Annotated in this window: 164 protein-coding genes, 3 tRNA genes, 1 other RNA gene and 1 riboswitch; of the genes, 60 read left to right on the forward strand and 108 right to left on the reverse strand. The window is 68.8% G+C overall.

Going from position 1 to position 189,379, the window contains the following annotated elements:
- Positions 1-115 precede the first annotated feature (115 nt).
- From AB4079_RS16535 to AB4079_RS16545, 3 genes are all read right to left on the reverse strand, one after another.
- Positions 116-463 carry a hypothetical protein gene (locus tag AB4079_RS16535; RefSeq protein ID WP_441788414.1) on the reverse strand — a complete coding sequence of 116 codons (348 nt, stop codon included), beginning with the start codon at positions 461-463 and terminating at the stop codon, positions 116-118.
- Between the two features lie 917 nt (positions 464-1,380).
- Positions 1,381-3,249: a cation:proton antiporter gene (locus AB4079_RS16540; RefSeq protein WP_441788415.1), complete on the reverse strand. Its 1,869-nt coding sequence runs from the start codon at positions 3,247-3,249 to the stop codon at positions 1,381-1,383.
- A 16-nt stretch (positions 3,250-3,265) separates the two neighbouring features.
- A complete protein-coding gene (locus AB4079_RS16545; RefSeq protein WP_441788416.1) occupies positions 3,266-4,702 on the reverse strand; it encodes an NAD(P)H-quinone dehydrogenase in 1,437 nt (478 codons plus the stop codon).
- 85 nt (positions 4,703-4,787) lie between these two features.
- Between AB4079_RS16545 and AB4079_RS16550 the strand changes: the two genes are divergently transcribed.
- Positions 4,788-5,621 carry a purine-nucleoside phosphorylase gene (locus tag AB4079_RS16550; RefSeq protein WP_441788417.1) on the forward strand — a complete coding sequence of 278 codons (834 nt, stop codon included), beginning with the start codon at positions 4,788-4,790 and terminating at the stop codon, positions 5,619-5,621.
- Positions 5,618-7,321 (forward strand): phospho-sugar mutase, encoded by a 1,704-nt coding sequence (locus AB4079_RS16555; protein WP_441788418.1) that lies wholly within the window; start codon positions 5,618-5,620, stop codon positions 7,319-7,321. Before AB4079_RS16550 ends, AB4079_RS16555 begins: the two co-directional genes overlap by 4 nt.
- Before the next feature lie 24 nt (positions 7,322-7,345).
- On the opposite strand, the gene AB4079_RS16560 is transcribed toward AB4079_RS16555, so the two are convergent.
- On the reverse strand, positions 7,346-8,533 hold the full coding sequence (locus tag AB4079_RS16560; protein WP_441788419.1) for an MFS transporter: 1,188 nt from the start codon (positions 8,531-8,533) through the stop codon (positions 7,346-7,348).
- A 49-nt stretch (positions 8,534-8,582) separates the two neighbouring features.
- Between AB4079_RS16560 and AB4079_RS16565 the strand changes: the two genes are divergently transcribed.
- Positions 8,583-8,885, forward strand: coding sequence for an ArsR/SmtB family transcription factor (locus AB4079_RS16565; RefSeq protein WP_441788420.1), 303 nt, complete (start codon positions 8,583-8,585; stop codon positions 8,883-8,885).
- A gap of 71 nt (positions 8,886-8,956) precedes the next feature.
- A complete protein-coding gene (locus AB4079_RS16570) occupies positions 8,957-10,135 on the forward strand; it encodes a Fic family protein (protein WP_441788421.1) in 1,179 nt (392 codons plus the stop codon).
- Positions 10,136-10,145: 10 nt separating this feature from the next.
- Here the strand turns inward: AB4079_RS16570 and AB4079_RS16575 are convergent, their stop codons facing one another.
- The 11 genes from AB4079_RS16575 to AB4079_RS16625 all read right to left on the reverse strand — a co-directional run bounded on the left by AB4079_RS16575 (position 10,146) and on the right by AB4079_RS16625 (position 21,726).
- Positions 10,146-10,418: a PTS sugar transporter subunit IIB gene (locus tag AB4079_RS16575; protein WP_441788422.1), complete on the reverse strand. Its 273-nt coding sequence runs from the start codon at positions 10,416-10,418 to the stop codon at positions 10,146-10,148.
- A 13-nt stretch (positions 10,419-10,431) separates the two neighbouring features.
- Complete coding sequence (locus AB4079_RS16580) at positions 10,432-10,893, reverse strand: PTS sugar transporter subunit IIA (protein WP_441788423.1); 462 nt, start codon at positions 10,891-10,893, stop codon at positions 10,432-10,434.
- A gap of 24 nt (positions 10,894-10,917) precedes the next feature.
- Positions 10,918-12,036 carry an adenosine deaminase gene (locus AB4079_RS16585; protein ID WP_441788424.1) on the reverse strand — a complete coding sequence of 373 codons (1,119 nt, stop codon included), beginning with the start codon at positions 12,034-12,036 and terminating at the stop codon, positions 10,918-10,920.
- Positions 12,037-12,046: 10 nt separating this feature from the next.
- Positions 12,047-13,354 carry a thymidine phosphorylase gene (locus AB4079_RS16590; protein WP_441788425.1) on the reverse strand — a complete coding sequence of 436 codons (1,308 nt, stop codon included), beginning with the start codon at positions 13,352-13,354 and terminating at the stop codon, positions 12,047-12,049.
- A 15-nt stretch (positions 13,355-13,369) separates the two neighbouring features.
- Positions 13,370-13,798 (reverse strand): cytidine deaminase, encoded by a 429-nt coding sequence (locus AB4079_RS16595; RefSeq protein WP_441788426.1) that lies wholly within the window; start codon positions 13,796-13,798, stop codon positions 13,370-13,372.
- On the reverse strand, positions 13,795-15,087 hold the full coding sequence (locus tag AB4079_RS16600) for an ABC transporter permease (protein WP_441788427.1): 1,293 nt from the start codon (positions 15,085-15,087) through the stop codon (positions 13,795-13,797). The genes AB4079_RS16595 and AB4079_RS16600 overlap by 4 nt, the downstream gene beginning before the upstream one ends.
- Positions 15,084-16,385, reverse strand: coding sequence for an ABC transporter permease (locus tag AB4079_RS16605; RefSeq protein WP_441788428.1), 1,302 nt, complete (start codon positions 16,383-16,385; stop codon positions 15,084-15,086). The genes AB4079_RS16600 and AB4079_RS16605 overlap by 4 nt, the downstream gene beginning before the upstream one ends.
- Complete coding sequence (locus AB4079_RS16610; RefSeq protein ID WP_441788429.1) at positions 16,382-17,902, reverse strand: ABC transporter ATP-binding protein; 1,521 nt, start codon at positions 17,900-17,902, stop codon at positions 16,382-16,384. Before AB4079_RS16610 ends, AB4079_RS16605 begins: the two co-directional genes overlap by 4 nt.
- Before the next feature lie 192 nt (positions 17,903-18,094).
- Positions 18,095-19,177, reverse strand: coding sequence for a BMP family lipoprotein (locus AB4079_RS16615; RefSeq protein WP_441788430.1), 1,083 nt, complete (start codon positions 19,175-19,177; stop codon positions 18,095-18,097).
- A 180-nt stretch (positions 19,178-19,357) separates the two neighbouring features.
- A complete protein-coding gene (locus tag AB4079_RS16620) occupies positions 19,358-20,491 on the reverse strand; it encodes a magnesium and cobalt transport protein CorA (RefSeq protein WP_441788431.1) in 1,134 nt (377 codons plus the stop codon).
- Between the two features lie 65 nt (positions 20,492-20,556).
- A complete protein-coding gene (locus AB4079_RS16625) occupies positions 20,557-21,726 on the reverse strand; it encodes a glycosyltransferase family 4 protein (RefSeq protein ID WP_441788432.1) in 1,170 nt (389 codons plus the stop codon).
- 75 nt (positions 21,727-21,801) lie between these two features.
- On the opposite strand from AB4079_RS16625, the gene AB4079_RS16630 reads away from it, so the two are divergent.
- Positions 21,802-22,941, forward strand: a complete 1,140-nt coding sequence (locus AB4079_RS16630; protein WP_441788433.1) for a mannose-1-phosphate guanylyltransferase — start codon at positions 21,802-21,804, stop codon at positions 22,939-22,941.
- Positions 22,942-22,989: 48 nt separating this feature from the next.
- Here the strand turns inward: AB4079_RS16630 and AB4079_RS16635 are convergent, their stop codons facing one another.
- Positions 22,990-23,214, reverse strand: a complete 225-nt coding sequence (locus AB4079_RS16635; protein ID WP_441788434.1) for a hypothetical protein — start codon at positions 23,212-23,214, stop codon at positions 22,990-22,992.
- A 186-nt stretch (positions 23,215-23,400) separates the two neighbouring features.
- Here AB4079_RS16635 and sdhC point away from each other — a divergent pair, with 186 nt between their 5' ends.
- From sdhC to AB4079_RS16680, 9 genes are all read left to right on the forward strand, one after another.
- Positions 23,401-23,793 carry a succinate dehydrogenase, cytochrome b556 subunit gene (gene sdhC, locus AB4079_RS16640; protein ID WP_441788568.1) on the forward strand — a complete coding sequence of 131 codons (393 nt, stop codon included), beginning with the start codon at positions 23,401-23,403 and terminating at the stop codon, positions 23,791-23,793.
- A 1-nt stretch (position 23,794) separates the two neighbouring features.
- Positions 23,795-24,238 carry a succinate dehydrogenase hydrophobic membrane anchor subunit gene (locus AB4079_RS16645; RefSeq protein ID WP_441788435.1) on the forward strand — a complete coding sequence of 148 codons (444 nt, stop codon included), beginning with the start codon at positions 23,795-23,797 and terminating at the stop codon, positions 24,236-24,238.
- 25 nt (positions 24,239-24,263) lie between these two features.
- Positions 24,264-26,087, forward strand: coding sequence for a succinate dehydrogenase flavoprotein subunit (gene sdhA, locus AB4079_RS16650; RefSeq protein ID WP_441788436.1), 1,824 nt, complete (start codon positions 24,264-24,266; stop codon positions 26,085-26,087).
- On the forward strand, positions 26,087-26,848 hold the full coding sequence (locus AB4079_RS16655; protein WP_441788437.1) for a succinate dehydrogenase iron-sulfur subunit: 762 nt from the start codon (positions 26,087-26,089) through the stop codon (positions 26,846-26,848). Before sdhA ends, AB4079_RS16655 begins: the two co-directional genes overlap by 1 nt.
- A gap of 353 nt (positions 26,849-27,201) precedes the next feature.
- Positions 27,202-28,431 (forward strand): YihY/virulence factor BrkB family protein, encoded by a 1,230-nt coding sequence (locus tag AB4079_RS16660; RefSeq protein WP_441788438.1) that lies wholly within the window; start codon positions 27,202-27,204, stop codon positions 28,429-28,431.
- A gap of 9 nt (positions 28,432-28,440) precedes the next feature.
- On the forward strand, positions 28,441-29,277 hold the full coding sequence (locus AB4079_RS16665) for an exodeoxyribonuclease III (RefSeq protein WP_441788439.1): 837 nt from the start codon (positions 28,441-28,443) through the stop codon (positions 29,275-29,277).
- Positions 29,278-29,323: 46 nt separating this feature from the next.
- Complete coding sequence (trpS, locus tag AB4079_RS16670; protein ID WP_441788440.1) at positions 29,324-30,340, forward strand: tryptophan--tRNA ligase; 1,017 nt, start codon at positions 29,324-29,326, stop codon at positions 30,338-30,340.
- Positions 30,340-30,933 carry a GNAT family N-acetyltransferase gene (locus AB4079_RS16675; protein ID WP_441788441.1) on the forward strand — a complete coding sequence of 198 codons (594 nt, stop codon included), beginning with the start codon at positions 30,340-30,342 and terminating at the stop codon, positions 30,931-30,933. The genes trpS and AB4079_RS16675 overlap by 1 nt, the downstream gene beginning before the upstream one ends.
- Positions 30,930-31,703, forward strand: a complete 774-nt coding sequence (locus tag AB4079_RS16680; RefSeq protein WP_441788442.1) for an HAD family hydrolase — start codon at positions 30,930-30,932, stop codon at positions 31,701-31,703. Before AB4079_RS16675 ends, AB4079_RS16680 begins: the two co-directional genes overlap by 4 nt.
- Positions 31,704-31,797: 94 nt before the next feature.
- Here the strand turns inward: AB4079_RS16680 and glpK are convergent, their stop codons facing one another.
- From glpK to AB4079_RS16695, 3 genes are all read right to left on the reverse strand, one after another.
- Positions 31,798-33,318 (reverse strand): glycerol kinase GlpK, encoded by a 1,521-nt coding sequence (gene glpK / locus AB4079_RS16685; protein ID WP_441788443.1) that lies wholly within the window; start codon positions 33,316-33,318, stop codon positions 31,798-31,800.
- A 72-nt stretch (positions 33,319-33,390) separates the two neighbouring features.
- On the reverse strand, positions 33,391-34,122 hold the full coding sequence (locus AB4079_RS16690) for an MIP/aquaporin family protein (protein ID WP_441788569.1): 732 nt from the start codon (positions 34,120-34,122) through the stop codon (positions 33,391-33,393).
- A 181-nt stretch (positions 34,123-34,303) separates the two neighbouring features.
- Positions 34,304-36,043, reverse strand: a complete 1,740-nt coding sequence (locus tag AB4079_RS16695; protein ID WP_441788444.1) for an FAD-dependent oxidoreductase — start codon at positions 36,041-36,043, stop codon at positions 34,304-34,306.
- Positions 36,044-36,178: 135 nt separating this feature from the next.
- Here AB4079_RS16695 and AB4079_RS16700 point away from each other — a divergent pair, with 135 nt between their 5' ends.
- The 5 genes from AB4079_RS16700 (at position 36,179) to ribH (ending at position 40,972) form a co-directional block, all read left to right on the forward strand.
- Positions 36,179-37,204 carry a sugar-binding transcriptional regulator gene (locus AB4079_RS16700; RefSeq protein ID WP_441788445.1) on the forward strand — a complete coding sequence of 342 codons (1,026 nt, stop codon included), beginning with the start codon at positions 36,179-36,181 and terminating at the stop codon, positions 37,202-37,204.
- Between the two features lie 79 nt (positions 37,205-37,283).
- A riboswitch (FMN riboswitch) is annotated at positions 37,284-37,438 on the forward strand.
- Between the two features lie 73 nt (positions 37,439-37,511).
- Positions 37,512-38,567: a bifunctional diaminohydroxyphosphoribosylaminopyrimidine deaminase/5-amino-6-(5-phosphoribosylamino)uracil reductase RibD gene (gene ribD, locus AB4079_RS16705; RefSeq protein ID WP_441788446.1), complete on the forward strand. Its 1,056-nt coding sequence runs from the start codon at positions 37,512-37,514 to the stop codon at positions 38,565-38,567.
- 4 nt (positions 38,568-38,571) lie between these two features.
- On the forward strand, positions 38,572-39,201 hold the full coding sequence (locus tag AB4079_RS16710; RefSeq protein WP_441788447.1) for a riboflavin synthase: 630 nt from the start codon (positions 38,572-38,574) through the stop codon (positions 39,199-39,201).
- A complete protein-coding gene (gene ribA, locus AB4079_RS16715; RefSeq protein ID WP_441788448.1) occupies positions 39,198-40,499 on the forward strand; it encodes a GTP cyclohydrolase II in 1,302 nt (433 codons plus the stop codon). Before AB4079_RS16710 ends, ribA begins: the two co-directional genes overlap by 4 nt.
- Positions 40,496-40,972, forward strand: coding sequence for a 6,7-dimethyl-8-ribityllumazine synthase (gene ribH / locus AB4079_RS16720; protein WP_441788449.1), 477 nt, complete (start codon positions 40,496-40,498; stop codon positions 40,970-40,972). Before ribA ends, ribH begins: the two co-directional genes overlap by 4 nt.
- A gap of 7 nt (positions 40,973-40,979) precedes the next feature.
- On the opposite strand, the gene AB4079_RS16725 is transcribed toward ribH, so the two are convergent.
- From AB4079_RS16725 to AB4079_RS16740, 4 genes are all read right to left on the reverse strand, one after another.
- Positions 40,980-41,351: a VOC family protein gene (locus AB4079_RS16725; RefSeq protein WP_441788570.1), complete on the reverse strand. Its 372-nt coding sequence runs from the start codon at positions 41,349-41,351 to the stop codon at positions 40,980-40,982.
- A 41-nt stretch (positions 41,352-41,392) separates the two neighbouring features.
- Positions 41,393-41,869, reverse strand: a complete 477-nt coding sequence (locus tag AB4079_RS16730) for an SRPBCC family protein (RefSeq protein WP_441788450.1) — start codon at positions 41,867-41,869, stop codon at positions 41,393-41,395.
- Positions 41,866-42,222: an ArsR/SmtB family transcription factor gene (locus AB4079_RS16735; protein WP_441788451.1), complete on the reverse strand. Its 357-nt coding sequence runs from the start codon at positions 42,220-42,222 to the stop codon at positions 41,866-41,868. The genes AB4079_RS16730 and AB4079_RS16735 overlap by 4 nt, the downstream gene beginning before the upstream one ends.
- 83 nt (positions 42,223-42,305) lie before the next feature.
- Positions 42,306-42,734 carry a DUF2269 family protein gene (locus tag AB4079_RS16740; RefSeq protein WP_441788452.1) on the reverse strand — a complete coding sequence of 143 codons (429 nt, stop codon included), beginning with the start codon at positions 42,732-42,734 and terminating at the stop codon, positions 42,306-42,308.
- Positions 42,735-42,902: 168 nt separating this feature from the next.
- Here AB4079_RS16740 and AB4079_RS16745 point away from each other — a divergent pair, with 168 nt between their 5' ends.
- Positions 42,903-44,297 (forward strand): MFS transporter, encoded by a 1,395-nt coding sequence (locus AB4079_RS16745; RefSeq protein WP_441788453.1) that lies wholly within the window; start codon positions 42,903-42,905, stop codon positions 44,295-44,297.
- 20 nt (positions 44,298-44,317) lie between these two features.
- Here AB4079_RS16745 and AB4079_RS16750 read toward each other — a convergent pair whose 3' ends face one another.
- Genes AB4079_RS16750 through AB4079_RS16760 form a run of 3 tightly spaced genes read right to left on the reverse strand, consistent with a single transcriptional unit; the run spans position 44,318 to position 46,949 of the window.
- Positions 44,318-45,148, reverse strand: a complete 831-nt coding sequence (locus AB4079_RS16750) for an ABC transporter permease (protein ID WP_441788454.1) — start codon at positions 45,146-45,148, stop codon at positions 44,318-44,320.
- Positions 45,145-46,029 carry an ABC transporter permease gene (locus AB4079_RS16755; RefSeq protein WP_441788455.1) on the reverse strand — a complete coding sequence of 295 codons (885 nt, stop codon included), beginning with the start codon at positions 46,027-46,029 and terminating at the stop codon, positions 45,145-45,147. The genes AB4079_RS16750 and AB4079_RS16755 overlap by 4 nt, the downstream gene beginning before the upstream one ends.
- Positions 46,026-46,949: an ABC transporter ATP-binding protein gene (locus AB4079_RS16760; protein ID WP_441788456.1), complete on the reverse strand. Its 924-nt coding sequence runs from the start codon at positions 46,947-46,949 to the stop codon at positions 46,026-46,028. The genes AB4079_RS16755 and AB4079_RS16760 overlap by 4 nt, the downstream gene beginning before the upstream one ends.
- Before the next feature lie 143 nt (positions 46,950-47,092).
- On the opposite strand from AB4079_RS16760, the gene AB4079_RS16765 reads away from it, so the two are divergent.
- The gene (locus AB4079_RS16765) at positions 47,093-49,069 is read left to right on the forward strand and encodes an ABC transporter ATP-binding protein (protein ID WP_441788457.1); all 1,977 of its coding nucleotides are present in this window, start codon (positions 47,093-47,095) and stop codon (positions 49,067-49,069) included.
- 16 nt (positions 49,070-49,085) lie between these two features.
- Here AB4079_RS16765 and AB4079_RS16770 read toward each other — a convergent pair whose 3' ends face one another.
- Complete coding sequence (locus AB4079_RS16770; protein WP_441788458.1) at positions 49,086-50,918, reverse strand: phosphoenolpyruvate carboxykinase (GTP); 1,833 nt, start codon at positions 50,916-50,918, stop codon at positions 49,086-49,088.
- Between the two features lie 115 nt (positions 50,919-51,033).
- On the opposite strand from AB4079_RS16770, the gene AB4079_RS16775 reads away from it, so the two are divergent.
- Positions 51,034-52,488 (forward strand): helix-turn-helix domain-containing protein, encoded by a 1,455-nt coding sequence (locus AB4079_RS16775; RefSeq protein ID WP_441788459.1) that lies wholly within the window; start codon positions 51,034-51,036, stop codon positions 52,486-52,488.
- Positions 52,489-52,716: 228 nt separating this feature from the next.
- Here the strand turns inward: AB4079_RS16775 and AB4079_RS16780 are convergent, their stop codons facing one another.
- From AB4079_RS16780 to AB4079_RS16840, 13 genes are all read right to left on the reverse strand, one after another.
- Positions 52,717-53,478 (reverse strand): 3-hydroxyacyl-CoA dehydrogenase, encoded by a 762-nt coding sequence (locus AB4079_RS16780; RefSeq protein ID WP_441788460.1) that lies wholly within the window; start codon positions 53,476-53,478, stop codon positions 52,717-52,719.
- Between the two features lie 53 nt (positions 53,479-53,531).
- On the reverse strand, positions 53,532-54,722 hold the full coding sequence (locus AB4079_RS16785; protein ID WP_441788461.1) for a thiolase family protein: 1,191 nt from the start codon (positions 54,720-54,722) through the stop codon (positions 53,532-53,534).
- 1 nt (position 54,723) lies between these two features.
- Positions 54,724-56,187, reverse strand: a complete 1,464-nt coding sequence (locus AB4079_RS16790; RefSeq protein WP_441788462.1) for an NAD-dependent succinate-semialdehyde dehydrogenase — start codon at positions 56,185-56,187, stop codon at positions 54,724-54,726.
- Positions 56,187-56,696, reverse strand: coding sequence for an Lrp/AsnC family transcriptional regulator (locus AB4079_RS16795; protein ID WP_441788463.1), 510 nt, complete (start codon positions 56,694-56,696; stop codon positions 56,187-56,189). The genes AB4079_RS16790 and AB4079_RS16795 overlap by 1 nt, the downstream gene beginning before the upstream one ends.
- 340 nt (positions 56,697-57,036) lie before the next feature.
- Entirely contained in the window at positions 57,037-57,507 is a 471-nt protein-coding gene (locus AB4079_RS16800; RefSeq protein ID WP_441788464.1) for a hypothetical protein, read from the reverse strand.
- A gap of 1,143 nt (positions 57,508-58,650) precedes the next feature.
- A complete protein-coding gene (locus AB4079_RS16805) occupies positions 58,651-59,109 on the reverse strand; it encodes an RHS repeat-associated core domain-containing protein (RefSeq protein ID WP_441788571.1) in 459 nt (152 codons plus the stop codon).
- Positions 59,099-59,737: a hypothetical protein gene (locus AB4079_RS16810; RefSeq protein ID WP_441788465.1), complete on the reverse strand. Its 639-nt coding sequence runs from the start codon at positions 59,735-59,737 to the stop codon at positions 59,099-59,101. Before AB4079_RS16810 ends, AB4079_RS16805 begins: the two co-directional genes overlap by 11 nt.
- The gene (locus AB4079_RS16815) at positions 59,734-65,913 is read right to left on the reverse strand and encodes an RHS repeat-associated core domain-containing protein (protein WP_441788466.1); all 6,180 of its coding nucleotides are present in this window, start codon (positions 65,911-65,913) and stop codon (positions 59,734-59,736) included. Before AB4079_RS16815 ends, AB4079_RS16810 begins: the two co-directional genes overlap by 4 nt.
- Positions 65,913-66,437, reverse strand: coding sequence for a hypothetical protein (locus AB4079_RS16820; RefSeq protein ID WP_441788467.1), 525 nt, complete (start codon positions 66,435-66,437; stop codon positions 65,913-65,915). The genes AB4079_RS16815 and AB4079_RS16820 overlap by 1 nt, the downstream gene beginning before the upstream one ends.
- Positions 66,438-66,653: 216 nt before the next feature.
- Positions 66,654-67,370, reverse strand: a complete 717-nt coding sequence (locus tag AB4079_RS16825) for an alpha/beta fold hydrolase (RefSeq protein ID WP_441788468.1) — start codon at positions 67,368-67,370, stop codon at positions 66,654-66,656.
- Positions 67,371-67,447: 77 nt separating this feature from the next.
- Positions 67,448-69,634, reverse strand: a complete 2,187-nt coding sequence (locus AB4079_RS16830; protein WP_441788469.1) for an MMPL family transporter — start codon at positions 69,632-69,634, stop codon at positions 67,448-67,450.
- Between the two features lie 80 nt (positions 69,635-69,714).
- The gene (locus AB4079_RS16835) at positions 69,715-70,290 is read right to left on the reverse strand and encodes an isochorismatase family protein (RefSeq protein WP_441788470.1); all 576 of its coding nucleotides are present in this window, start codon (positions 70,288-70,290) and stop codon (positions 69,715-69,717) included.
- Positions 70,291-70,331: 41 nt separating this feature from the next.
- On the reverse strand, positions 70,332-71,924 hold the full coding sequence (locus tag AB4079_RS16840; RefSeq protein ID WP_441788471.1) for a D-alanyl-D-alanine carboxypeptidase/D-alanyl-D-alanine-endopeptidase: 1,593 nt from the start codon (positions 71,922-71,924) through the stop codon (positions 70,332-70,334).
- Positions 71,925-72,003: 79 nt separating this feature from the next.
- On the opposite strand from AB4079_RS16840, the gene AB4079_RS16845 reads away from it, so the two are divergent.
- Complete coding sequence (locus AB4079_RS16845; protein ID WP_441788472.1) at positions 72,004-72,615, forward strand: RNA polymerase sigma factor; 612 nt, start codon at positions 72,004-72,006, stop codon at positions 72,613-72,615.
- On the forward strand, positions 72,612-74,216 hold the full coding sequence (locus tag AB4079_RS16850; protein ID WP_441788473.1) for an outer membrane protein assembly factor BamB family protein: 1,605 nt from the start codon (positions 72,612-72,614) through the stop codon (positions 74,214-74,216). Before AB4079_RS16845 ends, AB4079_RS16850 begins: the two co-directional genes overlap by 4 nt.
- A gap of 83 nt (positions 74,217-74,299) precedes the next feature.
- Here AB4079_RS16850 and AB4079_RS16855 read toward each other — a convergent pair.
- The 6 genes from AB4079_RS16855 to topA all read right to left on the reverse strand — a co-directional run bounded on the left by AB4079_RS16855 (position 74,300) and on the right by topA (position 81,372).
- Positions 74,300-74,375: transfer RNA gene (locus tag AB4079_RS16855), tRNA-Thr, on the reverse strand.
- A gap of 80 nt (positions 74,376-74,455) precedes the next feature.
- Positions 74,456-75,151: a TetR family transcriptional regulator gene (locus AB4079_RS16860; RefSeq protein ID WP_441788474.1), complete on the reverse strand. Its 696-nt coding sequence runs from the start codon at positions 75,149-75,151 to the stop codon at positions 74,456-74,458.
- A 34-nt stretch (positions 75,152-75,185) separates the two neighbouring features.
- The gene (locus AB4079_RS16865) at positions 75,186-76,730 is read right to left on the reverse strand and encodes an alpha/beta hydrolase (RefSeq protein ID WP_441788475.1); all 1,545 of its coding nucleotides are present in this window, start codon (positions 76,728-76,730) and stop codon (positions 75,186-75,188) included.
- The gene (locus tag AB4079_RS16870; RefSeq protein WP_441788476.1) at positions 76,727-77,917 is read right to left on the reverse strand and encodes a DNA polymerase III subunit delta'; all 1,191 of its coding nucleotides are present in this window, start codon (positions 77,915-77,917) and stop codon (positions 76,727-76,729) included. Before AB4079_RS16870 ends, AB4079_RS16865 begins: the two co-directional genes overlap by 4 nt.
- Positions 77,918-77,974: 57 nt before the next feature.
- The gene (tmk, locus tag AB4079_RS16875; RefSeq protein ID WP_441788477.1) at positions 77,975-78,595 is read right to left on the reverse strand and encodes a dTMP kinase; all 621 of its coding nucleotides are present in this window, start codon (positions 78,593-78,595) and stop codon (positions 77,975-77,977) included.
- Positions 78,592-81,372 (reverse strand): type I DNA topoisomerase, encoded by a 2,781-nt coding sequence (gene topA / locus AB4079_RS16880; protein WP_441788478.1) that lies wholly within the window; start codon positions 81,370-81,372, stop codon positions 78,592-78,594. Before topA ends, tmk begins: the two co-directional genes overlap by 4 nt.
- 273 nt (positions 81,373-81,645) lie before the next feature.
- Between topA and AB4079_RS16885 the strand changes: the two genes are divergently transcribed.
- On the forward strand, positions 81,646-81,891 hold the full coding sequence (locus AB4079_RS16885; protein WP_441788479.1) for a hypothetical protein: 246 nt from the start codon (positions 81,646-81,648) through the stop codon (positions 81,889-81,891).
- Between the two features lie 12 nt (positions 81,892-81,903).
- Here the strand turns inward: AB4079_RS16885 and AB4079_RS16890 are convergent, their stop codons facing one another.
- The 5 genes from AB4079_RS16890 to AB4079_RS16910 all read right to left on the reverse strand — a co-directional run bounded on the left by AB4079_RS16890 (position 81,904) and on the right by AB4079_RS16910 (position 84,762).
- On the reverse strand, positions 81,904-82,350 hold the full coding sequence (locus AB4079_RS16890) for an Rv3654c family TadE-like protein (RefSeq protein ID WP_441788480.1): 447 nt from the start codon (positions 82,348-82,350) through the stop codon (positions 81,904-81,906).
- Entirely contained in the window at positions 82,251-82,586 is a 336-nt protein-coding gene (locus tag AB4079_RS16895; protein ID WP_441788481.1) for a TadE family type IV pilus minor pilin, read from the reverse strand. The genes AB4079_RS16890 and AB4079_RS16895 overlap by 100 nt, the downstream gene beginning before the upstream one ends.
- The gene (locus AB4079_RS16900; protein WP_441788482.1) at positions 82,567-82,809 is read right to left on the reverse strand and encodes a DUF4244 domain-containing protein; all 243 of its coding nucleotides are present in this window, start codon (positions 82,807-82,809) and stop codon (positions 82,567-82,569) included. The genes AB4079_RS16895 and AB4079_RS16900 overlap by 20 nt, the downstream gene beginning before the upstream one ends.
- A gap of 61 nt (positions 82,810-82,870) precedes the next feature.
- Complete coding sequence (locus AB4079_RS16905) at positions 82,871-83,776, reverse strand: type II secretion system F family protein (RefSeq protein ID WP_441788483.1); 906 nt, start codon at positions 83,774-83,776, stop codon at positions 82,871-82,873.
- A complete protein-coding gene (locus AB4079_RS16910) occupies positions 83,773-84,762 on the reverse strand; it encodes a TadA family conjugal transfer-associated ATPase (RefSeq protein ID WP_441788484.1) in 990 nt (329 codons plus the stop codon). Before AB4079_RS16910 ends, AB4079_RS16905 begins: the two co-directional genes overlap by 4 nt.
- Before the next feature lie 342 nt (positions 84,763-85,104).
- Here AB4079_RS16910 and acs point away from each other — a divergent pair, with 342 nt between their 5' ends.
- On the forward strand, positions 85,105-87,054 hold the full coding sequence (gene acs, locus AB4079_RS16915) for an acetate--CoA ligase (protein ID WP_441788485.1): 1,950 nt from the start codon (positions 85,105-85,107) through the stop codon (positions 87,052-87,054).
- 8 nt (positions 87,055-87,062) lie between these two features.
- On the opposite strand, the gene AB4079_RS16920 is transcribed toward acs, so the two are convergent.
- Entirely contained in the window at positions 87,063-87,533 is a 471-nt protein-coding gene (locus AB4079_RS16920) for a RidA family protein (protein WP_441788486.1), read from the reverse strand.
- Positions 87,533-87,700, reverse strand: coding sequence for a hypothetical protein (locus AB4079_RS16925; RefSeq protein ID WP_441788487.1), 168 nt, complete (start codon positions 87,698-87,700; stop codon positions 87,533-87,535). The genes AB4079_RS16920 and AB4079_RS16925 overlap by 1 nt, the downstream gene beginning before the upstream one ends.
- 51 nt (positions 87,701-87,751) lie before the next feature.
- Between AB4079_RS16925 and AB4079_RS16930 the strand changes: the two genes are divergently transcribed.
- From AB4079_RS16930 to AB4079_RS16940, 3 genes are all read left to right on the forward strand, one after another.
- On the forward strand, positions 87,752-90,313 hold the full coding sequence (locus AB4079_RS16930; RefSeq protein WP_441788488.1) for a transglycosylase domain-containing protein: 2,562 nt from the start codon (positions 87,752-87,754) through the stop codon (positions 90,311-90,313).
- Positions 90,313-91,293: a metallophosphoesterase gene (locus AB4079_RS16935; protein ID WP_441788489.1), complete on the forward strand. Its 981-nt coding sequence runs from the start codon at positions 90,313-90,315 to the stop codon at positions 91,291-91,293. The genes AB4079_RS16930 and AB4079_RS16935 overlap by 1 nt, the downstream gene beginning before the upstream one ends.
- Before the next feature lie 66 nt (positions 91,294-91,359).
- A tRNA-Pro gene (locus AB4079_RS16940) sits at positions 91,360-91,436 on the forward strand.
- Here AB4079_RS16940 and msuE read toward each other — a convergent pair.
- The 5 genes from msuE to AB4079_RS16965 all read right to left on the reverse strand — a co-directional run bounded on the left by msuE (position 91,425) and on the right by AB4079_RS16965 (position 96,173).
- A complete protein-coding gene (msuE, locus tag AB4079_RS16945) occupies positions 91,425-91,997 on the reverse strand; it encodes an FMN reductase (protein WP_441788490.1) in 573 nt (190 codons plus the stop codon). The genes AB4079_RS16940 and msuE overlap by 12 nt on opposite strands.
- 85 nt (positions 91,998-92,082) lie before the next feature.
- Positions 92,083-93,123: an LLM class flavin-dependent oxidoreductase gene (locus tag AB4079_RS16950; protein ID WP_441788491.1), complete on the reverse strand. Its 1,041-nt coding sequence runs from the start codon at positions 93,121-93,123 to the stop codon at positions 92,083-92,085.
- Between the two features lie 78 nt (positions 93,124-93,201).
- A complete protein-coding gene (locus tag AB4079_RS16955) occupies positions 93,202-93,768 on the reverse strand; it encodes a hypothetical protein (protein ID WP_441788492.1) in 567 nt (188 codons plus the stop codon).
- Positions 93,769-93,820: 52 nt separating this feature from the next.
- The gene (locus AB4079_RS16960) at positions 93,821-95,695 is read right to left on the reverse strand and encodes a DUF4012 domain-containing protein (protein WP_441788493.1); all 1,875 of its coding nucleotides are present in this window, start codon (positions 95,693-95,695) and stop codon (positions 93,821-93,823) included.
- A gap of 82 nt (positions 95,696-95,777) precedes the next feature.
- Entirely contained in the window at positions 95,778-96,173 is a 396-nt protein-coding gene (locus tag AB4079_RS16965; RefSeq protein WP_441788494.1) for a VOC family protein, read from the reverse strand.
- A 269-nt stretch (positions 96,174-96,442) separates the two neighbouring features.
- On the opposite strand from AB4079_RS16965, the gene AB4079_RS16970 reads away from it, so the two are divergent.
- From AB4079_RS16970 to proS, 3 genes are all read left to right on the forward strand, one after another.
- Complete coding sequence (locus tag AB4079_RS16970; protein ID WP_441788495.1) at positions 96,443-96,877, forward strand: VOC family protein; 435 nt, start codon at positions 96,443-96,445, stop codon at positions 96,875-96,877.
- A 188-nt stretch (positions 96,878-97,065) separates the two neighbouring features.
- A complete protein-coding gene (locus AB4079_RS16975; protein WP_441788496.1) occupies positions 97,066-97,674 on the forward strand; it encodes a dihydrofolate reductase family protein in 609 nt (202 codons plus the stop codon).
- A 239-nt stretch (positions 97,675-97,913) separates the two neighbouring features.
- The gene (gene proS, locus AB4079_RS16980) at positions 97,914-99,335 is read left to right on the forward strand and encodes a proline--tRNA ligase (protein WP_441788497.1); all 1,422 of its coding nucleotides are present in this window, start codon (positions 97,914-97,916) and stop codon (positions 99,333-99,335) included.
- 62 nt (positions 99,336-99,397) lie between these two features.
- Here the strand turns inward: proS and AB4079_RS16985 are convergent, their stop codons facing one another.
- The 20 genes from AB4079_RS16985 to ffs all read right to left on the reverse strand — a co-directional run bounded on the left by AB4079_RS16985 (position 99,398) and on the right by ffs (position 124,762).
- Entirely contained in the window at positions 99,398-99,988 is a 591-nt protein-coding gene (locus AB4079_RS16985; protein ID WP_441788498.1) for a gamma carbonic anhydrase family protein, read from the reverse strand.
- Between the two features lie 5 nt (positions 99,989-99,993).
- The gene (locus AB4079_RS16990) at positions 99,994-101,301 is read right to left on the reverse strand and encodes a UDP-glucose dehydrogenase family protein (RefSeq protein ID WP_441788499.1); all 1,308 of its coding nucleotides are present in this window, start codon (positions 101,299-101,301) and stop codon (positions 99,994-99,996) included.
- 13 nt (positions 101,302-101,314) lie between these two features.
- A complete protein-coding gene (locus AB4079_RS16995; protein WP_441788500.1) occupies positions 101,315-101,989 on the reverse strand; it encodes a thymidine kinase in 675 nt (224 codons plus the stop codon).
- A gap of 45 nt (positions 101,990-102,034) precedes the next feature.
- Positions 102,035-102,736, reverse strand: a complete 702-nt coding sequence (locus AB4079_RS17000; RefSeq protein ID WP_441788501.1) for a response regulator transcription factor — start codon at positions 102,734-102,736, stop codon at positions 102,035-102,037.
- A 17-nt stretch (positions 102,737-102,753) separates the two neighbouring features.
- A complete protein-coding gene (locus AB4079_RS17005; protein ID WP_441788502.1) occupies positions 102,754-103,974 on the reverse strand; it encodes a hypothetical protein in 1,221 nt (406 codons plus the stop codon).
- Positions 103,971-105,257, reverse strand: a complete 1,287-nt coding sequence (locus tag AB4079_RS17010; RefSeq protein WP_441788503.1) for a sensor histidine kinase — start codon at positions 105,255-105,257, stop codon at positions 103,971-103,973. The genes AB4079_RS17005 and AB4079_RS17010 overlap by 4 nt, the downstream gene beginning before the upstream one ends.
- Positions 105,258-105,404: 147 nt before the next feature.
- Positions 105,405-106,538, reverse strand: a complete 1,134-nt coding sequence (locus tag AB4079_RS17015; protein ID WP_441788504.1) for an Rv2578c family radical SAM protein — start codon at positions 106,536-106,538, stop codon at positions 105,405-105,407.
- Positions 106,539-106,565: 27 nt separating this feature from the next.
- Entirely contained in the window at positions 106,566-108,179 is a 1,614-nt protein-coding gene (locus tag AB4079_RS17020) for an ABC-F family ATP-binding cassette domain-containing protein (protein WP_441788505.1), read from the reverse strand.
- Between the two features lie 215 nt (positions 108,180-108,394).
- A complete protein-coding gene (locus AB4079_RS17025; RefSeq protein ID WP_441788506.1) occupies positions 108,395-109,891 on the reverse strand; it encodes a malate:quinone oxidoreductase in 1,497 nt (498 codons plus the stop codon).
- Between the two features lie 86 nt (positions 109,892-109,977).
- On the reverse strand, positions 109,978-111,063 hold the full coding sequence (locus AB4079_RS17030; RefSeq protein ID WP_441788507.1) for an aspartate-semialdehyde dehydrogenase: 1,086 nt from the start codon (positions 111,061-111,063) through the stop codon (positions 109,978-109,980).
- A 69-nt stretch (positions 111,064-111,132) separates the two neighbouring features.
- Complete coding sequence (locus tag AB4079_RS17035) at positions 111,133-112,419, reverse strand: aspartate kinase (RefSeq protein WP_441788572.1); 1,287 nt, start codon at positions 112,417-112,419, stop codon at positions 111,133-111,135.
- A 342-nt stretch (positions 112,420-112,761) separates the two neighbouring features.
- Positions 112,762-113,358 carry a recombination mediator RecR gene (gene recR, locus AB4079_RS17040; protein WP_441788508.1) on the reverse strand — a complete coding sequence of 199 codons (597 nt, stop codon included), beginning with the start codon at positions 113,356-113,358 and terminating at the stop codon, positions 112,762-112,764.
- Positions 113,359-113,361: 3 nt separating this feature from the next.
- Positions 113,362-115,899: a DNA polymerase III subunit gamma and tau gene (locus AB4079_RS17045; RefSeq protein ID WP_441788509.1), complete on the reverse strand. Its 2,538-nt coding sequence runs from the start codon at positions 115,897-115,899 to the stop codon at positions 113,362-113,364.
- Positions 115,900-115,945: 46 nt separating this feature from the next.
- The gene (locus AB4079_RS17050) at positions 115,946-117,199 is read right to left on the reverse strand and encodes an acyl-CoA thioesterase/BAAT N-terminal domain-containing protein (protein ID WP_441788510.1); all 1,254 of its coding nucleotides are present in this window, start codon (positions 117,197-117,199) and stop codon (positions 115,946-115,948) included.
- Complete coding sequence (locus AB4079_RS17055; RefSeq protein ID WP_441788511.1) at positions 117,196-118,494, reverse strand: acyl-CoA thioesterase/BAAT N-terminal domain-containing protein; 1,299 nt, start codon at positions 118,492-118,494, stop codon at positions 117,196-117,198. Before AB4079_RS17055 ends, AB4079_RS17050 begins: the two co-directional genes overlap by 4 nt.
- On the reverse strand, positions 118,491-119,840 hold the full coding sequence (locus AB4079_RS17060) for an acyl-CoA thioesterase/BAAT N-terminal domain-containing protein (protein WP_441788512.1): 1,350 nt from the start codon (positions 119,838-119,840) through the stop codon (positions 118,491-118,493). The genes AB4079_RS17055 and AB4079_RS17060 overlap by 4 nt, the downstream gene beginning before the upstream one ends.
- Positions 119,841-119,854: 14 nt before the next feature.
- Complete coding sequence (locus tag AB4079_RS17065; protein ID WP_441788513.1) at positions 119,855-121,057, reverse strand: acetate/propionate family kinase; 1,203 nt, start codon at positions 121,055-121,057, stop codon at positions 119,855-119,857.
- On the reverse strand, positions 121,054-123,189 hold the full coding sequence (gene pta / locus AB4079_RS17070; protein WP_441788514.1) for a phosphate acetyltransferase: 2,136 nt from the start codon (positions 123,187-123,189) through the stop codon (positions 121,054-121,056). Before pta ends, AB4079_RS17065 begins: the two co-directional genes overlap by 4 nt.
- Before the next feature lies 1 nt (position 123,190).
- Entirely contained in the window at positions 123,191-124,549 is a 1,359-nt protein-coding gene (locus AB4079_RS17075) for a DUF1254 domain-containing protein (RefSeq protein ID WP_441788515.1), read from the reverse strand.
- A 116-nt stretch (positions 124,550-124,665) separates the two neighbouring features.
- Positions 124,666-124,762: signal recognition particle sRNA small type (gene ffs, locus AB4079_RS17080), an RNA gene on the reverse strand.
- 102 nt (positions 124,763-124,864) lie between these two features.
- Here ffs and AB4079_RS17085 point away from each other — a divergent pair.
- A tRNA-Ser gene (locus AB4079_RS17085) sits at positions 124,865-124,952 on the forward strand.
- A 68-nt stretch (positions 124,953-125,020) separates the two neighbouring features.
- Here AB4079_RS17085 and AB4079_RS17090 read toward each other — a convergent pair.
- From AB4079_RS17090 to AB4079_RS17110, 5 genes are read right to left on the reverse strand one after another with little or no spacing between them, the layout of a single operon-like run.
- Positions 125,021-125,284 carry a tyrosine-type recombinase/integrase gene (locus AB4079_RS17090; RefSeq protein ID WP_441788573.1) on the reverse strand — a complete coding sequence of 88 codons (264 nt, stop codon included), beginning with the start codon at positions 125,282-125,284 and terminating at the stop codon, positions 125,021-125,023.
- A complete protein-coding gene (locus tag AB4079_RS17095; RefSeq protein WP_441788516.1) occupies positions 125,281-125,712 on the reverse strand; it encodes a carboxymuconolactone decarboxylase family protein in 432 nt (143 codons plus the stop codon). Before AB4079_RS17095 ends, AB4079_RS17090 begins: the two co-directional genes overlap by 4 nt.
- On the reverse strand, positions 125,709-126,116 hold the full coding sequence (locus AB4079_RS17100) for a cupin domain-containing protein (protein WP_441788517.1): 408 nt from the start codon (positions 126,114-126,116) through the stop codon (positions 125,709-125,711). Before AB4079_RS17100 ends, AB4079_RS17095 begins: the two co-directional genes overlap by 4 nt.
- Positions 126,113-127,081, reverse strand: coding sequence for a zinc-dependent alcohol dehydrogenase family protein (locus AB4079_RS17105; RefSeq protein ID WP_441788574.1), 969 nt, complete (start codon positions 127,079-127,081; stop codon positions 126,113-126,115). The genes AB4079_RS17100 and AB4079_RS17105 overlap by 4 nt, the downstream gene beginning before the upstream one ends.
- A complete protein-coding gene (locus AB4079_RS17110) occupies positions 126,991-128,400 on the reverse strand; it encodes a multidrug effflux MFS transporter (RefSeq protein ID WP_441788518.1) in 1,410 nt (469 codons plus the stop codon). Before AB4079_RS17110 ends, AB4079_RS17105 begins: the two co-directional genes overlap by 91 nt.
- Before the next feature lie 102 nt (positions 128,401-128,502).
- Between AB4079_RS17110 and AB4079_RS17115 the strand changes: the two genes are divergently transcribed.
- The 7 genes from AB4079_RS17115 (at position 128,503) to AB4079_RS17145 (ending at position 136,313) form a co-directional block, all read left to right on the forward strand.
- Complete coding sequence (locus tag AB4079_RS17115; protein WP_441788519.1) at positions 128,503-129,390, forward strand: helix-turn-helix transcriptional regulator; 888 nt, start codon at positions 128,503-128,505, stop codon at positions 129,388-129,390.
- Between the two features lie 145 nt (positions 129,391-129,535).
- Complete coding sequence (locus tag AB4079_RS17120; RefSeq protein ID WP_441788520.1) at positions 129,536-130,507, forward strand: aldo/keto reductase; 972 nt, start codon at positions 129,536-129,538, stop codon at positions 130,505-130,507.
- A gap of 655 nt (positions 130,508-131,162) precedes the next feature.
- The gene (locus tag AB4079_RS17125) at positions 131,163-132,182 is read left to right on the forward strand and encodes a hypothetical protein (RefSeq protein ID WP_441788521.1); all 1,020 of its coding nucleotides are present in this window, start codon (positions 131,163-131,165) and stop codon (positions 132,180-132,182) included.
- Between the two features lie 110 nt (positions 132,183-132,292).
- Positions 132,293-134,038: an AfsR/SARP family transcriptional regulator gene (locus AB4079_RS17130; RefSeq protein ID WP_441788575.1), complete on the forward strand. Its 1,746-nt coding sequence runs from the start codon at positions 132,293-132,295 to the stop codon at positions 134,036-134,038.
- A gap of 40 nt (positions 134,039-134,078) precedes the next feature.
- A complete protein-coding gene (locus tag AB4079_RS17135; RefSeq protein ID WP_441788522.1) occupies positions 134,079-134,366 on the forward strand; it encodes a DUF4242 domain-containing protein in 288 nt (95 codons plus the stop codon).
- Positions 134,367-134,489: 123 nt separating this feature from the next.
- Positions 134,490-135,680 (forward strand): FAD-dependent monooxygenase, encoded by a 1,191-nt coding sequence (locus AB4079_RS17140; protein WP_441788523.1) that lies wholly within the window; start codon positions 134,490-134,492, stop codon positions 135,678-135,680.
- Positions 135,681-135,758: 78 nt separating this feature from the next.
- Complete coding sequence (locus tag AB4079_RS17145) at positions 135,759-136,313, forward strand: GNAT family N-acetyltransferase (RefSeq protein WP_441788524.1); 555 nt, start codon at positions 135,759-135,761, stop codon at positions 136,311-136,313.
- Positions 136,314-136,331: 18 nt separating this feature from the next.
- Here AB4079_RS17145 and AB4079_RS17150 read toward each other — a convergent pair whose 3' ends face one another.
- A complete protein-coding gene (locus AB4079_RS17150) occupies positions 136,332-137,267 on the reverse strand; it encodes an NADP-dependent oxidoreductase (protein ID WP_441788525.1) in 936 nt (311 codons plus the stop codon).
- 172 nt (positions 137,268-137,439) lie between these two features.
- On the opposite strand from AB4079_RS17150, the gene AB4079_RS17155 reads away from it, so the two are divergent.
- From AB4079_RS17155 to AB4079_RS17185, 7 genes are all read left to right on the forward strand, one after another.
- Complete coding sequence (locus tag AB4079_RS17155; protein WP_441788526.1) at positions 137,440-137,826, forward strand: SHOCT domain-containing protein; 387 nt, start codon at positions 137,440-137,442, stop codon at positions 137,824-137,826.
- A gap of 136 nt (positions 137,827-137,962) precedes the next feature.
- On the forward strand, positions 137,963-138,970 hold the full coding sequence (locus AB4079_RS17160) for a 1-aminocyclopropane-1-carboxylate deaminase (RefSeq protein WP_441788527.1): 1,008 nt from the start codon (positions 137,963-137,965) through the stop codon (positions 138,968-138,970).
- A 98-nt stretch (positions 138,971-139,068) separates the two neighbouring features.
- Positions 139,069-141,414 (forward strand): arylsulfatase, encoded by a 2,346-nt coding sequence (locus AB4079_RS17165; protein ID WP_441788528.1) that lies wholly within the window; start codon positions 139,069-139,071, stop codon positions 141,412-141,414.
- Between the two features lie 85 nt (positions 141,415-141,499).
- The gene (gene glsA, locus AB4079_RS17170) at positions 141,500-142,504 is read left to right on the forward strand and encodes a glutaminase A (RefSeq protein WP_441788529.1); all 1,005 of its coding nucleotides are present in this window, start codon (positions 141,500-141,502) and stop codon (positions 142,502-142,504) included.
- A complete protein-coding gene (locus tag AB4079_RS17175; protein ID WP_441788530.1) occupies positions 142,501-144,129 on the forward strand; it encodes an MFS transporter in 1,629 nt (542 codons plus the stop codon). The genes glsA and AB4079_RS17175 overlap by 4 nt, the downstream gene beginning before the upstream one ends.
- Before the next feature lie 123 nt (positions 144,130-144,252).
- A complete protein-coding gene (locus AB4079_RS17180) occupies positions 144,253-144,819 on the forward strand; it encodes a hypothetical protein (RefSeq protein ID WP_441788531.1) in 567 nt (188 codons plus the stop codon).
- Between the two features lie 50 nt (positions 144,820-144,869).
- Positions 144,870-145,703, forward strand: coding sequence for a helix-turn-helix domain-containing protein (locus AB4079_RS17185; protein WP_441788532.1), 834 nt, complete (start codon positions 144,870-144,872; stop codon positions 145,701-145,703).
- Here AB4079_RS17185 and AB4079_RS17190 read toward each other — a convergent pair.
- The 12 genes from AB4079_RS17190 to AB4079_RS17245 form a co-directional block, all read right to left on the reverse strand.
- Entirely contained in the window at positions 145,700-146,440 is a 741-nt protein-coding gene (locus AB4079_RS17190) for a phosphatase PAP2 family protein (protein ID WP_441788533.1), read from the reverse strand. The two genes, AB4079_RS17185 and AB4079_RS17190, sit on opposite strands and share 4 nt — an antisense overlap.
- A 53-nt stretch (positions 146,441-146,493) precedes the next feature.
- Positions 146,494-147,723 carry a multidrug effflux MFS transporter gene (locus tag AB4079_RS17195; protein WP_441788534.1) on the reverse strand — a complete coding sequence of 410 codons (1,230 nt, stop codon included), beginning with the start codon at positions 147,721-147,723 and terminating at the stop codon, positions 146,494-146,496.
- A 208-nt stretch (positions 147,724-147,931) separates the two neighbouring features.
- Entirely contained in the window at positions 147,932-149,110 is a 1,179-nt protein-coding gene (locus AB4079_RS17200) for an ROK family protein (protein ID WP_441788535.1), read from the reverse strand.
- Between the two features lie 70 nt (positions 149,111-149,180).
- Entirely contained in the window at positions 149,181-151,448 is a 2,268-nt protein-coding gene (yicI, locus tag AB4079_RS17205) for an alpha-xylosidase (RefSeq protein ID WP_441788536.1), read from the reverse strand.
- Positions 151,449-151,464: 16 nt separating this feature from the next.
- The gene (locus tag AB4079_RS17210; protein ID WP_441788537.1) at positions 151,465-152,361 is read right to left on the reverse strand and encodes a carbohydrate ABC transporter permease; all 897 of its coding nucleotides are present in this window, start codon (positions 152,359-152,361) and stop codon (positions 151,465-151,467) included.
- Complete coding sequence (locus tag AB4079_RS17215; RefSeq protein ID WP_441788538.1) at positions 152,361-153,356, reverse strand: carbohydrate ABC transporter permease; 996 nt, start codon at positions 153,354-153,356, stop codon at positions 152,361-152,363. The genes AB4079_RS17210 and AB4079_RS17215 overlap by 1 nt, the downstream gene beginning before the upstream one ends.
- A gap of 73 nt (positions 153,357-153,429) precedes the next feature.
- Entirely contained in the window at positions 153,430-154,740 is a 1,311-nt protein-coding gene (locus AB4079_RS17220) for an ABC transporter substrate-binding protein (protein WP_441788539.1), read from the reverse strand.
- 199 nt (positions 154,741-154,939) lie between these two features.
- Complete coding sequence (locus AB4079_RS17225; protein WP_441788540.1) at positions 154,940-156,142, reverse strand: ROK family transcriptional regulator; 1,203 nt, start codon at positions 156,140-156,142, stop codon at positions 154,940-154,942.
- Positions 156,143-156,178: 36 nt separating this feature from the next.
- On the reverse strand, positions 156,179-157,276 hold the full coding sequence (locus AB4079_RS17230) for a Gfo/Idh/MocA family protein (RefSeq protein ID WP_441788541.1): 1,098 nt from the start codon (positions 157,274-157,276) through the stop codon (positions 156,179-156,181).
- Positions 157,261-157,953 (reverse strand): ThuA domain-containing protein, encoded by a 693-nt coding sequence (locus AB4079_RS17235; RefSeq protein WP_441788542.1) that lies wholly within the window; start codon positions 157,951-157,953, stop codon positions 157,261-157,263. The genes AB4079_RS17230 and AB4079_RS17235 overlap by 16 nt, the downstream gene beginning before the upstream one ends.
- Positions 157,950-159,182, reverse strand: coding sequence for a Gfo/Idh/MocA family protein (locus AB4079_RS17240; RefSeq protein WP_441788543.1), 1,233 nt, complete (start codon positions 159,180-159,182; stop codon positions 157,950-157,952). The genes AB4079_RS17235 and AB4079_RS17240 overlap by 4 nt, the downstream gene beginning before the upstream one ends.
- Positions 159,183-159,273: 91 nt before the next feature.
- The gene (locus AB4079_RS17245) at positions 159,274-160,278 is read right to left on the reverse strand and encodes a LacI family DNA-binding transcriptional regulator (RefSeq protein ID WP_441788544.1); all 1,005 of its coding nucleotides are present in this window, start codon (positions 160,276-160,278) and stop codon (positions 159,274-159,276) included.
- A gap of 131 nt (positions 160,279-160,409) precedes the next feature.
- Between AB4079_RS17245 and AB4079_RS17250 the strand changes: the two genes are divergently transcribed.
- Positions 160,410-161,384, forward strand: coding sequence for an acetylxylan esterase (locus tag AB4079_RS17250; protein ID WP_441788545.1), 975 nt, complete (start codon positions 160,410-160,412; stop codon positions 161,382-161,384).
- A gap of 118 nt (positions 161,385-161,502) precedes the next feature.
- Here AB4079_RS17250 and AB4079_RS17255 read toward each other — a convergent pair whose 3' ends face one another.
- A complete protein-coding gene (locus tag AB4079_RS17255) occupies positions 161,503-162,504 on the reverse strand; it encodes a LacI family DNA-binding transcriptional regulator (protein WP_441788546.1) in 1,002 nt (333 codons plus the stop codon).
- Between the two features lie 110 nt (positions 162,505-162,614).
- On the opposite strand from AB4079_RS17255, the gene AB4079_RS17260 reads away from it, so the two are divergent.
- From AB4079_RS17260 to xylB, 6 genes are all read left to right on the forward strand, one after another.
- Complete coding sequence (locus AB4079_RS17260; RefSeq protein ID WP_441788547.1) at positions 162,615-163,904, forward strand: ABC transporter substrate-binding protein; 1,290 nt, start codon at positions 162,615-162,617, stop codon at positions 163,902-163,904.
- A gap of 11 nt (positions 163,905-163,915) precedes the next feature.
- Positions 163,916-164,950 (forward strand): carbohydrate ABC transporter permease, encoded by a 1,035-nt coding sequence (locus AB4079_RS17265; protein WP_441788548.1) that lies wholly within the window; start codon positions 163,916-163,918, stop codon positions 164,948-164,950.
- Positions 164,947-165,843 (forward strand): carbohydrate ABC transporter permease, encoded by an 897-nt coding sequence (locus AB4079_RS17270; RefSeq protein WP_441788549.1) that lies wholly within the window; start codon positions 164,947-164,949, stop codon positions 165,841-165,843. Before AB4079_RS17265 ends, AB4079_RS17270 begins: the two co-directional genes overlap by 4 nt.
- A 38-nt stretch (positions 165,844-165,881) precedes the next feature.
- Positions 165,882-168,206: a glycoside hydrolase family 3 N-terminal domain-containing protein gene (locus tag AB4079_RS17275; protein ID WP_441788550.1), complete on the forward strand. Its 2,325-nt coding sequence runs from the start codon at positions 165,882-165,884 to the stop codon at positions 168,204-168,206.
- Positions 168,207-168,282: 76 nt separating this feature from the next.
- Positions 168,283-169,473 carry a xylose isomerase gene (xylA, locus tag AB4079_RS17280; RefSeq protein WP_441788551.1) on the forward strand — a complete coding sequence of 397 codons (1,191 nt, stop codon included), beginning with the start codon at positions 168,283-168,285 and terminating at the stop codon, positions 169,471-169,473.
- A gap of 90 nt (positions 169,474-169,563) precedes the next feature.
- Positions 169,564-171,009 (forward strand): xylulokinase, encoded by a 1,446-nt coding sequence (xylB, locus tag AB4079_RS17285; RefSeq protein ID WP_441788552.1) that lies wholly within the window; start codon positions 169,564-169,566, stop codon positions 171,007-171,009.
- A gap of 109 nt (positions 171,010-171,118) precedes the next feature.
- On the opposite strand, the gene AB4079_RS17290 is transcribed toward xylB, so the two are convergent.
- Together AB4079_RS17290 and AB4079_RS17295 are read right to left on the reverse strand one after the other, a co-directional pair.
- A complete protein-coding gene (locus AB4079_RS17290; protein WP_441788553.1) occupies positions 171,119-171,625 on the reverse strand; it encodes a gluconokinase in 507 nt (168 codons plus the stop codon).
- On the reverse strand, positions 171,622-173,043 hold the full coding sequence (locus AB4079_RS17295; protein WP_441788554.1) for a GntP family permease: 1,422 nt from the start codon (positions 173,041-173,043) through the stop codon (positions 171,622-171,624). Before AB4079_RS17295 ends, AB4079_RS17290 begins: the two co-directional genes overlap by 4 nt.
- A gap of 141 nt (positions 173,044-173,184) precedes the next feature.
- On the opposite strand from AB4079_RS17295, the gene AB4079_RS17300 reads away from it, so the two are divergent.
- Entirely contained in the window at positions 173,185-173,877 is a 693-nt protein-coding gene (locus tag AB4079_RS17300) for a FadR/GntR family transcriptional regulator (protein ID WP_441788555.1), read from the forward strand.
- A gap of 13 nt (positions 173,878-173,890) precedes the next feature.
- Here AB4079_RS17300 and AB4079_RS17305 read toward each other — a convergent pair whose 3' ends face one another.
- Positions 173,891-175,282: an MFS transporter gene (locus AB4079_RS17305; RefSeq protein ID WP_441788556.1), complete on the reverse strand. Its 1,392-nt coding sequence runs from the start codon at positions 175,280-175,282 to the stop codon at positions 173,891-173,893.
- Between the two features lie 10 nt (positions 175,283-175,292).
- Positions 175,293-176,645 (reverse strand): APC family permease, encoded by a 1,353-nt coding sequence (locus AB4079_RS17310; RefSeq protein ID WP_441788557.1) that lies wholly within the window; start codon positions 176,643-176,645, stop codon positions 175,293-175,295.
- A 111-nt stretch (positions 176,646-176,756) separates the two neighbouring features.
- On the opposite strand from AB4079_RS17310, the gene AB4079_RS17315 reads away from it, so the two are divergent.
- The 3 genes from AB4079_RS17315 to AB4079_RS17325 all read left to right on the forward strand — a co-directional run bounded on the left by AB4079_RS17315 (position 176,757) and on the right by AB4079_RS17325 (position 178,860).
- Positions 176,757-178,343 carry a Na+/H+ antiporter gene (locus AB4079_RS17315; RefSeq protein ID WP_441788558.1) on the forward strand — a complete coding sequence of 529 codons (1,587 nt, stop codon included), beginning with the start codon at positions 176,757-176,759 and terminating at the stop codon, positions 178,341-178,343.
- Positions 178,344-178,411: 68 nt separating this feature from the next.
- On the forward strand, positions 178,412-178,573 hold the full coding sequence (locus AB4079_RS17320; RefSeq protein WP_441788559.1) for a hypothetical protein: 162 nt from the start codon (positions 178,412-178,414) through the stop codon (positions 178,571-178,573).
- Positions 178,574-178,653: 80 nt separating this feature from the next.
- Entirely contained in the window at positions 178,654-178,860 is a 207-nt protein-coding gene (locus tag AB4079_RS17325) for a hypothetical protein (protein ID WP_441788560.1), read from the forward strand.
- A 22-nt stretch (positions 178,861-178,882) separates the two neighbouring features.
- On the opposite strand, the gene AB4079_RS17330 is transcribed toward AB4079_RS17325, so the two are convergent.
- From AB4079_RS17330 to AB4079_RS17350, 5 genes are all read right to left on the reverse strand, one after another.
- A complete protein-coding gene (locus AB4079_RS17330) occupies positions 178,883-179,152 on the reverse strand; it encodes a hypothetical protein (protein ID WP_441788561.1) in 270 nt (89 codons plus the stop codon).
- A gap of 61 nt (positions 179,153-179,213) precedes the next feature.
- A complete protein-coding gene (locus AB4079_RS17335) occupies positions 179,214-180,326 on the reverse strand; it encodes a glutamate--cysteine ligase (RefSeq protein WP_441788562.1) in 1,113 nt (370 codons plus the stop codon).
- A 91-nt stretch (positions 180,327-180,417) separates the two neighbouring features.
- Positions 180,418-180,837: a VOC family protein gene (locus AB4079_RS17340; protein WP_441788563.1), complete on the reverse strand. Its 420-nt coding sequence runs from the start codon at positions 180,835-180,837 to the stop codon at positions 180,418-180,420.
- Positions 180,838-180,856: 19 nt separating this feature from the next.
- A complete protein-coding gene (locus tag AB4079_RS17345) occupies positions 180,857-182,026 on the reverse strand; it encodes a cystathionine gamma-synthase (protein WP_441788576.1) in 1,170 nt (389 codons plus the stop codon).
- Entirely contained in the window at positions 182,023-183,387 is a 1,365-nt protein-coding gene (locus AB4079_RS17350) for a cystathionine beta-synthase (protein WP_441788564.1), read from the reverse strand. Before AB4079_RS17350 ends, AB4079_RS17345 begins: the two co-directional genes overlap by 4 nt.
- 67 nt (positions 183,388-183,454) lie before the next feature.
- Here AB4079_RS17350 and AB4079_RS17355 point away from each other — a divergent pair, with 67 nt between their 5' ends.
- Positions 183,455-184,126, forward strand: a complete 672-nt coding sequence (locus AB4079_RS17355) for a metal-dependent transcriptional regulator (protein ID WP_441788565.1) — start codon at positions 183,455-183,457, stop codon at positions 184,124-184,126.
- 470 nt (positions 184,127-184,596) lie between these two features.
- On the opposite strand, the gene AB4079_RS17360 is transcribed toward AB4079_RS17355, so the two are convergent.
- The gene (locus tag AB4079_RS17360) at positions 184,597-185,841 is read right to left on the reverse strand and encodes an Nramp family divalent metal transporter (protein ID WP_441788566.1); all 1,245 of its coding nucleotides are present in this window, start codon (positions 185,839-185,841) and stop codon (positions 184,597-184,599) included.
- A 181-nt stretch (positions 185,842-186,022) separates the two neighbouring features.
- Positions 186,023-187,897: an ABC transporter ATP-binding protein gene (locus tag AB4079_RS17365; protein WP_441788577.1), complete on the reverse strand. Its 1,875-nt coding sequence runs from the start codon at positions 187,895-187,897 to the stop codon at positions 186,023-186,025.
- A gap of 156 nt (positions 187,898-188,053) precedes the next feature.
- Here AB4079_RS17365 and AB4079_RS17370 point away from each other — a divergent pair, with 156 nt between their 5' ends.
- Positions 188,054-189,337 (forward strand): ABC transporter substrate-binding protein, encoded by a 1,284-nt coding sequence (locus AB4079_RS17370; RefSeq protein WP_441788567.1) that lies wholly within the window; start codon positions 188,054-188,056, stop codon positions 189,335-189,337.
- Positions 189,338-189,379 lie beyond the last annotated feature (42 nt).

Here is a 189,379-nt window from a genome sequence, read left to right on the forward strand (position 1 = left end):
CACCAACTTCAACACCATCACCGACACCGACCTCGCCGAAACCCAACGCCTGCTCAACATCCGCCCCCGCAAAACCTTGAACTTCGCCACCCCAGCCGAGAAACTCGACGAATACCTACAAGGTGTTGCACTCACCAGCTGAAACCACCGTCGGCGCACGGTGTTCTTCCTCCCTTTCCAGCACACGAAGGACCGCTTCGACCGTGGCGACAGCCACGTCGGGACCGTCGATGATCTGCCGCGCGGAGAACCGGAGCCGGCGTCCACCCACCAGCGTTAACTCCGTGTCTCTCACGCGGTCCCGCTCGAAGGAGGCCTGATCGCCGTGAAACTGGAACCCGTCGACCTCGACGAAGAGCACACCGTCGACCCGGGCATCCACCCGCCCGACTCCGGGCACGAAGACCTGCTGTTCCACGATGTGGCCGCGAGCGGCGAGCCGCTGCCGGAGAATCGACTCCACCCCTGAGTCTGAGCCGGGTCGAGCGCGCTCAACCAGCGATCGCGATCGCCGGGGCGCGTCCGCGAGGATCCGCCGCAGACCACTGTGCGTGGTCTGGCCCGAGGAGAGGGCTGTGTCGAGCACAGCGACAGCGGTCTCCGTGTCGGCACAACGCGCCACCGTGCGAAGGCAGTCCGCGAGCGACACCCGCCAGACTTCCGAATGTCGCTCACAGGGTCGCCAATGCCGTACGACGCCGACGTCGGGAGGCCCCGAACGCCCGGAATGCGGAGGGACGACGAGGTGGGTTCGCCCGTCCACCCCGCCCCACAATCCATAACTTCGAGCGGCGGTGACGCACGAGAGCCGCGCGCCCGACCGGACAGCGGTCACGAGCGGCCCCGTTGCCTCTGCAGACACGTACCGGCCGTTCCGGGGACGTTGGATTTCTCCCCGCGCGACGGCAGCCGAGAGCGCACCTTCCGTCGCCCCCGCGGCACGCAGCTGACCGTAGGATGCCGCACCACCGAGGCGCTCGAGTTGTTGTTTCCAGGTCATGCATCCATCCTCGGGCGGTGAGAAGTGCCGCACGGAGGGAAGGATCAAGTTGTGGAGAACTCGGCAACGAAGGCCCCTGTGGACACCGATCTGCCCGTGCCCGCCTGTGCCGGAAAGGGAGGAACTCCGCGACGACACGCCGAGCTGGGGCGGGAAACGGAGGAGTCGGGCGACACGAGACGCCCGCGACTCCTCCGCTTCCGGGCCGACCGGTGCCGACGCGGACAGCCAGAAACGAGACGGAGCACCTCCGACAGCGGACGGAAAGGGAGGAACTCCGCGACGAAACGCCGGCGCCGAGAGGGAAAGGGAGGAGAGTCAGGCCTGCACCCGCCCGGGAATCCTCCGACCTTCACCGCGGGGATCGGCCCGCTGAGCGGTCAGCCGGTCGCCTGGGCCGGGTCTCCCTTGAGGTCGATGCTGATCTCGTCGGCGTCGAGGTTGCTGAGCGCCCCGGCGAGCACGTCCGCGCTGAAGGTGCCGTCGTCGCGGGCGTCGAGCAGGGCTTCCCGCTGGGCACGCAGCCGTGCGAGCCGTGCCGCCTTGTGCTCGCCGAACGCCTCTGCAGTGCGCTCGGTCGTGGTCGGCAGCGGCACCGTCTTCCCCGCCTCGTAGAGCAACTCCATGAGGCGCCGCCGCTCGTCCCTCTCCGACTCGGGGTCGGCGCCCGCGGGTTTCACGAGCCGCAGCACGAGGCCGAGCGTCCCGCCCTGGAGCAGCAACGATCCGGCGGCGACCAGGAACGCGATCAGGACGAGGACGGATCGCCCAGGGGTGCTCTCGGGCAGCGACTGCGCCGCCGCCACGGTGACGGCTCCGCGCATCCCGGCCCAGACCACGATCGTGCCCTCCCGCCAGCCCAGGGGCGCGCCGGTGAAGTACTCGATGTCCGCAATCAGCCGGCGAACGCGCGTGCCGAAGCGCGTCAGGTTCTCGACGGTCGGGATGCCCCGCCGCAGTAGTCGGCGACGACGACGCTCCGCCCGCTCGGGCGAGACGCCACGCGGCCGGCCCGACCGCGGATGGGTGAAGACGGAATCCGCGAGCGGTGAAGCGGAAGCACCTGCGTCGAGAGCGGCAGCGCCACCCGCGGGCAGAGGAGCGACGGTCTCAGGATCCGCATCGGCGGTTCCTGCGGTCAGGGCCCGCTCCTCGGGCGGTGCCACGCGCTGCGCAATGCCCCGCTGCACAGCCTCCGGATCGGACAGGTGCTGTTGCAACTGCTCCAGTCGCGGTCGCATCCGCTGTCCACGACGGTGCCGTCGCGCCAGCAGCGCGAGCAGCGGGGCGACGAATGCCGCCCGGACCAGGATGGTCAGCAGCAGGGCGCCCGCGGCCACGCCGATGGCCGGGAGAACCCCCGCGTGGTCATTCTGCACATGCTGCAGGATGCCGAAGAGCTCCAGACCCATGGTGAGGAAGATGAGCCCCTCGAGGATGAGCTCGACCGTGCGCCAGTTCTGCGCGTCGGAGAGGCGGTGCTCCGGCGACAGCACGCGCGGCGCCCGGCTGCCGGTCACCAGGCCCGCCACGACGGCCGCAACCAGCCCGGATGCCCCCAGCGCCTCCGCGGGGATGGACGCGAGGAACGGCACCGTGAACGAGATGACCGTGTTGACCGTCGCATCCTTCACCCGCTGCCGGACAACCAGGTTCAGCCAGCCGATCAGCAGTCCGAAGACGACGGCCACGACGACCGAGTAGAGGAACGTCAGCGTCACGGCCCCGAAGGTGAACGACGCAGCGGCCGCCGCGATCGCCGCACGCAGCAGCACCAGAGCGGTCGCATCGTTGAGCAGGCTCTCGCCTTCGAGGATCGCGACGACCCGCGGCGAGATTCCCGCGCGTTTCACGATGCCGGTGGCGACCGCGTCGGTCGGGCTCACGATCGCGCCGAGCGCGATCCCCCAGCCGAGCCCGAGCCCCGGAATCGCCCACGCGAAGAACAGGCCGAGCAGCACCGAGCTGACGATCACGAGGAGGACGGAGAGCCCGCCGATCGCGCCGAACTCGCGCCGGAAGTTCATCGCCGGCATGGAGACGGACGCCGAGTAGAGCAGAGGCGGCAGGAGGCCCGCGATGATCCACTCCGGCTGGAGAGTGACCGCCGGGACGAAGGGCAGAAGGCTGACCAGGATCCCGAGCACCACCAGGATCAGCGGAGAGGCGACCCCGAACTTCGGTCCGATGGTGGTCGCGGCTGCGATCGCAAGCACGGCGAGGACGCCGACGACCAGCCCGATCTCCATCGCTGCGGCCTCTCCGTCAGAGCACGATGTGCATGGCGCGGGCAGCGTCGGTGATCGACCCCGACAGCGAGGGGTAGACGGTGAAGGCCCGGGCGACCTGGTCGACGGTGAGCCGCTGCTCCACGGCGAGCGCGAGCGGGAAGATCAGCTCGGAGGCCCGCGGCGCTACGATCACCCCGCCGATAACGGTGCCGGAGCCGGTGCGTGCGAACAGCTTCACGAAACCGTCGCGGATGCCGAGCATCTTGGCGCGCGGGTTGGACTTGAGCGGCAGCTTGTAGATGTCGCCCTGGGCGATGCCCTCTTCGATCTGCTTCTGGCTCCAGCCGACCGTCGCGATCTCGGGCTGGGTGAAGATGTTCGAGCTGACGTTGCGGAGCTCGATCGGGTTCACGGCGTCGCCCATGGCGTGGAAGACCGCCGTGCGGCCCTGCATCGACGCGACGGAGGCGAGCGGCAGCGAGTCGGAGCAGTCGCCCGCGGCGTAGATGTTGGGGATGGACGTGCGCGCCACCCGGTTGACCCGGATGTTGCCGTTCGGCGTGAGCTGGACGCCCGCCTCCTCGAGCCCGATCCCGGCGGTGTTCGGCACCGAGCCGACGGCCATGAGGCAGTGCGAGCCCTCGATCGTGCGTCCGTCGGTCAGGGTCGCGACGACCCCGTCCTCGGTGCGGACGACCGACTCGGCACGGGACTTCGACAGCACCTGCATGCCGTTTCGCCGGAAGACGTTCTCGATCACCGCGGCCGCATCGGCGTCTTCACCCGGCAGGACCTGGTCGCGCGACGAGATGAGCGTCACCTTCGACCCGAGCGCGTTGTACGCGGAGGCGAACTCGGCACCGGTGACACCGGATCCGACCACGATGAGGTGCGAGGGAACGGTCTGCAGGTCGTACAGCTGCGTCCAGGTCAGGATGCGCTCCCCGTCCGGAACGGCGGAGGGCAGGATGCGGGGGCTGGCGCCGACGGCGACCACGATGGTGTCCGCCTCCACCCGGTCGAAGTCGGTGCCCGTGTCGCCCTTCGCCGTGGAGACGATGACCGCGCCGGCACCGTCGAGCCGGCCCTCGCCGGTGACGATCCTGACGCCCGAACGCACGAGCTCCGCTCGCATGTCTTCCGACTGCTGCCGGGCGAGCCCCATGAGCCGCTTGTTCACGGCCGCGAGGTTGACCGCGATCTCCGGACGCACCGGCTTGCCCGTCTCACCCCGGTGGAAGAACTGCACACCCAGGTCGGTGGCCTCACCGATCGAGTTGGTCGCCTCGGCCGTCGCGATGAGGCTCTTGGAGGGGACCACGTCGGTGATGACGGCGGAGCCGCCCACGCCGGAGCGCTCCACGATGGTCACCTCGGCGCCCAACTGGGCACCCGCGAGTGCCGCCTCGTAACCGCCGGGACCGCCGCCGAGCACCGCGATGCGCTGCTTGCGCTCGAATTCATACGCCATGGCCCTCATTCTTCCGTATGGGGGTGCACCGATGCGCATCCGGCCTCCGCCCTGACCAAAGCCGGCGGCTCAGTAGAGTTGCCTCATGTCGGAATCTCTCACGAACCCGCTCGACGACCCTGCAGCCGACCCGTTCGAGGTGGCTCGCGAAGCCGCCGCACAGCTGGCCGAGAAGTCCGGCGTGGAGCGCCACGACATCGCGCTCACGCTGGGCAGCGGCTGGGGCCGCGCGGCCGACCTGATCGGCGAGACGGTCGCGACCGTGCCCGCCACGGAGATCATCGGTTTCAGCAAGCCCGCGCTCGAGGGCCACGTGGGCACGCTGCGTTCGGTGCGCCTGCCGAACGGCAAGCACGCGCTGGTGATCGGCGCACGGACGCACTACTACGAGAACCACGGGGTGCGCCGCGTCGTCCACAGCGTCCGCACCGCCGCAGCTGCCGGGGCGACCACGATGGTCCTCACCAACGGCGCCGGCGGCATCAAGGACCACTGGAAGCCCGGCACGCCCGTCCTGATCAGCGATCACATCAACCTGACCGCAGACTCCCCGCTCGAGGGCGCCACCTTCATCGACCTGACCGACCTGTACTCTCGGCGACTGCGCGATCTCGCCCGCACCATCGAGCCGTCGCTCGACGAGGGCGTCTACACGCAGTTCCGCGGCCCGCACTACGAGACGCCCGCCGAAGTGCAGATGGCGAAAGCGATCGGTGGCCACATCGTCGGGATGTCGACCGCGCTGGAGGCGATCGCCGCCCGCCAGGCCGGCATGGAGATCCTCGGCATGTCGCTCATCACCAACCTCGCCGCCGGCATCCAGAAGACTCCGCTCAGCCATCAGGAGGTCATCGACGCCGGGCGCGAGGCCGAGCCGGTGATCAGCGCCCTCCTGGCCCAGATCGTGGAGGCCCTGTGAGCGTGAAGGACACCCCGCAGCTCCTCGCCGAGGCCCGCGCCTGGCTGGCGCAGGACCCGGACCCGGAGACCCGCGACGAGTTGGATGCGCTGATCGTGGCCGCCGAGGCGGGTTCGGCTGACGCTGTTGCCGACCTGCACTCCCGATTCGACGAACGCCTCGCCTTCGGGACGGCCGGTCTGCGCGGAGCCATCGCCGCGGGGCCGAACCGCATGAACCGCGTGCTGGTGGCCCAGGCCGCCGCGGGTTTCGCCCGTTGGCTCGTGGAGCACGCCGAGGGTGGCACGCCGTCCGTCGTCGTGGGCTACGACGGTCGCAAGAACTCGGACGTCTTCGCGCGCGATACCGCCGAGCTGATGGCCGGCGCGGGCATCCGCGCCGTCCTGCTGCCCCACCTGCTGCCCACCCCTGTGCTCGCCTTCGCCGTCCGTCACCTGGATGCGAGCGCGGGCGTCATGGTCACCGCCAGCCACAATCCGCCCAACGACAACGGCTACAAGGTGTATCTGGGCGGGGAGAACCACGGCTCCCAGATCGTCTCGCCGGTCGACGCCGAGATCGCCGCCCACATCCTCGACGTCGCCCAGGGCAGTGTGGCGGACCTGCCCCGCTCGGACCGCTACGAGGTGGCCTCCGACGACATCGAACGGGCGTACGTCGACGCCACGGTCGCTGTCGCGGCCACCGACGCCCCGCGCGACGCGGTGTCCTTCGCGTACACCGCCATGCACGGTGTCGGCTGGCGCACCGCACGCGAGGTCTTCTCGCGTGCCGGGTTCGCCTCCCCCACCCCGGTGTCCCGGCAGATCGACCCGGACCCGGCGTTCCCGACCGTCAGCTTCCCGAACCCGGAGGAGCCGGGCGCGATGGACCTCGCCTTCGCGACCGCACGGGAGGCCGGCACCGACCTGGTGATCGCGAATGACCCCGACGCCGACCGTCTGGCAGTCGCCATCCCCGATCCGTCGGCCCCCGACGGCTACCGTCGCCTCTCCGGTAACGAGGTCGGCGCACTGCTCGGCTGGCGCGCCGCCGAGCTGGCCGTCGCCCGCGCCGGCGAACGAGGCGACCTGGGCACGTTGGCGTGCTCCATCGTCTCCTCCCCGGCCCTTGCGGCCGTGGCGCGCGCGTACCGGATGGACTTCGCGGACACGCTCACCGGTTTCAAGTGGGTGTCACGCGCCCCCGGCCTCGTCTACGGCTACGAGGAGGCCCTCGGCTACCTGGTCAACCCGGAGACGGTTCGCGACAAAGACGGAATCTCTGCCGCGGTCGCCTTCCTCGACCTGGCGAACGATCTGGCGGCGAACGGCATCACGGTGGCCCAGCGGCTGGACGCCTTCGCCGAGCGTTTCGGGTTCTTCGCCAGCGACCAGATCTCGCTCCGGGTGACCGACGTGTCACGGATCGGCGAGATCATGTCCGCGCTGCGGGCGACGCCGCCGAGCCACCTGGGCGATGTGCGCGTCGCACAGATCGACGACCTGATCGACGGTTTCGGCGGGCTGCCGCCGAGCGATGTGCTGCGCATACTCCTGGAGGACGGATCCCGTGTCATGGTCCGCCCCAGCGGCACCGAACCGAAGCTCAAGATCTACCTCGACGCCTCCAGCGAAGAGGGCACCATCGCGGAGCGGCAAGCGACGGCCACGGCGCGCGTCGCAGCCCTCGGCGAGGCCATGCGGCTGCTGACCGCCTGATCGCTGCGTCTCAGGCGGTGCGGCTCAGGCCGTCACCGTACGCGGCGACCGTGCGACGTATCCCAGCAGGAACACCGCGAGCGCCGCGACGGTGACGGCGGCCCCGGCCAAAGGCACTGCCACCGCGCCGCCCGCGGCAAGCGCGAGGGTGCCGATCGGCGGCGCGATCGCGATCCCGACATACATGGCGGTCGAGTACCAGGACAGCGCGAGCGCCGCGTTTCCGGGCTCCACGTGGACGAGCCGGTGCTGCACCGGGATGGCGATGGCGAACGCTGCGACGCCCCACAGCGCGAACACGATGATCGTCGCGGCGAACGACGCCTCGGCGAAGGCCAGCACGAAGAGTGTCAGAGCCTGACCGGCGAGCGCGATCACGGCCACCGGCCGGCTGCCGAAGCGGTCGGTGAGCGGACCGGCGACCGCGTTTCCCGCGATCCCGGCCACTCCGTACGCGAGCAGGAGGATGGCGAGCAGCGCACCCGACCCGCCGGTGGAGGCGTGGGTCACGGCCGCCGAGAAGATGTAAACGATATTGAACCCGGCGATCATCAGGAGCGTCGTGCCGAGCGGGGCTACGATACGCAGATCGCCGAGGGGAGCGAGTCGGCGCCGCAGCGAGACGGCTGCCGGCACGGGCACCCCTCGCACCACCAGCGGAATGGCGACCACGAGCACCGCGGCGATCCCGACGATGCACCAGAGGGCGACCCGCCAACCGGCGGCGTCCCCGATCGCTGTACCCAGCGGAGAGCCGACCGCGGTCGCGAGGGTGAATCCCGCACCGACGATCGCTAGCGCCTGACCGCGCTTTTGGGGGCGAGCGAGGGATGCCGCTGCCGCTGTCGCGGTCGGCACGAGCGCAGCGCCGCCGAGACCGGAGAAGGTACGCCCCGCGATGAACACGGTCAGATTCGGAGCGAGGGCCGAGGCGGCGGTGCCCATAGCGAAGACAGCGAGGCCGACGGCCATGAGCGTGGCCCTCGGCACGCGCGGAAGCAGGATCGACACGGCGGGCGCCGCAACGGCCACGACGAGCGAGTAGCTGGTGATGGACCAGCTCACCTGAGTCGCGGTGGCGCCGATCCCTGCCGCCACGCGCGGCAGCAGTCCGGCGATCACGAAGGCGTTGGTGCCAACGACGAAGAGCGCGAGCGCCAGAACGAGAAGCGCGGGAAGAGTCCTGCGGTACGATTGTTCGACGAACGTCATACCGTTACGGTACGACGATCGTTCGATGGTTGTCAAACATTTGGTGAGTATGACTGACTACCCCACGCCGGACATCGCGGACGTAAACCTCGTCGACGTGCTGCGCGCCGCCGGCGACCCCATCCGTCTGCAGATCATCCGCGCTCTCGCCGACGGCCGACCGCATCCCAAGGCGATGACCGAGTGGGGGGTCGACATCCAGAAGTCGACGATGGCCCACCACTTCAAGACTCTGCGAGAGGCCGGGGTCACCCGCACCATCGTGTCCGGCCGCACCCACGAGATCCAGCTGCGCCGCGACGAACTCGACGCGCGCTTCCCCGGCCTGATCGAGGCGCTCCTGCGCGACTGAGTCCTTCACACGCGCTTGCCTTATGAAAGGTTACCGGCGTAACCTTTCATAAGGCTCGAGGAGGTGTAAGGATGCCGGACGCACTGACGTACGAACGCCGGTCTCTGCCTCCAGCGGCGGGAGGCGAGTATTCCTCCCGTCGGATGCAACTTCTCCGTCGCGAACCTTACGACGCCGCTATCCCCGCGTCCATCGCGACGGCGTCGTTCCCCTTGTCGGGCGATGTGCTCTCCGAGGCGGACGACGCGACGCGGGAGCTGGTGCGCTTCGACACCGAACGTGCTGCTTTCGTCGCGCCGTTCTCTGCAGTTCTCCTCCGAACCGAATCCGCATCCAGCTCACAGATCGAGAACCTCACTGCTGGGTCACGGGCGATCGCCGAAGCCGCCATCGGGGAACGGTCGGACGGCAACGCCGGGCTGATCGTCAGCAATGTGCGAGCGATGGAGGCGGCCCTCGCGCTGGCCGACGATATCGACAACGCCTCCATCATCGCCATGCACGAAGCGCTCCTCAGCGACTCCGCTGCGCATATGACGGGCCAGTACCGCGAGGAACAAGTGTGGATCGGCGGCCGCCTCCCCCAGGCAGCAGCTTTCGTACCTCCGCACCACGACCGGGTGCACTCAGCGATGGACGACCTGCTCGCGTTCGCGCGACGCGTCGATCTGCCCGTTCTGCCTCAGGTCGCGATCGCGCACGCACAGTTCGAGACGATTCATCCGTTCCCCGATGGAAATGGACGTACGGGGCGTGCCCTGGCGCATGCGATGCTTCGCCGAGGGGGTGTGCTTCGCCATCTGGCCGTCCCCGTTTCGGCCGGCCTGCTGACCGACCTCGAACGCTATTTCGACGCGCTCACCGCCTACCGTCGCGGCGAGCACGAGCCGATCGTCAGCGTCTTCTCTGATGCGGCGCTAAAAGCGGTGGTCAATGCGGATGAGCTGGCACGGGATATCGCGAGCGCTCGCGACCAATGGAGCGACCGACTCGCTGGGGTGCGCTCCGACTCCGTCGCGCGGGCCCTGGTAGAGCTGTCGATCGAGTACCCGGTCCTCAACGCGGTGACAGCGGCGCAGCTGACCGGAGCGAGCCGCCCGGCCGTGACGAACGGTTTCGACACCCTCGTGGAGAGGGGAATTCTCTCACTCGGCACTTCTGCGCGGCGGAACCGGACGTGGATCAACAACGACGTCCTCGACGCCCTGACCGCTTTCGCAGAGCGCACCGGACGCCGCCAGAGGCCGTGAGCGACAGTCGTCAGCCGAGGGCCTCGTCGAGCTTGCGTTCGAGCTCTTCGAGGTCGAAGTAGTTGTGCACGACGATCACGTCGGCGTTGGTGCGGCCGATCCGGTCGACCAGCTCCGGTGAGGTCAGGACCACCTGAGCGTCGGCGGCTGCCTCGTCGATGTGCGCAGCGTCGGACGCCGTGACGTCGGCGTCGATCCCGAGCCTGTCGAGCACCCGCTCGGCGTTCACCTTGAGGATCCCGGACGTGCCGACACCCACGCCGCAGATGGCGACGATCTTCATCGGAGCCGTCCCGTCACCGCGCCGGCTCTTCCTCGGCGAGGGTGAGGATGCGGTGCACATCGGCGATGCTGGTCGCCGCCGCCAGGGCAGGGATGGCCTCCGGGTCGTTGAAGACGTTCGCAAGCTCGGCAACGCTCGTCACGTGCGCCTCCGGCGTGGAGACCGCGAGACCCAGCACCACCGACACCGGGTCGTTGTGCGGGTGGCCGAACACGACCGGCTCGTCGAGCGTGACCACCGACAGGCCGTCCGAGTTCACGTCAGGGCCGGGACGCGCGTGGGCCAGCGCCAGACCCGGCGCGATCACGATGTAGGCGCCGAACTCCTCGATGACCTGGATCATGCGCTGCGCGTAACCCTGCTCCGTCGCACCCGAACGGGCCAACGCCTCCCCCGCCAACTCGACCGCCCGACGCCAGTCGTCGGCGTGGGCGCCGACGGTGATGGCGGAATCCGGGAGCGGTGGGAGGGACATGTCTTCAGAGTAACGCCCGGGGCGTTACGAACCCTCGAAACCTGCTGTGATGATCTCGGCCAGTTCCTCACGCTCTTCCAGCGGCAGGAACGCGCCGGCCGCGGCGTTCAACTGGAAGATCTCGAGGTCGGTCCGGTCGTACGCGAAGGCGTCGGCCAGGATGCTCAGCTCGCGCGTGAGCGTCGTTCCGCTCATCAGCCGGTTGTCCGTGTTCACGGTGACCCGGAAGCCCAGCTGGTAGAGCAGGTCGAACGGGTGGTCGAGGATGTCGTCCCCCCACGCAGCGATGGCTCCGGTCTGCAGGTTGGAGGTCGGGCTGGTCTCCAGCGCGATCTCGCGGTCCTTCACCCACTGGGACAGGGTGCCGAGGGTGACGTAGGTGTTCTCGTCGTCCTGGCGCTCGACGGTGATGTCTTCAGCCAGGCGGACACCGTGCCCCAGGCGCAGAGCGCGGCCGTCGAGCAGTGCGCCGCGGATGCTGTCCAGCCCGTCCGCTTCGCCCGCGTGGACGGTGGCCGGGAAGAATTCGGCGGCCAGGTAGTCGAACGCCGCGCGGTGGTTCGACGCCGGGAATCCCGCCTCCGGACCGGCGATGTCGAACCCGACCACGCCGCGGTCACGGTGCCGCACCGCGAGCTCGGCGATCTCCAGCCCCCGGTCGGTGTGACGCATCGCGCTCACCAACTGGCCGACCCGGATGGCGCCTCCGGCGGCGCGCACATCCTGCATGCCCTCCTCGATGCCCTCCTGCACGGCCTCGACCGTCTCGTCGAGAGTGAGCCCCTTGGTCAGGTGCTGCTCGGGAGCCCAGCGGACCTCTCCGTAGACGACGCCGTCGTCACCGAGGTCCTGTACGAACTCACGTGCGACGCGGCGGAGGCCCTCGCGCGTCTGCATGACGGCCGTGGTCAGGTCGAACGTCTTCAGGTACTCGACCAGGGACCCCGAGTTGGACTTCGCGGCGAACCAGCTGCCCAGCTCCGTCGCATCCTGCGCGGGAAGCTCGAGTCCGATCTCAGCACCGAGCTCCAGCACGGTGGCGGGGCGGAGGCCGCCGTCCAGGTGGTCGTGCAGGGAGACCTTCGGAAGCGAACGGATCTCGGTTCCGTCGGCAAGTGCGTACTCGTTCCAGGCTTGACTCATGAGTTCAACCCTAGGCGATGCGGTCGGCGATCAACGGGCCGCGCTCGAACGCCGTCCCGGGCTCGGCGATGCGATACGAGCCCTCCAGCGCCTCCAGGGCGCGCTCGAAGCGTGCGGGCTCATCGGCGGAGAGAGTGAACAGCGGCTGGCCCGCGCGGACCTCGTCGCCCGGCTTCGCATGCAGGTCGATCCCCGCCGCGTGCTGCACGGGGTCCTGCTTGCGGGCGCGGCCCGCGCCGAGGCGCCAGGCGGCGATCCCGAACGGCAGAGCCTGCTGTTCGACGAGGATGCCATCGCGATCCGCGACGACGACGTGGGTCTCCTTCGCGACGGGGAGCGCCGCGTCGGGGTCTCCGCCCTGGGCGCGGATCACCTCGCGCCACTTGTCCATCGCGCGGCCGTCCTTCAGGGCCGCCTCGACGTCCTCGTCCGGCCGTCCGGCCAGGGTGAGCATCTCGCGTGCGAGAGCCACCGTCAGCTCGACGATGTCGGCGGGCCCGCCGCCGGCGAGGACCTCCACCGACTCACGCACCTCGTTGGCGTTTCCGATGGCGAGGCCGAGCGGGACGTTCATGTCGGTGAGCAGGGCGGAGGTCGCGACCCCCGCATCCCGGCCGAGCTCCACCATGGTGCGCGCCAGCTCGCGTGAGAGCTCGATGTCCTTGAGGAAGGCGCCCGATCCGAACTTCACGTCGAGCACGAGTGCGCTGGTGCCCTCCGCGATCTTCTTCGACATGATCGACGACGCGATCAGCGGGATCGCCTCCACCGTGCCGGTGATGTCGCGCAGGGCGTACAGCTTGCCGTCGGCGGGAGCGAGGCCCGAGCCGGCGGCGCAGATGACGCCGCCCTCGTTCTGCAGCTGGGCGAACATCTCCTCGTTGCTGAGGTTCGCGCGCCAGCCCGGGATGCTCTCCAGCTTGTCCAGCGTGCCACCGGTGTGGCCGAGCCCGCGGCCGGAGAGCTGCGGGACCGCGACACCGAACGTCGCGACCAGAGGCATCAGCGGGAGGGTGATCTTGTCGCCGACACCACCGGTGGAGTGCTTGTCGGCGGTCGGCTTGCCGAGGCCGGAGAAGTCCATCCGCTCGCCGGACGCGATCATCGCGAGCGTGAGGTCCTTGATCTCGCGCCGCGTCATGCCGTTCAGGAAGATCGCCATGGTCATCGCCGACATCTGCTCGTCGCCGACATAGCCGCGGGTGTATGCGTCCACCAGCCAGTCGATCTCGGCGGTGCTCAGCTCACCGCGGTCGCGCTTGGTCCTGATCAGGTCGACGGCGTCGAACGCCTCGACCGCTCCTGCAAGGTCGGTCACGAAGGTGCTTCCTGTTCAGTCGTTCTGGTGCTCGGCCGCGAAGGCGGCGAGCTGGCGGGGCCCGAACGCGTCGGGCAGCACCTGGTCGATGGTGCGGATTCCGGAGACCGTCTCCAGCAGCATCCCCTCGGCCGAGTGCTCGTACAGCAGTTGGCGGCAGCGCCCGCACGGCATCAGCGTGGCGCCGTCGCCGTCGACGCAGGTGAACGCGACCAGGCGGCCACCGCCCGTCATCGCGAGGGAGGAGACCAGGCCGCATTCGGCGCACAGCGTGACGCCGTAGCTGGCGTTCTCGACATTGCAACCGCTGACGATACGGCCGTCGTCGACCAGCGCGGCAGCACCCACCGGGAAGTTCGAGTACGGAGCGTACGCGTGCGACATCGCCTCGTTGGCGGCGGCACGCAAAGCGTCCCAGTCGATGGAATCGGCTACTGCACTCATGACTTGATGTACGGCTTTCCGTCGGCGGCGGGCGCGCGCGAGAGGCCGACCAGTCCGGCGACCGCGAAGATCGTCACCACGTAGGGCAGCATCAGCATGAACTCGCTCGGGACGGGCGAGCCGATGATGCTCAGCACGTTCTGCAGGTTCGACGCGAAGCCGAACAGCAGTGCGGCGAGGGTCGCGCGAATGGGGTCCCAGCGTCCGAAGATCACGGCGGCGAGGGCGATGAAGCCCTGACCGGCTGTCATCTCTTTGGAGAACGCTCCGACCGATCCCAGCGTGAAGTACGCGCCACCGAGACCGGCGATCGCGCCAGCGAGGGACACGTTCCAGAAGCGCGTGCTGTTGACGTTGATGCCGACGGTGTCCGCCGCCTCCGGGTGCTCTCCGACCGAACGGAGACGCAGGCCCCACCGGGTCTTGAAGAGTCCGAACCAGACCAGGAAGACCGCGATGTACATCAGGTACTCGATGATCGACTGGTCGAACAGCACCTTCCCGAGCACGGGGATGTCACTGAGCAGGGGGATGGGCCAGTTCGGCAGGCGCGACGGGTGGTTGAGAAGCTGCGGGTTGCCCGCCAGGACCTTCGAGTACAGGAAGCTCGTGAGACCGATGACCAGCACGTTCAGCACCACGCCGACGATCACCTGGTCGACGAGGTACTTGATCCCGAAAGCCGCGAGGAGAAAGGAGACCAGCACGCCCGCGATCATCGCGGCGATGAGGCCCACGACCCAGCTTCCGGTGAGCGTGGCCGTCATCGCGGAGACGAAGGCGCCGGCGAGGAGCTGGCCCTCGATCGCGACGTTCACGACACCGCCACGCTCCGAAACCACTCCGCCGAGAGCACCGAACACGAGCGGAACGGCGAGGGACACCGTACCGAGCAGCAGACCGGTGACCGGGACCGGGTACGGACTCCCCGAGTCGGCCCAGGCCAGGAAGGCGAACATGAAGAGGAGCGAGAAGACGATGACGACCCAGATGGGCGTCTTCTGCGCACGGTACGACAGGTAGGCGCTCCAGAGCGTCAGCCCCAGCAGCAGGATGATCACCACCGTGGTGGTCAGGAACGTGTCGACCGTCAGGGCGGGGAGCTTGATCGCATCCGATGTCTCGGAGAACCGGAAGCTGCTCTGCCCGTGGCGAGCGAACCCGAAGAACAGGATGACGCTGATCACGACGAAGACACCGAAAGCGATCGGGGCCTTCCAGGAGCGGATCTCCGCCTTCTCGAGGACGATCGGGGAGGAGTCGGGAACGACGGGGGCGGTGGTGGTCACTTGGCCTCCACCTCCTTCGTGACGATGGGACCCTGTCTCCGGGGAGCGCTCCCGGGTGTCGGCAGGCGGAAGATCGCCCGCACCAGCGGGGGCGCGGCGACGAACAGGACGATGAGCGACTGCAGGATGAGGACGATGTCGATCGGGATGTCGTTGGCCGCCTGGATCGTGTAGCCGCCGGCCTTGAGCGCTCCGAACAGCAGACCCGCGATGAACACGCCCCACGGCCGGGAACGGCCGAGCAGGGCGACGGTGATCGCGTCGAAGCCGATGCCCGCATCCACTCCCGAGCTGATGCCCTGGGGGAAGACGCCGAGCGCCTGGCTCGCGCCGGCGATGCCGACGAGCCCACCAGCGATGAGCATCGCAGAGACGTAGATGTTCTTGACGTTGATGCCGGCGACCCGCGCGGCGTTCGGGTTCTCGCCCACCGCGCGGAAGCGGAAGCCGAGGCTGGACCTGTCGATCAGCCACCAGACGAAGACGGTCGCGGCAATGACGACGACGAAGGCCCAGGTGAGGTTGTACTGGTCGCCGAACAGCGGCGGGAACACGGCGTTCGGGTGCACGGCCGGCGCCTTCGGGTTGTTCGACCCCGGCGCCTGGAGCAGCCCCTTGGTGCGCAGCAGGTAGGAGATCAGGTAGAAGGCGATGTAGTTGAGCATGATCGTCACGATCACCTCGTGCGCACCGGTCCGCGCCTTCAGCAGGCCGACGATGCCGGCCCAGATCGCGCCGCCGACGATGCCGGCGACGACGGCGAGCACCAGGTGGACGACGGGCGGGAGGTTGAAGGAGAACCCGACCCAGGCGGCAGCGGCCGCCGCGATGAGGATCTGCCCCTGGCCACCGATGTTGAACAGCCCGACCCGGAAGGCCAGCGCGACGCCGAGGCCGCTGACGATCAGCGGAGTGGCGAAGTTGAGCGTCTCGGTCAGCGGACGGATGCCCGCGGAGAAGGTCGGACGGCGGAAGTTGTAGATCGCACCCTGGAACATCGAGACGTAGGCGTTGGAGACCGAGTTCCAGATCGCCGAGAAGGTGTCCCCCGGCCGGGCGAAGAAGTAGCCGGCCGCGTGCTGAACCTGCGGGTCGGTCAGGGCGATGAGCACGGCCCCGACGATCAGCGCCAGCACGACGGCAAGGATCGAGATGATCACCGGGCCGCTCATGATGTCGCGGACCACCTGGTTCCAGCGCGAGGGCTCCTCGTCGTGGCCAGGGGCCGGTGCCGGTCTTCCCGGCTCCACGGGCTGGGCCGGCGCCGCGGGCTGGCCGGCCGTTGGGGTCCCGGTCATGCTGCTGCTCCTGCCTGCTCCGGCGATTCGCCGGCCATCATGAGGCCGAGGACGTCGCGAGACGTGTTCCCCGGCACGATTCCTACGATCCCGCCGCGGTACATCACCGCGATGCGGTCGGCCAGAGCGGCCACCTCGTCGAGCTCCGTGGAGACGACGATGACGGGCACGCCCGAGTCACGCGTCTCGACGATGCGCTTGTGGACGAATTCGATCGAGCCGACGTCGAGTCCGCGGGTCGGCTGCGCGGCCACGAACAGCCGGAGCTCCCTGCTCAGCTCGCGGGCGAGCACGACCTTCTGCGCGTTGCCGCCCGAGAGCCGACCCACCTTGGTGTCGATGGACTGGGTGCGGACGTCGAATTCGCGCACCTTCTCGTCGGCGAAGTCTTTGAGGTAGGAGAACTGGATGTTGCCGCCCTTGACGAACGGGTCTCCCGTCGATCGGTCGAGCATCAGGTTCTCCTGGATGCTGAACTCCCCGACCAGGCCGTCCTCATTGCGGTCCTCCGGCACGAACCCGACACCGGCGTCGAGCACCTTGCGGACGCTGTGACCCTGGATCGGCACGCCGTCGAGGAGGATCTCGCCCTGGACGCGCGGCTGGAGGCCGATGATCGCCTCCGTCAGCTCGGTCTGGCCGTTGCCCTGAACCCCCGCGATGGCGAGGATCTCGCCCGCGCGCACCTCGAAGCTGACGTTGTTGACGACGAGTTGGCCGATGGGGTCGATGACCGAGAGATTCTGCACCACCAGAGCGGCGGCGCCGGGCACCGATGGCTTCTTGTCGACCGTCAACGAGACGGCCCGGCCGACCATCATGGACGCCAGCTCTACGTTGGTGGCGGTCGGCTCGGCCTCTCCGATGACCTTGCCGAGACGGATCACCGTGATGCGGTCGGCGACCTCGCGCACCTCGCGCAGCTTGTGGGTGATGAAGATGATCGCCGTGCCCTGCTCCTTGAGCTGGCGCATGATGCCCATCAGCTCGTCTGTCTCCTGCGGGGTGAGCACAGCGGTCGGCTCGTCGAAGACCAGGACCTTCGCGTTCTGCGACAGGGCCTTGATGATCTCAACGCGCTGCTGCACGCCGACGGGCAGGTCTTCGACCAGTGCGTCCGGGTCGACGTCGAAACCGAACCTGGCCGAGATCTCGCGCACCCGTGCGCGGGCCGCGTTGAGGTCCAGACGACCGCCGAACTTCGTCTGCTCGTGGCCGAGCATCACGTTCTCGGCCACCGTGAACACGGGGATGAGCATGAAATGCTGGTGCACCATCCCGATGCCGGCCTTCATGGCGTCGCCCGGGCCGGCGAAGTGCTGGACGGCATCGTCGAGCAGGATCTCGCCCTCGTCGGCCTGGTAGAAGCCGTAGAGCACGTTCATCAGGGTGGACTTGCCTGCACCGTTCTCGCCGAGCAGACAGTGGATTTCGCCGGGTTCGACCGTGAGGTCGATGTGGTCGTTCGCGACTAGGGCACCGAACCGTTTGGTGATGCCGCGGAGCTCGAGCTTCATTCGGGTGGGTTCCTTCTCTACTCGCCCGGGGGGAGCACACACGCGGAATGGCTGGTGGCCTCGACGCGCATATTCACCCTACCTTCCTGCGCATATGTCAGTGTGCGCGCAGATGAGCACTGGCGACAAGTGCGAAACGCAACAGGGAGGCCAGCCGTGGCTGACCTCCCTGTCGACGCGTTCTCGTCGCTGTTACTGCTTGGGCGACGAGGGCGACGTGACCTTGATCGAGCCGTCGATGATGCCGGCCTTGATCTTGTCGAGCTCGCCCTTTAGGCCCGAGTCCACCTTCGACTCGAAGTTGTGGAACGGAGCAAGGCCGACGCCCTCGTTCTTCAGCGTGCCCACGTACGGGGTGCTGTCGAACTTGCCGTTGGCCGCCTGGGTGACGACGTCGTTCGTGGCCGGCTTCATGCCCTTCATCACCGAGGTGAGGAGCAGGTCCTTCACGGTCGGGTCGGAGAGGAAGACGTCGGCGTCGACACCGATCATCGCGATCGGCTTGCCGGAGTCCTTGATCGCCTGCGCGGCCGACTGGTAGATCGGGCCACCAACGGGCATGATCACGTCGGCGTTCTGGTCGATGATGCCCTGAGCCGTGTTCTTCGCGGTCTCGTTGGCGTCGAAGCCACCGGTGAAGGAGCCGTTCTGCTTGTCGACATCCCAGCCGACGACCTTGACCGACTTGCCCTTCTGGTCGTTGAAGTACTTCACGCCGTCCGCGAAGCCATCCATGAAGATGGTGACGGTCGGGATCTGCATTCCGCCGAAGGTGCCGACGATGCCGGTCTTCGAGTAGCTCGCCGCCGAATAGCCGGCCAGGAACGCCGCCTGAGCGGTGTCGAAGATGATCGGCTTGACGTTCTTCGCCTGGATCTCGTTGTCGTCGATGATCGCGAAGTTGATGTCCGGGTTCGCCTTCGCGGCCTTCTCCGTCGCGTCCTTGAGAAGGAAGCCGACCGTGACGACGAGGTTGCAGTTCGCGTTGACCATGCTGTCGATGTTCGGAGCGAAGTCGTTCTCGCTCTTCGACTCCGCCGACTTGTACTTGACGTTCAGCGACTTCGCGGCCTGCTGCAGGCCCTCGTAGCCGAGCTGGTTGAACGAGTGGTCATCGAATCCACCGGAGTCGGAGACCATGCAGGGGGTGAAGTTGGTCTTGGCGGCACCGCTGGACGAGCTGTCCGACGGAGCAGCTGAGCACGCGGCGAGCAGCGACATGACGCCGACCGCCGCCAGGCCGAGCAGGCCGGCCTTACGGGCTGTGATTGACAAGGTTGTTCCTCCAAGATGCGTAGTCCGCGTGGGTGGTCGCGGGCTGTATGCGGTTCACGTTACCGAATGTGACGAACGGCTCCGTCCGAAAATGCGGCTTCTTCATGCAAGCGTTACAAACGCTCACACGATTGGCACGCGCTCATTCGCGCACGCTGTCACCCATTCGGGAGGGGCTGCTCAGAGCCAGCCGCGTCGCTTGAAGATGCCGTAGAGCAGTCCGCTCAAACCGACCATCGCCAGCACGGCGAGCGGATAGCCCAGCGGCCACTCCAACTCCGGCATGTGCGTGAAGTTCATCCCGTAGATACCGGCGATCAGCGTCGGTGCGAACAGGATGGCCGCCCACGACGAGATCTTCTTGACCTCTTCACCCTGCCGATGGCTGGAGTGCGCCAGGCGGGTCATCTCCTCGTTCTGCCGTTCGGACACCAGCGTCGAGTTCACCGTCAGGATGTCGCGCAGCAGGTAGCGGAACGCATCCACCCGCTCATTCACCTGGGTGAGGTGGTCGGCGACGTCGCGCAGGCGGCGCTCCAGCTCCTGGGTCACGCCGTACTTGGCCGACCCGCGCTCCAGCGCCAGCATCACGGCGGAGAGCGGATGCGTCGCCCGCTGGAAGTCGATCACCTCGCGCGACAGCTCGTAGATACGCCGGGAGACCAGCGCATCCCCGCCGAACACCTGGGTCTCGATCTCGTCGATGTCGTTGGCGAGACCGGCGACGACCGGGCTGTATGCATCCACGACCGCATCGATGATCGCGTACAGGATGGCCTGCGGGCCGAGGGCGAGCAGCTCCGGCTCCCCCTCCATCCGCTGCCGCACGTGCGACAAGTCGGGCGACTCGCTGTGGCGCACCGTGATCACGAAGTTCGGCCCGACGAAGAGGTGCAGTTCGCCGAAGTCGACCTCCTCCGGCACGTCCAGGTAGTTCGCGGCCTTGAGCACGACGAACAGCACGGTGTCGTAGCGCTCCAGCTTCGGGCGCTGGTGGGCGACGATGGCATCTTCGATCGCCAGCGGGTGGAGGCTGAACTCCTCCGCGAGCGACATCAGTTCCTGCTCGGTCGGCCGGTACAGACCGATCCAGGCGACGCCGCCGGGTGTCCGGTCGAGCGCGGCGTACGTGTCGGCGAGCGTCGCTGGCGACGACACTCGCACTCCACCCGCGTAGATGGCGCTGTCGACCATGCTGCGCCGGCCGGTCGTCGGCTCGGCGGGCTGCTGCACGTCGGCGGTGGACGGAGGCTCGACCCGGCGGGTGCGCGTGACGAAGGGCATGGGAATGCCGCGTCGGTTCAGGTTGGCCATCGGTCACCTCCAGGGTGCAGAGGACGGAAGTCTGCGAACAGCAGGGCGGCCCGCGCCGGGGCCACCTAACTGTACGCTCGCGATCCCTCCGGACGCTGGACGCCGGACGCGGCCACGTCTGCGATGACGTTCAGGATGACGCGCTCGTAGTGGCCGGTCAGCTCACCGCAGACGACATCCCAGCTGCGGCCGAGGACGGCGCGGCGGCCGGCCTCCCCCATCCGGCGCCTGAGTGCGCCGTCACGGACCAGCATGGCGACCGCGGCGCGAAGGGAGCGGTCGTCCGACGGCGGGAACAGCAGCCCGTCGACGCCGTGCTCGACGAGGTCGATGGGTCCGCCGGCGCGCGGCGCGATGACGGGCAGGCCGGAGGCGTGCGCCTCCTGGACCGTCTGGCCGAAGGTCTCCTCCGACCCGGTATGTACGAACAGGTCGAACGCAGCGTACGCGGCCGCCAGGTCCTCCCCGCCCAGGCGGCCCAGCCAGTGCACGTTGACGCCGCGCAGCTCGCGCGCCACCGCATCCCGCGATGGACCGTCTCCGACGATCGCGACCGACAGCCCGGAGATCCCGCGCAGCGAGCTCAGCCGTTCGACCTGCTTCTCCGGGGCGATCCGGCCTACGTAGCCGACCACGGTCTCACCGTCCGGAGAAAGTCGTTCGCGCAGGGCCGCCGCGGCCGGTGTCCTCTTCTTATTGGGGTGGTAGCGCTCGAGGTCGACTCCCCGGCCCCAGCGCTCCACGCGGGAGACACCGGCGGAGCGGAGGTCGTACTCGCTGGCCGCGGACGGCGCCAGCGTCAGGTCGGCGCCGTCGTGCACCCAGCGGACGTATTTCCAGGCGATGGCGGAGGTGACCCCCAGGCCGTTGCGGCGGGCGTAGCCTGCCACGTCCGTCTGGTAGATGGCGATCGACGGGACGCCGAGGCGGTTCGCGGCGGCGATCGCCTGCGCGCCGAGGAAGAAGGGAGAGGCCGCGTGCAGCACATCCGGACCGAATCCGGCGAGGATGCGCTGCACCTGAGGGCTCGGCAGCCCCACGGGGAACTGACGGTACGCGAATGACGGCACCTGGTGGATGCGGAACCCGGCGTACTCGGCGGGCGCCCCGGCCTCCGGGCAGATCACGATCGCTTCGTGCCCCTGCTTCGCCAGGTGATCGAGCACCCGGAGCACGCTCGTGGTGACCCCGTTGACCGTGGGAAGGAAGCTCTCGCTGACCACCGCGACTCGCATGTCCGCAACGCTAGGAGCGCGCGATGTCGCAACCGTGAACGGCGGGTGTCCGGCAGCGCTCGGTATCCTTTCGGCATGACGCGTCGCAGGATCACCACCCAGGGCCCGCCGATCGAGCGCTTCTACAGCGTGATCCCGGCCGGGGGCATCGGGTCCCGGCTGTGGCCGCTGTCGCGCGCGGACGCACCGAAATTCCTGCACGACCTCACCGGTTCCGGCCAGACGCTCCTCCGCGACACCTGGGACCGGCTGATCCCGCTCTCCGGCGAGCAGCGCATCATGGTCGTCACCGGGCGCGCGCACCGCGCAGCGGTCGAGGGGCAGCTCCCTGCACTCGCCGACCCGAACGTCGTGCTCGAGTCGGAGCCGCGCGACTCCACCGCGGCGATCGGTCTGGCCGCCGCCATCCTGGAGCGGCGCGAGCCGGGGGTCATCATCGGCTCGTTCGCCGCCGACCATGTCATCAACAATCTGCCGCTCTTCCAGCTGGCGGTCCGGGAGGCCGCAGCAGCGGCCGAAGCTGGGTACATCACCACCATCGGCATCCGTCCGACCGAGCCTGCGGTCGGCTTCGGCTACATCCACTTCGGCGACCGACTGGAGATCGCTGGCGCCCCCAGCGCGCTGGCCGTCGACTCGTTCAAAGAGAAGCCGGACCTGGAGACGGCCGAGGGCTACGTCGAGAACGGCTCGTACCTCTGGAACGCGAGCATGTTCATCGCGCGCGCCGACCGCCTGCTGGAGGAGATCGGGCGCAACCGGCCCCGACTCCTGGAGGGGCTGCAGGAGCTCGCCGAGGCGTGGGACGACCCGGCGACGCGCGGGCCGGCGGTTGACCGCATCTGGCCGGGACTCGAGCGCATCGCGATCGACTACACCGTCGCGGAGCCGGCCGCCGCGGCCGGTCGCCTCGCCGTCATCCCCGGGTACTTCGACTGGGACGACGTTGGCGACTTCGCCTCGCTGGCCAAGCTCAACTCAGGGGGCCGCAAGTCGGACCTCGCGATCCTCGGCGAGAACGCCCGCGTGCTCTCCGACTCGTCCAGCGGCATCGTGGTCAGCCAGAGCAACCGGGTGATCAGCCTGATCGGGGTCAAAGACATCGTCGTCGTCGACACTCCCGACGCCCTGCTGGTCACCACGAGCGAGAACGCGCAGCGCGTGAAGTCGGTGGTGGATGCGCTCAAGCTCACCGGGTCCACCGACGTGCTGTAAAGCGTCGTGCGGTAAAGCGTCGTGCTGTAAAGCGTCGTGCTGTAGAGGTCAGTCGGCGACCGACGGGTCGTCGCGGATGTCGGCCACCAGCCGTGCGATCTCCTCCTCGGAGACCTGCAGACCGGTCTCGCCGAACCGCTGCCTCAGCAAAAGCTCCGTGTCGTGGGCGCGGCCGCCCTGCATGTCGCTCCGCACCTGCTCCACGATGCCTGCGATCTTCGCATCGTCGGTCGCCTCGGTGCTCCCGTGCATGATCGGTTCGTCCTGTGTCATGGCCTGGACCGTACGCCGCGGCCCCTCCAGCGTCGAGGGCGAGTTATCTCGACGTCGAGATAACCAAGGTCACCCTAAGAGGCGTGACCCCCGCACGCGGCATAGACTGACGCTGCGCTCAGCGCGTTCGATGAAGCGATCTGCAACCAGGAGGGTTGTCCCGTGTCAGACCAAGCGACAGGGACGCTGCAGCCGGCCAAGACCCGGCCCGGCGGCACTCTGTACCGAGGCCGCGAGGGGATGTGGTCGTGGGTACTCCACCGCATCACCGGCGTCGCCATCTTCTTCTTCCTTCTCGTCCACATCCTGGACACCTCGCTCCTCCGCGTGAGCCCTGAGGCCTACAACGCGGTGATCGGCACCTACAAGAACCCGATCATGGGGTTCGGCGAGATGGCTCTCGTCGCGGCGATCATCTTCCACGCCTTCAACGGCATCCGGATCATCCTCATCGACTTCTGGAGCAAAGGCGTCAAGTACCAGAAGGCGATGTTCTGGATCGTCATCGCGCTCTGGGTGATCCTGATGGCCGGCTTCGTGCCGACGCAGCTCATCCACATCTTCTCGGAGGTGAACTGACGTGACGACCATCGAAGCGCCCCGCACCCCCGCCCGCTCCAGCCGCTCCGGCAAGAACTGGGAGAAGTGGGGCTGGATCTACATGCGGGTCTCCGGCCTGGTGCTGGTGATCCTGATCTTCGGCCACCTGCTCATCAACCTCGTGCTCGGCGACGGCGTGAAGCAGATCGACTTCGCCTTCGTCGCGGGCAAGTACGCGACCCCGTTCTGGCAGGTCTGGGACCTGCTGATGCTCTGGCTGGCCCTCATCCACGGCGGCAACGGGATGCGCACGCTGATCAACGACTACGCGTACAACCGCACCGTCAACCGCATCCTGAAGTGGGCTGTGCTCGCCGCGGTCGTGGTGCTGATCGCGCTCGGAACTCTCGTGATCTTCACGTTCGACCCCTGCCCTGTCGGCGCACACGCCGCCGACCTGCCGTCGTTCTGCCCAGCACACTGACCGAGCCCCGCATCCCGAGCCCGCGATGAATCGACACGGAAAACCTGTGACAACAGAAGCTACTGAATCCACCGTCATCGACGGCGTCCACTACCACGAGTTCGACATCGTCATCGTCGGCGCCGGCGGCGCCGGGATGCGAGCAGCGATCGAGGCGGGTCCCCACGCCCGCACGGCCGTGATCTCGAAGCTCTACCCCACCCGCTCGCACACGGGCGCAGCGCAGGGCGGCATGGCCGCGGCGCTCGCCAACGTGGAGGAGGACAGCTGGGAGTGGCACACCTTCGACACCGTCAAGGGCGGCGACTACCTCGTCGACCAGGACGCGGCGGAGATCCTCGCCAAGGAGGCCATCGACGCGGTCATCGACCTCGAGAACATGGGCCTCCCCTTCAACCGCACGCCCGAGGGCAAGATCGACCAGCGGCGCTTCGGCGGTCACACCCGCGACCACGGCAAGGCACCGGTCCGCCGCGCCTGCTACGCCGCCGACCGCACCGGCCACATGATTCTGCAGACGCTGTTCCAGAACTGCGTCAAGCTCGGCATCAACTTCTTCAACGAGTTCTATGTGCTCGACGTGATCATGAGCGAGGTGGATGGGGTCCCTCAGCCTGCGGGCGTCGTCGCGTACGAGCTCTCCACCGGTGAGCTGCACGTCTTCCACTCGAAGGCCATCATCTTCGCCACCGGCGGCTTCGGGAAGATCTACAAGACCACCTCCAACGCGCACACTCTCACCGGTGACGGCGTCGGCATCATCTGGCGCAAGGGCCTGCCGCTGGAGGACATGGAGTTCTTCCAGTTCCACCCGACCGGCCTGGCCGGGCTCGGCATCCTCCTCACCGAGGGCGCGCGAGGCGAGGGCGCCATCCTCCGCAACGCCTCCGGCGAGCGGTTCATGGAGCGCTACGCGCCGACGATCAAAGACCTCGCGCCGCGCGACATCGTCGCCCGCTGCATGGTTCAGGAGGTCGCGGAGGGTCGCGGCGCCGGCCCGCACAAGGACTACGTGCTGCTCGACTGCACGCACCTCGGCGCGGAGGTCCTGGAGACCAAGCTTCCGGACATCACGGAGTTCGCCCGCACGTACCTCGGCGTCGACCCGGTCGTCGAGCCAGTGCCCGTCATGCCGACCGCGCACTACGCGATGGGCGGCATCCCGACCAACGTCAAGGCCGAGGTGCTGCGCGACAACACGACCGTCGTACCTGGCCTCTACGCCGCGGGCGAGTGCGCGTGCGTCTCCGTGCACGGATCCAACCGCCTGGGCACCAACTCGCTCCTCGACATCAACGTGTTCGGCAAGCGAGCAGGCAACAACGCGGTCGAGTACATCAAGACCGCCGAGTTCGTCCCGCTGCCGGATGACCCGGCCGCGGCCGTCCGCAGCATGATCGGCGACCTGCGGACCTCCACCGGAACCGAGCGCATCGCGGCGATCCGCAAGGAGCTGCAGGACGAGATGGACCGGAACGCCCAGGTGTTCCGGACCGACGAATCCCTCGCCCAGGTCACCGAGACCATTCATGGGCTGCGTGAGCGGTACCGCCACGTGCAGGTGCAAGACAAGGGACGCCGCTACAACACCGACCTCCTCGAGGCTGTCGAGCTCGGCTTCCTGCTCGACCTGGCGGAGGTCGTCGTCTACTCGGCCCGGAACCGCAAGGAGTCGCGCGGCGGCCACATGCGCGACGACTTCCCGAAGCGCGACGACGAGAACTACATGCAGCACACGATGGCCTACCTCTCCGGCGACCCGCACTCGTCGGACGCGGCAGACCACATCACGCTCGACTGGAAGCCGGTCGTCATCACGCGCTACCAGCCGATGGAGAGGAAGTACTGATGTCGAACGCCGTACTCGAGACTCCCCCGGCCCCCGAGGCGCCGGTCCAGTCGTTCACCGTGACCCTGATCATCCGCCGCTTCGACCCGGATGTGGACTCGGAGCCGCGCTGGCAGGACTTCGACGTCGAGCTGTTCGCGACCGACCGCATCCTGGACGCCCTGCACAAGATCAAGTGGGAGCAGGACGGCTCGCTGACGTTCCGCCGCTCGTGCGCCCACGGCATCTGCGGCTCGGACGCCATGCGCATCAACGGTCGCAACCGCCTCGCCTGCAAGACGCTGATCAAGGACCTCGACATCACGAAGCCGATCTACGTCGAGGCGATCAAGGGCCTTCCGCTCGAGAAGGACCTCATCGTCGACATGGAGCCGTTCTTCGAGAGCTACCGCGAGGTCCAGCCGTTCCTGGTCGCGAACTCTGCGCCTGTGAAGGGCAAGGAGCGCATCCAGTCCGTCGCCGACCGTGCCCGCTTCGACGACACCACCAAGTGCATCCTCTGCGCCGCGTGCACGTCGTCCTGCCCGGTGTTCTGGACCGACGGCCAGTACTTCGGTCCGGCTGCGATCGTCAACGCGCACCGCTTCATCTTCGACTCGCGCGACGACAACGCGGCCGTGCGCCTCGACATCCTCAACGACAAGGAGGGTGTGTGGCGCTGCCGCACGACCTTCAACTGCACCGACGCGTGCCCCCGCGGCATCCAGGTGACCCAGGCGATCGCCGAGGTCAAGCAGGCCATCATGCGGGGCAAGCCCTGATCACCCGCTAGCCACGACCTCAGACGGCCCGATCTTCACTTGTGGAGACCGGGCCGTTTGCTCTCTGTCGCAAACGGAGGACTTTCGCCCTCGGGGCCCCCGTTTGGCCTCCGTTCCCGGCTCGGAGACGGCGAGTCGCGACCGTACTCCTCCGTTTCCAGCCGTGGACGCAAACGGAGGTGGTATGGGTCGACACGCCGCAGACTGCCGGGAAACGGAGGACGCTCGTAGCGGGTCCGCCGAAAGCCCCTCCGTTTCCCACAGTCGGCGGCGGGAGTGCCAGGCATGGTGACCGCCGTGGGTACCCCCACTTAGGTAGAGCGGGCCGTTTGCACGCTCGCTATCCTGGCGGCGTGGCCAAGAAGTCCAAGCACGCTCCTCTGGAGCCCGATCCGGCGGCGCAGCGCGTCGAAGGCTCCGAAGAGCCAGAGGAGTCGCTGAAGGAGCGCCTGCTCGAACGGGCCGACCCGATCAGGCGCAGGCTGCAGCGGCCGGTGCAGCGCGTGTCCGGCTGGGCCAAATGGGTGGAGAACCTGCGCCCCTACCGCGTCTACATCAACTTCTCGCACTCGGACGGAAATCTCCGCGCGGCCGGCATGGGCTATCAGTCTCTGTTCGCGGTGTTCGCAGCGTTGTGGCTCGGCTTCTCCATCGCGAATGTGTGGCTGCACGGCAACCCCGATCTCTATGAGGCGCTGATCACGGTGATCAACCGGGTCGTGCCCAACCTGATCGCCACCTCGACGTCGCCGGGGGCGATCACCACCCAGCAGCTCGATTCCGCCTCGGCGTTCGGCTGGGCGGGGGTCATCGCGGCGGTCGGCCTGCTGTGGACGGCCATCGGCTGGCTGTACTACACGCGCCAGGCCGTCCGCGCGGTCTTCGGGCTCAGCCGCGACACGACCAACTATGTCCTCCAGAAGATCCGGGACCTCTTCCTCGCGCTGGCGTTCGGGATCGTTCTCATCGCCTCCGCGCTGCTCACCATCCTGAGCACACAGGCGCTCTCGTTCGTCTTGCAACTTCTCGACCTCAGCTCCAACTCCTTCTGGACGGCACTGGCGGCCCGCTACTCGGGCCTGCTCGTGTCGGTCGTGCTCAACACATTCACCCTGGGCGCGATGTACCGCGTGATGTCGCGGGTCGCCATCCCGTTCCGCAATCTGATCTTCGGGTCGCTGCTGGGGGCGGCGATCCTGGCCGGGCTCAGTATCCTCGCCGGTCTGCTGTTCCGGACCTCGAACAACCCGCTGCTCGCCACCTTCGCCGTGTTCATCGGTCTCCTGCTCTGGTTCAACCTGATGTCGCGCGTCATCCTGCTTGCGGCGTCGTGGATCGCCGTCGGGATGTTCGACCGCGGCCTGTCGCCGCGGCACGTGACTGCCGAGCAGGCGGAAGCCGAACGGGCGGCGGCTGAGCGGCAGGCGCGCGAGCTGGTGGCGGCCGCCGAGCTCGCGCACGCTCGCGAGGATCTGGCGAAATCCCGATGGTTCGAGCGGCTGCCTGCCCAGCGCCGGGTCGCGAAGGCGGAGCAGCGGCTGAACGACCTGCTGGACCAGGGTGCTGTCGGCGCCCCCCGGTAGGCTGGAGGCATGCCCTCGAGTCGCCTGCGCATCGCCACGATCAACGCCAATGGCATCCGCGCCGCCTTCCGAAAGGGCATGGGCGCCTGGCTCGACGGGCGCGACGTCGACATCCTCGCCATCCAGGAGGTTCGCGCCTCGACGGAAGACCTGCAGGGCCTCCTCGGCGACGAGTGGGACATCGTCCACGACCCGGCGACGGCGAAGGGCAGAGCCGGTGTCGCGATCGCCAGCCGGCACCGTGCGTCCATCCACCGGGTGGAGCTCGGGCCGACCGACTTCGACAGTGCGGGCCGCTGGCTCGAGGCCGACTACGAGGTCGGCGACACGATCGTCACCGTCGTCAGCGCCTACGTGCACTCCGGCGAGGCCGGCACCGAGAAGCAGGCCGAGAAGTACCGCTTCCTGGATGCGATGGAGGCGCGCCTGCCCGAGCTGCAGAAGCACAATGAGCTCGCCGTGGTGATGGGCGACCTCAATGTCGGGCACCGGACCCTCGACATCCGCAACTGGAAGGGCAACGTCAAGCGCGCCGGATTCCTGCCGGAGGAGCGCGCCTACTTCGACCGCATCCTCGGCGAGGAGGGCGACGACGGCTACAACGCCGGGGCCGGTCTCGGCTGGGTCGACGTGGTCCGCCGGCACGCCGGTGAGGTGGACGGCCCGTACACCTGGTGGACGTGGCGGGGTCAGGCGTTCGACAAGGACACGGGCTGGCGGATCGACTACCAACTCGCCACGCCGGCCCTCGCGGCACGCGTGAAGGACGTCGCGGTGGACCGCGCGGCCGCCTACGACGAGCGATGGTCCGACCACACCCCTGTGGTCGTCGACTACGAGCTCTGACGGCTGCCCGTATCCCCCCGATTCCTCCTGACTTCGAAAGCTGACCATGACGACATCCGCTCAACCCCGCCTCTACTCGGGCATGCAGCCCTCGGCAGACTCCCTGCACCTGGGCAACTACATCGGCGCACTCCTGCAGTGGAAAGAACTGCAGGGCACGCACGACGCCTTCTTCGCGGTCGTCGACCTGCACGCCATCACCGCAGCGCAAGACCCGGCGGAGCTCCGCGAGAAGACGCGGCGCACGGCGGCGCAGTACATCGCCGCCGGCATCGACCCGTCCGCGTCCACCCTCTACGTGCAGTCGCACGTCCCCGCGCACGCGCAGCTGGCCTGGGTGCTGAACACCATCACCGGGTTCGGCGAGGCATCGCGCATGACGCAGTTCAAGGACAAGTCCGCCAAGCAGGGCGCGGACGCCGCCTCTGTCGGCCTGTTCGCTTATCCGGTGCTCATGGCAGCTGACATCCTGCTGTTCGACGCCGAAGTCGTGCCGGTGGGCGACGACCAGCGGCAGCACGTGGAGCTGACGCGGGATCTCGCCGAGCGCTTCAACAGCCGCTTCGGGCCGACGTTCGTCGTGCCGCAGGCGATGATCCTGAAGGACAGCGCCCGCATCTACGACCTGCAGAACCCGGAGTCGAAGATGTCGAAGTCGGCGGAGTCCGGTGCAGGCATCATCTGGATGCTGGACGAGCCCGAGGTGACGCGCAAGAAGATCATGCGCGCCGTGACCGACACCGACGGGGTCGTTGCGTTCGACCGCGAGGGCAAGCCGGGCATCTCCAACCTGCTCACCATCTACTCGGCGCTGAGCGGCCGCTCCATCGAGTCGCTCGAGCTGGAGTACGAGGGCAAGGGCTACGGCGACTTCAAGAAAGGTCTCGTGGAGGTCGTGGTGGACGAGTTCGCGCCGGTCCGGCAGCGGGCGGTCGACCTCCTCGCCGACCCGGCCGAGTTGGACCGCATCCTGGCCACGAACGCCAACCGCGCGAGCGAGGTCGCGGAGGACACCCTGGCGAAGGCGTACGAGCGCGTGGGCTTCCTGCGGCGGGCGCGCTGATGCCGCAACCCGTCGTCCTGACCGGCGAGCGGGTCACCCTGTCCACTCCCTCGCTGGCGGATATCGACCGGATCGCGGAGCTGTGCGGCGATCCCGCGATCGCGCGCTGGACGACCGTCCCGTCGCCCTACCGGCGCGAGCACGCCGTCGGCTTCGTGACCAGCGTTGTCCCGGACGGGTGGGCGAGCGGCCGGGTCTGCACCTGGGCCGTGCGCACGGGCGACGTGCTGGTCGGGATGGTCAGCATCGCCGACATCCACGAGCGCCAGGGCGAGATCGGCTACTGGCTGGCATCCGAGGCCCGCGGACGCGGCGTCATGTCGGAGGCCGTGGACCTGGTCATCCGATTCGGGTTCGGCGCACGGCCGCACGGCTTGGCACTGGAGCGGATGGTCTGGCGTGCACTGGTGGGAAACGCCGCCAGCGCGGCCGTCGCGCGTCGCGCCGGTTTCCGCTGGGAGGGCTCGGTCAGCGGCGGTGCGGAGCAGCGCGGCGAGCGGTTCGACGAGTGGCGTGCCAGCCTGCTGCCGGATGGCCCACGCGAGCCTGCTGACGACTGGCCCGACGACTCCTACGTGCAAGCGGCCGTATGAGCGAGCAGCCCACCGACGCTCCGCGCGTCGTGCTCTTCGACCTCGACGACACGCTCTTCGCGCACCGCGCCGCGGTGGAGGCGGGCATCCTGGTCTACGCGGAGACCCTGGGACCTCCGTACGGCGCCCTCGAGGCGGACGAGGTGGTGACGATCTGGCATGACCTCGAAGAGGAGCACTACCACTCCTACCTCGCGGGCGATCTCGACTTCGAGGGCCAGCGGCGTGCACGCGCCCGCGACTTCGCCGAGCGCCACGGCGTGCGGCTGAACGACGAGGAGGCGAGCGCCTGGTTCGCGGACTACTTCGAGCACTACGTCGCGGCCTGGTCGCTCCACGACGACGCGATCCCGACCTTCGAAGCACTCGAGCGCACGCTTCCGGGCGTCCGCTTCGGGCTCATCACGAACGGCGATCTCGCCTTCCAGCGCCGCAAGGTCGAGACGGTGGGGCTGGATGCGCGCATCGAGCACCTCATCGCCTCGGGCGAGCTCGGGGTCGTCAAGCCCGACGCGGCGATCTTCCATGCGGCGTGCCAGACCTTCGGCGTGCGTCCGGACCAGGCCGCCTACGTCGGCGACCGCCTCCGCACCGACGCGATCGGCGCCGCGCAAGCCGGGCTGACAGGCGTCTGGCTGAACCGCCGCGACGCCGTCCCCTCCCCCGACGACGAACTGGACGCCGTCACGGCGGGCGTGCACACCATCCACTCGCTCGCCGAGCTCGCGCCGCTGCTCAGCCGATCCATGGGACGCAACACGCCGTTCTGAGCGAGCCGTAACGGCGTGTTGCGTCCCCTGGATGCCCGAGGACGGCGAAGCGCCGCCCGGCGGAAACCGGACGGCGCTTCGTGAGGGGGCGGGATCAGGCGTTGCGGACGTCGTCGTCGACCCAGTCGAAGGTCTTCGTGACGGCCTTCTTCCAGAGCCGCAGCTGACGCTCGCGCTCGGCGTCATCCATGTTCGGCGTCCACCGGCTGTCCTCCTGCCAGTTCTTGCGCAGGTCGTCGAGGTCGGACCAGAACCCGACCGCGAGGCCGGCGGCGTACGCCGCACCGAGGGCGGTCGTCTCGGCGACGACCGGGCGCACGACGGGGACACCGAGGATGTCGGCCTGGAACTGCATGAGCGTGTTGTTGGCGATCATGCCGCCGTCGACCTTCAGCTCCTGCAGGTCCACTCCGGAGTCGGCGTTGACGGCGTCCAGCACCTCGCGCGTCTGGAAGGCCGTCGCCTCCAGGACCGCGCGGGCGATGTGGCCCTTGTTCACGTACCGGGTGAGGCCGACGAGCGCGCCGCGCGCGTCCGACCGCCAGTACGGCGCGAACAGGCCAGAGAACGCCGGCACGAAGTACGCGCCGCCGTTGTCGTCGACGGTCTTCGCCAGCTCCTCGATCTCCGGGGCGCTGGAGATGAGCCCGAGGTTGTCACGCAGCCACTGCACCAGCGAACCGGTGACAGCGATCGAGCCCTCCAGCGCGTAGTGCGGCGCCTCGTCGCCCAGCTTGTACCCGAGGGTGGTCAGCAGGCCGTTCTTGGAGTGGACGATCTCCTCACCCGTGTTGAAGATGAGGAAGTTGCCGGTGCCGTAGGTGTTCTTGGACTCGCCCGGATCGAACGCTGCCTGGCCGAACGTCGCGGCCTGCTGGTCGCCGAGGATTCCCGCGACGGGAACCTCGCGCAGCAGGCTCGACGACTCGACGTTGCCGTAGATCTCGGAGGAGCTCTTGATCTCCGGCAGCATCGACTTGGGGACGCCGAACGCCTCCAGGATGTCGTCGCGCCAGGTCAGCGTCTCCAGGTCCATGAACATGGTGCGGGAGGCGTTGGTCACGTCGGTGGCGTGCACGCCGCCGTCGGGACCGCCGGTGAGGTTCCAGAGAACCCAGGCGTCGGTGTTGCCGAAGAGCAGGTCGCCCGCCTCCGCGCGCTCCCGTGCCCCCTCGACGTTCTCGAGGATCCAGGTGATCTTGGTTCCGGAGAAGTACGTCGCGAGCGGAAGACCGACGATCGGCTTGAAGCGCTCGACTCCGCCGTCGGCCGCAAGGCGGTCGACGATCGGCTGTGTGCGGGTGTCCTGCCAGACGATCGCGTTGTAGACGGGTTCGCCGGTGTTCTTGTCCCACACCACCGCGGTCTCGCGCTGGTTGGTGATACCGACGGCCGCGATGTCGTGGCGGGTCAGGTCGGCCTTCGAGAGCGCCTGGCCGATGACCTCGCGGACGTTGTTCCAGATCTCCACCGGATTGTGCTCGACCCAGCCGGCCTTCGGGAAGATCTGCTCATGCTCCAACTGCCCGGTCGAGACGATCGACCCGGACTTGTCGAAGATGATCGCCCGGCTGCTGGTGGTGCCCTGATCGATGGCGACGACGTAGTCAGCCATAGGTAACTCCTTTGTTCTTTGGGGGTGGAACGGGAGAGGGCCGGTCCGGTTTCCCGGGCCGGCCCCCGGGTGCTACTTGAGGAGGATGGGGAGCAGCAGCCTGGCGAGTAGGCCGGCCACCACGCCACCGATGATGGGCCCGACGATCGGAACCCACGAGTAGGCCCAGTCGCTGGTGCCCTTGCCGCGAATCGGGAGGAGCGCGTGCGCGATGCGCGGACCGAGGTCACGTGCCGGGTTGATGGCGTACCCCGTCGGACCACCGAGGCTGGCGCCGATGCCGACCACGAGCAGGGCCACAGGGAGAGCGCCCAGCGCGGCGAGTCCCGCCGCCTGGCCCGGCTGGTGCCCGAAGGCGATCACCACGAACACCAGCACGAACGTGCCGATGATCTCGGTGACCACGTTCCAGCCGTAGCTGCGGATGGCAGGACCGGTGGAGAAGACGCCGAGCTTGTTCGCCGGGTCGGGCTCCTCGTCGAAGTGCTGCTTGTAGGCGAGCCAGGTCACGACCGCACCGATGATCGCACCGATGAGCTGCGCCAGGATGTAGAGCAGGACCGTGAGGATGTTCACCGGCACCAGAGTGTGCGCCGCTGCCGACCCGAATGTCTTGGCCCCATTCGCCACCAAGCCGAGCGTCACCGCAGGGTTGAGGTGGGCGCCCGAGTTGTAGGCGACGATCACGCCGGAGAACACCGCCAGGCCCCAGCCGAAGGTGACCATCAGGAACCCGCCATTGAAGCCCTTGGTCCTGATGAGGGCGACGTTCGCCACCACAGAGGTACCGAGCAGGACCAGCATCGCCGTTCCCACCAATTCCGACAGGAAATCTACACCGATATTGTCCACGTTGACCTTCCAGTTGTTCAGTTGACCCGCACCCTGTTGTGCGTTCTGGTGAGGCTCTCGTCAGGGTGGGCACCTGAACGCTATTGCGCTCACGCTCACCTTCACAAGAACCGTGTCATGCACGTTCGTGCATTTATCGAACAGCCGCGGCTTCGCTTCCGTCCCCCGACGTGAGTTGCACCCGGTGGGCGTCGGCGAGGTCCGCTACGAACGAATCTTCCTCCTCGGTGCGGCGGTTTGGCGACCATCCGAGCGCGTTTGCCGCGATTTCGCCGATCTCGTGAACCAGGGCCGTCGTGATGGCACCCGTGAACGCGAGGCTCGTCCGGCGGAGGAAGATGTCGGCGAGGTGGACGACGTGCTCGTTGCGGACCAGGTGGTCGAACTCGGCGCGGGAATATGTCGGTGCGGCGGCGAGCGGCGCATCCTCACCATCCCATCCGGCGATAGCGTCGATGACGAAGCTCGCCTTCGTGCCGTACCGGCGCAGCAGCGTCGTGGCGCGCTCTGCGCCGACGTCCGCGCCGTAGCGCGCGATCCAGTCGCGCTCCGCCTGCGGCGTGGTCGGGAAGCCGGCACCGCCGCCGATCGGGAGGCCGAGGGTCTGCACGGTGCGCTCGGCGCCGATGGCCTTCAGGGTCTCGTCGGCGAGGTGCTCGCTCAACGCCCGGAAGGTCGTCCACTTGCCGCCCACCAGGCTGAGCACCGTGGTGTCGCCCAGGCCGGCGATCGTTCCCGGCACGATGCGGTAGTCGCGCGACACGAAGCCGGGCGCGGTGTCGTCGTGGTGCGGCAGGGGACGGACGCCGGAGAACGTGTAGACGATCTGCTCGCGGGTGACCGGGATCGCTGGGAAAACGTGCGCGACCAGCTCGATGAAGTAGTCGATCTCGTCCTCGGTGATCACCGCGCGCTCCGACATGTCCGCGTCGATGTCGGTCGTGCCGACCATCACGCGCCCCTTAAGCGGGTAGATCAGCACGATGCGACCGTCGTTGTTCTCGAAGAACATCTCGCGTCCCTTGCAGGCCGCGAGCAGCTCCGGGTTGTCGAGCACGATGTGGGAGCCCTTGGTGCCGCCCATGTAGCGGGTCGCCTCGCCGAGCGCCTGGTTGGTCAAGTCCGTCCACGGACCGGACGCGTTGACCACGACGTCCGCCGTGATCGCGAACTCCTCCCCGCTCTCGCGGTCGCGGACGAGCACTCCGCCGTCGCGGGTGCCGATCGCCTCGACGTAGTTGACCGCGCGGGCATGTGGGCCGGCAGCGAGGCCGTCGGCGAGCACGTCCAGGGCGAGTCGCTCAGGGTCGTGCACGGACGCATCGAAATACATCGCTGTGTACTTGAGGTCCGGGTTCAGCGCCGGCAGGATCTCCAGCGACTTCTTCCGGCCGTGGAAGCTGTGCCGCGGCACCGAACCACCGTCGCGCGAGAATGCGTCGTAGATCGTCAGCCCGGTCTTGATCAGGAAGGCGCCGCGCTCCTTCGGCTTGCCCTGCTTGTGGGTGAGGAAGCGGAGGGGTGCGGCGAGGATGCCGGAGAACGTGGAGTAGATCGGGATGGTGGTCTCGAGCGGCTTGACGTAGTGCGGGGCGATCTTGAGCAGGCCGTTGCGCTCGGTCACCGACTCCTTGACGAGCCGGAACTCGCCGTTCTCAAGGTAGCGGATGCCGCCGTGGATCATGTGGCTGGATGCCGCCGATGCGCCGGAGACGAAGTCGTTGCGCTCGACGAGGACGACGTCGACCCCCTGCAGGGCGAGGTCGCGGAAGGTGCCGAGTCCGTTGATGCCGCCGCCGACGACGAGCACCTGCGCTCGGGGGCGTTCGCGGAGGCGCTTGACCTCGGTGCGTGTTGTCGGCTTCGTCGTCACGGTCTTCTCCTGTTGCTCGTGTGCCCTGTTGCTCTCACAAAACTGCTGTGCGGCTATAGTCTTCGTGGCAGCACAACTTCGATCAAGCGCGGTGCACATACGTGCACAGCTGGTCCAGCGAATAAGAAGGCCCGAATGCCACAGCCCGAACCCGAGAACCTGCCCGACAAGGTCCGCGACGCCCTCAAAGCGGGACACCTGTACTACATGCAGGACCTCACGATGGAGGCCATCGCGCACGAGATGCACACGTCGCGATCCAGCGTCTCCCGCCTGCTCAGCTACGCCCGCACTTCCGGCCTGGTGACCATCCAGATCGCGGAACCGCACGAAGGCGCGTCGCGCATCCAGCAGACGCTCCACGAGCGCTATGGCATCGCCGCGCACATCGTCCCGATGCCGAGCGCGATCAGCGACGTGGATCGGTTGGAGCGCGTCGCCATCTCGGCTGCACGGATTCTCGACCGCTTCATCGACTCCAACCAGACGGTCGGCATCGCCTGGGGGTCGACGATGAGCGCCCTGAGCCGCCACCTCATCCCGAAAGAGCTGCACAATGTCGAGTTCGTGCAGCTCAACGGTGCGGGCAACACGTACACGACCGGTGTGCTGTACGCCTCGGAGATCCTGCGGCGCTTCGGCGACACCTACTCCGGTACGATCCAGGAGTTTCCGGTGCCCGCGCTGTTCGACGACCCGCAGACCAAGGTCGCGATGTGGCGCGAGCGCAGCACCCGGCGCATCCTCGACATCCAGGAGCGGATGGATGTGGCCCTCTTCGGCCTCGGTTCGCCGTTCTCCGAAGTGCGCTCGCACGTGTATGCCGGCGGCTACCTCGACCAGGCCGACTACGCGTCCCTCGACCAGTCGGGCGTCGTCGGCGACGTGGCGACCGTGTTCTTCCGCGAGGACGGCAGCCACCACGGCATCCCCCTCAACGAGCGCGCGAGCGGACCGGACATCGACCTCATCAAGCGCGTGCCGCGCCGGGTCTGCATCGTCTCCGGCCCGTCCAAGGTGCACAGCCTGCGTGGAGCCCTGGCAGCCGGCCTCATCACCGATCTGATCGTCGATGAGGGCACCGCCCGCGCCCTGGCGCAGCTGGGCTCGTCCGCCCCGGCGGCGGAACAGTACGGCCAGGAAGCAGTCGACGCCGCCTGATCCCTTCACGTAACCCGGAGCCGCACGGCGTGCGGGAATAGACCGTGGCGGAACGCGTTGATCTAGACTCGACAACGAAATACGTGCTCCGGGGTCGGTGAGAGTCCGAACCGGCGGTGATAGTCCGCGAGCGGGACGCCCAGGCGTCCTGCTGAGCCGGTGGAATTCCGGCACCGACGGTAATGCGTGCAGGCGAGAGCCTGCCGCTCAGTCCGGATGGGAGGCAGCACGGTGGGCGGCCCGCATGCGCTGGCGCCCACACGACCCCGGTGACACGTCTCCACGCAAGAGACAGGATGGCAACCGGATGACGTGGGAAGCCCCCATGCGCACGGCGCTCGAGCTCGCCGCCAACGGTCCCGCCACCGGCGTGAACCCACGGGTCGGCTGCGTCCTCCTCGACGGCGATGGGCGCATCCTCGCGGAGGGCTGGCATCGCGGCGTCGGCACCCCGCACGCCGAGGTGGATGCGCTCAGCAAGCTCCCCGAAGGCGGCGCCCGGGGCGCCACAGCGGTCGTCACCCTCGAACCGTGCAACCACTGGGGCCACACCGGCCCCTGCTCGGAGGCCCTGATCGCCGCAGGCGTCGCACGCGTCGTCTACGGCACGGACGACCCTGGCCACCACTCCAGCGGGGGCGCCCAGCGCCTGCGGGAGGCCGGCGTCGACGTGACCGGCGGCATCCTGCGTACGGAGATCGAGGCGTTCCTCGGCGACTGGCTCACCGCGGCACGACTGGGACGGCCGTACATCGTCGTCAAATGGGCGAGCAGCCTCGACGGCCGCGCGGCCGCGGCGGACGGGACCAGCAAGTGGATCACCGGAGCCGCCGCTCGCCAGCGGGTGCACGAGCAGCGGGAGGCCTCCGACGCGATCGTCGTCGGCACCGGGACGGTGCTCTCCGACGACCCCAGCCTCACCGCACGCGGCGACGCCGGCGAACTGCTGGGAACGCAGCCGACACCGGTCGTGATCGGCACCCGCGCCGTCCCGAAGGACGCCGCGGTGTTCCACCACCCCAACCCGGTCGTCTTCGAGGGCACCCACGACCTCCACGACGCGGTCGCCGACCTGCATCAGCGCGGTTTCCGGCGCATCTACGTCGAAGGCGGCCCGACGCTGGCGAGCGCGTTCGTCGCCGCGGGCCTCGTCGACGAGTACGCCATCTACCTCGCCCCGACCCTGCTCGGTGGTCCGCGCCTCGCTCTCGGAGACATCGGGGTGGAGACCATCGGCGAGCAGAGGAAGCTGCGCATCCTCGACGTCGAACGACTCGGTGGCGACCTCCTCATCCGTGCAGCGCCCCTCCACGCCGCGACCGCGACACCAACCACTCCTACCCCCACCCCTCAGGAGGGCTGACCATATGTTCACCGGAATCATCGAAGAGCTGGGCGAAGTCACCGGCGTCGAGCGCACCGCCGACGCCGCGCGCCTCACCGTCCGTGGGCCGCTGGCCGTCAGCGATGCGCGACACGGCGACTCGATCTCCGTCAGTGGCGTCTGCCTGACCGTCATCGGCAAAGACGCCGAGACGTTCACCGCCGACGTGATGGCCGAAACCCTCGCGATCAGCACGCTTGCGGACGTCCAGGCCGGCCGACGGGTCAACCTGGAGCGTGCGGCGCAGGTCGGCGACCGCCTGGGCGGCCACATCGTGCAGGGCCACATCGACGGCACCGCCACCGTGCTCTCCATCACCGACGGCAGCGCCTGGCGCGTCGTCCGCCTCTCCCTCGACCCGGAGCACGCGCCGCTCGTCGCGCGCAAAGGCTCCATCGCCATCGACGGCGTCTCCCTGACGGTCAGCGCCGTCGGCGGCGGACGCGAGGACGGCTGGTTCGAGGTGTCCCTGATCCCCGAGACGCTGGCCGCCACCACACTGGGCGACCGTGTCGAAGGCGACCGCGTCAACATCGAGACGGACATCCTGGCCCGTCACGTAGAGCGCATGCTCGCGCTCGAACCTGCACTGACTGAACGGAGTGCGTCATGAGTCTGGCCACCATCGCCGAAGCCCTGTCCGAACTGCGTGCCGGCCGGCCGGTCATCGTCGTCGACAATGAGAGCCGCGAGAACGAGGGCGACGTCCTCCTCGCCGCCGAGCTCGCCAGCCAGGAGTGGATCGCCTGGACCGTGAAGCACTCCTCCGGCTTCATCTGCGCGCCGATGACCGACGAGATCGCCGACCGACTCGAACTTCCGGTGATGGTCGCGCACAATGAGGACTCCCGCGGTACCAACTACACCGTGAGCGTGGATGCGGCGGACCGCCTCTCCACCGGCATCAGTGCCGCCGATCGCGCGCACACCCTCCGCGTGCTCGCCGACCTCGACTCGACGCCGTCCCGTCTGCACCGGCCCGGCCACATCCTGCCGCTGCGCGCGGTGGAGGGCGGGGTGCGCGAACGCGACGGCCACACCGAGGCCGCCGTCGATCTGCTGAAACTGGCCGGCCTGACGCCGGTCGGTGCCATCGCCGAAATCGTTGCCGACGACGGCGAGATGATGCGCCTGCCCGGCCTGATCGAGCTCGGCAAGCAGGAGGGCGTGCTGGTCATCACGATCGAGGCCCTGATCGACTACCTGCAGGAGTTCCACTGCGACCAGCCGCTGGAGACGGTGACGCCGATCCCGGAGACGTCGCGTGTGATCTTCGAAGTCGAGACGACCGTCCCGACCACCCACGGCCCGTTCCGGATGCGCGCCTACCGCGACCGCACGACCGGCGCCGACCATGTGGCGATCGTCGCCGGCACGCCGCAGCGCGACGGGACGCTCGTCCGCGTGCACTCGGAGTGCCTCACGGGCGAGGCGTTCGGTTCGCTCAAATGCGAGTGCGGACCGCAGCTCGACGCCGCGATGGACACCATCCAGCGCGAGGGCGGAGTCGTCGTCTACCTGCGCGGGCACGAGGGGCGCGGCATCGGCCTCATCAACAAGCTGCGCGCCTACAAACTGCAGGAGGAAGGCCTCGACACGCTCGACGCCAACCTGGCCCTCGGCCTGCCGATCGACGCCCGCGACTACCGGGCGGCCACGGCCATCCTCCAGGACCTCGGGATCGAGTCGGTACGTCTGCTGACCAACAACCCCGAGAAGGTACGCCAGCTCGAGGAGCACGGCATCGAGGTCGAGGAGCGCGTCCCGCTCGTCGTCGGCGTCGGGGCCTTCAACGAGGGTTACCTGGAGACCAAGCGCGACCGGATGGGTCACGCGATCGGAGACATCGACCCGATGTCGGGACTGGACGAGACGGCCGCGGACATCGCGGCGGAGAGGACCACACGATGAGCGGAGCGGGAGCCCCGAGCGCGACCGAGCGGATCGATGGGAGCGGCCTGAACGTCGTCGTCGTCGCCGGCAGCTGGCACGAGACGATCAGCGAGGCGCTCATCGCCGGCGCGCAGCGGACCCTGGATGCCGCAGGCGCCACGCACTCGCTGGTGCGCGTCCCCGGCAGCTTCGAACTCCCCGTCGTCAGCAAGGCGGCGCTCGAAGCCGGCGCGGACGCGGTCGTTGCGCTCGGTGTGATCATCCGCGGCGGCACGCCGCACTTCGAGTACGTCTCGGCGGCGGCCACCGACGGGCTGACCCGTGTCGCACTCGACACCGGCAAGCCGGTCGGCTTCGGCGTGCTCACGCTGGACGATGAGAAGCAGGGCATCGACCGCTCAGGCCTGCCCGGGTCCAAGGAGGACAAGGGCGCCGAGGCCGCTCACGCAGCGCTCGCGACCGCCGTCGCGCTGCGCAAGTTGGGCGCCTAACCCGGCCTCAGCTCCGCCAGGGCATGTGCTGCAGCGTCCAGGTGTTGCCGTCCGGGTCGGCGAACCAGGCGTAGAGCACGCCGCCCATGTCCTGAACCGCGGCGACATCGACACCGCGGGCGACGAGCGCATCGCGGGAGGCGTCGATGTCGGCGACGACCAGATGGAGCCCACGCAGGGAGCCTGGTGCCATCGCGGTGTCGGCCATGCCGGTCGTCATGGTGACCGAGCAGTAGGAGCCGGGCGGGGTGAGCTGCACGATGCGTACGCCGTCGGCGGGCCGCACGTCCACATCCACGGTGAAGCCGACCCGGTCGCGGTAGAACTCGATCGAGCGGTCGAGGTCGGCGACCGGAAGCATCAGCAGTTCGAGCATCATCGCGCCGGCCGGAATGGCCGGAGTCGGGTTGTCCGTCACGGTCACGCCGCGCCCAGCAGCTCGTCGAGCTTCTCGTATCCTTCGCGAACGCCGTACTCCATGCCGCTCGCGATCATCTGCTCGAGCGCCTCGCGCGACGTCATCACAGAGCGGCCGACGAGTCGGCAACGGCCGTCCGGCAACTCCTCGAACCGCATCCGGTCGAGGCTCACCTCACCGGGCGCTCCGAGGAACTCGAAGGTCTGGATGATCAGCTCGTTCTCCGCGACGGTGTGGAAGACGCCACGGAAGGCGTACACCGACCCATCGTCGTCGCGCTGCTCGAAGCCGTAGCGTCCGCCGGCGCGGAACTCCCAGTCGGTGATGGTGTTCGACAGCCGGCGTGGACCGATCCATTGCACGAAGAGCGCGGGATCCGCGTGGGCGCGGAACACCGCGTCGACCGGTGCATCGAATTCGCGGGTGAGGTCGAGGTACGAGGTGCCGGGCACCGCCTCGATGACGACGGGATTGCTCATGATTTCTTCTCCCTGTTCGGGTTCTCCTGTTGTGGGGCGTCCCTGAGGACGGCATCGAGACGGCGATAGCGCGCCTCGGCCTCGAGCCGGTAGCGGTCGATCCATGACGTGAGTCGCTCCAGTGCCGCCGCCTCGAGGTGGACCGGCCGCCGCTGCGCGTCGCGGGTGCGCGAGACCAGGCCGGCCGCCTCCAGCACGCTGATGTGCTTGGACACGGCTTGGAGGGTGATGGTGAACGGCTCCGCGAGCTCGTTGACCGTGGCGGGGCCCCGACTGAGGCGCGCGACGATCGCACGCCGCACCGGGTCGGCCAGGGCGGCGAACGCCCTGTCGAGACCGTCGTCCTCAGTCATGGTCAACTCTTTCTTTAATCAATGGGTCGGTTGATAACTAGAGTAGAGCCGCTGCCGTGCCACGTCAACAGCGAGCTGGGGAGCTACGGCTTCCAGACCATGAGCACGACGACGACGAGAAGCAGAAGGCTCGCCACCCCCGACGCTGCGGCGATCGCCGGGTACCGCGAGGCCGTCCCGTCGCGGAGCGCTTCGGCGGCGCGACGCATCGTCGGCACGACCACGAACAGCGTCAGACCGAGCGCGATCACGTACAAGATGATCGACCAGAGGATCCACGGCGTTGTGACGCTCAGGCCGTACTTCTTGTCCGCCAGGCCCATGACGCCGAACCCGAAGAGCACCACCAGGATCGACAGCAGCGACAGCAGGTTGGTCGACTTCGCCAGCGTCTCCACCTGGCGCGCGTCACCCGCCCGCACGGCGCGCATCGCCGTCATCGGGAGGATGGCCATCGGGCCGACGATGAAGACGGCGGTGACCACGTGTAGTACAGCGAACAGGGTTTCCATGCCCCCCAGCGTACTGACCGGTCGGATTCGGCGGACTCACACACCGCACATAGGGTGGAAGGGCGCCACAAGCGCCACCCCGTCTCACGCCAACGTGTGCTTTCCGCCCGACCGACGCCGCGCACGCCATGCGGTTCTCACTCGCAACTCTGGAAGCACTCCACACGCATGACTACGACGGCTCCCGCCATCACCCCTGCGCCCGCGAACACCCGCGGCCGCGTCATCCTCGCCAGCCTCATCGGCACGTCGATCGAGTTCTACGACTTCTACGTCTACGCCACCGCGGCCGTGCTGGTCTTCCCCGCACTGTTCTTCACCAGCGCGGACCCGACCACCGCGCTGCTGGCCTCGTTCGCCGTCTTCGGCGTCGCCTTCATCGCCCGGCCGATCGGCTCCATCCTGTTCGGCCACTTCGGTGACCGGATCGGCCGCAAGGGCACCCTCGTCGGCTCGCTGCTCACGATGGGTATCGCGACCGTGCTCATCGGATGCCTGCCGACGGCGCAGGTCCCCGGGTGGCAGTTCTGGGCACCATTCCTCCTCGTCGTGATGCGCTTCTGCCAGGGCCTCGGCCTCGGCGGCGAGTGGAGCGGCGCGGCACTGCTCGCGACCGAGAACGCCCCGGCGGGCAAACGCGCCATCTACGGAACGTTCCCTCAGCTCGGCGCGCCGATCGGCTTCATCGTCGCGAACGTGCTGTTCCTCATCCTGAGCCTCACCATCTCCCCCGAGGCGTTCGCCGCGTGGGGCTGGCGGATCCCCTTCCTGCTCAGCGCCGTGCTCGTGATCGTCGGCCTGTACGTGCGACTCAAGCTGGTCGAGACGCCGGCCTTCCAGAAGGTCGTCGACACCGGTGAAGTGGTCAAGCTTCCGCTCGCGCGCGTGTTCCGCACCAGCTGGCGCCAGATCGTGCTGGGCACGTTCATCATGCTGGCCACCTACGTGCTCTTCTACCTGATGACCGCGTTCACCCTGACCTACGGCACCACCGCCGCCACGCCCGAGCAGGCTCAGGCCGCCGCAGAGAAGGCCGGCAAGACGTTCTCGGCGGCGACCTTCGTCCCGGGCCTCGGCTTCAGCCGCAACGACTTCCTGGTGATGCTCATCATCGGCGTGGTGTTCTTCGGTGTCTTCACCCTGGTCGCCGGTCCCCTGGCGGAGCGCTTCGGCCGCCGTAAGACGCTGATCTGGGTGACTCTCGGCATCATCGTGTTCGGCCTGCTCTTCGTGCCGCTCTTCTCGGGCGGGACGGTCGGAACCATGGCCCTCCTCATCATCGGCTTCACACTGATGGGTCTGACCTTCGGCCCGATGGGTGCTGAGCTGCCGGAGTTGTTCCCCACGAACGTCCGCTACACGGGGTCCGCTGTGGCCTACAACCTCTCCAGCGTGCTCGGCGCGGCCGTTGCGCCCACCATCGCGGTGTGGCTGTGGACGATCGCCGACGGCAGCACGGTCTGGGTCGGCATCTACCTCTCGCTCGCCGGCGTGCTGACCCTCATCGCGTTGCTCATCTCGAAAGAGACGCGCGACGTGGACTTCACCGACAACGTCAGCTGACCGCTTCGACGCCTGCGCGCTCAGTCGAGGAACAGAGCGCGCAGGCGGCGGGTGGTGAGGATGAGTCCGAGCACGATCATCACCACGAAGTAGAGGACGTGCCACAGCATCCCCACGTTCACGTCGCCCGTGGTGAGCCCGCGGACGAGCTCCACCCCGTGCCACAGCGGCATCGCCTTGATGATGACCTGCACCGCGTCGGGATAGACGGTGATCGGGTAGAAGGTCGCCGACAGCAGGAACATGGGAAGCAGGATGAAGTTGATCCAGTCCATCTGCTGGAACGTCTTCATGTAGCTGGTGATGCCCATCCCGAAGCTGGCGAAGCCGAACGCGATCAGCAGGACAGCGGGCAACGCCAGCAGCGCCCACCACGACAGGTTGAGCCCGAGCGCCTGCATCACCAGCATGAAGCCGAGCGCGTAGAGCGCGCCGCGCAAGAGGGCGAGCAGGATCTCGCCGAGCGCCACATCCAGCGGGCCGAGGGACGTGGCCAGCATCCCCTCGTACAGCTTCGCGAAGTGCATCTTGAAGAAGACGTTCCAGGTCGAGTCGTAGACCGCGCCGTTCATGGCCGCCGTCGCAAGCAGCGCCGGGGCGATGAAAGCGGCGTACGGCACCTGCTGGCCGGTCGAGGTGTGGATGTCGCCGACCAGGGCCCCGAAGCCGATCCCGAGCGAGAGCAGGTAGAAGATCGGCTCGAAGAATCCGGAGACGATCACCAGCCAGTTGGTGCTGCGGGTTGCCGACCAGCCCCGCTGCATCACAGAGCGGGCGTTCCCGGCGTACAGCGCACCCAAGGGACGGGATCGGGAGGCGGACGTCGCCAGCTGTTCGTCGGTGGCGGTCACTTGTTCAGCCTCCTCGCGGCGATGCGGCGCGTCCACAGCCAGAAGGTGACGAACAGCGCAGCCAGGTAGAGGACGTGGACGACCGACAGCCAGAGCGGCTCGCTCATGCCGTACGTGAAGACGCGGGAAAGTTCCGTGGAGTGCCAGAGAGGCGAGATCCAGCCGATCCACTGCAGGAACCACGGCATGCTCGAGAGCGGGAAGAACGTGCCGGAGAACAGGGTCATGGGCAGGAGCACGAAGCGCATCAGCATCGCGATCTGGCCGGTGTCCTGCTCGAGGGTCGCGACGTATGCCATGATCGGCGCCCCGAAGGCGAGACCGCCGAGCATGGCCACCGGGATGCTGAGCCAGCCCCAGGGACCGGGCACGCCGCCGAAGAGCACCATGAAGGCGAAGTAGATGACGCTCGTGCCGAGCAGACGCGCCACGACCGCGATGAGGACCCCGTCGATGATCTGCCCCGGCGCGATGGGCGATGCGTTGATGCCGTAGAAAGTCGGGTTCCACTTGAACCCGAGCAGGATCGGGTAGGTGAACTCCTCGCTTGCGACGGTGACCGCCGCCGTGCAGAGCAGCGCGGGCGCGACGAAGGCGAGGTAGCTCACGCCGTCGACCGCATGCGGACCCATATTGGCGCTCACCAGGCTGCCGAGCCCGAGACCCATCGCGAGCAGGTAGAGCAGCGGGTTGCCGAAACCGGTGACGAGCACGGTCTGCAGGTAGGACCGCATCACCCGGAAGCGATGCTCGGCGACGTACCAGGCACCGAACCGCCGGGGACGCGCCGCAGCGGCCAGGGCGGCCCGCGCATCCTCTCGCACGCCTGAACGGGGGTCCGGCGCTCCGGACGCCCCCGACGGCCCGGTGATCGCGCTCATTCGATCAGGCTCCGTCCGGTCAGACGCAGGAACACGTCCTCCAGGCTCGACCGCCGCACCAGGCTGGTGAGGGGATGCAGCCCGCGCTCGGTGATCCGCACCAGTTCGCCCTCACCGTCGTCGCTGTAGACGAGTACGCGGTCGGGCAGAACCTCGATCCGCTCCCCGACCCCGTCGAGGCGGCCCGCGACCTCGGCGTTGCGCTCCGACCCGAAGCGCACTTCGAGCACCTCGCGTGTCGAGTACCGGCGGATGAGTGCAGCCGGCGACCCCTCCGCCATGATGGCGCCCTTGTCGACGACGACCAGCCGGTCGCAGAGCTGCTCCGCCTCGTCCATGTAGTGGGTGGTGAGCACCAGGGTCGTGCCCTGCTCTTTGAGCCGGAACAGCCGGTCCCACAGGATGTGCCGCGCCTGCGGATCGAGACCGGTCGTCGGCTCGTCCAGCAGCAGGATGCGCGGGTCGTTGATCAGCGCCCGCGCGATGGTGAGGCGGCGCTTCATGCCGCCGGAGAGGTCGTCCACCTTCGCCTTGGCCTTGTCTTCGAGCTGGGCGAACGCGAGCAGCTCGTCGGCGCGCGCACGGACCCGCGCCGCGGGCAGTCCGAAGTAGCGTCCGTAGACGATCAGGTTGTCGCGCACCCGCAGCTCGGTGTCGAGGTTGTCGGCCTGGGGCACCACGCCGAGCTGCGAACGGATCTCGGGACCGTACCGGTTCGGATCCAACCCTAAGATGCTGAGGTCGCCTCCCGTCCGCGTCGAGACGGCGCCGATCATCCGCATCGTCGTCGACTTGCCCGCGCCGTTGGGCCCGAGCAGACCGAACGACTCCCCCGGCTCGACCTCGAAGCTGATGCCGTCGACGGCCGGGAAGTCTTTGTACTTCTTGACCAGGTCGTGGGCGGCGATGACGGGCGGCATAGTTCAGCACTGTAGCCGCGACCCCGGACATTGGGAGGGGCTTCGCTCGGTGTCAGCAAACAGGCAGTTCACAAGAAGTACGGTCGGAGGTAGCGGCACCGCGCGCACCGCGACGCCCCTCCTCCCGGAACGGAGACACCGTCATGTCAACCACGTCCAGCGCCGCCCCCCGACGCCGCCGCGGCTTCGGCCGCGCGGTCGACGACGCGGGGCCGCGCGCCCGCTTCTCGCAGCTCCTCCCCTACCTTTTGGAGCACAAGCGCGTCCTCGGCGTCGTCATCGTGCTCAGCATCCTGGGCGCCGCGGCGAGCCTCGCGCAGCCTCTCCTCGTCGGCCAAGTGATCAACGTCGTGGGAAAGCAGCAGCCCCTCGGCGGTCTGGTCTGGGCACTCGTCGCCCTCGTCGTCATCTCCGGGCTGATCTCCGGCTACCAGCACTATCTGTTGCAGCGGACCGGGGAGGGCGTCGTGCTGTCGTCACGCCGCAAACTGGTCGGCCGTCTGCTGAGGCTGCCCATCAGCGAGTTCGACACACGGCGCACCGGCGACCTGGTCTCCCGCGTCGGCTCGGACACCACCCTGCTTCGCGCCGTCCTCACGCAGGGGCTCGTCGAGGCGATCGGCGGCGCGCTGACCTTCGTCGGCGCCCTGATCGCGATGCTCATCATCGACCCGGTACTGCTCGGCCTGACCGTGCTCGTCGTGGCGGTCTCGGTCGTGACCGTCGTCCTGCTGTCCGGGCGCATCCGGGTCGCCAGCCAGAAGGCGCAGAACAAGGTCGGCGACCTCGCGGCCGCGGTGGAGCGCGCCATCAGCTCCGTGCGGACCATCCGCGCGGCGAATGCGACCGAGCGCGAGATCGCCGCGGTCGATGACGACGCGACCGGCGCCTGGCGCATGGGCATCCAGGTCGCCAAGATCTCGGCACTGGTCGTCCCCGTCGCGGGGATCGCGATGCAGGTGTCGTTCCTCGTGGTTCTCGGCGTGGGCGGCTTCCGCGTGGCGAGCGGCGCCATCACGGTCGCCAGCCTGGTCACCTTCATCCTCTTCCTGTTCATGATGATCCTGCCGCTCGGCCAAGCCTTCGGCGCGATCGCCGCGGTCAACTCGGCGCTCGGGGCGCTCGGCCGCATCCAGGAGATCCTCGACCTGCCGACGGAGGACCAGCACGACCGCGAGCTCGCGCCGCTCGCCCTCACCGTGGGTAAGGCCAACGAGGGCCTCGCACCGGAGGCACCGGCGATCGAGTTCGCGGACGTGCGCTTCGCGTATCCCGAAGCGGAGGCTGCGGCGGCCACCGCCGAGACGACGGCGGCCGGGCGGCCGGCGGCGGAGCCCACACCCGAACGGCTGGCCTTCGAGGCGCTGACCGGCGCGGACATGGTCGCCGAAGCGGAGGTGGCAGCCGGAGCCGGTGGCGGAGAAGGGGCCCACCAGCTCGGCGGTGTGCTGCACGGGGTGAGCTTCCGCGTTCCCCGCGGAAAGCGCACGGCGCTCGTCGGGCCGTCCGGCGCCGGCAAGTCGACCATCCTGGCGCTGGTGGAGCGGTTCTACGACCCGCAGGCCGGCGAAGTGCGCTTCGGCGGGATGGACGTGCGCACGCTCGACCGCGTCGCCCTCCGGTCGCAGATCGGCTACGTGGAGCAGGATGCGCCCGTGCTGGCCGGCTCGCTGCGCGACAACCTGACACTCGCCGCACCGGACGCGACGGACGAGCAGTGCGTGGACGTCCTCCATGCCGTCAACCTCACGGAGGTGCTCGAACGCAGCGACCTCGGGCTGGGCGCGCCCGTCGGCGAGGACGGCATCATGCTGTCCGGTGGGGAGCGTCAGCGCCTGGCGATCGCCCGCGCGCTGCTCGCCGCACCTCCGGTGCTGCTGCTGGACGAATCCACGTCGAGCCTGGACGGCCGCAACGAGCAGCTGATGCGTGAGGCGATCGACGCCGTGGCGGAGGACCGGACGCTGCTGGTGATCGCGCACCGCCTGTCCACGGTGGTGGATTCCGACCAGATCGTGGTGCTCGACCACGGCCGCGTGATCGGCACCGGCACCCACTCCGAGCTGGTCGAAACGACCCCGCTCTACCGCGACCTGGCCAAGCACCAGCTCCTGGTCTGACCGGCCACCCGGCGGGTCAGGCGCGCAGGTGGTAGCGGAGGGAGGCTAGTTCGGCGCGCAGTGCTGCGGGGACGCGGGCGCCGAAGCGGTCGAAGAACTCCTCGGTCAGGTCGCATTCGGCCAGCCAGCTCTGCGAGTCCACCTCGAAGAGGGCATCCACATCGTCAGCCGGGAGGTCGAGTCCCGCGAGGTCGAGCTCCTCGACGACCGGGAGCCGCCCGATCGGTGTCTCGATACTTCCGGCGCTCCCCTCGACGCGACGCGCGATCCACTCGATCACGCGCGCGTTCTCGCTGAACCCGGGCCACAGGAACCGGCCGTCGTCGCCCTTGCGGAACCAGTTCACCTGGAACACCGCTGGAGCGTTGTCACCGAGCTGCTCGCCCACCTCGAGCCAGTGCGCCCAGTGGTCCGCCATGTTGTAGCCGCAGAACGGCAGCATCGCGAACGGGTCGCGTCGCAGCTCGCCGACGGTCCCCTCGGCCGCCGCCGTCCGCTCCGAGGAGATGGTGGAGCCGAGGAAGACACCGTGGCGCCAGTCCCGGGCCTGAGCCACGAGCGGGACATTGGTGGCTCGGCGTCCGCCGAACAGGATGGCGTCGATCGGCACACCGTCGAACGCATCCCAGTCGTCCGCGATGGACGGGCACTGCGCGGCGGCCACTGTGAAGCGGGAGTTCGGATGCGCGGCGGGGCGACCGCTGGCGGGCGTCCAGTCCTTCCCCTCCCAGTCGATCAGGTGCGCGGGGGGCTCGTCGGTCAGCCCCTCCCACCAGACATCTCCGTCGTCGCGCAGTGCCACGTTGGTGAAGATCGTGTTGCCCCAGAGCGTCTCGACCGCGGTGCGGTTGGTGCTCTCGCCGGTGCCCGGTGCGACGCCGAAGAAGCCTGCTTCAGGGTTGATGGCACGCAGCCGGCCGTCCGCCCCCTGCCGCAGCCAGGCGATGTCGTCGCCGATCGTCTCGACCCGCCAGCCCGGGATGCTCGACTGCAGCATCGCCAGGTTGGTCTTCCCGCACGCCGACGGGAACGCCGCAGCGAAGTGGAAGGCGCGCCCCTCCGGCGAGGTGACCTTGATGATGAGCATGTGCTCCGCGAGCCATCCCTCGTCGCGTGCCATCACCGAGGCGATGCGCAGCGCGAAGCACTTTTTCGCCAGGATGGCGTTGCCGCCGTAGCCGGACCCGTACGACCACACCTCCCGCGTCTCCGGGAACTGCACGATGTACTTCGTGGTGTTGCACGGCCAGGCGACGTCGTCGCTGCGCACGCCGTCCGCGTCGACCAGCGGGTGACCGACGCTGTGCACGGTCGGAACCCAGGGTTGCCCGGCGTCGATCAGGTCGAGCACGGTCTCGGTGACGCGGGTCATCATCCCGAGGCTGACCGCCACGTAGGCGGAGTCGGTGAGTTGGATGCCGACCTGCGAGAGCGGGCCGCCGACCGGGCCCATGGAGAACGGCACCACGTACAGGGTGCGTCCGCGCATGCTCCCGGCGAAGACCTCCCGCAGCTCTGCCCGCATCGCGTCGGGCTGGCGCCAGTTGTTGGTGGGGCCTGCATCCGCCTCGTCGAGGGAACAGATGAACGTGCGGTCTTCGACCCGGGCGACATCGCCCGGGTCGGTGCGCGCCAGGAAGCTGTTGGGTCGCCACTCCGGGTTGAGGCGGATGAGCTTCCCCTCGGCGACGAGCTCTTTGGTGAGGTGGTCGGCCTCCGCCAGCGAGCCGTCGCACCAGACGACCTCGTCGGGCTGCGTCAGGGCGGCGATGTCAGCGACCCAGGCGCGCACGGCGGACAGCCCGCCGGACGATACGGTGTCGGTCAGGTCCATTTCGGCGATGCTCATTGCAGAGTCCATTTCGTCGGAAGAAGTGGTGATACATCCAGCATCCGCGATGTTCTGCACCTGTGGACCCTGAATTCTGCTGTAAGAATCGCGAATCTTTCGCTATTGTGAAGCCATGAGCATCCCCATGGGCACCGGAGACATCGACGTCGCCACGCTCGGCCACCGCATCCGTCACTTCCGGACGCGCCGCGGCATGACCCTCGACGAGCTGGGGGCGGCAGCGGGCGTCGCCGCGAGCCAGCTGTCGTTGATCGAGAACGGCAAGCGCGAGCCGCGCATCTCGCTGCTCAGCAGCCTGGCAGCCGCACTCGGCGTGCAACCGGCCGACCTGCTCTCCGCCGAGCCCCCTGACGAACGCGCGGCACTCGAGATCGAGCTGGCGCGCGCGCAGAAAGGACCGCTCTACGCGTCGCTCGGGCTCCCAGCGGTCAAGCCCACGAAGGGGACACCGACCGAGACGCTGCGTTCCCTCGTCGGCCTGCACCGCGAGCTCAGCCGCCGGGCGAACGAGGCGATCGCCACACCGGAGGAGGCGCGACGGGCGAACACCGAGCTGCGCGAGCGGATGCGCGCCGAGGACAACTACATGCCCGAGATCGAGGAACTCGCCGAGCAGCAGGTGCGCGCCTCCGGACACACCCGCGGCGCGCTGACGCACCGCGAGGTCAGCGTGATGGCCGAGAAGCTCGGATTCGAACTGATCTACGTCAACGACCTCCCACGGTCGGCGCGCTCCATCACCGACCTGGAGAATGGGCGCATCTACCTGCCCCCGGCGTCCATCCCGGGCGGTCACGGCCTGCGTTCGATGGCGCTGCAGGCGATGGCCCACCGGCTTCTCGGGCACACCCGTCCCGCGTCGTACGCCGACTTCTTGCGGCAACGGCTGGAGATCAACTACTTCGCGGCTTGCTGTCTGATGCCTCGGGATGCCGCCGTCGCCTTCCTGCAGCAGGCGAAGAAGGACAAGGACTTGGCCGTCGAAGACTTCCGCGACGCCTTCGGGGTGACCCATGAGGCGGCGGCATTGCGGCTGACGAACCTGGCCACCAGCCACCTGGACATGACGATGCATTTCCTGCGCGTCGGCGACGACGGAGCGTTGTACAAGGGGTACGAGAACGACGGGCTGCCGCTGCCGACAGACGTGACCGGCTCCATCGAGGGCCAGGTCGTCTGCCGCAAGTGGGGCGCCCGCAGCGCGTTCACGCACACCAACCGGACGACGGAGATGTACCAGTACACCGATACGCCGGCCGGGACGTACTGGTGCGCCACCCAGACGGGCACGACCGCCGAGGGCGGCTTCTCGATCAGCGTCGGCGTGCCGTTCGACGAGGCGAAGTGGTTCCGTGGCCGCGAGACCACCGACCGCGCGGAGTCGCGCTGCCCGGACGAGTCGTGCTGCAAGCGGGCGCCGTCGGACCTGTCGGGTCGCTGGGCGGGCAAAGCCTGGCCGAGCGCTCGGCTGCACGCGCACATCCTGGCGCCGCTGCCCTCCGGGTCGTTTCCGGGCGTCGACGACTCCGACGTGTACACGTTCCTGGAGGCGCACTCGGGCGCCTGACGCCGTGGGCATCGGGTGGGAAACGGAGGATCGCTGGGGCCCAATCGCCAGCGTCCTCCTCCATTTCCTGCCGCCACGCCGTCCCAGTCGCCGGAGTTCCTCCCTTGGCCGCCATCCCGAAGGGAGGAGATCCGGGCGACCGTGCCGGGAACCGCAGGCTATGGAGGAGGGCTCCGCCTTCGCTGGTCGAAACTCCTCCCTGCGCGACAGCCAGGCGACAGCCTGGCGCTACTTGGGCTGCATCCGGATCGCTCCGTCGAGGCGGATCGTCTCGCCGTTGAGCATCGGGTTCTCGACGATCGCCCGCACCAGCGCGGCATACTCGGCCGGCCTGCCGAGACGGGAGGGGTGCGGCACCTGCGCCGCCAGCGAGTCCTGCGCAGCCTGGGGCAGCCCCGCCATCATGGGCGTCTCGAAGATGCCCGGCGCGATCGTCATCACGCGGATGAGGTTGCGCGCGAACTCCCGGGCCAGCGGCAGCGTCATGGCCGCGACGCCACCCTTCGACGCCGAGTAGGCCGGCTGCCCGATCTGACCGTCGAATGCGGCCACCGAGGCCGTGTTGACGATCACGCCGCGCTCCTCTCCGACCGGCTCGGTCTGCGCGATCGCGCTGGCGGCCAACCGGACGACGTTGAACGTGCCGACCAAGTTGACGCGGATGACGCGCTCGAAGTGCTCGAGGGGGATGAGACCGTCACGCCCGATCACCTTCTCGGCCGTCGCGATTCCCGCGCAGTTCACCACCACGCGCAGCGGGCCGAGTCCGGACGCCGTGTCGATCGCCGCCTGCACCTCCCCCTCGTCGGTCACATCCGCCGGGACGAAGCGCGCGGTCGGTCCGAGCGCGACCGCCGCTTTCTCCCCTTCCGAGCGCGGCAGGTCGAGGATGACGACATGTGCGCCCGCCTCGGTGAGCGCGCGTGCGGTGGCGTTGCCCAGGCCACTGGCCCCGCCGGTGACGAGGGCAGAGCATCCGTCGAGCTGCATGGTTCTCCTTGGCGATCGGTTCGTTGGGTGGGATGGATCTGTCGCCGCGCCGGTCAGCGCAGCACTTCGATGAGCGTCGCGTTCGCGGTGCCGCCGCCCTCGCACATGGCCTGCAGCCCGTAGCGGCCGCCGCGCGCCTCCACCTCGTTCAGCAGAGTGGCGAGCAGTCGGGTGCCCGAGGAGCCGAGCGCGTGCCCTAGCGCGATGGCGCCGCCGCAGGGGTTCAGTTTGGAGGGGTCGGCGCCGAACTCCTGCTTCCACAGCAGCGGGACGGGCGCGAACGCCTCGTTCACCTCGTAGGCGTCGATCTCGTCCAGCCCGACACCGCTGCGGTCGAGCAGCTTGCGCGTCGCCGGGAGGATGCCTGTCAGCATCAGCAGGGGGTCGCTGCCGGCCACTGCGAAGGAGTGGAACCGGGCCCGGGGCCGCAGTCCCAGGCGCTTCGCCGCGTCCGCGCTCATGATGAGCGCGGCGGACGCGCCGTCGGTGAGCGGCGACGAGTTGCCCGCGGTGACGCGCCACTCCAGCTGCGGGAAGCGCTCGGCGAGGCGATCGGTCCGGAACGCCGGCTGCAGCGTTGCCAGCTTCTCGGCTGTCGTTCCGGGGCGGATGGTCTCATCGGCCACGACGCTGCCCGAGTCCGGCGTTGGGACGGCGACCAGCTCGCCGTCGAAGGCGCCGTTGGTCGCCGCCCACGCGGCGCGCCCCTGCGACTCCGCGGCATAGTCGTCGAGCTGCGAACGGCTGAAGCCCCAGCGGTCGGCGATCAGCTCGGCCGCGACGCCCTGGTTGACCAGACCGTCCCGGTAGCGGGTGTGGAGCAGCGCACCGCCGAGCGCGGCCCCCTGCACGTTCGACCCCATCGGAACGCGGCTCATGGACTCGACCCCGCACGCGATGACCACGTCGTACGCGCCGGCGATCACCCCTTGCGCCGCGAAGGCCGCCGCCTGCTGGCTGGAGCCGCACTGGCGGTCCACGGTGACGGCCGGAACGCTCTCCGGAAAGCCCGCGCTGAGCACGGCCGTGCGGATGATGTTGCCCGCCTGTTCGCCCGACTGCGTGACGCATCCACCGATCACATCGTCGACGACGGCCGGGTCGATGCCGGTCCGCCCGATCAGCTCGAGCAGAACGCCCGCGAGGAGGTCGGCCGGGTGGATGTCGGAGAGCTCGCCGTCCGGCTTGCCGCGCCCCGACGGCGTGCGGACGACGTCGACGATGACCGCTTCGGAGCGGGCCACGTCAGGCTCCGAACGGGTTCGGCGTCAGCGTGTACTTGGTGTTGAGGTACTCGTGGATGCCCTCAAAACCGCCCTCGCGGCCGAGGCCTGACTGCTTGACGCCGCCGAACGGAGCCGCCGCGTTGGAGACGACACCCACGTTCAGGCCCATCATCCCCGTCTCCAGTCGTTCGATCATCCGCTGGCCGCGTGCAAGGTCCTTCGTGAACACGTACGACACCAGCCCGAACTCGGTGTCGTTCGCCAGGCGGACCGCCTCGTCCTCGTCCGAGAACCGGATGATGGACAGCACCGGGCCGAAGATCTCCTGGCGGAGGATCTCGCTGCCGGGCCGCACATCCGTGACGACCGTCGGCTCGAAGAACGTGCCGGTCCCGTCGACCCGCGACCCGCCGGTGAGGACGGATGCCCCGCGCGTGACCGCATCCTGCAGCAGGTCGGACGCTTTCTCGACCGCGCCCTCGTTGATCAGGGGGCCGATCGTGACGCCGTCGTCGGTGCCCCGGCCGACCTTCAGCCCGTTCACCCGTTCGGTCACCCGGCGCGCGAACTCGTCGGCGACGGCCTCGTGGACGATGAACCGGTTGGCCGCCGTGCAGGCCTCGCCGATGTTGCGGAACTTCGCCAGCATCGCGCCGTCGATCGCCCTGTCGAGGTCGGCATCGTCGAACACGACGAACGGAGCGTTCCCGCCGAGCTCCATGGATGTGCGCAGAACATTCTCCGACGCCTGCTGCAGCAGCTTCCGCCCGACCTCGGTGGAGCCGGTGAACGAGAGCTTGCGAAGTCGCGAGTCGGCGATGATCGGCGCCGACACTTTGCCCGACGTGGTCGTCGTGACGACGTTGAGGACACCGCCGGGGAGGCCGGCATCCTCGAGCAGCTTCGCGAAGTACAGAGTCGTCAGCGGCGTCAGCTCGGCCGGCTTGATCACCACCGTGCAGCCCGCGGCGAGCGCCGGCGCGATCTTGCGGGTCGCCATCGCCAGCGGGAAGTTCCACGGCGTGATCAGGAAACACGGTCCGACGGGATGCTGCGACACGATCATCCGCCCGGTGCCTTCCGGGTTGGCACCGTAGCGCCCGGAGATGCGGACCGCCTCCTCGGAGAACCAGCGCAGGAACTCGCCGCCGTAGGTGACCTCACCGCTGGCTTCGGCGAGTGGCTTGCCCATTTCAAGAGTCATCAGCAGCGCGAAGTCGTCGCGCCGCTCCTGCAGCAGGTCGAAGGCGCGGCGGAGGATCTCCCCGCGCACGCGGGCCGGCGTCGCCGCCCAGTCGTCCGCCGCGGCGACCGCCGCATCCAGCGCCCGGATGCCGTCCTCGGGCGAGGCGTCGGCGATCTCCTTGATGCGGTCACCGGTTGCGGGGTCGAATACCGGGAACGTTCCGGCCGACCCGGTCGTCCACTCCCCTCCGATGTAGAGTCCGTCCGGTACGCGCTCCAGCAGAGCCTTCTCATCCATCAGCCGTGTTCCTCCTCTGTCGTCGCGTCCGCGTCGTCGGGACCGACTGCCGCCTGAACGAGCGGCACGGTCCGGTGGTCGATCACCGTCGTGAGGGCGATGACGGTGGAGGTGCGCGCCACCGCCGGATAGCCGTCGATGCGGCCGATCACCCGCTGCAGGTCGATGTTGGTGCGCGCCACGGCACGGACCATCAGGTCGCCCGCCCCCGTGATGGTGTGCACCTCGAGCACCTCCGGGATGTGGCGCAGGTGCTCGGCGACCGCCGCGTGGCGGGCGTCCTCACCCGAGGTCAGCTCAACGGTCACGAAGGCCGTCACCGGGTAGCCGAGCCGGTCGGTGTCGACCGTCGGCGCGAAGTCGCGTACGACGCCCGACCGCTGCAGCCGGTCCAGCCGGGCCTGCACGGTCCCCCGCGCCACGCCCAGCCGCCGCGACGCCTCGAACACGCCCAGCCTCGGCTCCGCGGCCAGCAGCGCGATCAGCTCGGCGTCGAGCTTGTCGATCATGCGGCCTCCTTCGGTCCTCGCACATCGTACGACGCAGGGTACGCGCCTTCGGCACGCTGACCGAAGCTCTCAGGAAGGGGCGGCAGGGTGCGCGGGGCGACCCCTGCGAATCCGCACTGCCGAGCGGGCGCGCAGCCGGTGCTCGTCGAGAAACGGCAGCGGGGCGTGATACGCGAACACGGGCCGCGGCGCTTCCGACCCACTGAACGGCCGACTCCAAGCCGGAGTCCTAGATGACTCACCAGGGGATCTACACGAGCCAAGTCGCGAGACCGAGGGTGTAGAGCCCGAGCTATCGCGCAGCGCTGTTGACCCACCATTTCGATCTCCTGCGATGCGGTCATTCGTGGAGCGTGGCGCTCATGATCGCGGGCTTGGCGCTGAGGAGCCCGCTCCAGCCACGGAGTTCGAACCGGTAGGTGTGGCCGATGAGCAGCGAGTCCCCCAGTCGCTTGGTTTCGGCGAGAGACTTCGTCGGTCCTGACGTCACTTGCAACTGCCCGCACTGCCGAGTGGCGATTTCGTAGACCCAGCCCGGGCCGCCCTTGCCGTTCGTCGCGTAATAGTGCCCCTCGGTGATCTGGCACGTCCGGGTGGTTTTGGTGCCCCACCAAATGGAATTGAGGGTGACTGGAACGGTCGGGATTGCAATCATGAGCACCCCCATGAGCGCGAGCAGCACGGACGTGCGACGTGGGAGCTTCTTCAGACTCTGGTCGACCGGCGGATCCTCCGCTGGCGACAGCGGGATGCTGTTCAGGCGATCGCCAAGCCTCTTCGCCAGGGTGTTGCGTGGTGGTTTCGTCGACATCGCCTTCTCCGTAATCGCCGTGGGGTGAATGTGCGTTCCGTCCTCTGGGCCTGAGCCGCCGGAAGCCCGACTTGGAAATCCACTGCGTCATCAGGACGTGGCGCCTCCAGCGACCCCACATCTTGAGGGCGACCGGATCGATCGATCGTGACGCGACAGAGCAGAGCGTGCTCAGATCCACAACCGACCACCCGCGGCCCACCGTCGAAAGTGATCGCTACATGGCCGAGTCACCTCACCGCCGTAGGTACTCCCGCGACCCGTGAACGCGTCCGGCCGACAGGGCACGCTGGCGGCATCAGTGTCCGCACGAGGACATCTGCTCCGACAGCTCGTCGCCACCGCTAATACCCAGCCCTGCTCGCTACCCTGCGCCGATTCACTATGCGCATCAGTTCCTCGACAACGGAATTGCTCCTCGGCTGATGCTTGCCGCGAAGGATTTCGAACGGGCGCAATGAGGAGAGCAGCCTGTCCGATCATCACACTGACAATGGCTGCCGTGCCCACTATCGCCGCGTTCCCGAGCGAACTTCGATTTTGCCAAGAGCCGCGGCCTGATTGGGATAGGAATGCCCGCCAGCTGGTGTCCCTATAGCGGTTCATGGCCGTCGTTCCGGAGGAGGGCGGTGATGGTCTCTGCCGTTGTTTCGGCCCACCTGTAGTCCGCGCTCAGAAAATCGCTTACCAGGTCAGTTACTCGAATGGGAAGCGTGATCTGTCGGCCGCCGATGACGCATTGGGTATACCAAACGGGGAAGGCTCCCGGACCGGACGAGGCTGTCTTGATGGACCTAAACTCGCCGGCCGATATGGCAGTCGTACCTTGATCCCCACGCATCCCGTAGAGAATCCATAGCCCGGCGCACGGGACACAGCAACGACGAAATGCGGGCTGACTCGGGGGCCACGGCCCTCACAGCGCAATGTTGATATCGTCCTCACCGCTCGGCACGTATCGATGCCCCATACGGCGTTGTAGGTCGTCAATGGACCAACCAGCTGCCGAAGCTGAGCTGCACGCTCGTCAGCACCTTTCCTCCAACGGTGTCGGGTGCGAACCGCATGGAAGATGGCAGCGAAAACGATCACCAAGACTGGCGCGGTCACGATCAAGCCTGTCTGAATCATCGGTTGCTACGCCTAACTCATTCGGTTGGCGACTGGTGGCGTCGGGCTGGTCTTCGGGGTGCACCCGGACAGGTACGGCACGCATTCGGGGAGGAGCAGGTTGGGTGGCACACTAATCCGTTGTTGCTTGGCCTTGAAGCCGAGTCCGTCGGTCAGCGTGGCGGGACTGGTCTCGACATACGCGTAGCGGTGCAGCGACTGCGGCTCGGTTCGGAGGCCGCGCCAGGGGTCGGCGCTGGTCCAGGAACCGGTGCCCGGGTCGTACGTGCGGGCGTAGTAGTGGTTCAAGCCCTGAGTGGGATCCGTCTGCTCGCCGGTGAAGTTCGCGGGGGCGGACCAACCGGTGGACTCGAACTGCTGGATTCCCCAGTCGTCGTACGAGGACAGTTCGCTGATCGAACGCCACGGGCGCTGGCGACCGTGGAACCCAGACGGTCCAGGAGATCCCAGGGCGGGCCGTTCATTTTTCAGGTGCCACGCTCAAAGCCTCCTGGAGGGCGCGCACATGTCGATTGACTTCATCTGCCTTAGCAATGTTAAACCAGAGCTGGCCGCTGCTGTGAAAGTAGAGAGGGAGGACCACCTTCTCTCCTGGAGTGCGGATCGTCACTAGGCCCCTGATCTTCGACTGCAGGGCCCCAAGGAGCACTTGTTCCTGATCTACAGCCAGTATGTCTTGGATGGCGACATGCAGAACGGCGCGTGGTTGCCGGAACCCCCTCCATAATGTGATGCCTGCGTGATCGCACACCAACACGCCGACAACGAGACGACGCCGCGTGTTAACTCCCAGCGAGCGAAGCGCGGCAGGGAACTCCGCTTGATCTGCCACACCGAACACCTCGGCATCGGGATAGCGTCGCCTGAAGACCTCGAGCCGGTCTTGGACCTTTGCGCCAACAACTCGCGACCACACGCACCCGATGAGAAAAGCGGGAACAATGGTCGCCATCGCAAGAAAGAACCCCACTACAACCCCTTGGGGATGCCGCTGAGATTGGCCCACGAGAAGCGCCATCTGCCCCAGGATCACCGCTGAAACCGCGGCAAAACCTAAAATCGCAGCTGTCTCGAATGGGCGGCGTCGCCTCGCGCTCATTTTTTCTTCCCCGTATCGCCAAGATTCGTCGCAACCCCACCGGCAAGTCCCGCAGCGCTGAGCGACTTGAGCCAGGTATCGATATCGTTTGCTACCCGGCCTATCCTGCCGATGTTGCCTAGGCCGACCAGGGCGGTTGCTGCGCCGAAGGCGCAGTCCCAACTGATGCCTCCGGACAGACAGCTTATGACCGTCGCACCGAGCCCCGCGATTTCCGCCACGAGTTGGAGCGGCAGCCCAACTATGGCTCCGTAGCCGGTGGCATCCAGCACCAGCCCGAGCGCTCCCGCGGCGACGCTGATCCATGAGAGCCACCCCGCAAGCCCTTGAGCGCCATCTGTCTGGGACCACGCAACCAAGTCGTCCCACCAGTTGTGCCGGTCTTGGACGTCGTTCTGGGAGTTGGGTCCGGCCGCCTCCGGGCTAGACGGCTTCCGCGGTGGTTGCGGGGCGACCGGCGGTTTGGAGCGGTCCGCGACGTTTTCGAATGCCTGAGCTGGTGTAGCTCCGCACCCGAGCGGGAGTGCGTCCGAGTGCGGATTCACCCGAGCGCACATGTTGCCTAGAACGTCGACATACGAGGTGGGGTTGCCTTCCGTGTACGCGTACCGGTGCAGTGATTGAGGCTGCGCAAGCAAGCCGCGCAAGGGGTCGGCGCTGGTCCAGGAACCGGTGCCCGGGTCGTAAGTGCGGGCGTAGTAGTGGTCCAGGCCCTGTGTGGGATCCGTTTGCTCGCCGGTGAAGTTCGCCGGGGCGGACCAGCCGGTGCTCTCGAACTGTTGCGTACCCCAGTCCTCGTACGAGGACAGTTCGCTGATCGAACCGCCGCGGGCGCCGGCGACCGTGGAACCCAGGCGGTCCAGAAGGTCCCAGGTGGCCTCACCGTTCTCGGACACGTGCTCCGCGAGCGCACCGACCGCATCCCGGATCAGCGATGACGTGCCCGCACCGACGGAGCTCGTCTGCACCGGGTTCAGGCCGTCGAAGGTGGTGTGGGATGTGCTGGCGCCGTACTGCGTCTGATCGGTCGTGGACGTGTTGCGCCCCAGTCCGTCGTAACCATACGTGGTGGTGCGGCCCTCCCGGCTGACCTCGGTGGTCTGCCCTGACGGGTTGTAGCCGTACTGCGTGGACACGCCGCCGACGACCTGGTTCACCCGGTTGCCAGCACCGTCGTAGGCATAGGTCGCCACCCCCGCCGCCACCGAGCGGCCCCTGCCCGACGTGCTGGTGAGCGTGAGTTGGTTGGCGTCGTTGAAGGTGGCCTGCTGCGAGAAGTTGCCGTCTTTGGCACCCGAACGGACCCAGCCGACACGGTTGTCCCCGGCGTCGTAATCGTAGGCGTTCTTCTCACCAGTCCGGCTCGTCGAGCCGGTCAGACGGTCCAACGCGTCATAGGCGTAGGCGACTCGGGAGCTTTTCGTCGACGCACGAACTGCGGCCGGAGCACCGGTGGAGGCCAGCCGGTCGGGGCTCGACGCGATCGTCCTGGTCGCACTGGTCACGTTGCCGTCGCCGTCGTAGGCGTAGTGGTACGAGAGCGTGCCTCCGTCCGGTACCGGGTTGGCCGGCGTTGGAAGAGCTCGCCCGCTCAGGTACGGGGCGGTGCGCTCGCACAACGGAGCAGTGCTCGTCGACCGGGCGCGGGCGCCCAGGTAGCCGCCGACGCCCGAACACTTCGCCGCGCCAGCATCACCCGACGCATACGGCGCGAGAGTGGACGTCGGCGTCGGCGCAGCCTCGCCTTCGGGCTGAGGAGTCGTGTGAGTGATCGTGGTGACACGGTCAGCGGCGTCGTAGGCGTAGCCGGTCGAGACACCGGTGGAACGCACCTGGCCGGTCAGGTTTCCCGCCGGGTCCCAGGAGTAGGCGAGGCTGCCCCACGGGGACGACTGAGAGGTTGCCTTGCCTGCCTGATCGTAGGTGTAGCTCAGCTTCTGACCGGTCGGAAGCGTCACGTCGGCCGTCTGCCCGGCCCGATCGTAGACGGTGGCCAGGCGGCCGCCCTGTTGGTCGATCTGGGTGGTTGTCCTGCGATCCTTGTCGTACGTGAATCCGGTCACTCCGCCCGGGTCGGTCACTGCGATGAGCTGCTGATCGGCATCGTACTCGAAGCTGGCGATCGCGCCCGCGGCATCCCGTCGCGTCAGGTCACCGCGCTTGTCGTAGCGGTATGACGTGGTCGCTCCGGTCCCGGCCACAACAGACGCCGTGCGGCTTGCGGCCGTGTAGCCGGTACGCGTGCTGTTGCCTACAGGGTTCGTCTCGCTGGTCGTCCTGCCGAGCGAGTCGACGCTGTAGCGAGTGGTATGGCCGTTCGGATCCGTGACCTCGGTGAGGTTGCCGTCGGAGTCGTAGGCGTAGGCGGTCGTCACATTCGTGTCCCCCGAAGGTTTCGCGCCCTTCTTGTATGCCTCGGTTACTCGGGTGAGCTGCCCCGCCGGGTCGTAGCTGTAGGCGGTCTGATTGCCGTTCGGGCCGGTCATCAATGTCTGCTGACCGGCGAGATCGTACCCGTACGCCGTGATCGCGCCGGTCGGGTCGGTCAGGGACGTCTGGCGACCATCCCCATCGAAGGCGCTTCGGGTGGTGTGGCCGTTGGGGTCGGTCACGCCCGTGCGACGCCCGGCGGCGTCGTAGGCGTACCTCGTCGTATGGCCTGCCGGGTCCGTGGTCGAAGCGACCAGGCCGGTTGCCGTGTAGGCAGTCGTGGTTGTTCGGCCAAGCGGGTCAGTCACCCCGATCCGGTTGCCGGCGGGATCGTACGAAAAGGAGGTGGTCTCACCGAGTGGAGTCGTAGCCGACGTGACTCGGCCCGCACCGTCGTAGGTGTACACCGTCGCGTTACCGTTGCGATTGGTCACCGACGTCAGGTTTCCGTCGACGTCGTAGCCGTAGTCCGTGTGCTTGCCGAGGCCGTCCGTGACCCGCGTCACCCTATCCAGGACGTCATAGCTGTAGCGCGTCGCGACCCCATCGGGGTCGGTCTGGGCCACCAACCGCCCGACCGCGTCGTACCGGTAGCGGGTGACAGCGCCGGTCGCATCCTTCTGACGCCACACGTGGCCGCTGGCGTCGTAGGAGTACTCCGTCGTCGCGCCGCTCGGAGACGTCACCCTGGTGACGTTTCCCACCCCGTCGTACGCGCGCGTCCACTTCCCACCATTCGGGTCGGTGATCGTGGCGACCCTGTCTCGACCGTCTGTCGAGTAGACAGTCTCCGCACCCAGCGGGTTCTTCTCACCGATGAGCGAGTCTTCGGAGTCATAGGCGTACGCGGTCTGCCCACCGGTGGAGCTGGTCATCGCGGTCAGATGGAACAGCGCATCCCAGGTGAACGTGGAGGTCGCTCCTGTCGGGTCTGTCAGGGACGCGATGTGGTCATTGGGCTCGTAGCCGTATGCCGTGATGCCACCGGCCGCGTCCGTCACCCGCGTCACGCGGTCACCGCTGTCCCAGAGGTAGGACGTAGTGCGGCCGTTCGGGTCGGTCGCCGCCGCGATCCGGCCGGCGCTGTCGTAGGCGTAACGTGTCGCGGCCCCGGTGGGATCCGTCACCGTGGTGATGTTGCCCGCGCCGTCGTGCCCGTATGCGGTCGTGGCGCCCGACGGCTGCACGCTCGCCACGAGGTCGCCGCTCGCGTCGTATCGGTTGGCGAGTGTGGTGCCGTCCGGCTGGTGGGTGGCGGTCAGGTGACCGGCTCCGTCGTACTCGTATGCCCAGGTCCGCGATCGCCCCTTCAGGCCGCCTGCGTCTGTCTTCGTCGCGAGGAGTCCCGTCGTCGTGTGGGTGTACTTCACGACCTGACCGCTTGGCGCAGTCTCCGTCAGGATGTTGCCCGACCCGTCGTACGTGTATTTCGTCGTCCGCTTGTTCTCATCGGTCGAGCTCGTGACGTTGTTCTGACCGTCGAAGGCGAAGGCGGCGGTGGTCCCGTCGGGATGTTTCACCTTGGTGATCCGGAACGCCGAGTCATAGAAATACACGCTCGTACGCCCGAGGGTGTCGGTGTAGGTCGTCTGACCGGGGGTCGAGTAGTCCAGGGTGCGGAGCTTCCCCGCCGCATCCCACTGCTTCACGATCCGGCCCGCCGCGTCGTACTGGTTCGCCAGGTACTGAGCTCCCGTTGCATCCGTGGCGGTCAGCAGTTGGTGAGCACCGTCGTAGCTGAACTGGTGGGTGCGGCCGTCCGGCAGCGTGACGGTCGTGAGGTTTCCGGCGGCGTCGTAGGAGAGCCCCCAGCGGTCGCCACCTGGCCGGATGAAACCGGTCACGCGTCCTAGAGCGTCGGCCTCGACCCCGATGACCTGTCCGCCAGGCACCGTGATGGAGGTGAGCGGGACGAACTGGGAGACGCCAGGATCTGCGGCCCCGTAGGTGAGCGTGGTCGTGTTGCCGTTCGGGTCGCTGTGGGACAGCAGCTCGCCGATGCCCTCGATGTCGCCTGCGTCGAAGAGCCAGGACTCCCCCGAGACGTCGCGCAGCAGCAATCGGCCCCCTGGCTGCTCGGAGAGCATCTGGTGGAGGTCCGGCCCTGCCGCGTATCCGCCGTGCCCATCGGAGGTGAAAACGAAGCTCGCGCCGTCGCCGCGCACCACCATCACACTGCCGTCACTGAACCGCTGCGCTCGGGCGCCCAAGCCGAACGACCACCCCGCGCCGACGCGCGACAAGCGGCCGTCCTGAGAGTTGTAGAACAGGGTGAGGTCAGTGGACGAACCGCCCAGGCCTGGCAGGGAGAACAACTTCTCCTGTTCGACGAGGTTTCCGGTCGAGAACGAGAAGGGCTCCCCGCCGTACGTCATGTAGTTCTGAAGTCCGAGCAAGCGCCATCGTGCGATCTCCGCAGCGGACGGCGGTGACGGCCACCCGCCGGTCACCGGGTCGGTGCAGTCGAAGCCCTGCGTCTCCAGCCACTTGCCCACGCCGGTCAGCACCCCGTCGGCGATGTACGAGAAGCCGTTGTCGATCACGGCACGGTCGAGATTGTTGTCCATGAACAGGGCCTCGAGATGCGTCAGAGCCCCTGGGACACCGTCGAACTCGCTGCCCGGAAAGTTGCCGTTGTTCCCCATGTTCTTCGCCGGACGCGTCGTATAGGTGGGGAGATTGCCCACGAGGGAGTCGGAAAGCGCGTCATCGGCCGGTCCGCCTCGCGAGTAGAGCTGGGAACCGCCCAATGACGGGTCGACGCCGCCCCATGAGACGCCATCCAACGTGTTGAATCCGATGCCCAGGGTGGCAACCGGACTGCGTGACGCGGCGATGCCGGCTCGCGTACCGCGGCTGATAAACGACACCGCCGGATTTTCGTTGATGATGTGCACCGTCGCGCGACAGTCCTGCTGCAGCTGTGCGGACACCAGTTGGGCCAGACGGATATTGAAACCCAGCTCGGTGACCGGTGGCGCCGGAGTCGAGACGTGACCCTCGTCGTTGTCCGGATCGAGCACGACCACCGGCCCCGGAGGCGGCACGAACTTCGTGCCGATCACGACGAACTGCGACAGATGAGTCGACTCGCCCACCACAAGCCCTTTCGCGGAGTCGAAGTAGGAGGGCAACGGCACCCATGGGTCGCCCGGCTTCTCCCTGGTGTAGATCTGCAGCGTTTTCAGCTCGAGCCCCTTGGCCTTGACCAGCTCCATGTCAGGCCTGATAGAGAGCGCGACTCCGGGAATGACGTCAGAGACGATCGGTCCCTTTTTGCCACCACCCCTCGTGTGTACGCGCTTCGCTGGGAACTGCGTCTGCTGCTTGCCGTCGGTGTCCTTCGCGGTGATCTGCACGGGAATCGACACGGGCGCACCCCCTCCCGGCTGCTCAGCCTGTGCTGACGTGAGCGCGTCTTCGGGGGCCTCGCCCACGGCGACCGTGAGCTCGCCGGAGACCTCGTTGCCAGAGAAGGTGGCCGTTACGCCGGCGTCGTCCGCCGACACGGTCGAGGTGGCCTCGGGTCGGACCGTCCCTTCAGCTTCGGGAGCCGTCGCTTCCGTCTGGGCTGCGACGCGCGCCTCCGTCACGGTCGCTGCGGCGCGAACCTCGGCGAGCGTCGTGGCCGCGGTTCGCCTCGCGACCTCCCAGGAGGACGCCTCCGCGGGCGTCGCCGTTCCGACGAGCGTCACCGCGCCGATGGCGATCCCGGCGATCAGCCCCCGCAATCTCGTCGTGCGCATCAGGAGGCGTCGCCCACGCTGATAGCAGCCGAGTACAGGTGCCGCCTGCGTGCCAGCACCAGGCCGACGGCAATGAGCGCAGCGGCCAACGCAACGATGAGTCCGATCGCAATGGTCGCACCCGTGCTGGCCAGTCCATCCCGGCCCTTCACGCACGCCGCCAGCTGCACCGCATCGGAGACGCCGTCGCCGTCGTAGTCCTCGTGACCGGTTGCGCACGCCGTCGTGCCGCAGATCACCACGGACGCCCATTCCGGGACGCCGTTCGGGTTGACGTTCGAATTCCCGGTGACGCAGGTGTCGGAGCCGCACGCGATCTTTCGCGCGAAATCGGGGATGGCGTCGCCCACCGAGTCCCGCGTGGGCGACGCGCAGGCGGTCGTCCCGCAGGCGCGCACCTCCACCCAGTCGGGCACGCCGTCGGAGTCGCGATCTTCGCGACCCGTCGCGCAGGTCGCGGTTCCGCACACCACGCGCTCGACGGCGTCCGGCACCGAGTCCCCATCGGCGTCGCACGATGACACGTCCGCAGTGGAGGTGCAGGTGCTGACAGCCGCTTCTGCCGCCGTAGCCCCGGAAACCGGCCCGGCCAGGAGCAGCACGGCTGCCCCGAGGAGCGCGGCGACAATGCCCGCAGCGGCGGACCGCGAAACGACTATGAACCGGTTATGAAAACGTCCCACACCATAACGGACGAGCTAATCGTCCATTCGTGACGCGAAAACGCGAAAACTGGTCCGTCAGGCTCCAAGGAACGGGAGGGCCGCCTGCTTGAAGGCACGCGCGCTGAGCGTCGTGACATGGTTGCGCTTGGGGAGCACGACCAGCTCGGCGCCCAGCAGCCGCGCCGCTTCGTCGGCGCCCTCGGTCACGGGGTCCACCTCGCCGACGACCAGCAAGGTCGGCACCGCGCTGACCAGAGGGAGGGGATGCGCGGCCATACCCCCCGCGCACGCGGCCAGGGCCTCGCGATCCACGCCGGGCGCTCGGCGGAGGGAGGCGAGCAGCGGTGCCAGCGGGCTGGCCGCATCCAGCGCGGTCGCGTCGTCACGGAGTGCGGCCTGCACGGCGGAGACGCCCCAGTGCCCGAACTGCTCGACCGTCCCGATACCGCCGACGACGAGGCGCCGCACGCGCCGCGCCGCGAGGGCGACCAGCGCGAGGGCCACCCAGCTCCCCATCGAGTAGCCCATCACGTCCACGCGCTCGACGCCCTGCTCGTCGAGGACCGTCAGGAGGTCAGCGGCGAGGAGGTCGGGCGAGTAGGCGTCCGGGTCATGCGGTGAGTCGCTGCCGCCGTGCCCGCGGAGGTCGGGGACGATGGCGCCGCGACCCACCTCGGCGAGCGCGGCCACCCATCCCGTCGACTCCCAGGTGAGCGCACCCGTTGACGCGAAACCGTGAACGAGGAGCACCGGATCGGCGCCGGGGTGCCGGTCGACGTGCAGACGGGTCATGACGTCACTCTCGCCCACAGCGGACTTCCGGGCAAGCCGGACTCCTGGTCAAGCCGGAGTCCCGGGCAAACCACGCGTCAGGAGGAGACCTCCGCCCGCTCGACGTTGGACCGGTCGCGCCAGAGCTTCGACGGCCACCAGATCGCCCGCCCGATGTCGTACGAGGCGGCCGGCACCAGCAACGAGCGCACCAGCACCGTGTCGAGCAGCACCCCGAACGCCACGATGAAGGCGATCTGCACGAGGAACAGGATCGGGATGACGGCGAGCGCCGCGAACGTGGCCGCCAGCACCACCCCTGCCGAGGTGATGACGCTGCCCGTCAGCCCAAGCCCACGAAGGATGCCGGGGCGCGTCCCGAGGAGCAGCGACTCCTCTCGAACGCGCGTCATCAGGAAGATGTTGTAGTCCACCCCGAGGGCTACCAGGAAGACGAACCCGAACAGCGGCACCGCCGCATCCGCCCCCGGGAACCCGAACGCATGGTTGAAGACCAGCGCCGACACCCCCAAAGCGGCCGCGTACGAGAGCACCACGCTGCCGATCAGGAGCACCGGAGCGAGGATCGACCGCAGGAGCAGCATGAGGATGATCAGGATCACGGCCAGCACGATGGGGATGATCTTGGCGAGGTCGCTCTGCGCCGTCTCGTTGGTGTCCAGCGCGATGGCGGTGACGCCGCCCACCAGCACCGAGCCGTCTGTCGCGAGCGAGCCGCGCAGTTCTTTCACCACGGCCTCCGCAGCGGCCGAGTCGGGCTCAGCGACCAAGGTCGCCTGGATGAGGACGTGCCCGTCCTTGGCGACCGGCTGCGCCGCTGTCCCCGGCTGAGGACGGCCACCCCCGGTGTAGAAGGCGGCCGAGGCGATGCCGTCCGTCTTCTCGGTCGCGGCGAGCACCGCATCCCCGTCCGATTGTGGTGCCACGATCAGCACCGGCGAGCCGGACCCTGCGTCGAAATGCTTCGCGACGACCGCCTGCCCGTCGACGGCGTCGGACGGGGAGAGGATCACGTCGGTCTGCTGCACACCGTTCGCTTTGAGCTGGGTGAGCCCCAGGGCGCAGGCCGCCAGCAGGACGAAGGACACGATCCAGGTGACCCGCGGCCGGCGCGCGATCAGGCCGCCGACCCGCCTCCACAGCCCGTGGACGCCCTCAAGGCCTGCGAGCGTCACTCCCTCGTCGTGCTTCTGGGGGCGGCCACCGAGCACCGGCCGGAACGGCCAGAAGGACGCACGACCGAAGATCGCGAGCAGCGCCGGGAGGAAGGTGAGCGCGGAGAACAGCGAGAACACGATGCCGATGGCGGCGATCGGCCCGAGGCTCCTGTTGGAGTTGAGATCCGAGAACAGTAGGCACAGCAACGCCAGGATGACGGTCGTGCCCGACGCGACGATCGGCTCGAACGCCGCCTTCCACGCACGCAGGATGGCGACCCAGCGCGACGGCTCCTGTTCGAGCGCCTCCCGATAGCGGGCGACGAGAAGCAGCGAGTAGTCGGTCGCCGCTCCGATGACGAGGATCGACAGGATGCCCTGGCTCTGACCGGACAGCGTGATCCAACCCCAGAGCGCGAACAGGTACACGATGAGGATTGCCGCGCAGAGCGCGAAGATCGACGTGAACAGCACCAGGAAGGGCAGAAGCAGGGCTCGGTAGACGAGCAGCAGGATGACGAAGACGGCCGCGACCGCCACCAGCAGCAGGATGCCGTCGATGCCTCCGAACGCGTTCACCAGGTCGGCGGTGAGCCCGGCCGGACCGGTGACCCAGACCTGGGTGCCCTCAGGGACCGTCTGCGCCGCCACGGCGCGGAGGTCGGCGACCACCGTCTTCACTCCGTTCGCGTCGGACACCGGAACGATGTACTGAACCGCGTGGCCGTCCTTCGACGGGATCGGGCCGGCCACGCTCGTGGTCTCACCCTCCGCGGGCGTCTGGACGCCCTCGACCTGGCCGAGCTTCGTTCCGAGGTGGGCGTAGGTCGTCGCCAGCTCGCTCTTCGGGATCGTCTCCGCAGCTTCCACGACGACGATCGCCGGTATGGACCCCGAGTCGGTGAAGCGCTTCTGCCACGCCTGCACCTCGGTCGACTCGGCGCTGGCCGGGAGGAAGGAGGCCTGGTCGTTGCTGGATACCGCGGAGAGCTTGCCGAAAGTCGGGCCGCCGATGCCCGCGAGCGCCAGCCAGATCAGGATGAGGGCGGTCGGTACCACGATGCGCAGCCAGCGGGCCGGCACACGGCCGGGGACATCCTTCGACACTTCGCCTCCTGATTACTAGATGAGCTAGCAATTAGGGTAGCGCGAACCAGCGCGCCCGTCCACGCGGGAGCGCGCACCCCTCAGCCGACGAGTTCGGCTCCCGCGCGAGCGAGCTCCATGAGCGCCGCCTCCGACGTCGTCGGCGCGACCCCGGCGACGAGGGAGGTCAGCACCCGGACGCGCTGACCGTGCGCCAGCGCATCCAGAGCCGAGGCCCGCACGCAGTAGTCGGTCGCGATGCCTGCGACGTCGACGGTGTGCACGCCATGCTGCTCGAGGATGTCGTGCACCGACTCCCCCGCCTCGGTGCGCCCCTCGAACAACGAGTACGCCGGCACACCCTGCCCCTTGCGGACGTGGGCGGTCACCCGAGAAGTATCGAAGGCGGGGTGATAGTCGGCCCCTGCGGTGCCGGCGACGCAATGCGGCGGCCAGGTGTTCTCGAAGTCGGGCTCGCCCTCGATCGCGAAGTGTCCGCCGTTGTCGTTGTCTCCGTCGTGCCAGTCGCGACTCGCGATGATGACGGTGTACTCGTCGGCGTGCTCTCGCAGGTGGTCTGTGATGCGCTGGGCGACCGCGGCGCCTCCGGCAACGCCGAGCGCGCCTCCCTCGGTGAAATCGTTCTGAACGTCCACGATGAAGAGCGCCTTACCCATTCCGTCCTCCCGGGATCGGTGGCCGGCCGGCCCTGTGCGGCTCAGCCGTTGGAGAGGTTGTCCCCGCAGTTGTAGAAGCCGGCCACCAGACTGTCGATCGCCTGCTTGGCGTTGTCGCCGACGTTCCCCAGCGCGAACACCGCGAAGGTCAGCGGCGTGCCGTCGGCGGCGTTCACGATGCCCGACAGGGTGTAACCGTGGTCGATCCACCCGGTCTTCGCGAAGACAGCGCCCCGCGCCACCGCACTCGACCCGGTGAACCGGTTGTAGCCCGGGCCGAGCGTTCCCGACTTGCCTGCGACGGGAAGGCCGTCGTAGACGACACCGAGGCCGTTCTGACGGTTCAGCACCTTGATGAACAGCTGCGTGAGGTACGACGGCGGCACCGCATTGTCGCCGCTCAGGCCCGAACCGTCGGCGATGTGGATGCCGGAGGTGTCGATCCCGTAGCCCTTGAGCCCCGCGAGGACACCGGAGTTGAGGGCGTCGAACGTGTTGCCTGCGCCGTTCTTGATGGCGACGAGGCGGGCGAGCTCCTCCATGATCGTGTTGTCGGAGACCCGCATGGCCTGATCGATCAGCGTGGTGACCGGCTGCGACTGGACGACGCCGAGCTGGCGTGCCCCCGCCGGCGCAGCGCCCTGACTCACCCCGACACTGGTTCCCAGGTACTGCTGGAAGTACTGGACGGCGCGTGCCACCGGGTCTGTACTGCGCGGCGACTCCACCGCGGTCGGGTCGTCACGGTCGCCGTCCACCATCAGGGCCGACATGTACGGTGTCGATCCCTCGACGACGCGCTCCTCGTGCTCATCCCAGCTCGGCTGCCAGAACGGCGCGCCGAAGAGCGAGGCGTCGACGACGATGGAGGTGATCGGCTGACCGCCCATCGCCTGCTTCACCTGGTTCGCGAGGTCCTGGATCTTCGGGGCCCCCGTATAGAAGGACGCCTGGCCGTCCGGCAGGCGCGAGAGCGTCACATCCCCGCCGCCGACGATGACGACTTGACCGGGCGTGCTGCCCGCGACGACCGTGGTCGAGACGCGGTAGTCCGGGCCGAGCGTCGCGAGCGCGGCCGCCGACGTGAGGGTCTTCAGAACGGAGGCCGTCGGCCCCGGCTTCCCGCCGTTCCGGTCGAACAATGTCTGGCCCGTCTTCGCATTGACGACCTGCGCCTCCAGCGTGCCGAGCCGGCCGTCGGCCGCGAGGCCGGCGACCGAGCAGGTCCGGACGCGGGTTGCGGCGGGCTGGTTCGCGGGGACCGGGCGGCCCGGGTCGACTGTCGGGGTCGGGGTCGGCGTCGCTGTGCGGCTGGGCGTCGGCGTGGTGGCGAGGGATGCGACCCCCGCTGCGGCCGCCGGACCTCCGACGGTCGCCCCGAGGGCGACGCTCCCGGTGCCCAGGAGCACGAAGACGACGGCGGCCGCTCCGGCCATCCACGCCTTCGGGTGCTTCCGGATGGCGGCCATGACGCCGGCCGCGATGCCGTCCCTTTTCGCGCGGACAGCCGCCCGCCGGCCGGACCCTGTGGTCGTCGGCGGTTCCGAGGCGACCGAGGGGTCGGCGATCGGGGAGGATGGGGTCGAGGGGGTGGACGGGTCGGGCCCGGTGTCCGGCTGGTCCGATTCGTGCATCCGGGTATGCTACCTGGGCTTTCTGAATGCTGCTACGAGAGAAACGGAACCATCCGGCCGGGTCCGGACACTAGTGGGTATGAGCATGGATGGATTCGATGAGGCTGCGGCCTGGTCGGCGGCACGCGGCGGGGACGGCCCCGCCTTCGCGTCGCTGTTCGACCGGCACCGCGACCGCGTCTTCGGGCACGCTCTCCGCCTGTTGCGGGAGAGGCACGACGCCGAGGACGTGACCGCAGTGGTCTTCCTGGAGGCGTGGCGCAAGCGCGAGTCCGTCCGCCTGGTCGACGGGTCCATCATCGGCTGGCTGCTGGTCACCACCAACTACGCGGTGCGCAACCACACCCGCGGCCTGCGTCGCTATCGCGCCGCGCTGATGAAGCTGCCCGCGCCGGCGCCGCAGGACGACCACGCGCCGGCCGTCGACGAGACGCTCGACGGGGCCGGCCGCGACCGTCAGGTGCGCGAGGCGTTCGACAGCCTGAGCAAGCGCGACCAGGACGTGATCACCCTCTGCATCCTGGAAGAGCTCACCACCGCTCAGGCGGCTGAGGCACTCGGCGTCCCCGAGGGGACGGTCAAGTCGCGCCTCTCCCGCGCACGGAAACGCCTCAGCGAACTCGCCTCACCGCTCGCCACCGCACCCGACACCGGCCCAGACACCACGATCCTCGAAGGAGGTGCACGATGAGCACCACAGGATTCACCCCGGAGCGCAGCGCCGCCATCCGCCAACTGCTGATCGACACCGTCGCTGACGAACCCCGCCGGCGGAGGCACCTTCAGATCCTCCTCACCAGCCTGCTCTCCAGCGTCGCGATCGTCCTCGCCGGCGGCACGGCCGCCCTCGCGCTCACCGGCATCATCCACTTCGGCGGGGACGAGACGCCGCCCGCACCGGTGCCGACGCCGACCCAGACTGTGACGCCGACCCCCACTCCGACGCCGACACCGACCCCGACACCGCGACGGATCGAGGTACAGTCCAGCCCTATCGCACCGCGGGACGTGCTGACGCTGCCGGCCCACCCGTCCTGGAGCCTCGATCTCCCCGGTTCCGGCGATCCCTGCGAGCAGCAGACGGCGATCAACATCGCCGATGGTCTGGCGCTGTTCCAGACGGGCGCGGTCGAAGTCGGCGATGGGGGCGACTGCGACGCCTACCACCAGAATGTCTCCCTGACGCTCGTCGACACCAACAGCGGGACCAAGCTCTGGACCCGCAGCTGGTCGTGGGTCCCGACGTCGGCCAACCCAGCGGGCGGGACCCTCGTGTTGACCACTGTGCTGGGGACGTCTGGCCATGTTCTCGTGTTCGACACAGGTTGGACGGGCGGCCCACACGAGGTACTTCAGCTAGCCGACGGCTCAGTCCTCGGATCGGTTGATTTTCCGCAGAAGGCCGCTTCTCAATTATTGGTGGCTGTCGCGGGCGACGGGGGCGACATCCTCTACACGACCAATGACTCCGTCGTACGCGCCGACCCGCTCGACATTGCGCATCCGCGCTGGACCACGCGGGTTCCCGGAACGGCCGCATTCGTGGTTCCCGGCGGAGACGCCGACTCCAGCCGGGTACAGATCTCGTATGCAGCGGCGGGTGCAGTGGGATTGTCGGGTGCCACGCTGAATGTGTCCACGGGCGAGTTGGCGCTGGATGGTGTGTCCTCGTACGTGTATCTGCCCGGAATCGATGTTCGCTCCACGACCGCGGCCGATGGGGGGACGACGCTGACGGCGTTCAACTCCTCGGACGACACCCGCGCCTGGACGCGTGATTTCTCACCCGGAGTGCACGTCCAGCAGGTGTTCGACGCGGAAGGGGTCCCGGGTGAAAACGCCGGTGTCCCCCATTCAGCCGGCTATTTCGCGGCGGTCTCGCGTGCAGCGATGACCCTGATAGATGCGGCCACCGGTAGAGACGTGTGGACGAGCGACTCCGGGACGTGCGCGCTGCCCGCCCTGGGACAGTACGCCTCGAACATCATTCTGGATGCGCGGCGCGGCACCATCATGGTTGCCGGCGGCGGAAAGCTCTGCCGGCTCGATGCCCAGACGGGCGCAGACCTGCCGGCATTCAGCTATCCGGTGCAGCGCACGGGCGCGCCGATCTTCGGCGGCGATGTCCTCTACGCGTACGGATATTGGGATGTCCCAGGCATCCAGGAAGCATTCGACCTGGCGACAGGCGACAGCGTGTGGAGCCGGCCGACCGTCGCCGGCGAAATGGTGCAGTTCGTCGGCGGGGTCCTGGTGCGCCAGGTTGGCAACCACGTCGAGTCGATCGGCTGATCAGGCCCGGGGGAAAAAGGGTGAGGGGACGCCGAACGGCCCGCGGATCGGGGGATCTGCGGGCCGTTCGTCGTGTGTCTTCGTGGAGCCGCCCAAGGGAATCGAACCCTTGACCTTCTCATTACGAGTGAGATGCTCTGCCGACTGAGCTAGGGCGGCGTGGGCCGGACTTCCGTCCGGCGCACAGTCAGATAGCTTACCCGATCCCGCGAGAAGCTGGCGACCAGAAGGGTCGGGCGTCAGTGCACCTGCGTGCCGAGCGCGGCCAACTGGTCGAACGAGCTCCGCAACCGGTCGGACAGCGGCTCGACGCCGCCGTGATCGGCCCAGCACGACCAGGCGTGGCGCATCCCGGCGAAGGCCACATACGTCACGAGCCGGGCGCGCTGGTGCAGCGTCTCGGTGTCGTCCGCGAGGGCCGGGTCGTCGTGGGCCAGGCGGCGCTGGACGACGCCGCTCAGCGCATCCTCAAACTTGTGCATGCTCGCCATCCGCAGCGCGAAGAGCTCGGGGTTGTCTTTGAGGAGCGCGCGGCGCAGCGTGTGCAGGCGCTGCCTGCTCTGCGGGTCGCCGTCGCCATCGTCCGGCTCACCGCCGGTATCGCCGAGCTCGATCGCGGCGACCAGGAGCTCACTGATGCCCTCCAGGATGGCCTCCCGCGGCCCCGCCGTGATGAAGCGGTCGATGCTCTCTTCGTCTGGCAGTTCCGGGAGCTCGCCGATGATGGCGGACTCCTTCGACGGGAAGTAGTTGAAGAAGGTGCGCGGCGAGACGTTGGCCACGTGGCTGATCTCATCGATCGTGACGCGGTCGAAGCCGCGCTCGCCCGCCAGCTCGACGGCAGCGAGCTGGATGGCACGGCGGGTGGCGATGCGCTTGCGCTCGCGTAGTCCCAGCTCGCCCAGCGCGGATTCGGGTGCCACAGTCACGCTCACGATTATTTCATTCCCTGCAAATTTGCACCACTCGTCAGCAGGTCTTGCCTTCGCCGGGGATCGTGCCTTTCACCAGGTAGGCGTCGACCGTGTTGTTCACACACGAGTTCGACTTGTTGTAGGCGGTGTGCCCCTCCCCCTTGTACGTGAGGAGGTGCCCGTTCTGGAGTTCGGCGGACAGGTTCTTCGCCCACACGTACGGCGTTGCCGGGTCGTTCGTCGTGCCGACGACCAGGATGGGAGCCGAGCCGTCCGCCGAGATCGGCCCGCGCTGACCGCTCGCCTTGTACGGCCAGTTGGCGCAGCCGATGTCGCCGTACGCCATGTACGGGCCGATGACCGGGGCGGCCTTCGCCAGTTCGGCGGCCTGCGACCGCATCAGGGCCGGGTCGGCGTTGTAGGTGTAGTCGAGGCAGTTGATCGCGACGAACGCCTCGGTCGAGTTGTCGGAGTAGGTGCCGTCCGCCGTGCGGTTGTTGTACGAGTCGGCGAGGGCGAAGGCGACGGATGCGCTCCCCTTCATGACCGACTCGAACAGCTTGTCGAGGTACGACCAGGCGGTCGCGTCGTAGAGCGGGGTGATGATCGCGGTGACCAGGGTGTTGGCGCCCAGTTCGCGGCCGTCCGAGTTGCGGATCGGGCTCTTCTCGACCGCCGCCAGGAGCTGGCCGACCGTCGCCATGGCACCGTCCACCGTTCCGGTGAACGGACACCCCTTCTGCGTCAGGCAGCTCGTGAGGTAGGCCCTCAACGCGCTCTCGAAGCCCTTCGCCTGCACCTCGGTGACGTCGAAGTTGGATGCTGCCGGGTCGAGCGCGCCGTCGAGGACGAGCCGGCCGGTCTTGCCCGGGTAGAGGCCCGCGTAGATCGAGCCCAGGTAGGTGCCGTACGAGTAGCCCAGGTAGTTCAGCTTCGTGTCGCCGAGGGTTGCGCGAAGCAGATCGAGGTCTCGGGCCGCGCTCACCGTGTCGAGCTTCGCGAGCGGCGCGCCGGTGTTCTGCTGGCAGGCGTCGCCGAAGTCCTTCGCGACCGCCGTGTTCTCGGCGATCCACTGGTCGGACCCCCGGACACCGGGCGTGATGCCGTAGAGGTACTGGTCCATCTCCTTGGCGTCGTAGCACTTCACAGCAGTGGAACGGCCGACGCCGCGGGGGTCGAAGCCGACGATGTCGAAGTGGTCCTGCAGGGTGGCATCCGCGACGAAGTCGACGGAGTCTTTTACGAAGTCGTAGCCGGACGCTCCCGGACCGCCCGGGTTGGTCAGGAGCGAACCCTGCTTGGTGCCCTTCGCCGGCTGGCGGATCAGGGCGAGCTCGATGTCACCGACCCCCGGGTCGTTCCAGTCCAGCGGCGCTTTCGCCGTGGCGCACTGCTTTCCGCTGGAGCAGGAGGTCCAGTGCAGCACCTGGCTGTAGTACGGGTGCAGGGCGGCGGACACGTTGTCCGGGGCCGGCGTGGACGTCGCCGGTGTCTTGGCGGGCAGGAACCAGGTGACGCACCCGCTGAGGGTGAGGGCGACGACCGCCGCAACGGCCACAGCGGCGATGCGGACGGCGCGGCTGCCGGCTCGGGTGGTCACAGGTCGGTCCCCTTTCGCGCGGTGGTGCCGCGCAGGATCGTGGTCAGCATGGCCTCGAGCGCGAGGGCCGGGGCGACATTGCCGTCGATACGCTCCCGGGCGGTGGCGACGGCGTCCATCGCGGCGAGCGTAGCGGCCGGAGTCGTGTGGGCGCTGAGAGAGTCGAGGTCCGTCCGCAGCTCCTGGTTGACCAGCTCGCTGTCGCTGCCCAGCTGGATCATCATGACATCCCGGTACAGCGAGAGCAGGTCGACAAGAATGCGGTCGATGCCGTCCCGCAGGCTACGTGTCGCGCGGCGCTTCTGGTCCTCCTCCAGCTGGCGGAGCTGACCGCGCAGGGCGGGCGGGATGGTGCCGCCCGGCTCGATCCCGAGCGAACGCAGCGCGTGCTCGCGCTCCTCCGCATCCCGCTCCTCGGTGATCGCTTTCGCGTCGGCGCCTGCGATCTCCAGCAGGGTCGCGGCGGCGAGCACCGCATCGGAGACCGAGCGGATGCGCAGCGCCAGCTCCAGTGTCTGTTGTCGGCGGCTGCGCGCCTCCTCATGCGTCGCCAGGCGGTGCGCCATTCCGATGTGGCTCTGAGCGTGCCGCGCGGCGCGCTCCGCGGTCACGGCGTCGACACCGTCACGTCGGCTGATCAGCTCGGCGACGTCGGCGACGCTCGGCACCCGGAGACGAACAGTGCGGACGCGTGAGCGGATGGTGGGCAACAGGTCGGCGTCGCTCGGCGCGCACAGGATCCACACGGTGCGCTCCGGCGGCTCCTCGAGCGCCTTGAGAAGGACGTTGGACGTGCGCTCGGTCATGCGGTCGGCGTCTTCGATGACCATCACCCGATAGCGACCGACCGACGGTGAGAACTGTGAGCTGGCGACCAGGGAGCGGACCTCGTCGATCGAGATGATGACCCGCTCGGTGCTCAGGACGGCGAGGTCCGGGTGCGTGCGCGCCTCGACCTGGCGCTGGGTGGCCAGGTCGCCTTCCGGGGTTCCCGGGCTGAGGAGGGCGGTCGCGAAGGCGTAGGCCAGGTTGGATCGGCCGGAGCCGGGAGGTCCGGTGATCAGCCACGAGTGGGTCATCCCCCGCCCGGTGGAGCCGTCGGCCGATCTCACCGTGGACCCGGCAGCGGCGGCGCGGACGACCTCGATTGCCTCGTCCTGCCCCGTCAGCTCGTCCCACACCGTCATGGTTTCCAGGCTAGCTGGCACGGCGGACACCGTCGTTCACCGCTGTCCGGGTGCCGGTCAGACGCGCGACGCGAGGCGGTCGCGGATCTCGGCCGCGATGTCCTCGACGGGTCGCGCCGCGTCAACGACGAGGAAACGGTCCGGGTCGTCGTCGGCGAGGCGGAGGTACGCGGCGCGCACGCGCGCGTGGAAGTCGGAGCGCTCGGCCTCCAGCCGGTCGTACCGGGTGCGGGAGGTGTCCAGTCGCGCGCGGGCGGCATCCTCGTCGAGGTCGAGCAGGATCGTCAGGTCGGGCAGCAGCCCTTCGGCCGCCCAGAGGGAGAGGTCGCGGATCTGGCCGGCGTCGAGCACCCGCCCGGCTCCCTGGTAGGCCACCGATGAGTCGATGTAGCGGTCCTGGACGACGACCTCTCCGCGTGCGAGCGCGGGACGGACGACCGTTGCGACGTGGTGGGCCCGGTCGGCGGCGTAGAGCAGAGCTTCTGCTCGGGGCGCGATGTCGCCTCGGTGGTGCAACACGATCTCGCGGATCTCGACGCCCGCATCCGTCCCGCCCGGTTCGCGGGTGCGGACGACGGTCCGGCCGAGCCCTCTGAGCCACTCTTCGAGCAGGGCGGCCTGGGTCGACTTGCCCACGCCGTCCCCGCCCTCGAGTGTGATGAAGAGGCCGCCGCTCACTCGGCGGGCTTCTTCGCGGCGGTCGACCGCGCAGCTGCGGGCTTGGCGGCTGCCGGCTTCTTAGCTGCCGGCTTCTTCGCTGCCGGTTTCTTGGCGGCCGGTTTCTTGGCAGCCGGCTTCTTGGCGGCCGGCCCCTTGGCCCGCTTGTCGGCGAGCAGCTGGACGGCGCGATCGAAGTCGACCTCATCGACGGTCTCACCGCGTGGGATCGTGGCGTTGGTCTCGCCGTCGGTCACGTAGGCGCCGAAGCGTCCGTCCTTGATCCGGATGGGCTTGCCGCTCACCGGGTCGGCGTCGAACTCTTTGAGCGCGCTGGAGGCGCGACGGTTGCCGTACTTCGGCTGCGCGAACAGCTCGAGCGCCCCGGGGAGGTCGACGTCGAAGATGTCGTCCTCGCTGGGAAGCGAGCGGGTGTCGGTGCCCTTCTTCAGGTACGGACCGTACCGGCCGTTCTGAGCCTGGATCTCTTCGCCGCTCTCGGGGTCGGCTCCGACGATGCGGGGAAGGTCGAGGAGCTTCAGCGCGGTCTCCAGGTCGATGGTCGCCAGGTCCATGGACTTGAAGAGGGATGCGGTTCGCGGCTTCTCCGCTGCGGCCTTCTTGGTCTTCTTCGCCGGTTCGGCGACCTCGCCCGTGTTCGGGTCGACGGTCGACTCGTCCTCCGGGTCGGCTTCGGTGACGTACGGTCCGAAGCGCCCGTCCTTGGCAAGCACATGCTTGCCGTTGGCGGGGTTGCTTCCCAGCACGCGGTCCGTCTGCACGGGTGCGTCGATCAACTCGCGGGCCTTGGCCGGGGTCAACTCGTCTGGAGCCAGCTCCGGCGGAATGTTCACCCGGCGCGGAGTCGCGTCGGGCGCGGCGTCCGGCTCGGCGACCTCGAGGTAGGGGCCGTACTTTCCGATGCGGAGCGTGATGCCGTCGTCGATGGCGATCGAGTTGATGCTGCGCGCGTCGATCTCGCCCATGTTGTCGATGACGCGACGCAGACCCTTGTGCTTGCCGCTGCCGAAGTAGAAGCTGTTGAGCCAGTCGACGCGTTCCGCCTCGCCGTCGGCGATCCGGTCGAGGTCGTCCTCCATTTCGGCGGTGAAATCGTACTGCACGAGGTCGCCGAAGTAGTCCTCCAGCAGGCGTACCACCGAGAAGGCGACCCAGCTGGGGACAAGCGCCTGGCCGCGCTGACTGACGTATCCGCGGTCGATGATCGTCGAGATGATGCTGGCGAAGGTCGAGGGACGCCCGATGCCGAGCTCTTCCAGCGCCTTGACGAGGCTCGCCTCGGTGTAGCGCGGCGGCGGTGTGGTCTCGTGGCCATCCGCCGCGACGTCCTGGACGCCGAGCGCCTGCTTCTCGGTGAGCGGAGGGAGCTTGGCCTCTGCGGACTCGGAGGTGTTGCGCTCCTCGTCCTTGCTCTCCTCGTAGGCGTTGAGGAAGCCGCGGAAGGTGATCACGGTCCCGCTCGCGGTGAACTCCGCGATCGTTCCGTCGAGCGGGCCTTCGGTGATTCTGGCTTGCACGGTCACGGACGCCGTCTGTCCTTTGGCGTCGGCCATCTGCGAGGCGACGGTGCGCTTCCAGATCAGCTCGTACAGGCGCAGCTCCGGTCCGCGGAGGGAGCGCTCGAGTTCGGACGGGGTGCGGAAGGTCTCGCCCGACGGACGGATCGCCTCGTGCGCCTCCTGCGCGTTCTTGCTCTTCGACGCGTAGGTGCGCGGCTTGTCCGGAACGGTCTCGGGTCCGTACAGCTTGGCGGCCTGGGCGCGGGCCGCGTTCGTCGCCTGCTGCGACAGCGACGCGGAGTCGGTTCGCATATAGGTGATGTAGCCGTTTTCGTACAGTGCTTGGGCCACACTCATCGTCTGACGTGCCGAGAAGCGCAGTTTCCTGGCAGCTTCCTGCTGCAGCGTCGACGTGGTGAACGGCGCGGCCGGCCTGCGCGAGTACGGCTTCGAGTCGACCTTCGACACGGCGACCGCGGTGCTGGTCTGACGAACGGCCTCAGCAAGCGTCGTCGCCGCGGCCTCGTCCAGCGTGCGGGCGTCCGACGTGAGGGTGCCGTGGTCGTCGAAGTCACGGCCGGTGGCAACCCGCACCCCGTCGAGACGCGCAAGGCGGGCATCGAAAGCGTTCGCGTCTTCCGGAGCCAGCCGCGCGGTGAGTCCCCAGTAGGAGGCCGGCACGAAGGCCAGTCGCTCGCGTTCGCGGTCCACGACGAGGCGGGTGGCGGCGGACTGCACACGCCCGGCGGAGAGGCCCGGTCCGACCTTGCGCCAGAGCACGGGTGACACCTCGTAGCCGTAGAGGCGGTCGAGGATACGCCGCGTCTCCTGGGCGTCGACGAGCGCAGTGTCGATCTCGCGTGTGTTGTCGCGCGCCTTCTCGATGGCCTCGCGGGTGATCTCGTGGAAGACCATGCGCTTCACGGGCACCTTCGGCTTGAGGACCTCGACGAGGTGCCAGGCGATCGCCTCGCCTTCGCGGTCCTCATCCGTCGCAAGCAGGAGCTCGTCGGCGTTCTTCAGGGCGCGCTTCAGGTCGGCGACCGTCTTCTTCTTCGTGTCCGACACCACGTAGTAGGGCTCGAACTCGTTCTCGACGTCGACCGAGAATTTGCCGAGCGATCCCTTTTTGAGCTCCGGGGGGAGGTTCTTGGGCTCGATGAGGTCGCGGATGTGACCGACCGAGGCCATGACTTCGTAACCATCGCCCAGGTACTGGGCGATCGACTTGACCTTGTTCGGAGACTCGACGATGACGAGCTTCTTCGTGTCAGACACCTGACTCCTCTTATATATGCACACGCTGTGTCGTCCACAGCTGACCATGTCGTCCACGACTGGACGGACGTGGCGCGTCTCCCCCTGCGGCGACATTCCACGCCCCGCGCGGTCCGTCGTCCGACAGGCAAACCATACACACCTTCGCCGCTTGTCCACCTAATCGGGTCGGAGGCGTTCGCCATGGGCGCAGCGACGGTTCCCGCGGAGGAACAGCGGTCGACACCAGCCCAAACCCTTTGCCAGCCACCTGCGCAGGAGGAGAATGAAAGCATGGCAACGACAATGATGTACACCGCCAAATTGATCGACGGCCCCCTGGAGGGGAAGACCATTTCGACCGGTTTCCTGGACTCCGGCGACGCCAGGGTCCGCCTGGAAATCCCCGCGTCCGCCGGCTCGAAACACTATCTCTACGTCCGAGCCTCCGGCGCCGAACGGGAGTACGGCTCGGACGACGGTCGCGGTGGACGACCCACCGCGGTCTCCTATCGCTATCTGGAGACCGTCCTCGACTGACTCCGGGCGTCTTCATCGGGCCGGCGCCGGTCCGGCGCGCGCCGCCGCGGAGGCGCTCAACCCGAGGTAGGGCGTCGAAGCACTGACCGTGACGATCAGGCCGACCTGCGCGCATGCATCGATACGGGCCTCGTTGGCTCGGGCGACGAGGTCAGCTGTCTCACAGGGCACGCCGTTGGTGCGCCCTGCTGCGACGTCGGCTGCGGCGAGCGCTCCGAGATCCGCTGCCGCGGCGGCCCGGGCGTGCGCCCCGGCGGCACCGACCACCGCGATCGCCCCACTCCCGATCGCCACGACGGCGCACACGATACCCACCGCGAGAACCGAACCCGACCCTCGGTCATCACCCCACCTGCCGATCAGTCGCCGACCGACTCGTCGAGCGCGCAGGCTCGCGCGGTCAGCCGAATGCCGAGGCGGCTGAGCACCGTGTCCTCCGACGCCGTCATCTGCACGCACAACATGCCCCCTTCGCGTTCGATACTCGTCGTGGTGCCGGCGGGCACCTGACCTGCGGTGGGGTCGTCCCCACGTCCCGCCAGCCGTGCGGCGACCGCCGCGCTCCCCGTGAGGCCGGCGTATTGTCCCAACCCGTGCAGTGCTCCGACGCACAGCGCGAGGCACGCGAGCACAGCAGGGAGGGCGACGGCGAACTCCGCCGTGACACTTCCCCGGTCATCCGCCGGACAGCGCACGGTGCACGAGGTCGGAGAGGATCGCCTTCACCTCGTCGCCCTTCAGCAAGGCGACCAGCAACCCGGCGAACCCGACAGCAGCCAGAATGGTGATGGCATATTCCGCCGTCGCCGCTCCCCGGTCGTCCATCCACCGCCGTCTCGTCCGTCGGCCCGCCCGTTGCAACCGTCCGATCACGTGACCCATCGGGTCTCCCTTCTTCGTGTGCGTGGTCGTTCCCACTGGTCCTATCCTTCGGTGCGGCGTTCGCCGAGTGGACGACGTCTCGGAAACTGTGGAGAAGTCACCGCAGCCCTGCCGTTGTGGACGCCAGAAGGGACAGCACCAGCGGCGCGACCGCCAGCAGCACGAAGCTCGGCAACACGCACACCCCGAGCGGCAGCATCAGGCGAACGCCGAGGGCTGCCGCCGCACGTCGCGCCTCCGCCCGGGCAGCGCGTCGCAGCTGGCGGGCGGACGCCGTCAACAGGTCGACCGCCGGAGCACCGGCAGAGTCGGCCACCCTCAGGATGCGCCGAGCACCGGACTGGTCCGGTGCTCGCAATCCGACGGCACGAGCCGCGCGGTTCGCGGCCTCGACCGATGCCTCTGCGGAAGCCCCGCCTGCGAGGCAGAGGGCGATCAGCTCCTCGCCCAGCCCTGGTATCGGTTCGCGGGCGAGGGCGCGCCGCAGAAGCGCCCACATCCACCATCGGCCCGCCAGCATCAGGACCACGCCCGCCCCGACGGCCGTCGCGCCGACCGGAGACGTGACCGCGCCTGCCAGATCGGCTCCCATCGCGACCGCCAGCACGGCCCCCGCCGCCGGGAGCCACGACACCAGACGCGCGGTCGCTCGTGGCCCGCTCAGCGCGACGTCGGCCTCGCGCTCCGCCTCCGCGACGTCCCGGACGGTCTCAGCCACGACGCGGAGCGTGTGCCCGAGCGGTGCGCCGGAGTCTTCCGCCACCTGCCAGGCCGCGGCGACAGCGCGCATGTCGTCGGATCGCGCCGCTTCCCGCAGAGCGCGCGCACACGACGGTTGAGCCGCGAGGGATGCGACGACCTCCGTGGCGACCGGGTGACCGCCGTGCTCGGCAACAGTCGCCCACGCCGATCGGGGCGCCAGCCCGGCGTCGAGAAGTACGGCGACCGACTCGGCGAGGGCGGCCACGGCGTCCGACTCGGCACCGGGTGCACGTCGCTTCACCCCGCCCCCTCCGCAGTGTCTCCGACCCGCTCGATCGCGAGACGTCCGTCCGCATCCACTCGGAGCCGACCGAAGCCTCCCAGCCTGCGTGAGCCACCGGATCGCTCGAGGTGGACGACGAGTCCGATCGCGCTCACCGCCTGTCTCGCGAGCGCTCGGTCGCCCAACCCGGCGAGCGCGCCGAGCGCCTCCAGCCGGGCGGGAACATCTTCGAGGGAGTTGGCATGCAGCGTGCCCGCTCCGCCGTCGTGACCGGTATTGAGCGCAGCCAGAAGATCGCGCACCTCCTCTCCGCGGCATTCGCCGAGGACGAGCCGGTCCGGTCGCATGCGCAACGCCTCGCGCACGAGACGGCGAAGATCGACACCGCCCGCGCCTTCCAGGTTCGGCTGCCGGGTCTCGAGTCCGATGACATGCGGGTGCGGGATCCGCAGCTCTGCGACATCTTCGATGACGACGATGCGTTCGCCCGGTGGTGCATTGGCGAGCAGGGCCGCCAGCAGCGTGGTCTTGCCGGCCCCGCCTGCGCCGGTGATGAGGAGGTTCGTCCGGCCGGCCACCGCCTGGATCAGCCGGTCGCGCTCGCACACACGCATTCCACCCGCCGCGACGAGCTCGTCGAGTCGCGGCTGCGACCGCGGAGGCACCCGGATCGAGAGCAGCGCTCCGCCCGTGGACACCGGAGGCAGCACCGCGTGCACACGGACGCCCCCGCGGAGCCGGACGTCGACGAACGGCGTGGCCTCGTCGATGTGACGGCCCCCGGCTGCGATGAGACGAACCGCGAGCTCCCGCGCGCTCCGCTCATCGGCGCGCCACACCTCCTCCCGTCGCAGACCGTGCGGAGGACCGTCCGTCCACAATTCGCCCGTTCCGGTCACGAAGAGGTCGGTGACCCCCGGGCGCAGAAGGTACGGGGCGAGTGGACCGAAGGTGCGCCAGAGACCGGGTTCAGGATCGGCGTAAGGAGCGAAGTCGTTCGTCATACGCCGACATTAGGAAGCCTGACGTCCGGATCGTCGGCGCGCACGATAGCGGTGGGAAACCGGCCCGGATCCGAACCTGTGGACGACGCCGCGTCGGGGAGAAACCCGGTTAAAAAGGGGGGGCCGCACCTATTGGGGGGAACAGGTGCGGCCACTGCGGCGCAGGATTGGGGGGAATCGATTGCGCCGCACGCACGAATTTACATTCGGCCGTCCATCAGTTTACGCAGAATCGATGCAAACGCAAGTCTCATGGGACCGCCTCCCTGGCACGTTGTAGAGTCAGGCATTGTCGCGCCACGACCAGTATCGACCGCATCGCGAAGGAGCGAAGAGCCTCCCATGAGCAACACCATCGACAACCTGCTCCACGAAGCCCGCCGGTTTCCGCCCACCGAGGAGTTCGCCGCGAACGCCGTCGCGAACAGCGAGCTCTACGAGCGCGCGTCCGCCGATCGCCTGGGATTCTGGGCCGACCAGTCGCGGGAACTGCTGCATTGGCACACCCCCTTCACCCGCACTTTGGACTGGAGCGAGCCGCCTTTCGCGAAGTGGTTCGACGACGGCCGGCTGAACGTCGCCTACAACTGCCTGGACCGCCATGTGCTGGCCGGCAACGGTGACCGGGTCGCGATCCACTGGGAGGGCGAACCCGGCGACACGCGCAGCATCACCTACACCGAACTCACAGCCGAGGTGAAGAAGGCGGCCAATCTGCTGACCAGCCTGGGTATCCGCGCCGGGGACCGGGTGGCGATCTACCTGCCGATGATCCCGGAAGCCGTGGTCGCAATGCTGGCCGTCGCCCGGATCGGCGCGGTCCACTCCGTCGTCTTCGGCGGCTTCAGCGCGGAGAGCCTGCGCTCGCGCATCGATGACGCCGAGGCGAAGCTGGTCATCACGGCGGACGGCGGATGGCGCAAAGGCCGCGTGTTCCCGCTGAAGGACGCCGTGGATGCCGCGCTCAGCGGTGAGGCCACGTCGGTCGAGCATGTGCTGGTCGTCAAGCGCGGCGAGAACGAGGTCGGCTGGACCGAGGGCCGCGACCTGTGGTGGCACGACGAGCTCGCGCTGGTCGACGCCGACCACGTGGCGAAAGCGTTCCCGGCCGAGCAGCCGCTGTTCATCCTGTACACCTCGGGCACGACCGGTAAGCCGAAGGGCATCCTCCACACCTCGGGCGGCTACCTCACGCAGGCGGCCTTCACGCACAAGAACGTCTTCGACCTGCACCCGGAGTCCGACGTCTACTGGTGCAGCGCCGATGTCGGCTGGATCACCGGCCACACCTACGTCGTCTACGGACCACTCGCCAATGGCGCGACCCAGGTGATGTACGAGGGCACGCCCGAAACTCCGCACCCGGGCCGCTGGTGGGAGCTCATCGAGAAGTACAAGGTCTCGATCTTCTACACGGCGCCGACGGCGATCCGCTCCTTCATGAAGCTGGGCCGCCAGCACCCGCAGCAGTTCGACCTCTCCAGCCTGCGCGTGCTCGGTTCGGTCGGTGAACCGATCAACCCCGAGGCGTGGATGTGGTACCGCGAGGTGATCGGCGGCGACACGACCCCGATCGTGGACACCTGGTGGCAGACCGAGACGGGCGGGATCATGATCTCCGCGCTCCCCGGGATCACGACGCTGAAGCCCGGGAGCGCCCAGGTGCCGCTGCCCGGAATCTCGGTCGACATCCTCGACGAGGCGGGGACGCCGGTCGGCAACGACCAGGGCGGGCTGCTGGTCGTCACCGAGCCGTGGCCGAGCATGCTGCGCGGTATCTGGGGCGATCCGGAACGCTTCAAGGAGACCTACTGGTCGAAGTTCGGCGACAAGTATTTCGCCGGCGACGGCGCACGGTACGACTCCGACCGCGAGATCTGGCTGATGGGCCGCGTCGACGATGTGATGAACGTGTCAGGCCACCGTCTCTCGACGGCGGAGATCGAGTCGGCGCTCGTGGCGCATCCGTTCACGGCTGAGGCCGCGGTGGTCGGGGCACACGACGAGACGACCGGGCAGGCCGTCGTCGCCTTCGTCATCATCAAGCAGAACCAGCTGGAGCAGGCGGGCGCCATGGATGTGGCCGCCGAGCTGCGCAAGCACGTCACCCAGCAGATCGGTGCGATCGCGCGGCCGCGCGACATCTACATCGTGTCGGAGCTTCCGAAGACCCGCTCGGGCAAGATCATGCGGCGCCTGCTGAAGGACGTGGCGGAGGGTCGTGAGGTCGGCGACACCACGACCCTTGCCGACACGTCGGTGATGAGCTCGATCCAGGCGAAGCTCACCTAGCGAGGGGCTCAGTCGATCGCGAGGACGAGCTCCACCTCGACGGGCGAGTCGAGCGGCAGCACCGCGACCCCGACCGCCGAGCGCGCGTGCACGCCTGCGTCACCGAAGATCTCGCCGAGCACTTCGGACGCCCCGTTGATGACGCCCGGCTGGCCGGTGAAGGCCGGGTCGGAGGCGACGAAGCCGACGACCTTGACGACCCGGCGCACGCGGTCCAGCGACCCCAGGACGCTTTTCGCCGCGGCGAGGGCGTTGAGCGCGCAGATACGCGCGTACTCCTTGGCGTCTTCCGCGGCCACGAGGCCTGGACCGTCCCCCACCTTGCCGGTGGCCGGCAGCGCACCGGACACCATGGGCAACTGACCGGAGGTGTAGACGTGGTCGCCGTCGAGGACGGCCGGGGTGTACGCCGCCACCGGCGGAACGACCTGGGGCAGCTCGATCCCGAGCTGGGCGAGGCGCGCTTCGACGTCCGCCATCAGGCCTGCTCCCCGTCCGGCAGGGGACGCTTGAGGTAGGCGACGAGGCCGCCCTCCGGCCCGGTCACCACCTGGACCAGCTCCCAGCCGTCCGATCCCCAGTTGTTCAGGATCGCGGCGGTGTTGTGGATCATCAGCGGGGTGGTCAGGTATTCCCAGCGCGGCATCGTACTCCTCGGTTCGGGGGATTTCGCAGGTTCATCACCTACTCTGATCCTATGTCTGCGCAAAAACCACAGGCTAGGGGTGTGCTCGGTGCCGCCAGTGCCTTCATCGGCATGAGCGTCGTGGCCGGTCTTCTGGTCACTGCTGCCGTCACGCCCGCGATCGCGGTGACCGGGATGGCCGCCAACAACAGCATCGGCGTGTTCGAGGGGCTCCCGGAGTACCTGAACGTCGAGCAGCTCGCTCAGCCGACCACCATCTACGCCAAGAACGGCGACCAGGACGTCCCTCTGGCGACCTTCTACTCTCAGAACCGGCTCCCGGTGGCCTTCAACCAGATCTCGCAGGCCGCGAAGGATGCGGCCATCGCGGGAGAAGACCCGCGTTTCTACAGCCACGGCGGGATCGACATCCAGGGCACCGTCCGCGGTGTGCTCTCCACGGTCGGCGGCGGTGGGGTCCAGGGCGGTTCCTCGATCACTCAGCAGTACGTGAAGAATGTGCTGCTGCAGAAGTGCGAGGCGCTCCCGGTGAAGACCAAGGAGCAGAAGACCAAGTACCAGCAGTGCGTCGACGACTCGACCGGCGTCTCCCCCGACCGCAAGGTCAAGGAGATGAAGTACGCGATCGGAATCGAGAAGAAGTACACCAAGGACCAGATCCTGGTCGGGTACCTCAACATCGCCGGTTTCGGCGGGTCCGTCTATGGCATCGAAGCTGCGGCCAAGTACTACTACAACACCACCGCCGCGGCGCTGACCCCGGCGCAGGCCGCGAGCCTGGTGGCGATCGTCAATGAGCCGACCAGCCTGAAAATCGACGATCCCAACTCGAAGACCAACGGCGCAGCCAACGGGTATGCGGCGAACAAAGACCGTCGTGACTACATCCTCGGCAAGATGTACCAGTACAAGAAGCTCACCAAGGTGCAGTACGACGAGGCGGTGAAGTCGCCCATCCAGCCGGCGATCACTCCCTCCGTCCGCGGCTGCCAGACCGCCGGCGGCTCTGCCTACTTCTGCGACTACGTGCAGAAGATCATCCTCAACGACCCGACGTTCGGCGCGGACGAGGACACTCGCGCGTCCAACTTCAACCGCGGCGGCTACAAGGTGTACACGACCCTCGACCTGCAGCTGCAGCAGGTGGCCGAGGAGACGATGGCGTCGTATGTGCCCGAGACGTATGACCGCGCCAACCTGGGCGGAGTTCTGACCGGCGTGCAGCCGGGCACCGGGCGCGTGCTCTACATGGCCCAGAACAAGGAGTACAGCCAGGACCCCGACGTTCTTAACTCGAGCCCGAAGTTCACCTCCGTGAACTATGCGACCGACCAGGAATATGGAGGTTCCAACGGGTTCCAGGTGGGGTCGACGTACAAGGTCTTCACGCTCGCCGAGTGGCTGAAGCAGGGTCACTCCCTGAACGAGACGGTCAACGCCAACGTGCGCACGTACGATCAGTCGAAGTTCAAGGACTCGTGCCCGGGGTCCGCTTGGGGCGGCCCGTACAAGCCGACCAACGACTCCGGCGGCGAGGAGGGCATCCGTAGTGCGCAAACCGCGACGACCCAGTCGATCAACACGGCGTTCGTGGCGATGGCGTACCAACTCGACCTGTGCGAGATCAAGCACGATGCGGAGGCGTTCGGTGTCCACACGGCGACCGGCAGCCCGCTGAACTCCAACCCGGCGTCCGTACTCGGTACGAACAACATCGCCCCGCTGACGATGGCCACCGCTTTCGCCGGGATCGCAAACAACGGGGTGACGTGCACCCCGATTGCGATCGACAAGATCGTGGACGGAACGGGCAAGGATGTCACCCCGCCGGCATCCAAGTGCACGCAGGCGGTCGACCCGACCATCGCCAACACCATGGCGAAGGCGCTGATGGGCCCGCTGCAGAGCGGAACGGCTGCGGGCATGAACCGCACCGGCAAGGACATGCTCGGCAAGACGGGCACGACAGACGGCAATGAGCAGCTCTGGCTCGTCGCAGCGACCACCAAGGTGGCTGGGGCCTACTGGGTCGGCAACATCGAAGGTCACGTCGATATGCGGCGGATCTATCCCACGCATGGCACGACCCCGGCCATCGCCAGGACGGCGGTCATGCGCACGATGATGAGTGCCGCCGTCGGCAAGTACGGCGGCGACGCCTTCCCCGCGGCCCCCGACAAGCTGATCCGCGGTGTCCAGGTCGCGATTCCGGACCTGACCGGCAAGTCGCCGGATGAAGCGAAGTCGATCCTGACCGGGCTCGGCCTCGACTCGGCCGACGGGGGCCCGCAGGACTCCGTCGCCCCCGCCGGCTCCGTTTCCGCATCGGACCCGGCCCCCGGCACCCAGGTGAGCAAGGGGACCGTCGTGACCCTCTTCACCAGCAACGGGTCGCTCGTCGCCGTGCCCAACGTGGTCGGCCAGAAGCTGTCCGACGCCCAGGCGGCGTTGGCGGCCGCAGGCTTCACCGTGAAGACCGCCGGCGGTAACAGCCCGATATCGACGGTGCAGGCGCAGGATCCTGCGGGCGGCTCGCCCGCGAAGCCGGGGACCGCGGTGACGCTGACCCTCGCGCCGACCATTCCGACACCGACACCGGGTACCAAGGGCTAGTGGCGGGCCGAGCTCTGCGTCCGGCCGCGTCCGCTCTGGCCTTCGTGGCCGGAGCGGGCGCCGCCGCATTCGCGTACGGCTCCCTCATCGAGCGGCGCGCGTACACGCTCCGCGAGGTGAGTGTGCCCGTCCTCCCCGCCGGCGCGCAGCCCATCCGGGTGCTGCACCTGTCCGACCTGCACATGGCGCCCTGGCAGCGCGACAAGCAGGAGTGGATCCGCTCGCTGGCCCGGCTGAAGCCGGACCTCATCGTCGAGACCGGGGACGTGCTGGGCCATGCCCACGGGCTCGAGGGGGTCCGTGCGGCCTACGAAGGCTTCCAGGGCATCCCTGGTGTCTTCGTCCACGGATCGAACGACTACTTCGGCCCGCAGGCGAAGAACCCGCTGAAGTACTTCCTCGGGCCTTCGAAGAAGAAGGCGTCCACGGCGCCGCGTCTCGACACAGCGGCATTGACCGCGTTCTTCCGCGACCTCGGCTGGACGGACCTCGACAACCGGGCAGCCGGCCTGGAGGTGCGCGGCACGCACCTGGAGCTCTTCGGCGTCGACGACCCGCACATCCGCTTCGACCGGGTGGAGTCCATCCCCGGGGCGCTCGACGAGCTGCGTGAGGACGACCCGTTCTCGGATGACAACACGTGGCCCGACGGGGGCCCAAGCCGGCAGCGTCAGGCAGTCACCATCGGAGTGACGCACTCCCCCTACCGCCGGGTGCTGGACGCGTTCGTGACGTACGGCGCGTCGATGATCTTCGCGGGTCATACGCACGGCGGCCAGGTCTGCGTGCCCGGTTTCGGTGCCCTGGTGACGAACTGCGACATCCCGCGAGCCCAGGTGAAGGGCTTGAGCATCTGGCGCCACGCGTTCCGCTCGGCCTACCTGAATGTGTCAGCCGGCCTGGGCACCTCGATCTTCGCGCCTGTGCGTTTCGCGTGCCGTCCGGAGGCCTCGCTGGTGACGCTGACGGCAGCGGCCTGACCCGCTCTTCAGGCGCCGTCCGTGGTCATCAGCACAGCCGCGCTCGTGTATCCTGGATGAGGCCTTCGGGGTGTGGCGCAGCTTGGTAGCGCGCTTCGTTCGGGACGAAGAGGCCGCAGGTTCAAATCCTGTCACCCCGACCAAAAAGAAGTGCCGGAGCGTATCGCTCCGGCGCGGACGAGCGGAAGTGTGCGGGCGACCGCCGTGTCGATGCGCTCACGGAGGTCCTGGGAGCGGATCTCGTAGTCGGCGAAGTCGCTCTCGCTGGCGTAGATGCCGAGCGGAACCGTGAGCGATTGGAAGAAACCGAACAGCGGGCGCATCTGGTGCTCCACCAGCAGGGCGTGCCGGTCGCTGCCGCCCGTCGCGGTGAGGACCACCGGCTTGTCGATGAGGGCGTACTGCCCGATGTGGTCGAAGAACAGCTTGAACAGGCCGGTGTAGGTGGCACGGTATGCGGGCGACCCGACGACCAGGATGTCGGCTCGCTCCACGGCCTCCAGCGCCTCCGTCACGATCGGGCTGAGGTTGCTCCGGTACGGGCCGGCGCCGAGTTCGGGCAGCAGCGGCGCGAGTTGGATGGTCCGCGCGACACCGCCCGCCGCCTCCGCGTACGAGCGCGTGACGTCGTCCACGAGCACGGTCGTCCGCGAGGGGTGCGTGGGGCTTCCGCTCACTCCGACGACGGTCAGTGCGTGCGACATGGGGTACCGCCTTTGCTCGGTTCCTGGATGTTGCCCCACGGTACCTGGCGTGGACAGCGACCGGGCTGGTCGCCGTCACGGTCCGTCATGAGGCTGGGTACAGCTCCCGGACGATCTCGAGCGAGCGGATGCGTCCCTCCACCGTCGCGGCACCCGAGGAGATCATCAGCTCGTCGGTCTGCGTGGAGGCGAGCAGGGAGTCGAGCCGTGCCTTGACCTGGTCCGGTGTGCCGATCGCCTGCCGGGCATTACGGCTCGCGATGAACTCCTCTTCGAGCGGCGTGAACTCGTAGGCGAGGGCCTCCTCGATGCTGACCGGTTCCGGCTTCATGCCACGGCGCATCCGCAGGAACGACAGCTGTCCGGGGAGGGACAGAGCGCGCACCGTCTCCGGGTCCTCGTCGGAGACGACGTTGACGGCGATCATGGTGTGCGGTTCGGCCAGGGTGTCGCTCGGCTCGAACCGTGAGCGGTAGAGGTCGAGCGCAGCTTCGGTGTTCTCGCCGGCGAAGTGGTGGGCGAAGGCGAATGGCAGGCCGAGCGCTGCGGCGACCTGAGCGCTGAAGCCGCTGGAACCGAGCAACCAGACCTGCGGTGCGTCCCCGAGCCCGGGGACCGCGGTGATCCCGTGCAGGGGGTTGGCGTCGCTCATCCCGCCGTAGAAGAACCCGAAGAGATCGAGGAGCTGCTGCGGGAAGTCGTCGACGCCGAGCCCTTCCGGGCTGCGCCGCAGCGCCATGGCGGTCGCGCCGTCCGTTCCAGGGGCGCGACCGATGCCGAGGTCGATGCGGTCGCCGTAGAGCGCGCGGAGCGTCCCGAACTGCTCGGCGACGACGAGCGGTGCGTGGTTGGGCAGCATCACGCCTCCGCTGCCCACCCGGATGCGCTCGGTCGCGGCGGCGACACCGGCGATGAGCACCGCGGGCGCGCTGGACGCGATGCCGGGCATGCCGTGGTGCTCAGCGACCCAGAACCGTTCGTACCCGAGGCGCTCGGCGGCTTGCGCGAGCCGGATCGTGCCGCCCACCGCATCGGCGTTGGTGCCTCCCGCGGGACGGCTGGCGAGGTCGAGGACGTTGAGGGGGATGCTGGTGGCGCTCACCACGTCTGCAACGCGTCCCCGCACGCGACGATTCCCCCGCGCGACGATTCCCGGCGGACTGCGTTGTCCGACCGGGAATCCTGTCGTGCATCGGTCAGGTCGTCAGGAGGTCTTCTTGACCCTCCGCGCCCAACTCACGATGGCCAGGGCGATCAGGCCGAGGATGATGAGCGAGCCGCCCATCCATGCCGCCCAGCCGGCGACGACCGAACCGGTGTCCGGCAGACCGCTGCTGCCGCCCGGGTCGCTGACAGTGACGGCGTGGTCCGCGGGCAGGATGGTCAGCGTCGCGGGGCACTGGTGCCCGCTCGTCTGCCCGACGCCGATGAACGCGTACGTGCCGGTGGCCGACGACGGGATGGTCACCGTGAGCACATCGCTTCCGTCGGCGTTGGAGTGCTTGACGAAGTGGAGGCTGCTGGGTGCTGTGACGAACGACGCGAGCCGGAATGACGATCCGCTCTCGCCCGTGACCGTCCAGTCGATCCCCTCGCCGGGTATCCAGGTGCCGGGGATGCAGATGAGGGTGGCGGTGCCACCGGCTCTGGCGACGCTGGAGTCGAAGGCGCACTGGGCGCCGTTGGTGTAGTCGACCGCATTCGCCGCGGTCGGGGCCACAAGCAGCAGGCCCGCGGTCACCGCGACTGCCGCCAGAATCTTCTTGAACATCTGCCCGCCTCGGTGTTGGGCCCGGCTCAGGGCCGCGTTAAATGAGTAAAATTCACTTTACGACGCTCGAACAGGAAACGGCAAGAGGCGCGACCGGCTTCGTTGTCCCCACAACGGGGGTGGAGCCGTCGCCAGGGAGGGTGGGCGTCGTCACCACGCTCAGGCGGCTCGACGCCCGCTTCGCACTGAGGAACTGGACCGTGACGATCTTCGACTCCCCCGGCGCGAGCTCCACCGTGAACAGGCTCACCGGACGAGACGAGTCCACGCCGGCCACGGTCGGGTAGTTCGCGCCGTCACTCTGGGTCGAGGCCAGCAGGCCGCCGCTCGGGCCATACACAGCGACTCGCGTTTTGATGTGACCGGGCGTCACCCCGAAGACGCCGCCTCCCGTGACGTACCGCGGGAGGGTGGCACCCGCGTCGGCTGCGGCACGGTTCGTCAGGGTCACGGAGACGACGCTCGACGGCTTCCCGTCCGCCCGGCACACCGCCGAGCCGGCCGAGACCGACGTGCCCAGGTAGTAGTCCATCTTCGATCCGCCCGCGTCGTTGTAGTAGACGCCGATGCTGGCGGAGGAGCCATCGGAGACCGGGAGGCCGCCCGTCAGGGTGGTCCCGCTCAGCACCCTCTGATCGCCGGGATGCGCGCTCCAGATCAGCACGCGGCGCGAGTCGCCCGCCGACGCGAGCGCGCTCAGCAGCTTCCTGCCGTTCGCTCCCCCGGCGGAAATCCGGTCGAACACGGCGCCGGCGGCGGACGCGAAGAAGGCATCCTGCTGGTCGGGGTCGGTGTACCGCTGGTAGACGTCGCTCAGCAGCAGCTTCACCGCGTTGGCGGACGAGATCTGGTCTCCACCGGGGAGGGTCACTGGACCGGTCGCGTCGAGCAGACCGCTCACCACGACCGGGTCGATCGCGATAACACCGTCGATCGTGCCGCCGTACGTAGTAGTCCACATCCGGGATGCGGTTGCAGCGGCCAGCGGGAAGTCCGGCGTGAGGTTCACATCCTGCAGGTATCGGCCGACCAGCGGACCGTACAGGCCCTGGGTGTTCAGCGGGACGTCCGCGACCGACGACTCCCAGGGCCCGATCGACGTCCCAGCGGACTGCCGAGCCATCGAGATCGCCCCGTTATCCACGTGCAGGAGGGTGACGGCGCCGATGAGCCCGCCGGTCGACCGCAGCTCGGCCGGGTTCTGGGCGACGAGCAGATAGTCGCGCGGGCCGTCGGCCCCGAGCATGGCGGGGAGGAGTTGTACGGCGTTGCCCAGCGCGTCGATATCCGGAGCCGCGCGATCAAGGACCCCGCGCAGGCGTTCGATGCCACTCGCGACTGGTCCAATGAGTGCGCCGGTTCCGATGCTCGCGACGCTTGCCCGCGCGGACGCGTACGCGGTCCGCGCCGTGGCGACGGCGGGCTGCGCTGCCCGGATCGGAGCGAGGTCCACCCGGCCGTTCTTGATTGCGAACGCCCGCAGATCGGTCGCGGACCCCGCGGCGACGAGGGGCTCGACGACGCGGGAGGCGACGGTGTCGGAGGCAGCGGCCGCGGTGCGCACCGCCGCGAGGTTCGGACCAAGCCACGGCACGGCCTCTGCGGTCCTCCAGATCGGGTCAGAGGTGAGCCTCGCTGCCTCCCCCGTCTTCTGGCGGAGGGTGCGGGCCGCGATGCCCGCGCCGGCGAAGTCCTGGTACCGGATCGCGGTGTTGACCGCCTCGGCGGCGGGGACGGCCTCGGTGAGCGCTCGCTGTGCGAGGTAACCGCGGACCCCGATCCAGACGATCGCGAACAGCAGGATGAGGGCGATCGCCGAGAGGATCGTGGCGACAGGATGGCGCAGTCGCCTCCGTCGCGGAGCGCCCGGTTGCGCTTCAGCGTCGGCGCTCGGCGGCGCCTCGGGCACGGTGAGACCTGTTGCCATGCAACGAATCTAACAAATCCTCATTTTTTTGGCGGCCCCCAAAATGGAGGGCGATCACAACCGGCCAACGTGCGGGTGCAGATCAGTCGTCCGCCTCGATCGCGATGGTGTTACCGTCCGGATCCGCGATCCAGGCGATGCGTCCCCCACCGGCCCGAGGCCCGATCCCATGCTCGTCCTGATCGAAGCCTTGGTAATGAGCGAACTCCCCGCCTGCCCTGGAAAGCCTGTGGACAATCGCATCGATGTCATCGACGTAGAAAGTCGCGACCGTTGATTGCGTTCCACCCGCGGTCGGTGTCTCGAACACGTTGAGCATGGTGCCCTGCCCGGCCTTGTAGAACCGAGCGCCGCCTTCGATATCCGCGCTCGGACCGACACTTTCGGGCACGAGACCCAACACCCCCTCGTAGAACGCCACCGCCCGTTGAATATCGGTAACGCCGATCGATGCCCTGACGGGGTAGTCGCCCAACATGTCCCGCACTATAGACCCGCAGCGACGAGACGACCGGGCACGCCCGAATGGATCGGTTTTGCGGGCGGTCCTTCGCTATATTGGGCGGGTGATTACCGGATCGGCTGTATGCCATGCACAGGTTGGTAAACCGGCAGTTCGCTGAGGCTCCGGCGGTCGGCACGACCGTTCGACCCCATCTCCTCGCTTGAGCCCACGTCTCGACGCTCGCGCGCTCCGCCTCGTTCTCGCGCCATTCAGATGCCCGGCGCACCTCATGGGATCAAAAAATGCGAGCAAGAGCACAGACGCAGACACAAGCACAGACACAGACACGCAGGAGAAGAATCATTTCAGCAACGTTCAACCACACCATCATCGCCTCACAGGATCGAAACCGGTCCGCCCAGTTCTATCGGGACCTCATTGAAGCGTCGGAGGCCCCATCCTGGGGTCCGTTCAGCAACATCACCCTCGATGGCGGCGTGATGCTGCAATTCGCGGAACCGCCCGTGGAAATCCAGATGCAGCACTATGCCTTCCTGGTTGATGAGGAGCTCTTCGACCGCGCCTACTCACGCCTGGTCGACTGGGGCGTGACGCACTGGGCGGACCCGCAGATGACCCGTCCGGGCGAGACGAACACCGAGCATGGCGGACGGGGCGTCTATTTCAAGGACCCCGCCGGCCACGCCATCGAACTCATCACCCAGCCTTACCTCTAGGGGTCCGGACCGGACAGTGGAATGCCCATCGGACCCGCGCCGGTGGGCGCTCCCGGGTCGTGCGCACGAGCGACGCCTCGACCGCCTCCGGGCATTATGCAGCGACGACAGGGGGTTGCCGCAAGGCCCTCCTCGTATAGCAGGATCGCTCTCATTACCCCAGATCGTTAGCCGGCACACAGTGGGGCATGAACGAACAATCTAATGAGAAGGAGAAGCAGCTGATGGCAACGGTCCTGTACATGTCGGTATCGCTCGATGGGTACGTCTCGAAGCCAGACGATTTCTTGGGCGGCGACGACGGCAACCGGCTTCACGAGTGGTACGCGCCCGGTGGGAACTCCTCTGCTCTGACCGGCGAGGCGAAAGCCCTTGCCGGCGAGCTCGACGAGATCGGCGCGGTCGTCACCGGCAGGCGCACCGCCGAGTTGATGGACCATTGGGGTGGCGATGTACACAACGGCGTCCCCATCTTCATCCCGAGCCATCGGCCACCGGGTCCGGCCGCCCGGTGGAATTACCCGAACGTCAGCTACGTCCTCGACGGGATCACGAGCGCGATAAGGCAGGCAGCAGCCGCGGCGGGCGATCGCAACGTGTATGTGCAAGGCGGGTACACCGCGCAGAAAGCTCTCGAGGAGGGAGTCCTGGATGAAATCCAGCTGCACCTGATACCGGTGCTGCTGGGCGGGGGTCACCGTCTGTTCGACGTGCTCCCCGCCGAGATCGAGCTCGAGATCGTCAAGGTCATCGACACCCCGCACGCCACGCACATCCGCTATCGGGTGTTGCGCTGACCGCCGTCCCGACGGAGTCACACGCGAGGAGGCGCCCACATGCATCCGGTCGCGTGGACCATCTTCTCGCTGGATGCTGCGACGGAGGCCAGGATTCGCGCGCTCGTCGAGAAGGCGGCCTCCTAAAGGGACCCCCGCCACAGGATGCGGCGCTGAAAGCGCATCCTTCTCTCTTGTCCGTCGGCCATCGGGCGCCTTTCCCACTGTCGAGTGGGTGAGCCGGCCGGTAACGTTGCCTGATGGCAGCGAACCGTTCGAGCGTGCTCACGTCCCAGCAAGACGATTTCCCGCGGTGGTACCAGGACGTCCTGGAGAAGGCGGAACTGGCTGACAACGGGCCGGTCCGCGGCACGATGGTGATTCGGCCGTATGCGTACGGATTGTGGGAGCGGATGCAGGCCGAGGTCGACGGTCGTATCAAGGCGACGGGAGCCGAGAATGTCTACCTGCCGTTGTTCATCCCGCAGTCGTACCTGGAGCGGGAGGCCGAACATATCGAGGGCTTCAGCCCGGAGCTCGCGGTTGTCACCCACGCCGGCGGCAAGGAGCTGACGGAGCCCGTCGTGATCCGCCCGACGAGCGAGACCATGTTCGGTGAGCTGATGTCGAAGTGGATCCAGTCGCATCGCGATCTCCCGATGCTGCTCAACCAGTGGGCGAACGTGGTGCGCTGGGAGATGCGTCCCCGGCTGTTCTTGCGCACGTCGGAGTTCCTGTGGCAGGAAGGACACACCGCGCACGCCAGCCGCGAGGATGCAGCCGCCTACGCTCTGCGCATCCACCTCGACGTCTACCGGGACTTCTTGCAGAACGTCCTGGCGATCCCCGTCCTCGTCGGGGTGAAGTCACGGCGTGAGCGCTTCGCGGGCGCGATCAACACGATGACCTGCGAAGCGATGATGGGCGACGGGAAGGCCCTTCAGATGGCGACCAGCCACGAGCTGGGCCAGAACTTCGCCACCGCCTTCAACATCACCTACACCGGACCCACTGAGCAGGTCGAGACGTGCTGGACGACGTCGTGGGGGTCGAGCACACGGATGGTGGGCGGGTTGATCATGGCGCACGGGGACGATCGGGGCATCCGGATCCCTCCGAGAGTGGCACCCGTGCAGGCCGTCGTCATCGCCGTGAAGGACGACGATCGGACAGCGGCCGCAGCCGCACAGATCGTCCAATCGCTCACCACTGCCGGAGTCCGCACCCGGCTCGATGCCCGGACCACGCAAGGCTTCGGCCGACGCGCCACCGAATGGGAGCTGAAGGGAGTTCCTCTGCGCATCGAGGTGGGTCCCCGCGACCTTGAAGCAGGGCAAGCAACGATCGTCCGCCGCGAGAGTGGCGACAAGTCGGCAGTGCCGCTCAGTTCGATCGCGGATCGTGTCCCGCTCCTGCTCGAGACGATGCACACGGAGATGATCGAGGCCGGCCGCCGAAGCCTCGCTGCCCGCACAACGGATGCTACGTCCATCCCGGAAGCCCTCGAGGCGGCGCAGAGCGGTTTCGCGCGGATCCCGTGGAAGATGCTGGGCGAGGAAGGTGAGACCGTGCTCAACCGCCAAGCGGTGAGTGTCCGGTGTCTCCAGACAGTCGATGGGTCAGTGCCGACCGCATCGACGGTAAGCGACGAACTCGTGGCGATCGTCGGTCGGAGCTACTAGCCGGTTCGCCCCAGAGGTCGGTCGCGACGGCCAGTCCGTCAACCTGCACGGATAGCGATCCGTCAGCGTTCGATGTTCTGGTCCTCGGAGTGTGCGCCGTAATACTCGGACTGCTGCCGCATGAGAGTCCTCATCGGCACGCCGGGTCCGACGCCGTAGACAGTTCCGCTGAAGTCGAGTTCCCGCTGGATCGCCCAGATCTCCTCATGACGTTCCGGCGAGAGGATCGACGCGGGATCACCGAGCGCAACCCATCCGATCGGGACGACAGCACCGGCCTCCACCACCGTGTTGACCTGGACGACGCCGTTGATGCGGACCTCGGCTCCCGACCCGACCCGGCTACCGGGAAAGAGCGAAGCGCCGGTCGCGATGAACGCTTCGTCTCCCACAGTGCTCCCGTTGATGTGCGCGTGTGGCCCGATCATGACTGCAGTGCCGATGTGGGCAGGGTGTCCGGATCGTCCCCGGATCAGGGCGTGCTCCATGACGATGGTGTCCTCGCCGATGCTGACGTCGCCATCCTCGGCAGTGATCACCGCTCCGTGCAGGATTCGGGCACCTGATGCGATCCGGACGTTTCCCACGATGACAGCTGATGGTGCGACGTAGGCGTCCGGGTCGATCGAGGGTTCACCATCGCGGTGTCTCATGAGCATCAGCGACCGAGCCCGCGATACGTCCAGCCGGCTGCTCGCCACGCGTCGCGGTCGAGGCAATTGCGGCCATCGATGATCGTGCGGTGGGCGACCAGCTCGCCCAGCGCCTCCGGGTCCAGGCCGGTGAACTCGGGCCATTCCGTGATCAGGAGGACCACATCCGCGTCGCGCACCGCCTCCTCGGCCGAGCCGACGAGCGTCAGCTGGGGGGCGCGGCGGCGCGTGTTCTCGACGGCCTGGGGATCGGTGGCGATCACGATCGCCCCGCCCTCCGCGAGACGCAGGGCGATCTCCAGGGCGGGCGAGTCGCGGACGTCGTCGGAGTGCGGCTTGAAGGCGAGGCCGAGCACACCGACGCGGACCCCGGAGAGCTTCCCGGCCTGCTCCTCCACCATCTCGACCACTCGGGCGCGGCGGCGGAGGTTGATCTTGTCCACCTCGTCGAGGAAGCTCAGCGAATCCCCTCGGCCCAGCTCGCGCGCCCGGGCGCTGAAGGCGCGGATGTCCTTCGGCAGGCACCCCCCGCCGAAGCCTACTCCCGCGTTGAGGAACCGTCGGCCGATGCGGGCGTCGTGCCCGATCGCATCGGCGAGCTTCGTCACGTCGGCGCCGGTGACCTCCGCGATCTCGGCCATGGCGTTGATGAAGGAGATCTTTGTGGCCAGGAAGGCGTTCGCCGACACCTTGACCAGCTCGGCGGTCGCGTAATCCGTGACGATGACCGGCGTTCCGGCCCCGACTGCGGAGGCGTAGACCTCGTCGAGCAGCCGCGCCGCGCGCGCGCCGGCCTCGCCATCCGGTACGCCGTAGACGAGGCGGTCAGGACTGACCGTGTCCTTCACCGCGAAGCCCTCGCGCAGGAACTCCGGATTCCAGGCGAGTGTCGCACCCGGCTGCCTTTCGGCTACCAGCGCGGCCAGGCGGCTTGCCGTCCCGACCGGGACCGTGCTCTTGCCGACGATCAGGTCGCCGTCTTTGGCGTGTTCGAGGAGCGACGCGAAGGCCGCGTCGACGAAACGCAGGTCGGCCGCGTCGCCGTCCGCCACCTGGGGCGTTCCGACGGCGACGAAGTGGACGTCGGCATCGGCGGCCGCGGCGAAGTCGGTGGTGAAGCGCAGTCGACCCGACTCCCCTGCCGTGGCCAGCACCTCGGGCAGGCCTGGCTCGAAGAAGGGGGCGCGGCCCGCGGAGAGGGAGGCGATCTTCGCCTCATCCACGTCGATGCCGACGACGTCGTGGCCCAGATGGGCCATCGAGGCGGCATGGACGGCACCGAGGTAGCCGCAGCCGATCACGGAGATTCTCATGACGTCCCGGCGCTCAGGTGAAGTCCGGGTCCGGCTCGTCCACGTACGCGGGTGCCGCATCCACCGGCCAGCGCCTGCGGCCGTTGTTGAGCACGCCGCGGCTCTCCTGGAGATAGCAGTTGCCGCACAGCGACTCGTACGAGACCGATGCGCCGTCGATCGCGACCTGGTCCCCATCGAAGACGAAGACGCCGTCGATCTTGCGCGCGTTGAAGATCGCCTTGCGCCCGCAACGGCAGATCGTCTTCAACTCCTCGAGGCTGTGCGCCACCTCGAGCAGGCGACGACTTCCGGGGAAGGCGACCGTCTGGAAGTCGGTGCGGATGCCGTACGCCAACACCGGGATGCCGTCGAGCAGGGCGATCCGCAGAAGGTCGTCGACCTGAGCCTCGGTGAGGAACTGCGCTTCGTCCACGAGAAGCGCACTGACGTCCGTGTCGAAGCGCTTGATGGTGCGCTCGCGATGCCGTTGGAAGGCACCATAGGCGTCCGTGTCCGGAGTGATGAGGAAGTCCACCTGCCGGGTGACGCCCAGCCGCGAGAGGATGCCGAGGTCGCCCTTGGTGTCGACCGATGGCTTCGCGAGCAGGACGCGGTGCCCCCGCTCCTCGTAGTTGTAGGCGGCCTGGAGCATGGCCGTACTCTTGCCGCTGTTCATCGCGCCGTAGCGGAAATACAGTTTTGCCACGCACCGATCCTAGAGGGACGGGGCTGTGAGCGCGGCGACGGCGCGTCAGGTCAGGTAGCCGTCCTCCGCCGCGCGACGGATCAGATCCGCTCGCGAGCTGGTGGGACGACCCGCCTTGCCGTACTTCTCACGCACGCGACGCAGGTACGTTTTCGCCGTCTCGTACTGGACGTTCATGGCCCGCGCCACCTCGGAGGTGGTGCGTCCGTCCGCGTACAGCACCAGCGCCTGACGCTCCCCGTCGCTCAGCCGCGGGCGGGCGGAGTCCGGGATGAGCGGCTTGGGCCGCCACGCCGGCCGCGCCGACGCGGACCGCACGACACCGCGTCCGACGGCGGAGAGAGCCGCGGCGACCAGCTCCGTCATCGGCTGGGATTTGGTCACGTAGGAGATCGCGCCGGCGGCGAGGGCGGCATCGCGGTCTTCGGGGGTGTCCACCGCGCTCAGCACGACCACCTTGGCTCCCGCGGCTCGGCAGGTGCGCACGCGGGCGCCGATGGAAACGGACTCCTTCAGCTGCAGGTCCATGATGACGAGATCAGTGGGGAAGGCCTCGCTGTGCACCAACTCCAGCCAGCTGGTCGCCCGCACCACGAGGTCGAACTCGGGGGCGTTCTTCTCGATCCAGGTCGAGAGGCTGTCGAGCAGGATCTCGTGGTCGTCGAGGATGGCGAGCCGGATCGGCGGCTCGACCTGGTGGACTGAGGAGCCGCTGGGCGCGGTCGGATCGGGGTGTGGGGGCGTCATCGTCTTCTCCCAACAGGTTAGGGGACACCGCCCTCCCGGTAATAGCCGAATCGGACGATCAGATCACCTCCGCGTACCGCCATGGTGGCCCGCATGGCGACGGCGTTGAGGGAGCTGACGAAGGGGAGGAGTTCCCGGCGCAACTCGACCCGCGGCTCGTCGATGCGGGCCTGGAGGACGAACGTGGGCCGATCGGGGTCGCTCGCCGAGAGGTGCACGCTGGACGGATCGAGGCCGGGTCGTGCGGCGACCGTGGCGATCAGCGCGCCGACGATCGCGCGCTGATCCGCGGTCAGGACGCGCTCCAGACGGTCGGGGTCGTCGACCCGGTCGGGGCGCGGACCATCACTCGGGGCAGCCAGCGCGAGCCGCTGGCCCAGCGCCAGGTCGAGGGTGTCCGCCAGCCAGGTGCGCCCCAGAGACTGCACCGACATCTTCCGGAGGCGGTCTGCGATCGCGCGGGCCAGATCCCTGTCGTCCTCGGTGATCTCGCCCCGGTCCGCCAGCCCGGTGAGGAACGGCACCGCCTCGGCGTTGAGCGCTGTCATCCGCTCCTGGGCGACCATCCGCTGGGCCGCCTGACGCAGCTCTCCCTCCAGGCGCGTCTGACCCTCGCGCGCGACCTCGCGCCAGCGGAGCGTCTCGCCGGTCAGCGTCCAGGCGTAGCCCGCTCCCCCCGCCGCCAGCGCCAGGATGGGCGTAGCGGCGACGGTGGCGTAGACCAACGGGGCGTTGCTGATCACGAGCGAATGCTGCGCGGCGGCAAGCCACCCGAGAACGACCGCCGAGACGACCGCCGACACCGCCACTTCCCCGATCGGGCGGTACAGAGGCATCGCGACGATCAGCAAGGCGACCGCGATCTGCCCCCAGTCGTCCTGGATCCGGTCGTTGCGGCCCCAGACCGAGGCATCGAACAGGCAGCCCGCCACCAGCGTCACCCCGATGACGGAGAAGTGGGACCACCGCCCGAACGGAGCCAGCCCGGGGTGCGTGCGGATGGCCGCGACGGTGACCGCGATCAGGAGCACGACGACCGCCACCACCCCCAGCGCGACGTCGTGGAACTGTGCGCGGTGAACGAGCGTCGAGAAGACGGCGTACGCGACGGCGAGTGCACCCAGCAGGGGCACGAGGAGCCAGGCCGACTGTGCGCCGAGCGGGTCGAGGCGTTGCGGTGTGCGCTCGACCGCGACGGAACGCGCACCGACGATGGTGCGCGGGCTGAGAGCGGTCATCGGGCATGACCCCCAGGGGTCTCCGGCGGCAGGGTCTGTCCGGTTGGTGTGGACGGGGTCGTCGGTACGGTCAGGATGACGGTGGTGCCGACGTCGGCGGCAGAGTAGATGTCGACACTTCCGCCGACGCGCGCGATGCGGTCCTCGACGGACTGCCGCAATCCGAGCCGGTCGGCTGCCGGCCCTCCGGCCGGGAAGCCGCTCCCGCCATCCACCACCATGACCGAGAGCGAGCCCGCGTCCGCGGAGAGCGCCACCTCGGCGGTGGGACTGCCGGAGTGCCGGATGACGTTCACGAGGCACTGTCGCACCGCCAGCCCGACGGCACGGCGCACCTCCTCGTCGAGCCGGACGAAGGAGCCCCGGTCGCCGGAGATGTCGACCGTGAGTCCCTCATCCCGGGCCGCCTCGATCGCGCGGTGGAGCTCGCTGTCGTACCAGGGGTCGGCGGAGGGACCCGCCGCTTCGGCGGCGGTTCCGGCGATCCCCGCGGTTCCTTCGGATGCGGTGCGCTCCTGGTCTCGGACAGTGGCCGGCTCGGCGCTCAGCCCACGCAGGTCGGCCTCGATCCGGCGGCCCAGGCGGTCGTCGAGCGGCCCAGGCCGCGAGCCGGCGACCGCGACCAGCTCGCTCAGCACGGTGTCGTGCAGGTCGGCCGTTGCTGCAGCCAGGAGTTCACGGCGGAGGTCGACCAGCCGCGCATCCCGGACGGCCCTGTGCAACGCGGTCTGTGCCCGGGAGCGGGTGCCGCGGGTGAGCCCGTCGAACGCCAGGATGCCCACCAGCAGCAGGTACGCCCCGAGCGAGATGGCATCGGGGACGTACGTGCGCCCGGTCGTGGTTGCGCCGAAGATGACAGCCGCTTCGGCGAGCGCGAAGCCCAGCGTCGCCCACAGGATTCCGGCGAGGGCGCCGGTGCCGGTGCCGCCCACGAGCGTCATGGCGACGACCGGGAGGGCGACGACGAAGAGGTTCGTGTCGCGGTAGGCGGGGGTGCTCGTGAACAGCGCAACGACGTAGAAGTACGTGCAGGCCGCGCCGACGACCAGGTAGGCGATCGTGAGTCCGACCGTTCGGCCGCGCGCCAGCACCACAAGCAACGCGACCATGGGGACGAGCGCGAGCAGGCTGACCCACGATGTCAGGTTGTTGCCGCTGACGCTCGACGTCGCCACGTTGACTGCGGCTGCGGCGAGGCACACCAGGCCGGCCCAGCGGGCCGCGGTCGCAAGGGACCGAGAGTTAGCCGGTCGCGCAAGGTGGCTGGGCAGACCGAGCGACACGACGTCCGTCCCTTCGAGGGCCGAGCACGCCTCAGTCCTTTCGGGATTATGGCATCCCGAGCGGCGGCTGTGTACCCCGAACTCGTACCCCGACGCGGGCGGCATCCGATTAGCGCATTGCGGTGTCGTCGGCCGTACGTTGTGCGATCAGAACAGGGTCGGCTGCACCCCCAATCCCGTCAGCGACGCGCTGACCACGGAGGCCGCATCGGGCGCTTCGCTCGAAGCCGCCCGGACGGCCGAGCCGACTGTCCGTCGTTCACCCTCATCGTCGCGCAGCATCCCCAACGCCGTGGACCGCACACCTCCGGTGAGCGGGTCCTCTCGCCCCCGCTCCAGCCCGTGCGCCCGGATCAGCGGTTTGATGCGGCCGGCCAGCCAGCGTCGGTACTCCTGTGGCGCGTAGGTTCCACGGCCGTACATCTTCCGGTACTGCGGCAGCAGCTCGGGGTGCGCCTCCCCGAGCCAGAGGTAGAACCACTCCTTCACGCCAGGCTTCAGGTGCAGCGCGGAGTACAGCACCGACGTGGCCCCCGCCGCTTTCGCCTGGCGCAGCGCCTCGTCGAGGTGGGCGCGGCTATCGGTCAGGTACGGAATGATCGGCATCAGGAAGACCGCGCAATCGAGACCGTGATCGCGCACCGCCGTCACCGTCGCGAGCCGCGCCTTGGTTGTCGGAGTGCCCGGCTCGACGGACTGCTGCAGCTCGTCGTCGTACACCGCGATCGACATCGCCAAGTCGACCGGCACCCGCTTGTTCGCCTCGGCGAGCCGGTCGAGATCGCGTCGCAGCAGCGAACCCTTGGTGAGGATGCTGAACGGCGTTCCCGAGTCGGCCAGCGCGTCGATGATCCCGGGCATCAGAGCGTAGCGACCCTCCGCCCGCTGGTACGGGTCGGTGTTCGTTCCGAGCGCGACCGGGTGGTGTCCCCAGCTGGGCTTCGCGAGTTCTGTACGCAGCACCTCGGCGACGTTGACCTTGACGATGATCTCGTTGTCGAAGTCTTTGCCGGAGTCGAGGTCGAGGTAGGTGTGCGTCGGCCGTGCAAAGCAGTAGACGCAGGCGTGCGAGCAGCCTCGATACGGATTGATCGTCCAGCCGAACGGCATCGGCCCTCCCCCGCCCGGGATGCGGTTCAGCGCCGACTTCGCCAGCACCTCGTGAAACGTGATGCCGGCGAAGTCGGGCGTACGGACGGACCGCACGAGGTTGTTCAGCCGCGCCAGCCCGGGCAGCGCGGACGGCTCATCGACCGACAGCTCCTGACCACTCCAACGCATGCCTCCATTCGAACATATGTTCGAAGCTTAAGCAAGGTGCACGGTCTCCCCTCCCCAGCCGGAGCGCAGCCAGCGATCGTGGCTGGCGACCACGACCGCGCCGGGGTATGACCCCAGCGCCTCCTCCAGTTCCGTCGCCAGAGCCAGGGACAGGTGGTTGGTCGGCTCGTCGAGCAGGAAGAGGTGCGGCGGCCGCGCGACGATCAGCGCGAGGGCCAGCCGTCGCTGCTGCCCGACCGACAACGACCCCACCGGCCGGTCCGCATCCCGCGGCGCGACCAGACCAAGGGAGGTGAGCGGGACGGCCTCCGACCGCCGCTCGCCCATGGCCGCCTCATAGATCCGCCGCGGCGACACCGACGGATCGGCGAAGCGCACATCCTGCTCCAGCAGACCCACACGCAGACCACGGCGGCGCTGCACAGACCCCGACCCCGGCTCCAGGCGCCCGGCGAGCACCGACAGCAGGGTCGACTTGCCGGCACCATTCGCCCCCGTGACCAGGACGCGCGAGGACGGCCCGACCGAGAACTCCTGGACGGACAGCCGCCCGGGAATGCGGACGTCACTGGCGTGCACGAGGAGCCCCGTGCCATCCCCCAGCACCTGGTACCCGGCCGGGATCCCGGCGAAGCTCAAGGGCATGGGTGGCTTGCGCACCTGGGCGTCCCGCAGCGACTCCAACCGCCCCTCCGCGTTCCGGATGCGCCGGCTGATCTGCTTGTCCAGTGCGTTCCCCTTGACCGACTTAACGAACTTGTCGTTGTCGCGGATCTTCCCGGACCAGGCGATCGACCGCGACGTCACGTCGACGGCGTGCTTCAGCTCCTTCAGCTCATGCTGTTCGTCGGAGAACTGCTTCTCCCACCGCGCGCGCTCCGCCGCCTTCTCACCGAGATAGGCGCTGTAACCGCCACCGAACACCGTGGTCCCCGATCGGCTCGGGTCGAGGTCGAGCAGCCCGGTCGCCACCGCGTCGAGGAACGCGCGATCATGGCTGGCGAAGATCACAGGGCCCGCCCATCCCTTCAGCTGACGCTCCAGGAAGGCGGCGGCCTCGTCGTCGAGATGGTTGGTGGGCTCGTCGAGCAGCAGGGCGTCCGGTCGTCCGAGCAGGAGCGCGGCGAGCGCGAACCGGCTGCGCTGCCCGCCCGACACCTCGCTCAGCCGCCGGGCCAGCGGGATGTCCCCGACGCCGAGCCCGGCGAGGAGCTCGTCGCGTCGGGAGTCGACGCTCCAGATCTCGGCGCGTTCGGCCTCCGCCAGCGCCGCGTCGTAACGCGCCGAGGCCGCGGGGTCGTCCGACCCGAGGGCGACCGCCGCCGCCTCCAGCTCGCGCTCGATGGCGCGGACGCCCGCGAGCGCATGCTCGACCAGTGCCGCCAGCGTGTCACCCGGCTCGAACCGCACCTCCTGCCAGAGGAAGCCGGTGCGGGCCGGGCGGATGAGCGCGCCGGCGTCCGGCGTCTCGGTGCCGGAGATGACCCGGAGCAGGGTCGACTTGCCGGCGCCGTTCTCGCCGATCAGCCCCAGCCGCTGGCCGGGGGCGACCGTCAGGGAGACGTCGGTGAGCACGCGGCGTTCGCCATAGACGACGGACACACCGTCGGCGCGCAGGGGTGTGAGTGTGATCGTTGGCATGAGAACCGTCCTTCCGGGCGCTCCACAGGGAGCGGGTTCCCGCCGGGCGATCTCCGTCATGAGCGGCGCTGGAGCGCCCAGGTGCCTGACCGGGCTGCGCTTGACCTGTGGGTCCTCACTCACATCGACGGCGCCTCAGGCGCGGGACGTTAGGAGGTTCTCACTTCATAGCGTGGACGACCATAACAGGTCGTCCACGCCGTTGTCCAGTCTCGCTACTGCTGCAGCTGGAGGGTCTCCGCCTGCAGCTGGAGGGTCTCCGCCGTCGTGGAGAGCACGCGCTGCGCCTCCTCCGGCCGGTCGTTGAGCGTCCTTCCGACCGTCGGGATGAGCTCCTTGATCGTCGGCAGCCAGCCGGAGAACCGGTCCGGGAAGCAGTGCTTCAGCAGGTCGACCATGATCGGAACGGCGGTGGATGCGCCCGGCGAGGCCCCCAGCAGGCCGGCGATCGAGCCGTCCTCCGCCGCAACGACCTCGGTGCCGAACTGCAGCACTCCGCCCTTCTTCGGGTCCTTCTTCATCACCTGGACACGCTGGCCGGCCGTGATGAGCTCCCAGTCCTCGCTCTTCGCCGTCGGCATGAACTCCTGGAGGGCCTTCAGCTTCTTGGCGCGGTTCGCCAGGACCTCCCCGACCAGGTACCTGATGAGGTCGAAGTTGTCGCGCGCGACAGCGAGCATGGGCCCGAGGTTGCCCGGGCGGACCGAACCCGGCAGGTCGAACCACGAGCCGGTCTTCAGGAACTTCGGGCTGAATCCGGCGTAAGGCCCGAACAGCAACGACGCCTGCCCGTCGACCACGCGTGTGTCGAGGTGCGGCACGGACATCGGCGGCGCGCCGACGGCCGCCTTGCCGTAGACCTTGGCCTGGTGCTGAGCGACCAGGTCCGGATTGCTGGTGCGGAGGAACTGGCCGGAGATCGGGAATCCGCCGAAGCCCTTGATCTCGGGGATGCCCGACTTCTGCAGCAGATGCAGAGCGCCGCCGCCCGCGCCGACGAAGACGAACCGGGCGGTCATCACGTGCGAGGTGTGGCCGACTTCGTGCCGCACCTTGAGGCGCCACAGGCCGTCCTTCGTCCGCTTGATGTTCCGGACGCTGTGGTTCAGCGCGAGCTCGGCGCCGTTTTCGACCAGGTTGTCCATCAGTGCCCGGGTGAGCGCACCGAAGTCGACGTCCGTGCCGGCGCTCTGGCGCGTCGCCGCAATGCGCTGCTTGGCGTTGCGCTTCTTCGTGAGCAGCGGCGTCCACTCACCGATCACCGCGGGGTCTTCGGAGTACTCCATCCCGGCGAAGAGGGGCTCGTCTTTGAGTGCCTCGTAGCGCTTGCGAAGGTAGCGGACGTTGTCGCGGCCCTTCACGAAGGTCATATGCGGGGTCGAGTTGATGAAGGTGCCGGGCTCCGGCAGGTCGCCGGCGGCGACCAGGCTCGCCCAGAACTGGCGGCTGAGCTGGAACTGCTCGTTGATGCTGATCGCCTTGGCGGGGTCGACGGTGCCGTCGGAGGCCTCGGGCATGTAGTTCAGCTCGCACAGGGCGGCGTGGCCGGTGCCTGCGTTGTTCCAGGGGTTGGACGACTCCTGGGCCACCTCGCCCAGCCGCTCGTAGATCCGGATGCTCCAGTCGGGCTGCACGCGCTGGATCATGGCCCCCAGCGTGGCACTCATGATGCCGCCGCCGATCAGGACGACGTCGATGGGAGAATTGCTCACCCGACAATTCTATGACGCGGGAGGCTCCGGGCCGCCCCACGGGCGACCCGGATCTCTCGACGTCGAGACAGTCCGGGGCGTTAGCGCTACGCGGTGACGGGGTTCGCGAGCCGCTCGGCGACGAGCTCGGCGATCTGCACCGCGTTGAGAGCCGCTCCCTTGCGCAGGTTGTCGTTGCTCACGAACAGTGCGATGCCGCGACCCTGGGGCGCCCCCTCGTCGGCGCGGATGCGGCCGACGAAGCTGGGGTCGCTCCCGGCTGCCTGCAACGGGGTCGGGACGTCGGTGAGCTGGACGCCGGGAGCGTCCGCCAGCAGCTCGGCGACGCGCTCCGCGCTGATCGGGTTCGCGAACTCAGCGTTGATCGAGAGCGAGTGACCGGTGAAGACGGGCACGCGCACGCAGGTGCCGCTGACCAGGAGCTCGGGAAGGCCGAGGATCTTGCGCGACTCGTTGCGGAGCTTCTTCTCCTCGTCCGTCTCGTTCAGGCCGTCGTCGACGATGGAGCCCGCGAGCGGGATGACGTCGAACGCGATCGGCCGGACGTACTTGACCGGCGCGGGCAGCGTCACGGCCGAGCCGTCGTGGACGAGCTCGAGCAGGTGCTCGTCGGCGACCGCGGCGCGGGCCTGCTCCGCCAGTTCCTCGGCGCCGGCCAAGCCGGATCCGGAGACGGCCTGGTAGGTGCTGACCACGAGGCGGGTCAGGCCGGCCTCGTCGTGCAGCGGCTTCAGGACGGGCATGGCCGCCATGGTCGTGCAGTTCGGGTTGGCGATGATGCCCTTGCGCGCCTCTGCGATCGCGTCCGGGTTGACCTCGGAGACGACGAGCGGGACGTCCGGGTCCATCCGCCAGCCGCTGGAGTTGTCGATGACGATGGCCCCGGCCTCGGCGAAGCGCGGGGCGTGCGCCTTCGATCCGGTCGCTCCCGCGGAGAACAGGGCGATGTCGATGCCGGAGACGTCAGCCGTGGCGACGTCCTCGACCGTGATCTGCTGCCCCTTGAACGGCAGGGTGGTGCCGGCCGAGCGGGATGAGGCGAAGAAGCGGATGCTCTTCACCGGGAAGGCGCGCTCCTCGAGCAGGCGGCGCATGACGCTGCCGACCTGGCCGGTGGCGCCGACGACGGCCAACCGCACGCCGTTGCTGTCGAAATCGGTGAACTCGCTCATGTCATCCCCATTCGGGTCGTGTACTGAAAGGGAACCGCCGGAACGGGAGGCGCATTCCCCGGTCGGTGGCTAGCGGCCGGTCCCGGCGTAGACGATGGCCTTCTCGTCGCCGTCCAGCCCGAAGGCGGTGTGCACGACGCGTGCGGCCTCGGCGACGGTGTCGGCGCGCGTCACGACCGAGATACGGATCTCGCTGGTGGAGATCATCTCGATGTTGATGCCCGCGTCGTACAGCGCCTCGAAGAGCATCGCCGAAACACCGGAGTTGGTTCGCATCCCGGCGCCGACCAGCGCCAGCTTGCCGATCTGGTCGTCGTACTGCAGGGACTGGTATCCGACCTCGTCGCGCTCGCCGGTCAGCGCGGTCAGGACGCGCTGGCCCTCGGACTTCGGGAGGGTGAACGAGATGTCGGTGAGGCTGGTGGCCGCGGCGGAGACGTTCTGCACGATCATGTCGACGTTGGCGTTGGCCTTCGCGACGATCTTGAAGATCTGCGCGGCCTTGCCCGGGACGTCGGGGACGCCGACGACGGTGATCTTGGCCTCGCTCAGGTCGGTGGCCACGCCGGAGATGATGGGCTCTTCCACGGTTCCATCCTTCTTGGCGGCCTCGGCGGCCGCTGCTTCGTTGAGGACATAGGTGCCCTCCTTGTTCGAGAACGACGAGCGCACGTGCAGGGTCACATTGTGCCTGCGGGCGTACTCGACGGCGCGGATGTGCAGCACCTTCGCGCCGGCGGCGGCCAGCTCCAGCATCTCTTCGCTGGTGATGCGGTCGATCTTGCGGGCGAGCGGCACCTGTCGCGGGTCGGACGTGAACACGCCGTCGACATCGGTGTAGATCTCGCACACTTCGGCGTGCAGCGCGGCTGCGAGCGCGACCGCGGTGGTGTCAGAACCGCCCCGGCCGAGGGTGGTGATGTCGCGCGACTCGCGGCTGAAACCCTGGAAGCCGGCCACGATGGCGATGGCCCCCTCGCTCAGCGCATCCTGGATGCGGCCGGGCGTGACGTCGACGATGCGGGCGGAGCCGTGCTGTGCGTCGGTGATCATGCCCGCCTGGCTGCCGGTGAAGGACCGGGCGTCGTAGCCCATGCTCTTGATGGCCATCGCGAGCAGCGCCATGGAGATGCGCTCCCCGGCGGTCAGCAGCATGTCGAGCTCCCGAGGGGCCGGGATGGGCGTGACCTCGTGCGCCAGGTCGAGCAGCTCGTCGGTGGTGTCGCCCATAGCGGACACGGCCACGACGACCTCGTTGCCCGCCTTGCGCGTCTCGACGATGCGCTTCGCGACGCGCTTGATGCTCTCAGCTGTCGCGACGGACGAACCGCCGAACTTCTGGACGATGAGGGCCACGGACACTCCTGAACTCACGGGTTTCCCATCCTACCGGCCGGGATATGGCGGTTCCTTCATGTGACGGCATCGACGGAGAGAGCGGCGCGAGTGCCGGCGGACCCGCCGCAAAGCGGAGGAGTTCCGGGGTTCGGCCGTCAGGTCGTCCTCCGGTAGCTGACGGGCGGCGGCGTGTCCGACCGCGAGTCCTCCGTTCCCCGCGGCGCAGGAAAGGGAGGAGGCGGCGGCTACCTAGCGGCGTGTCGGCGGGGAAGGGAGGAGTCTGAGCGGAAGAGAGGACCGAACGCCTCCGCGAGTCAGGTTACCGGTTTCGACGAGGTGCTCGAGTGAGTCCGGCCCCGGTCAGGAGACCTGGCGGCGGCCCTCGAACGCACGGCCGAGGGTTACTTCGTCCGCGTACTCCAGGTCGCCGCCGACCGGGAGGCCGGAGGCGAGGCGCGTGACGCGGATGTCGAGCGTCGTCAGCAGGCGACTCAGGTAGGTCGCGGTCGCCTCGCCCTCGAGGTTGGGGTCGGTCGCGATGATGACCTCCTGCACGGTGCCGTCCGCGAGGCGGGGCATCAGCTGGCGGATGCGGAGGTCGTCGGGGCCCACCCCGTCGATCGGGCTGATGGCGCCGCCGAGCACGTGGTAGAGCCCGCGGAATTCGCGGGTGCGCTCGATCGCGACGACATCCTTCGCCTCCTCGACCACGCAGATCAGCGCGGGGTTGCGGCGCGGGTCACGGCAGATGGAGCAGGTCACCTCTTCGGAGACGTTGCCGCAGATCTCGCAGAACCGGACCTTGTCGCGCACCTCGAGCAGCACCTCCGCCAGCCGGGTGACGTCGAACGTCTCGGTCTGGAGGATGTGGAACGCGATGCGCTGGGCGGACTTCGGGCCGATGCCCGGCAGCCGCCCGAGCTCGTCGATCAGCTCTTGGACGATGCCTTCGTACACCGGCTACCTCATCCCCGGGGTCGGAGGCGCGGGCTGCTCCTCGATGAAGGTGGCGCCCAGGATCTCGCGCACCACGGCCTCGCCATAACGCTGCGGCTGTTGGAACGTGGGTGTGCGGGACCCGGTAGCCGGGGCGGACGCCGAGCGGGAGCTGCGGGCGCCGGCTGCGCCCGCACCGCTGGGAGCGCGCTGCGCATCGGGGGCGGTCCGCGTCGAGGCCGGCGCTGAAGCGCCCTCCTCCACCGGACGGCCGGCGCTTCCGGCGGATGGGGCGGCGGCCCAGTCTCCGGTCGGCTCTTCCGGGACCGGCGGCTCGTACGGCGGCTCGATCTCAGGCGGAGGGACGTCGTCGAAGGGCGGCTCGTCGGGCGCGGGAGTCACGGTGGGTCGGACGGACGGCGTCGGTGGCGCCGTCACGGCCGGCTGCGCGGCGGAAGCCCGCGCGGCCGGAGCCTGCCCGGCCGACGGATCCGCGATGGGACGCTCCAGCGTCGCGACCGCGGCGGACGTGGCGACGGCGGCCGTCTCGACGACCGCTGCCGCGGAGGAGGGGATCGTGGCGGTCGCCCACTCCGTGACCACACTGGCCGCCGCGCCGGAGGAAGGAGCGGGGGCACCGTGAGTCGCGACGGAAGCGGCGGACGCGGTAGGAGCGGATGCGACAGGCGCGGGCGAAGCCGGAGCTCCAGAGCCGGCTCCAGCAGCAGCTGACTCGACGGGCGCGACAGTCGTTGCGCCACCAGGCTCTGCACCCGGCCAGGTCTCGGCGGTCGGCGCTGTAGGCGCACCGCCGGACGGCCGGGGTGATCCGCCCGAACCGGGCGCGGAGTCGGCGCGCGCGATGAACTTCACCCGGATGCCGAGGATCTCGACGATCGCCTGGCGGAGGTGCTCGCTGACGCCCGGCGCCCCGCCGGCATCGGGCTGGCGGAAGCTCTGCACGTCGTTGTCGCTGGGGAACGACAGCGTCAGCACGTCGCCGTTCAGCGAGCGGACCTGGGCCGTGAAGACGACCATCCAGGCGCTGCGCTTCGCACGCTGGACCGCGTCCAGGATCTGCGGCCAGGAGTCTTTCACCTGCTGCGTGGTCACCGGACCCACCTCCGAGGCGACCTCTCCTCCCGGTGCGGCCGCGGCTGGCGCGGTCGGCGACGAGCCTGCAGCAGTCACGGCCCTCGCATCCGGCACCACCGGTTCAGAAGCCACCGGCGCCGGCGCCGCGGCCGTTGCCGGCGCCGGAGTATCGGGCGAGGGCGCCGCAGCGGGCGGGGTCGGGGCAGGGGCAGCAGGAGCCGCAGCAGCGGCAGCCGCAACCCGCGGTGCAGGAGCCGCCGCTCGCTCGGTACGACGCTCTGGCTCCCCCGCCACCGCATCGCTGACGCCGACCCGGCGCTCCAGCCGCTCCACGCGTGCGAGCGCACCGCGCTCGCTCTCATCGCTCGAGGGCACGAGAACGCGGGCGATCATCAGTTCGAGGTGGAGCCGGGGCGAGGTCGCCCCGGTCATCTCGGTGAGGGCGGCGTTGACGATGTCGGCGGCGCGGCTGAGCTCGGCGGCGCCGAACTTCATGGCCTGCACGCCCATCCGGTCGAGTTCGTCTTGCGGGACGCCGCGGAGCACGGCCGCCGCGCCCTCCACGCTGGTCGCGGCGACGACGATGAGGTCGCGCAGCCGCTCCAGCAGGTCTTCGACGAACCGCCGCGGATCTTGACCGGTCTGGACGACACGGTCGACCGCGGAGAACGCGCCCGCCGCATCGCGCGCCGCGATGGCGTCGATCACGTCGTCGAGCAGCGCTGCATGCGTGTAGCCGAGGAGGGCGACCGCGCGCTCGTACTCGATCGCGCTGCCCTCCGAGCCGGCCATCAGCTGGTCCAGCAGGGACAGCGTGTCGCGCGGCGAACCGCCGCCGGCGCGCACGACGAGCGGCAGCACTCCGGGGGCGACCGTCATGCCCTCGCTGTCGCACAGGCTCTGCACGTACTCGAGCATCTGCGCAGGCGGCACCAGGCGGAACGGGTAGTGGTGAGTGCGGGAGCGGATGGTCCCGATCACCTTCTCCGGCTCGGTCGTCGCGAAGATGAACTTCACGTGCTCCGGCGGCTCCTCCACGATCTTGAGCAGAGCGTTGAAGCCCTGAGGCGTGACCATGTGGGCCTCGTCGAGGATGAAGATCTTGTAGCGGTCGCGGGCGGGCGCGAAGATGGCGCGCTCGCGGATGTCGCGCGCATCGTCGACGCCGTTGTGGCTGGCCGCGTCGATCTCGACAACGTCGAGCGAGCCGCCACCGTCGCGGCTCAGCTCGATGCAGCTCGCGCATTTGCCGCACGGGGTGTCGGTCGGGCCTTCTGCGCAGTTCAGGCAGCGGGCCAGGATGCGCGCCGACGTGGTCTTGCCGCACCCGCGCGGACCGGAGAACAGGTACGCGTGATTGACGCGGTTGGTGCGCAGCGCCGTCATCAACGGATCGGTCACCTGGGACTGGCCGATCATCTCGGCGAAGGTGTCGGGCCGATAGCGGCGATACAGGGCGGTTACCACTCACACATGGTACTCACCGCCGCCGACATTCTGGTGGGATCGCCGCTCAGGGGCCCCGGACGTTCAGCGCCCGCGCGATCGCCGACCAGAGCGACACCCGGGCGTCCTCGGTCGCTTGCGCGGCGGGCGGCGGCGGGAGGTAGAGGGGCGTGTACGGCGGAACGTAGAAAAGGTGCGTCGCCTGAGGCGCACGGATGTACGCATCGCCGCCGCGGGCGGGCCGAACGGCGGCGGCCTCGTCCAGCCACGTGCAGGCGTTGTCGAGCTGCTCGTCCTGGCCCGCGCATCCCAGCACCACCGGTCCCCGGATGCGCGTCAGGTCGAGCACGGCCGCCCGGGTGACCCGATGGGTGCCGCTCAGGCAGGGCACCCACGATCCACCGACCGTCACCGCCGGGCCCGGTACCGGAGACGGGCACACCAGGCCGGTCGTTCCGGCCGGGGCGATGGCTCCGTAGACGAGCTCGGGATGGGCGACCGCGGTCCACAACGCCAGTTGCGCTCCGCGCGAGGTGCCGAACACGAACACGCGTCGCGGATCGACGCCCGGCTGCGAACGCAGCCAGTTCAGGGCAGCGACCACGCGCTCTGCGGGCAGGGTCCGGATCACGTTCACCTCGCCGGCGGACCCGTACGTCGAGAACGCCAGCGCCGGGTAGCCCATCGCCGAGAGCGTGGACGCCGCCAGCACCCCGCTCGGAGCCCCCGGATCCGTCCCGTCCAGGACGAGGACGGCGGGCCGCGGCGCACGGGAACCGCTCCCCGGCTCGAAGTAGTCGCCGGTGATCCCGTCGTCGAACACCGCGCGCGACGGCGCGACCGACGTCAGACCGACCCGGTGGATGCGCCGTGCCGCGATGCGCCGGCCGCCGACGGTCGCATCCAGGTCCACGGACATGCTGGCCCCGCCCCACTGCTCGGGCGAGCTGGCGGTGGCTCCGGAGGCGGTGCCCAGCGACCAGAACAGGCCCATCCCGTCCGCCCCGGAGAACGGCGCCTCGACGGGCGCCTCGCGGTCGAGGTCCACGACGCCGGACGACGGGACGACGTAGACCGCCTGCGACGACCACTCGGTTCCGGCAAGCGCGTGCGCCCGCACCGTCACCAGGGCGCCGGGCGGCAGGGCGACGAGGCGCATGTGGATGGGCTCCCAGACGCCACTCGGCTCGACGTTGAGCTCGAAGCGCGGGCCGTCGGCACCGGGGGTCTGCCCGCAGCCGACCAGACCGGCGAGCGCGATACCCAGCGCCGCAGCGGCCGCCGCCAGCCGAGTTGTACGACCCCGGTTGCTGCCCCTCATGGCCGGATCGCCCCCGCCAGCTTGGCGATGACGAGGGCCCAGAAGGCGTTCCTGGCATCCTCCGTCGCCTGCGCGGTCGACGGTGGGAGTTCACTCAGACCGATCGGGAGGAGCGGCGGAGTGGTGATGTCATGTCCGGCACCATCGGCGTAGAGGAAGGCGTCCCCGTCGCGTGTCCCGCGCACCTGCTCCCCGGCCCTCGTCCAGTCGCAGGCGGTCGGGAGTTGCGCATCGGCCGTTCCACAGGCGAGCACCACCGGTCCCGGGATGCGCTGGAGCGCCAGGATGTCGGTGCCCGCGATGGTCCGCTCCGGGTTCGCGCAGGGCAACGGCTCCCCCTGCTGAATGAGCAGCGGGCTCCCCGCTGCCGAGGTGCACTGCAGAGCGGTGGCCCCGCTGGCGGCGAACGCGCCGTGGATCCGGCCGGGGTCGTTTGCGGCGAACCACAGCGCGAGCGAGGAGGCGCGCCCGGTGCCGTAGACGAAGATGCGGTCCTCGTCGACGGTCGGCAGCGACGAGAACCAGGCGAGGACCGCATCGAACGTCTCGACCGACAGCGCGGCCGAACCGGGAATCTGCCCGGCCGGGGCGAACGCGGGCAGCACGAACACCGGGAAGCCGGCCGGCGCGATCATGTGGGCGACGAAGGCGCCGGCCGCTCCCCCGTCATCCCCGTCGATCACGATCACGCCGGGCCGCAGCTCGACGGGGGTCGGATTCGCCCCCACCAGGGACCCGACCCGCGCGGTCGGCGCGATCGCCGATGCCTCCGGATCGCCGGTCGCGATCAGGTCGCTGCCCGGCACCTCTCGCTCCTGGGTGCCCGCGGAAAGGGCCGAACGGTGCAGGACGTCGGAGACGACCGGGCGACCGTCCTGCTCGGCGGTGAAGCGGACGTCCAGTCCCCTGAACACCCACTGCGCCTCCAGCTGCTGCTGGCTCAGCGGCGCGCCGGCCAGGCTCCACAGCAACCCGGACCCGTCCGCCCGAGGGAACGGTGCCGCGAGCGGCTCCTGCGTCCACAGTTGAACGCGCCCGTCCGGAGGGACGGCGTAGACGGCCCGCGAGGAGAACCAGCCCGAGGTGGTGCGGGCCCTGGCGCTGACCACGACCGGGTGCCCGGGCTCCAGCCCGGCGAGCTGCACCCCGATCGGCTGCGTGACCGCGTCGCCGAAGCGGCTGAATATGAAACGGGCACCGCCGCTGGGCCCTGCGCTGCACGCGGAGGCGACGAGCGCGATGGCCAGTGCGAGCGCCACGGCTCCGGACCAGCGCGGGACCTTCAGCCGCCTCATCCCAGCACCGCCCGGAGCAGAGCCCGGCCGACGGCGTTCCAGAAGGCGATGCGCGCCACTTCGGTCGGCTGACCGCCCGCGGCCGGCAGCGCGATCGGAAGCCCCGGGGGAACCGAAACGGGATGCGCGGCCTGGCCCGCGAAGATGACGGAGTCCTCCGCCCGCGGCCGCCGGGTGGCGGCGAGCGCCCGCTGCCAGTCGCAGGCGTTCGGGAGCACCTCGTCTTGCTCTCCGCACGCCAGGACGACGGGGCCGTCCACGCTGCCGATCGAGGGGATGGCGGACGGCACGACCGTCCGCGCGCTCGTGAGGCACGGGAGCCCGGACGCGTCGTCGAAGGCGGGGGCGATGTGCGCCGTCGGCAGGCACAGCAGGGCCGGGGTGCCGCCCGCGACGAAGAGGCCGCGCACGCGAGCCGGGAACCGCGTTGCAGCCCAGACCGCGATCTGCTCCGCGGCGCCGGTGCCGTACACGTAGATCTGGTCATGCACGATGTCCGGGCGATCGGCCAGCCAGTCGAACACGGCCTGCACGGTCGTCTCCGAGATCAGGCCGGTCGAGCGGATGTGGTCGGAGGCCGCCGTGACCGGGACACGGAGAACAGACGCGCCGAACTGTGCGATCAGCGGCGCGGTGTACTCGGCCGAGGCACCGGGGGTGGGGTCGTCGAACATCAGCACCGCGGGCGTCTGCGGGTGGTCGAGGGTCGCCGCACCGAAGAAGGTGCCGAGCGGCACATCCTCGTGCGTCTGCCGCGGCGTCCGCGGGTCGATGGCCGGCCGGAGGTCGCGCGTGTACAGCGTGCGGACCGACAGGGAGGCCGCCAGCCCGTCGAGCTGGAAGGTGCGCGAGGCGACCGGGCGGTCGCCGTCAGAGGCCGTCAATGTCACGTGGATGGTGTCGTGCATCCACTGCCGGACGGCTGCCGTGTCCGACAGTCGCGGACCCCGCAGTGACCAGAACAGACCGGCCGAGTCCGGCTCCGCGAAGGGCGCGAGCTGCGGCCGGGCGGTGGCCAGGTCGAGCGTCCCCGACGCCGGGACCGTGTAGATGGCGGCAGAACCCCACGAACCGTGGACGGTGGTCAGCCGAGAACTCAGCCGGAGCCGCGCCCCCGGCTCGGCGCCGACCAGCTGCAGTGGCACCGGCCAGAGCACGGCGCTGTAGCGCACCAGCGGTGGGGTGACGAACCGCGGGCCGGCCCCGCCCTGGACGGCCCCGCAGCCCGCCAGCACGGACACCGCGACGACGGCCGGGGTAACGACCGCCAGGACGGCCGCGAGGCGCGCACGCAGCGACCGCCGCAGCCTCCCCTGCCGCTCGCCGTCGCCGCCCCATCGCCGCATGGCCCCTGCTCCTGTCAGCCCCCGGTCGTGTCCCGGACCGCCTGCAACGACTGCCGCGAGATCTCCAGCTCCTCATTGGTCGGCACCACAAGGACCGTGACGGCCGAGTCATCCGCGGAGATGATCCGCGCCTTCCGCGAGGGACTCGCGTTGCGCTCCGGGTCGAGCCGGATGCCGAGCACCTCCAGGCCGCCGACGACCTCCGCACGCAACTGCGCGTCGTTCTCGCCGACGCCCGCGGTGAAGGTGAGCACATCGAGGCCCCCGAGCAGCGCCGTGTAGGCGCCGATGTAGTGCTTGAGCCGGTGGACCGTCACGTCGAGGGCGAGCCGCGCCGGGCCCTCTCCACGGTCGGCAGCGAGCCGCACATCCCTCATATCGCCCCGGCCGGAGAGCCCGAGCAGGCCGCTCCTCCGGTTCAGCAGCTCGTCGAGCTCGTCGGTGGTCAGCTGCGCCCGCCGCGCCAGGTGGATGAGCACCGCCGGGTCGAGGTCGCCCGAGCGGGTGCCCATCACCAGGCCCTCGAGCGGGGTCATGCCCATCGACGTGTCGACCGATCGTCCGCCGTCCACCGCGCAGGCGGATGCGCCGTTGCCGAGGTGCAGCACGATCTGCTTCAGCTCGCCGAGCGGCCGGTCCAGGAACTGCGCGGCGGTCTCGGAGACGTACTTGTGCGACGTGCCATGGAAGCCGTAGCGCCGGACGCGGTGGCGCTCGGCGAGGTCGGCGTCGATGGCGTACGTGTACGCGGCCGGCTCCAGGGTCTGGTGGAACGCCGTGTCGAAGACGGCCACATGCGGGACATCCGGAAACGCCTTCTCGGCGGCGCGGATGCCCTGCAGGTTCGCCGGGTTGTGCAACGGCGCCAGGTCGGAGAGGTCCTCGATGTTGATCTCGACGAGCGGGGTGATGATGGTCGGCTCGAAGAAGCGCTTGCCGCCGTGCACGACCCTGTGGCCCACCGCATCCAGCGGGTTCTCCGCAAGGCTGGGGCCTTCGGCCTCGAAAGCGTCGAGCATGGCTCGGAAGCCCGCTGTGTGGTCGGGGATCTCCAACGTCCGCTCGGTCGTTCCGCGCGGTCCGCGGTGCGAGGTGCGACCGCTGCCCTCCCCGATCCGTTCCACCAGCCCCGACGCGAGAGACTCCTCCGACTCGCTGTCGATCAGCTGGTACTTGAACGACGACGAGCCGCTGTTGACGACGAGGACGGCGCTCATGACAGCGCCGCCTGGATCGCGGTGATGGCCACCGTATTCACGATGTCGTCGACCGTCGCACCGCGGGACAGGTCGTTGATCGGCTTCCGCAGTCCCTGCAGCACCGGCCCGATCGCGACCGCGCCTGCACTTCGCTGCACCGCCTTGTACGTGTTGTTGCCGGTGTTGAGGTCCGGGAAGATGAACACCGTGGCACGCCCGGCCACCTCCGATCCGGGCATCTTGGCGGCGCCGACCGCCGCATCCGCCGCCGCGTCGTACTGGATGGGACCGGCCACCGCCAGCTGGGGGGCCCGCTGCCGGACCAGCTCGGTCGCAGTGCGCACCTTCTCCACGTCCGCCCCCGCGCCGGAGTCGCCGGTCGAGTAGGAGAGCATGGCCACCCGCGGCTGGATGCCGAACTGCTCGGCGGTCATCGCCGACGAGACCGCGATGTCGGCGAGCTGCTCCGACGTCGGGTCCGGGATGACGGCGCAGTCCCCGTAGACCAGCACCCGGTCGGCCAGCGCCATCAGGAACACGCTCGAGACGACCGACACGCCGGGGATCGTCTTGATGATCTCGAAGGCCGGCCGGATGGTGTGGGCCGTCGTGTGGGCGGCGCCCGACACCATCCCATCGGCGAGGCCCAGGTGCACCATCATGGTGCCGAAGTACGACGCGTCGGTCACCGTGTCGGCGGCCTGGTCGACGGTGATGCCCTTGTGCGAACGGAGCCGGGCGTACTCCTCCGCGAACCGCAGTCGCAGCACGTCGTCGAACGGGCTGAGCACCTCCGCGCCGGACAGGTCGAGGCCCAGCTCGATCGCCCGCGACCGCACCTCGAACGGCTCGCCGAGGATGGTCAGCCGGGCCACTCCGCGCGACAGCAGCGTGTGGGCGGCGCGCAGGATGCGGTCGTCCTCCCCCTCCGGCAACACGATGTGCTTCTTCCCGGCACGCGCCCGCTCGATGAGGTCGTACTCGAACATCAGCGGCGTGACGACGTCGTGCCGGGTCACGTCGAGGCGGGCGAGAAGCGCGGCCGCATCCACGTGCCGTTCGAACAGCGCAAGCGCTGTGTCGTACTTGCGCTGCGAGTCGGCCGCCAGCCGGCCGCGCGCGTGCGTGATGCGGACCACGGTGTCGTACGTGTCGAGGCTCGTTCGCACGATCGGCAGCGGCGAGCGGAGGCCGGCCAGCAGCCGTTCGATCGGCTCGGGCAGCTCGAAGCCGCCGTTCAGGACGATGCCCGCGATCGACGGGAAGGTGCCCGACGCGTTCGCCATCAGAACAGCCAGCAGCACCTCGGTCCGGTCGCCCGGGACGACCACCACAGCGCCGTCGACGAGCCGAGGAAGGACATTGTTCATCGACATGCCGGCGACGACCACACCGAGGGCCTCGCGGGCCAGCAGCGTCTCCTCGCCCGCGATCAGTGTGCCGCCGGTCTGCTCCATGATCGAGCGGATGCTCGGCGCGACCAGGAACAGGTCCTCCGGGATCGCCCACACGGGCGGTCGGTCGCTGGTCCCTGCCGCCACGGCCGCGGCCTCGACCGCCGAGCCGACCGCGGCGACGATGTCGTCCAGCCGGTTCTCGTCGGCGCGGTTGGCGACGACCGCGAGCAGTCCGGCGTGCTCGACGCGCAACTCGGCGACCGCGAGTTCAGCCAACTGGCGCAGCTCCTCCGGCGAGCGCGGGTCCGCCTGCCCGAGGCGCTCCCCGAAGCCCTGACCGACCCGTCCACCGAGCACCAGCAGGACGGGAGCGCCCAGGTTGGCGGAGATGCGCGCGTTGTAGGCGAGCTCGGTCGGGCTTCCCACATCGGTGAAGTCGGAACCGAGGATGACCACCGTGTCGCACTGAGCCTCCACGGCACGGAACCGCTGGACGATCGCGGCGAGTGCGGCGTCCGCGTCCGCGTGGACGTCCTCGTAGCTGACGCCGAGCGCCTCCTCGTAGGAGAGGCCTGCGGTGGTGCGCTGCAGCAGCAGCTCGAGCACGTAGTCCCGCTCCTCCGTCGACCGGGCGATCGGGCGGAACACGCCCACCCGGCCGACGGAGTGCCGCAACGACTCGAGCACCCCGAGGGCGACCGTCGACTTGCCCGTGTGGCCCTCGGCGGAGGTGATGTAGATCGAACGCGCCACGTCAGCCGATCCGCTCGATCGCGGGGATCGCGTAGCTGCCGTCCAGCACATCCTCGCCGGGTTCGTACAGCCGCAGGATCGGGCGGAAGGGCCCGGCGGGCGCGGGCAGCCAGTTCGCCGCAGCCTTCTCGTCGGTGGGTCGGGTGGCGCTCATCGTGATGGTCAGTCCTCCGTCGTCGTCGTACACGAGCCTGGGCGTCCGGTCGCCGACCGAGTAGCGCTCGATCGGGTTGCGGACGAGGTAGTAATGCGGAAGGTCGTACATGGTCAGCGACCAGAACGCGCCGACCGGCGGGGTCGGGTTCAGGCGCAGCCGGTAGCTGTGCTCACCGTCGAGCCGCTCACCGTCGGCGTCCTCGTAGGTCATGATGTAGGCCGCCTCGTACCCGTGGTTGCCCCACAGACCGGCGAGAGCGGCGGACGCGCGGTGCGCATAGCGGGTGCGCGGGTCGGGCAGCTTCCACTCCGGGGAGTCGATCGCGCCAAGCTCGAAGAAGTCGAGGTTGTAGTCGAACACATGCAGGTTGACCAGCCAGTGGTCGACCAGCAGGCCGGCGTTGTGCAGCGCCGACTCGAGCGCCTCCTTGCCGAGGACGTAGCCCTCCTCCAGGGCGTCGCGGACGCCCTCCGGCTGGTCGGCGACGCTGTACGGGCTGACCAGCCCGAGCGGAGCATACGAGTCGAGCGCCGCCCGGTCGCGCTCGGCCGGGGGAAACGCCCGGGACCACACGCGCAGCTTCTCGAAGAAGTCGAGCGCTGGGTCCCGCCCGGGCGACACCGCGGGGACGCCCTCCGGTGGGACGGGGGTATCGCGCACAGGGGTGAGGGCGAGGGCGTCCTGCAGGGCGTGCACCGCGGGGAGGTCCTCCTCGCCGGCGACCGCCCAGCGGCCCACGATGGTCCCGACGCGGGTGGGGAAGCGGATGGTGGGGATGCGGGCATCCATCTCCACGGCGCTGTCGCTATCGCCGTCGCCGTCGCCGTCGACATCCGGCGGGAGGAGCAGGAACTCCCCCGCACCGCCGCCCGTCGCCCGGGTGCCAACATAGGCGAAGTTGTTCGTCCACGCGTCCACGAACTGGAGGACGTAATAGCGGTCACCCGCCTCCGGCACGCTCAGCCGCACCGGCCCGACGCCGAGGTCGACCTGGGCGATGGAGTACAGGGTGTCGTTGTTGATGGACACGAACGTGTCGTTCGGGCCGGCGAGCCGCCGGGCGTGGCCGAACGAGTTGAAAGGAGTGGCCGGCACGCCGCCGATGCCCTCCTCGGTGAAGCGGACGACCTGCTCCAGGCCGAACACCAGAGGGAAGCCCACGACGTACGCCTCGGTCGCCAGCTCGGTCAGCTGCTCGGTCACTGCGGCACCCCGTCCATCCACTGATCCACGGAAGACACGAATCATTCTACAGCGCGTAGAAGGGCTGGCACTGCTGGGCACAATATACGCGGCGCCGGTGGCTGGGTGCTGCACACAGAAAAGACCCCCCACGCACCCGCCAGAGCCCGGTTACCCTTGCTGCGTTTCCGCCCTGGGGGAGTTGGCCTGGATGGCGCCACGTGGGGAGCCGGAAACCAGTGTAGCGGGTGACGCTGGGCGACGTGTGCGCTGGGCACTCCGGCGATCAAGTAAGATATTGGGAGCCGTCGGCCGTGAGAGCGGAAGGCAGCGCCAGGAGAATTCGCCTAGTGGCCTATGGCGCACGCTTGGAAAGCGTGTTGGGTGCAAGCCCTCGGGGGTTCGAATCCCCCATTCTCCGCCAATTTCTTCCTTCGGCTTCTGCCTCGCGATCCCAATGATTGCGCGGAAGGTCGGCACTCCAGGGTTCAATTAGTCGTCGCTGCGCCCACGCTGTGCCCACACTTTGCCCACATTTTTTTGACGGCCTCCGGCATCTAGGCGCATCGCAACAGCATCCAGGTCATCATCGAAGAGGTCTGCATAGGTATCCAGCGTCATCGCTGCGGACTTGTGTCCGAGCATCCGTTGCACGGCTTTCACGTTCGCTCCGGAGCTGACGGCGAGACTCGCGGCCGTGTGACGAAGGTCGTGCGGCGTGAGCCGCTCGAGGCCTGCTTGGGCGAGCGCGCTCAGGAACCAGGAGCGCTTGTTGTTGCTGGCGCCGGGCGCCTGAGGAAGCCGCCGAAGCGGTCCGCGAACAGCAGATCGTCGGGCTCTTTCCCTTCGCGCAAGCGCGCCAGGGGTTCGGCGAGGAATGGTGGGACGGGACGGAACGCTTTTCCCACGTCTTGCGCGTAGAAGGCGAGATGAGTGATGGCTTCGATCAGTCCCTGCTCGGTTACACCGTTTTCCCGTGCGAAGGGAATGTGGAAGCGGAGCTGGTCGATGTTACCGCCGACCAGAAGGGCGGTGACGGTGATCAGGCTGCGGTCGCGTTTGGACAACTCCGGACGCTCCCACACCTCGTCGAAGAGCACCCGGTCGGTGTAGTGGACGAAGCCGGGGGCGAAGTCACCGAATGCGCGCTGTCCGCCGGTCCAGCCGGCCTGTTCGTCGCTCATGCCGTGCGTCCTTCGTACTCGTCGTCGGTGATCTGCTCGCCCCACCAGGAGGCGATCTCGGCGCCGTCGTCGCCCTCGAGGATGGCGAGGTGTTCCATGAAGCAGCCTGGTGCTGCCGCGTGCCAGTGCTCCTGGCCGGGCGGCGTGTAGAGCGTCTCTCCGGCGCGGACCTCGATGATGTTGCCGGCGCGGTCGCCGAAGCGAGCGACGCCGTCGGTTACGTGAAGGCACTGGCCGCGCGCGTGCGAGTGCCACGCGGTGCGGGCGCCTGGAAGGAAGCGCACCTTGCCCACGGTGGTGCGCTGCTCCGGGCCGTGTGGCAGGACGATCAGATCGAGGTACACCCCGCCCGGGAACTGCGCCTCCGGGTTCAGGATGGTCTCGCGTCGCGGTTCGATGTTCATGAGTTCTCCGTTTCCAGCAGTACTTTGATCGCGCGGCGCTCGTCCATCGCCTTGTAGCCTTCGGCCGCTTCTTCGAGCGGGAGGGTGAGGTCGAATACAGCTCCCGGGTCGATCTCGTCGTTCATGATCAGTTCGATCAGTTCGGGAAGGAACCGGCGTACGGGTGCCGGTCCGCCGTGCAGGTGGACGCCCGAGAAGAACAGCTCGAGGCCCGGCAGTTCCACGTCGTGCGAGACGCCGACGTAGCCGACATGACCACCGGGACGGGTGGAGCGGATGGCCTGCATCATCGATTCCTGGGTGCCGACTGCTTCGATCACAGAGTGCGCGCCGAGTCCGTCGGTGAGCTCCTTAACCTTCGCGACGCCGTCCTCGCCGCGGTCCTCGACGATGTCGGTGGCGCCGAAGCGGCGGCCAAGGGCCTGCCGGTCGGCGTGACGGCTCATCGCGATGATGCGCTCGGCGCCGCGTTGCTTGGCCGCGAGGATGCCCAGGAGGCCGACCGCGCCGTCGCCGACGACCGCGACCGTCTTGCCGGGGCCGGCTTCAGCTGCGACGGCGGCGAACCAGCCGGTGCCGAGCACGTCCGAGGCGGCCAGCAGACCGCGGACTTGGTGCGGGGTCGGGGAGCCCGGTGTCGCGACGAGGGTTCCGTCGGCGAGCGGGACGCGGAGGCGCTCGGCTTGGGTGCCGAGCTCGCCCATCGGGACGGCGTGGATGCAGCGTGACTGGTAGCCGGCCTGGCAGATCTCGCAGGTGTTGTCGGAGGCGAAGAACGATCCGACGACGTAGTCGCCGACTTTCAGGTTCTTCACGTCGTCGCCGATCTGTTCGACGACGCCGACGTATTCGTGGCCCATTGGCGTGGGGTGGTTTACCGGGTCGGTTCCGCGGTAGGCCCAGAGGTCCGAGCCGCAGATGCAGGCGGCCGTGACGCGGATGATCGCATCCGTCGGCTCCTGGATGGTCGGGTCGTCGCGCTCTTCGACGCGGACATCCCGAGGGGCGTACATGATAACTCCACGCATGTGGGTGTTCCTTCCGTTGCGGGGTGGGTGGTGCCCGGGCGAGCGGTCGCTCGGGCCGGACGGGTGAGAAAGACGACGACCGCGAGCCCGGCGAGGAGGATGGAGATCGTGGTGACCAGGCCGAGCGGGAGGATGTTCAGCGCACCGGCGACGCCGACGAGCGGGGCCGCGATGCCGCCGAAGGCGAATCGTGCGGCGCCGAGGAGGGAGGATGCGGTTCCTGCGATCTGCGGGTAGTCCGCCAATGCGAGGGTGGTGGAGGGCGGACTGGTGATCGCGGTTCCCGCAGCCAGCAGGAACAGTGACACGATCACCAGGATCAGCGGGACGTGGGCGAGGCCGGCGACCAGAAGTCCTGCGGCGCCGACGCCGGCGACGGCCAAGCCCGTGACGAGTGTCCCCCGCACGCTCCACTTCTCGCTGGCTCGTCCGGCGAGGTAGCCGAACACCATGAACCCTGCCGAGTTCAGCCCGAAGGCGAGAGCGTAGCCCTGCGGTGACAAACCGTAGACACCTTGTAGTACGTAGGTGGCGCCGCTGAGGTAGGCGAACAATGCGGCGTACACGAAGCCCTGCGCGATCACCGCGCCGACGAAGCGGCGGTCGGAAAACAGCAGCCGCATGTCGCGCCCGATGACGGCGAAGCCCGCGTCGGTGCGTGCATCCCGGGCCAACGTCTCCGGGAAACCGAACCCAGCCCAGGTCAGGATGACCGCACCGATCACGGCGAGAACAAGAAACAGCCCGCGCCAGTCGAGGACCGTTGTCAGTGCGCCGCCGATAAGCGGGCCGACAATGGCGGCGAACCCGCCGATCACGGTCAGTCGCCCGTAGAACCGGATGAGTCGGGCGCCTTCGTAGACGTCGCGCCCGGCGGCCTGCGCAATCACGATGCCGACGCCGCCCGCGATCCCCTGAACCAGACGTGCCGCGATCAAGACCTCGACCGTCGGGCTGGCGGCGCAGAGTACGGAGACGATCACGTAAGCCGTAACCCCGATCAACACAGGTCCGCGACGCCCGAACCGGTCGGAGAGCGGACCAGCGATCAACTGGCCGGCGGCAAGGCCGATCAAGCAAGCGGTGACGGTCAACTGCGCCGTCGACGTCGCCGCTCCCAGCTCGCTGGTGAGCGCCGGGAGGGCCGGAAGATACAGGTCCATCGAAATGGGCCCGAAGACCGTCAGTACGAGCAGGAGCGCGGCCAGCCCGCGGCGGGCGCGCACCCGGGAAGTTGTGGGGAGGGAGTCTGTCACGACAACAAGCAAAGCCCGGTTCTCTCATCCGAGGGAGTCTCTGACGAGAGGTGTACTGACAGGGCATCCCTCGTGGTCGGATCGCGGCCTACGCTCGACGGCATGGACAATCCAGCCGAAGTTCGCGAGTTTCTGATGTCGCGCCGAGCCAAGGTGACGCCGGAACAGGTCGGCCTTCCGGCCGGGACGGGTCGCCGTGTCGCAGGCTTGCGCCGCTCGGAGGTTGCGATGCTGGCCGACGTCAGCATCGAGTACTACTCGAAGCTGGAACGCGGCGGGATCGCCGGGGTGTCCGCCGCGGTGCTTGACGCTGTTGCCCGGGCTCTTCAGCTTGACGACACCGAGCGCTCCCACCTCTTCGACCTCGCGCGCGCCGCCGACGGCATCCCCGTGTCAGGCCGGCCGCGCCGACGCTCGAGCAAGAGTCCCGCCGCCCGGCCGAGCCTGCACTGGGCGCTGGAGGCGTTCACCAACGGTGTGGCCGTGGTGCGCAACGCACAGTCGGACGTGATCGCGTTCAATGCACTCGGCCGAGCCTTCTACTCACCGATGATCGGCGGGGGCGGACGGACACCCAACTTCGCCCGCTTCCAGTTTCTCGACCCGGCGTCCCACGACTTCTATCCCGACTGGGACCTGTTCGCCGACATGTGTGTCGCCATCATGCGCGCCGAGGCCGGCCGTGACCCGCACAACCGTGCCCTGCAGGATCTCGTCGGCGAACTCTCCACGCAGAGCGACACGTTCCGGCACCTGTGGGGCGCCCGCAACGTCCGCACGCACGGCGCTGGCACGAAACGGTTCCGCCACCCCGTCGTGGGCGACATCACACTCGCCTATGAGGAATTCGCGATCACGGCAGAGCCAGGCCACGTCATGCTCGTCTACACCGCCGAGCCCGGATCGCCGTCCGCGGAGCGGCTCCAGCTGCTCGGCTCGTGGGCCGCCGACCGCACCACCACTCGTCAGACAATCACGCGGGAATCATGAGGGCTGAACGTTCTCGCCTCCGGCAACGCCTGCGCGGTTCCGGCCCTAACGAATCCGGTCGTGTGGAGGACGGGATCAGCTTGTCACTTCCGGAGGGTCAGACCACGACTCCGTCGGTAGATTGTCCACGAAGGACGTGTTCCCTGTGAAGTATTCACGTCTTGGCACCACCGGTGTGCGCGTCTCCCGGATCTGTCTCGGATCGGCCACGTTCGGCGTAGCACCGTCGCCACAAGACGCCCCCGGAGTCGTCGGCGCTGCGCTCGATCTCGGCATCAACTTCTTCGACACGGCGAACGTCTACGGTTCCTCCCCCACCTTCGACCGCCCAAACGCGCCACCGGCAGCGGAGCGAGAATCTGCCGAGGAAATACTGGGCGCGGCGCTCCAGGGACACCGGGAGGACGTGGTGCTCGCAACCAAGTCAGGAGAACGGCGATTCGATCCAGACGCCGGCCTCTCCCGGCGGTACATCATCCAGCAGGTCGAACGGAGCTTGAAGCGTCTCCGCACCGACTACGTCGACCTCTACTATGCGCACTTTCCCGATCCGGACACCCCTCTCGAGCAGACGCTCGCGGTGTACGACGACCTGATCCGTCAGGGCAAGGTGCGCTACGTCGCCCTGTCCAATCACCCGGCATGGCAGCTGGTCCAGGCGCTGTGGATCGCAGACGACCGCCGGCTCGTCTCTGCGCCCGTCGCCTCGCAGGTGAAGTACAGCCTGCTTGATCGCAGCGCCGAGCACGAGCTGTCAGCTGCAAGCGTCCACTTCGGCACGTCTGTCGTCCCGTTCGCTCCCGTTCACGGTGGTCTGCTGGCGAACCTGTCGGTGCTCGATCGCGAGATCTCAGGCGACAGGCGCTTCGGTGGCCCCGGCTTCTCGGAGGCGGAGATCAGGGTCGCACGCGAAGTCGACCGCCTCGCCACAGAGTGGGGGCTGACCATGGCGCAGGTATCGCTGGCTTGGCTCCTCTCCCGACCCGCGGTCGCTTCGGTAATCGTCGGCGCCGAAACGGCCGACGAGATCCAGGCAAATGCTTCGGCAGCCGACGTCGACCTCGCACCGGAGCAACTCAAGGCGATCTCGGCACTAACCGCCGCAACGTCTCCCTGACTTCTGCATTCGCGATGCCGCAGCTGAGTTGCGCGCGCAATCGATGCGCCACTCAAGGCGCCGATTCCGGTCCATCAATTGGTGGTCGCTGTGCCCACACTTTGCCCACACTTTTCGGAGATCCCACCAGATCACCGTGATGGCAGGGTACCCAAAACCCGCGGAATCTCGCGGATCTTCGCCCACTTTGACGGCCGCAGGGAGGCCCGATGGGGGTTCAAATCCCCCATTCTCCGCCATTTTCTCAAGATCTCGAAGGCTCAGGGCTCCATCGGCGCCACGGGCCTCATTCTTTGCGACGCGTCCGTCCATGACGGCGACACCGAGGATGCCGGCGAGCGCGCCGAGTGCCCGAACGGGAGACGGTGGCAGAGCGCGGACGTGATAAATCCGCCATCCATCGCACGCGTGGGTTGGCCATCGCGAACTACCGTCAGCACAAGAGGAGAAACCAATCCTCGCGAGTCATGGCATGACACGTTCATCGTTTTCGCCGCCCCGATGGCTGTTGACGGGTCTCTCAACCGGCAGTTGCTTCCTAGCCCATCGACCATGGTGGTCGGCCACACCACAATTGGGGCGCTCGCCGCTGGTTCAACCGACGCTAGTCTGGCGCAGCCTGCAGACGGAGCCCCCGAGAGGATATGGGAGACCAATGAAGGAACTCGGGTACGACGAGTTCACCGTAGCCTGGGCCACCTACTGGGGTCGCCGTGAGATCGGTCTGGTGGTCCAGAACTCCATGGCCGCCACCGTGAGTGCGGATCCGCGAGCTCTCCGCACGTTCTACGACCGCTGGCTCGAAGCTCGCAGAGCCTATCCTGCACAGGCGTCGATCCGGCTGATGGGGACCCCGGCGCTCACGCCCGCCCTGATTGGTGCCGACGCACCTTTCCCCACAGCCGACGTTCCGCATCCCGCGTCGTTCGGCGCGTACGCGAGCGGAACGTGCACGGGCGGCCCCCGTTCCGAACTATCGGGTGACTACGCGACGCCCGTGGACCCCCGGAGCGAAGGTGCACGCGCTGGGCGGGCGCTGCGGCGAGCAACGTGGGCAATGCCCTTAAGCACCTTCGCTCTGCTTACGTCCTGGTGGGCACCCGTGTTGGCAATCATTTCCGCGGTCGCTTCACTCGTGCTCAGCGTCCCCGTCAGTCGACTTTTCCGTGTAAAGAAAGTCCCGTTGCGCAAACACTGGGGCCAACTCGCGACGCAGCTCATTGCTGCAATCGCCGTCCTTGTCGCGATCGTCGCGCTGGTCCCGCAGTCCAATCCATCGGACCACACATCGAAGTTGGAGTCCTTCATGACAGAGACCTCAGGCAACCAGAACTCCGCTCGCACTATCAATCGACTTCGAGCGCATTGGCCGACGGCACAGATCCAGCTCACCGTTGCTCCCGACGTACAAGGTCAGCTGCAGACGATCCGCGTACGCGTATCCGATCACGTCTATCTCGAGGCGGCCCACCCCGGAAAGCAGTGGTCAGTCCGCGCGCTGACCGACGAGAGCGGCCAGCTGGTTCCCGTCCAACCGGAACAGCCATACACGATAGGTGTCGACGTCGGCGCCAGCCCCGAGGAGCTCGCAGACCGCTTTTACGAAGAGATCTACTTCTGGTGGGTCGAATTGCATCCCGGACAGAAGCGGCCCCCGGAACAGTTACCGGCCTGAAATCAGCGGATTTTCGGCCCGTTCAATCGTAAATACTGACCGGATGGCGGTTCGAATCCCCCATTCTCCGCCATTTCGCGCGATCGAGTTGCCGGGATTATCCTGGGGTGATGAGCGGCGAGAAACTCGCCATTTCGCTCCTCGGCGGCTTTTCCGTTGCGGTCGACGACGATGTCATTCCTGGCGGTGAATGGCATCTGAAGCGCGCCGCCGACCTGGTCAAGATGCTGGCTCTCGCCGCGCGACGGCGACTTCCGAGGGAGCAGGTCATTGAAGCCCTCTGGCCCGGCGGTGATCCTGCTCGAAGCGCTGTGAACTTGCGCAAGGTCGCTTTCGAGACGCGGCAGATCCTCGGGCGGTCGGACGGCATCGTGCTTGAGGATGGGCTGGTTGAGTTGGCGCCGGACCACCGTGTTCTCACTGATGTCGACGAGTTCACCGCTGCAGCCGCCCGTGCGCTCGCCTCCGGAGATCCTGCAGACTGCCGCGCGGCTGCGTCGCAGTACCGGGGAGACCTGCTGCCGGACGACCCGTACGCGACGTGGTGCGAGAACGAAAGGCGCCACCTGCGCGGCCTCTTCCACGAGGTGCTGGAGCAGGGGCAGCTCTGGGGAAGACTGCTGCACGAGCAGCCCGCGAACGAACGCGCGCACCGCGAGATCATGCGCGGACAGCTTGAGCGCGGCGACCGGACCGGCGCGATGCGGCAATTCGAGTTGCTTCGCGCGACCCTCCGCGAGGAACTCGGAGTGTCTCCCGGCGAGGAAACGGTCGCACTCTACGAGCAGGCCCTCAATATGGACGGCCGGGACGTCCCGACCGCGGCCGAGCGCGCGCGGGCCCTGCTGGCATGGGGGCTGGTTCACTGGCGGCGTTCCGATCTGGCCGAGGCAGAACGAACAGCGGAGGAAGCGCGCGCCCTGTGCATCGACGCTGGGCTGCCCCGCGAACTGACGGAGGCCAGCGAGCTGCTTGCCCTGATCGCCTATGCGCAGGGCAGGTGGCGCGACGTCTTCGCTCGCGGCTTGGCGGAAAGCGTGAAGGCCGACGCGGAGCTTGCGCCCTTCGTCTTCGACGCGAACATGTGCATGAGCGAGTTCGCCCTCTGGGAGCAGACCGGAATCAGCGACGTGGCGGAACTCGGTCGTCAGCTCATCCGGATAAGCGCCGACAGTGGTTCGGTGCAGGCTGAAGCGATCGGCCGGTTGCTCCGTGGCGAAGCCGCACTACTATCCGGTCGGGACGCAGCCACAGCCCGAGCGGACCTGAACCGATCCGCGCAGCTCCACGAGGACACCTCCTCGATCACCGGCTGGGCACTGTCAGTGGAGCGGCTCGCCCAGCTCGACTCCCGCTCCGGTGACCGTTCACGAGCGAGCGACGGCCATCGTCACGCCCTCCGGATCGCGGAGAAGACGGCTGTAACGGATCACCTCATCCCTTTGATCTATGGTGGCCTGATACGGGACGAGCCCGACGACCAGTCGCTGGCTGCCGTCGCGGCGGCGGAAGCAGCCTTCGATCAGCTCACGCCCTGCGACACCTGTGCGATGTCGTTCCGGGTAACCGCCTCGGCCGTCTACGCGCGCTCCGGTCAGGTCGATCGAGCGCAGGAGTACCTCGCCGAAGCGCGTCGCGTGGCTCAGATGTGGTCGGGCGGGCCGTGGCAGGCGGCAGTCGACGAAGCCGATGCCGCCGCGCAACTCGCGCAAGGCGCAGCACCATCCGACGTCGCCGTCCTCTATCGTCGAGCCGGCGAACGCTTCCGCCTGGCCCACCACCACGGCGACTCCGACCGATGCGAACGAGCCGCAGCGGCACTCTCGCCGCAGCCGGCATCACGCGCAGCGAGGTAACGCTCAAGGAACGCCCGCCCCGTACCGTCTCGACTGCAGGGTGAAAGTCACACTGCAGACGAACGAGGAGAACGCCATGCCACTGTTCATGGACATCCATCACAGCATTCCCGAGGGCGCCGACGCGGATGCACTTGCCCACGCGCATCAAGCCGATCTGAACATCCAGGACAAATACAGCACCCACTACCTCGACTACTGGTTCGACGTCGACGCAGGCAGGATCTTCTGCCTCGTGGAAGCGCCTGACGCTGAGAGCGCGCAGGCCGTCCACCGCGAGTCCCATGGCCTGGTCGCCGACGAGATCTACCCCGTCGCGCGAGGGTGAATGGCACGTCTGCCGGGCGCGGCCGATCGTGCACGTGGAAACGCAGGCTATCCCTCCCGCACGGATCGTGAAACGATTGCGCTAGTGCAACCATCAGGCCCCGGCGGTAGTGGAAGGCGGCATGTGAAAGCGATCGTGGTCGGCGCGGGTATCGCAGGTCTCGTGACGGCGAGACAGCTCGGCCTGGCCGGCTGGAGTGTGGACGTCGTCGAGAAGTCCCCCGGCCCGCGTCCCGACGGCTACATGATGGACTTCTTCGGTCCGGGAGTCGCCGCCTCTGAGCGGATCGGTCTGTTCCCCCGCCTGGCCGACGTGTCCTACAACGTTCAAGCCGCCGAGTACGTCGATGAGGACGAGCGCGTGACCGCCCGAATCGACTATGAACAGTTCGCCCGGGCCGCGGGCGGTAACGTGCTGAGCCTCCTTCGCCCAGACATGGAGCGGGTGGCCCTGGAGGCGTTGGAGGACGTCCCGGCCGGGCGAGTGCACGTTCACTACGCCGCCCGCGTGACCGAGGTTCACGCCGATACCGTCACGGCGCGTGTCGCAGTCGACGGCGGTCCGGGCGAGCTCCACGGCGACGTACTCATCGGCGCCGACGGCATCCACTCACAGGTCCGGGCCGAGCTGTTCGGACCGGAGACCGGGTTCGTGCACCCGCTCGGGATGCGCGCGGCCGCGTTCATCGCCGACGACCCGGAACTGCACGACCGCTTCAGCGGCAGGTTCGTTCTGACCGACAGCATCAACCGGATGGCCGCACTGTACGGCCTGCGCAGCACACAGATCGCCGCCCTCCTCGTCTACCGCGACGAGGCGTACGCAGCACCGGGCGACAACGAGCATCCACTGGGCAGAGCCGAACGATTGCACTCCCACTTCGACGGGATGAGCCCGATCACCGACCGGCTTCTGAGCCTCTGCCCCGACGATCCCTACGACGACCTGGTCGCGCAGATCGTCATGCCCAGCTGGGGGCGTGAGCGAGCGATCCTCGTGGGCGATGCGTCGGGAGCGGTGTCGCTGCTGGCGGGACAGGGCGGCTCGCTCGCCATCGCCGGAGGAGCACGGCTCGGGGAGCTCCTCGGACGGGCCACGTCGCCCAACGACATCCAGCCGGCACTGACCGAGTTCGAGCGTACGTGGCGGCCGGTGGTGGAAGCGGCGCAGCGTTCGGGCCGACGCGCCGCCTCCACCTTCCTCCCGCTCAACCGGCGGCAGCTGCTCCTGCGCCGCTACATCCTGCGCGCCGCCCGGCTGCCCGGCATCAATCGGCTCCTGGCCCACCAGATCGTCAAACGCATCGCCAGCTGAACCGCCCTCCGCTGCCCGGCGCACAAAGGCCGCCCAGCGCGACATGGCCTGACGGTCGCCTCGGTGTAGCGTGTGCAAATGCTCTCGAAGACGTTGGCCTCCGGCGGCACTCTGCGCCCCTTGGAGCCGTGGCAGGCCGAGGAGTTCGCCGCGCACCTCGATCGGGCCCGCGAGCACATCCGACCGTGGGTGGGCCCCTCGTTCGTCACCAGCGACGTGGCGGGCGCACGCGCCACCCTCGCCCGGTACGCGGAGCGCGCCGCCGGGACCGGCGCCGGCATCTACGGGATCTGGGCCGGCGACACACTCGTCGGCGGTGTCATGTTCGTCGAGTTCTCGACAACGACGGGGGCGTTCGAGGTCGGATGCTGGCTCGAACCGCAGGCCGAGGGGAACGGCCACATCACCAGCGCCGTACGAGAACTGCTCGCCTACGCGTTCGATGAGCGAGGTATGCACAGGGCCGAGTGGCGGTGCCGAGTGGATAACGACCGCAGCTCGGCGGTCGCCCGTCGCCTGGGCATGACGCTCGATGGCGTGTTGCGAGAGGCGTGGCCGGTCGGCGAGGTGTTCCACGACAAGCAGGTCTGGTCACTCCTGACGGCCGAGTGGCAGGCCCAGTCGCAGTCCTGACCGCGATCGCGAGGATCGTCACTCGCCTCGCACGATGAGGACCGTTTTGCCGGGCCGCCGTCCCGACAGTGACCCGCTCTCGAACGCAGCACGCGCGTCCTCCAGCGGGAACGTCGCCGCCAAGGTCACGCGCAGGAGCCCGCGGTCGGCGAGGTCGGCGAGTTCGGCCAGCTCACCCACATCCGGCGACACGATGAAGAAATGCGCCTCCACCTCTGCCGCCGCGGCGCGGTCCGCGTCGGGCGGGGCCTGCAGCGTCACCAGTCTCCCCCGCGGCACCAGCACGTCGTAGGACCGGTCGAGATAACCGCCGCCGATCGTGTCGAACACGACGTCGTAGGCCCGGCCCGACTCCGCGAAGTCGGACGATTCCGTGTCCACGACCTCGTCGGCTCCCAGCTGCAGGCTAAAAGCCACCGCATCAGCCCCTCGCACGGTGGTCACAACCGTGGCGCCCACGTTCTTCGCCAGCTGCACGGCGAACGCTCCAACGCCCCCGGCCCCGCCATGCACCAGCACGCGGTCCCCCGCCTGCACGCGCGCCAGGTCGAACAGGCCCTGCCACGCGGTGAGCGCCGCAAGCGGAACAGCGGCCGCTTCGGCGTGGGTGAGCGACGCCGGCTTCAACGCCACGTCGGCCGCCGGAACGGTCACATACTCGGCCGCAGCGCCCTGTCTCTCGAATCGGATCAGGCCGTACACCGGCTCGCCCAGCTCGATGTCCCTGACGTCGTCTCCCCGGTCCACCACGACGCCGGAGAATTCGTGCGCGGGGATCGCCGGTGCGTGTTCCCAGGTCTCGTCCCATCCGAGCTCGGCGAAGGTGATCGAGGCCGCGTGCACAGCGATGAGCACCTCGTCCGGCGACACAGCCGGAACGGGAACCGTTTCGACTCGCACGTCGTTCGGCTGATCCCGGCGATGGGCGCGTACTGCCCGCATCATCTCGTCCATTGCTCGTCCTCTCGACAAGCCTGACGCTACCCACTCCGACGCGCCCGTGGCCACAGTCGATCGACTGCTGTGGCGCGGGTGCCCACGATTGATCCCTAGCCGGGCGGCCACTCTAAGGCTTACCTTCTGGCCACGCAGAGCGAATCCGCTCGGCGAAGTGATCGGAGCTGCTATGAGTTTCTGGGATTTCATCGTCTGGTCGTTCTGGTTCTACATCGTGGTCGTGTGCATCTCGATCTTCATCAGGGTCATCATCGACGTGTTCCGCGACCCCGAGCTCAACGGGTGGGCGAAAGCTCTGTGGGTGCTGTTCCTGATCGTCGTTCCGTTCCTGGCGGCGTTCATCTACCTGATCGCCCGCGGCGGACGGATGGCCCAGCGGAGTGCGGCCGGCGCCATGCAAGCGCAGGAGGCTGCTGACCAGCGCATCCGGTCGGTCGCCTCGTCCAGCTCCCCTGCGAGCGAGATCGAGTCGGGCAAACGCCTCCTCGACAGCGGGGCGATCACACCGGCGGAGTTCGAAGCGCTCAAGGCCAAGGCGTTGAACGCGACTGCCTGACACATCCGCGGACGGTCCACGGCAAGGAACTGCGGGCCTGATCCGAGGGGAAGGCAGTGGCCGTATCGGAGGTGCCGGCCGACGAGCACGCACTAGGTTGGACACACGCTGCCCGCCGGGCACGGAGGGGTTCGACATGGCACTTGCAGACTTCGAGCGGTACCCGCTCACCTTCGGGCCGAGCCCGGTCCACCCGCTCCCCCGTCTCACCCAGCACCTGGGCGGCGCGCAGCTGTGGGCCAAACGGGAAGACGTCAGCAGCGGTCTAGCCTTCGGCGGGAACAAGATCCGCAAGCTCGAATACCTCGTGCCCGACGCACTGGCGCAGGGCGCGGACACCCTCGTCTCGATCGGGGGCTACCAGTCGAACCACACCCGGCAGGTCGCCGCGGTGGCGGCCAAGCTCGGCCTGAAGGCGCGACTGGTGCAGGAGAACTGGGTGGACTGGCCGGACCCGCTCACCGACCGAGTGGGCAACATCCTGCTCTCCCGGATGATGGGCGCCACGGTGACCCTGGACAGCGCGGGCTTCGACATCGGTATCCGGACGAGCTGGCAGCAGGCCATCGACGAGGTGATCGCTGACGGCGGCAAGCCGTACCCGATCCCGGCGGGCGCCTCCGAGCACCGGCTCGGCGGCCTCGGCTTCGCGAACTGGGCGTACGAGGTCGAGCGGCAGGAACGTGAGCTCGGCGTCTTCTTCGACACCATCGTCGTGTGCGCGGTGACCGGGTCGACGCTCGCGGGCATGATCGCCGGGTTCGCGGGTCAGGAGCGACCGCGCCGGGTCATCGGCATCGACGCCTCCGCGACGCTGGAGAAGACGCGTAACCAGGTCGCCCGCATCGCGCGGCACACGGCGGAGCTGATCGAACTCGGGCGTGAACTCCGGGACGACGAGATCACCGTCCTCGAAGGGTGGGCGGGCGACCGCTACGGCGTACCCGTCGACTCCACGATGGAGGCCATGCGCCTGGGAGCCTCGCTGGAGGCGATGATCACCGACCCCGTGTACGAAGGCAAGTCTCTCGCCGGGCTCATCGACCTGGTGGCCAGCCGGGACATCCCCGCGACCAGCACCGTGCTCTACGCCCACCTCGGCGGACAGCCCGCCCTCAACGCCTACAGCGCGCTGTTCCGCTGAGCGTCACGCGTCGGGAGGTTCGAAACAGGTAGCTAGCCAGGCCACGATCCGGTGTTGGATCATGCGGGCGTCCAGGCACACAGCCGAGGGAGGCCCACGTGGTTGATCGCATCCGTCCATCCGTCATCGGAGACCCGCTGCCGCCGGCGCGCAGCCTGCCGTTCCCGCCGAAGCGGTCCGGCAGCGTGGCCAGCCGGACGATGCAGGAGTCGACCTACTCGCCACTGCCGCCGGAGAGGCACCTCGGCGAGGACGCCCCGAACATCCTCCTGGTACTGATCGACGACGCGGGTCCCGCACTGCCTGAGCCACTCGGAGGCAAGGTCGCGACCCCGACGCTCGAGCGGGTCAGGAAGGGCGGCATCGGCTACAACCGGTTCCACACGACGGCGATGTGCTCGCCGACGCGGGCCGCACTTCTCACCGGGAGGAACCACCACCGGGTCGGGGCGGGCCAGATCGCCGAACTGGCGAACGACTGGGACGGCTACTCCGGGCACATCCCGAAGAGCAGTGCGACGATGGCCGAGGTCCTGCGGCAGTACGGCTACGCGACCGCCGCCTGGGGCAAGTGGCACAACACGCCCGCGGAGGAGACGACCAAGGCCGGCCCGTACGGCAACTGGCCGACCGGCGTCGGCTTCGACTACTTCTACGGGTTCCTGGCCGGTGAGGCCTCGCAGTACGAGCCCAATCTCGTGCGGAACACCACGAGCGTGCTCCCGCCGAAGACGCCGGAGCAGGGCTACCACCTGAGCGAGGACATCGCGGACGACGCGATCGGCTGGCTGCGCGACCACAAGGCGCTCGCCCCCGACCAGCCGTTCTTCCTCTACTGGGCGACCGGGGCCATCCACGGGCCGCACCACATCATGAAGGAGTGGGCCGACAAGTATGCGGGCGTGTTCGATGAGGGCTGGGACGTGTACCGCGAGGAAGCCCTCGCGGGCGCCAAGGCTGCAGGGTGGGTGCCGGAGGACGCCGAACTGACCCCGCGTCCGGAATCGTTGCAGGCGTGGGATGACGTGCCCGAGCACCAGAGGCCGTTCCAGCGGCGGCTGATGGAGGTGTGCGCCGGGTTCGGTGAGCACGCCGACGTACAGGCGGGCCGCGTGCTCGACGAGGTCGAACGGCTCGGCTACCTGGACAACACGATCGTCATCTACGTCTGGGGTGACAACGGCTCCTCCGGCGAGGGACAGAACGGCACCATCAGCGAGCTGCTGGCGCAGAACCAGATCCCGACCACCGTCGACCAGCACATCGCTGTGCTCGACGAACTCGGCGGTCTGGATGTGCTCGGCACCTCGCAGGTGGACAACCAGTACCACGCCGCCTGGGCGTGGGCCGGTTCTACGCCGTACCAGGGCATGAAGCTGCTGGCCTCGCACCTGGGCGGCACCCGGAACCCGATGTTCATCCAGTGGAACGGGCACATCGAGCACGACCCGGAGCCGCGCACCCAGTTCCACCACGTGATCGATGTCGCGCCGACGGTGTACGAGATCCTCGGCATCTCGCATCCGGACACCGTCGACGGAGTCCCGCAGGACCCGATCGACGGCATCAGCCTGGCCTACTCGGTCGACGACAAGACCGCCGTGGGCAGACGCCGGGCGCAGTACTTCGAGATCATGGGCAGCCGGTCGATCTACTCCGACGGGTGGATGGCGTCGGCGCTCGGTCCGCGGATGCCGTGGGTGCCGGGGACGCCTCCCGGCATCCGCACCTGGACGCCCGACCAGGACACCTGGGAGCTGTACGACCTGGAACGTGACTGGAGCCAGGCGCGCGACCTCGCGTCCACGAACCCGGAGAAGCTGGTCGAGCTCAAGGAGCTCTTCGCCATCGAGGCGGCCCGGAACGAGGCGCTGCCGATCGGCGGCGGCCTGTGGGTGGTGACCATGCACCCGGAGGACCGGATCGCTCCGCCGTACACCGAGTGGGAGTTCTCGGGAGACACCGTCCGCATCCCCGAGTTCTGCGCTCCAGCGCTCGGGACGCGGGCGAACCTGGTCACCATCGAGGTCCACGCCGGCGAGCGGGCGAACGGCGTGCTGTACAAGCTCGGGGGCGCCGGGGGCGGACTCACCGCGTACGTCGCCGACGGCGTGGTGACGTACGAGTACAACCTGTTCCTCATCCAGCGGACCATCATCGCGGCGCAGACTCCTCTGCCTGCGGGCGACAGCACCATCGAGATCGCGACGACCGTGCTGGAGCAGCGGCCGGCCTCCCCGCTCCGCGTCGACCTCCGCGTCAACGGGGAGGTGGTCGGCTCGGACACGGTCCCGGTGAGCATTCCGTTGCTGTTCACCGCGAACGACTGCCTCGACATCGGCCGCGCCTACGGAGGGGCCGTCTCGCGCGCCTACGCGGATCGCATGCCGTTCGCTTTCGACGGAGAGATCGACCGGGTCCGGATCGCCTACACGGCGAGCTGAGGTCGCCCCGGTTCACCGTCTATACAGCCGGCGATGTCTTTTGCTAGAACGAGCGGAAGCACAAGCGACCCCGACCGGAGGCTCGATGCTGGAAACAGACACGGAGGGCGTCCCGCAGCGCGTCGCCACGGGGCGCATGCCCGCGTGGGACGAAGTGGAGGAATGGGTCGCGCTCGCCTACGAGCGGGCGCGGCCGGTCGCGGCGGGGACGGTCGCCGACTACATCCCCGTGCTCGCCGAAGCCGACCCCGAATCGTTCGGTGTCTGCGTGGCCGAGGTGGACGGCTCCCTGCATTCCGCGGGTGACGCGCAGGTGCTCTTCTCGATCCAGTCGATCTCGAAGGCGTTCGTGTACGCATTGGCCTGCGATGCGGTCGGGCACGAGCGCGTCGGCGACATCGTCGGCGTGAACAACACCGGGCTTCCCTTCAACTCGGTGATCGCGATCGAGCTGAACGCGGGCCACCCGATGAACCCCATGGTCAATGCGGGCGCTATCGCGACGACGGCGCTGGTCCCGGGAGACACGGCCGAGGACACCTGGTCGGCGGTCCTGGCCGGGCTGTCCGGGTTCGCGGGCCGCCCGCTGGAACTGGACGAGCGCGTGTACGCCTCCGAGGCCGCCACCAACCAGCGCAACCAGGCCATCGGGAGGTTGCTGCAGAGCTACGGCCGGCTCGACCGAGACCCGCTCGAGATCGTGGATGTGTACACGCGCCAGTGCTCGCTGCTGGTCTCGGCGCACGACCTCGCCGTGATGGGCGCGACGCTGGCCGACGGCGGCGTCAACCCGATCACCGGGCAGCAGGTGGTCTCCGCCGACGTCTGCCGCGACACGCTCGCCGTGCTCGCCGCGAACGGACTCTACGAGCGCAGCGGCGAGTGGCTGTTCGAGATCGGTCTTCCCGGAAAGTCGGGCGTCTCCGGCGGCATCGTGACGGTCGCTCCGGGCAAAGGCGCGATCGGCACGTTCTCTCCCCCGCTCGACAGCGCGGGCAACAGCGTTCGGGGGCAGCGCGCGACGGCGTACCTGTCGCGCACCCTCGGACTGAACATCTTCGCGTCCGACGATCGAGGGAGCAACGCATGACCACCGCGCAGACGACGAAAACGGGTACGGAACGCGCCTCCTGGGTGCCGATGGTCGGCCTTTTCCTGGCCCAGGTGCTGATGTCCTTCAACGTCGCAGCGCTGCCCGTGTCGCTCGGCGGGATGGTGCAGGACTTCGGCGTTCCCCCCACCACCGTGAGCACGGCCATCGTCACCTACGGCATCTCCGTGGCCGCGCTGGTGATGGTCGGTGCGAAGCTCGGGCAGCGCATCGGCTGGGTGCTCATCTTCCGTATCGTCGTCGCGGTGTTCGCCGGCTCGGCGCTGATGATGATCCTCGCGCCGACCGTGGGCTGGGCCATCACCGCTCAGGCGCTGGCCGGCGCGTCCGCGGCCATCATCGTCCCGTCGCTCGTCGCCCTGATCGCCGAGAACTATCACGGCGCCCAGCAGGCGACCGCGATCGGGTCGCTCGGCTCGGCGCGGGCGCTCTCGGGCGTGAGCGCGTTCCTGATCGGCGGCACGCTGGGGACGCTCGTCGGGTGGCGTCCTGTCTTCGCGATCGTGCTGGCGCTGGCTGTCGCGGTCTTCATCTTCAGCTTCCGGCTCCGCAGCGATGGGGCGAACCCGGCCATCACGATCGACGTCGTCGCAGCGATCTTCATCGGCCTCGGGATCGTTCTGCTCACGCTGGGCTTCAACAACCTGAACTCCTGGGGCGTGCTGCTGGCGCGGCCGAGTGCGCCCTTCAGCATCCTCGGTCTCTCGCCCGCACCGGTGTTCATCGTGCTCGGCCTCGTCTTCGGACAGGCGTTCTTCGTGTGGACCCGGCGGCGCACCAAGGCGGGCAAGGTGCCGCTCGTGAGCCTCGCGGTGTTCGGGTCCTCGCGCGAGCGCGCGGCCGTCTACTCGATGTTCATCGTGGTCGCGCTGGAGGCGGCGCTCAACTTCACGGTGCCGCTTTACATCCAGATCGTGCAGGGCCGCACGCCCTTCGACACGTCGATCGCGATGATGCCGTTCAATCTGACCGTGTTCATCGTGGCGACTCTCGTCGTCCGCTTCTACAAGCGCTACAGCCCGCGGGTGATCGGCGTCTTCTCGTTCTCGCTCACGACGATCGCACTCGCCTGGCTGGCGTTCGTCGTGACCAACAACTGGGAGACGCTGCCCACCATCCTGGGCCTGATCGTCTTCGGCATCGGCCAGGGAGCCCTCGTGACCCTGGTCTTCAACGTTCTGGTGACCGCCTCGCCCAAGGAGCTGGCCGGCGACGTGGGCTCGGTGCGCGGAACGACGCAGAACCTGGCGTCAGCGGTCGGCACCGCGCTGGCGGGCGCGCTTCTGGTGACGATCCTCGGACTCAACGTGGGCCAGGCGGTCGTCGACCACAAGCAGCTGCCGCCGTCGCTGGTCGCCCAGGTGGACCTCGACAACGTCAACTTCATCAGCAATGACGATCTGCGCCAGGCGCTCGGCCGGACCGACGCAACGCCGGCCCAAGTGGATGCGGCGGTCGCCGTCAACGAAGAGGCTCGGTTGAGCTCACTGAAGATCGGCCTTCTCATCCTGGCCGGAATCTCGGCCATCGCCATCCTTCCGGCCAGCCGGCTCCCCGGCTATCGGCCGGAGGAGATCCCCGAGCCGGCGAACGTCCGGCGGTGAGAGGGTCATGGGGGCCGCACCCAGCGCGTGGGTCGGCCAGGGCTACATGCCGGCGACCCCCTTGAACGGGTGTCCCCCAAAATGCCGCTACCGCGACGCGGCGGAATAGGAAAGTCTCAGTGGGTGAGTGAGCAGACCGACGTGGCCAGGGATGCGGGGGCAGACCGTGAAACCGTCCTGCGGCCGCGCCGCAACCTGTTCCGGGGAGGCATCATCGCGGTGCTTGCGCTCACCACTCCCGTCTTCGCGGTCGTGTACTGGCTGACCATCCCGGGGCCGGGCTGGCCCTACGTGCTGGTCGCCCACCTGATCGTGATCGCGGCCACCATCGTCGGCGTCGCATCCTTCCTCAACACGACCATCACCATCGAGCCTGACGGCGTCCGTGAGCGCGGGTTCTTCGGGCGGACTATCCACGTCGCTCCAGGCGAGGCCGGCGCCGTCATCCTGGTCCAGGTCTATGAGAGCAGCACTCTCGACGTCCTCCCGCAGCTGTTCGTCGCCTCCGGCCAGGGTCGGCTGCTGATCCGGATGCGGGGGCAGTTCTGGTCGCTGGCCGATATGGAGCGCGTCGCGGAAGAGCTTGACATCCCCGTGACGAGGCCCGAACAGCCGATGACCCTGAATCAGCTGCGACACACCTGGCCGCGCCTCCTCTACTGGTTCGAGCGCATCCGCCTGGGTCGCTGAGTCCCGAGCCCGACCTGACCCGCCACGAGGTGTCGTGACAGGATGACGGGGTGACAGCGCGCACCGACGTCGAGCCGCGCAGCAAGGGATTGCTGACGCCGAACGCGTCCTCCTCCCCCGTGACCATCGAGCGGTACGTGGCGAGCGGGCGCGCGGAGTTGTTCGTCCGGCACTACTGGCTCCCCCGCTGGAATCTGCCGTCGGGCGCGCGCATCCGCCAGGAGGTGCTCGAGTACCCCACGGCGAATCTGGTGGTCGAGGCGGGCTCGGCCGCGATGTTCCGCGCGCACAGGGGCCTGAGCGCCCGGACGCTCGAAGGCTCCGGATGGGCGTTCGGCGTCCTTCTGAACCCCGGCACTGCGCGCGGCTGGACGGGGACTTCGATCCGTGGGCTGCCGGACGTGGTGCCGCCCGCGCGGCTGGTGGTACCCGGCATGGCCGCCATGACCGCGGGCGTGTCCCGTGCGATGGCCGACGGCGACGACGCCGACGCGATCGCGGTGTTCCAGTCGTGGCTCGAGACACTGCCGGACCCGGACGACGATGCGCGCCTGGTCGACCGGATCGTCGCAGCCGTCGAGGAGGACCGCGGCCTTCTCCGGGTCGAGCAGCTCGCCGACCGGTTCGGGGTCGGTGTCCGGCACCTGCAGCGGCTGGTCGCCGGACACATCGGCTTCGGACCGAAGTGGCTGATCCAGCGTTACCGCCTGCAGGAAGCAGCAGCCGCGCTCCGCGAAACGGATGCGCCATCACTGGCGGCACTTGCGGCCGATCTCGGGTACGCCGACCAGGCGCACTTCAGCCGCGAGTTCAAAGCCGTCGTCGGCACCACGCCGGGCGCCTACGCCGCCGGCCAGCGGTCGACGCCGGGGGACGTCCGCTAGCGACGAGACTCCGCCGGCGGAGCCTCCGGGCGCGCTCGTGCCAGGAAGAACGGATGCGGCCTGGTGGCCTCCAGTGCGAGCCGGTGCGCCAACGGTGTCCAGACGATGATGGCGACGCCCGTGCCGAGCAGCAGCCCGCCGACGGTGTCGCTGATCCAGTGGGCGCCCAGATAGGTGCGGCTCACGGCCATCAGAACGGCCCAGGCTACACCGAGGCACCAGACCCAGACGCGCGGGAACAGGATGCCGAGCACCACCACCATCGTCGCCGCGTTCGCCGTATGTCCGGATGGGAATGAACCGGCGTCCGCGTGCACCAGGATCTCCGTCGGGCGCGCTCGCCCCACCGTCAGCTTGAGCACCTGCACCAGAATCACGGACACGGCGCTGGCGATCGCGAAGTACGCTGCCCCCCACGGTCTCCGGAAGGCGAGCAGCAGCAGAACGATCACCACGGGGACCACCGCAGACCCGATGATCCCTCCGCCCGCGTAGTTGAAGAACAGCGCCGGGCCGAGCCAGAACGGGGAGCGGTGCTCGACGATCTCGCCCATCCACTCGGTGTCGATCTCGAAGGGCAGCTTCGGACGCAAAGCGATGATGACCCCGAGCAGAACGACCATGACGACGGCGACCGAGGCCGCGATGACCGGCCAGCGGCGACTGACCCTGGCCGCTTTGACGACGTCGTGCCCCTCGGCATCCGGTTTGATCGGGTCGGGCTGGGGAGCGCTCATGCCTGTCAACGTACCCGTCGGGTCCAGGGCCGCCTAGGGCAGCCGCGGGCGCGTCAGTGCGCGAGTTCGGGGACCGAACGCGGCCGGACCACCAGCCAGAGGGAGGCGATCGAGACCAGTGCGCAGATCGCCATGACGGCACCCATCGGGGCGGCGCTGCCGACGCCGAGGAGGCCGACGACCGGCGAGACGATGCCCGCCGTCCCGAAGTTGAGCGCGCCGAGCAGGCTGGCTGCGGTCCCCGCCTCGTGGCCGTGACCGTTGAGCGCGAGAACCTGGACGCAGGGGAAGCCGAAGCCGCACGCCGCGATGAAGAACCATAGCGGGACGGCCACACCCCAGAGTCCGGCGTGCGCCTGGTCGAGGACGACGATCGAGATGGACGCCAGGAACATCACGATGGTCGAGCAGGCCAGGATCCACTGGGGACCGACGTACTTGGTGAGGCGCGCCGACGACTGCACTCCGATGATGATGCCGATCGAGTTCACCGCGAACAGCAGGCCGTACTGCTGCGCGTTGAACCGGTACAGGTCCTGGAAGATGAACGAACTCGACGACAGGTAGGAGAACAGCCCGGTGAAGTTCGCCGCCCCCACGATGGCGATGCCGACGAACACCCGGTCGCTGAGCACCGACTTGTAGCGCTGACCGACGGTGGAGTGCCCGGCATCCTGCCGGCGCGCCTTCGGCAGCGTCTCCACGATCCACAGCGCGACGCAGGTGACGACGAACAGCCCGTAAACGGCGAGGACGACGAAGATGCCGCGCCACGGCATCACGAGCAGCAGCCACGAGCCGAGGAGCGGTGCCAGCACCGGAGCGAGGCCGTTGACCAGTGCGAGCCGGCTCAGCATGCGGACGAGCGGCCGGCCGCCGAACAGGTCGCGGACCATGGCCATCGCCACCACACCGCCCGCTGCGGCGCCGATTCCCTGGAGGGCGCGGGCGACACCGAGCAGCTCGACGTTCGGGGCGACGGCTGCGGCCAGACAGGCGATTATGTGCACCGAGGTGGACACCATGAGCGGAATGCGCCGGCCGATCTTGTCCGACCACGGCCCGACCAGCAACTGGCCGACGCCGAAGCCGATGGTCGTTGCGGTCAGCGTCAGCTGGATGGCGGGGGTCGAGACGCCGAATTCGCTCTGCAGTGTCGGCAGCGCCGGTAGGTACGTGTCGATCGTGAACGGACCGAGTGCGGTCAGGGCGCCGAGAATCAGGATGTAGGCGAGGCGCTGGCGACCGGAGAGCGAGTCTCCGGGATGCACGACGGTGGTCACGAGAAGGTCCTTGGCGAGTCGGTGGTGGGCGTGGGCCGCGCCCGCCGTTGGACGCAAGAGAGAAGCACCGCGTGAGGTTCGCGGTGCTGGGATTCCGGCCTCGAATCGATTCGATCGGTCGGGTACTAACCATCCTATCCGGTCTCCGGCTGTCCGTCTCGAGCAAGCCCGATTGCGGTCACGGTCTCGTTCGCACCGAGAACAGACCTCAGGATGCGGGCGAGGCCAGCAGCGGACCGAACGCCAGTTCGGCGGCGCCGATCATCAGGATGTCGGAGCCGAGTTCGGCGCGAACGATCGACAGCCGCTCCGCGCTCGCCGCGAGCGCCTGCTCCGATACCAGCCGCGGCAGCCGTTCAGGATCGAGCGCGTGGAGCGCGCCGAGGAACCCACCGAGCACGATCAGCTGCGGGTCGAACACGTTCGTCGCGTTCCTCAACGCCGTCGCCAGGAAACCGAGCTGGCGATCCACTTCGGCGACCACGGCCTGGTCGCCCGAGCCCACGGCCGCCGACAGGGCGCGGGACAGCTCGTCGGCGTCGGCGGCGTCCATCCCGAGAACGCGGAGCAGTTCGCGCTGGCTGACCTCCGTCTCGAGGCAGCCGATCGCGCCGCAGTGACAGCGGACGCCCGCCGAGTTGACGAGCGTGTGGCCGAGTTCGCCCGCGTAGCCGCTGATGCCGGTCAGCGGGAGCCCACCGACAATGACGCCGGCGCCGATGCCGGAGGCGCCTCCGTTGAGGTACACCACGTCGGCCGCCCCGCGGCCGGCGCCGAACAGCCGCTCGGCGTTCGCGCCGAGGCTGGCGTCGTTGGCGGCCAGAACGGAGAAGCCGGTCGCCGCCGCAAGCTCGGCCGCGAAGGGCTCCTCGGTCCACTCCAGGTGTGGAGCCAGCCGCACCACCCCGTCCTCCTCACGGACGAGGCCCGGGACGGCCACGCCGATCCCGACCACACGAGATGCCGCCGCCAGGGCGGGCCGGAGCCCGTCGATCAGCGCGGAGACGATCGCGATCGCCTCCTCGGCCGTCGGGACGTGGCCTGTCGGGTACCGCACGCGGCGCTGGACGGTCGCATCCAAGCCCACGATCGCCACAGTGACCGCGTCGACCTCCGGGTTGACCGCGATGGCGACCACCCGACCGGCCGGAACGACGACCGGCGAGGGGCGACCCACCCGGTTGTTGGCTCCGGGCTCGCGCTCCTCGACCAGCCCCAGCTCGCCGAGCTCGGCGACGAGGGCACCGACCGTCGACCGGTTCAGGCCCGTCGCCTGCGTCAGCGCCGAGCGCGCGAGCGGGCCCTCACGGTGCACCAGTCCGAGCACAGCGGCGAGGTTGTGCCGCCGCACCGTGTCGAGGTTCGTCCCCGCCGCTCTGTCGTTCATTTTCCCCGTAACTGTACCGGTCCGGCCGCCTCCCGCCTGGGAGCCCGGCACCGTCCCGCCGAAGTCGGCCTCAGCTGCCGAGCGTTGCGCCACCCGCATCCGCGGCGACGGTGCGGCCGGTCGCCACGTCGAGGAGCGTGAAGGGGATGTCCGCCGGTCCGGTCGCTCGCAGCCACTCCCCTGCGCGGGTGACCGTGTAGTCCGCCTCCGCCCCCTCCGGAGTCGTCACGGTCACCGTCCGGTCTCCGTCCGGTCCGGGATACACGGCGAGCGTCAGGCCGTCGCGATAGTCGTAGTCCGGCCGGTCCTCCCGAGCCCCGAGCGGGAGGACGGCGCCCTCGCGTACATAGAGCGGGATGCTGTCGAAGCCGTGCGACTGGCGCAGCCAGCGGCCGCCCTCGACGGTCTCGCCCGAGAAGAACTCGGTCCAGGTGCCGTGCGGGAGGTAGAACTCGACCTCCGACGGCGCGAACACCGGCGCAACCAGCAGGTCGGCGCCCAGCATGTACTGCCGGTCGAGGTGGTCGACCGCCGGATCGCCGGCGAACTCGAGCTGCAGGGGACGCATGACGGGAGTGCCCGCACGGTGCGCCTCCTGCCCCGCCGCGAACAGGTACGGCATCAGCCGCAGCTTCAGCTTCGTGAACCGGCGGGTGACGTCCACGGCCTCCTCGTCGAACGCCCAGGGCACCCGCACCGACCCGCTGCCGTGCAGCCGGGAGTGGCTCGACAGCAGCCCGAAAGCGGTCCAGCGCTTGAAGACGCCGGGGTCCGGCGTGCCCTCGAAGCCGCCGATGTCGTGGCTCCAGAACCCGAAGCCGCTGAACGCGAGCGACAGTCCGCCGCGCAGCGTCTCCGCCATCGACTCGTAGCTGGACGTGTTGTCGCCACCCCAGTGGACCGGAAGCTGCTGACCGCCGGCCGTCGCGGACCGCGCGAACAGCACGGCGTCGCCGACGCCCTTCGCCTCCTGCAGCACCTCGAAGACGGCCTGGTTGTAGAGCTGCGTGTACAGGTTGTGCATGCGCTCCGGCGACGAACCGTCGAAGTACTCCACCTCGAGCGGGATGCGCTCACCGAAGTCGGTCTTGAAGCAGTCGACCCCCTGCGCAACCAGAGCCCGCAGCTTGTCCTGGTACCACCGGGTGGCGTCCGGGTTGGTGAAGTCGACCAGACCCATGCCGGCCTGCCACAGGTCCCACTGCCAGACGTCGCCGTTGGGGCGCTTGACGAGGTAGCCGGCTGCGGCCGCCTCCGCGAACAGCGGCGAGCGCTGACCGATGTACGGGTTGAGCCAGACGCAGACGCGGAGGTCCTTGTCGTGCAGCCGTGCGAGCATCCCCTCCGGGTCGGGGAAGGTGCGCGGGTCCCACTCGAAGTCGCACCAGTTGAACTCGCGCATCCAGAAGCAGTCGAAGTGGAACACCGACAGCGGGAGGTCGCGCTCCGCCATCCCGTCGATGAAAGAGGTGACGGTCTCCTCGTCGTACGCGGTGGTGAAGCTCGTCGACAGCCAGAGCCCGTACGACCAGGCGGGGACCGTCGCCGGGCGCCCGGTCAGCGCGGTGTAGCGCTCCAGGATCTGCTTCGGGCTCGGGCCGTGGACGATGTAGTACTCGAGGCTCTCCCCCGGCACCGAGAACTGGACGCGCTCCACCGACTCCGAACCGACCTCGTAGGAGACGTGGCCGGGATGGTTGACGAAGACGCCGTAGCCGCGGTTGGTCAGATAGAACGGGATGTTCTTGTAGGCCTGCTCGCTCGAGGTCCCGCCGTCCGCGTTCCAGGCGTCGACCACCTGACCGTTCTTGACCAGCGGCCCGAAGCGCTCGCCCAGTCCGTAGACCAGCTCGCCGACGCCGAGGGACAGCTGCTCGTGAACGTACGTTCCGTCCCCCGCGACGGTCATGTGCCCGATCGACTTGTGGCCGCTCGACGTCAGGACGCGCTCGCGACCGGTGGCCGGGTCCTCTGCCGAGAAGGTCAGCGACCACGGCGCCCCGCGCGTGACGGTGGCGGTGAGCCCACCGCTCCGCAGCACGCCGGCCTCGTCGTCGACGATGACGTCCGCGTGCCCCTCCTCCACCGTCAGGTCGAAGCCGCGCTCCGGCCGCACGCCCTGCCAGTGATCGATGCGCACACCGATCACGTCGGGCAGCGGTGAGCTGAGCGTGACCGTGAGGGTGGGGCGGTTGAGGGTGTCGCCGCGGCGCTCGATGACCTTGGCGGGAGCGGTGATCGTGACAGTCCCATCGCCGGCGAACACGTCGTACGCCTCCTGGGCGTAGATCGGCGTGACGCCGTCGCGGAGCTGCCAGAAACCATCGGTGAACTTCATGCGGGGAATGCTCCGGTTACTTGACCGCGCCGGCGGTGATGCCGCGGGTCAGGGTGCGCTGGAAGATGAGGAAGAAGATGAGCGTGGGGATGAGGCCCAGCAGGGCCGAGGCCGAGGTGGTGGTCACATCCATCAGCCGGTCGCCTTGCAGGGCACTGATCGCCACGGGCACCGTCTGGTTGTCGTTCGACACCAGGAAGGTGAGCGGGATCAGGAACTCGTTCCACGTCCAGATGAAGAAGAAGATGAGCAGCACGCTCAGTGTCGGCCGCGAGATCGGGACCACCACGCGCCACAGGATGCGCCAGCGTCCGGCACCGTCGAGGGATGCGGCCTCCAGTATCTCCTTCGGGAAGGTCCCGTAGACGCTCGACAGCAGGTACGTGCCGAACGCGCTCTGGATGACGGTGAAGATGATGATGACGCTCCACACGTTGTCGTAGAGACCCACCTGCTTGAACATGAAGTACAACGGGTAGAGCAGCGCCTCCTGCGGCAGCATGTTGGCCAGCAGGAACAGCACGATGATCCAGGTGCGCGCCTTGACCCGGCCGATGCCGAGCGCGTAGGCGTTCAGCACGGAGATCACGACGGCGAGGATCGAGACGACGCCCGCGATGAAGAACGAGTTCCACAGCTTCTCGGGGAAGTCGACGCGGTTCCAGAAGTTGACGATCCCGTCCGTGTAGAACGAGGTCGGCAGCTGAAGGGGACCGCCGGCGTTGTAGTCCGCCGGGCTCTTGAACGAGTTGATCAGGATGAGCAGGAACGGGAAGGCGATCCCGATACCGATCACGATCGCGACGATCAGGATGACCCAGTCGGTGACGGTCTTGCGCGGCTTCTGCCGCTTCAGCTGACGGGGAGGCTGCGTCGGCGCGGTGACGGGCGGACGGGCGGTGGTGGTGGTCATCAGCGCTCGTTCTCCTTGCGCTCGGCCCGGTTCTGGGCGGTGATGAAGAGGATCGACACGACGATGATCACGAGCGTGAGAGCGGTGGCGATGGTGGCGCCGTATCCGACCTGCTGGCTCTGGAAGAACTCGCTGTACGAGTAGTAGCTGGGCACCATGGTGGCGGTGCCCGGACCTCCGCGGGTCAACGTGTAGACGGGTCCGAAGACCTTGAGAGCCGCGATCGTGCAGGTGAGCGTCACCACGAAGATCTCCGGCCGGATGATGGACACGGTGATCGAGCGGAACCGCTGGAACCAGTTGGCGCCGTCGAGCTCCGCCGCCTCGTACAGCTCCGGGTCGACGCGCTGGAGGGCCGCCATGAAGATGACGACCGGGTAGCCGATCTGCACCCAGACCATGACGGCCATGATCGACGCGAGCGCCGTGTCCGGGCTGCCGAGCCAGTTGTGCGACAACTCACCCAGGCCGACCGCCTTCAGCATGCTGTTGAGCGCCCCGTTGTCCGGGCGCAGGATCCAGCCGATCACGATGGCGGCGATCACCACGGGAAGGATCTGCGGCAGATAGAACGTCGCGCGCAGGAAGCTGGCCGTCTTGCCGCCGAACTTCTTCCCGATCAGGTCGAACAGCATGGCCGCCAGGATGAGGCCCACGACGGTCGGGATGACGACCATCGCCACGATCATCGCGATCGAGTTGCCGAACGATGTCCAGAACTTGTCGTCGCCCATGAGCCGGACCCAGTTGTTCAGCCCGATGAACTTCGGCGGTCGGATGCCGCGGTAGCTGGTGAAGCTGAGGTAGATGTTCCAGACCAGCGGCACCAGGACGATGACCGTCAGCAGGACGAACCCCGGCAGCAGGTACAACCAGAACCGCCCGTGCCCGGTTCCGGGCAGCAGCGCCTCGCTGCGTCGGCGCCGTTGGGGCGCCGGCGCCGACGTCTTGGACGCCTCGGGCGCGTCGGGCGCCCGCACACTCACGTCGACCATGCGGTCTCTCCTTGTGTTGCGTGACGTCTCGGAGCCGCCCCGGCGGGCGGGACGGCTCCGAGACCGTCTCGTGTTACTGGTTGACGATCTGGTCGACGCCGTCCTGGTACTCGGTGCCGAGCTCCTTGTTGACCGCGGCCGGGTCCTTGGTGCCGTTGATCAGCTCCTGCAGGCCGGCGTTGAGCTGGTCGTAGAAGGTCGGCGTCGGCCAATCCGGGTAGTACGCGATGCCGTCCTGACCCGTGAGTGTGTTGAAGTTCGCGATGAGCTCCTTGGACTTCTCGTCGGTGATGTCGCTGGTCTTGGCCGCGACCGGGACGCCGCCGTTGTTGCCGATCAGCGCCTGGATCTTGGGCGTCATCGTGATGTCGATGAACTTCTCGGCGAGAGCCTTGTTCTTGGCCTTCTCGGGAACGACCCACATGTTTCCGGCGGACCCGGGCGAGAGCTTGGCGCCCGGGAAGAGGAACGTTCCCCACTGGTAGTTCTTGATCTCCGTCTGGAAGCGTCCGTACCACCAGCTGCCCGAGAAGAAGATCGGGTACTTGCCCGAGATGAACGAGGTGCCGGCGTCTTCGGCCTTCAGGCCGGAGGCGTCCTTGGAGATGTAGCCCTTCTGCACCCAGTCGTCGACGGTCTTGGTGGCGTTGCTGACCTCACTGCCCTGCCAGTTCACCTTGCCCTTGTAGAGCTGGTAGTCGTTCACCCAGGAGCGGTCGGCGTTGTTCAGGGCGAGCTGGTACCAGAGCTGACCGAGCGGGTACTCCGCCGCCGACTCCGCGAGCGGCGTGACGCCGTTGTCCTTGAACTTCTGCAGCGCAGCCACGAAGTCGTCGTAGGTCTTGGGGACCTCGACGCCGTACTTCGAGAACATGTCCTTGTTGTAGTAGACCTCGACGTACTCGCCGTAGTTGGGGATGCCGTACCACGAGCCGGAGCCCATGATGCCCTTGTCGTCGTACTTGGCCGTGGTCTGCAGGCTCGGCGCGAGCTTCTTGTCCCAGCCGTACTTCTTCACGGCGTCGTCGAGGTTGCTCAGCAGGCCCTGGCTGGCGAGGAGGCCGGCGGTGGCGTTGCCCTTGTTGTACTCGAGGATGTCGGGGGCCTGGTCGGAGTTGAGGACCTGGGAGGCCGTTGAGCGGATCTGCTCGAAGGCCTTGGCCTCGAACTTGACCTTCGCGCCGGTCTCGGACTCGAACTCTTTGATGGCCTCGTTCCAGGCCTTGCCCATCGCCGAGTCTTCGCTCTCGAAGTGCCACAGGGTGAGGGTCTTGCCCTTCCCGTCGGTGCTGTCGGACGACGATCCGGACGTGCCGGAGCATCCGGCGAGCATCAGGGCACCGGCGGCCAGAACGGCGCCGATTGCGAGGTGCCTCTTGCGCATCTGTTACCTCCTTGTAGTGGAGTGGACACGCGTCTGCAGGCCTCGCAGCCACTCCGATGCAATTTGTTGACGATCACAACATAAGTGAGGTTTGCGGGGATTGCAAGTCGATTCTTGGATCTGGAAGTGCAATTTTTCTGCACTGGACGATTAGTTCTACTTGGCAACAATCATGCGCCCGCGGGCCGGATTCCCGACCTCAGGCGGCGGCGAGGGCTCCCGCCGGGTCGGCGATCAGCTCAGCGAAGACCAGCTCGGCCGCACCGATCAGCAGCTGGTCGGGTCCGAGCTCCGCCTCCACGACCTCCACACCCTCGCGCGAGGAGTGGACAGCGCCGGCGAGGAGGTCCGGGGCGCCGTGGGCGCGGGCCCCGCGGTACAGCGCGGCGAGGAAGCCGCCCAGCACCACCGTCGACGGGTTGAAGGCGTTCACCGCGTTGCGCGTGGCGACCTGCAGCAACGGGTAGTCGCGGTCCATCGCCGCGAGCGCGACCGGATCGTCCGTGGCCACCAAGCTGGCGGCGAGCGACGCCGCATCCGCCGACGGGAGGCCGACGGAGCGCAGCAGCTCCGCCTGGGTGACCTCCGCCTCCAGACAGCCGCGCGCCCCGCACGAGCACTGGCGGCCGTCCGAACGGACGAACGTGTGGCCGAACTCCCCGGCATAGCCGGCTGCACCGGTGAGCAGACGGCCCCCGCCGACCGCTCCGCCACCGATCCCCGACGCTCCGCCGATCAGGTAGACGAGGTCATCGACGCCGCGGCCCGCGCCGAATGCGCTCTCCGCCCGCAGGCCCAGGACGGCAGCGTTCGCCGCCCACACGCGCAAACCCGTGCGCTCGGCGAGCATCGTCGCGAGCGGCTCATCCACCCAGCCGAAGTGTGTCGCCTCACGGACCATGCCGTCCGAGAGGCGCACCTGCCCGGGGACGGCGACGCCGATCCCGATCACCCGGATGGCCGACTCCCCCGCGAGCATGCCGGCGATCCCGGCCGCGGCAAGCGTCACCGTCTCGGCGGCCGACCGCGCCGACGCCGTCTCGATGCGGATGCGCTTGAGCACACGACCGCCGAGCCCGACCAGACCGACGATCACCGCATCCACCTCGGGGTTCACCGCGACGGCGGCGACGCGCTCGGAGACGCGCACCACCGGGCTGGGACGGCCGGCGCGGCCGTCTCCGGGGGCCTCGCCCACCTCCACCAGACCCAGTCCAGCGAGCTCGGCGACCAGGTCTCCCACGGTGGACCGGTTCAGGCCGGTCAGCCGGGTGAGGTCGCTGCGCGACAGGTCCCCGTCGCGATGCACCAGTCCGAGGATGGTGGCCAGGTTGCTCCGGCGCAGCGCGTCGGTGGCCCCACCGCTCGCAGGGCGCACCGTGCTCAGATCGGACGCGGACATGAATCCGACCCTAACGCCCCGCGGGCGGGCGGCCCGTCACCACGATTCGGGACGCGCGCCCGACGGCACCGGCTCCGGCCGGGCCACCGAGGAGGTGAGCGGGACGACGGTGTGCTCGGCGCCCGCGCGCGTCACGGCCTCCATGATCTCCAGCACATGGAAGGCGAGCTCGCCCGACGCCCGGTGCGGCCGATCGGTCTCGATCGCACGCGCCAGGTCGGACAGGCCGTAACCGCGGCCGGCGTCCTGGTACCCGGCGGCGACGGGAACGTCTCGGAACTCGCGGTCGTCGGCGGTGGCCAGCTGCACGGTCTCCGAGAACATGTTCGGGTCCGGCACCTCCAACGTCCCGGCCGTGCCGTAGACCTCGAACTTCGGGGTGAGAGTCGCCCACACCTCGAACGAGACCGTGACCGTCGAGATGACGCCGGACGCATGCTCCAGGATCGCGGTCACGTGCGTGTCCACATCCACCGGGAGCACGGTCCCCGCCAGCGGGCCGCTGGCGACGGTGCGCTTCCGCGACGAGCGGCTGGTCGCACCGGAGACGCGCACCACCGGGCCGAAGAAGGTGACGAGGCTCGTCAGGTAGTAGGGCCCCATGTCGAACAGCGGGCCGCCGCCGGGCTGGTAGTAGAACGCGGGAGCAGCGTGCCAGAGCTCGTGGCCGGGCGCGCTCCAGGCGACGGAGGCGCCGACGGGGACGCCGATCCGGCCGTCGTCGAGCAGGGCGCGGGCGGTCTGGATGCCCGTGCCGAGCACAGTGTCGGGGGCGCTTCCCACCCGCAGGCCGAACCCCTCCGCACGCCGCAGGATGGGCGCAGCCTCGGCCGTCGTGAGAGCCAGCGGCTTCTCGCCGTAGACATGCTTGCCCGCGTCGAGCGCACGCAGAGCGACCTCCGCGTGGGCCTGCGGGATCGTCAGATTGAGGACCGCATCCACGCCGGGGTGGGCGAGCAACTCATCGACGCTCGCGCCCTCCACGCCCTGCTCGGCGGCGACCGCGGAGGCACGTTCACGATCGAGGTCGGCCACCGCGACGAGGCGCAGGTTCGGGAGTTTCGGGAAGTGCTCGAAATACTGCCGGCTGATCGTCCCGACGCCGATCACTCCGATGCTCAGCGGGCCGCCCACAGCAGTCCCCTCTCGATGATGGTGCGGACGGGCTCGCTCTCGACGATCTCCAGCCGGTGGCCGGGAGCCGAGACGAAGATGCGGCCCTCGCCCCATTGCCGGGTCCAGATGGCCGGGGAGGTCACCGGGCGGTTCCACGCGTCCCACGGCCGGACGCTCTGCGTGGTGGTGGCGAGGACGTCGTTGTACTCGTCGCTCAGCACCCAGTACTGCTCGGTGACCAGGTCGAAGTCGTCGATGCCGGCGGTGATGGGATGCGACTTCCCGTACTCGGTGATGTGCACGGTGTACGGGATGTAGTTGTCGGACTGGTCGCCGACGCGCTCCGCCGGGTCCTTGCCCGCGTGGTGGGCGAACTGGCCGCCGATCATGTGCAGGTAGTCGGCGTTGTTGCGATACGAGTCGGCGATGCCACCGTGCCAGCCCGCCATCCCGGTGCCGTTCAGTACTGCCCGCTGCAGTCCGCGGAACTCCGCGTCCTCGATGCTGCTCATGGTGTTGACCTGGACGACGAGGTCGACGCCCTCCAGGTAGGCCTCGTCGGCGTAGACGGCCGTCCCCTCCTCGACGCGCACGTCGAAGTCGTTGTCGCGGAGGAACGGGATGAAGGAGTCCGTGGTCTCGACGGGCATGTGCCCGTCCCACCCTCCGCGGACCACCAGTGCGTGCTTGCTCATGCTTCCTTCTGTTCGTCGGTGCTGTCGTCGTCGGTGTCGTCGTCGTCTGTGCGGGTCCACGCGCTGCCCGATCCGGCGCTGCGCTCGACCGCCTCGAGGACCTTCTGGATGTGGAGGCCGTCGGCGAACGACGGCGCCGGGTCGGTCCCGTTCGTCACGGCGGTCACGAAGTCCACCACTTCGTGGCTGAAGGCGTGCTCGTAGCCGATCGCGTGTCCGGTGGGCCACCAGTTCGCCATGTAGGGATGCTCGGGCTCGGTCACGATGATCCGGGTGAAGCCCTGCTCCCCCGCCGGCGCGGTCGCGTCGTAGAACTGCAGCTCGTTCATCGCCTCCAGGTCGAAGGCGATCGCGCCGCGGGAGCCGCTGAGTTCGATCCGCAGGGAGTTCTTGCGTCCCGTCGCATACCGCGTCGCCTCGAAGGCGCCGATGGCACCGGCGGCCGACCCGCCCTCCAGTCGTGCCGTGAACCAGGCGGCGTCATCGACCGTGACGCGCCCGCGCTGCTCCGAGGCGGTTCCCGAGAGTCCGACGGTCTCGCCGAGCAGCGGCCGCTCCTCGACGAAGGTCGCCAACGTCCCGGAGACGCCCGCCAGCCGCGAGCCGGTCAGATGCTCGACCAGATCGATCGCGTGCGCGCCGATGTCGCCGAGCGAGCCGGATCCCGCGGCCGCCTTGTCCAATCGCCACGTCATCGGGCCGTCCTCGTCGCGCAGCCAGTCCTGCAGATACAGCGCGCGCACCTGGCGGATCGTGCCCAGACGGCCCTCGCGGATCAGGTTGCGGGCGAAGCCGATCGCCGGCACGCGGCGGTAGCTGAAGCCGACCATCGAGCGGATGCCGCGGGCCGCGGCCCGCTCGGCGGCATCCGCCATCTCCTGCGCCTCGGCGACGGTGTTCGCGAGCGGCTTCTCGCACAGCACGTGCTTTCCCGCCTCCAGTGCGGCGATCGCGATCTCGGCGTGGCTGTCTCCGGGGGTGCAGATGTCGACGATGTCGACCTCCGGGTCGTCGATGACCGTGCGCCAGTCGGTCGCGGACCGCTGCCAACCGAAACGGCGGCGGGCGTCATCCACGCGGGCGGCGTCGCGACCCACGATGACGGACATCACCGGCTCGGCGGGAAGGTCGAAGAAGCGCGGAGCGGTACGCCAGCCCTGGGAGTGCGCAGCGCCCATGAAGCCGGCGCCGATCATCGCGACGCGGAGCTGCGGGGTGTCCTCGGTCATCGTCGGCCTTCCTGGTCGGGGTACCCGTGCGACGCTAGGACGCGCAGGACCGGGGGGCAAGTTTCGACGGGAGGTTGGAAAACTTTCCTGCTCAGCTGCGCGGAGGTGCGGTCGAGCCGCGCTGCACGAGCGTCGTCGCGAGCTCCAGGCGCGTGCTCTCCACCTCGCCCGCGCGCAGGCGAAGCGCCAGGCGGGTCGCCTCCTCCGCCATCTCCTGCAACGGCTGGCGGATCGTGGTGAGCGGCGGACGCGCCCAGGACGCCGACGGCGCGTCGTCGAAACCGACCACCGAGACGTCGCGCGGCACCTCCAGGCCCAGCGCGAACGCGGCATCGTAGACGCCGAGGGCCTGCATGTCGTTGGCGCAGACGATCGCGGTCGGCCGATCCGCGCCGCCCAGAAGGCGCCGTCCTTCCCGCTCGCCGTCCTCGCGCGAGAATCCACCTCCCCCTATCGCCGACGGCACGGGGATGCCCGCCTCCTGCAGCGCCGCGTGGTAGCCGGCCAGCCGAGCCCGCGAGCACATCAGATCGGCGGGTCCCCCGATCGCAGCGATGCGCCGGTGGCCGAGGGCCACGAGATGCCGGGTGGCTGCGAGTCCTCCCGCCCAGTTCGTGGCGCCGATGGCGGGGACATCCGCCGGAGGGTCGCCCGCCGGGTCGACGACGACGAAGGGGATGTTCCGCGTTCGCAGCTGGCGGCGGTGGTCGGCGGTGAGGTTCGAGAACTGCAGCACGATCGCGACCGGCTTCCGGCGGAGGACGCCGGTGATCAGCTCGTCACCCACCGCGTGGTAGTCGCCGATGGTCGACAGCACCATCGCGAGTCCGTTCTCGCGGGCGACCCGCTCGACCCCCCGGATGACCTCGACGGACCACTCGCTCGCGAGGTTCTCGATGACGAGCTCGACGGTGTCGCCGCGTTCCGCATCCACCCCACGGCGCGCGTAACCGGAGTCGTGGAGCAGGTCCTCGACGCGACGCCGCGTCGAGGGTGACACTCCGGGCCGCCCGTTCAGCACCTTGGACACCGTGGACAGCGACACCGACGCCTCGCGCGCGATCGCCTCCAGCGTCGGACGGGTGGCAGCGGGCATGCTGCCACTGTCGCACATCGCCGCGGGGTCGCGGACGGCGCTGTGCCACAATGTCGCCCACGCCGTCCGACGACCGCGTGTACCCCTCCGCCTTGACGACTCTCACGAAAACCGCGCCGAAAGCGAGACCGATGCCGCTCACCGACCTGACCCACGCCGAACTGACCGCCTTCCGCCCGGAGGTGGACGAGCCGGCCGACTTCGACGCCTTCTGGGAGCGCACCATCGCGGAAGCCCGTGAGGCCGGCGGCGTTCCCGAACTCACCCCGGCCGACACGCCCGTCACCCAGCTCATCGTCGAAGACTTCGTGTTCCCGGGCTTCGGCGGCGAGCCGGTGCGGGCCTGGGTGTCGCGGCCCCTCCACGCGGACGGCCCGCTGCCTGCGGTCGTGCAGTTCCAGGGATACGGCGGCGGCCGCGGGCTGCCCGGCGAGAACGTCACGTGGGCGCTGGCCGGGTACGTGCACGTCTTCGTCGACACGCGCGGCCAGGGCAGCGGCTGGGGAAGCGGCGGAGACACCGCCGACCCGCACGGCTCAGGACCCGCCGCGCCCGGAGTGATGACGCGCGGCATCCACGCGCCCGAGACGTACTACTACCGCCGCGTGTTCACGGATGCGGTGCGCGCGGTCGACGCGGCCCGCGACCTGCCCTTCGTCGACGCCGGCCGGATCGCCGTCACCGGTGGCAGCCAGGGCGGCGGAATCGCCCTCGCTGCCGGCGCGCTGGCGGGAGGCGTCTCGGCTGTGCTGCCGGACGTCGCGTTCCTCTGCGCGTTCCGCCGCGGGGTCGAGGTCGCGGCGGGCGGGCCGTACCTGGAGGTGGCGACGTATCTGTCCGTGCACCGCGACGAGGTCGCGGACGTCTTCCGCACCCTGTCGTACTTCGACGGCGTGAACTTCGCCCGGCGCATCCACTCGCCGTCGCTGTTCTCGGTCGCGCTGATGGACACGGTGGTGCCGCCATCGACGACCTTCGCGGCGTACAACCACCTGGCGGCGGATGACCGCGCGATCGAGGTCTACCCGTTCAACGACCACGAGGGCGGAGGCGCGGCCCAGTGGCGCCTCCAGGCCGCGTGGCTCGCCGCGCGCTTCGCCCGCTGAGCCCGCCCGCTCCCGCCGCCACCCTCTCTCCCCCCTCCCCAGCGCCGCTTTCCGCCAAATCGCAGCGGCGTCGAAGGAGACGGAGGCGGAGGCGGGCGGGGGCGGAGGGGCGGAGGCGTCAGCCGGCGGGCGGGGCCGTGGTCGCCCGGCGGACCAGCCGGGTCGGGAGGCGCAGGTGCGTCCGCTCCGGAGTCTCGCCGTTCATCAGGGCGACCAGCAGGTCCGCCGCCGCCGCACCCAGGCTCTGCATCGGCTGCCGCACCGTCGTGAGCGGCGGGTTGTACTGGGATGCCTCCGGCACGTCGTCGAAGCCGACCACCGAGAGCTCGCGCGGCACGTCCAGGCCGAGTTCGGCCGCCACCTCCATCACCGCGATCGCCGAGATGTCGTTGGCGGCGAAGACGGCGGTCGGCCGGTCGGGGCGGCTGAGCAGCGGAAGGGCGACCTCCCGCACGGTGTTGTGCTCGTAGCGTCCGACCGCCACCAGGGACGGGTCGAAGGGGATGCCGGCCTCGCTCAGCGCGCGCCGGTAGCCGGCGTCGCGCAGGCTCGACGAGCGCAGGTCGGGGCGGCCGGCGACGTACGCGATCCGCCGGTGGCCCAGGCCGATCAGGAAGGCGATGGCGTTGCGCGCCCCGCCGAAACTGTCCGACTCCACGGTCGGGACGTCGGCACGGCCGGTGTGCGGGTCGATCGCCACCATGGGCACGTCGGCGTTCGCGCTGACGACGGTCGGGGTGACCATGATCACGCCGTCGATGAGGGTTCCGCTGAGCCGGCTGAGCGACCGCCGCTCCCAGCCCTCGCTGGACGGCTGCCGTGAGCCGCTGTAGGCGAGCAGGTCGTAGCGGGAGTCGTGCAGCGCCGCGCCGACCCCTTTCAGGATCTCGGCGGAGAACGGCTCGAAGTCGGCGACGAGCACGCCGATCACACCGGTTCGCCGTGACCGCATGCTGCTGGCGACCAGGCTGGACTCGTACCCGAGCTCCTGCACCACCCGAAGCACACGCTCCACCGTCTCGACCGCGACGCCGTATCGGCCGTTGACCGCTTTCGACACCGTGGCGACCGAGACGCCGGCCGCTTCGGCCACATCGTTGATTGTCGGACGCCGTCCCATGCCGTCAGAGCCTAGCGTAGAAAAGGTTTTCGAAAACGTTTGACACCGGAGATGGCGCTTGCGACACTTCCGACGTCCCCACCTCAACGAAGAGAACAGGTTGGAATCACATGAAAGGCACCAAGCTCCTTACCGGGGCCGCCGTCGTGATGGCCGGCGCGCTCGCCCTCACCGGGTGCAGCGGCGGCTCCGACAGCTCGAGCAGCAACGGCAAGGTCAGCATGACCCTCTGGCAGAACTCCACCACCGGCCCCGGCCAGGAGTTCTGGAAGAACGCCGTCGCCGCTTTCGAGAAGGCGAACCCGAACGTCACCATCAAGGTCCAGTCCATCCAGAACGAGGACCTGGACGGCAAGCTCCAGACGGCACTGAACTCTGGTGACGCCCCCGACATCTTCCTGCAGCGAGGCGGCGGCAAGATGGCGGCGATGGTGAACGCCGGCCAGGTGATGGATATCACCGGCAAGGTATCGGCCGACACCAAGAAGAACATCTCGGCCGGCTCGTTCAAGGCAGAGACCTACCAGGACAAGGTCTGGGCGATGCCGATCGCCGTCCTGCCGGGCGGGCTGTTCTACAGCCAGGATCTGTTCAAGGCGGCCGGGATCACCGACGCGCCCAAGACGATCGACGACCTCAACAGCGACGTCACGAAGTTGAAGGCGACCGGCGTCTCCCCCATCGCGCTCGGCGGCAAGGACGCCTGGCCCGCTGCTCACTGGTTCTACTGGTTCGCGCTCCGCGAGTGCGCCGGTTCGACCATGGAGAAGACGGCCGACTCGAAGTCCTTCTCCGACGGCTGCTGGCTGAAGGCCGCAGAGGACCTGCAGAAGTTCTCGGAGACGAAGCCGTTCAACGACGGCTTCCTGACCACCTCGGCCCAGCAGGGCGCGGGCAGCTCGGCCGGCCTCATCGCCAACCACAAGGCCGGCATGGAGCTCATGGGCGCCTGGGACCCGGGAGTGATCGCATCGCTCACGCCGGACCAGAAGCCGCTTCCGGACCTCGGCTTCTACCCGTTCCCCGAGGTCTCGGGCGGCAAGGGTGAGCCCGGCTCCATCATGGGTGGCGTCGACGGGTACTCCTGCTCGGTGAAGGCACCCAAGGAGTGCGCCGACTTCCTCAACTTCGTGGCCACCACGGACCAGCAGGAGGCCTACTACAAGGCCTTCAACGCTCCGCCGGTGAACACCGAAGCGCAGAAGGTCGTCACCGAGCCCTACCTGCAGGATGTGCTGAAGGCCTACAACGCGGCCCCGTACGTCTCGCAGTGGCTCGACACCGTGCTCGGCCAGAACGTCGGAAACGCGCTGAACGTGGCGGTCGTCGACATGCTGGCCGGCAAGAGCGACCCGAAGCAGCTCATCCAGGCGGCCAACGACGCCGCGAAGAAGGGCTGAGGTCTGAGCTCGTGAGCAACACCCGCGAGAACACCTCCACCGGCGTCCTGCCGCGGTCGGAGCTCGCGCAGCACGGCGGGAGCGGCGCAGTCGCGTCGCTCCCGCCGCGGCCGCGCCGCCGCCGCACCGGCTGGGCCATGCGCCTGGAGATCGCGCTGCTGGCAGGTCCTGCGGCGCTCGTCTTCCTGGCCTTCGTGATCTTCCCGGTCGTGATCGCCGCCTACTACGGCTTCTTCCGCTGGCAGGGCTACGGCCCTGCGACGGACTTCATCGGCCTGCAGAACTACATCACCATCCTCCAGGATTCCGCCTTCCAGCAGGCGCTCTGGCACAACTTCCTCATCGTCATCGGTTCGCTTGTGCTGCAGGGGCCGGTGGCCATCCTGCTGGCGCTTCTGCTGAACCGGAAGATGCGGGGGCAGTCCGTGATCCGCGTCCTGATCTTCGTGCCCTACGTCATCGCCGAGGTCGTCGTCGGAACCGGGTGGAGCCTGATGCTCGCCACCAACGGCGCGCTCAACGGGATGCTGAAGAACCTGGGCCTGAACTTCCTGGTCCACGACTGGCTGTCCGACCCGAGCATCGCCATCTGGACGCTGCTCGCGATCCTGACCTGGAAGTACGTCGGTTTCGCCGTCATCCTCTTCCTCGCGGGGCTCCAGGGCATCCCGGAGGAGCTGTATGAGGCGGCCGCCCTCGACGGGGCCTCGTACTGGCAGATCCAGCGGCGGATCGCTCTCCCGCTGCTCGGCCCGACGCTGCGTATCTGGGCGTTCCTGTCGATCATCGGGGCGCTGCAGCTGTTCGACCTCGTCTACATCATCTGGGGCCAGTACGTGGCCTCGACCGCCGGCACCTCGACCATGGCGACCTACATGGTCGCCAACGGCCGCAACGCCGGCAACTTCGGCTACGGAAACGCCGTCGCCGTCGTGATCTTCCTGATCTCTCTGATCGTCGCGCTGTTCTACCAGCGGTTCGTGCTCCGGCGCGACACCGAGGGCGCGATCACGGGTGACAGGCGCACCGGAAGGAAGAACCGATGACCGCGTTCATCGCCGTCCCCGACGCCCCGGACGCGCCCGGCGTCCTGGAGGCGCCGGACCGCAGGAAGGTCAAGGGCCTGCCGTGGGGTTCTCCGACCGTCTACTTCGTCGCGCTCATCGTGATCGCGCTGATGCTGGCTCCGATCGTGTACATCGTCCTCGGCGGCTTCCGAACGAACTCCCAGATCACGGTCGACCCTGCCGGGTTCCCGAACCCCTGGAACGTCCAGAACTATCTGGGCGTGCTCACCGGCGGCGTCTTCTGGCAGGAGGTGCTGAACTCGACGATCGTCGCGGTCGTCACCACCCTCGGCGTGATCGTCCTCGGCCTGATGGCGAGCTACGTGCTCGCCCGCTACCGCTTCCGCGGTCGCGGCATCCTGTACGCGCTGTTCGCCGCCGGTCTGATGTTCCCGATCACCGTGGCCATCACCCCGCTGTACATCGTGGTGCGCAACCTGGGGCTGATGAATTCGCTGGGCGGCGTCATCCTGCCGCAGATCGCTTTCGCGCTGCCGACGACGATCATCATCCTCGTGCCGTTCCTGCGCGCGATCCCGGACGAGATCCAGGAGGCCGCCTTCATCGACGGCTGCAGCCGGCTCGGATTCTTCTGGCGGATGGTGTTGCGGCTCTCCCTTCCCGGCGTGATCACCGTCGGCATCCTGGCCTTCATCGCCAGCTGGAACAGCTACCTGCTGCCGCTCTTCCTCCTCAACAACGAGGAGACGTTCACGCTGCCGCTCGGAGTCCAGGCGTTCTCGTCGCAGTACTCCGTCGACACGGCCAAGGTGTTGGCGTTCACCTCCCTCTCCATGATTCCGGCGCTGGTGTTCTTCAGCATTTTCGAGCGCCGCATCGTCGGCGGCCTGACCGGCGCCGTCAAGGGCTGACGCCCGCTCCCGCCTTCTTCTACGAAGTGAGATCAGACATGACCGAATCACTCCAGCGCCCGACCGCGCCCTCCGAGCGTGTGCGTGCACTCCTCTCCTCGATGACGTTGGAGGAGAAGCTCGCCCAGCTGGTCGGCTTCTGGGTCGACAAGGGCGACGAACTGGTCGCCCCGATGGCCGGCGAGATGGGCAACCCCGGCGCCTACGCGGACGTGACCGCCCACGGGCTCGGGCAGCTGACCCGCGTCTACGGCACCCGCCCGGTCGACCCGGCGGAGCGCGCCGCGTGGCTGTGGACGGAGCAGCGGCGGCTGAAGGAGGAGACGCGGCTCGGCATCCCGGCACTGGTGCACGAGGAGTGCCTGACCGGGCTCGCCGCCTGGAAGGCGGCCACGTTCCCGACGCCGCTCGCCTGGGGCGCATCCTTCGACCCCGAGCTGGTGGAGGAGATGGCCGGTCTGATCGGGCTGTCGATGCGCGAGCTCGGCATCCACCAGGGCCTCGCCCCGGTTCTCGACGTGATCCGCGACCCGCGCTGGGGCCGGGTGGACGAGTGCATCGCCGAGGACCCGTACGTTGTCGGCACGCTCGGCACGGCCTACGTGCGCGGGCTGCAGGGCGCCGGCGTGCACGCCACGCTGAAGCACTTCGTCGGGTATTCGGCCTCGCAGGCCGGGCGCAACCACGCACCGGTGCACGCTGGACCGCGCGAGGTGCGCGACACCCTGGTGCCGCCGTTCGAGATGGCGATCCGGGATGGCGGGGTGCGGTCGGTCATGAACTCGTACGCCGAGATCGACGGCGTTCCGGTCGGTGCCACACCCGCGTATCTCACCGACATCCTCCGCGACGAGTGGGGCTTCGACGGGACGGTGGTCTCCGACTACTTCTCGGTCGCCTTCCTGCACACGATGCACGGCGTCGCCGCCGACCTGGGCGAAGCGGCGGCGCTTGCCCTGGCGGCCGGGATCGACGTGGAGCTGCCGACCGGCGACGCGTTCCTGGAGCCGCTGTCGGCGCGCATCCGGTCGGGCGCGACAAACGAGGCCCTGGTCGACCGCGCCGTGCTCCGGGTGCTGGCTCAGAAGGAGGAGCTGGGGTTGCTGGATGCGACCTTCGACGAGCCGCCCGCATCCATCGACCTCGACACGCCGGCCCACCGCGAGGTCGCCCTCCGGCTGGCCGAGGAGTCCCTCGTGCTGCTCACGAACGATGGGACGCTCCCGCTGGACCCCACTCCGGCCCGGATCGCTGTGCTTGGCCCCAACTCGGACGTTCCCGAGGCGCTGATGGGGTGCTACTCGTTCGCCAACCATGTGCTGGCCCACCACCCGGAGGTGCCGCTCGGCCTCGAACTGCCGTCCGTGCTGGAGGCCGTCCGCGCCGAGTTCTCCTCCGCCACCGTCATGCACGAACGTGGCTGCCAGGTCGAGGGAGACGATCGCTCAGGCATCCCTGCCGCCGTCGCCGCGGCGAGCGCCGCTGACGTGGCAGTCGTGGTCATCGGCGACCGGGCCGGCCTGTTCGGCCGGGGAACGGTCGGCGAAGGGAACGATGTCGAGAGCCTGGAGCTCCCGGGCATCCAGCGGGAGCTCGTCGAGCGCGTCGTCGCCACCGGGACGCCCGTCGTGCTGGTCGTCCTGTCCGGCCGCCCATACGCGATCGGCTGGGCGGTGGAGGGCGTGACCGCTCCCGCCGCCGTGCTGCAGGCGTTCTTCCCCGGCGAGGAGGGCGGCCGCGCCATCGCGGCGGTGCTCTCCGGCCGGGTCTCCCCGTCGGGTCACCTCCCGGTCTCGCTTCCCCGGTCGGCGGGGGCGCAGCCCTACTCCTACCTGCACCCGGTGCTCGGCGGCCCGAACGAGATCACCAGTGCCGACAGCACGCCGGTGCTGCCGTTCGGGCACGGGCTCTCGTACACGACCTTCGAGCACTCGAACCTGGAAGTGGATGCAGAGGTCGCCGCGGGCGGCACGTTCACCGCGAGCGTCCGCATCCGGAACACGGGAGAGCGCGCGGGCACCGATCTCGTGCAGCTCTATGCGCGGGATGTGCACGCCAGCGTGACCCGTCCGGTCGCCCAACTGCTCGGCTACCGCCGCGTGGGGCTGGAGCCCGGCGAAGAGACCATTGTGCGTTTCGCGGTGCCCAGCACACGGCTGGCGTTCTCCGACGCGGCGCTGCGCCGCATCGTGGAACCCGGCGCCGTCGAGCTGTGGGTCGGGCCGACCTGCGACGAGCGGGAGACCGCCGCTCTGCTCGACATCACGGGCCCCGTTCACCTCGTCACACCGGCGGATGGCCGCCTGGTGACGTCGACCGTGGAGGCGGCTACCGTAGGGGCCGTCTACACCGACGCGCTGTGACCACTCGCGCTGCGCGCGCTATTGCGGTATAAGTTTATTGAAACAACAAATCACCGACGACGCTGAAGGAAGATCCATGAGCCTCACCCCCACCCGCGCCGACAAGTTCTCGTTCGGTCTGTGGACCATCGGCTACAACGGCACGGACCCGTTCGGCGGGCCCACCCGCCCCCAGCTCGACGTGGTCGAGGCGGTGCACAAGCTCGACGAGCTCGGCGCCTACGGCCTCACGTTCCACGACGACGACCTGTTCGCCTTCGGATCCACCGACGCCGAGCGCCAGAAGCAGATCGACCGCCTCAAGCAGGCGCTCTCCGACACCGGCATCATCGTGCCGATGGTGACGACCAACCTGTTCAGCGCTCCGGTGTTCAAGGACGGCGGCTTCACCTCCAACGACCGCGCCGTGCGTCGCTTCGCGCTGCGCAAGGTGCTCCGCAACATCGACCTGGCGGCCGAGCTGGGCGCCAAGACGTTCGTCATGTGGGGCGGCCGCGAGGGCGCCGAGTACGACGCCGCGAAGGACATCCGCGCCGCCCTCGAGCGCTACCGCGAGGCTGTCAACCTGCTCGGCGACTACGTCACCGACAAGGGCTACGACATCCGCTTCGCGATCGAGCCGAAGCCGAACGAGCCGCGCGGCGACATCCTGCTGCCGACCCTGGGCCACGCGCTCGCGTTCATCGAAACCCTCGAGCGCCCCGAGCTGGTGGGCGTCAACCCCGAGGTCGGGCACGAGCAGATGGCCGGCCTGAACTTCGCGGCCGGCATCGCGCAGGCCCTCTACCAGGGCAAGCTCTACCACATCGACCTCAACGGCCAGCGCGGCATCAAGTACGACCAGGACCTCGTCTTCGGTCACGGCGACCTGCAGAACGCCTTCGCGCTCGTCGACCTGCTCGAGAACGGCGGCCCCAACGGCGGACCGGCGTACGACGGCCCGCGTCACTTCGACTACAAGCCGTCCCGCACCGAGGACATCACCGGCGTGTGGGATTCGGCGGCCGCCAACATGCGCACCTACCTGCTCCTGAAGGAGCGCGCGCAGGCGTTCCGTGCCGACCCGGAGGTGCAGGAGGCGCTCGAGGCGTCGCGCGTCCCGGAGCTGTCGCGGCCGACGCTCGGCGACGGCGAGAGCTACGACGACCTCCTGGCCGACCGTGGCGCGTTCGAGGACTTCCAGCCGGACGAGTACTTCGGCGGCAAAGGTTTCGGCTTCGTCCGCCTGCAGCAGCTCGCCCTCGAGCACCTGCTCGGCGCCCGCTGACCCGTCCCCGACCCTGAGGTGCTCGTCGTTGCCGTCCCGACCCGCGTGTCGGCCGCAACGACGAGCACCTCGCGTATGTGAAGGAGCGAGATGACTCTCGTCGCCGGTGTCGACTCATCGACCCAGAGCTGCAAGGTGGTCGTCCGCGACCTCGAGACGGGCGCGCTGGTGCGTTCGGGGCGCGCCGCGCATCCCGACGGCACCGAGGTGGACCCGGCGGCCTGGTGGGCCGCCCTGCAGGAGGCCCTCGCGGCTGCCGGTGGGCTCGACGACGTCGAGGCGATCTCGGTGGCGGGCCAGCAGCACGGGATGGTCGTGCTGGATGCGGACGGGCGCGTCATCCGCGACGCCCTGCTCTGGAACGACACCCGGTCGGCCCAGGCAGCCCGCGACCTGATCGCGGAGGTCGGAGCGGAGGAGTACGCGACCCACGTCGGTGTGGTCCCGGTGGCCTCCTTCACCGCGACGAAGCTGCGCTGGCTGCGGGATGCGGAGCCGGCGAACGCGGCCCGCGTCGCGGCCGTCGCCCTCCCCCACGACTGGCTGACCTGGCGGCTGCGCGGCTACGGCCCGGCCGGCGAGAGCGAGCACGGCCCGGACCTGGAGGCGCTGACCACCGACCGCTCCGACGCGAGCGGCACCGCATACTGGAGCGCAGCGACCGGTGCGTACGACTTCGATCTGTTCGAGCGGGCGCTCGGGCGGGCCGGGCGCGAGGCGGGCGCGGACCCGGGCGACACGGCATCGGCTGGTGCTGTGGTGCTCCCCCGTGTGCTCGGTCCGTCGGAGGCAGCCGGCCGCACCCCGTCCGGCGTGCTCGTCGGACCCGGTGCGGGCGACAACGCCGGTGCCGCCCTGGGCCTCGGAGCGGCGGAGGGCGACGTCGTCGTCTCCATCGGGACCTCCGGGACGGTGTTCGCGGTGACGGACGCACCCATCGCCGACCCGTCGGGCACGGTCGCCGGGTTCGCGGATGCGTCGGGAGTCTCCCTGCCGCTGATCGCGACCCTCAATGCGGCGCGCGTGCTCGGCTCGATCGCCGGGCTGCTCTCCGTCGACCACGACCGGCTCTCCGAGCTCGCCCTCGACGCCGAGCCCGGCGCCGGTGGCGTGGTGCTCGTCCCCTACTTCGAGGGCGAGCGGACACCGAACCTCCCGGACGCGAAAGCGAGCATCCACGGGCTCACCCTCGCGTCGACCACTCCGGCGAACCTGGCGCGCGCCGCCATCGAGGGGATGCTGTGCGGGCTCGCCGACGGTCTCGATGCCGTGCGCGCGGTCGGCGTGCGCGAGCGCCGCATCCTGCTCATCGGGGGCGCGGCGCAGAACCCGGCGGTCGCCCAGGTCGCTGCGCAGGTGTTCGACGCCCCGGTGGAGGTGCCGGTGCCGGGCGAGTACGTCGCCGACGGCGGCGCCGTCCAGGCCGCATGGGCGCTGACCGGCTCCCGCCCCTCCTGGACCGTCGAGACCTCGGCGGCCCTCCCGGTCGACACCCGCCCCACCATCCGCACCCAGTACGCCGCCGCCCGCGCCTGACCCGCCCTCCCGACCCCCAGCCCACGCCCCACCGTCGAGTCCACACTTTCTGCACGCCCGAACGGCGTGTCGCGTGCAGAAAGTGTGTACTCGACGGTGGGGCTGGGGGTCAGGTCGAGAGTGAGAGGGCGGAGGCGGCGCGGGCGGCGACGGCGGCGGGAGGGACGCCGATGTCGAGGGTGAGGTGGCGCTCGTCGCGGGCGGGCGGCTCGAGGAGGTCGAGCTGCGACTGCAGCATCCCGGCCTTCATGAAGTGGTGCTCGCGGACGGCCAGCCGTTCGGCGAGCAGTTCCGCCGAACCCGTGAGGTGGAGGAAGACGACGTCGTCGCGTCGCAGCACGTCGCGGTAGCGGCGCCGGAGCGCCGAGCACGCGACCACGACCGGCCGGCCGCCCGCCCGTCGCTCATCCATCCAGGAGGCGATGGCGTCCAGCCAGGGCGCGCGGTCCTCGTCGGTGAGCGGCGATCCCGCGCCCATCCGTTCGACGTTGGCCGCCGGATGCAGGCCGTCCCCCTCGAGCAGCTCCCAGCCGAGACGTTCGGCGAGCAGCGCTGCGACTGTGGACTTCCCGCACCCCGCGACTCCCATCACGACGACCGCGCGCACCGGGGTCACCCGAGGCCGCCCACGAACAGGCTCAGCACCAGCACTCCGGCCAGTCCGACGATCGAGACCAGGCACTCCAGCACCGTCCAGCTCTTCAGCGTCTGCGGGATGCTGAGGCCCAGGTACTCCTTCACCAGCCAGAAGCCGGCGTCGTTGACGTGCGAGAAGAACACCGAGCCGGCGCCGATCGCCAGCACCATGAGCGAGACCATCGGAACCGACAGGTGCTCGGTCAGCGGCAGCAGGATGCCGGCGGCCGTGACCGTCGCCACCGTCGCGGACCCGGTCGCGATGCGGATGAGCGCCGCCACAGTCCAGGCCAGCAGGAGCACGACGATCCCGCTCGCTCCGGTCGCCCAGCCGGCGATGACCTGCCCGATTCCGGTGTCGACCAGCACCTGCTTGAAGCCACCGCCGGCGCCGACGATGAGGAGGATGCCCGCGATGGGCGGCAGCGACGCGCTCAGGCTGGTCTGGATCGCCTTGCGGTCCATTCCGCCTCCGACGCCCAGCAGCAGGAGTCCCGCCAGCACGGCGACCGTCAGGGCGATGACCGGGGTTCCCAGGAAGTCGAGCACGACCTTCCCGACCGGCGCCGCATCCGGGGACACGATGTCCGCGAGCGCCTTGCCGAGCATGAGGACCACCGGCAGCAGGATGCTGACCAGCGCCGCGACGAAGGACGGGCGTCGACGGGAGGCATCGTCACCCTCCTCGGCGACGAAGAGGTCGGGAACGCCGACCGGCACCCACTTCGCCGCCAGCCGGCTGAACAGCGGACCGGCGATGGCGATGGTCGGGATGGCGACCAGCACACCGAAGGCGAGGGTCAGCCCGAGGTTGGCGCCGAGCGCTGCGATGGCCACCAGCGGCCCGGGGTGCGGCGGCACCAGTCCGTGCATGGCGGAGAGACCCGCGATGGTGGGCAGCGCGATGCGCATCAGCGGCAGTCCGGAGCGACGGGTCACCAGGATGATGACCGGCATCAGCAGCACCAGGCCCACCTCGAAGAACATCGGAAGGCCGATGATGGCGCCGACTGCGCCCATCGTCCACGGAAGCAGGCGAGCGCTCGTTCGCGACACCAGCGTGTCGACGATGCGGTCGGCGCCGCCCGAGTCGGCGAGCAGCTTTCCGTACATGGCGCCGAGGCCGATGAGCACGCCGACGCTGCCCATGGTGTTGCCGAAGCCGGTGATGAAGCTGCCGATCGCGGCGTCTCCCGCCATGCCCGCGGCGAGGCCGGCGACCAGCGAGCCGAGTAGCAGGGCGAGGAACGGATGCAGTTTGAGCCAGGTGATCAGGATGACGATCACCGCGATGCCCGCCAGGGCAGCGACGATGAGCTGGCCTTCGGGGGCGGTGGGATGCGGGGCCGGTGCCGGAGCCGCGGCCGCGGCGAGGCGCGCGAGCAGTGCTGTGTTCATGAACGTCCTTGGTCGTGTTGGATAGGGCACGAACACTCTAGAAATAAATCAGATTTGTGTCTAATCAGCGCAGGTAATAGCAGTCTTAATGCGCATGCGTGTCGCTTTGACCTGACGAGTCCCAGACCCCGATAATGAAGCGTGACCCAGCCAGCGCACGGCTCCCTGCACGAGCAGGCCATCGCCTCGCTCGGTGCTCGCATCGTGTCCGGCGACATCCCGGTCGGGACGGTCCTCACTCCGGAGACGCTGGGCATCTCGCGCACAGTCCTCCGCGAGTGCATCCGTGTGCTGGAGTCGCTCGGGCTGGTTCAGGCCCGCCGCCGGCGCGGCACCGTCGTCATGCCCGAGTCGGCGTGGCAGGCCCTCGATCCGCGCATCCTGAACTGGCGGCTCGCCGGCCCCGACCGGCTGACCGCGCTGGGCGATCTGAGCGAGCTGCGCCTCGCTGTGGAGCCGGTCGCCGCGAGGCTGGCCAGCGCTCGCGCCACTCCGGCCCAGTGCGGCGAACTGACCGCTGCGATCGTGGGGATGGCCGCGACGCAACGGTCGGCGGACCGGGACGAATACCTCGCGCACGACCGCGACTTCCACCGGGTGCTTCTGGAGGCGTCCGGCAACCCGGTGTTCGCCGCTCTCAGCAGCGCCGTCTCCGAGGCGCTCACCGGGCGGACCGCCCACGCGCTCATGCCGGACACCGCGAATCCGGAGGCGATCCGGCTTCACGAGGAGGTCGCCGCCGCCGTCCGCCGCGGCGACGGCGCCGCCGCCGAGCACTCGATGCGCCGCATCGTCGAGGAGGCGGACAGCGCGGTTCAGCGCCCCTCGCGGTGAGCCGTTCGCGGTCTCAGCGATGCAGGATGCGCGGACCGATGACCCATGCCAGCGCGCAGAGCACGGCCGACACGGCGAAGGCTCCGACGAACGGCCACCCCGCTCCGGCCTCCCTCAACGCCGCGAAGACGATCGCTGTCGCCGCCAACGTCACGGCGGAACCGGTCGCGTCGGCGATCGACAGCCCGGAGCTGTTGAAGCCCTGATCGTCCGCGGTCGAGTATTCGAGCGTCAGCACGCCGAGCCGCGGGTACAGGATGCCCATCCCACCTCCGGCGAAGGCCCACGCGACCACGGCGACGACCGGGTTCAGGTGCCAGGCAGCTGTGGCGATGAGGGCGGAGAGCGCGATCGTCAGTCCGAGCGCTCCCAACCGTGCTGCGGTCCGGTTGGTGATGCCCGGAAAGTGCCCCTGCACCCACGACGCACCGGACCAGGTGAGGCCGGCCGCCGTCAGGGCGAGACCGGCGACCGCGGGTGAGAGGCCGTACCGCGTCACCATGATGAGCGGCACGTACACCTCGGAGGCGAAGAACGTTCCCGCCACGAGGGCGCGCATCAGGATGACACTGGGCAGCCCGCGACGGGCGAGCAGCGTCCCGCTCGGCACCAGCGGCCGGATCGCGAAGGCGGCGAGTGCGGCGGCGAGCACGGGCACGATCCACTGGACCGGTCCTCTCGCCTCGGCCGCGAGCGTCAGCGCCAACACTGCCGTCGCGAGCAGCACCGCCCAGAGCACCCGCGCCGGGCGGAACGGTGCCGGCTCGGCCGGCGCGTGGAGCACCCCGCGCATCACCGGCACGACCATCAGCATGGCGAGGGCGGTCAGGCCGACGACGCCGAGGAACACCCACCTCCAGCCGACCGTTTCAGCCAGGACGCCGGCGATGAACGGCCCGATCAGCGACGGGATGACCCACGCGGCCGCGAACCCGGCGAAGATCCGGGGATGCAGCCTGGGCGGATACACGCGGGCCACGATCACGTACAGCACGACGGTGAGCGCTCCGCCGCCGAGCCCGTGGATGAGCCGGCCCACGACGAACAACCACATCGTCGGTGCGGTGCCGGCGACGAGCAGCCCGACCGTGAACAGTGCCACCGAGGCGACCAGCGCCGTCCTGGGGTTGCCGCGGTCGGCCCAGGCTCCGGCGGACACCATGCCGACGACGCTGACGGCGAGCGGACCGGCGAACGCGAACGCGTACAGCGCCGCCCCGTCGAGCTCCCTGCTCACCGCCGGCATGATGGTGGTGACCGCGAGCGCCTCGAAGGCGGCAAGCGTGATCAGCAGGCACATCCCGATGCTGGTCCAGCGGAACTGCGGGCTGAGAACACCACCGGCCGCCGGCGGAGCAGCGGAGGGGGAGCCGGCCGACACCGAATCCACGTCGCGCGAGGTCATGATGCCCACCTTAACCCTGGGGGCGCTCGGCGCGTCCGGCAGGGCGTCGCCGAGCCGCCCTGGCCAGCGCTCCGACCCCCAGGGCCAGCACGGCGACGGCTGCCGGAAAGGCGAGGTGCCAGCCGGCGAGGAGCAGCAGCCCGCCGGCGAGGACGCACGAGAGCAGCGCCATCCACCAGCCGACGGAGCGGGCCGGCAGGAGCCGCAGCGCGGAGGCGACTCCGAGTCCGTAGACAGCGGCGGCGAAGCTCGTGTGGACGAGGATGAACGGCTGGAGGTCGCCGCTCGCCAGAACGATGACCGAGTACACCGCCATCACCACGGTGGAGAGCAGCAGCCCGCGCCGGGCGACCGCGCCGTTCTCGACACCGCGACCGAACCAGGCGGGTAGGTCGCCGTCTCGTCCCATGGCGGCGCCGAGCTTGCTGAACGCCGCCAGGTAGGCATTGAAGACTCCCGTGACGACGATCGCCGCGATGACGGCGACGACCACACCGCCCGCTGGTCCGGTCGCTATCTGGACCAGCTCGAGCAGTGGGACAGCGGTCGAGGCGGCGTGGTCGCCCAGTACCAGGACCGTGACGGTCTGGATGGCGAGGTAGGCGACCGACACGATCACCAGCGCCAGGGCGGTGGCGCGGGGGATGTCCCTGCGCGGATTCCGGAACTCCCCGCCGATACCGGCGACCGCCTCCCAGCCGGCGAACGCCCAGATGTAGAGGCTCATCGCCAAGCCGACGCCGCCCCAGCCGTGCGGGAGCAGAGGCTGCAGGTGCGCCGGCTGCCCGTGGGGCGCTGCAACAGCGAGCACGAACACCAGGACGGCGACCAGGGCTCCCGACAGGACGAGCTGCACGGAGGCGGCGAACCGCACCCCGAACGCGGTCACCGCGATGGGGATGACCATGAGACCGACGGCGATGAGCGTGGTGCTCACCGTGTCACCGCCGATCACCGCGACGACGTACCGGGCGGTCATCAGCGCCGCGATCGGGGCTCCGATCGGCGTGCCGAAGAAGAACCAGTAGCCGATGATGCGCGCGGCATCGGGCCCGAAGGCGCGCCGCGCGAACGTCGCCACCCCTCCCGCATCAGGATGCCGCCGGGCGAGGGCGGCGAAGGTCGAGGCGAGCGGCACCGAGATGAGCGCGAGCGCCGCCACCGCGATGATCGCCCCCGGGCCCGCCGCAGCAGCAGCGAGCGACGGGAGCACCAGGATGCCCGTCCCCAGCACCGCCGCGATGTAGAGCGCCGTGCCGCCGGCGACGCCGAGCCGCCCGTGCGGCGCGGAGGGCACCTGCGGGTCAGGAAGCTCGGGCTCCGGACCGCGGGCGCGCGTGGTCGAAGGCCCGCGTTCCGTCATCTCTCCATGATGGCGCTGACCACCGACATCCGGTTCTCTGGGCCCACTCTCAGCCCCGCGCCGGTTACGCCATCCACGGTCCCGCGGGAGGATGTGCCTGGAGGAGGCCGCGTGCTCGGACTGGAACTCGTCGTCGTGATCGGCGTCACGACCCTGCTGAGCAGGGTTTTCGCCCGCCGGATCGGCGTCGCGCAACCGCTGCTCCTGGTCGCCTTCGGCGTGCTGATCGGGTTGGTGCCGCTGTTCCGCGGGATCGAGCTGGCGCCGGAGGTGGTGCTGTTCCTGTTCCTTCCGGCGATCCTGTACTGGGAGAGCCTGACCACCTCGCTGCGGGAGATCAAGTCGAACCTGCGGAGCATCATCCTGATGAGCACCGGTCTCGTCGTCGCCACCGCGGCTGCGGTCGCCGTCCTCGCCCATGCTCTCGGGCTGCCGTGGGGGCCCGCCTGGGTGCTCGGCGCTGCGGTCGCGCCGACCGACGCCACGGCGGTCTCCTCGTTCACGCACTCGCTGCCGCGGCGAAACGTGACCATCCTGCGCGCCGAGAGCCTGGTGAACGACGGCACGGCCTTGGTGCTGTGGTCGCTGGCCGTCGGCTTCACCGTCGGTGACGCGGACGTCAGCCTCGGTGCGGTGACCGTCACCTTCCTCTTCGCCTACCTCGCGGCCGCCGCCATCGGCGCCCTGGTCGCTTGGCTGGCGATCCTGGCGCGCAAACGCCTGCGCGACGCGATCTCACAGAACATCGCGATGCTCCTGACGCCGTTCACCGCCTACCTGGTCGCCGAATTCGTCCACGCCTCCGGTGTGCTCGCGGTCGTGGTCGCGGGCCTCATCATCAGCCAGGCCGGACCTCGGATCGGCGTCGCGGAGGGACGGCGCCAGTCCGACGCGTTCTGGTCGTTCTCGACCTTCCTGCTCAACGCGAGCCTGTTCGTCCTCGTCGGGATCGAGCTGCCGCGGTCGGTCGCCGAGCTCGCCACCAGCGACCTCGGGATGGGGCTGGTCGCCATCGTCGCGGTCACCCTCGTGATCGTGGCGGTGCGGTTCGTCTTCCAGTTCACGACGGTGTTCCTGATCCGGCTGCTCGACCGACGCCCCCAGCAGAAGGCCCGGCGGATGAGCAACCGCTGGCGGGTCGTCAGCAGCCTCTCGGGCTTCCGCGGCGCGGTCTCCCTCGCCGCCGCCCTGGCCGTGCCCGCGACCCTGGGCTCCGGGCACCCGTTCCCGGGCCGCGACTTCATCGTCTTCGTGACGACCGGGGTGATCATCGTGACCCTGGTAGTCCAGGGCCTTCTCCTCCCCGCACTCGTGCACTGGGCGCGCCTGCCCTCCGACGAGGCGGTCGGCCACGAACTCCACCTGGCCGAGACGAACGCCACGCGGGCGGCTCTCGACGAGCTGCCGCAGCTGGTCCGGCAGCTCGGCGTCGACCCGGAGATCGCGGAGCGCATCCAGAACGAGTTCGAGGAGCACCTGGATCTGCTCGAGGTCGAGGACGAGTCGGAGGAGGGCGAGGGCGCCGCCGAGCGCAGCCGCCAGGACACCGAGCTGCGCCTCGCCCTGCTGCACTGCAAACGCGAGGAGGTCGTCCGGCTGCGCGACGAGGGCGACATCGACGACATCGTGCTACGGGATCTACAACGCCGCCTCGATGTGGAGGAGGTGCGGCTCACCGGCCGCGAGCCGGGCGAGTGAGCGCTACTTCCGGGCAGGCCACCGGCCGTCTACGATCGCGCTCAGGACCTCACAAGAAGGAGGGTGCCATGACCGACGCCAAGGAGAACTGGCCGGAGACGCCGTCGGGCGAGCCGATCGACGTCGACGCCATCGCGGAGGGCGGCGACGAGGGACCGTACGACGCGGACGGCGTCTTCGAGCCGGCGCACGACGAATCCGACCCGCTGGAGGACGACAGCGGCAGCTGACACCCTCCCCCTCTTGTCCCCCGGTCGTGTACCCCGGTAGTGTCGGTTGCAGACGGGCCGCACAAGGGGAGGGGTGCAGCGTGACGACATTCGAAGCACCGATCGGGAACGTTCCGAAACCGGGGCAGGACGTTCACCTGGTGCGGTGGATCCGCTCGGCGGACGGCTGGACCAGCGAAACGCTGCTCTGCACCTATCTGGCGTGCACGCCGGAGGCCTGGATTGTCGATTCGCGCGGTGAGCAGGTCGCGCTCGCCCGCGCCGAGTGGTCGCAGTTCGCGTTCTGACCGACCGCGGCGCGGCGCTTGCCTAGAGGCCGGCGCGCCCCGCCAGGATCTCGACGGCGACCCGCCAGTCGCGAGCGGGGATGCCCTCCCCCGTGTCCTCCTCGCCGGGGAGGCGGGCCACGAACCCCGGCCAGAGTTCGTCGGTGCCGTGGAGTTCCTCGATCAGCCCGAGGTACTCGCCGCCGAAGTAGACCTCCCACGCCGCGGTCGCGGTGGGGCTGTACATGAGGGTCAGCGGCAGCGACCCGTACGTGTAGACGGCGTGCTGGTGCGCGAGCTCCTTCTCCGTCATGACCGCAGGATAGGCGCGATCACGCGCGCACGGAAGAGCGCGCGGCGCGCCGCGGCGACGGTCACGCTACGACCAGGTCGTCGTCCTCCGACTGCTCGTGCGTGGCGGTGACGGCGAGCCCCACGACGTCGCGGATCCGGCCACGACGCGCGAACGCGGCGCGCTGACGGCCGGCCCCTCCCCCGGTCGCGTGGATGCGCGCGACACCGCGTCGCACCAGCTCCAGGTCGCCGTTCGCCTCGAGTGCGTCGGAGGTGTGCGCCAGGAGCGCCTGCACAGCGTCCACGGCGGACGCCTCACGCCAGGTGACGGGGTGCGGCAGGGAGCCCGCGGTGCCGGTCAGCGCCGCCTGCCACTCGGCAAGTCGCAAGGCCGCGGACGGCACCGCCGCGGGCGGGATGCCCGCGCGCCACTCCGTGGTCGCCGTGTCGACGAGCGCCCGGACGATCGCCGCGATCACGGCGGCATCGCGGGCGTCGAGGCAGACGTCAGCCACGCGCACCTCGACCGTGGGATGCTTCCGCGACACACGCGCGTCGAGGTACAGCATCCCGGTGTCCAGGATGACGCCCGTGTCGACGAGGAACCGCTCGAAGCGGTCGTACGCCTCCACAGAGCCGAAGACGTCGGTCGGCCCCGCGCTCTGCCACTGGTGCCAGGCGACGAAGCGGTAGCTCGCGTGTCCGGTATCGGCTCCCCCGAAGTACGGCGAGTTCGCACTGAGGGCGAGCAGAATCGGGAGCCAGGTGCGGATGCGGTCCAGCACGGCGACGCCCTCCTCTCGCGACTCGATGCCGACGTGCACGTGGAAACCGCACACCAGCGTCCCCCGGGCGGTGAGACCGTAGCGCTCGATCATGCTCGCGTAGCGCGGGTCCTCGGTGACGTGCGGCCGGAGTCGCATCGGCGACATCGCGACCGCGATCGCGCGTGCTCCGTGCCGCTGTGCCAACCCGTCTGCCAGCTCCCTCCCCGAGACGATGTCGAGCAGTAACTCGCTGGTGTAAAGCTGCGGACGCGTCTGCGTCTCGATCATCTCCTGCTGGATCTCCGCGCTCACGGACGGCCCGTCGATCACCGGCGGCGCGTCGGCCAGCACCAGCGGCGCGACCGGTGCTGCCACCCCGCGTGCATCGACCAGGAGAAGTTCCTCCTCCACCCCGAAAGTCCTCACCCTTCCACTATCGGTGGCGCGCGGCGGTCGGACAATACCCAGTACGCCGGGAGTATCCCGTGTGCGAACAGGGTGAAGCCGCCCCCGCGCCTCACCCGACAGTGAGAGTGCCGTCCTCCGCGAGCGTCCAGCCCGGGTTGAACGCCACCTCCCAGACGTGGCCGTCCAGGTCGGCGAAGTACCCCGAATAGCCGCCCCAGAACACGCGTTCGGCCGGTTTCAGGATGCGTGCCCCCGCTGCCTCGGCCTGCTCCAGCACCCGGTCGACGTCCGCCTCCGAACGCTGGTTGCACGCGAGGGTGATGCCACTGAAGCTGCCGTCGATGTTGAGCCGCGCATCCTCGGCCAGATCGTCGCGGCCGAAGAGCGCGAACGCCATCCCCGGCAGCTGGTAGAACACGACCCCTTCGGGCGAGTCCACCGGCCGCCAGCCCAAACCATCTTCGTAGAACGTGCGCGCCCGGCGCAGGTCGGCCACCCCGAGGGTGATCAGGCTGATCCGTTGGTCCATGCGCCGAGGCTAGTCCCGACTACCGACGGAGCGCCTGCTCCACGTCCTCCAGCAGGTCGTCGACGTCCTCGATACCGACGGACAGTCGGACGATGTTGTCCGGCACTTCGAGGGCGGTGCCGCGGACCGAGGCGTGGGTCATCTCGGACGGGTATCCGATGAGCGACTCGACGCCGCCGAGCGACTCGGCGAGCTGGAACGCGCGCGTGGACTCGGCGAAGCGGCGGGCCGCCGGCGCTCCCCCGGCGAGCGCGACCGACAGCATCCCGCCGAAGCCGCTCATCTGGCGGGCCGCGAGGTCGTGCGCCGGGTGCTCGGGCAGCCCGGGGTAGTACACGGTCTCGACGCCGGCGTGGCCGACGAGCGCCTCTGCGATCGACTGCGCGTTGGCGCTGTGCTGCCGAACCCGGACCTGCAGGGTCTTGATCCCGCGCACGGTGAGCCACGCATCCATCGGCGACGACACCGCACCGGCGGCGAACTGCAGGAACTGCGCCTTCTCGGCCAGTTCCTCGTCCGCGAAGACGAGGGCGCCGCCGATGACGTCGGAGTGACCCCCCAGGTATTTGGTGGTCGAGTGGACGACGACGTCCGCGCCGAGGGACAGCGGCTGCTGCAGCGCCGGGGAGGCGAAGGTGTTGTCCACCACGACGACCGCGCCCACCGCGCGACCCAGTTCGACCAGAGCCGCGATGTCGCTGATCTTCATCAGCGGGTTGCTGGGCGTCTCGATCCACAGCATCCGGGAGCGGTCGGTGGCGAGGGCCGTCCGGACGGCGTCCAGGTCGGCCAGATCGACGGTGGTGTTGCGGATGCCCCACTCGCTGTGGATGCGCTCGATCAGCCGGTGCGTGCCGCCATACGCGTCGTTGCCCAGCACGATGTGGTCCCCCGGTCGCAGCGCCGCACGCAGGAGCGCGTCCTCCGCCGCGAGGCCGGAAGCGAAGGAGAGTGCGCGGACGCCGCCCTCCAGCGAGGCCAGCAGCGTCTCCAGCGACGTCCTGGTGGGGTTGCCCGACCGGCCGTACTCGTAGCCGTTGCGCAAACCCCCGATGCCGTCCTGCACGAACGTCGAGGTCTGGTAGATCGGCGGGATGATGGCGCCCGTCGTCGGGTCGAACTCCTGGCCCTCGTGGATGGCGCGCGTGGCGAAGCCGTGTGTCATTTGTCGTTCTCTCGTCCGGGTCAGTCGCTGAAGTAGTTGAGGAGGTCCTGCCGGGTGAGCACGGCGACGGGCTTGCCGCCGTCGGTCACCAGCAGCGCACTGGCGGCGGCGAGCGCCGCGCGCGCGGCGGAGACCGACTCGTTGGCGCCGATGAGGGGCAACGGCTCACCGAGGTGCTTCCCGACCGAGTCGCTCATCTCCGCGTGACCGCTGAAAACGGCGTCCACCAGCGACCGCTCGTCGAGCGCACCGGCGACCTCGCCCATCACGACAGGCGGCTCCGCGGTGAGCACCACCAGCTGGGAGACGCCGTACGTGTTCATGGTCTGGATCGCGTCCCGCACCGTCTCGGCGGGGTGGGTGTGCACCAGGTCCGGGAGGTCGCCGCGCTTCGTCTTCACGATGTCGTGCACCGTGGACTCGTCGGGCACCTCGCTGAAACCGTAGGACTGCATCCACCGATCGTTGAAGATCTTGGCGAGGTAGCCGCGGCCGCCGTCGGGCAGGATCACCACGACGATGTCGTCCGGGCCCAGGCTCTCCGCCGCGCGCAGCGCCGCGACCACGGCCATGCCGCTCGAACCGCCGACCAGGATGCCCTCCTCGCGGGCGAGCCGCCGGGTCATCCGGAACGCCTCGGCGTCGCTCACCGCGATGACCTCGTCCACGACCGTCGGGTCGTATGCTCCCGGCCAGAAGTCCTCGCCGACACCTTCGACGAGGTACGGCCGCCCGGTGCCGCCCGAATACACCGAGCCCTCCGGGTCGGCGCCCACGATCCGAACGCGGCCCTCGGAGACTTCGTTGAGGTAGCGTCCGGTGCCGGTGATCGTGCCGCCGGTGCCCACGCCGGCGACGAGGTGGGTGATCCGGCCGTCCGTGTCGCGCCAGATCTCCGGACCCGTCGTCTCGTAGTGGCTGCGCGGGCCGTTCGGGTTGAAGTACTGGTTGGGCTTGAACGCCCCCGGAATCTCGGCCGCCAGCCGGTCGGACACCGAGTAGTAGGAGTCGGGATGGTCGGGCGGCACCGACGTCGGCGTCACCACCACCTCTGCTCCATAGGCGGTGAGGACGTTGATCTTGTCCTCGCCCACCTTGTCGGGGAGCACGAACACGCACCGGTAGCCGCGCTGCTGCGCGACCAGGGCGAGTCCCACTCCGGTGTTGCCGCTCGTCGGTTCCACGATGGTGCCGCCGGGCTTCAACAGCCCTTCGCGCTCCGCAGCGTCGATGATGCGGGTCGCAATACGGTCCTTCGACGAACCTCCGGGGTTCAGGTACTCGAGTTTGACGAGCACCGTCGCCGCGATCCCGTCGGTCAGCCTGTTGAGCTTCACGAGCGGGGTGTCGCCGACCAAGTCGATGATGGTCTGTGCGTACTTCACCCGTCCCACCTTAATGCCCGCATTAGCGAGAGACGAGTGTGTGACACTGCCGCCCTAGAATCGCATCATGCCCGTGTCCGACCTGTCGCCCGTCGCGCAGGACTACCTGAAGATCATCTGGTCGGCAACGGAATGGTCGGACGAGCCGGTCACGGTGAAGCAGCTGGCCGACCGGATGGGCGTGCGCGCCGCGACCGTCTCCGACGGCGTCCGGCGCCTCGCGGAGCAGGGACTCGTCGCCCACGAGCGGTACGGCGGCGTCGGCCTGACGGAGGCCGGCCGCCGGCACGCTGTTGCGATGGTCCGCCGGCACCGGCTGATCGAGACGTTCCTGGTGGAGGAGCTCGGCTACGGCTGGGACGAGGTGCACGACGAGGCCGAGGTGCTGGAGCACGCCGTATCGGACGAACTGGTCGAGCGGATCGACCGCCGCCTGGGCTTCCCGTTGCGCGACCCGCACGGCGACCCCATCCCGACGGCCGACGGCACCCCGCGCCGGCCCGACGCCGTGCCGCTGCTGGCTGCCGAACCCGGCACCAGCGTCGCGGTGGTGCGCATCTCGGACGCCGACCCGGCCGTCCTGCGGTACCTGTCCGAGCGCGGCATCGGGCTCGACACCGCGCTCACCGTGGAGGCGCAGGGCGCCTCCGCCGGCGACGTCACCGTGCAGGTCGGAGGCGCGCCCGTCGAGCTCGACGCGGCGGCGGCCTCCGCCCTGTGGGTCGCGCTCACGCGCTAAGCGGTCGATTCACCTGCTGGCCAGCGGACCGTCCCCTCAGCCCCGCAACTAACAGGGCAACTCCGACAAGAATCGGCCCGTATGCCGTCGCCGTCGACGCCCAGCTTCCGCTGTTGGTCGTGACCGTGCCGTTTCCATCAGCTCGCAACCACTCACATTCGCGGCCCACCGGCAACCAACTCAGACGCTGTTCCACAATGTCACTTCGCTCGCTAACAATCGCGAGCGGCGAGGAGGGCCCTTCCTGCGAGCAGGAATTCATCTTGGCCGCGGCGAACATCGACAGGCTGGCGTAAAGACCAAAGGCTAGGAGCACCACTCCAAACAATATCCGCACTGCCCGGAACCATCGACCGCGTCTGCTCAATTGGACCCCCTCCTCCCAGCCTTCGGAGTCGGACGTCGATTCGCGACATCCGCAAGGATGATGCTTGCGATCGAACTCGCGCGCTCGACGCGCAGGCTGTCCGCTATTGCGACGCGAACGTGAGGACGACCAGAGTCAGGTTCAGCACCACGACCAGCCCAGCCACCGCCCCGCCGAGGATGCGCACCCACAGCCGGTCGGCGGACTCCCCCATCACCGCAGGCGACCCGGTCAGGCGCAGCAGCGGGATCATCGCGAAGGGGATGCCGAGACTCAGGAACACCTGCGACAGGACGAGCGCCCAGGTCGGGTCCGCCCCGAGTGCGAGGATGACGATCGCGGGAATCAGGGTCACCACGCGGCGTGCCAGCAGCGGCACGCGCACCTTCAGCAGCCCGCCCATGATCGTGGCTCCCGCATAGCTTCCGACCGAGGCCGACGCCAACCCGGATGCGAGCAGCCCGACCGCGAACACGACGCCGACCGCCGGGCCGAGCGACGCCGAGATCGCCGCATGTGCGCCCTCGATCGTCCCCGTCCCGTCGACGCCCCGCAGAGATGACGCCGCCACCAGGAGCATGGCGACGTTGACGGCACCCGCGATGACCAGGGCGAGCACCACATCCAGACGGGTGGCGTGCAGCAGCGTCCGGATGCGCCCTGCGTCATCGGACGCGCCGTGGCGGTCGCGCGCCAGTGCCGAGTGCAGGTAAATGGCATGAGGCATGACGGTCGCACCGAGCATGCTCGCCGCCAGCAGCACGGTCGGAGCGCCGTCGAAGCGCGGGACGAGTCCGGCCGCGGCTTGGCCCCAGTCCACCGGGCTCACGAACAGCCCGGCGAGAAAGCCGACCGCGATCACGGCGAGAAGACCCACGATGACCGTCTCGAACGTGCGCTGGCCGCGCCGCGACTGGACGCCCAGGATGCCGATCGCGACCACGCCGACGACGACCCCGCCGACCGGCAGCGGCAGCCCGAACAGCAGGTTGAGCGCGATCGCCCCGCCGATCACCTCCGCGATGTCGGTCGCGGCGGCCACGAGTTCCGCCTGCACCCAGTAGGCACGCCGACCGGCGGTGCCCAGTCGCTCGCCGAGCAGTTCGGGGAGGCTGCGGCCGGTGACGATCCCCAGCTTCGCCGACTCGTACTGCACGAAGACGGCGATCCCGTTGGCGGCGACCAGCACCCAGACCAGGAGGTACCCGTAGCGGGCGCCCGCGGTCAGGTTCGCCGCGACGTTCCCCGGGTCGACGTATGCGATCGCGGCGACGAACGCCGGCCCCAGGAGCAGCAGAATGCGCGCGGGCGCGGCGCGCTTCGCCCGCTCCCTCACGCCGACACTCATCAGGCTCCCCTCCACTGGAAAGTTAGCCCAGTCTAACTCCCCCGCCCCCGCCCCGTCCCCGTCCCCGTGCTCCGCTGTCCCCCGCCGTCGAGTCCTCACAAAGTGCACGCGACACGCCGCCCAGGCGTGCACTTTGTGAGGACTCGACGGTGGGAGGCGGGGGCGCGGGGAGAACAGGGGGTCAGTCGTCTAGGAGGGCGGACTCGGTGGTCTGCTCGCGGTAGAGGCGGGAGTAGACGCCGCCCTGGTCCAGCAGCTCGCGGTGCGTGCCCCGCTCCACCACCTGGCCGTGGTCGATCACGAAGATCACGTCCGCCGCGACGATCGTCGACAGCCGGTGGGCGATCGCGATGGTGGTCCGTCCGCTCGATGCGGCGTCCAGCGCCTGCTGGACGACGCGCTCGGAGATGGTGTCGAGCGCGCTCGTGGCCTCGTCGAGCACCAGCACCTCCGGATCCTTCAGCAGCACCCGGGCGATCGCGATCCGCTGCTTCTCGCCGCCCGACAGCCGGTACCCGCGCTCGCCCACGACGGTCGCGTAACCGTCGGGGAAGCCGACGATGGTCGCGTGGATGTTGGCCCGCTTCGCCGCATCCTCCAGCTCCTCCTGGGTGGCGTCCGGCCGCGCGTAGCGGAGGTTCTCGGCGATCGTCGCGTGGAAGAGGTAGGTCTCCTGGCTGACGACGCCGATGTGCGAGACCAGGGAATCCTGCTGCAGGTCTCGCACGTCCGTGTCCCCGAACAGGATGCGCCCGCTGGTCGCGTCGTAGAAGCGAGGGATGAGGTACGACACGGTGGTCTTGCCGGCGCCGCTCGGTCCGACGAAGGCGGCGAACTCGCCCGGCTGGATGACGAACGACACGTCGTCCAGGGTGTTCCGCTCGCCGTCGCGGGCGTCCGGGTAGCGGAAGACGACGTGGTCGAACTCGATGCGGCCGAGGTCCTGGGCCGGGTCGACCGGCACGGCGTCCGGGCGGTCGTCGATCGCCGGCTTCAGGTCGAGGTACTCGAAGATCCGGGCGAAGAGGGCGCCCGAGGTCTGGAGGTCGAGGGCCACCCGCATCAGGGCGAGCAGCGGGAACAGCAGCCGCGCCTGAACGGTGGTGAAGGCGACGATGGTTCCGGCGGAGATGTCGGTCGCCCCGCCGACGATCAGCCAGCCCGACACCAGGTAGACGATCGCCGGGATGGACGACAGGAAGATGTTCACCATCGCGAAGAACCACTGGCCGCTCATGGCCTGCGAGACCTGCAGGCCGATCTGGTTGTCGTTCTCGGCGGAGTAGCGCCCGACCTCGGTCGCCTGCCGGTTGAAGCTCTTCGAGAGCAGGATGCCCGAGACGCTCAGCGTCTCCTGGGTGATCGCCGTCATGTCCGACAGCGACTCCTGCGTCCTGGTGGCGATGCGGGCCCGCACCTGTCCGACCCGGCGTTGCGCGATCACCAGGATGGGCATGAGCACGACCGCGACGATGGTGAGCTGCCAGTTCAGCAGCAGCATCGCGACGAGGGCGGCGATGACCGTGACGGTGTTCCCGAGGATGCTCGAGATCGTGTTCGTGAGGACGCTCGCCACCCCGCCGACGTCGTTCTGCAGCCGCGACTGGATGATGCCGGTCTTCGTGTGGGTGAAGAAGCTGAGCTCCATCGACTGCAGGTGCGAGAACAACCGGACGCGGAGCGCTCCCATCACCTTGTTGCCGACGGATGCCGTGAGATAGGTCTGCCACACCCCGAGCAGGGCCGAGATCACGTACACGACGAGCATGAGCACGACGATCTCGACGAGCACGGGCAGGTTCGGGCCGCCCTTCGGGAACAGCCCGTCGTCGAAGGCGCGCTCGGTGAGCAGTGGCGGGATCACCGACAGCGCGGCGCCGACCAGCACGAGGACCATGGTGAACCCGATGGCCGCGCGGTGCGACGAGAACAACGAGACGATGCGACGGAACAGATGCGGGATCTTCGGCGCCTCGGCGTTCAGCGCCCGCTGGGCATTCATGTCACCGCCGCTGACGCGCCCGCGGGCCGCTCCACCGCCGCCCACTCCGCGCATCCCGCTCACCGACCAAGCCTAACTCGCGGGCAGTGCGGCGTGACTCAACCGTGATGCAAGCGCTTGACGTAAACGCTTGCATGCCGCGCGATTCACGGGGTAGGTTGTGGCCGGGCGCACACCCGCGCCCGCACCAAGAGCTCAACGAGGAGTGAAATGAAAGCAGCACGTCTCTCCGTGATCGCCGGTGTGGCCCTGGTGGGTCTCACGCTGGCTGGATGTACCGGCGGCGGCGGATCGGGAAGCGGAGGCGGCGACGCCAACGCCAACACCGCCAGCAAGGGCCCGATCACCTACGTGCAGGGCAAGGACAACTCCAACGTCGTCCGCCCGCTGATCGAGAAGTGGAACGCAGCCCACCCCAACGAAAAGGTCACCTTCAAGGAGCAGACCGACCAGGCGGACCAGCAGCACGACGACCTCGTGCAGCACTTCCAGGCGAAGGACTCCAACTACGACGTCGTCGATGTCGACGTGGTGTGGACCGGTGAGTTCGCCGCCAAGGGCTGGCTCCAGCCGCTGACCGGCCAGTTCAAGATGGACAACTCGGCCCTCCTGGCGCCGACCGTCAAGGCGGGCACCTACAACGGCACGCAGTACGCGGCGCCGCAGACCTCCGACGGCGGCATCCTGTACTACCGCAAGGACCTGGTCCCGACCCCGCCGAAGACGTGGGACGAGATGCTCAAGGACTGCGACACCGCCAAGGCGCAGGGCATCGGCTGCTACGCCGGGCAGTTCGCGCAGTACGAGGGCCTCACGGTCAACGCCGCTGAGGCGATCAACACCAACGGCGGAACCATCGTCGGTGAGGACGGCAAGAAGGTCACGGTCAACAGCCCCGAGGCCAAGGCAGGCCTGACCCGGCTGGTGGACGGCTTCAAGAACGGGCAGATCCCGGCCGAGGCCATCACCTACCAGGAGGAGCAGGGCCGGCAGGCGTTCGAGGCCGGCAAGCTGATGTTCCTGCGCAACTGGCCGTACGTGTACAACCTGGCCAAGACGGACGGCTCCTCGACGGTGAAGGACACCTTCGGGATCGCGCCGCTGCCGGGCGTCTCGGCCGACAAGCCGGGCGTCTCCAGCCTGGGCGGTCACAACGCCGCGATCAGCGTGTACTCCAAGCACAAGGGGACCGCGTTCGAATTCCTGAAGTTCCTGCAGAGCGCAGAGACCCAGAAGTTCTTCGTGACCCAGGGCTCGCTGGCACCGGTGGTGGCTTCGCTGTACGACGACGCGTCGCTGAACAGCCAGCTGCCGTACCTGAAGACGCTGAAGACGTCGATCGCGAACGCGGTACCGCGTCCGGTGTCGCCGTTCTACCCGGCCATCACGAAGGCGGTGCAGGACAACACCTACGCCGCTCTGAAGGGTGACAAGACGGTGGACCAGGCGCTGAAGGACATGTCGTCCGCCATCCAGACCGCCAGCGCGGGTTGATCCCGGACTGAATCGGTCGCCGGGCGGCGGGAACTCTCCCGC

This window comes from Leifsonia sp. 2MCAF36 (genome assembly GCF_052115525.1).
Classification (GTDB): Bacteria; Actinomycetota; Actinomycetes; order Actinomycetales; family Microbacteriaceae; genus Leifsonia.

Excerpts from the sequence above, each read along its gene's own strand:
- AB4079_RS16550 (WP_441788417.1), top strand. The coding sequence starts at position 4,788 with ATGTCGGAATCTCTCACGAACCCGCTCGACGACCCTGCAGCCGACCCG.
- AB4079_RS17330 (WP_441788561.1), bottom strand. The coding sequence starts at position 179,152 with ATGACGGAGAAGGAGCTCGCGCACCAGCACGCCGTCTACACGTACGGG.
- AB4079_RS17295 (WP_441788554.1), bottom strand. The coding sequence starts at position 173,043 with ATGAACACAGCACTGCTCGCGCGCCTCGCCGCGGCCGCGGCTCCGGCA.
- AB4079_RS17215 (WP_441788538.1), bottom strand. The coding sequence starts at position 153,356 with ATGGTCGACGTGAGTGTGCGGGCGCCCGACGCGCCCGAGGCGTCCAAG.
- AB4079_RS16690 (WP_441788569.1), bottom strand. The coding sequence starts at position 34,122 with ATGCTGGTCCTGCTCGGTACCTCTGTGGTGGCGAACGTCGCCCTCATC.
- AB4079_RS16760 (WP_441788456.1), bottom strand. The coding sequence starts at position 46,949 with ATGCCGCCCGTCATCGCCGCCCACGACCTGGTCAAGAAGTACAAAGAC.
- AB4079_RS17005 (WP_441788502.1), bottom strand. The coding sequence starts at position 103,974 with ATGACCGCTCTCAGCCCGCGCACCATCGTCGGTGCGCGTTCCGTCGCG.
- ribD (WP_441788446.1), top strand. The coding sequence starts at position 37,512 with ATGACGTGGGAAGCCCCCATGCGCACGGCGCTCGAGCTCGCCGCCAAC.
- xylA (WP_441788551.1), top strand. The coding sequence starts at position 168,283 with ATGAGCCTCACCCCCACCCGCGCCGACAAGTTCTCGTTCGGTCTGTGG.
- AB4079_RS17200 (WP_441788535.1), bottom strand. The coding sequence starts at position 149,110 with ATGAACGACAGAGCGGCGGGGACGAACCTCGACACGGTGCGGCGGCAC.
- AB4079_RS16560 (WP_441788419.1), bottom strand. The coding sequence starts at position 8,533 with ATGACGTTCGTCGAACAATCGTACCGCAGGACTCTTCCCGCGCTTCTC.
- AB4079_RS17305 (WP_441788556.1), bottom strand. The coding sequence starts at position 175,282 with ATGACCTCGCGCGACGTGGATTCGGTGTCGGCCGGCTCCCCCTCCGCT.
- AB4079_RS17190 (WP_441788533.1), bottom strand. The coding sequence starts at position 146,440 with ATGAGCGCTCCCCAGCCCGACCCGATCAAACCGGATGCCGAGGGGCAC.
- AB4079_RS16970 (WP_441788495.1), top strand. The coding sequence starts at position 96,443 with ATGCGAGCAAGAGCACAGACGCAGACACAAGCACAGACACAGACACGC.
- AB4079_RS16840 (WP_441788471.1), bottom strand. The coding sequence starts at position 71,924 with ATGCACGAATCGGACCAGCCGGACACCGGGCCCGACCCGTCCACCCCC.
- AB4079_RS16625 (WP_441788432.1), bottom strand. The coding sequence starts at position 21,726 with ATGCGAGTCGCGGTGGTCAGCGAGAGCTTCCTTCCCACGGTCAACGGG.
- AB4079_RS16575 (WP_441788422.1), bottom strand. The coding sequence starts at position 10,418 with ATGAAGATCGTCGCCATCTGCGGCGTGGGTGTCGGCACGTCCGGGATC.
- AB4079_RS17125 (WP_441788521.1), top strand. The coding sequence starts at position 131,163 with ATGAAGGAACTCGGGTACGACGAGTTCACCGTAGCCTGGGCCACCTAC.
- AB4079_RS17145 (WP_441788524.1), top strand. The coding sequence starts at position 135,759 with ATGCTCTCGAAGACGTTGGCCTCCGGCGGCACTCTGCGCCCCTTGGAG.
- AB4079_RS16580 (WP_441788423.1), bottom strand. The coding sequence starts at position 10,893 with ATGTCCCTCCCACCGCTCCCGGATTCCGCCATCACCGTCGGCGCCCAC.
- AB4079_RS16825 (WP_441788468.1), bottom strand. The coding sequence starts at position 67,370 with ATGACCCGTCTGCACGTCGACCGGCACCCCGGCGCCGATCCGGTGCTC.
- ribH (WP_441788449.1), top strand. The coding sequence starts at position 40,496 with ATGAGCGGAGCGGGAGCCCCGAGCGCGACCGAGCGGATCGATGGGAGC.
- AB4079_RS17160 (WP_441788527.1), top strand. The coding sequence starts at position 137,963 with ATGGCACTTGCAGACTTCGAGCGGTACCCGCTCACCTTCGGGCCGAGC.
- AB4079_RS16630 (WP_441788433.1), top strand. The coding sequence starts at position 21,802 with ATGACGCGTCGCAGGATCACCACCCAGGGCCCGCCGATCGAGCGCTTC.
- AB4079_RS17115 (WP_441788519.1), top strand. The coding sequence starts at position 128,503 with ATGGACAATCCAGCCGAAGTTCGCGAGTTTCTGATGTCGCGCCGAGCC.
- AB4079_RS16610 (WP_441788429.1), bottom strand. The coding sequence starts at position 17,902 with ATGAAGCTCGAGCTCCGCGGCATCACCAAACGGTTCGGTGCCCTAGTC.
- AB4079_RS17100 (WP_441788517.1), bottom strand. The coding sequence starts at position 126,116 with ATGAACATCGAACCGCGACGCGAGACCATCCTGAACCCGGAGGCGCAG.
- AB4079_RS17150 (WP_441788525.1), bottom strand. The coding sequence starts at position 137,267 with ATGGACGAGATGATGCGGGCAGTACGCGCCCATCGCCGGGATCAGCCG.
- AB4079_RS16565 (WP_441788420.1), top strand. The coding sequence starts at position 8,583 with ATGACTGACTACCCCACGCCGGACATCGCGGACGTAAACCTCGTCGAC.
- AB4079_RS17275 (WP_441788550.1), top strand. The coding sequence starts at position 165,882 with ATGACCGAATCACTCCAGCGCCCGACCGCGCCCTCCGAGCGTGTGCGT.
- AB4079_RS16710 (WP_441788447.1), top strand. The coding sequence starts at position 38,572 with ATGTTCACCGGAATCATCGAAGAGCTGGGCGAAGTCACCGGCGTCGAG.
- AB4079_RS17210 (WP_441788537.1), bottom strand. The coding sequence starts at position 152,361 with ATGACCACCACCACCGCCCGTCCGCCCGTCACCGCGCCGACGCAGCCT.
- AB4079_RS16920 (WP_441788486.1), bottom strand. The coding sequence starts at position 87,533 with ATGGCGGACGTCGAAGCGCGCCTCGCCCAGCTCGGGATCGAGCTGCCC.
- AB4079_RS17255 (WP_441788546.1), bottom strand. The coding sequence starts at position 162,504 with ATGGGACGGCGTCCGACAATCAACGATGTGGCCGAAGCGGCCGGCGTC.
- AB4079_RS17220 (WP_441788539.1), bottom strand. The coding sequence starts at position 154,740 with ATGCGCAAGAGGCACCTCGCAATCGGCGCCGTTCTGGCCGCCGGTGCC.
- AB4079_RS17270 (WP_441788549.1), top strand. The coding sequence starts at position 164,947 with ATGACCGCGTTCATCGCCGTCCCCGACGCCCCGGACGCGCCCGGCGTC.
- AB4079_RS16930 (WP_441788488.1), top strand. The coding sequence starts at position 87,752 with ATGTCTGCGCAAAAACCACAGGCTAGGGGTGTGCTCGGTGCCGCCAGT.
- glsA (WP_441788529.1), top strand. The coding sequence starts at position 141,500 with ATGCTGGAAACAGACACGGAGGGCGTCCCGCAGCGCGTCGCCACGGGG.
- AB4079_RS16700 (WP_441788445.1), top strand. The coding sequence starts at position 36,179 with ATGCCACAGCCCGAACCCGAGAACCTGCCCGACAAGGTCCGCGACGCC.
- yicI (WP_441788536.1), bottom strand. The coding sequence starts at position 151,448 with ATGAAGTTCACCGATGGTTTCTGGCAGCTCCGCGACGGCGTCACGCCG.
- AB4079_RS16675 (WP_441788441.1), top strand. The coding sequence starts at position 30,340 with ATGCCGCAACCCGTCGTCCTGACCGGCGAGCGGGTCACCCTGTCCACT.
- AB4079_RS17225 (WP_441788540.1), bottom strand. The coding sequence starts at position 156,142 with ATGTCCGCGTCCGATCTGAGCACGGTGCGCCCTGCGAGCGGTGGGGCC.
- AB4079_RS16775 (WP_441788459.1), top strand. The coding sequence starts at position 51,034 with ATGAGCATCCCCATGGGCACCGGAGACATCGACGTCGCCACGCTCGGC.
- AB4079_RS16570 (WP_441788421.1), top strand. The coding sequence starts at position 8,957 with ATGCCGGACGCACTGACGTACGAACGCCGGTCTCTGCCTCCAGCGGCG.
- AB4079_RS16885 (WP_441788479.1), top strand. The coding sequence starts at position 81,646 with ATGGCAACGACAATGATGTACACCGCCAAATTGATCGACGGCCCCCTG.
- AB4079_RS16765 (WP_441788457.1), top strand. The coding sequence starts at position 47,093 with ATGTCAACCACGTCCAGCGCCGCCCCCCGACGCCGCCGCGGCTTCGGC.
- AB4079_RS16595 (WP_441788426.1), bottom strand. The coding sequence starts at position 13,798 with ATGAGTGCAGTAGCCGATTCCATCGACTGGGACGCTTTGCGTGCCGCC.
- AB4079_RS16810 (WP_441788465.1), bottom strand. The coding sequence starts at position 59,737 with ATGAGCGCGAGGCGACGCCGCCCATTCGAGACAGCTGCGATTTTAGGT.
- AB4079_RS16545 (WP_441788416.1), bottom strand. The coding sequence starts at position 4,702 with ATGGCGTATGAATTCGAGCGCAAGCAGCGCATCGCGGTGCTCGGCGGC.
- AB4079_RS16755 (WP_441788455.1), bottom strand. The coding sequence starts at position 46,029 with ATGAGCGCGATCACCGGGCCGTCGGGGGCGTCCGGAGCGCCGGACCCC.
- acs (WP_441788485.1), top strand. The coding sequence starts at position 85,105 with ATGAGCAACACCATCGACAACCTGCTCCACGAAGCCCGCCGGTTTCCG.
- AB4079_RS17250 (WP_441788545.1), top strand. The coding sequence starts at position 160,410 with ATGCCGCTCACCGACCTGACCCACGCCGAACTGACCGCCTTCCGCCCG.
- AB4079_RS17020 (WP_441788505.1), bottom strand. The coding sequence starts at position 108,179 with ATGCCAACGATCACACTCACACCCCTGCGCGCCGACGGTGTGTCCGTC.
- AB4079_RS16655 (WP_441788437.1), top strand. The coding sequence starts at position 26,087 with ATGTCGAACGCCGTACTCGAGACTCCCCCGGCCCCCGAGGCGCCGGTC.
- AB4079_RS16850 (WP_441788473.1), top strand. The coding sequence starts at position 72,612 with ATGAGCACCACAGGATTCACCCCGGAGCGCAGCGCCGCCATCCGCCAA.
- AB4079_RS16815 (WP_441788466.1), bottom strand. The coding sequence starts at position 65,913 with ATGCGCACGACGAGATTGCGGGGGCTGATCGCCGGGATCGCCATCGGC.
- AB4079_RS17060 (WP_441788512.1), bottom strand. The coding sequence starts at position 119,840 with ATGCGGCGATGGGGCGGCGACGGCGAGCGGCAGGGGAGGCTGCGGCGG.
- AB4079_RS16740 (WP_441788452.1), bottom strand. The coding sequence starts at position 42,734 with ATGGAAACCCTGTTCGCTGTACTACACGTGGTCACCGCCGTCTTCATC.
- AB4079_RS17360 (WP_441788566.1), bottom strand. The coding sequence starts at position 185,841 with ATGAGTGTCGGCGTGAGGGAGCGGGCGAAGCGCGCCGCGCCCGCGCGC.
- AB4079_RS17320 (WP_441788559.1), top strand. The coding sequence starts at position 178,412 with ATGACCGACGCCAAGGAGAACTGGCCGGAGACGCCGTCGGGCGAGCCG.
- AB4079_RS16870 (WP_441788476.1), bottom strand. The coding sequence starts at position 77,917 with ATGACGGTGTGGGACGAGCTGACGGGGCAGGACGAGGCAATCGAGGTC.
- AB4079_RS16585 (WP_441788424.1), bottom strand. The coding sequence starts at position 12,036 with ATGAGTCAAGCCTGGAACGAGTACGCACTTGCCGACGGAACCGAGATC.
- AB4079_RS16990 (WP_441788499.1), bottom strand. The coding sequence starts at position 101,301 with ATGAGAATCTCCGTGATCGGCTGCGGCTACCTCGGTGCCGTCCATGCC.
- AB4079_RS17065 (WP_441788513.1), bottom strand. The coding sequence starts at position 121,057 with ATGAGCGCCGTCCTCGTCGTCAACAGCGGCTCGTCGTCGTTCAAGTAC.
- AB4079_RS16680 (WP_441788442.1), top strand. The coding sequence starts at position 30,930 with ATGAGCGAGCAGCCCACCGACGCTCCGCGCGTCGTGCTCTTCGACCTC.
- AB4079_RS17245 (WP_441788544.1), bottom strand. The coding sequence starts at position 160,278 with ATGCCCGCTGCCACCCGTCCGACGCTGGAGGCGATCGCGCGCGAGGCG.
- AB4079_RS16975 (WP_441788496.1), top strand. The coding sequence starts at position 97,066 with ATGAACGAACAATCTAATGAGAAGGAGAAGCAGCTGATGGCAACGGTC.
- AB4079_RS16925 (WP_441788487.1), bottom strand. The coding sequence starts at position 87,700 with ATGCCGCGCTGGGAATACCTGACCACCCCGCTGATGATCCACAACACC.
- AB4079_RS17355 (WP_441788565.1), top strand. The coding sequence starts at position 183,455 with ATGCCCGTGTCCGACCTGTCGCCCGTCGCGCAGGACTACCTGAAGATC.
- AB4079_RS17175 (WP_441788530.1), top strand. The coding sequence starts at position 142,501 with ATGACCACCGCGCAGACGACGAAAACGGGTACGGAACGCGCCTCCTGG.
- AB4079_RS16835 (WP_441788470.1), bottom strand. The coding sequence starts at position 70,290 with ATGGGTAAGGCGCTCTTCATCGTGGACGTTCAGAACGATTTCACCGAG.
- AB4079_RS17365 (WP_441788577.1), bottom strand. The coding sequence starts at position 187,897 with ATGCGCGGAGTGGGCGGCGGTGGAGCGGCCCGCGGGCGCGTCAGCGGC.
- AB4079_RS16635 (WP_441788434.1), bottom strand. The coding sequence starts at position 23,214 with ATGACACAGGACGAACCGATCATGCACGGGAGCACCGAGGCGACCGAC.
- AB4079_RS16910 (WP_441788484.1), bottom strand. The coding sequence starts at position 84,762 with ATGACGAACGACTTCGCTCCTTACGCCGATCCTGAACCCGGTCTCTGG.
- AB4079_RS16965 (WP_441788494.1), bottom strand. The coding sequence starts at position 96,173 with ATGTTGGGCGACTACCCCGTCAGGGCATCGATCGGCGTTACCGATATT.
- AB4079_RS17030 (WP_441788507.1), bottom strand. The coding sequence starts at position 111,063 with ATGAGCGAGTTCACCGATTTCGACAGCAACGGCGTGCGGTTGGCCGTC.
- glpK (WP_441788443.1), bottom strand. The coding sequence starts at position 33,318 with ATGGCTGACTACGTCGTCGCCATCGATCAGGGCACCACCAGCAGCCGG.
- AB4079_RS16955 (WP_441788492.1), bottom strand. The coding sequence starts at position 93,768 with ATGTTCAAGAAGATTCTGGCGGCAGTCGCGGTGACCGCGGGCCTGCTG.
- xylB (WP_441788552.1), top strand. The coding sequence starts at position 169,564 with ATGACTCTCGTCGCCGGTGTCGACTCATCGACCCAGAGCTGCAAGGTG.
- AB4079_RS16620 (WP_441788431.1), bottom strand. The coding sequence starts at position 20,491 with ATGGCCAACCTGAACCGACGCGGCATTCCCATGCCCTTCGTCACGCGC.
- AB4079_RS17015 (WP_441788504.1), bottom strand. The coding sequence starts at position 106,538 with ATGCGTTGGAGTGGTCAGGAGCTGTCGGTCGATGAGCCGTCCGCGCTG.
- AB4079_RS17340 (WP_441788563.1), bottom strand. The coding sequence starts at position 180,837 with ATGGACCAACGGATCAGCCTGATCACCCTCGGGGTGGCCGACCTGCGC.
- proS (WP_441788497.1), top strand. The coding sequence starts at position 97,914 with ATGGCAGCGAACCGTTCGAGCGTGCTCACGTCCCAGCAAGACGATTTC.
- AB4079_RS16845 (WP_441788472.1), top strand. The coding sequence starts at position 72,004 with ATGAGCATGGATGGATTCGATGAGGCTGCGGCCTGGTCGGCGGCACGC.
- AB4079_RS16665 (WP_441788439.1), top strand. The coding sequence starts at position 28,441 with ATGCCCTCGAGTCGCCTGCGCATCGCCACGATCAACGCCAATGGCATC.
- AB4079_RS17240 (WP_441788543.1), bottom strand. The coding sequence starts at position 159,182 with ATGACCGAGGACACCCCGCAGCTCCGCGTCGCGATGATCGGCGCCGGC.
- AB4079_RS17310 (WP_441788557.1), bottom strand. The coding sequence starts at position 176,645 with ATGACGGAACGCGGGCCTTCGACCACGCGCGCCCGCGGTCCGGAGCCC.
- trpS (WP_441788440.1), top strand. The coding sequence starts at position 29,324 with ATGACGACATCCGCTCAACCCCGCCTCTACTCGGGCATGCAGCCCTCG.
- AB4079_RS16960 (WP_441788493.1), bottom strand. The coding sequence starts at position 95,695 with ATGGCAACAGGTCTCACCGTGCCCGAGGCGCCGCCGAGCGCCGACGCT.
- AB4079_RS16800 (WP_441788464.1), bottom strand. The coding sequence starts at position 57,507 with ATGTCGACGAAACCACCACGCAACACCCTGGCGAAGAGGCTTGGCGAT.
- AB4079_RS16725 (WP_441788570.1), bottom strand. The coding sequence starts at position 41,351 with ATGATGCTCGAACTGCTGATGCTTCCGGTCGCCGACCTCGACCGCTCG.
- AB4079_RS16795 (WP_441788463.1), bottom strand. The coding sequence starts at position 56,696 with ATGATCGACAAGCTCGACGCCGAGCTGATCGCGCTGCTGGCCGCGGAG.
- AB4079_RS17260 (WP_441788547.1), top strand. The coding sequence starts at position 162,615 with ATGAAAGGCACCAAGCTCCTTACCGGGGCCGCCGTCGTGATGGCCGGC.
- AB4079_RS17235 (WP_441788542.1), bottom strand. The coding sequence starts at position 157,953 with ATGAGCAAGCACGCACTGGTGGTCCGCGGAGGGTGGGACGGGCACATG.
- AB4079_RS16605 (WP_441788428.1), bottom strand. The coding sequence starts at position 16,385 with ATGACCGGGACCCCAACGGCCGGCCAGCCCGCGGCGCCGGCCCAGCCC.
- AB4079_RS16730 (WP_441788450.1), bottom strand. The coding sequence starts at position 41,869 with ATGAGCAATCCCGTCGTCATCGAGGCGGTGCCCGGCACCTCGTACCTC.
- AB4079_RS17050 (WP_441788510.1), bottom strand. The coding sequence starts at position 117,199 with ATGAGGGGCAGCAACCGGGGTCGTACAACTCGGCTGGCGGCGGCCGCT.
- AB4079_RS16790 (WP_441788462.1), bottom strand. The coding sequence starts at position 56,187 with ATGGATGAGAAGGCTCTGCTGGAGCGCGTACCGGACGGACTCTACATC.
- AB4079_RS16540 (WP_441788415.1), bottom strand. The coding sequence starts at position 3,249 with ATGGAGATCGGGCTGGTCGTCGGCGTCCTCGCCGTGCTTGCGATCGCA.
- ribA (WP_441788448.1), top strand. The coding sequence starts at position 39,198 with ATGAGTCTGGCCACCATCGCCGAAGCCCTGTCCGAACTGCGTGCCGGC.
- AB4079_RS16985 (WP_441788498.1), bottom strand. The coding sequence starts at position 99,988 with ATGAGACACCGCGATGGTGAACCCTCGATCGACCCGGACGCCTACGTC.
- AB4079_RS16780 (WP_441788460.1), bottom strand. The coding sequence starts at position 53,478 with ATGCAGCTCGACGGATGCTCTGCCCTCGTCACCGGCGGGGCCAGTGGC.
- AB4079_RS17130 (WP_441788575.1), top strand. The coding sequence starts at position 132,293 with ATGAGCGGCGAGAAACTCGCCATTTCGCTCCTCGGCGGCTTTTCCGTT.
- AB4079_RS16745 (WP_441788453.1), top strand. The coding sequence starts at position 42,903 with ATGACTACGACGGCTCCCGCCATCACCCCTGCGCCCGCGAACACCCGC.
- msuE (WP_441788490.1), bottom strand. The coding sequence starts at position 91,997 with ATGTCGCACGCACTGACCGTCGTCGGAGTGAGCGGAAGCCCCACGCAC.
- AB4079_RS16770 (WP_441788458.1), bottom strand. The coding sequence starts at position 50,918 with ATGAGCATCGCCGAAATGGACCTGACCGACACCGTATCGTCCGGCGGG.
- AB4079_RS17155 (WP_441788526.1), top strand. The coding sequence starts at position 137,440 with ATGAGTTTCTGGGATTTCATCGTCTGGTCGTTCTGGTTCTACATCGTG.
- AB4079_RS17055 (WP_441788511.1), bottom strand. The coding sequence starts at position 118,494 with ATGAGGCGGCTGAAGGTCCCGCGCTGGTCCGGAGCCGTGGCGCTCGCA.
- AB4079_RS16735 (WP_441788451.1), bottom strand. The coding sequence starts at position 42,222 with ATGACTGAGGACGACGGTCTCGACAGGGCGTTCGCCGCCCTGGCCGAC.
- AB4079_RS17095 (WP_441788516.1), bottom strand. The coding sequence starts at position 125,712 with ATGAGCGACGAACAGGCCGGCTGGACCGGCGGACAGCGCGCATTCGGT.
- sdhA (WP_441788436.1), top strand. The coding sequence starts at position 24,264 with ATGAATCGACACGGAAAACCTGTGACAACAGAAGCTACTGAATCCACC.
- AB4079_RS17000 (WP_441788501.1), bottom strand. The coding sequence starts at position 102,736 with ATGACGCCCCCACACCCCGATCCGACCGCGCCCAGCGGCTCCTCAGTC.
- AB4079_RS17370 (WP_441788567.1), top strand. The coding sequence starts at position 188,054 with ATGAAAGCAGCACGTCTCTCCGTGATCGCCGGTGTGGCCCTGGTGGGT.